207 protein-coding genes, 1 pseudogene and 2 riboswitches (2 of these 210 running past the window's edge) are annotated in these 227,343 nt (G+C 72.5%); of the genes and pseudogenes, 84 read left to right on the top strand and 124 right to left on the bottom strand.

The window, feature by feature from the left end; translation table 11 throughout:
- Positions 1-125, top strand: the 3' portion of a protein-coding gene (locus ACF08B_RS16220; protein WP_392317924.1) for an NAD(P)H-dependent flavin oxidoreductase. It extends 940 nt beyond the left edge of the window; only the last 125 of its 1,065 coding nucleotides appear in the window; its start codon lies off the left edge, out of view; it ends in the stop codon at positions 123-125.
- Between the two features lie 74 nt (positions 126-199).
- On the opposite strand, the gene ACF08B_RS16215 is transcribed toward ACF08B_RS16220, so the two are convergent.
- The 3 genes from ACF08B_RS16215 to ACF08B_RS16205 are packed head-to-tail and all read right to left on the bottom strand — an operon-like array spanning position 200 to position 2,830.
- Positions 200-1,357 (bottom strand): acetyl-CoA C-acetyltransferase, encoded by a 1,158-nt coding sequence (locus ACF08B_RS16215; protein WP_392317923.1) that lies wholly within the window; start codon positions 1,355-1,357, stop codon positions 200-202.
- A 37-nt stretch (positions 1,358-1,394) separates the two neighbouring features.
- Positions 1,395-2,018, bottom strand: a complete 624-nt coding sequence (locus ACF08B_RS16210) for a TetR/AcrR family transcriptional regulator (protein ID WP_392317922.1) — start codon at positions 2,016-2,018, stop codon at positions 1,395-1,397.
- 26 nt (positions 2,019-2,044) lie between these two features.
- Positions 2,045-2,830 carry an SDR family oxidoreductase gene (locus ACF08B_RS16205; RefSeq protein ID WP_392317921.1) on the bottom strand — a complete coding sequence of 262 codons (786 nt, stop codon included), beginning with the start codon at positions 2,828-2,830 and terminating at the stop codon, positions 2,045-2,047.
- Positions 2,831-2,883: 53 nt separating this feature from the next.
- On the opposite strand from ACF08B_RS16205, the gene ACF08B_RS16200 reads away from it, so the two are divergent.
- Together ACF08B_RS16200 and ACF08B_RS16195 are read left to right on the top strand one after the other, a co-directional pair.
- Complete coding sequence (locus ACF08B_RS16200) at positions 2,884-4,023, top strand: acyl-CoA dehydrogenase family protein (RefSeq protein ID WP_392318141.1); 1,140 nt, start codon at positions 2,884-2,886, stop codon at positions 4,021-4,023.
- The gene (locus ACF08B_RS16195) at positions 4,023-5,063 is read left to right on the top strand and encodes an acyl-CoA dehydrogenase family protein (protein WP_392317920.1); all 1,041 of its coding nucleotides are present in this window, start codon (positions 4,023-4,025) and stop codon (positions 5,061-5,063) included. Before ACF08B_RS16200 ends, ACF08B_RS16195 begins: the two co-directional genes overlap by 1 nt.
- Before the next feature lie 8 nt (positions 5,064-5,071).
- Here the strand turns inward: ACF08B_RS16195 and ACF08B_RS16190 are convergent, their stop codons facing one another.
- Entirely contained in the window at positions 5,072-5,797 is a 726-nt protein-coding gene (locus tag ACF08B_RS16190; protein ID WP_392317919.1) for a vWA domain-containing protein, read from the bottom strand.
- A gap of 141 nt (positions 5,798-5,938) precedes the next feature.
- Between ACF08B_RS16190 and ACF08B_RS16185 the strand changes: the two genes are divergently transcribed.
- On the top strand, positions 5,939-6,856 hold the full coding sequence (locus ACF08B_RS16185; RefSeq protein ID WP_392317918.1) for a rhomboid family intramembrane serine protease: 918 nt from the start codon (positions 5,939-5,941) through the stop codon (positions 6,854-6,856).
- Positions 6,853-7,755 (top strand): chitosanase, encoded by a 903-nt coding sequence (locus tag ACF08B_RS16180; RefSeq protein ID WP_392317917.1) that lies wholly within the window; start codon positions 6,853-6,855, stop codon positions 7,753-7,755. The genes ACF08B_RS16185 and ACF08B_RS16180 overlap by 4 nt, the downstream gene beginning before the upstream one ends.
- 131 nt (positions 7,756-7,886) lie before the next feature.
- Here ACF08B_RS16180 and ACF08B_RS16175 read toward each other — a convergent pair whose 3' ends face one another.
- The 3 genes from ACF08B_RS16175 to ACF08B_RS16165 all read right to left on the bottom strand — a co-directional run bounded on the left by ACF08B_RS16175 (position 7,887) and on the right by ACF08B_RS16165 (position 15,073).
- Positions 7,887-9,350 carry a glutamate synthase subunit beta gene (locus ACF08B_RS16175; RefSeq protein ID WP_392317916.1) on the bottom strand — a complete coding sequence of 488 codons (1,464 nt, stop codon included), beginning with the start codon at positions 9,348-9,350 and terminating at the stop codon, positions 7,887-7,889.
- Positions 9,343-13,935: a glutamate synthase large subunit gene (gene gltB, locus ACF08B_RS16170; protein WP_392317915.1), complete on the bottom strand. Its 4,593-nt coding sequence runs from the start codon at positions 13,933-13,935 to the stop codon at positions 9,343-9,345. The genes ACF08B_RS16175 and gltB overlap by 8 nt, the downstream gene beginning before the upstream one ends.
- Positions 13,936-14,341: 406 nt before the next feature.
- Complete coding sequence (locus ACF08B_RS16165; protein WP_392317914.1) at positions 14,342-15,073, bottom strand: VIT1/CCC1 transporter family protein; 732 nt, start codon at positions 15,071-15,073, stop codon at positions 14,342-14,344.
- A 254-nt stretch (positions 15,074-15,327) separates the two neighbouring features.
- Here ACF08B_RS16165 and ACF08B_RS16160 point away from each other — a divergent pair, with 254 nt between their 5' ends.
- The 7 genes from ACF08B_RS16160 to ACF08B_RS16130 are packed head-to-tail and all read left to right on the top strand — an operon-like array spanning position 15,328 to position 23,975.
- Entirely contained in the window at positions 15,328-17,361 is a 2,034-nt protein-coding gene (locus ACF08B_RS16160) for an ADP-ribosylglycohydrolase family protein (protein WP_392317913.1), read from the top strand.
- A complete protein-coding gene (locus ACF08B_RS16155; protein WP_392317912.1) occupies positions 17,358-18,476 on the top strand; it encodes an ADP-ribosylglycohydrolase family protein in 1,119 nt (372 codons plus the stop codon). Before ACF08B_RS16160 ends, ACF08B_RS16155 begins: the two co-directional genes overlap by 4 nt.
- Positions 18,477-18,483: 7 nt before the next feature.
- On the top strand, positions 18,484-19,713 hold the full coding sequence (locus ACF08B_RS16150) for an ADP-ribosylglycohydrolase family protein (protein ID WP_392317911.1): 1,230 nt from the start codon (positions 18,484-18,486) through the stop codon (positions 19,711-19,713).
- Positions 19,701-21,074 (top strand): ADP-ribosylglycohydrolase family protein, encoded by a 1,374-nt coding sequence (locus ACF08B_RS16145; protein ID WP_392317910.1) that lies wholly within the window; start codon positions 19,701-19,703, stop codon positions 21,072-21,074. Before ACF08B_RS16150 ends, ACF08B_RS16145 begins: the two co-directional genes overlap by 13 nt.
- Positions 21,071-21,964, top strand: a complete 894-nt coding sequence (rbsK, locus tag ACF08B_RS16140) for a ribokinase (protein WP_392317909.1) — start codon at positions 21,071-21,073, stop codon at positions 21,962-21,964. Before ACF08B_RS16145 ends, rbsK begins: the two co-directional genes overlap by 4 nt.
- The gene (locus ACF08B_RS16135) at positions 21,961-23,166 is read left to right on the top strand and encodes a CaiB/BaiF CoA transferase family protein (protein ID WP_392317908.1); all 1,206 of its coding nucleotides are present in this window, start codon (positions 21,961-21,963) and stop codon (positions 23,164-23,166) included. Before rbsK ends, ACF08B_RS16135 begins: the two co-directional genes overlap by 4 nt.
- Positions 23,163-23,975, top strand: coding sequence for an HpcH/HpaI aldolase/citrate lyase family protein (locus ACF08B_RS16130; RefSeq protein ID WP_392317907.1), 813 nt, complete (start codon positions 23,163-23,165; stop codon positions 23,973-23,975). Before ACF08B_RS16135 ends, ACF08B_RS16130 begins: the two co-directional genes overlap by 4 nt.
- Before the next feature lie 87 nt (positions 23,976-24,062).
- Here ACF08B_RS16130 and lgt read toward each other — a convergent pair whose 3' ends face one another.
- The 11 genes from lgt to hisI all read right to left on the bottom strand — a co-directional run bounded on the left by lgt (position 24,063) and on the right by hisI (position 33,675).
- On the bottom strand, positions 24,063-25,064 hold the full coding sequence (lgt, locus tag ACF08B_RS16125; protein WP_392317906.1) for a prolipoprotein diacylglyceryl transferase: 1,002 nt from the start codon (positions 25,062-25,064) through the stop codon (positions 24,063-24,065).
- Positions 25,065-25,146: 82 nt separating this feature from the next.
- Positions 25,147-25,920 carry a DsbA family protein gene (locus tag ACF08B_RS16120; RefSeq protein WP_392161626.1) on the bottom strand — a complete coding sequence of 258 codons (774 nt, stop codon included), beginning with the start codon at positions 25,918-25,920 and terminating at the stop codon, positions 25,147-25,149.
- Between the two features lie 120 nt (positions 25,921-26,040).
- Positions 26,041-26,859 (bottom strand): tryptophan synthase subunit alpha, encoded by an 819-nt coding sequence (trpA, locus tag ACF08B_RS16115; protein WP_093478439.1) that lies wholly within the window; start codon positions 26,857-26,859, stop codon positions 26,041-26,043.
- Positions 26,856-28,139, bottom strand: coding sequence for a tryptophan synthase subunit beta (trpB, locus tag ACF08B_RS16110; protein ID WP_392317905.1), 1,284 nt, complete (start codon positions 28,137-28,139; stop codon positions 26,856-26,858). The genes trpA and trpB overlap by 4 nt, the downstream gene beginning before the upstream one ends.
- A gap of 701 nt (positions 28,140-28,840) precedes the next feature.
- Positions 28,841-29,023 (bottom strand): tryptophan biosynthesis modulator TrpM, encoded by a 183-nt coding sequence (gene trpM / locus ACF08B_RS16105; RefSeq protein ID WP_073894086.1) that lies wholly within the window; start codon positions 29,021-29,023, stop codon positions 28,841-28,843.
- Positions 29,024-29,045: 22 nt separating this feature from the next.
- Complete coding sequence (trpC, locus tag ACF08B_RS16100; RefSeq protein ID WP_392317904.1) at positions 29,046-29,855, bottom strand: indole-3-glycerol phosphate synthase TrpC; 810 nt, start codon at positions 29,853-29,855, stop codon at positions 29,046-29,048.
- A gap of 189 nt (positions 29,856-30,044) precedes the next feature.
- Entirely contained in the window at positions 30,045-30,497 is a 453-nt protein-coding gene (locus ACF08B_RS16095; protein ID WP_093478434.1) for a DUF2752 domain-containing protein, read from the bottom strand.
- A gap of 156 nt (positions 30,498-30,653) precedes the next feature.
- On the bottom strand, positions 30,654-30,911 hold the full coding sequence (locus ACF08B_RS16090; protein WP_392317903.1) for an HGxxPAAW family protein: 258 nt from the start codon (positions 30,909-30,911) through the stop codon (positions 30,654-30,656).
- A gap of 173 nt (positions 30,912-31,084) precedes the next feature.
- Entirely contained in the window at positions 31,085-31,723 is a 639-nt protein-coding gene (locus ACF08B_RS16085; protein ID WP_392317902.1) for a TIGR02234 family membrane protein, read from the bottom strand.
- A 51-nt stretch (positions 31,724-31,774) separates the two neighbouring features.
- Positions 31,775-33,271: an anthranilate synthase component I gene (locus ACF08B_RS16080; protein ID WP_392317901.1), complete on the bottom strand. Its 1,497-nt coding sequence runs from the start codon at positions 33,269-33,271 to the stop codon at positions 31,775-31,777.
- Positions 33,272-33,282: 11 nt separating this feature from the next.
- Positions 33,283-33,675 carry a phosphoribosyl-AMP cyclohydrolase gene (gene hisI, locus ACF08B_RS16075; protein WP_392317900.1) on the bottom strand — a complete coding sequence of 131 codons (393 nt, stop codon included), beginning with the start codon at positions 33,673-33,675 and terminating at the stop codon, positions 33,283-33,285.
- 82 nt (positions 33,676-33,757) lie between these two features.
- On the opposite strand from hisI, the gene ACF08B_RS16070 reads away from it, so the two are divergent.
- Both ACF08B_RS16070 and ACF08B_RS16065 read left to right on the top strand, forming a co-directional pair.
- Positions 33,758-34,393 carry a TIGR03085 family metal-binding protein gene (locus tag ACF08B_RS16070; protein ID WP_392317899.1) on the top strand — a complete coding sequence of 212 codons (636 nt, stop codon included), beginning with the start codon at positions 33,758-33,760 and terminating at the stop codon, positions 34,391-34,393.
- A gap of 13 nt (positions 34,394-34,406) precedes the next feature.
- Positions 34,407-34,805: a VOC family protein gene (locus ACF08B_RS16065; RefSeq protein ID WP_392317898.1), complete on the top strand. Its 399-nt coding sequence runs from the start codon at positions 34,407-34,409 to the stop codon at positions 34,803-34,805.
- A 3-nt stretch (positions 34,806-34,808) separates the two neighbouring features.
- Here the strand turns inward: ACF08B_RS16065 and ACF08B_RS16060 are convergent, their stop codons facing one another.
- From ACF08B_RS16060 to hisD, 10 genes are all read right to left on the bottom strand, one after another.
- Complete coding sequence (locus ACF08B_RS16060; RefSeq protein WP_392317897.1) at positions 34,809-36,065, bottom strand: MFS transporter; 1,257 nt, start codon at positions 36,063-36,065, stop codon at positions 34,809-34,811.
- A 13-nt stretch (positions 36,066-36,078) separates the two neighbouring features.
- Positions 36,079-36,666, bottom strand: a complete 588-nt coding sequence (locus tag ACF08B_RS16055; protein ID WP_392317896.1) for an ArsR/SmtB family transcription factor — start codon at positions 36,664-36,666, stop codon at positions 36,079-36,081.
- 101 nt (positions 36,667-36,767) lie between these two features.
- Positions 36,768-37,523: an imidazole glycerol phosphate synthase subunit HisF gene (hisF, locus tag ACF08B_RS16050; RefSeq protein ID WP_093478422.1), complete on the bottom strand. Its 756-nt coding sequence runs from the start codon at positions 37,521-37,523 to the stop codon at positions 36,768-36,770.
- Entirely contained in the window at positions 37,520-37,915 is a 396-nt protein-coding gene (locus ACF08B_RS16045) for a RidA family protein (protein ID WP_392317895.1), read from the bottom strand. The genes hisF and ACF08B_RS16045 overlap by 4 nt, the downstream gene beginning before the upstream one ends.
- A complete protein-coding gene (gene priA / locus ACF08B_RS16040) occupies positions 37,912-38,637 on the bottom strand; it encodes a bifunctional 1-(5-phosphoribosyl)-5-((5-phosphoribosylamino)methylideneamino)imidazole-4-carboxamide isomerase/phosphoribosylanthranilate isomerase PriA (RefSeq protein ID WP_093478419.1) in 726 nt (241 codons plus the stop codon). Before priA ends, ACF08B_RS16045 begins: the two co-directional genes overlap by 4 nt.
- Before the next feature lie 3 nt (positions 38,638-38,640).
- Positions 38,641-39,285 (bottom strand): imidazole glycerol phosphate synthase subunit HisH, encoded by a 645-nt coding sequence (gene hisH, locus ACF08B_RS16035; protein ID WP_392317894.1) that lies wholly within the window; start codon positions 39,283-39,285, stop codon positions 38,641-38,643.
- The gene (locus tag ACF08B_RS16030) at positions 39,276-39,440 is read right to left on the bottom strand and encodes a hypothetical protein (protein WP_176985766.1); all 165 of its coding nucleotides are present in this window, start codon (positions 39,438-39,440) and stop codon (positions 39,276-39,278) included. The genes hisH and ACF08B_RS16030 overlap by 10 nt, the downstream gene beginning before the upstream one ends.
- 3 nt (positions 39,441-39,443) lie before the next feature.
- Entirely contained in the window at positions 39,444-40,037 is a 594-nt protein-coding gene (gene hisB, locus ACF08B_RS16025) for an imidazoleglycerol-phosphate dehydratase HisB (RefSeq protein WP_392317893.1), read from the bottom strand.
- On the bottom strand, positions 40,034-41,146 hold the full coding sequence (locus ACF08B_RS16020) for a histidinol-phosphate transaminase (RefSeq protein ID WP_392317892.1): 1,113 nt from the start codon (positions 41,144-41,146) through the stop codon (positions 40,034-40,036). The genes hisB and ACF08B_RS16020 overlap by 4 nt, the downstream gene beginning before the upstream one ends.
- Positions 41,143-42,468, bottom strand: a complete 1,326-nt coding sequence (hisD, locus tag ACF08B_RS16015; protein WP_392317891.1) for a histidinol dehydrogenase — start codon at positions 42,466-42,468, stop codon at positions 41,143-41,145. The genes ACF08B_RS16020 and hisD overlap by 4 nt, the downstream gene beginning before the upstream one ends.
- Positions 42,469-42,680: 212 nt before the next feature.
- Here hisD and ACF08B_RS16010 point away from each other — a divergent pair, with 212 nt between their 5' ends.
- The 4 genes from ACF08B_RS16010 to ybaK all read left to right on the top strand — a co-directional run bounded on the left by ACF08B_RS16010 (position 42,681) and on the right by ybaK (position 46,756).
- Positions 42,681-44,258, top strand: a complete 1,578-nt coding sequence (locus ACF08B_RS16010) for an oxidoreductase (protein WP_392317890.1) — start codon at positions 42,681-42,683, stop codon at positions 44,256-44,258.
- Between the two features lie 181 nt (positions 44,259-44,439).
- Positions 44,440-45,489, top strand: coding sequence for a hypothetical protein (locus tag ACF08B_RS16005; protein WP_392317889.1), 1,050 nt, complete (start codon positions 44,440-44,442; stop codon positions 45,487-45,489).
- Between the two features lie 11 nt (positions 45,490-45,500).
- Complete coding sequence (locus ACF08B_RS16000; RefSeq protein WP_392317888.1) at positions 45,501-46,241, top strand: LON peptidase substrate-binding domain-containing protein; 741 nt, start codon at positions 45,501-45,503, stop codon at positions 46,239-46,241.
- 11 nt (positions 46,242-46,252) lie between these two features.
- A complete protein-coding gene (ybaK, locus tag ACF08B_RS15995; RefSeq protein WP_392317887.1) occupies positions 46,253-46,756 on the top strand; it encodes a Cys-tRNA(Pro) deacylase in 504 nt (167 codons plus the stop codon).
- A 30-nt stretch (positions 46,757-46,786) separates the two neighbouring features.
- On the opposite strand, the gene ACF08B_RS15990 is transcribed toward ybaK, so the two are convergent.
- The 4 genes from ACF08B_RS15990 to ACF08B_RS15975 form a co-directional block, all read right to left on the bottom strand.
- On the bottom strand, positions 46,787-47,413 hold the full coding sequence (locus ACF08B_RS15990) for an AAA family ATPase (protein ID WP_093478407.1): 627 nt from the start codon (positions 47,411-47,413) through the stop codon (positions 46,787-46,789).
- A 34-nt stretch (positions 47,414-47,447) separates the two neighbouring features.
- A complete protein-coding gene (locus tag ACF08B_RS15985; protein WP_392317886.1) occupies positions 47,448-48,269 on the bottom strand; it encodes an ABC transporter permease in 822 nt (273 codons plus the stop codon).
- Positions 48,270-48,333: 64 nt separating this feature from the next.
- Positions 48,334-49,347 (bottom strand): ABC transporter ATP-binding protein, encoded by a 1,014-nt coding sequence (locus ACF08B_RS15980; protein WP_392317885.1) that lies wholly within the window; start codon positions 49,345-49,347, stop codon positions 48,334-48,336.
- 59 nt (positions 49,348-49,406) lie between these two features.
- Positions 49,407-50,630, bottom strand: a complete 1,224-nt coding sequence (locus ACF08B_RS15975; RefSeq protein ID WP_392317884.1) for an NYN domain-containing protein — start codon at positions 50,628-50,630, stop codon at positions 49,407-49,409.
- 225 nt (positions 50,631-50,855) lie between these two features.
- On the opposite strand from ACF08B_RS15975, the gene ACF08B_RS15970 reads away from it, so the two are divergent.
- Positions 50,856-51,020 (top strand): hypothetical protein, encoded by a 165-nt coding sequence (locus tag ACF08B_RS15970; protein WP_176985764.1) that lies wholly within the window; start codon positions 50,856-50,858, stop codon positions 51,018-51,020.
- A gap of 93 nt (positions 51,021-51,113) precedes the next feature.
- Here ACF08B_RS15970 and dnaE read toward each other — a convergent pair whose 3' ends face one another.
- Positions 51,114-54,653 (bottom strand): DNA polymerase III subunit alpha, encoded by a 3,540-nt coding sequence (gene dnaE / locus ACF08B_RS15965; protein WP_392317883.1) that lies wholly within the window; start codon positions 54,651-54,653, stop codon positions 51,114-51,116.
- A gap of 248 nt (positions 54,654-54,901) precedes the next feature.
- Here dnaE and ACF08B_RS15960 point away from each other — a divergent pair, with 248 nt between their 5' ends.
- From ACF08B_RS15960 to ACF08B_RS15945, 4 genes are all read left to right on the top strand, one after another.
- Entirely contained in the window at positions 54,902-56,227 is a 1,326-nt protein-coding gene (locus tag ACF08B_RS15960; RefSeq protein WP_093478401.1) for a DUF2252 domain-containing protein, read from the top strand.
- Positions 56,228-56,294: 67 nt separating this feature from the next.
- Positions 56,295-56,981 carry a hypothetical protein gene (locus tag ACF08B_RS15955; RefSeq protein ID WP_392317882.1) on the top strand — a complete coding sequence of 229 codons (687 nt, stop codon included), beginning with the start codon at positions 56,295-56,297 and terminating at the stop codon, positions 56,979-56,981.
- A 133-nt stretch (positions 56,982-57,114) separates the two neighbouring features.
- Positions 57,115-57,930 (top strand): thioredoxin domain-containing protein, encoded by an 816-nt coding sequence (locus ACF08B_RS15950; RefSeq protein WP_392317881.1) that lies wholly within the window; start codon positions 57,115-57,117, stop codon positions 57,928-57,930.
- Positions 57,931-58,022: 92 nt separating this feature from the next.
- Complete coding sequence (locus ACF08B_RS15945; RefSeq protein WP_392317880.1) at positions 58,023-59,693, top strand: alkaline phosphatase D family protein; 1,671 nt, start codon at positions 58,023-58,025, stop codon at positions 59,691-59,693.
- A 21-nt stretch (positions 59,694-59,714) separates the two neighbouring features.
- Here ACF08B_RS15945 and ACF08B_RS15940 read toward each other — a convergent pair whose 3' ends face one another.
- Positions 59,715-60,287: a dienelactone hydrolase family protein gene (locus ACF08B_RS15940; RefSeq protein WP_093478396.1), complete on the bottom strand. Its 573-nt coding sequence runs from the start codon at positions 60,285-60,287 to the stop codon at positions 59,715-59,717.
- 107 nt (positions 60,288-60,394) lie between these two features.
- Between ACF08B_RS15940 and ACF08B_RS15935 the strand changes: the two genes are divergently transcribed.
- Positions 60,395-61,501, top strand: coding sequence for a mechanosensitive ion channel family protein (locus ACF08B_RS15935; RefSeq protein ID WP_392317879.1), 1,107 nt, complete (start codon positions 60,395-60,397; stop codon positions 61,499-61,501).
- Between the two features lie 29 nt (positions 61,502-61,530).
- On the opposite strand, the gene ACF08B_RS15930 is transcribed toward ACF08B_RS15935, so the two are convergent.
- The 5 genes from ACF08B_RS15930 to ACF08B_RS15910 form a co-directional block, all read right to left on the bottom strand.
- The gene (locus ACF08B_RS15930; RefSeq protein ID WP_392317878.1) at positions 61,531-63,117 is read right to left on the bottom strand and encodes a Na+/H+ antiporter; all 1,587 of its coding nucleotides are present in this window, start codon (positions 63,115-63,117) and stop codon (positions 61,531-61,533) included.
- Between the two features lie 73 nt (positions 63,118-63,190).
- Positions 63,191-63,658: a GNAT family N-acetyltransferase gene (locus tag ACF08B_RS15925; RefSeq protein WP_093478391.1), complete on the bottom strand. Its 468-nt coding sequence runs from the start codon at positions 63,656-63,658 to the stop codon at positions 63,191-63,193.
- Positions 63,655-64,599: an RluA family pseudouridine synthase gene (locus ACF08B_RS15920; RefSeq protein ID WP_392317877.1), complete on the bottom strand. Its 945-nt coding sequence runs from the start codon at positions 64,597-64,599 to the stop codon at positions 63,655-63,657. Before ACF08B_RS15920 ends, ACF08B_RS15925 begins: the two co-directional genes overlap by 4 nt.
- 92 nt (positions 64,600-64,691) lie before the next feature.
- The gene (gene lspA, locus ACF08B_RS15915) at positions 64,692-65,300 is read right to left on the bottom strand and encodes a signal peptidase II (protein WP_392317876.1); all 609 of its coding nucleotides are present in this window, start codon (positions 65,298-65,300) and stop codon (positions 64,692-64,694) included.
- A 67-nt stretch (positions 65,301-65,367) separates the two neighbouring features.
- Positions 65,368-67,044, bottom strand: coding sequence for a TraR/DksA C4-type zinc finger protein (locus ACF08B_RS15910; RefSeq protein WP_392317875.1), 1,677 nt, complete (start codon positions 67,042-67,044; stop codon positions 65,368-65,370).
- Positions 67,045-67,650: 606 nt separating this feature from the next.
- Between ACF08B_RS15910 and ileS the strand changes: the two genes are divergently transcribed.
- Complete coding sequence (gene ileS, locus ACF08B_RS15905) at positions 67,651-70,788, top strand: isoleucine--tRNA ligase (RefSeq protein ID WP_392317874.1); 3,138 nt, start codon at positions 67,651-67,653, stop codon at positions 70,786-70,788.
- Between the two features lie 184 nt (positions 70,789-70,972).
- On the opposite strand, the gene ACF08B_RS15900 is transcribed toward ileS, so the two are convergent.
- The 16 genes from ACF08B_RS15900 to rsmH form a co-directional block, all read right to left on the bottom strand.
- Positions 70,973-72,151 carry a DivIVA domain-containing protein gene (locus ACF08B_RS15900; protein WP_392317873.1) on the bottom strand — a complete coding sequence of 393 codons (1,179 nt, stop codon included), beginning with the start codon at positions 72,149-72,151 and terminating at the stop codon, positions 70,973-70,975.
- A gap of 52 nt (positions 72,152-72,203) precedes the next feature.
- Positions 72,204-72,491, bottom strand: coding sequence for a YggT family protein (locus ACF08B_RS15895; protein ID WP_093478382.1), 288 nt, complete (start codon positions 72,489-72,491; stop codon positions 72,204-72,206).
- Positions 72,492-72,550: 59 nt separating this feature from the next.
- Positions 72,551-73,192: a cell division protein SepF gene (locus ACF08B_RS15890; RefSeq protein WP_093478381.1), complete on the bottom strand. Its 642-nt coding sequence runs from the start codon at positions 73,190-73,192 to the stop codon at positions 72,551-72,553.
- Positions 73,193-73,320: 128 nt separating this feature from the next.
- Positions 73,321-74,040 (bottom strand): YggS family pyridoxal phosphate-dependent enzyme, encoded by a 720-nt coding sequence (locus tag ACF08B_RS15885; protein WP_392317872.1) that lies wholly within the window; start codon positions 74,038-74,040, stop codon positions 73,321-73,323.
- Between the two features lie 6 nt (positions 74,041-74,046).
- Positions 74,047-74,775: a peptidoglycan editing factor PgeF gene (gene pgeF / locus ACF08B_RS15880; RefSeq protein ID WP_392317871.1), complete on the bottom strand. Its 729-nt coding sequence runs from the start codon at positions 74,773-74,775 to the stop codon at positions 74,047-74,049.
- Entirely contained in the window at positions 74,772-75,986 is a 1,215-nt protein-coding gene (ftsZ, locus tag ACF08B_RS15875) for a cell division protein FtsZ (RefSeq protein WP_073892900.1), read from the bottom strand. Before ftsZ ends, pgeF begins: the two co-directional genes overlap by 4 nt.
- A gap of 280 nt (positions 75,987-76,266) precedes the next feature.
- On the bottom strand, positions 76,267-77,061 hold the full coding sequence (locus ACF08B_RS15870; protein ID WP_392317870.1) for a cell division protein FtsQ/DivIB: 795 nt from the start codon (positions 77,059-77,061) through the stop codon (positions 76,267-76,269).
- A 26-nt stretch (positions 77,062-77,087) separates the two neighbouring features.
- Positions 77,088-78,176 carry an undecaprenyldiphospho-muramoylpentapeptide beta-N-acetylglucosaminyltransferase gene (gene murG / locus ACF08B_RS15865; protein WP_123438179.1) on the bottom strand — a complete coding sequence of 363 codons (1,089 nt, stop codon included), beginning with the start codon at positions 78,174-78,176 and terminating at the stop codon, positions 77,088-77,090.
- A gap of 6 nt (positions 78,177-78,182) precedes the next feature.
- On the bottom strand, positions 78,183-79,544 hold the full coding sequence (gene ftsW / locus ACF08B_RS15860; RefSeq protein ID WP_392317869.1) for a putative lipid II flippase FtsW: 1,362 nt from the start codon (positions 79,542-79,544) through the stop codon (positions 78,183-78,185).
- A gap of 68 nt (positions 79,545-79,612) precedes the next feature.
- A complete protein-coding gene (gene murD / locus ACF08B_RS15855; protein WP_392317868.1) occupies positions 79,613-81,055 on the bottom strand; it encodes a UDP-N-acetylmuramoyl-L-alanine--D-glutamate ligase in 1,443 nt (480 codons plus the stop codon).
- Positions 81,037-82,107 (bottom strand): phospho-N-acetylmuramoyl-pentapeptide-transferase, encoded by a 1,071-nt coding sequence (gene mraY, locus ACF08B_RS15850; protein ID WP_392318140.1) that lies wholly within the window; start codon positions 82,105-82,107, stop codon positions 81,037-81,039. The genes murD and mraY overlap by 19 nt, the downstream gene beginning before the upstream one ends.
- A complete protein-coding gene (gene murF, locus ACF08B_RS15845; RefSeq protein ID WP_093478367.1) occupies positions 82,107-83,522 on the bottom strand; it encodes a UDP-N-acetylmuramoyl-tripeptide--D-alanyl-D-alanine ligase in 1,416 nt (471 codons plus the stop codon). Before murF ends, mraY begins: the two co-directional genes overlap by 1 nt.
- A 4-nt stretch (positions 83,523-83,526) precedes the next feature.
- Complete coding sequence (locus tag ACF08B_RS15840) at positions 83,527-85,047, bottom strand: UDP-N-acetylmuramoyl-L-alanyl-D-glutamate--2,6-diaminopimelate ligase (protein ID WP_392317867.1); 1,521 nt, start codon at positions 85,045-85,047, stop codon at positions 83,527-83,529.
- Positions 85,048-85,224: 177 nt separating this feature from the next.
- Positions 85,225-87,189, bottom strand: coding sequence for a peptidoglycan D,D-transpeptidase FtsI family protein (locus ACF08B_RS15835; RefSeq protein WP_392317866.1), 1,965 nt, complete (start codon positions 87,187-87,189; stop codon positions 85,225-85,227).
- 5 nt (positions 87,190-87,194) lie between these two features.
- A complete protein-coding gene (locus tag ACF08B_RS15830) occupies positions 87,195-87,752 on the bottom strand; it encodes a septum formation initiator family protein (protein ID WP_392317865.1) in 558 nt (185 codons plus the stop codon).
- 88 nt (positions 87,753-87,840) lie between these two features.
- Positions 87,841-88,797, bottom strand: coding sequence for a 16S rRNA (cytosine(1402)-N(4))-methyltransferase RsmH (gene rsmH, locus ACF08B_RS15825; RefSeq protein WP_392317864.1), 957 nt, complete (start codon positions 88,795-88,797; stop codon positions 87,841-87,843).
- A gap of 419 nt (positions 88,798-89,216) precedes the next feature.
- On the opposite strand from rsmH, the gene ACF08B_RS15820 reads away from it, so the two are divergent.
- The 4 genes from ACF08B_RS15820 to ACF08B_RS15805 all read left to right on the top strand — a co-directional run bounded on the left by ACF08B_RS15820 (position 89,217) and on the right by ACF08B_RS15805 (position 94,802).
- Entirely contained in the window at positions 89,217-89,765 is a 549-nt protein-coding gene (locus tag ACF08B_RS15820; protein ID WP_093480929.1) for a carbonic anhydrase, read from the top strand.
- Positions 89,766-90,013: 248 nt separating this feature from the next.
- Entirely contained in the window at positions 90,014-91,054 is a 1,041-nt protein-coding gene (locus ACF08B_RS15815) for a MoxR family ATPase (protein ID WP_093696071.1), read from the top strand.
- Positions 91,054-92,415, top strand: a complete 1,362-nt coding sequence (locus ACF08B_RS15810; protein WP_392317863.1) for a DUF58 domain-containing protein — start codon at positions 91,054-91,056, stop codon at positions 92,413-92,415. The genes ACF08B_RS15815 and ACF08B_RS15810 overlap by 1 nt, the downstream gene beginning before the upstream one ends.
- Complete coding sequence (locus ACF08B_RS15805; protein WP_392317862.1) at positions 92,412-94,802, top strand: DUF3488 and DUF4129 domain-containing transglutaminase family protein; 2,391 nt, start codon at positions 92,412-92,414, stop codon at positions 94,800-94,802. Before ACF08B_RS15810 ends, ACF08B_RS15805 begins: the two co-directional genes overlap by 4 nt.
- A gap of 397 nt (positions 94,803-95,199) precedes the next feature.
- On the opposite strand, the gene ACF08B_RS15800 is transcribed toward ACF08B_RS15805, so the two are convergent.
- The 3 genes from ACF08B_RS15800 to ACF08B_RS15790 all read right to left on the bottom strand — a co-directional run bounded on the left by ACF08B_RS15800 (position 95,200) and on the right by ACF08B_RS15790 (position 97,319).
- The gene (locus ACF08B_RS15800; protein ID WP_073892929.1) at positions 95,200-95,583 is read right to left on the bottom strand and encodes a DUF3040 domain-containing protein; all 384 of its coding nucleotides are present in this window, start codon (positions 95,581-95,583) and stop codon (positions 95,200-95,202) included.
- A 278-nt stretch (positions 95,584-95,861) separates the two neighbouring features.
- Positions 95,862-96,632 carry a methyltransferase gene (locus tag ACF08B_RS15795; protein ID WP_392317861.1) on the bottom strand — a complete coding sequence of 257 codons (771 nt, stop codon included), beginning with the start codon at positions 96,630-96,632 and terminating at the stop codon, positions 95,862-95,864.
- A 123-nt stretch (positions 96,633-96,755) separates the two neighbouring features.
- Positions 96,756-97,319 carry an SAV_6107 family HEPN domain-containing protein gene (locus ACF08B_RS15790; RefSeq protein WP_392317860.1) on the bottom strand — a complete coding sequence of 188 codons (564 nt, stop codon included), beginning with the start codon at positions 97,317-97,319 and terminating at the stop codon, positions 96,756-96,758.
- Between the two features lie 162 nt (positions 97,320-97,481).
- Between ACF08B_RS15790 and ACF08B_RS15785 the strand changes: the two genes are divergently transcribed.
- From ACF08B_RS15785 to ACF08B_RS15765, 5 genes are all read left to right on the top strand, one after another.
- Positions 97,482-98,393 carry an ATP-binding cassette domain-containing protein gene (locus tag ACF08B_RS15785; protein WP_392317859.1) on the top strand — a complete coding sequence of 304 codons (912 nt, stop codon included), beginning with the start codon at positions 97,482-97,484 and terminating at the stop codon, positions 98,391-98,393.
- A complete protein-coding gene (locus tag ACF08B_RS15780; RefSeq protein ID WP_392317858.1) occupies positions 98,365-100,449 on the top strand; it encodes a YhgE/Pip family protein in 2,085 nt (694 codons plus the stop codon). The genes ACF08B_RS15785 and ACF08B_RS15780 overlap by 29 nt, the downstream gene beginning before the upstream one ends.
- Positions 100,450-100,496: 47 nt before the next feature.
- On the top strand, positions 100,497-101,126 hold the full coding sequence (locus tag ACF08B_RS15775) for a TetR/AcrR family transcriptional regulator (protein WP_392317857.1): 630 nt from the start codon (positions 100,497-100,499) through the stop codon (positions 101,124-101,126).
- Positions 101,127-101,496: 370 nt separating this feature from the next.
- Positions 101,497-102,099, top strand: coding sequence for a DUF4126 domain-containing protein (locus ACF08B_RS15770; RefSeq protein WP_392317856.1), 603 nt, complete (start codon positions 101,497-101,499; stop codon positions 102,097-102,099).
- A gap of 57 nt (positions 102,100-102,156) precedes the next feature.
- Entirely contained in the window at positions 102,157-103,665 is a 1,509-nt protein-coding gene (locus ACF08B_RS15765; RefSeq protein ID WP_392317855.1) for a phytoene desaturase family protein, read from the top strand.
- A gap of 16 nt (positions 103,666-103,681) precedes the next feature.
- On the opposite strand, the gene ACF08B_RS15760 is transcribed toward ACF08B_RS15765, so the two are convergent.
- The 6 genes from ACF08B_RS15760 to ACF08B_RS15735 form a co-directional block, all read right to left on the bottom strand.
- Positions 103,682-104,599: a hypothetical protein gene (locus ACF08B_RS15760; RefSeq protein WP_392317854.1), complete on the bottom strand. Its 918-nt coding sequence runs from the start codon at positions 104,597-104,599 to the stop codon at positions 103,682-103,684.
- A gap of 56 nt (positions 104,600-104,655) precedes the next feature.
- Positions 104,656-105,579: a methylenetetrahydrofolate reductase [NAD(P)H] gene (metF, locus tag ACF08B_RS15755; RefSeq protein WP_093478346.1), complete on the bottom strand. Its 924-nt coding sequence runs from the start codon at positions 105,577-105,579 to the stop codon at positions 104,656-104,658.
- 119 nt (positions 105,580-105,698) lie between these two features.
- Positions 105,699-106,346, bottom strand: coding sequence for a thiamine phosphate synthase (gene thiE, locus ACF08B_RS15750; protein ID WP_392317853.1), 648 nt, complete (start codon positions 106,344-106,346; stop codon positions 105,699-105,701).
- A gap of 91 nt (positions 106,347-106,437) precedes the next feature.
- Positions 106,438-106,803 carry an Rv2175c family DNA-binding protein gene (locus ACF08B_RS15745; RefSeq protein ID WP_392317852.1) on the bottom strand — a complete coding sequence of 122 codons (366 nt, stop codon included), beginning with the start codon at positions 106,801-106,803 and terminating at the stop codon, positions 106,438-106,440.
- Between the two features lie 84 nt (positions 106,804-106,887).
- Positions 106,888-108,120 carry an NAD(P)/FAD-dependent oxidoreductase gene (locus tag ACF08B_RS15740; protein WP_392317851.1) on the bottom strand — a complete coding sequence of 411 codons (1,233 nt, stop codon included), beginning with the start codon at positions 108,118-108,120 and terminating at the stop codon, positions 106,888-106,890.
- Positions 108,121-108,152: 32 nt separating this feature from the next.
- On the bottom strand, positions 108,153-108,503 hold the full coding sequence (locus ACF08B_RS15735) for a hypothetical protein (RefSeq protein ID WP_093478341.1): 351 nt from the start codon (positions 108,501-108,503) through the stop codon (positions 108,153-108,155).
- Between the two features lie 53 nt (positions 108,504-108,556).
- A riboswitch (TPP riboswitch) is annotated at positions 108,557-108,668 on the top strand.
- Between ACF08B_RS15735 and thiO the strand changes: the two genes are divergently transcribed.
- The 6 genes and pseudogenes from thiO (at position 108,666) to ACF08B_RS15705 (ending at position 114,422) form a co-directional block, all read left to right on the top strand.
- Complete coding sequence (thiO, locus tag ACF08B_RS15730; protein WP_392317850.1) at positions 108,666-109,847, top strand: glycine oxidase ThiO; 1,182 nt, start codon at positions 108,666-108,668, stop codon at positions 109,845-109,847. Its footprint overlaps the riboswitch before it by 3 nt.
- The gene (gene thiS / locus ACF08B_RS15725; protein WP_073892958.1) at positions 109,844-110,056 is read left to right on the top strand and encodes a sulfur carrier protein ThiS; all 213 of its coding nucleotides are present in this window, start codon (positions 109,844-109,846) and stop codon (positions 110,054-110,056) included. Before thiO ends, thiS begins: the two co-directional genes overlap by 4 nt.
- A gap of 4 nt (positions 110,057-110,060) precedes the next feature.
- Positions 110,061-110,852, top strand: a pseudogene (locus tag ACF08B_RS15720) (thiazole synthase); the annotation flags it as partial.
- 91 nt (positions 110,853-110,943) lie between these two features.
- Positions 110,944-112,875 (top strand): Stk1 family PASTA domain-containing Ser/Thr kinase, encoded by a 1,932-nt coding sequence (gene pknB / locus ACF08B_RS15715; RefSeq protein ID WP_392317849.1) that lies wholly within the window; start codon positions 110,944-110,946, stop codon positions 112,873-112,875.
- A 56-nt stretch (positions 112,876-112,931) separates the two neighbouring features.
- Positions 112,932-113,813: a deoxyribonuclease IV gene (locus tag ACF08B_RS15710; RefSeq protein ID WP_392317848.1), complete on the top strand. Its 882-nt coding sequence runs from the start codon at positions 112,932-112,934 to the stop codon at positions 113,811-113,813.
- Positions 113,814-113,888: 75 nt separating this feature from the next.
- Positions 113,889-114,422, top strand: a complete 534-nt coding sequence (locus tag ACF08B_RS15705; protein WP_392317847.1) for a DUF4396 domain-containing protein — start codon at positions 113,889-113,891, stop codon at positions 114,420-114,422.
- A gap of 13 nt (positions 114,423-114,435) precedes the next feature.
- Here ACF08B_RS15705 and ACF08B_RS15700 read toward each other — a convergent pair whose 3' ends face one another.
- Positions 114,436-115,068: a sulfite oxidase-like oxidoreductase gene (locus ACF08B_RS15700; protein ID WP_392317846.1), complete on the bottom strand. Its 633-nt coding sequence runs from the start codon at positions 115,066-115,068 to the stop codon at positions 114,436-114,438.
- 178 nt (positions 115,069-115,246) lie between these two features.
- On the opposite strand from ACF08B_RS15700, the gene bfr reads away from it, so the two are divergent.
- Entirely contained in the window at positions 115,247-115,726 is a 480-nt protein-coding gene (gene bfr, locus ACF08B_RS15695) for a bacterioferritin (protein WP_093478332.1), read from the top strand.
- On the opposite strand, the gene ACF08B_RS15690 is transcribed toward bfr, so the two are convergent.
- Together ACF08B_RS15690 and ACF08B_RS15685 are read right to left on the bottom strand one after the other, a co-directional pair.
- Complete coding sequence (locus tag ACF08B_RS15690) at positions 115,723-115,947, bottom strand: bacterioferritin-associated ferredoxin (RefSeq protein WP_093478331.1); 225 nt, start codon at positions 115,945-115,947, stop codon at positions 115,723-115,725. The two genes, bfr and ACF08B_RS15690, sit on opposite strands and share 4 nt — an antisense overlap.
- Before the next feature lie 158 nt (positions 115,948-116,105).
- A complete protein-coding gene (locus tag ACF08B_RS15685; RefSeq protein WP_392317845.1) occupies positions 116,106-117,458 on the bottom strand; it encodes a class II 3-deoxy-7-phosphoheptulonate synthase in 1,353 nt (450 codons plus the stop codon).
- Positions 117,459-117,564: 106 nt separating this feature from the next.
- On the opposite strand from ACF08B_RS15685, the gene ACF08B_RS15680 reads away from it, so the two are divergent.
- Both ACF08B_RS15680 and ACF08B_RS15675 read left to right on the top strand, forming a co-directional pair.
- Entirely contained in the window at positions 117,565-117,621 is a 57-nt protein-coding gene (locus ACF08B_RS15680; RefSeq protein ID WP_073894098.1) for a trp operon leader peptide, read from the top strand.
- A 110-nt stretch (positions 117,622-117,731) separates the two neighbouring features.
- Entirely contained in the window at positions 117,732-119,594 is a 1,863-nt protein-coding gene (locus ACF08B_RS15675; protein WP_392317844.1) for an anthranilate synthase family protein, read from the top strand.
- A gap of 61 nt (positions 119,595-119,655) precedes the next feature.
- Here the strand turns inward: ACF08B_RS15675 and ACF08B_RS15670 are convergent, their stop codons facing one another.
- The 4 genes from ACF08B_RS15670 to ACF08B_RS15655 form a co-directional block, all read right to left on the bottom strand.
- Positions 119,656-120,684, bottom strand: a complete 1,029-nt coding sequence (locus ACF08B_RS15670) for a 6-phosphofructokinase (protein ID WP_392317843.1) — start codon at positions 120,682-120,684, stop codon at positions 119,656-119,658.
- Positions 120,685-120,795: 111 nt separating this feature from the next.
- The gene (locus ACF08B_RS15665) at positions 120,796-121,473 is read right to left on the bottom strand and encodes a response regulator (protein WP_392317842.1); all 678 of its coding nucleotides are present in this window, start codon (positions 121,471-121,473) and stop codon (positions 120,796-120,798) included.
- Complete coding sequence (macS, locus tag ACF08B_RS15660; protein ID WP_392317841.1) at positions 121,470-122,705, bottom strand: MacS family sensor histidine kinase; 1,236 nt, start codon at positions 122,703-122,705, stop codon at positions 121,470-121,472. Before macS ends, ACF08B_RS15665 begins: the two co-directional genes overlap by 4 nt.
- A gap of 36 nt (positions 122,706-122,741) precedes the next feature.
- Positions 122,742-123,491 (bottom strand): lysophospholipid acyltransferase family protein, encoded by a 750-nt coding sequence (locus ACF08B_RS15655; protein ID WP_392317840.1) that lies wholly within the window; start codon positions 123,489-123,491, stop codon positions 122,742-122,744.
- Positions 123,492-123,683: 192 nt separating this feature from the next.
- On the opposite strand from ACF08B_RS15655, the gene ACF08B_RS15650 reads away from it, so the two are divergent.
- Both ACF08B_RS15650 and ACF08B_RS15645 read left to right on the top strand, forming a co-directional pair.
- On the top strand, positions 123,684-124,463 hold the full coding sequence (locus tag ACF08B_RS15650; RefSeq protein ID WP_073892983.1) for a carboxylesterase: 780 nt from the start codon (positions 123,684-123,686) through the stop codon (positions 124,461-124,463).
- Positions 124,456-125,025, top strand: a complete 570-nt coding sequence (locus tag ACF08B_RS15645; protein ID WP_392317839.1) for a hypothetical protein — start codon at positions 124,456-124,458, stop codon at positions 125,023-125,025. The genes ACF08B_RS15650 and ACF08B_RS15645 overlap by 8 nt, the downstream gene beginning before the upstream one ends.
- Positions 125,026-125,074: 49 nt before the next feature.
- Here the strand turns inward: ACF08B_RS15645 and ACF08B_RS15640 are convergent, their stop codons facing one another.
- From ACF08B_RS15640 to ACF08B_RS15615, 6 genes are all read right to left on the bottom strand, one after another.
- The gene (locus tag ACF08B_RS15640) at positions 125,075-125,821 is read right to left on the bottom strand and encodes an endonuclease/exonuclease/phosphatase family protein (RefSeq protein WP_392317838.1); all 747 of its coding nucleotides are present in this window, start codon (positions 125,819-125,821) and stop codon (positions 125,075-125,077) included.
- A 126-nt stretch (positions 125,822-125,947) separates the two neighbouring features.
- Positions 125,948-126,901, bottom strand: coding sequence for an ROK family glucokinase (locus ACF08B_RS15635; protein WP_020939526.1), 954 nt, complete (start codon positions 126,899-126,901; stop codon positions 125,948-125,950).
- 67 nt (positions 126,902-126,968) lie between these two features.
- The gene (locus ACF08B_RS15630; RefSeq protein ID WP_392317837.1) at positions 126,969-127,460 is read right to left on the bottom strand and encodes a DUF5304 domain-containing protein; all 492 of its coding nucleotides are present in this window, start codon (positions 127,458-127,460) and stop codon (positions 126,969-126,971) included.
- A gap of 57 nt (positions 127,461-127,517) precedes the next feature.
- Entirely contained in the window at positions 127,518-128,699 is a 1,182-nt protein-coding gene (locus ACF08B_RS15625; protein WP_392317836.1) for an ArsA family ATPase, read from the bottom strand.
- Positions 128,700-128,799: 100 nt separating this feature from the next.
- Positions 128,800-129,240, bottom strand: a complete 441-nt coding sequence (locus ACF08B_RS15620) for an SRPBCC family protein (RefSeq protein ID WP_093478314.1) — start codon at positions 129,238-129,240, stop codon at positions 128,800-128,802.
- A gap of 122 nt (positions 129,241-129,362) precedes the next feature.
- On the bottom strand, positions 129,363-130,160 hold the full coding sequence (locus tag ACF08B_RS15615; RefSeq protein ID WP_392317835.1) for a metallophosphoesterase: 798 nt from the start codon (positions 130,158-130,160) through the stop codon (positions 129,363-129,365).
- Between the two features lie 296 nt (positions 130,161-130,456).
- On the opposite strand from ACF08B_RS15615, the gene ACF08B_RS15610 reads away from it, so the two are divergent.
- Positions 130,457-132,253, top strand: coding sequence for an AMP-dependent synthetase/ligase (locus ACF08B_RS15610; protein ID WP_392317834.1), 1,797 nt, complete (start codon positions 130,457-130,459; stop codon positions 132,251-132,253).
- Positions 132,254-132,281: 28 nt separating this feature from the next.
- On the opposite strand, the gene ACF08B_RS15605 is transcribed toward ACF08B_RS15610, so the two are convergent.
- Both ACF08B_RS15605 and ACF08B_RS15600 read right to left on the bottom strand, forming a co-directional pair.
- Positions 132,282-133,868, bottom strand: a complete 1,587-nt coding sequence (locus tag ACF08B_RS15605) for a GMC oxidoreductase (RefSeq protein WP_392318139.1) — start codon at positions 133,866-133,868, stop codon at positions 132,282-132,284.
- Positions 133,869-133,990: 122 nt separating this feature from the next.
- Positions 133,991-135,133: a glycosyltransferase family 4 protein gene (locus tag ACF08B_RS15600; RefSeq protein ID WP_392317833.1), complete on the bottom strand. Its 1,143-nt coding sequence runs from the start codon at positions 135,131-135,133 to the stop codon at positions 133,991-133,993.
- A gap of 141 nt (positions 135,134-135,274) precedes the next feature.
- On the opposite strand from ACF08B_RS15600, the gene ACF08B_RS15595 reads away from it, so the two are divergent.
- The gene (locus tag ACF08B_RS15595; RefSeq protein WP_392317832.1) at positions 135,275-136,510 is read left to right on the top strand and encodes a glycosyltransferase 87 family protein; all 1,236 of its coding nucleotides are present in this window, start codon (positions 135,275-135,277) and stop codon (positions 136,508-136,510) included.
- Between the two features lie 22 nt (positions 136,511-136,532).
- On the opposite strand, the gene ACF08B_RS15590 is transcribed toward ACF08B_RS15595, so the two are convergent.
- The 5 genes from ACF08B_RS15590 to ACF08B_RS15570 all read right to left on the bottom strand — a co-directional run bounded on the left by ACF08B_RS15590 (position 136,533) and on the right by ACF08B_RS15570 (position 141,882).
- Positions 136,533-137,720, bottom strand: coding sequence for a hypothetical protein (locus tag ACF08B_RS15590; protein WP_392317831.1), 1,188 nt, complete (start codon positions 137,718-137,720; stop codon positions 136,533-136,535).
- A 26-nt stretch (positions 137,721-137,746) separates the two neighbouring features.
- On the bottom strand, positions 137,747-138,757 hold the full coding sequence (locus ACF08B_RS15585; RefSeq protein WP_176985756.1) for a C40 family peptidase: 1,011 nt from the start codon (positions 138,755-138,757) through the stop codon (positions 137,747-137,749).
- Positions 138,758-139,006: 249 nt separating this feature from the next.
- Entirely contained in the window at positions 139,007-140,041 is a 1,035-nt protein-coding gene (locus ACF08B_RS15580; protein WP_392317830.1) for an NlpC/P60 family protein, read from the bottom strand.
- Between the two features lie 212 nt (positions 140,042-140,253).
- Positions 140,254-141,597, bottom strand: coding sequence for an NYN domain-containing protein (locus tag ACF08B_RS15575; protein ID WP_392317829.1), 1,344 nt, complete (start codon positions 141,595-141,597; stop codon positions 140,254-140,256).
- A gap of 45 nt (positions 141,598-141,642) precedes the next feature.
- Positions 141,643-141,882 (bottom strand): hypothetical protein, encoded by a 240-nt coding sequence (locus tag ACF08B_RS15570; protein WP_014672226.1) that lies wholly within the window; start codon positions 141,880-141,882, stop codon positions 141,643-141,645.
- Positions 141,883-142,036: 154 nt separating this feature from the next.
- Between ACF08B_RS15570 and ACF08B_RS15565 the strand changes: the two genes are divergently transcribed.
- Together ACF08B_RS15565 and ACF08B_RS15560 are read left to right on the top strand one after the other, a co-directional pair.
- Positions 142,037-142,780 (top strand): rhomboid family intramembrane serine protease, encoded by a 744-nt coding sequence (locus tag ACF08B_RS15565; RefSeq protein ID WP_093478299.1) that lies wholly within the window; start codon positions 142,037-142,039, stop codon positions 142,778-142,780.
- Positions 142,777-143,058: an Lrp/AsnC family transcriptional regulator gene (locus tag ACF08B_RS15560; protein ID WP_073893028.1), complete on the top strand. Its 282-nt coding sequence runs from the start codon at positions 142,777-142,779 to the stop codon at positions 143,056-143,058. The genes ACF08B_RS15565 and ACF08B_RS15560 overlap by 4 nt, the downstream gene beginning before the upstream one ends.
- Here the strand turns inward: ACF08B_RS15560 and ACF08B_RS15555 are convergent.
- The 7 genes from ACF08B_RS15555 to ACF08B_RS15525 all read right to left on the bottom strand — a co-directional run bounded on the left by ACF08B_RS15555 (position 143,055) and on the right by ACF08B_RS15525 (position 152,692).
- The gene (locus tag ACF08B_RS15555) at positions 143,055-145,541 is read right to left on the bottom strand and encodes a PQQ-binding-like beta-propeller repeat protein (RefSeq protein WP_392317828.1); all 2,487 of its coding nucleotides are present in this window, start codon (positions 145,539-145,541) and stop codon (positions 143,055-143,057) included. The two genes, ACF08B_RS15560 and ACF08B_RS15555, sit on opposite strands and share 4 nt — an antisense overlap.
- A gap of 59 nt (positions 145,542-145,600) precedes the next feature.
- On the bottom strand, positions 145,601-146,962 hold the full coding sequence (locus tag ACF08B_RS15550) for an aminotransferase class V-fold PLP-dependent enzyme (protein ID WP_392317827.1): 1,362 nt from the start codon (positions 146,960-146,962) through the stop codon (positions 145,601-145,603).
- A 160-nt stretch (positions 146,963-147,122) separates the two neighbouring features.
- Positions 147,123-147,239, bottom strand: a riboswitch (SAM riboswitch).
- Between the two features lie 85 nt (positions 147,240-147,324).
- Entirely contained in the window at positions 147,325-148,389 is a 1,065-nt protein-coding gene (gene trpD, locus ACF08B_RS15545) for an anthranilate phosphoribosyltransferase (RefSeq protein WP_392317826.1), read from the bottom strand.
- Positions 148,390-148,510: 121 nt separating this feature from the next.
- Positions 148,511-150,148: a cytochrome bc complex cytochrome b subunit gene (locus tag ACF08B_RS15540; RefSeq protein WP_392317825.1), complete on the bottom strand. Its 1,638-nt coding sequence runs from the start codon at positions 150,146-150,148 to the stop codon at positions 148,511-148,513.
- Entirely contained in the window at positions 150,145-151,203 is a 1,059-nt protein-coding gene (locus ACF08B_RS15535) for a Rieske 2Fe-2S domain-containing protein (RefSeq protein WP_392317824.1), read from the bottom strand. Before ACF08B_RS15535 ends, ACF08B_RS15540 begins: the two co-directional genes overlap by 4 nt.
- Positions 151,200-152,012, bottom strand: coding sequence for a c-type cytochrome (locus tag ACF08B_RS15530; protein ID WP_392317823.1), 813 nt, complete (start codon positions 152,010-152,012; stop codon positions 151,200-151,202). The genes ACF08B_RS15535 and ACF08B_RS15530 overlap by 4 nt, the downstream gene beginning before the upstream one ends.
- 59 nt (positions 152,013-152,071) lie before the next feature.
- Complete coding sequence (locus ACF08B_RS15525; protein ID WP_014672235.1) at positions 152,072-152,692, bottom strand: heme-copper oxidase subunit III; 621 nt, start codon at positions 152,690-152,692, stop codon at positions 152,072-152,074.
- Between the two features lie 154 nt (positions 152,693-152,846).
- On the opposite strand from ACF08B_RS15525, the gene ACF08B_RS15520 reads away from it, so the two are divergent.
- The gene (locus ACF08B_RS15520) at positions 152,847-153,248 is read left to right on the top strand and encodes a two-component system response regulator (protein ID WP_392317822.1); all 402 of its coding nucleotides are present in this window, start codon (positions 152,847-152,849) and stop codon (positions 153,246-153,248) included.
- A gap of 77 nt (positions 153,249-153,325) precedes the next feature.
- On the opposite strand, the gene ACF08B_RS15515 is transcribed toward ACF08B_RS15520, so the two are convergent.
- The 4 genes from ACF08B_RS15515 to coxB form a co-directional block, all read right to left on the bottom strand.
- Complete coding sequence (locus ACF08B_RS15515) at positions 153,326-154,588, bottom strand: Ig-like domain-containing protein (protein WP_392317821.1); 1,263 nt, start codon at positions 154,586-154,588, stop codon at positions 153,326-153,328.
- A gap of 172 nt (positions 154,589-154,760) precedes the next feature.
- The gene (locus ACF08B_RS15510) at positions 154,761-155,159 is read right to left on the bottom strand and encodes a cytochrome c oxidase subunit 4 (protein ID WP_093478286.1); all 399 of its coding nucleotides are present in this window, start codon (positions 155,157-155,159) and stop codon (positions 154,761-154,763) included.
- Positions 155,156-156,889 (bottom strand): cytochrome c oxidase subunit I, encoded by a 1,734-nt coding sequence (gene ctaD, locus ACF08B_RS15505; RefSeq protein ID WP_093478285.1) that lies wholly within the window; start codon positions 156,887-156,889, stop codon positions 155,156-155,158. Before ctaD ends, ACF08B_RS15510 begins: the two co-directional genes overlap by 4 nt.
- A complete protein-coding gene (gene coxB, locus ACF08B_RS15500; protein ID WP_392317820.1) occupies positions 156,886-157,854 on the bottom strand; it encodes a cytochrome c oxidase subunit II in 969 nt (322 codons plus the stop codon). Before coxB ends, ctaD begins: the two co-directional genes overlap by 4 nt.
- A 302-nt stretch (positions 157,855-158,156) precedes the next feature.
- Here coxB and ACF08B_RS15495 point away from each other — a divergent pair, with 302 nt between their 5' ends.
- Positions 158,157-159,533, top strand: a complete 1,377-nt coding sequence (locus tag ACF08B_RS15495; RefSeq protein ID WP_392317819.1) for a cysteine desulfurase/sulfurtransferase TusA family protein — start codon at positions 158,157-158,159, stop codon at positions 159,531-159,533.
- Between the two features lie 16 nt (positions 159,534-159,549).
- Here ACF08B_RS15495 and ACF08B_RS15490 read toward each other — a convergent pair whose 3' ends face one another.
- On the bottom strand, positions 159,550-160,524 hold the full coding sequence (locus tag ACF08B_RS15490; protein ID WP_093478280.1) for a carbohydrate kinase family protein: 975 nt from the start codon (positions 160,522-160,524) through the stop codon (positions 159,550-159,552).
- A gap of 129 nt (positions 160,525-160,653) precedes the next feature.
- Between ACF08B_RS15490 and ACF08B_RS15485 the strand changes: the two genes are divergently transcribed.
- Positions 160,654-160,863, top strand: coding sequence for a hypothetical protein (locus ACF08B_RS15485; RefSeq protein WP_123438140.1), 210 nt, complete (start codon positions 160,654-160,656; stop codon positions 160,861-160,863).
- 100 nt (positions 160,864-160,963) lie between these two features.
- A complete protein-coding gene (locus ACF08B_RS15480) occupies positions 160,964-162,478 on the top strand; it encodes a hypothetical protein (protein WP_392317818.1) in 1,515 nt (504 codons plus the stop codon).
- A gap of 95 nt (positions 162,479-162,573) precedes the next feature.
- On the opposite strand, the gene ACF08B_RS15475 is transcribed toward ACF08B_RS15480, so the two are convergent.
- Entirely contained in the window at positions 162,574-162,930 is a 357-nt protein-coding gene (locus ACF08B_RS15475) for an iron-sulfur cluster assembly accessory protein (protein ID WP_023551351.1), read from the bottom strand.
- 265 nt (positions 162,931-163,195) lie between these two features.
- Here ACF08B_RS15475 and nadA point away from each other — a divergent pair, with 265 nt between their 5' ends.
- Positions 163,196-164,380 carry a quinolinate synthase NadA gene (gene nadA, locus ACF08B_RS15470; protein ID WP_392317817.1) on the top strand — a complete coding sequence of 395 codons (1,185 nt, stop codon included), beginning with the start codon at positions 163,196-163,198 and terminating at the stop codon, positions 164,378-164,380.
- Between the two features lie 39 nt (positions 164,381-164,419).
- On the opposite strand, the gene ACF08B_RS15465 is transcribed toward nadA, so the two are convergent.
- The 4 genes from ACF08B_RS15465 to ACF08B_RS15450 all read right to left on the bottom strand — a co-directional run bounded on the left by ACF08B_RS15465 (position 164,420) and on the right by ACF08B_RS15450 (position 172,058).
- Entirely contained in the window at positions 164,420-166,708 is a 2,289-nt protein-coding gene (locus ACF08B_RS15465; RefSeq protein WP_392317816.1) for a PQQ-binding-like beta-propeller repeat protein, read from the bottom strand.
- An 85-nt stretch (positions 166,709-166,793) separates the two neighbouring features.
- Positions 166,794-169,910 (bottom strand): efflux RND transporter permease subunit, encoded by a 3,117-nt coding sequence (locus ACF08B_RS15460; protein WP_392317815.1) that lies wholly within the window; start codon positions 169,908-169,910, stop codon positions 166,794-166,796.
- Positions 169,911-170,064: 154 nt separating this feature from the next.
- Positions 170,065-170,745, bottom strand: coding sequence for a response regulator (locus ACF08B_RS15455; protein WP_392317814.1), 681 nt, complete (start codon positions 170,743-170,745; stop codon positions 170,065-170,067).
- The gene (locus ACF08B_RS15450; RefSeq protein ID WP_392317813.1) at positions 170,742-172,058 is read right to left on the bottom strand and encodes a sensor histidine kinase; all 1,317 of its coding nucleotides are present in this window, start codon (positions 172,056-172,058) and stop codon (positions 170,742-170,744) included. The genes ACF08B_RS15455 and ACF08B_RS15450 overlap by 4 nt, the downstream gene beginning before the upstream one ends.
- A 263-nt stretch (positions 172,059-172,321) precedes the next feature.
- Between ACF08B_RS15450 and ACF08B_RS15445 the strand changes: the two genes are divergently transcribed.
- On the top strand, positions 172,322-173,698 hold the full coding sequence (locus ACF08B_RS15445; RefSeq protein ID WP_392317812.1) for a hypothetical protein: 1,377 nt from the start codon (positions 172,322-172,324) through the stop codon (positions 173,696-173,698).
- An 18-nt stretch (positions 173,699-173,716) separates the two neighbouring features.
- On the opposite strand, the gene ACF08B_RS15440 is transcribed toward ACF08B_RS15445, so the two are convergent.
- Both ACF08B_RS15440 and ACF08B_RS15435 read right to left on the bottom strand, forming a co-directional pair.
- Positions 173,717-173,995, bottom strand: coding sequence for a hypothetical protein (locus tag ACF08B_RS15440; RefSeq protein ID WP_392317811.1), 279 nt, complete (start codon positions 173,993-173,995; stop codon positions 173,717-173,719).
- Between the two features lie 34 nt (positions 173,996-174,029).
- Complete coding sequence (locus ACF08B_RS15435) at positions 174,030-174,821, bottom strand: PspA/IM30 family protein (protein ID WP_073893086.1); 792 nt, start codon at positions 174,819-174,821, stop codon at positions 174,030-174,032.
- A gap of 258 nt (positions 174,822-175,079) precedes the next feature.
- Between ACF08B_RS15435 and ACF08B_RS15430 the strand changes: the two genes are divergently transcribed.
- Both ACF08B_RS15430 and ACF08B_RS15425 read left to right on the top strand, forming a co-directional pair.
- Positions 175,080-175,709 carry a DUF3043 domain-containing protein gene (locus tag ACF08B_RS15430; RefSeq protein WP_185091409.1) on the top strand — a complete coding sequence of 210 codons (630 nt, stop codon included), beginning with the start codon at positions 175,080-175,082 and terminating at the stop codon, positions 175,707-175,709.
- A gap of 83 nt (positions 175,710-175,792) precedes the next feature.
- On the top strand, positions 175,793-176,494 hold the full coding sequence (locus ACF08B_RS15425; protein WP_392317810.1) for a class I SAM-dependent methyltransferase: 702 nt from the start codon (positions 175,793-175,795) through the stop codon (positions 176,492-176,494).
- A 92-nt stretch (positions 176,495-176,586) separates the two neighbouring features.
- On the opposite strand, the gene ACF08B_RS15420 is transcribed toward ACF08B_RS15425, so the two are convergent.
- Positions 176,587-176,799, bottom strand: coding sequence for a hypothetical protein (locus tag ACF08B_RS15420; protein WP_093478262.1), 213 nt, complete (start codon positions 176,797-176,799; stop codon positions 176,587-176,589).
- A gap of 151 nt (positions 176,800-176,950) precedes the next feature.
- Between ACF08B_RS15420 and ACF08B_RS15415 the strand changes: the two genes are divergently transcribed.
- Positions 176,951-178,153, top strand: coding sequence for a bifunctional adenosylcobinamide kinase/adenosylcobinamide-phosphate guanylyltransferase (locus ACF08B_RS15415; protein ID WP_392317809.1), 1,203 nt, complete (start codon positions 176,951-176,953; stop codon positions 178,151-178,153).
- Here the strand turns inward: ACF08B_RS15415 and ACF08B_RS15410 are convergent.
- Entirely contained in the window at positions 178,129-179,163 is a 1,035-nt protein-coding gene (locus ACF08B_RS15410) for a class I SAM-dependent methyltransferase (RefSeq protein ID WP_392317808.1), read from the bottom strand. The genes ACF08B_RS15415 and ACF08B_RS15410 overlap by 25 nt on opposite strands.
- Positions 179,164-179,295: 132 nt before the next feature.
- Between ACF08B_RS15410 and cobT the strand changes: the two genes are divergently transcribed.
- The 3 genes from cobT (at position 179,296) to ACF08B_RS15395 (ending at position 183,190) form a co-directional block, all read left to right on the top strand.
- A complete protein-coding gene (gene cobT, locus ACF08B_RS15405; RefSeq protein WP_392317807.1) occupies positions 179,296-180,393 on the top strand; it encodes a nicotinate-nucleotide--dimethylbenzimidazole phosphoribosyltransferase in 1,098 nt (365 codons plus the stop codon).
- Positions 180,394-180,619: 226 nt separating this feature from the next.
- Positions 180,620-182,416 (top strand): phosphatidylglycerol lysyltransferase domain-containing protein, encoded by a 1,797-nt coding sequence (locus ACF08B_RS15400; RefSeq protein WP_392317806.1) that lies wholly within the window; start codon positions 180,620-180,622, stop codon positions 182,414-182,416.
- Between the two features lie 33 nt (positions 182,417-182,449).
- Entirely contained in the window at positions 182,450-183,190 is a 741-nt protein-coding gene (locus tag ACF08B_RS15395) for a hypothetical protein (RefSeq protein WP_392317805.1), read from the top strand.
- On the opposite strand, the gene ACF08B_RS15390 is transcribed toward ACF08B_RS15395, so the two are convergent.
- Complete coding sequence (locus ACF08B_RS15390) at positions 183,130-183,894, bottom strand: hypothetical protein (RefSeq protein WP_392317804.1); 765 nt, start codon at positions 183,892-183,894, stop codon at positions 183,130-183,132. The genes ACF08B_RS15395 and ACF08B_RS15390 overlap by 61 nt on opposite strands.
- Before the next feature lie 60 nt (positions 183,895-183,954).
- Between ACF08B_RS15390 and ACF08B_RS15385 the strand changes: the two genes are divergently transcribed.
- Positions 183,955-184,740, top strand: a complete 786-nt coding sequence (locus ACF08B_RS15385; RefSeq protein WP_392317803.1) for an adenosylcobinamide-GDP ribazoletransferase — start codon at positions 183,955-183,957, stop codon at positions 184,738-184,740.
- A 29-nt stretch (positions 184,741-184,769) separates the two neighbouring features.
- Here ACF08B_RS15385 and ACF08B_RS15380 read toward each other — a convergent pair whose 3' ends face one another.
- The 4 genes from ACF08B_RS15380 to ACF08B_RS15365 all read right to left on the bottom strand — a co-directional run bounded on the left by ACF08B_RS15380 (position 184,770) and on the right by ACF08B_RS15365 (position 190,561).
- The gene (locus tag ACF08B_RS15380) at positions 184,770-185,423 is read right to left on the bottom strand and encodes a spherulation-specific family 4 protein (RefSeq protein WP_392317802.1); all 654 of its coding nucleotides are present in this window, start codon (positions 185,421-185,423) and stop codon (positions 184,770-184,772) included.
- The gene (locus ACF08B_RS15375; protein WP_392317801.1) at positions 185,420-186,886 is read right to left on the bottom strand and encodes a hypothetical protein; all 1,467 of its coding nucleotides are present in this window, start codon (positions 186,884-186,886) and stop codon (positions 185,420-185,422) included. The genes ACF08B_RS15380 and ACF08B_RS15375 overlap by 4 nt, the downstream gene beginning before the upstream one ends.
- Positions 186,883-188,403 (bottom strand): GT4 family glycosyltransferase PelF, encoded by a 1,521-nt coding sequence (pelF, locus tag ACF08B_RS15370; RefSeq protein ID WP_392317800.1) that lies wholly within the window; start codon positions 188,401-188,403, stop codon positions 186,883-186,885. Before pelF ends, ACF08B_RS15375 begins: the two co-directional genes overlap by 4 nt.
- Positions 188,404-188,524: 121 nt before the next feature.
- A complete protein-coding gene (locus tag ACF08B_RS15365; protein WP_392317799.1) occupies positions 188,525-190,561 on the bottom strand; it encodes a hypothetical protein in 2,037 nt (678 codons plus the stop codon).
- Positions 190,562-190,914: 353 nt separating this feature from the next.
- On the opposite strand from ACF08B_RS15365, the gene ACF08B_RS15360 reads away from it, so the two are divergent.
- The 3 genes from ACF08B_RS15360 (at position 190,915) to sucB (ending at position 195,979) form a co-directional block, all read left to right on the top strand.
- The gene (locus ACF08B_RS15360; protein ID WP_392317798.1) at positions 190,915-192,459 is read left to right on the top strand and encodes a leucyl aminopeptidase; all 1,545 of its coding nucleotides are present in this window, start codon (positions 190,915-190,917) and stop codon (positions 192,457-192,459) included.
- Between the two features lie 282 nt (positions 192,460-192,741).
- On the top strand, positions 192,742-194,130 hold the full coding sequence (gene lpdA, locus ACF08B_RS15355) for a dihydrolipoyl dehydrogenase (protein WP_392317797.1): 1,389 nt from the start codon (positions 192,742-192,744) through the stop codon (positions 194,128-194,130).
- 61 nt (positions 194,131-194,191) lie between these two features.
- Entirely contained in the window at positions 194,192-195,979 is a 1,788-nt protein-coding gene (gene sucB, locus ACF08B_RS15350) for a 2-oxoglutarate dehydrogenase, E2 component, dihydrolipoamide succinyltransferase (protein WP_392317796.1), read from the top strand.
- Between the two features lie 83 nt (positions 195,980-196,062).
- Here the strand turns inward: sucB and ACF08B_RS15345 are convergent, their stop codons facing one another.
- Positions 196,063-196,635, bottom strand: a complete 573-nt coding sequence (locus tag ACF08B_RS15345; RefSeq protein ID WP_392317795.1) for a hypothetical protein — start codon at positions 196,633-196,635, stop codon at positions 196,063-196,065.
- A gap of 210 nt (positions 196,636-196,845) precedes the next feature.
- Between ACF08B_RS15345 and ACF08B_RS15340 the strand changes: the two genes are divergently transcribed.
- From ACF08B_RS15340 to ACF08B_RS15325, 4 genes are all read left to right on the top strand, one after another.
- Positions 196,846-197,469, top strand: coding sequence for a GntR family transcriptional regulator (locus ACF08B_RS15340; protein WP_093478236.1), 624 nt, complete (start codon positions 196,846-196,848; stop codon positions 197,467-197,469).
- Positions 197,470-197,729: 260 nt separating this feature from the next.
- Complete coding sequence (aceE, locus tag ACF08B_RS15335; RefSeq protein ID WP_392317794.1) at positions 197,730-200,432, top strand: pyruvate dehydrogenase (acetyl-transferring), homodimeric type; 2,703 nt, start codon at positions 197,730-197,732, stop codon at positions 200,430-200,432.
- Between the two features lie 78 nt (positions 200,433-200,510).
- Positions 200,511-201,497, top strand: coding sequence for a helix-turn-helix transcriptional regulator (locus ACF08B_RS15330; protein WP_392317793.1), 987 nt, complete (start codon positions 200,511-200,513; stop codon positions 201,495-201,497).
- A gap of 56 nt (positions 201,498-201,553) precedes the next feature.
- Entirely contained in the window at positions 201,554-202,072 is a 519-nt protein-coding gene (locus tag ACF08B_RS15325; protein ID WP_392318138.1) for a DUF4240 domain-containing protein, read from the top strand.
- A gap of 9 nt (positions 202,073-202,081) precedes the next feature.
- Here ACF08B_RS15325 and ACF08B_RS15320 read toward each other — a convergent pair whose 3' ends face one another.
- Entirely contained in the window at positions 202,082-202,312 is a 231-nt protein-coding gene (locus ACF08B_RS15320) for a hypothetical protein (protein WP_392317792.1), read from the bottom strand.
- A 72-nt stretch (positions 202,313-202,384) separates the two neighbouring features.
- Positions 202,385-203,218: a peptidoglycan recognition protein gene (locus ACF08B_RS15315; protein ID WP_392317791.1), complete on the bottom strand. Its 834-nt coding sequence runs from the start codon at positions 203,216-203,218 to the stop codon at positions 202,385-202,387.
- 197 nt (positions 203,219-203,415) lie between these two features.
- Between ACF08B_RS15315 and ACF08B_RS15310 the strand changes: the two genes are divergently transcribed.
- Complete coding sequence (locus ACF08B_RS15310; RefSeq protein WP_392317790.1) at positions 203,416-204,600, top strand: MarP family serine protease; 1,185 nt, start codon at positions 203,416-203,418, stop codon at positions 204,598-204,600.
- 16 nt (positions 204,601-204,616) lie between these two features.
- Here ACF08B_RS15310 and ACF08B_RS15305 read toward each other — a convergent pair whose 3' ends face one another.
- Positions 204,617-205,123 carry a GNAT family N-acetyltransferase gene (locus tag ACF08B_RS15305; RefSeq protein ID WP_392317789.1) on the bottom strand — a complete coding sequence of 169 codons (507 nt, stop codon included), beginning with the start codon at positions 205,121-205,123 and terminating at the stop codon, positions 204,617-204,619.
- A 73-nt stretch (positions 205,124-205,196) separates the two neighbouring features.
- Between ACF08B_RS15305 and ACF08B_RS15300 the strand changes: the two genes are divergently transcribed.
- Positions 205,197-206,093: a TIGR01777 family oxidoreductase gene (locus ACF08B_RS15300; protein ID WP_392317788.1), complete on the top strand. Its 897-nt coding sequence runs from the start codon at positions 205,197-205,199 to the stop codon at positions 206,091-206,093.
- 193 nt (positions 206,094-206,286) lie between these two features.
- On the top strand, positions 206,287-207,651 hold the full coding sequence (locus tag ACF08B_RS15295) for an NAD(P)/FAD-dependent oxidoreductase (RefSeq protein ID WP_392317787.1): 1,365 nt from the start codon (positions 206,287-206,289) through the stop codon (positions 207,649-207,651).
- Between the two features lie 41 nt (positions 207,652-207,692).
- Here the strand turns inward: ACF08B_RS15295 and ACF08B_RS15290 are convergent, their stop codons facing one another.
- Positions 207,693-209,150, bottom strand: coding sequence for a regulator (locus ACF08B_RS15290; protein WP_392317786.1), 1,458 nt, complete (start codon positions 209,148-209,150; stop codon positions 207,693-207,695).
- Between the two features lie 237 nt (positions 209,151-209,387).
- Here ACF08B_RS15290 and lipB point away from each other — a divergent pair, with 237 nt between their 5' ends.
- The 6 genes from lipB to ACF08B_RS15260 all read left to right on the top strand — a co-directional run bounded on the left by lipB (position 209,388) and on the right by ACF08B_RS15260 (position 214,828).
- Positions 209,388-210,185 carry a lipoyl(octanoyl) transferase LipB gene (gene lipB / locus ACF08B_RS15285; RefSeq protein WP_392317785.1) on the top strand — a complete coding sequence of 266 codons (798 nt, stop codon included), beginning with the start codon at positions 209,388-209,390 and terminating at the stop codon, positions 210,183-210,185.
- Positions 210,186-210,293: 108 nt separating this feature from the next.
- Positions 210,294-211,259, top strand: a complete 966-nt coding sequence (gene lipA, locus ACF08B_RS15280; protein WP_073893191.1) for a lipoyl synthase — start codon at positions 210,294-210,296, stop codon at positions 211,257-211,259.
- Positions 211,260-211,489: 230 nt separating this feature from the next.
- On the top strand, positions 211,490-211,690 hold the full coding sequence (locus tag ACF08B_RS15275; protein WP_073893194.1) for a hypothetical protein: 201 nt from the start codon (positions 211,490-211,492) through the stop codon (positions 211,688-211,690).
- A 59-nt stretch (positions 211,691-211,749) separates the two neighbouring features.
- Complete coding sequence (locus ACF08B_RS15270) at positions 211,750-212,439, top strand: DUF4191 domain-containing protein (RefSeq protein ID WP_392317784.1); 690 nt, start codon at positions 211,750-211,752, stop codon at positions 212,437-212,439.
- Between the two features lie 162 nt (positions 212,440-212,601).
- Positions 212,602-213,702 carry a nitrous oxide reductase family maturation protein NosD gene (locus tag ACF08B_RS15265; protein WP_392317783.1) on the top strand — a complete coding sequence of 367 codons (1,101 nt, stop codon included), beginning with the start codon at positions 212,602-212,604 and terminating at the stop codon, positions 213,700-213,702.
- 130 nt (positions 213,703-213,832) lie between these two features.
- Positions 213,833-214,828: a methyltransferase gene (locus ACF08B_RS15260; protein WP_392318137.1), complete on the top strand. Its 996-nt coding sequence runs from the start codon at positions 213,833-213,835 to the stop codon at positions 214,826-214,828.
- A gap of 73 nt (positions 214,829-214,901) precedes the next feature.
- On the opposite strand, the gene ACF08B_RS15255 is transcribed toward ACF08B_RS15260, so the two are convergent.
- Genes ACF08B_RS15255 through ACF08B_RS15225 form a run of 7 tightly spaced genes read right to left on the bottom strand, consistent with a single transcriptional unit; the run spans position 214,902 to position 220,067 of the window.
- Positions 214,902-215,234 (bottom strand): TcmI family type II polyketide cyclase, encoded by a 333-nt coding sequence (locus tag ACF08B_RS15255; RefSeq protein ID WP_093696114.1) that lies wholly within the window; start codon positions 215,232-215,234, stop codon positions 214,902-214,904.
- A 23-nt stretch (positions 215,235-215,257) separates the two neighbouring features.
- A complete protein-coding gene (locus tag ACF08B_RS15250) occupies positions 215,258-215,737 on the bottom strand; it encodes an SRPBCC family protein (RefSeq protein ID WP_392317782.1) in 480 nt (159 codons plus the stop codon).
- A gap of 1 nt (position 215,738) precedes the next feature.
- Entirely contained in the window at positions 215,739-215,993 is a 255-nt protein-coding gene (locus ACF08B_RS15245) for an acyl carrier protein (protein WP_073893207.1), read from the bottom strand.
- A 20-nt stretch (positions 215,994-216,013) separates the two neighbouring features.
- Positions 216,014-217,258: a ketosynthase chain-length factor gene (locus tag ACF08B_RS15240; protein ID WP_392317781.1), complete on the bottom strand. Its 1,245-nt coding sequence runs from the start codon at positions 217,256-217,258 to the stop codon at positions 216,014-216,016.
- 7 nt (positions 217,259-217,265) lie between these two features.
- Positions 217,266-218,525: a beta-ketoacyl-[acyl-carrier-protein] synthase family protein gene (locus ACF08B_RS15235; protein WP_392317780.1), complete on the bottom strand. Its 1,260-nt coding sequence runs from the start codon at positions 218,523-218,525 to the stop codon at positions 217,266-217,268.
- The gene (locus ACF08B_RS15230; RefSeq protein ID WP_093480919.1) at positions 218,522-218,923 is read right to left on the bottom strand and encodes a cupin domain-containing protein; all 402 of its coding nucleotides are present in this window, start codon (positions 218,921-218,923) and stop codon (positions 218,522-218,524) included. Before ACF08B_RS15230 ends, ACF08B_RS15235 begins: the two co-directional genes overlap by 4 nt.
- Before the next feature lie 58 nt (positions 218,924-218,981).
- Positions 218,982-220,067, bottom strand: coding sequence for a SchA/CurD-like domain-containing protein (locus ACF08B_RS15225; RefSeq protein ID WP_392317779.1), 1,086 nt, complete (start codon positions 220,065-220,067; stop codon positions 218,982-218,984).
- Between the two features lie 195 nt (positions 220,068-220,262).
- On the opposite strand from ACF08B_RS15225, the gene ACF08B_RS15220 reads away from it, so the two are divergent.
- On the top strand, positions 220,263-221,909 hold the full coding sequence (locus ACF08B_RS15220) for an FAD-dependent oxidoreductase (protein ID WP_392317778.1): 1,647 nt from the start codon (positions 220,263-220,265) through the stop codon (positions 221,907-221,909).
- Positions 221,910-222,022: 113 nt separating this feature from the next.
- On the opposite strand, the gene ACF08B_RS15215 is transcribed toward ACF08B_RS15220, so the two are convergent.
- Positions 222,023-222,490 carry an RDD family protein gene (locus ACF08B_RS15215; RefSeq protein ID WP_392317777.1) on the bottom strand — a complete coding sequence of 156 codons (468 nt, stop codon included), beginning with the start codon at positions 222,488-222,490 and terminating at the stop codon, positions 222,023-222,025.
- A gap of 210 nt (positions 222,491-222,700) precedes the next feature.
- On the opposite strand from ACF08B_RS15215, the gene glnA reads away from it, so the two are divergent.
- The 4 genes from glnA to ACF08B_RS15195 all read left to right on the top strand — a co-directional run bounded on the left by glnA (position 222,701) and on the right by ACF08B_RS15195 (position 226,260).
- Positions 222,701-224,110 carry a type I glutamate--ammonia ligase gene (glnA, locus tag ACF08B_RS15210; protein ID WP_093478204.1) on the top strand — a complete coding sequence of 470 codons (1,410 nt, stop codon included), beginning with the start codon at positions 222,701-222,703 and terminating at the stop codon, positions 224,108-224,110.
- A gap of 214 nt (positions 224,111-224,324) precedes the next feature.
- Positions 224,325-224,579, top strand: coding sequence for a hypothetical protein (locus ACF08B_RS15205; RefSeq protein WP_392317776.1), 255 nt, complete (start codon positions 224,325-224,327; stop codon positions 224,577-224,579).
- 130 nt (positions 224,580-224,709) lie between these two features.
- Complete coding sequence (htpX, locus tag ACF08B_RS15200; RefSeq protein WP_392317775.1) at positions 224,710-225,630, top strand: zinc metalloprotease HtpX; 921 nt, start codon at positions 224,710-224,712, stop codon at positions 225,628-225,630.
- A gap of 45 nt (positions 225,631-225,675) precedes the next feature.
- Complete coding sequence (locus ACF08B_RS15195; protein WP_392317774.1) at positions 225,676-226,260, top strand: hypothetical protein; 585 nt, start codon at positions 225,676-225,678, stop codon at positions 226,258-226,260.
- Positions 226,261-226,279: 19 nt separating this feature from the next.
- Here the strand turns inward: ACF08B_RS15195 and ACF08B_RS15190 are convergent, their stop codons facing one another.
- The gene (locus ACF08B_RS15190) at positions 226,280-226,552 is read right to left on the bottom strand and encodes a hypothetical protein (RefSeq protein ID WP_093478198.1); all 273 of its coding nucleotides are present in this window, start codon (positions 226,550-226,552) and stop codon (positions 226,280-226,282) included.
- A gap of 151 nt (positions 226,553-226,703) precedes the next feature.
- On the opposite strand from ACF08B_RS15190, the gene ACF08B_RS15185 reads away from it, so the two are divergent.
- Positions 226,704-227,343 carry the 5' portion of an alpha/beta hydrolase gene (locus tag ACF08B_RS15185; RefSeq protein ID WP_392317773.1) on the top strand. It continues 119 nt past the right edge of the window, so only the first 640 of its 759 coding nucleotides appear in the window; its start codon is at positions 226,704-226,706; the stop codon falls past the right edge of the window.

Below are 227,343 nucleotides of genomic sequence, written 5' to 3'. Positions count from 1 at the left end.
CCGGCCAGGTGGCCGGGGTGATCGACGATCTGCCGTCGTGCGCGGAGCTGGTGGACGGGATGATGGCGCAGGCCGGGGAGATCATCGGTGCGCTCCGGACGGGAGGTGCTTCGACGCGCGCGTGAGCCGAGGCGCCCGGGGCGGCTCCCCCGCCGGGGGGCGCGGACCGTGGGCGGCGTTCGGCTGGCGGGGGCCGGGTTCAGAGCCGTTCGATGATCGTCACGTTGGCCTGGCCGCCGCCCTCGCACATGGTCTGGAGGCCGTAGCGGCCGCCGGTGCGCTCCAGTTCGTGCAGCAGCGTCGTCATCAGGCGGACGCCGGTCGCGCCGAGGGGGTGGCCGAGGGCGATCGCGCCGCCGTTGACGTTGACCCTTCCGGGGTCGGCGCCGGTCTCCTTCAGCCAGGCGAGGACGACCGGCGCGAAGGCCTCGTTGATCTCCACCAGGTCGATGGCGTCGATGGTCAGTCCGGTCCTGCGCAGCGCGTGTGCGGTGGCCGGGATGGGGGCGGACAGCATGCGGACGGGGTCCTCGCCGCGTACGGAGAGGTGGTGGACGCGGGCGCGCGGGCGCAGCCCGTGGTCGCGTACCGCCCGTTCGGAGGCGAGCAGCAGGGCGGCGGCACCGTCGGAGACCTGGGAGGAGCAGGCGGCGGTGATGGTGCCGCCGTCGACGACGGGCTTCAGCCCTGCCATCTTCTCCAGGGAGGTGTCCCGGCGCGGCCCCTCGTCGACCGTGACGGAGCCGTGGGGGACGATCTCGCGTGCGAAGCGGCCGGTGTCGATCGCCCGGATCGCCCGCAGGTGCGAGCGCAGGGCGAACTCCTCCTGCTCCTCGCGGCTGATGTGCCACCGGGCGGCGATCATCTCGGCGCCGGTGAACTGGTTGACGGGCTGGTCGCCGTAGCGGGATCGCCAGCCGGCGCTGCCGTGGAAGGGGCCCTCGGTCAGCCCGAGCGGGGCGGCGGCCTGCCGGGAGGCGAAGGCGATGGGGACCTGGGTCATGTTCTGCACGCCGCCCGCGACGACCAGGTCCTGGGTGCCGGACAGCACGGCCTGCGCGGCGAAGTGCACGGCCTGCTGGGAGGAGCCGCACTGCCGGTCGACGGTCACGCCCGGCACCTCCTCCGGCAGCCCGGCGGCGAGCCAGCAGGTGCGGGCGATGTCCCCGGCCTGCGGTCCGACCGCGTCCAGACAGCCGAAGACCACGTCCTCCACGGCGGCCGGGTCGATGCCGGTCCGCTCCATCAGCGCGGTGAGCACATGCGCGCCCAGGTCGGCCGGGTGCACCCCGCCGAGCCCTCCCCCGCGCCGCCCGACGGGCGTGCGGACCGCTTCGACTATGTAGGCCTCGGCCATGGCGACTCCCCTGCCTGGAAGGGACATTGGGTGGGCTCTATCCGCTCTGCTCGTCGCGTACGGCGATCCCGTCGAGCACCATCGACAGGTACTGGCGGGCGATCTCCTCGGGGCTGTGCTGTCCCCCGGGCCGGTACCAGGAGGCGGCGACCCACACGGTGTCCCGCACGAAGCGGTAGGTGAGCCGCACGTCGAGGTCGGCGCGGAAGACTCCTTCGGCGACGCCGCGTTCCAGCGTGCTGAGCCAGGCCGTCTCGAACCGGCGCTGTGACTCGGCGAGGAACGCGAACCGGTCCTGGGCGGTGAGCTGCCTGCTCTCCTTCTGGTAGATGGCGACGGCGGCCCGGTGCCGGTCGATCTCCCGGAAGGACTCGGTGACCAGCGCCTCCAGCGTCCGGCGGGGCCCGAGTCCGGAGGCGAGGACGGTGTCGTAGCCGTCCCACAGCTCGTCGAGGAAGGTCCGCAGGATCTCCTCGAGCATCGACTCCTTGGAGTCGAAGTGGTAGTAGAGGCTGCCCGCGAGCATCCCCGCGTGGTCGGCGATCCTGCGGACGGTGGTGGCGTTGTAGCCGTGCTCGGCGAACACCTCGGCGGCGGTGGTGAGGAGTTCGCCGCGCCGGGCGGCCGCGGCGGTCACCTGGGGCTTCTTCTTGGTCGGCACGCCCCCATTGTGGTCTGCCCGGGTCATCACGCGTGCCGGCTGCTGACGGAGACGACCTCGCCGGTCATGTAGGAGGAGTAGCCGGAGGCGAGGAACACGATCACGTTGGCCACCTCCCAGGGCTCCGCGTACCGCCCGAAGGCCTCGCGGGCGGTGAGTTCCGCCAGCAGTTCGGCGGAGGTGACCTTCACCAGGTGCGGGTGCATGGCGAGGCTCGGGGCGACCGCGTTGACCCGCACGCCGTACGCGGCCGCCTCGACGGCCGCGCAGCGGGTCAGGGCCATCACCCCGGCCTTGGCGGCGGCGTAGTGCGCCTGCCCGGCCTGGGCGCGCCAGCCGACGACGGAGGCGTTGTTGACGATCACCCCGCCGCCGGTCTCCCGCATGGCGCGCAGGGCCGCCCGGGTGCAGCGGAAGGTGCCGTTCAGGGTGACGTCGAGGACGCGGGTCCACTGCTCGTCGGTCATGTCGGCGAGCTCCGCGGTGCCGCCGAGTCCGGCGTTGTTGACGACGACGTCCAGCCGGCCGTGCTCGGCCGCGGCCGCGTCGAAGAGGGCCCGCACCTGTGCCTCGTCGGTGACGTCGCACGGTACGGCGCTCACCGCGCCCGGGAACTCGCGGCCCAGCTCGGCCTCGTACTCCTTCAGCCGGCGCGTGTGGGCGTCGCTGATGAGGACCCGTGCGCCCTCCTCCAGGAACCGGCGCGCGGTCGCGCCGCCGATGCCGGCACCGGCCGCCGCGGTGACGACGGCGGTGCGCCCCCGCAGCAGTCCGTGCCCGGGTACGTAGGCCGGGCTCTCGACGCCTGTCATGGGGCCACGCTAACCTACCAAACACTTGTTAGGGAAGGTTGGTGACGGCGACCGTGGACCTGACCCACTCCGAGGACGACGAGAAGTTCCGCGCCGAGGCCCGGGCCTGGCTGGAGGCGCACGTGCCGCGCACACCGCTGCCGTCCCTGGAGACGGCGGAGGGCTTCGCGGCGCACCGCGCCTGGGAGGCCGAGCTGGCCGCGGACCGCTGGTCGGTGGTGTCCTGGCCGGAGAAGTACGGCGGCCGGGACGCCGGGCTGCTGCGCTGGCTGGTCTTCGAGGAGGAGTACTGGGCGGCGGGCGCGCCGGGCCGGGTCGGGCAGAACGGCGTCAGTCTGCTCGCGTCCACCCTCTTCGACCACGGCACGGAGGAACAACGCGCGCGCGTGCTGCCGCCGATGGCCTCCGGCGAGGTGGTCTGGGCGCAGGCCTGGTCGGAGCCGGAGGCGGGCTCGGACCTGGCCTCGCTCACCTCCCGGGCGGTGCGCGCCCCGGGCGGCTGGCGCCTGAGCGGGCAGAAGACCTGGTCCTCCCGGGCGGCCTTCGCCGACCGGGCCTTCGGGCTGTTCCGCAGCGATCCGGCGGCCGAGCGGCCGCACCAGGGGCTCACGTACCTGATGTTCGACCTGCGGGCCCCCGGCGTCACCGTCCGTCCGATCCGCCGCCTGGACGGGAAACCCGCCTTCGCGGAGCTGTTCCTGGACGAGGTGTTCGTGCCGGACGAGGACGTGATCGGCGAGCCCGGCCGGGGCTGGCGGATCGCGATGTCCACCGCGGGCGACGAACGCGGCCTGACCCTGCGCTCCCCCGGCCGGTTCCTCGCCGCCGCCGGCCGGCTGCTGGAGTTGTGGCGGGCCCAGGGCAGCCCCGGGCGGGCGCGGGCCGGGGTGGCGGACGCCGTGATCGGCGCCCGTGCCTATCAGCTGTTCACCTACGCGGCCGCCTCCCGCCTCCTGGACGGCGCCGCGCTCGGCCCGGAGTCCAGCATGAACAAGGTGTTCTGGTCCGAACTCGACCTCGCGCTGCACGAGACGGCACTCGATCTCCTCGGCGAGGAGGGCGAGCTGGCGGACACGGCGTGGGCGGAGGGGTACGTGTTCTCCCTCGCGGGCCCCATCTACGCCGGCACCAACGAGATCCAGCGGGACATCGTCGCCGAGCGCCTGCTCGGCCTGCCGAAGGGACGCCGCTGATGCGCTTCCTCCTCGACACCGAGCAGGGGGCCTTCGCCGACTCCCTGCGCGCGATGCTGACGGCCGCGGACACCGCGTCGGCGGTACGGGAGTGGAGCCGGGGCGAGCGCGCGGGCGGCCGTGCGCTGTGGCGCCGGTTCGCGGACGCGGGGGTGTTCGGGCTCGCGGTCCCCGAGGCGCGGGGCGGCTGGGGCCCGCGCCCGGTGGAACTCGCCGTGGCCTGCGTCGAGTCGGGCCGGCACACGCTGCCGGGACCACTGGCCGAGACGGTGGGCGCGGCCGTGCTGCTCGCCTCCCTGGACGACCCGGCACCGGCCGGCCGGTTCCTGCCCGGGCTGCTGTCGGGCGAGTCGATGGCGACCCTGGCGCCGGCCGGGTCGTACGCCCTGGACGCGGAGGCGGCCGCCGTCCGGCTGGCGGTGCACGGCGCCGGCGGCGCGGCCCGTCCCCCCGCCGGCCGCGGCACCGGCCTCGCCGAGGTCCGCCTCGCTCCCGCCCCCGCCGGCTCGCGTCCCTCGCTGGACCCCGCGCGCCGGCTGTCCCTCCTGCCGTCCGGCGGTGAGCTCCTCGCGAGCGGCCCCGGGGTCGGCCCGGCCGTGGAGCACGCGCTCACCTGGGCCCGGCTCGCCACCGCCGCCCAGGCCCTCGGCACCGGGCTCGCCCTGCTGGGCCGGACGGTCGCGCACGTCGGGCGGCGCACCCAGTTCGGCGTGCCCATCGGCTCGTTCCAGGCGGTCAAGCACCGCCTCGCCGACGCGAGGATCGCCCTGGAGTTCGCCCGGCCGCTGCTCTTCGGCGCGGCGACCACCCTGCGTCCCGCCGATGTGGCGGCCGCCAAACTGAAGGCCTGCGAGGCGGCGTACGGCACCGCCCGCGCGGCCCTCCAGCTGCACGGCGCGATCGGGTACACGGCCGAGGACGACCTGTCCCTGCTGCTGACCAGGGCCCGCGCCCTGCGCTCGGCGTGGGGCACACCCGAGGAGTGCCGGGACGCGGTCCTCGAGGGCGCGGCCGGCGCGGCGGCGGGCCCGGGCCGGTGACCGTTGGCTCAGGCCGGCGGCACGATGCCCGCGGCGCGTGCGGCCGCCAGCCACTGCGGGAACTCGCCGACGAGACGGTCGTACAGCTCGGAGTCCGACACCCGTCGCGGGTCGCGGCCCGCGTGGAAGAAGCCGGCGTTGTCCACGGGCCGCTTGCCGGGCACCGCCAGCTCGTCCAGCTTGCGCAGGAACTCGAACTGCCGGCTGCCCGGGTCGCCGAAGCCGACGAACTGCCAGAACAGCGGGAGCCTCGCCGCCTTGCACAGGTAGCGTTCGGCGGCGAGCTTGTTGATCGGGCCGCCGTCGGTCTGGAAGACGACCAGCGCGGGCGCGGTCGCGCCGCTGTCCAGGTAGTGGTCGATGACGGCGTCCATCGCCAGGTGGTAGCTGGTCTTGCCCATGTGCCCGAGTGAGGCCGCGATCCGCTCGACACGGCCCGCGTGGCCGTCGAGGGCGATGTCGGTGACGGCGTCGACGTCGGTCGAGAAGAACACCACGGGCACCCGGCCGTCGTCGTCCAGGTGCGCGGACAGGCCCAGCACCCGGTCGGCGAGCGCCTGCACACTGCCGTCCTGGTAGTACGGCCGCATGGAGCCCGAGTAGTCGACCACCAGGTACACGGCGGCCCGCAGCCCGTCCAGGCCGTGCTTGCGCAGCGACACCCCCGCCGACCGGTAGGCGCCCACCAGCGCGGGTGCCGTCTCCTCCACCTTGCGCAGACTGATCGCGGCCATGGTCCCCCCTCGCCGTACGGGCCGCCGAGCCTACGTGATCACGCGCCCCTGGTGTCCCCGCGGCCGCCACCGTTCGCTATTTTGTTCGCCGCCGTCCCCACCGGCTCGTTTCCTGCCCAGCCTTCCTCCAAGGAGCCGGTTGTGACCGCCGAGTCAGCCGTCACCACGTGCTATCGCCATCCCCGGGTGGAGTCCCACGTCCGCTGCACCCGCTGCGACCGCTACATCTGCCCGTCCTGCATGCGCGAGGCCGCGGTCGGCCACCAGTGCGTGGGGTGCGTGAAGGAGGGCGCGCGGACGGTACGGCAGGCGCGGACCGTGTTCGGCGGCCGGATCAGCGCCGTGCCGCTGGTGACGTACGTCCTGATCGGGCTCAACGTGCTCGCCTACCTGGCGGAGCTGGCGCGGCCCTCGGTGGTGGACCGGTTCGGCATGCTGGGCGCCGGGCTGCGCGACACGGACGGCGCGCACTACCTGTGGCAGTACCCGTACGGCTCGATGCACGCCGAGGGCCTCGTGGGTGGTGAGTGGGAGCGGCTGCTGACCGGCGCCTTCCTGCACATGCCGCCGGACGACGGCATCGGCGTGCTGCACATCGTGATGAACATGGCCTCGCTGTGGACCGTCGGCCGTGTCGTGGAGGCGCAGCTGGGCCGCGTCCGCTATCTCGCCCTCTACCTGCTGTCGGCGCTGGGCGGGTCGGTCCTCGTCCTGCTCGTCGACCCGGAGGCCCTGACGATCGGCGCGTCGGGCGCGATCTTCGGTCTCGGCGCCGCCTACTACGTGATGGGCCGCCGCCTCGGCTACGACATGCGGTCGGTCAACCAGCACATGGGCGGCCTGCTGCTCTGGCTGGTGCTGTCCGCGTGGGTGACGTCCTGGGAGGCGCACCTCGGCGGGCTGCTGGCCGGCGGCGCCGTGACACTGGCCTACGCGTACGCTCCCCGGGACGGGCGCCGCACCCTCGTCCAGACGGGCGCCTGCGTGGCCCTGCCGGCGTTGCTGCTCATCCTGGCGCTGGTGAAGGTATCGGATCTCACGGGAGGGGCCGGCGTATGAGACGAGCCGGAATCCTGCTGTTCGCGGCCGTACCGGTCGTCGTCACCGCGGCGGTGTACGCCGCCACCCCCGACGGGTCCGGCGACTCCGGGGGCACGCGCCTGTCCGCCGCCCGGCAGGCCCGCCAGGAGGCCAAGACGCGGGCCGAGACGGAGCGCGCCGAGGACGCGGAGGTCGTCGCCGACGCCCCGGCCGGTCTGGAGGCGCCCGCGAAGAAGGAGCTGGCGCAGCGGCTCGTGGCGAGTGCCGAGAACTCCACGCTCGACTGGCGAAGCGCCTACGGCTACATCGAGGACATCGGCGACGGGCAGGGCTACACCGCCGGCATCATCGGCTTCTGCACCGGCACCCACGACCTGCGGACCCTGGTCGAGCGCTACACCGAGGCCCACCCGCACAACGGGCTGGCGCGCTACCTGCCCGCCCTGCGCAAGGTCGACGGCACGCCCTCCCACAAGGGTCTGGAGCCGGGCTTCGTCCCGGCGTGGAAGCGGGAGGCGAAGGTCCCCGCGTTCCGCGACGCGCAGGAGAAGGAGCGCGACCGCGTCTACTTCGAGCCGGCCGTCCGGCTCGCCAAGCTCGACGGCCTGGGCACGCTGGGCCAGTTCGTCTACTTCGACGCGATGGTCTTCCACGGCCCCGGCACGGGCCCGAACAGCTTCTACGGGTTGCGCGAGCGCGCGCTCGCGGAGGCCGACAGCCCCTCCGAGGGCGGCAGCGAGAAGAACTACCTGGACATCTTCCTGGACGTGCGCCGCAAGGCCATGAAGGCGAGGAGGGCCACCATCGACACCTCCCGCATCGACACGGCCCAGCGGGAGTTCCTCTACGACGGCAACCTGGACCTGCGCACGCCGCTCCGGTGGAAGGTGTACGGGGAGTCGTACCGGGTGCCGTAGCCGCGAGGCTGCCGGACATGCGGCGGCGCCCGCCCAAGAGTCCGGTCGGGGACAGGTGGGCGGGCGCCGTCAGTGTTCCGTACGCCTTTGTACGGGACGTCTCGTGAGGGCTTGTCAGGCCCTCGGGCGGGTCAGACCGCGAGCGCGCGGTCGGTCGGGCGGATCGGGGCCGGCAGGTCGCTGGCGCCGGTCAGGAAGCGGTCGACTCCGCGGGCCGCGGAACGGCCCTCGGCGATCGCCCAGACGATCAGCGACTGGCCGCGGCCCGCGTCACCGGCGACGAACACGCCGGGCACGTTGGTCTGGAAGGCGGCGTCGCGGGCGACGTTGCCGCGCTCGTCCAGCTCCAGGCCGAACTGCTCGACCAGGCCGTTCTCCCGGTCGATGCCGGTGAAGCCCATGGCGAGGGTGACCAGCTGGGCCGGGATCTTGCGCTCGCTGCCCGGCTTCTGAGTCAGCTTGCCGTCGACGAACTCGACCTCGGCCAGGTGCAGCCACTGCACGTTGCCGTCCTCGTCGCCCTCGAAGTGGGTGGTGGAGGCGGAGTAGATCCGCTCACCGCCCTCCTCGTGGGCCGAGGTGACCTTGTAGAGGATCGGGAAGGTCGGCCAGGGCTGGTTCGTCGCGTGCCGCTCGTCGTTCGGGCGGGGCATGATCTCCAGCTGGGTGACGGAGGCCGCGCCCTGGCGGTGGGCGGTGCCCACGCAGTCCGCGCCCGTGTCGCCGCCGCCGATGACCACGACGTGCTTGCCCTCGGCCGAGACCGGGGCGGTGACGTAGTCGCCCTCCTGGACCTTGTTCGCCAGGGGCAGGAACTCCATCGCCTGGTAGATGCCCTTGAGTTCACGGCCCGGCACCGGCAGGTCGCGGGCGGTCGTGGACCCGGCGGCGATCACGATGGCGTCGTACCGCTTCTTCAGGTCGCGGGCGTTGATGTCCCGGCCGACCTCGACACCGGTACGGAAGCGGGTGCCCTCCGCGCGCATCTGCTCGATACGGCGGTTGATGTGCCGCTTCTCCATCTTGAACTCGGGGATGCCGTACCGCAGGAGGCCTCCGACGCGGTCCGCGCGCTCGTAGACGGCGACGGTGTGACCGGCCCGGGTCAGCTGCTGGGCGGCGGCCAGGCCCGCCGGGCCCGAGCCGATGACCGCGACCGTCTTGCCGGACAGCCGCTCGGGCGCCTGCGGGGCGACGTCACCGGTCTCCCACGCCTTGTCGATGATCGAGACCTCGACGTTCTTGATGGTGACCGGCGACTGGTTGATGCCGAGCACGCACGCCGACTCGCAGGGGGCCGGGCAGAGCCGGCCGGTGAACTCCGGGAAGTTGTTCGTGGCGTGCAGCCGCTCCGACGCCGCCGACCAGTCCTCGCGGTAGGCGTAGTCGTTCCACTCCGGGATCAGGTTCCCGAGCGGACAGCCGTTGTGGCAGAACGGGATGCCGCAGTCCATGCAGCGGCTGGCCTGCTTGCTGATGATCGGCAGCAGGGAGCCGGGGACGTAGACCTCGTTCCAGTCCTTCAGGCGCACGTCGACGGGACGGGACTTGGCGACCTCACGGCCGTGGTTCAGGAAGCCCTTCGGGTCAGCCATTGGTCGCCGCCTCCATCATCTTCTCGGTGATCTCGGTCTCGGAGAGACCGGCTCGCTCGGCGGCGTCCTTGGCGGCGAGCACTGCCTTGTACGTGCTGGGGATGATCTTGCTGAAGCGCTCCGCGGAGGCCTCCCAGTCGGCGAGCAGCTTCCCGGCGACCGTGGAGCCGGTCTCCTCGGCGTGCCGGCGCACCACGTCGTGCAGCCACTGCTTGTCCGTGTCGTCCAGCGCCTCGACGGCGTCGACGTTGCCGACGTTGACGTTGTCGCGGTCGAGGTCGATGACGTAGGCGACGCCGCCGGACATGCCCGCCGCGAAGTTGCGGCCGGTCGGGCCGAGGACGACCGCGTGGCCACCGGTCATGTACTCGCAGCCGTGGTCGCCCACGCCCTCGGAGACGACCAGCGCGCCTGAGTTGCGGACGCAGAACCGTTCACCGGTACGGCCGCGCAGGAACAGCTCGCCGCCGGTGGCGCCGTAGCCGATCGTGTTGCCCGCGATGGTCGAGTACTCGGCGAGGTGGTCGGCCGCGCGGTCCGGGCGGACGACGATCCGGCCGCCGGACAGGCCCTTGCCGACGTAGTCGTTGGCGTCGCCCTCCAGGCGCAGCGTGACGCCGCGCGGCAGGAACGCGCCGAAGGACTGGCCGGCGGAGCCGGTGAAGGTGATGTCGACGGTGTCGTCGGGCAGGCCCGCGCCGCCGAACTTCTTCGTCACCTCGTGGCCGAGCATGGTGCCGACCGTGCGGTTGATGTTGCGGATGGCGACCTGGGCGCGCACCGGCTGCGCCTCGGTCGCGTCGCTCGCGGCCAGGGCGTCGGCGGCGAGCTTGATCAGCTCGTTGTCGAGCGCCTTCTCCAGGCCGTGGTCCTGGGCGATCAGCCGGTGGCGGACAGCGCCCTCGGGCAGGTCCGGCACGTGGAACAGGGGCTCCAGCTCCAGGCCCTGCGCCTTCCAGTGGTCGACCGCGCGCCCGACGTCCAGCACCTCGGCGTGACCGACGGCCTCCTCGATGGAGCGGAAGCCCAGCTCCGCGAGCAGCTCGCGGACCTCCTCGGCGATGAACCGGAAGAAGTTGACCACGTGCTCGGCCTGGCCGGCGAAGCGCTCGCGCAGCGTCGGGTTCTGGGTGGCGATGCCGACCGGGCAGGTGTCCAGGTGGCAGACGCGCATCATGATGCAGCCGGAGACGACGAGCGGAGCGGTCGCGAAACCGAACTCCTCGGCGCCGAGCAGTGCGGCGACGACCACGTCGCGGCCGGTCTTCAGCTGGCCGTCGGTCTGCACCACGATCCGGTCGCGCAGGCCGTTGAGCAGCAGGGTCTGCTGGGTCTCGGCGAGGCCGAGCTCCCAGGGGCCGCCCGCGTGCTTCAGGGAGGTCAGCGGGGAGGCGCCGGTGCCGCCGTCGTGGCCGGAGATCAGGACGACGTCCGCGTGCGCCTTGGACACACCGGCCGCGACCGTGCCGACGCCGACCTCGGAGACCAGCTTCACGTGGATCCGCGCCTGCGGGTTCGCGTTCTTCAGGTCGTGGATCAGCTGGGCGAGGTCCTCGATGGAGTAGATGTCGTGGTGCGGCGGCGGCGAGATCAGACCGACACCCGGCGTCGAGTGACGGGTCTTGGCGACCCACGGGTACACCTTGTGGCCGGGCAGCTGGCCGCCCTCGCCGGGCTTGGCGCCCTGGGCCATCTTGATCTGGATGTCGTCCGCGTTGACCAGGTACTCGGAGGTCACGCCGAAGCGGCCGGAGGCGACCTGCTTGATCGCCGAGCGGCGCGCCGGGTCGTACAGGCGCTCCGGGTCCTCGCCGCCCTCACCGGTGTTGGACTTGCCGCCCAGCTGGTTCATGGCGATGGCGAGGGTCTCGTGCGCCTCCTTGGAGATGGAGCCGTACGACATGGCGCCCGTGGAGAACCGCTTGACGATCTCGCTGACCGGCTCGACCTCGTCGACGGGGATCGACGGGCGGTCCGACGTGAAGCCGAACAGGCCGCGCAGCGTCATCAGGCGCTCGGACTGCTCGTTCACTCGGTCGGTGTACTTCTTGAAGATGTCGTAGCGGCCCGTGCGCGTGGAGTGCTGGAGCCGGAAGACGGTCTCCGGGTCGAACAGGTGCGGCTCGCCCTCGCGGCGCCACTGGTACTCGCCGCCGATCTCCAGCGCGCGGTGCGCGGGAGCGATGCCGGAGGCCGGGTAGGCCTTGGCGTGGCGGGCGGCGACCTCCTTGGCGATGACGTCGATGCCGACGCCGCCGATCTTGGTGGCGGTGCCGTTGAAGTACTTCTCGACGAACTGCTGGTCCAGGCCGACGGCCTCGAAGACCTGGGCGCCGCGGTAGGAGGCGACGGTGGAGATGCCCATCTTGGACATGACCTTCAGGACGCCCTTGCCGAGGGCGTAGATCAGGTTGCGGATGGCCTGCTCGGGCTCGGCGCCGGACAGGAAGGTGCCGGCGCGGACCAGGTCCTCGACGGACTCCATCGCCAGGTAGGGGTTCACGGCGGCCGCGCCGAAGCCGATGAGCAGGGCGACGTGGTGGACCTCGCGGACGTCGCCGGCCTCGACCAGCAGACCGACCTGGGTCCGCTGCTTGGTGCGGATGAGGTGGTGGTGGACGGCCGCGGTGAGCAGCAGCGACGGGATCGGGGCGTGCTCGGCGTCCGAGTGCCGGTCCGACAGGACGATCAGCCGGGCACCGTTGTCGATGGCCGCGTCGGCCTCGGCGCAGATCTCCTCGATGCGGGCGGCGAGCGAGTCGCCGCCGCCGGAGACCCGGTACAGGCCGGAGAGGGTCGCGGCCTTGAAGCCGGGCATGTCGCCGTCGGCGTTGATGTGGATGAGCTTGGCCAGCTCGTCGTTGTCGATGACCGGGAAGGGGAGGGTCACCGAGCGGCACGAGGCGGCCGTGGGCTCCAGCAGGTTGCCCTCCGGGCCCAGCGACGAGCGCAGGGAGGTGACCAGCTCCTCGCGGATGGCGTCCAGCGGCGGGTTGGTGACCTGCGCGAACAGCTGGGTGAAGTAGTCGAAGAGCAGCCGCGGGCGCTCGGACAGGGCTGCGATGGGCGAGTCCGTGCCCATGGAGCCGATCGGCTCGGCGCCGCTGCGGGCCATCGGCGCGAGGATGACGCGCAGCTCTTCCTCGGTGTAGCCGAAGGTCTGCTGGCGGCGGGTGACCGAGGCGTGGGTGTGGACGATGTGCTCGCGCTCGGGCAGGTCGCCCAGCTCGATCTCGCCGGCCTCCAGCCACTCCGCGTACGGCTTCTCGGCGGCGAGGGACGCCTTGATCTCGTCGTCCTCGATGATGCGGTGCTCGGCGGTGTCGACGAGGAACATCCGGCCGGGCTGCAGCCGGCCCTTGCGGACGACCTTGGCCGGGTCGATGTCGAGGACGCCGACCTCGGAGCCGAGGACGACGAGGCCGTCGTCGGTGACCCAGTAGCGGCCGGGGCGCAGACCGTTGCGGTCGAGCACGGCGCCGACCTGGGTGCCGTCGGTGAAGGTGACGCAGGCGGGGCCGTCCCAGGGCTCCATCATCGTGGAGTGGAACTGGTAGAAGGCGCGCCGGGCCGGGTCCATGGAGTCGTGGTTCTCCCACGCCTCCGGGATCATCATCAGCACGGAGTGGGGCAGCGAGCGGCCACCGAGGTGGAGCAGCTCCAGCACCTCGTCGAAGGACGCCGAGTCGGAGGCGTCGGGCGTGGCCACGGGGAACAGGCGCTCGAGGTCGCGGTCCCCGAAGAGCTCGGAGACGAGCTGGGACTCGCGGGCGCGCATCCAGTTGCGGTTGCCCTTGACGGTGTTGATCTCACCGTTGTGCGCGACGAAGCGGTACGGGTGCGCGAGCGGCCACGACGGGAAGGTGTTGGTGGAGAAACGCGAGTGGACGAGCGCGACGGCCGACGCGAAGCGGCGGTCGGACAGGTCCGGGAAGAAGGGCTCCAGCTGGCCGGTGGTCAGCATGCCCTTGTAGACGATCGTCCGGGCGGAGAGGGACGGGAAGTACACGCCCACCTCGCGCTCGGCGCGCTTGCGCAGCGCGAACGCCTTGCGGTCCAGCGCGATGCCCTCGCTGGCGCCGTCCTCGACGAAGATCTGCCGGAAGGCCGGCATGGTGGAGCGGGCGGTGGCGCCCAGCAGCTCCGGGGCGACCGGGACCGCGCGCCAGCCGAGGACCGTGAGGCCCTCCTCGGCCGCGATCGTCTCGATACGTGAGACGGCGTCCTCGGTCCCCTCCTCCGGCAGGAAGGCGATGCCCACGGCGTAGGAGCCGGCCGCGGGGAGGTCGAATCCGGCCACCTCACGGAAGAAGGCGTCCGGCACCTGGGAGAGGATGCCCGCGCCGTCGCCGGAGTCGGGCTCGGAGCCGGTGGCGCCGCGGTGCTCCAGGTTGCGCAGTACGGTGAGCGCCTGCTCGACCAGCGTGTGCGACGCGTCGCCGGTGAGAGTGGCGACGAAACCGACGCCACAGGCGTCGTGTTCGTTGCGGGGGTCGTACATACCCTGTGCAGCAGGGCGAGCATCCATGAAGGACCAGTTCTGGCCATTCGCGGAATGCTGGGACGGCTGGCGCGGCGTACGCATCGGCTCTCCCGTCGTCGTCATGTGGCATGTGGCAAGTGCCGAGGGACGACGTTGGCCCTCTGCGATAAGTGCAAAATTTCGTGCAGGTTACATGATGGATCCGGACTCGGGAACCGGATACTCCGTTCCACCATGCGGACGCCACGGGGTCCGTGGCCGGGGTGCCACACGGGTGCGGCGGGGTGCCGCGCGGGCGGCGAAACGTATGCGGGGGACCACTGCGGACGAGATCGGTCGGATCGGTGCCCGTCGGCCCTGGGGGCGGGGAAAGCCTCGTCGGCCCACCCCGCGGGGATGCGGCGGGCGTCGTTGCCCGCAGTGCTTACGGCTCATGCCCGCCGGTTAAGCATTCGAAACCAGCGAGTAACGGCTACTTATACAGCTCCATGCATAAGTACCGGCGGCGCTATCCTACGGCCGTTCCGAACAGGCTGCCCAGGACGTACGTCACACCGGCCGCCGCGCCACCGAGAGCGAGCTGCCGCAGACCGCTGTACCACCAGCTCCGTGCGGTCACCTTGGCCACGACGGCACCGCAGCCGAAGAGGCCGGCGAGAGCGAGCAGCACGGCGGGCCACAGCGCGGTCGCGCCGAGCAGGTACGGCAGCAGGGGCAGCAGGGCACCGAGGGCGAACGAACCGAAGGACGAGACGGCCGCGACCAGGGGCGAGGGCAGATCGCCGGGGTCGATGCCCAGCTCCTCGCGGGCGTGTATCTCCAGGGCCTGCTCGGGGTCCTTCGACAGTTGCCGCGCCACCTCCCGAGCCAGCGCGGGCTCGACCCCGCGGGCGACGTAGAGCGCGGCGAGCTCGTCCTCCTCGTCCTGGGGGTGCTTGCGCAGCTCACGGCGCTCGACGTCGAGCTCGGCCTCGACCAGCTCGCGCTGGGAGGCGACGGAGGTGTACTCGCCGGCCGCCATGGAGAAGGCGCCGGCGGCGAGGCCCGCGAGCCCGGTGAGGACGATCGCCTGCTGACCCACCGAACCGCCGGCCACACCGGTCATCAGGGCGAGGTTGGAGACCAGGCCGTCCATCGCGCCGAAGACGGCGGGGCGCAGCCAGCCGCCGTTGACGTCGCGGTGGGTGTGGTTGTCGCGGTGCGCCTCGTGCAGCGCGGCCTCGGTGTCGATGATGGCCATGCGGGACCCCCGGGATAGCTTAGCCAAAGCTAACTTTGGACGAGTTCTACTTTTTGATAACCCCGAACCTACGCTGATCATTCCGATCCCGCCAGCAAGGAAAGGCTGGGCTAACCTGCGCTTTTGCCGTCGGTCGCTCGTTCGTGCGATGAGCTGCTCAGATGCCGAGTGGGTGACTCCGCGTCGGGGGAGGCTCGTGGCGACGGCTGTCGTGGGACACATCCGCAAAGTGGTCCTGCGAAGGAGGCCGCCCGATGGTGTCGATCGCCCGTACTCCCCCGGTCCCGGCGCCCGGGGACGCCGCCGAGCTCCGCGAACGGGCCCGCGGCGCCCTGCTGGGCCTTGCGGTCGGTGACGCGCTGGGGGCGCCCGCGGAGAACCTCAGACCGTCCGAGATCCGCGCGCGCTGGGGCCGTATCACCGGGTACGTCACCGACAGGCCGTCCGGCACGGACGACACCGAGTACGCGATCTTCTCCGGGCTGCTGCTCGCCCGGCACGGCTCCGCGCTGGCCCCGGCCCATGTGGAGGCGGCCTGGCACGAGTGGATCGCGGACCGGGCCGAGGGCCCCTTCCGGGGCGCGGGCTTCAGCGAACGCGGCACCCTGGAGAACCTCCGCCGGGGCCTGGCCGCGCCCATCTCCGCCCAGCACCGCCATGCCTGGAGCGACGGGCTCGCGATGCGGGCGGCTCCTTTCGGGGTCTTCGCGGCGGGACGCCCCGGGGAGGCGGCCCGGCTGGTGGCCGTGGACGGCTCGATCAGCCATGAGGGCGAGGGCATCTACGGCGGCCAGGCGGTCGCCGCGGGAGTGGCCGCGGCGATGGCGGGAGCGCCGGTGACGGTGGTGATCGCCTCCGCCCTCGCGGTCGTCCCGGACGACTCCTGGACGGCCCGCTCCCTGCGGCGCGCGGTCACCGTGGCCCACCGCGGCGAGCGGGCGGTCCGCTCCGCGGTGGTCATCGGCGGCTACCCCTGGACCGACCTGGCCCCGGAGGCGGTCGCCCTCGCCTTCGGCGCGTACGCGGCGGCGGACGGCGACTTCCGGGAGGCGGTGCTGACGGCCGTCAACATGGGCCGCGACGCCGACACGACGGCGGCGGTGGCCGGCGCGCTGGCCGGGGCCACCCAGGGGCTGGCCGCGATCCCGCCCGACTGGGCGTCCGCCATCGGTCCCGCCCGCGGCCGCTGCCTGCCCTCCATGGCGGGCCACCACGTCCTGGACGTGGCGGAACTCCTGGTGCCGGGCGAGGGGGGCAAGTGGGGCGCGGACGTCGTCCTGCCGGAGGTACTGCCAGAACCCCTGCGAGGGCTGCTCCGGGGGCCCGCTCCCGACCCTGTCCCCGACACCTCGCAGCACGTCCACGAGGTCAGGCAGGTGCTGCCGCAGAGCCTCGGGCGGGAGGCGGCGCCCGCCACGGAGAGCACGCCGGCACCGCCCATCACGGACAGCCCACCACGGCCGGCCGCCGTGTCCGCGGCCGCCGCCGACGACGCACCGCAGCCGGCCGCCGCGCCGACGGCCGCCCCGGCCTCCCTCCCGTCCGCCTCCCGACCGGCCACGGCCCCGGCTTCCCTGCCCCCGGCCCCCGAGCCGGCCGGCCCACCACCGCACACGCCCGCCGAGTTCCCGACCGGACAACCCCCGGCACTCGTCCCCACCACCGGGCCCTGCGAGCACCCCTCAACCCCGGCGCCCACTCCCCCACCCACCGAACGACCCACCGAACGACCCCCCGCCCTCCCCACCACCTCCACGACCACCGAACGCCCCCCGGCCCTGCCCACGGCCCCCGAGCCGGCCGGCCCACCACCGCACACGCCCGCCGAGTTCCCGACCGGACAACCCCCGGCACTCGTCCCCACCACCGGGCCCTCCGAACGCCTCTCAACCCCGGCGCCCACCGAGCGACCCCCCGCTCTCCCCACCACCTCCGCGTCCGCCGAACGCCCCCCGGCCCTGCCGCCCGCCGAACAACCGATCCCCCTCCCGACCACGCCCCGGCCGAGCGGACACTTCCCCCCACCCGCGCCCGCGGCCGAGGCCGAGGCCGCCGAGCGACCCGGCGCGCTCCCCCTCGCACCCCGGCCGACCGGACCGAGCACGCCCCCGCCGTCCGCCTCCGGGCCCACCGACCCACCCGCTCCTGTTGCGTCCGCCCCCCACCCCGCGGACGCGACCCCGCCCCTCCCGGCCCGGCCCGGCGCGGGGGGCCCGGGTGCCGGGGAACAGAGCCCGCTGGTCGGGGCCGGGAACGGTGGGGCGCAGGACAGCGAGGGCCGGTCGTGAGCGCGCGCCGGGTCGAGGGACTCCTTCTCGGTCTGGCCGCCGGAGACGCCGCCGGCTGGCCCGCGGCGAGGCACCGTGCCGCCCGCATGCCCGAGTGGACCCGCCGTCTGACCCGGGAACTGGACACCTTCGCGGAGCAGAACGCCACCACCACCCTCCCGGTGCCGATCGCCCTCAACCAGCCCCCCGAGCCCCTCCGCCTCGGTCCCTCCGACGACGCCGAGTGGGCCGTGTTCGCCGCCGAGGCGGTGCTGCGGGCCGGCGACGACGACGTCCTCGGCGATCTCAGCCGGGAACGCCGTATGCGCGCCGCCATCGACCTCACCTGGACCGCCGTCGCCTGCGAGGTCGCCGCCGCCGCGGAACGCGCCCCGGAGATCGAGGCGGCCGTCCTCCCCCTGCGCGCCCGCATCTCCGTACGGGCGGGGCTCGGCAACCTCGCCGCCGGCCTGCGCCCGCCCGCCACCGGCCACGACAACCCGCACTACTTCGACGACGCGGCCTGCGTCCGCGCCTGCGTCCTCGCGGTCGCCCACCCCGGAGACGCCCGACGCGCCGCCGCCCTCGCCGAGTTCGACGCCCGGTACACCCAGGACGGCGACGGCGTGCACGGCGCCCGCGCGATGGCGGCGGGCCTGGCGCTGGCCCTCGCCGGAGCGGACACCGGCACCTGCGTGACCGCCGCGCTCGCCGAACTTCCCGCGGACACGGAGATCGGCCGCAACACCCGCCACGCGCTCGCACTGGCCGAGGACGGCGAATCGGCCTTCGCCCTCGTCCCGCTCCTCGAACACCAGATCGTCGACCACGTCTACAGCTACGGCATCGCCGCCGCCGAGACCGTCCCCGTCGCCCTGGCCCTCGCCACCGCCGCGCGCGGCCGTATCGCCGAAGCCGTACCCGCCGCCGCCTGCCTGTCCCGGGTCGCCGACTCCGCCCCCGCCCTCGCGGGCGCGCTGACCGGCGCCCTCGGCGGCGGCGCGGCGATCCCGCAGACCTGGCGGGACGCCTGCCGCACCCTGTCCGGCTGCGCCCTGCCCCGCCTCACCGGCACCGACCTGGTGGAACTCGCCGGACTGCTGGAAGCCGCGCAACCGGCCCTTCCGGGAGGATGATTCGGGCATGACGCCCGAAGAACCCAAAGACCCCGAACGAGCCACCGACCCTCCGCGATCCGCGGAGGCGGACCGCGGCGAACCGCCCCGGCACGGACTCGACGAGCGGATCACCGCAGCTCTCGTGGGTGCCGCCGTGGGCGACGCCCTCGGCGGCCCGGTCGAGGGCTACTCCCCCGACCAGATCACGGAACGCCACGGCGGCCGGATCCACGGCGTCGTCGGGCCCTGGCACGGCGCCGACTGGCGCACCGCCCGCCCCATCGCGCCGTACCACAAGGGCGACGGCCACGTCACCGACGACACCCTGATGACCCACGCGCTGATCCGGGTCTACGACCGCGTCCGCGGCCACCTCGACGCGTACGCGATCGCCGACCACCTGGTCCCGGACCTGATGACGAACCCCCGCTGGATCCCGGAACTGGAGGCGGAGGCGCTGCCCCTGCACCGCGTCTTCCTCGCCGAGAAGTGGCTCGTGGCCCGGCTCGCCTACGGCCACGTCGATCCCCGGGAGGCGGGCACCGGCAACATCGTCAACTGCGGCGCGGCGATGTACATGGCCCCCGTCGGCCTGGTCAACGCCGCCAACCCGGCCGCAGCGTACGCCGAGGCGCTGGACGTCGCCGGTGCGCACCAGTCGTCGTACGGCCGAGAGGCGGCCGGGGTCTTCGCCGCGGCCGTCGCCGCCGCCACCGCACCGGACGCCACCCCGGACTCGGTCGTGACGGCCTGCCTGTCCCTCGCCCGGGACGGCACCCGCACGGCGATCGAGAAGGTCTGCGAAGTGGCGTACGGACACAGCGACTTCGAGTCGGCGCTCGGCCCGCTGCGCACGGCGGTCGCCCCGTACGACACGGTCGGCCCCGACTACCGCGCGCCCTCCCTCGGCGCCCGCCGCCCCTCCCGGCTGCACTCCATCGAGGAACTCCCCGTCGCCCTCGGCATGTTGCTGGTCTCCGGCGGCGACTACCGGCACGCCGTCCTCGGCTCGGTGAACTACGGCCGCGACTGCGACTCGATCGCGACGATGGCCGGGGCCCTCGCGGGCGCCCTCGGCTCCCCCGTGCCCGAGGACTGGGCGAAGACCGTCGCGGAGGCGAGCCGCCTGGACCTGTGGGCACCGGCCCGCACGCTCACCGCCGTCACCCGCGAGGTCTTCGAACGGGACGTACTGCGCCGCCGCTCCCACGAGCGGGCGTTCACCGCGCTCGGAGGCCGCCCGTGCTGCGCCTGACCTGGGTCCAGCCGGAGGACCTCCTGGGCCACGAACTCCGCCAGGCCCGGCTGGACGGCCGGGAGCCGGCGGCGGTCGCGGCGCGCTGGCGCGCGGCCGGCGGCCCGGACGCGCCGGACCGCGCGGGGGCGTCCCCGCACCGCGTGTCCCGGTACCTGCGCCTGCTGGCCGAGGACCTGCTGGACGAACTCGCCGACCTGCCGAGCAGACTGGCCGAGGACGAGCCGACGGACCTGCCCGGGATCAGGGCCGCCTGTCCGGACTGGCCCGCCGCACGGGACCTCGCCGGGCCGGCCCCGGCCGCCCTGGAGGCCGCCTGGCTGGGCCGGGCCATCGGCTGCCTGCTCGGCAAACCGGTGGAGAAACTCCCGCTGGACGGTGTCCGCGCCCTCGCCCGGGCCGCCGGGAACTGGCCCCTGACCGGGTACTTCACCGCCAGGGGCGTCCCCGCCGCGCTTCTCGACGCCCACCCCTGGAATCGGCGCTCGGCCGCCACCTCCCTCGCCGAGAACATCGACGGCATGCCCGAGGACGACGACCTCAACTACCCCCTGCTGAACCTGCTGCTCCTCCAGCGCCACGGGAAGTCGTTCACCACCGCGGACGTGGCGCGGCTCTGGCTGGACGAACTCCCGCCCGGCCGCACCTTCACGGCGGAGCGCATCGCCTACCGCAACCTCCTGAGCGGTATCGAGCCCCCGCACACCGCACGTCACCGCAACCCGTTCCGCGAGTGGATCGGCGCCCTGATCCGCGCCGACGTGCACGGCTGGAGCAACCCCGGCGACCCGGCCGCCGCCGCCGAACAGGCACACCGCGACGCCGTCCTCACCCACACCGCCAACGGCGTCTACGCGGCGATGTTCACGGCCGCCGTCATCGCCACCGCCGCCGCGGGCACCCACGACGTCCACGGCTGCCTGCGCGCCGGCCGTGCGGTGGTTCCGCCCCGGTCCCGGCTGGCGCGAGCGGTCGACCACGCCGTCCGGCTGGCCGCCGCGCACGAGGACTTCGACACGGTCGTGGACGAACTCCACGCCACCTACGCCGCCACCCACCACTGGGTGCACGCCGTCCCCAACACCGCCCTGGTCGCCGCCGCCCTCAGCCACGCGGACGGCGACTTCACCGGGTCCGTCGCCCGCGCGGTGTCCGGCGGCTGGGACACCGACTCGGCCGGCGCCACCGCCGGCAGCGTCGCCGGGCTCCTGGCCGGCGACCCCGCGGCTCTCCCCGACCGCTGGCGGGCCCCGCTGAAGAACCGGCTCGCCACCACCGTCGGCGACTTCGACGGCACCGGATTCGACTCCCTCGCCCACCTCACCCACCTGGTCACCCACCCGGAGGCGACCCGCTCATGACCCATATCGCCGTCCTCGGCAGCACGAACATGGACCTCGTCGCCTACGTCGGCAAGGCCCCGCAGCGCGGGGAGACCGTGACGGGACGGGAGTTCCGCACGGTCCCCGGCGGCAAGGGCGCCAACCAGGCCGTCGCCGCGGCCCGCGCCGGCGCCACCGTCTCGATGATCGGCGCCGTCGGCAACGACGCCTTCGGCCTGCGCCTGCGCGACACCCTCGAACACTCCGGGGTGGACACCGACTCCCTGCGCACCGTCGAGGGCCCCTCCGGCACCGCACACATCGTGGTCGACGACGAGGGCGGCAACTCGATCGTCGTCGTCCCCGGCGCGAACGGCACCGTCGACCACCTCTCCCCCGGCGACGAGGGGGTGATCGCCTCCGCCGACGCCCTGCTGCTCCAGCTGGAGATCCCCCTGGCCGCGGTCGTCGCGGGCGCCGAGGCGGCCCGCCGGCACGGGGTCCGCACCGTCCTCACCCCGGCCCCCGCCCAGCCCCTGCCGGCCGAACTCCTCGCGGCGACCGACCTGTTGGTGCCGAACGAGTACGAGGCGGTCACCCTCACCGGCCGCACCGACCCGCGGGAGGCCGCCGCCGCCCTGCTGGACCAGGTCCCGGAGGTCGTCGTCACCCTCGGCGCGACCGGCAGCCTCTACCTGGCGCGAGGCGTCGAACCCCTGGTGGTCCCGGCGCCCCAGGTGCCCGCCGTCGACTCCACGGGTGCGGGCGACACCTTCGTCGGCGCGCTCGCGGTGGCCCTCGCCGAGGAGAAACCGGTGCGGGAGGCCCTGTCCTGGGCGGCCGCCGCGGCGGCGATCTCCGTCCAGCGGGCCGGGGCGTCCGCGTCGATGCCGTACCGCCCGGAGATCGAGGCGCAGTACACCGCATGAGGACGACGACGCCCACACCCCCCGCCCTGGACGGTCTGCGGGTCCTGGACCTCGCGACCCTGTTCGCCGGCCCGCTGGCCGCCACGATGCTCGGCGACTTCGGCGCCGAGGTGATCAAGGTCGAGCACCCGCGCAGGCCCGACCCCTCCCGGGGGCACGGCCCCGCCAAGCACGGGGTCGGCCTGTGGTGGAAGGTGCTCGGCCGCAACAAGCGGACCGTCACCCTCGACCTGTCCACGTCCGGCGGCCGCGCCACGCTGCTGCGGCTCGCCGCCGGTGCCGACGTGGTGATCGAGAACTTCCGCCCCGGCACCCTGGAGAGATGGGACCTGGGCTGGGACGAGCTGTCGGCGGCCAACCCGCGGCTCGTCCTCGCCCGGGTCACCGCCTTCGGCCAGTTCGGCCCGTACGCCCGCCGCCCGGGGTTCGGCACCCTCGCGGAGGCGATGAGCGGCTTCGCCGCGATCACCGGCGAGCCGGACGCGCCGCCGACGCTCCCGCCCTTCGGGCTCGCGGACTCCGTCGCGGGCCTGGCGACCGCGTGCGCCGTGCTGACGGCGCTCGCCGCACGGGAGCGCACCGGCACGGGCCAGGTCGTCGACATGGCGATCATCGAGCCGATCCTGTCGGTCCTGGGCCCCCAGCCCACCTGGTACGACCAGCTCGGCTACGTCCAGGAACGCACCGGCAACCGGTCCGCGAACAACGCCCCGCGCAACACCTACCGCACCGCCGACGGCGCCTGGGTCGCCGTCTCCACCTCGGCGCAGTCGGTCGCCGAGCGGGTGATGCGCCTGGTGGGCCGCCCGGAGCTGATCGGGGAACCGTGGTTCGCGACCGGCGCCGACCGGGCCGCCCACGCCGACGTGCTGGACGAGGCGGTCGGCTCCTGGATCGCCGTCCGCGACCGCGCCGAGGTGCTGGCGGCGTTCGAGAAGGCGGAGGCGGCGGTGGCCCCGGTCCAGGACGTCCGGGACGTCCTCGCCGATCCGCAGTACCAGGCCCTGGACACGGTCACCACCGTCCCGGACCCCGAGCTGGGCGCCCTGCGCATGCAGAACGTCCTCTTCCGCCTCTCCGCGACCCCCGGCGCGATCCGCTGGGCCGGCCGCCCGCACGGCGCCGACACCGAGGCCGTGCTCACCGAGGCGGGCCTCGGCCCGGACGAGATCGCCGCCCTGCGCGCGGAGGGCGCCCTGTGACCCCGACCCCGCTCACCTGGCTCTACGTCCCCGGCGATCGCCCGCGCGTCGTCACCAAGGCGCTCGTCGCGGGCGCCGACGTCGTGGTGATCGACCTGGAGGACGCCGTCGCCCCGGACCGCAAGGAGTACGCCCGCGCGGCCACGGCCGAGCTGCTCCGCGCCCCCCAGCCGGTCCCGGTGCACGTCCGCGTCAACGCCCTGGACGGCCCCTGGGCGGCCGCCGACCTCACGGCGCTGGCCACCCTGCCGGGCGTCCGCGGGCTGCGGCTGCCGAAAGTGACCTCGCCCGGCCAGATCAGGCAGGTCGCGGTGGCGACGCCGCTCCCGCTGTACGCCCTGCTGGAGTCGGCCCTCGGTATCGAGCACGCCCACGAGATCGCCGGCGCCCACCCGTCCCTGCGGGGCATCTCCCTGGGCGAGGCCGACCTCCGGGCCGACCTGGGGGTCCGGGCCGACGCGGGTCTGGACTGGTCCCGCTCCCGCGTGGTCGTCGCCGCCCGCGCGGCCGGCCTCGCCCCGCCGCCGCAGTCCGTCCACCCCGACATCCGCGACCTGGACGGCCTCGCCGCGTCCTGCGCCCGCGGCCGCGCCCTCGGCTTCCTGGGCCGTGCCGCCATCCACCCCCGGCAGCTGCCGGTCATCGAGCGGGCCTATCTCCCCACTCCCGCGGAGATCGAGCAGGCCGAGACGATCATCAAGGCCGCGGCGGCGGACCCGGGCGCCCAGGCCCTGCCCGACGGCCGCTTCGTCGACGCGGCGGTGGTCGCCCTCGCCCAGCGGACCCTGTCGCTGGCCCGCAGAGGGTGACGGGACCCCGCCACCGCGGCCCCACGCCCGGAACACACCGAGGGCGCCCGGAGATCCCGGGCGCCCTCGGTCACGTACGACCCGCGGTCAGCTCTTCTTCGGAGCGGACTCGGCGGTCTCCTCCGTCACCTGCCCGGCCTTCCCGTCGGCGTCGGCGACGGATTCCGTGCCGTCGGACGGGCCGTCCGGGACACCGTCGGCCGGCTCCCCGGGGGCGTCCTCGGCCGAACCGGTGGCGGAACCGACCGCCGCAGTCTCGGAGGCGCCGTCGGAGGCACCCGGCTCGACGACGGCCTCACGCCCGGGCCGGATCCTCGACGACACCACGATGTACGCCACGGCCAGCAGGAAGACGAACAGCGCGGTCCAGTCGTTGAGGCGCAGGCCCAGGATGTGGTGGGCGTCGTCGACGCGCATGTACTCGATCCAGCCGCGGCCCACGCAGTACGCGGCGACGTACAGCGCGAACGCCCGGCCGTGTCCCAGCCTGAAGCGGCGGTCGGCCCAGATGACGAGGAGCGCCACGCCCACGCACCACAGGGACTCGTAGAGGAAGGTCGGGTGGTAGTAGCCCGGCACCCGGCCGCCCTCGGAGGAGGTGATGTGCAGCGCCCAGGGAACGTGCGTCTCGCGGCCGTACAGCTCCTGGTTGAACCAGTTGCCCCAGCGGCCGATGGCCTGCGCGAAGGCGATGCCGGGCGCGACGGCGTCGGCGTAGGCGGGCAGGGGGATGCCACGGCGCCGGGCGCCGATCCACGCGCCCAGCGCACCGAGCGCGATCGCACCCCAGATGCCCAGGCCGCCTTGCCACACCTTGAAGGCGTCCACCCAGTTGCGGCCGTCGCTGAAGTACAGCTCGTAGTCCGTGATCACGTGGTACAGCCGGCCGCCGATCAGCCCGAACGGCACGGCCCAGACCGCGATGTCGGCGACCGTTCCGGAACGTCCGCCACGGGCGATCCAGCGCCTGTTGCCGAGCCAGACGGCGACGAACACACCGATGATGATGCAGAAGGCGTAGCCGCGCAGCGGGATGGGGCCGAGGTAGTACACCCCGTGCGACGGGCTGGGAATGTAGGCAAGTTCCATGACAGGTCCGACGCTACCGTGCCGGGCGGTGGGGACGGCAAGCCGCCCGGCTACGGGTCCATAACGGGGGCGTGAGAAACGCTTACCCGTTGGCGGCGTCCTCCACCATCTGCTTGAGCTTGGCCGGGGTCATCGTCTGGTCCTGGTAGATGTTCTTGCCGTTGAGCAGGACCGTCGGCGTGCCGCCGAAGTTTCCGGCCTTGAAGGCCGCGTGGGACTTGTCGACCCAGCTGTTGTGGGTGCCGTCCTTCACACACGTGCGGAAGGCGGGCGTGTCCAGGCCCTTCACCTTGCCGGCCAGCTCGATCAGCCTGGCGTCGTCACCGAAGGCGTCGTCGGTCTCCTTCGGCTGGTTCGCGTACAGCACGTCGTGGTAGTCGCGGAACTTCCCGGCGTCCTGGGCGCAGGCGGCGGCGTTCGCCGCGCGCAGCGAGCCGGTGCCGCCGAGGTTGCCGTCGATCAGCCGGACCAGGTGGTACTCGACCCGCAGCTTCCCGGCGTCCGTCAGCTCGTGGAGCGTGGGCCGGTACGCCGCCTCGAAGGCCTGACAGGCCGGGCAGCGGAAGTCCTCCCAGACGGTGAGCGTCGACTTGGCGCCGTCCTTGCCGACCGGGATCGCGAGGCTGTCCTTGCCCTGCGCGCCCGAGGGCGCCACGGCCGGGCCCGCGCTGCCGCCCTTGTCCTTGCCGGCGTTCGCGGCGAGCACGCCGATCACCGCCGCGAGGGCCAGGACGCAGACGACGCTCGCGCCCACGATCAGCGTGCGCCGACGCCTGTCCGCGGACTTCTGCTTCTCACGCTCGACCGCCAGCCGCTCCCGGGCGGTGCGCTTTCCGTCACGGTTCTTCTCGCTCACACCCCCAGAACGAACCGGGGAGGCGCAGCGCGCCTCCCCGGACCGAGGTCCACTCGTTCGAGTGACCGAATGTTCCACGGTGGTCGTGCGGGATGTGCTGATAGGACAGGTGACCTGCGGTTACGCCTGTCCGCGCACGCCCTTGGCGAGTTCCCCGGCGAGCGCGCGGACCGCCTCCAGGCCGGTCGCGTCGTCGGGTGCGTCCAGCATCCGCTTCACGAAGGCCGAGCCGACGATGACGCCGTCGGCGAAGCCGGCGACCTCGGCGGCCTGGGTCGCGTCCGAGACGCCGAGTCCGACGCACACGGGCAGCGCGGAGCCGGCGGCGCGGGTGCGCTCGACCAGGTCCTGGGCCTGTGCGCCGACCGACTCGCGGGTGCCGGTGACGCCCATCAGCGAGGCGGCGTAGACGAAGCCGCTGCCCGCCGCGGTGATCCGGGCGAGCCGCTCGTCCTTGCTGCTGGGGGCGACGACGAAGACGGTCGCGAGGCCGTGCTTCTCGGCGTGCTCCCGCCACAGGGCGGACTCCTGCACCGGCAGGTCGGGCAGGATGCAGCCCGCGCCGCCCGCCTCGGCCAGCTCGGCCGTGAAGCGCTCGACGCCGTAGCGGTCGATGGGGTTCCAGTACGTCATGACGAGCACGGGCTTGCCGGTGGCCGCGTGGGCCTCCTTGACCGTGCGCATGACGTCCGCGATCTTGACGCCGCCGCGCAGGGCGATGTCGTCGGCGGTCTGGATGACCGGTCCGTCCAGGACGGGGTCGCTGTGCGGCAGACCGACCTCGACGACGTCGGCCCCGCCGTCGAAGACGGCCTTGATCGCCTCGATGCCGCCGTCCACGGTCGGGAACCCGGCGGGGAGGTAGGCGATGAGCGCGGCCCGGCCCTCCGCCTTGGCGGCGGCGAGCGTGTCCGCCAGCAGCTGGATGTTGCCGCTCACTTGGCGTCCCCCTCGATCTCGGCGGTGTCGGCTTCGTTGGCGGCCACCTCGGCGTCGGTGTCGTAGAGGCCGAAGTAGCGCGCGGCGGTGTCCATGTCCTTGTCGCCGCGCCCCGACAGGTTGACGACGATCAGGCCGTCCCTGCCCAGCTCCTTGCCGACGTCCAGGGCGCCGGCGAGGGCGTGGGCGCTCTCGATGGCCGGGATGATGCCCTCGGTGCGTGACAGCAGGCGCAGGGCCTGCATGGCGGCGTCGTCGGTGACCGCGCGGTACTCACCGCGGCCGGAGTCCTTGAGGTAGGAGTGCTCGGGGCCGATGCCCGGGTAGTCCAGACCGGCCGAGATCGAGTACGGCTCGGTGATCTGGCCCTCCTCGTCCTGCAGGACGTAGGACCGGGAGCCGTGCAGGATGCCGGGCTCGCCGGCGGTCAGGGTGGCCGCGTGCTCGCCGGTCTCGATGCCGTGGCCCGCCGGCTCGCAGCCGATCAGGCGGACGCCGGCGTCGGGGATGAAGGCGTGGAAGAGGCCGATGGCGTTGGAGCCGCCGCCGACGCAGGCGATCGCCGCGTCGGGCAGGCGTCCGGCGCGCTCCAGGATCTGGCGGCGGGCCTCGACGCCGATCACCCGGTGGAAGTCGCGCACCATGGCCGGGAAGGGATGGGGCCCGGCGACGGTGCCGAAGAGGTAGTGCGTGCGGTCGACGTTGGCGACCCAGTCGCGGAACGCCTCGTTGATGGCGTCCTTCAGGGTGCGGCTGCCGGACTTCACGGCGACCACCTCGGCGCCGAGCATGCGCATGCGGGCCACGTTGAGGGCCTGGCGCTGGGTGTCGATCTCGCCCATGTAGATGGTGCAGTCGAGGCCGAAGAGCGCGCAGGCGGTGGCCGTCGCGACGCCGTGCTGGCCGGCGCCGGTCTCGGCGATGACCCGGGTCTTGCCCATGCGCCTGGTGAGCAGGGCCTGGCCGAGGACGTTGTTGATCTTGTGGGAGCCGGTGTGGTTGAGGTCCTCGCGCTTGAGGAACACCCGGGCGCCACCGGCGTGTTCGGCGAACCTGGGCACCTCGGTGAGGGAGCTGGGGCGGCCGGTGTAGTGGACGAGCAGGTCGTCGAGCTCGCGGGCGAACTCGGGGTCGGCCTTCGCCTTGTCGTACTCGACGGCGACCTCGTCCACGGCGGCGACGAGCGCCTCCGGGATGAACTTGCCGCCGAACGCGCCGAAGTAGCCCTCGGCGCTGGGCACCTGGCCGGTGGGATCGGGGATGAAGAACTCGCTGGGCATACGGATACCTCGCAGGGGCCGGTGGCCCCGGGTCGCTGGGCTTGGGGTACGGGTACGCGTGCGCCGGCCTCGCCGGTGTTCTCCCACCCGCCCGGCCCCGCCTGTCGGCAGGGCCCGGACAAGCACCCTCCCGGGCTACCGGGCTCCGCCCACCGCACGACTTCCGCCGGCGGACCGGCGGACCGAGCCACGATCCGGCCAGGTCACCGCCGGCCGGCCGGCCACCGGTCGTCCCGGGGTCCGTGTCCGATCGACGGTCGCCGACCCGGCGGGGCCGTTCTGCGATCGGCGACCCGACGGGGCGCGGTCCTTGACCGGCCGCTCCGGTCGAGCGGTCACGAACCCGGTGGGCCGTTCTCCGGGCGACCGGCTCACGACCCCGTGGGGACCGCATCCGATCGGCCGTGTCACGAACCCGGTGGGTCGCTCTCCGGTCGGCCGCGCACGACCCCGAAGGGGCCGCGTCCGGACAAGGATCCCGTGGGGCGCTCCCGACGGCCGAGCCGTGGGCCGGACCGGGCGCGAGCCCGCAGGGCCACCCGCGTCGCGGACCCGGGTGGGTCACCGCTCGGCGGGCCGAGCAGCGAGCCGTCGCGGGCCGGAAAGCCGGTGGGTGGGCGAGGGCCGAGGGGCCGGAGCCCCGGGTCGGCCCGGGTGGGGCGAGGGTGGGGGTCAGCCGAGGGCCGGAAGAATACGGCCGCTCAGCCGGCGCACACGGCGGGACGCCATCGCATGCCGTTCACCTGGCCGGGCTCGTCGCCGATCACATAGCGGACCCGCCGCCCGTGCACCCGTCGCGCGGGGGCACGGCAGCCGCGGGGCCGGCAGCCGCGGGCGAGGCGGGCATACGGGTCCCGCGTCGCCGGGGTGATCGGAAGCATCATCGGCACCAAGCCTACCGAAGGATCAGCCCCGGCCGTGCCGGAGCGCGGGGTGCTCGCCCGCGGCGACCAGGTCGGAGACGGCGGCCTTGGGGTCGCGTCCGGTGACGAGGGACTCGCCCACCAGGACCGCGTCCGCACCGGCGTTGGCGTAGGCGATCAGGTCGTGCGGTCCGCGGACACCGGACTCGGCGACCCGCACGAGGTGGTCGGGGATCTCCGGGGCGACCCGCTCGAAGGTGCCGCGGTCGACCTCCAGCGTCTTGAGGTTGCGCGCGTTCACACCGATGATCTTGGCGCCCGCGTCCACGGCCCGCTCGACCTCGTCCTCGTCGTGCACCTCGACGAGCGGGGTGAGCCCGATGGACACGGCCCGCTCGATCAGCGACTCCAGGGCCGGCTGGTCGAGGGCGGCCACGATCAGCAGCGCGAGGTCGGCGCCGTACGCCCGGGCCTCCCACAGCTGGTAGGACGTGACGATGAAGTCCTTGCGCAGGACCGGGATGTCCACGCGCGCGCGGACGGCCTCCAGATCGTCCAGCGAGCCGCCGAAGCGGCGCTGTTCGGTGAGGACGGAGATGACGGCCGCGCCGCCCGCCTCGTAGTCCGCGGCCAGCCCGGCCGGGTCGGCGATCGCGGCCAGCGCGCCCTTGGAGGGGCTCGAGCGCTTGACCTCGCAGATCACCTTCACGCCGTCGCCCTTGAGCGCGGCCACCCCGTCCTTGGCGGCGGGGGCCTTGGCCGCGCGCTCCTTGAGCTCGTCGAGGCTGACGCGTGCCTGCCGCTCCGCGAGGTCGGCACGGACTCCGTCGATGATCTCGTCGAGCACACTCACGCGAGCGGCCCCCTTCCGGACGGTGGTTCCTTCAGGTTCTGAAAACCTCTGGTCACTGCGATGGTATCCGCAGGAACGGGGTGGCCTCGCATCCGGCGGACGGCGGTCCCACTACCTGGACATTTCACCCCGTGACCGCCCGGCGGGCCACCGGGCGGACCGCGCGGCGGCCCGACCGTCGGGGCCGTCTCACGGACGCAGCCACGCTCCGGCCGGCAGGTTCCGCAGCACGGTGAACGCCAGCAGCAGGGTGCCGATCGCCCACAGGTGCGCCGGGCCGAGGGCCGGCCGCAGTGGCCGGTCGCGTGCCGCCCGGACCACCCAGACGGCCCACAGCACGGCGAAGCCCACGTAGGCGACGACACCGGCCGCGTTGTCGTGCAGGGCGGTGCCGAGGTCGCCGTGGACGAAGGCGTGCGCGCTGCGCAGTCCGCCGCAGCCGGGGCAGTAGAGACCGGTGAGCCGGAAGAGGGGACAGACCGGGTAGTGGCCGGGCTCGTTGGGGTCGACCGCGCCCACGTAGGCGAAGGCCCCGGCGACGGCCGTGAACAGCCCGGCCGGAACGGCGAGCCGCCGCCATGCCGGGGCGGGCGGGACGGGGTGCGGAGCCGGGGCGGGGACCGGGCGGCTGTCGGCGTTCACGTCGGCATTCTGCCCCGCCGGCCCCGGCACGCGCGCGTGCGAAGCGGCCGCCCGGCCGGTCGTACGGCCCTCGGCCCCGGGCGGCCCGGCACACGACGAGGGGCGGCCCGCACCCTTCCGGATGCCGGGCCGCCCCTCGTGGCAGGCCTTGGGGGCTCAGCCCTCGACGCCGGCCGGCTCGCGGGTCGCGACGGGAGCCTTCTGGGGAAGGGTGTGCGCCTCCTTGGGCATGCCCAGACCCATGGCGCGCATGACGCCGCCGACGACACCGCCGAGGGCGATGATCACCATGCCGGCCCAGAAGCCGAGCGGCTGGGCCATCACCATGAAGGCGCCCGCGACGCAGAAACCGATGAAAGCGATAGTGACACCGGTCCAGGCGGCCGGGGTGTGACCGTGGCTGCTGCCCGCCATGACTTGCTCCTCGTTGCTGTGTACGTGTCGTACTACGTGTCCGTACGGTTCCGAGCCCGCCCGTCACTTCCGAGCCGGACGCTCTCCTCCATTGTCCCGTACGGGCGCGGCTGCCGGACGCGGGGGTGGCGTCTGGTTCGCCACATTCCCGGGCGGCCCGACCGTGGGGTCGCTCAGGCGCCCGTGGGGTCCTCGCCGCGGTCCAGGGCCTTCCAGATCTCCTCGGGGCGCTCCGGGTCGGCCGGGCGGGCGGTGCGGCGCGGGCGGTCGGTACCGCGCTCGTAGCGGCCGGACATGGCGGGCCAGCGGCTGCCGAAGCGCAGCGCGAGCAGGCCGGCGAGCAGGATCAGGGCACCGCCGACGGCCGCGACGTAGGGCCAGCCGGTGTGGCTGAGGGCGGCGACCGTGGCGGAGGTGTCGCCGCTGGCCTGGGCCGCCTTCTCGTCCAGCACGGAGGCGTCGGAGGCGGACATGAGGGCGGCGGCCACGATGCCGGCTCCGGACAGCGCGAGCAGGGCGGAGACGAGGAGGCGGCCGGCCCTGCGGACGGCGAAGACGGCGACGAGCGCGGCGAGGCCCACTATGGCGAGGGCCGCGGGGACGCCGGTGACGTCGCTGCCCTTCACGGTCAGCGGGAACGCGCCGCCGGCCACCGTCGCGGTGCCCTCCGCCCAGCGCTGCCGGGTCGCGAGCAGCGCCACGGCCGCGCCGAGGGCACCGAACAGGAGGGCCGCGGCGAGGCTCCGCCGGCCGGACCGGGTGGGAGCGGCGGCTTCGGAACGGGGGTGGGGAACAGCAGTCACGTAGTCCACTATCGCCTGAACCCCGGGCGAACCGTCACCCGGGGTTCCATGAGATGCGCCCTACTCGGCGGAACCGAGCCGTCCGTCCAGGCGGTTGGCGGTGTGCACGGCACGCAGGACCGCCGCCGCCTTGTTGCGGCACTCCTGGTCCTCGGCCACCGGGTCGGAGTCGGCGACGATGCCGGCACCGGCCTGTACGTAGGCCGTGCCGTCCCGCAGCAGGGCGGTGCGGATGGCGATCGCGGTGTCGGAGTCGCCGGCGAAGTCGAGGTAGCCGACGCAGCCGCCGTACAGGCCGCGGCGGGAGGGCTCCAGTTCGTCGATGATCTGCATCGCGCGCGGCTTGGGGGCGCCGGAGAGGGTGCCCGCGGGGAAGCACGCGGTGAGCACGTCGAAGGCCGTACGGCCCTCGGCCACCTGGCCGGTGACGGTCGAGACGATGTGCATGACGTGCGAGTAGCGCTCGATGGACATGAAGTCGACGACCTCGACCGAACCCGGCTCGCAGACGCGCCCGAGGTCGTTGCGGCCGAGGTCCACCAGCATCAGGTGCTCGGCACGCTCCTTGGGGTCGGCGAGGAGTTCGTCGGCGAGGGCCTGGTCCTCCTGCGGGGTGGCGCCGCGGTGCCGGGTGCCGGCGATGGGGTGGACCATGGCCCGCCCGTCCTCGACCTTGACCAGGGCCTCCGGGGAGGAGCCGACGACGTCGAACCCGTCGAAGCGGAAGAGGTACATGTACGGCGAGGGGTTGGTCGCCCGCAGCACCCGGTAGACGTCGAGGGCGCTCGCCGTGCAGGGCGTCTCGAACCGCTGGGAGGGCACGACCTGGAAGGCCTCGCCGGCCCGGATGCGCTCCTTGACGTCCTCGACGGCCCGCCGGAAGTCCGGGCCGCCCCACAGCGCGGTGTACTCGGGCAGCTCGGAGGGCGGCAGGACGGCCGGGGGCTGGGCCACCGCGCGCGTGAGGTCGGCCTCCATGGCGTCGAGACGGGCCACGGCGTCCGCCCAGGCCTCGTCGACGCCGGTGTCCAGGTCGTTGTGGTTGATCGCGTTGGCGATCAGCAGGACCGAGCCCTCCCAGTGGTCCATCACGGCGAGGTCGCTGGTCAGGAGCATGGTCAGCTCGGGCAGCCGCAGATCGTCGCGCTCGCCGGGGCCGATCTTCTCCAGGCGGCGGACGATGTCGTAGCCGAGGTAGCCGACCATGCCGCCGGTGAAGGGCGGCATGCCCTCCTGGTGGGGGGTGTGCAGGGTCTGGATGGTGGCCCGCAGGGCGGCGAGCGGGTCGCCGTCGACGGGGACGCCGACCGGCGGGTCGCCGAGCCAGTGCGTCCGCCCGTCGCGCACGGTGAGCGTGGCCGCCGAGCGGACGCCCACGAAGGAGTACCGGGACCAGGAGCGGCCGTTCTCCGCGGACTCCAGCAGGAAGGTGCCGGGGCGCTCGGCGGCGAGCTTGCGGTAGAGCGCGACCGGGGTGTCGCCGTCGGCGAGGAGCTTGCGCGTGACCGGGATGACGCGCCGGTCGGTGGCGAGCTTGCGGAAGGTCTCGAGGTCCATGGCCGTCGACCTTACTGACCGGTGCGGTCGGGGCCGGAATCGGCGTCCTTGAGCAGGACGTCCTCGTCGAAGCAGGTGCGCGCGCCGGTGTGGCAGGCGGCGCCCACCTGGTCGACCTTGACCAGCACGGTGTCGGCGTCGCAGTCCAGCGCGACCGACTTCACCCACTGGAAGTGGCCGGAGGTGTCGCCCTTGACCCAGTACTCCCCGCGGCTGCGGGACCAGTAGGTGCAGCGGCCGGTGGTGAGGGTGCGGTGCAGCGCCTCGTCGTCCATCCAGCCCAGCATCAGCACCTCACCGGTGTCGTACTGCTGGGCGATGGCGGGGACGAGGCCGTCGGCGCTGCGCTTGAGGCGGGCGGCGATCTCCGGGTCGAGGCCGCTGGGCGGGGGCGTGCTGGTCATGGGTGCCATTGTGCCGCGCGGGAGGGGTGGTGACCGTCCGTGTCCACTGGGCGGACCCTGCGCGCGGTCGTAGGCTGAGTCCATGTCGACCTTCGCCAAGCGTGAACGGCTCCTGCTCGCCGACCTCTTGGAAACCGTCGGTCCGGACGCCCAGACCCTCTGCGAGGGCTGGCGGACCCGGGACCTGGCCGCGCACGTGATCGTGCGTGAGCGCCGTCCGGACGCGGCGGGCGGCGCGCTGATCAAGCCGCTCGCGTCGCGCCTGGAGAAGGTGATGGCGGAGTACACCGCGAAGCCGTACGAGGAGCTGATCCAGCTGATCCGTACCGGCCCGCCCCGCTTCTCACCCTTTCAGCTCAAGCAGGTGGACGAGGCGGCGAACGTCGTCGAGTTCTACGTCCACACGGAGGACGTGCGCCGTGCCCAGCCGGACTGGGGCCGGCGGGAGCTGGACACGGTGTTCCAGGACACGCTGTGGTCCCGGCTGGAGCGCATGGCGCGGCTGATGGGCCGGGGCGTGCCGACGGGTCTGGTGCTGCGCCGTCCGGACGGCCAGACGGTGGTGGCGCACCGCGGCGCGCCGGTGGTCACGGTGACGGGTGAGCCGTCGGAGCTGCTGATGTTCGCCTACGGCCGGCAGGACGCGGCCGCGGTGGAGGTGGAGGGCGACGCGGAGGCGATCGAGACCCTGCACGAGTCCCGGCAGCTCGGCATCTGAGGGGGCACCTCCCGTGATCAAGGTCGCGATGACCCACGTGTACGTCGACGACGTGGCCAGGGCGCACGCCTTCTACACGGACGTCCTCGGCTTCGAGACGCGCGTCCACATGGATCTCGGCAACGACACGCTGTTCGTCACGGTCGGGGCGCCGCAGGGGGCCCAGCCGGATCTGCAGCTGCTGCTGGAGCCCGGCCAGGGGCCCGTCGCGGAGCCGTACCGCAGGGCGGTGTACGAGGCGGGTCTGCCGTGCATCGTCTTCTCGGTGGACGACCTGGCGGCCGAGTACGCCCGGCTGACCGGCCTCGGTGTGCGGTTCGCGCACGAGCCGCAGGAGCAGGGTCCGGTGCTGGCGGCGGTGCTCGACGACACGGTGGGCAATCTCGTGCAGCTGGTCCAGCCGAAAGGCTGACGGTCAGCCGGGCAGTTCCGCGCGGCGCAGGCCGGGGACGGCGAGGGCGACGACCCCGCCGAGACCGCAGACGACCGCGCTGACGACGTAGACCGGGCCGAGGCCCCACGTCCCGATCGCGGCGGCCGCGAACGGCATGCTCAGCGGGGCGAGGCCGAGGCTGACCAGTCCGGCGACGGCGGTGACCCGGCCGAGGTAGGCGGGGTCGGCGCAGGTCTGCAGCAGGGCGCCGCACAGGGCGCCGCTGAGCCCGGCGAGCAGGCCCACGAGCGCGGCCACGGCGACGGCGCCGGCGAGGGCGGGGACGAACCCGAGGGCGCCGATGGCCACCGAACCGGCCGTGCAGGCGCAGCCGATGACGACGCCCGCGCGCGGCACCCGGCCGCGCACCGCCAGCAGCAGCGCGGCGGCGCCCGCGCCGACCCCGAAACCGGCGAGGACCCAGCCCATGCCGGAGGCTCCCCAGCCGCGCCGGTCGGCGAGCAGGGTGAGACCGACGTTGAGCGGGCCGACGAAGCCGAAGTCGCCGAGGGCGATGGCCAGCATCAGCGGGGCGAGGACGCGGTGGTGGCGGATGTACCGCAGGCCGGCCGCGAGATCGTCCCGGGCGGTGGTGCCGCCCGCGCGGGGCGTGTCGTCCGCGGGCAGGTCGCGGACGCGGACGGAGATCAGCAGCGGCACGGAGACGGCGATGAGCAGCCCGGCCAGGGCGAACGCGGCGGACGCCCCGCCGACGGCCACGCCGAGCCCGCCGAGCGGGGCGCCGAGCACGTTGGAGAAGCGGATGGCGAGACCGCGCATGCCCTGGACCCGGGCGAGCTGGCCCTTGCCGGTGAGGCGGGCCGGGAGGGCGCCGACGGCGGGCATGAACACCGCGTCGACCGTGCCGAAGACCAGGGCCAGCAGGGCGAGCGGCCACAGTCCGGGGCTGGTGAGGAACAGCAGGGCGGCCACGGCGAGGACGGCCGCGCAGCGGACGGCGTCGCTGCCGATGACGACCCGGCGGGGGCCGAGCCGGTCGGCGATCACTCCGCCGCCGAGCATCAGCACGGCCCGGGGCAGCGCGCTGGCGGACATCACGAGTCCGGCCTGGGCCGGGGAGCCCGCCTGGACGGCGGCCCAGGACAGGGCCAGGTAGTAGACGCCGTCGCCGAGCATGGAGGAGGTGTAGGCGGCGAGCCAGCGCAGCACGTTCGGGTCGCGGTGGGCGGGCGCGTCGGCCGCGGCGGCGGCGGGCGCGGGTATCAGGGTGTCGGTCACCGGGGGTCCCTTGTCAGACGCGGAACGGAAATCCGTACACGTGCAGCGCGACGTGCTCGCGCCCTTCGGTGTCGCCGGCGGCCTCGCGGGCCCGCCCCTGCTCGTCGTAGCGCCTGAGCAGGTCGTGCAGGTCCTTCTTCAGCTCGCCCAGTTCCTCGGCGGTGAGCCGGAGCAGGGACTCGGAGTCGTGGGCGGCCTCGTTCCACTCCGCGCCCCAGTGGGCGCGGGCGTCCAGGTATCCGCGGTACATCTCGGCCCGCTGGTCCAGGAACATGCGGGAGGCGGCGAGGTGTGCGGCCGCCTTCTCGGGGGCGTCGCGGAAGTCCTCGTCGCGGATGGAGACCGTCTCGGACGAGGGCTGCCACCAGCGTTCGCGGCCGTCCGCGCGTTGCGGGTCGGCGGCCTCGATCAGTCCGTGCTCGGCGAGCTTGCGCAGGTGGTAGCTGACCAGGGAGACGGCCTCGTCGACCTGCTCGGCCAGCTGGGAGGCGGTGGCCGTCTCGGCGACGAACAGCAGCCGGTAGAGCTTCATGCGCAGCGGATGGGAGAGGGCCTTGAGGGTGCCCGTGTCCGTGATCCGCCGCTCTTCCCGACTCGCCATACCGCGACCCTAAATACGAAAGAGAAGTTGCACAACTTATTTTGCGCAACTTCTCTTTCGTTTTCGGCCGTTACACGAAGCGGTGCCGGGCCGACGGGATGTCAGCGCACGGGGTGCCCCGCCTCGCGGAGGGTCTGCTTCACCTCGCCGATCCGCAGGTCGCCGAAGTGGAACACCGACGCGGCCAGCACCGCGTCCGCGCCCGCCGTGACGGCCGGCGGGAAGTGCGCGAGGCTGCCCGCGCCGCCGGACGCGATCACCGGGACCGTGACGTGCTTGCGGACGGCCGCGATCATCTCCAGGTCGTAGCCGTCCTTGGTGCCGTCCGCGTCCATGGAGTTCAGCAGGATCTCCCCCGCACCCAGCTCGGCCGCCCGGTGCGCCCACTCGACGGCGTCGATGCCGGTCCCCCGGCGGCCGCCGTGGGTGGTCACCTCGAAGGATCCGGACTCGGTCCGGCGGGCGTCGACGGAGAGGACCAGCACCTGCCGGCCGAAGCGCTCCGCGATCTCGCGGATCAGCTCGGGACGGGCGATGGCCGCGGTGTTCACGCCCACCTTGTCGGCGCCGGCCCGCAGCAGCTTGTCCACGTCCTCGGCCGTGCGGACACCGCCGCCGACCGTCAGCGGGATGAACACCTGCTCCGCGGTGCGGCGGACCACGTCGTACGTCGTCTCCCGGTCGCCCGAGGAGGCGGTGATGTCCAGGAACGTCAGCTCGTCGGCGCCCTCGGCGTCGTACACCTTGGCCATCTCGACGGGGTCGCCCGCGTCGCGCAGGTTCTGGAAGTTGACGCCCTTGACGACGCGGCCGTTGTCCACGTCCAGGCAGGGGATGACTCGGATGGCCAGGGTCATGCCGTCACTCCTCGGAACGCCTCCACCTCGACCTCGACGACCAGGCTGGGGTCCACGAAGCCGGAGACGATGATCATGGACGCGGCGGGCCGGACGGCGTCGAACAGCTCCTTGTGGGCGCGGCCGACCTCGTCGACGTCACGGGCGTGCGTGAGGTACATGCGCGTGCGCACGACGTCGTCACGGCCGAGCCCCAGCTGCCCGAGCGCCCCCAGGGCGACCTTGAACGCGTTGACCGCCTGCTCGTACGGGCCGCCCCCGGCGATCTGCCCGTCCACGATGGACGTGCAGCCCGAGACCAGGACCAGGCCGTTCGGCAGCTCCACCGCGCGGGAGTAGCCAAACTGCTCCTCCCAGGGCGCGCCGGTGGACACGCGTCGGACGTCGCTCACTCGGCCACCGCCTCCAGGGCCTCTTCCAGGGTGAACGCCTTCGCGTACAGGGCCTTGCCGACGATGGAGCCCTCGACGCCGAGGGGAACAAGACCGGCGATGGCGCGCAGGTCGTCCAGGGACGACACACCGCCGGAGGCCACGACCGGGCGGTCGGTGACCGCGCAGACGTTCCTCAGCAGCTCCAGGTTCGGGCCCTGGAGGGTGCCGTCCTTGGCGATGTCGGTGACGACGTAGCGGGCGCAGCCCTCCTTGTCGAGGCGCGCAAGCGTCTCGTAGAGGTCGCCGCCGTCGCGGGTCCAGCCGCGGCCGCGCAGGGTCGTGCCGCGCACGTCCAGGCCGACCGCGATCTTGTCGCCGTGCTCGGCGATGACCTTGGCGACCCACTCGGGGGTCTCCAGGGCCGCGGTGCCCAGGTTGACCCGGGTGCAGCCGGTGGCGAGGGCGGCGGCGAGGGTGTCGTCGTCGCGGATGCCGCCGGACAGCTCCACCTTGATGTCCATCGCGCGCGCGACCTCGGCGATCAGCTCCCGGTTGTCACCGGTGCCGAACGCGGCGTCCAGGTCGACCAGGTGCAGCCACTCGGCGCCCGAGCGCTGCCAGGCGAGGGCGGCCTCCAGCGGCGAGCCGTAGGAGGTCTCGGTCCCGGACTCGCCGTGGACGAGTCGCACGGCCTGGCCGTCGCGGACGTCGACGGCGGGGAGGAGTTCGAGCTTGGCCATGGTCTACAGGGTTCCGATCCAGTTGGTGAGGAGCTGCGCGCCGGCGTCGCCGGACTTCTCGGGGTGGAACTGCGTCGCCCACAGGGCGCCGTTCTCCACGGCGGCCACGAACGGCTCGCCGTGCGTCGACCAGGTGACCTTGGGGGCCTCGATCACCGGGTTGTGCGTCTCCAGGGCCCAGTCGTGGACGGCGTAGGAGTGCACGAAGTAGAAGCGGGCGTCGGCGTCGAGGCCCGCGAAAAGCCGCGAGCCGACCGGGGCGTCGACGGTGTTCCAGCCCATGTGGGGCACCACGTCGGCCTGGAGCGGGGCGACCGTGCCCGGCCACTCGTCCAGCCCCTCGGCCTCCACGCCGTGCTCGATGCCGCGCGCGAAGAGGATCTGCATGCCGACGCAGATGCCCATCACCGGGCGGCCGCCGGACAGCCTGCGGTCGACCACCCAGTCGCCGCGGGCGGCGCGCAGACCCTGCATACAGGCGGCGAAGGCGCCGACGCCCGGCACGAGCAGGCCGTCGGCGTTCATCGCCCGGTCGAAGTCACGGGTGATCTCGACATCGGCGCCCACACGCGCGAGGGCGCGCTCGGCGGACCGGACGTTGCCGAAACCGTAGTCGAAGACCACGACCTTCTTGGTGCTCAATTCCACACCTCCAGCCGCAGGACGCCCGCGACCAGGCACATGCCCGCGCCGATGGAGAGCAGCACGATGAGGCTCGCGGGCATCTTCTGCTTCACGAAGGAGACGATGCCGCCGACCAGGAAGAGGCCGACGACGATCAGGAGGGTCGACAGACCGTTCATGGCTTAGAGAGCGCCCTTCGTGGAGGGGAGGATGCCGACCGCGCGCGGGTCGCGCTCGGAGGCGTAACGGAGCGCCCGGGCCAGCGCCTTGAACTGGCACTCCACGATGTGGTGCGCGTTGCGCCCGTACGGCACGTGCACGTGCAGCGCGACCTGCGCCTGGGCGACGAAGGACTCCAGGATGTGCCGGGTCATCGTCGTGTCGTACTCGCCGATCATCGGCGCCATGTTCTCGGGCTCGGTGTGCACGAGGTAGGGGCGGCCGGAGAGGTCGACGGTGACCTGGGCGAGGGACTCGTCCAGCGGGACCGTGCAGTTGCCGAAGCGGTAGATGCCCACCTTGTCGCCGAGCGCCTGCTTGAAGGCGGCGCCGAGCGCGAGGGCGGTGTCCTCGATGGTGTGGTGGGAGTCGATGTGCAGGTCGCCGTCGGTCTTCACGGTCAGGTCGAACAGACCGTGCCGGCCGAGCTGGTCGAGCATGTGGTCGTAGAAGCCGACGCCGGTGGCGATGTCGGTCCTCCCGGTGCCGTCGAGGTCTATCTCGACCAGGACCGAGGTCTCCTTGGTGGTGCGCTCCACGCGTCCTACGCGGCTCATGCCTCAAGCTCCTTCTTCACTTCACGTACCGCGTCCAGGAACGCGTCGTTCTCCTCCGGGGTGCCGGCGGACACCCGCAGCCATCCCGGTACGCCGTTGTCCCGGACGAGGACGCCCCGGTCGAGGATCCTCCGCCAGGCGTCCTGGGCGTCGCCGAACCGGCCGAACTGCACGAAGTTGGCGTCGGACTCGGTGACGTCGTAGCCGATCGCGCGCAGCTCGGCGACCAGCCGGTCGCGCTCCGACTTCAGCTGCTCGACGTACCCGAGCAGCGTGTCCGTGTGCTCCAGCGCGGCCAGCGCGGTCGCCTGGGTGATCGCCGACAGGTGGTACGGCAGCCGTACGAGCTGGACCGCGTCCACCACGGCGGGGTCGGCGGCGAGGTAGCCGAGGCGGAGCCCGGCGGCGCCGAACGCCTTCGACATGGTGCGGGAGACGACCAGGTGCGGGCGGCCCGCGAGCAGCGGAAGCAGCGAGTCGCCGTGGCTGAACTCGACGTACGCCTCGTCCACGATCACCATCGACGGCTTGGCGGCCTGGGCCGCCTCGTACAGCGCGAGGACCGTCTCGGGCGGGACCGCGTTGCCGGTGGGGTTGTTGGGGGTGGTGATGAAGACGACGTCGGGCCGGTGCTCGGCGATCGCCCGCCGCGCGGCGGCGAGGTCGATCGTGAAGTCCTCGGCCCGCGGACCCGGGATCCAGCCCGTCCCCGTCCCGCGCGCGATGAGGGCGTGCATCGAGTACGACGGCTCGAAGCCGATCGCCGTACGGCCGGGCCCGCCGAAGGTCTGCAGCAGTTGCTGGATGACCTCGTTGGAGCCGTTGGCCGCCCACACGTTCGCCATGCCGAGCGGGTACTTGCCGGTCTTCGTCAGGTAGGCGGCCAGCTCGGTGCGCAGCCGGACCGCGTCCCGGTCGGGGTAGCGGTTCAGGCCGCGGGCGGCCTCCCGCACCCGCTCCGCGATCCGCTCGACCAGCGGTTCGGGCAGCGGGTAGGGGTTCTCGTTGGTGTTCAGCCGTACGGGGACGTCCAACTGGGGCGCGCCGTAGGGGGACTTGCCACGCAGCTCGTCCCGTACGGGAAGATCGTCGATCCGCACGTCGCTCACTTGCTCTCGGGTACCTTCCAGCCGAACCTGGCCTTGATCGCCGCGCCGTGGGCCGGCAGGTCCTCCGCCTCCGCCAGCGTGACCACGTGGTGCGCGACCTCGGCCAGCGCGTCCTTCGAGTAGTCGACGACGTGGATGCCGCGAAGGAAGGACTGGACGGACAGGCCCGAGGAGTGGCAGGCGCAGCCGCCGGTGGGCAGGACGTGGTTGGACCCGGCCGCGTAGTCGCCGAGCGAGACCGGTGCCCAGGGGCCGACGAAGATCGCACCGGCGTTCCTGACCCGGTCGGCGATCCGGGCGGCGTCGGCGGTCTGGATCTCCAGGTGCTCGGCGCCGTACGCGTCGACCACCCGCAGGCCCTCCTCGATGCCGTCGACGAGGACGATCGCGGACTGCCTGCCCTTCAGCGCGGGCACGATCCGGTCGTCGATGTGCCGGGTGGCCGCGACCTGCGGCTCCAGCTCCTTCTCCACCGCGTCCGCCAGCTCCTGGGAGTCGGTGACGAGGACGGCGGCGGCCAGCGGGTCGTGCTCGGCCTGGCTGATCAGGTCGGAGGCCACGTGCACCGGGTCGGCCGTGTCGTCGGCGAGGATCGCGATCTCGGTCGGGCCGGCCTCGGCGTCGATGCCGATCTTGCCGGTGAAGTGGCGCTTGGCGGCGGCGACCCAGATGTTGCCGGGGCCGGTGACCATGTTCGCGGGCGGGCAGGACTCGGTGCCGTGGGCGAACATCGCGACGGCGGTGGCGCCGCCCGCCGCGTAGACCTCGTCGACGCCGAGCAGGGCGCAGGCGGCGAGGATCGTCGGGTGCGGCAGACCGCCGAACGCGGCCTGGGCCGGGGAGGCGAGCGCGATGGACTCGACGCCGGCCTCCTGCGCGGGCACGACGTTCATGACCACGGAGGAGGGGTAGACCGAGCGTCCGCCGGGCGCGTACAGACCGACGCGCTCGACCGGTACCCACTTCTCGGTCACGGTGCCGCCGGGCACCACCTGGGTGGTGTGGGTCGTACGGCGCTGCTCGCGGTGGACCATGCGGGCGCGGCGGATGGACTCCTCCAGCGCGGCGCGCACCGCCGGGTCGAGGCCGTCCAGCGCCTCGGTGAGCGCCGAGACCGGGACGCGGACGGATTCCAGCCGTACTCCGTCGAATTTCTCGGCGAAGTCGATCAGCGCCGCGTCGCCACGATGATGCACGGCCTCGCAGATCGGACGCACCTTCTCCAGGGCGGCCGCAACGTCGAAGTCGGCTCGGGGCAGCAGGTCGCGCAGGGCGGGGCCCTCGGGAAGGGCGTCACCGCGCAGATCGATTCGGGAAATCACAGTCCCAATTCTCTCAGACCGGCGTCCGGAGCCGTTCGCGCGTATCAATGGCTGATACAGAGCGTGGGCCAATCGCCGGTACATAGGGTGGCCGGAACCCGGAAGATCACGTTCACCAGGAGTGTTCCGGGCGTCACGCACCGGGCATGAACGCCAGTACGACACAGGTGACCCAGCAGTGGCCCGAACGGGCGAGGAGAGAAGGAACAGCGGTGACCGAGGGGACCGGCAGCCACGCCGGGGACCTGCCCGAGGACCTGACCGCGGCCGAGGCGGGCATGTGGCAGGCCTTCCGCAACGGCAGCGTGTACGACCTGAGCAGCGGGGACGCCGCCGTGGACGATCCGCACGGCGGACACCCCTGGGGGCCCGGGCGGACCGTCCGGGCGCGCATCGTCGCCTGGCTGCTGCTGGACGGACCGCCGGCGCTCGCCGGCCGGGTGTCCGCCCTGAAACTCGTCGGCGTCCGGATCACGGGCACCCTGGAGCTGGCGGGCGGCACGGTCACGCCGTACGTGGAGCTGCGCGGCTGCCGGTTCGACGACGAGGTCCGGCTGCCGGAGGCCCGGTTCACGACCGTGCGCCTGGTGGACTGCTCGGTGCCGCGGCTGGAGGCGGCCCGGGTGCACACCGAGGGCGATCTGCACCTGCCGCGCTGCCGGTTCCAGAACGGGATCCGGCTGACCGACGCGCACATCGGCACGGATCTGCTGCTCAACCAGGCGGTCGTGTACCGGGACCGCGGCGGGCGGTCGATGGCGGCGGACGGCATGACCGTCGGCCAGGACCTCCAGGCGGAGATGCTGGAGTCGCACGGCGAGCTGAGCCTGCGCGGTGCCAAGGTCGGCGTCTCGCTCAGTCTGCGGGGCGCGCGGCTGGCCAACCCGTACGCCCGCCTCGCCCTGAACGCGCCCCAGCTGACGGTCGAGCGCACCCTGTACCTGACCCCCGCCGGGGTGGGCAGTCCGCTGCTGAGCGGGACGACACCGGCGCGCGGTACGCGGATCCAGCGGTTCGAGTGCCGCGGCGGGATCCGGCTGGACGACGGGCGGTTCGGCGACGCCGTCGACCTGGAGCGGGCGCGGTTCACCTTCACCGACGACCAGGAGCTGTCGCTGCGCCGGGTGCAGACGCCCGAGCTGCGCTTCCTCGGGGACAAACCGCAGCGCGGCAAGGTGGTGCTGTCGGGGGCGCGGGTCGTGAACCTGGTGGACCGGGCGAGCAGCTGGCCGGACGCCGGGAACCTGCACATGGGCGGATTCGCCTACGAGAGCCTGGTACCGCAGGGGCCCTTTCCACTGACCCGGCGCCTGGACTGGGTGGCGGCGGCCACCGCCGAGTACGCCCCGGAGCCGTACGAGCGGCTGGCCTCGGTGCTGCGGGCGGCCGGGGAGGACGAGGACGCGCGCGAGGTGCTGCTCGCCAAGCAGCGCCGGCGCCGGGAGACGCTTCCGCTCGCCGGGAAGTTCTGGGGAGTCGTCCAGGACTGGACGGTCGCCTACGGCTACCGTCCGGGCCGGGCGGCGGTGTGGATGGCGGTGCTGTGGGCGGCGGGCACGCTGGCGTTCGCGCACGCCGCCCATCCGCCGGTGAACCACGACGGGCACCCGTCCTGGAGCCCGGCGCTGTTCACCCTGGACCTGCTGCTGCCGGTGATCGACCTGGGTCAGGCGGGCCAGTGGCAGCTGCGCGGCGGCTGGCAGTGGCTGGCGGCGGCGATGATCCTGCTCGGCTGGATCCTGGCGACGACGGTGGCGGCGGGGGCGACCCGGCTGCTGCGACGGAGCTGACACCGCCGCGGCACCCTTGCGCACCGCGGGACCACCGGACGTGCGCCGGATCTTCACCCTTTGCGTACAGGTTCACCACAATGGTTGAACCATCACCTTTTACTGCTCCTTGACCATAGGACGTACAACCTTACGTAACTTCCGTGGACCCTCTGGCGCGCCCTGGACCTGCGGACTTTCAATGGTCGACACCATGGCTCTGCTGCCCTCGTTCATCCGCCCCACCCGGATGACCAAACGCCCCGCGCGCCCGGCCGGACCCCCGGCCGCGGACGAGGCCGTGCTCGACGCGCCCGACGACCGCCTCTCGCCCGCGCTGGTCACGGCCGCCCGCGGCGACCACACCGGCGCGGCCGCGCTGCTGGCCGCGACCCGGGCCGCTGCCGAGTGGGAGAACCGCGACCGGTACGTCAGACGCCTCGCCGCGTTCGCGCGCTCACGCCCCGAATGGTTCGAGAACTGGCGTACGGCCGCCCCCGGCGACCCCGACGCCCTGCTGCTGGACGCCCAGCTGGCGGTGGACCGCGCCTGGCCCTCACCGGCCCGCGCCGAACTGCTGCGCGAGGCGAGCCCGCTCATCACGGCGGCCGCTCGCGCCGACGACCGCGACCCCGTGCCGTGGCGGATCGCCCTGGACCACGCCCGCGGCTCCCGGGCCGGGCACCGGTACTTCGAGGAACTGTGGGAGGCGGCGGTCCGGCGCGCCCCGCACCACTACGGCTGCCACGTGGCCGCCCTGCGCTACCTGGCCGCGCTCTGGCACGGCTCCCACCACGCGTGCTTCGACTTCGCCGACCTGGCGGCGCAGGACGCCCCCGCCGACTCGCTCGTCCAGGCGCTGCCGGCCCGGGCGGCCTTCGGCTACCTGACCGACGGCTGCGGCCCCCAGATGGGCCGGGCGCGGCTCGACGCCGCGGCGGACCGGGCGGTCGCCCTCTCGGTCCGCCTCCCGGCGGCCGACCCGTGGCCCGCCGAGGTCCGCAACAAGCTCCTGTACGTCCTCCTGCGGCTGGACCGGCGGGACGACGCGGCCACCCAGGCGCGCCTGATCGGCCCGTACGCCACGTCCTTCCCCTGGGACCGGTTCTCGGACGACCCGCTCGGCCACTTCCTGCGCTTGCGCGATCACCTGCTCACGGGCGGCCCGGAGCCCGTCCCGGCGGGGCTGGTGCCGGGGCCCGCGGACCCGCTCGGTGACCACCGAGGACACGTCCGCGCCGGTGACCACTAGGCTGGGGCGCCGTGACCACCGTCCGTCTCCCCCTCTTTCCGCTGAACTCGGTGCTGTTCCCGGGGCTCGTGCTGCCGCTGAACATCTTCGAGGAGCGTTATCGCGCCATGATGCGCGAACTGATGAAGACCCCCGAGGACGAGCCTCGCCGCTTCGCCGTCGCCGCCATCCGCGACGGGCACGAGGTGGCGCCCAGCGCCCCGGGCATGCCGGATCCCACGGCACAGCCCGACCGGGGCCCGGCAGCCGGCTTCGGCCCCGACCCCCTCAAGGCCGTCCACGCCGTGGGCTGTGTGGCGGACGCCGCGACCATCCGCGAGCAGGCCGACGGCACGTTCGAGGTGCTCGCGACCGGCACGAGCCGGATGAGGCTGCTGTCCGTCGACGCCTCGGGTCCGTACCTGACGGCCGAGCTGGAGGAGCTCACCGAGGAGCCCGGCGAGGAGGCCGGCGCGCTGGCCGAAGGGGTCCTGCGCTCCTTCCGCCAGTACCAGAAGCGCCTGGCGGGCGCCCGCGAGCGCTCGCTGACCACCGGTGCCGAACTGCCGGACGACCCGAGCGTGGTGTCGTACCTGGTGGCGGCCGCGATGGTGCACGACACCCCGACCAAGCAGCGGCTGCTCCAGGCGCCCGACACCGCGTCCCGGCTGCGGGACGAGCTCACGCTCCTGCGCGCCGAGACGGCCATCATCCGCAGCCTGCCGTCGTTGCCCGCGTTCGAGCTGACGCGGACGCCGACGAGCCTGAACTGAGGAAGACCGGGATGGCGAAGAAGCCGAAGAAGCAGCAGCAGTCCGGGGGGACGCCCGCGACGGTGGCCCTGACGGCGGCGGGCGTGGACTTCACGGTCCACGCCTACGACCACGACCCGTCCCACCCCTCCTACGGCGAGGAGGCGGCCGAGGCGATGGGGGTCTCCCCCGACCGGGTCTTCAAGACGCTGGTCGCCGACGTGGACGGCGCCCTGGTCGTCGGCGTGGTCCCGGTGGCCGGCTCCCTGGACCTGAAGGCCCTGGCGGCCGCGGTGGGCGGCAAGCGTGCCGCCATGGCCGACCCGGCGCTCGCCGAACGCACCACGGGATACGTGCGCGGGGGCATCTCCCCCCTCGGCCAGCGCAAGAGGCTGCCGACGGTCCTCGACGGCTCGGCGCAGGGGCACACGACGATCTGCGTCTCGGCCGGCCGGCGGGGCCTCGAGGTGGAACTCGCCCCGACGGACCTGGCCAAGCTCACGAACGCGGTGACGGCGCCCATCGGGCGGGGGTGACCGCACCGGCCCGTCCGGGCGCCGCCCCGGTCACTGCAGCTCCGGGTCCCGGGGGCCGAACAGCGCCGTGAGTCCCAGGTGCACCAGAACCGCGGCGAGCGGCCAGGCCAGCAGCGCCCCCTTGGCCGACAGCTTCAGCGGCGCCGGGAACGTCACCCCCTTGCCCACCGCCTTCGCATGGGCGAGCACGTCCGAGGTCGGCCCCAGCCACACCCCGAGCCGCCAGGCCACCAGCGAGCCGAGCAGTCCGCCGAGGCCCAGTGCCACCACCAGCGGGACACCGCCACGCCGCCGCAGCAGGAAGACGACGACCGCACTGACCAGTCCCAGTCCCAGGCCGAGCAGCGTGAACGTGCCGTCCACACCGGCCGCCTGCTCCCCCTCGCTGTCCTTGAGGTAGACGACCCAGCCGCCGCCGCTCTCGTCACCGACCAGCGGCACGTGCGGCGCCAGCCACCACCACAGCAGCCCCAGCAGCAGCCCGCAGACCGTCATCGCCACCGTGATCACGGCGGCTTCCCGCACTTCGGTCTTCATGCCGGGGCCGTCCTGTCCGTACGTTCCCGCGCCCGGTGACCCGGCGGGCGGCGACGCCTGCCAGACCTGGTGCGGGGAGTTGTCATGCGGCGGCGGAGGCGGAGTAAGCGGTGCGGTCACCCTGACATCGTGCCAGGTCGCGCTGTGGGCCGCGTCACCGGACGGCGGCCCTGCGGTACGCCCAGGTCGCCACGGCCAGCGAGACCACTCCGACACCCGCGCACACCCCCAGGTCAACCAGGACGACGGCCCAGTCCGGGTGTGCCCCGAAGGTCCGCGCGTACGCCTCCACGCCATAGGTCGACGGCAGCAGATCACGGGCCAGCCGGACGATCTCCGGCATCCGGTCGGCCGGCAGCACACCCAGCAGCAGCGCCGCCGACATGCCCAGCTGTCCGAGCAGCGTGGCCAGTTCCGGCCGGGGCGCGAGCAGCCCGCAGGCGGCGCCGAGACCGGCGAGCGCGGCCCCGGCGAGCGGGATCACGGCCACCAGGATCCACAGGTTGGCCAGCGGCAGCCCGAACAGCACGCAACCGAAGACGGCGGTCACCAGGGTCCCCGGCACGGTGAAGGAGGCGTACGCCGCCGCCGCGCCCAGCACCACCGCGGCCGGCGGCACCGGCAGGGTGGCGTAGTGGTCGAGCCCGCCGCTGGCCCGCAGCTGCCCGAAGTACTGCGACAGCAGGTTCAGCGCCACGTACGCGACGACGAGCACGGACGAGCCCGCCACCACGAACTGGGCCTCACCGCCGCTGTCGACGACACCCCGCATCATCACCGTGATGCCGACGGACTGGAAGGTGGCCACGAACAGCAGCGGGATGCGGGCCACCCGGGCCCGGGACAGCTGCGCCCGGTAGACGGCCACCAGCGACGGCCACAGCCGGGCGGCCGGACCGAGCTCGGCAGCGCCGCGCGCCGTCTCCGGCACGGCCCGGGCACCGCCCGGCAGAACCTCGGCGGGTACGGCACTCACGACGAGCTGCTCCTCTTCCGTACGGCGGTCGCGCACATCGCTGCGCATCCGGCGCCCCGCGCGCTCACGTCTTCACCAGCCCCTGCCGGGCGGCGCCGCCCAGCTCCAGGTAGACGTCCTCCAGGCTGGGCGTGGCGAGCGTGAAGTCGTCCAGCGCGGCGAAGGCCGCCCCACCGGTCACCGTGGCGACCGCGGCGCGTGCCTCCTCGGGCGCGAGCCGGAGCGTCCAGCGCCGACCGGACTCCACGGCCCGCTCGCGCAGGACGGCGACCTCGGGCACCTCCAGCGGCGCGTGCTCGCGCCACACCAGCTCGACCCGCACCTCGTCGGCGACCCGCTCCTTGAGCCCCGCCGGGGTGTCGCAGGCGATGACCCGTCCCTCGTCGAGCACGGCGACCCGGTCGAGCACGGTCTCGGCCTCGATGACGTTGTGGGTCACCAGCACGACGGTCGTACCGCGTTCCGCGCGCCGCCGGTCCACGGCCGCCCAGACCGCGCGCCGGGCCACCGGATCCATCCCGGTGGTCGGCTCGTCGAGCACGAGCAGCGGCCGCTCCCCGACCAGGGCGGTGGCGAAGCAGGCGAGGCGCCGCTGCCCGCCGGAGAGCTTCTTCAGCGGCCGTCCCGCGATCGGGGTGAGCCCCAGCTCCTCCAGGACGGCGTCCCGTTCGGCCCGCGCCCGCCGTACCTCCAGGCCGCGCAGGCGTCCGGTGGTCTCGGCGGCCAGGGAGACGGTCAGCTCGTCCAGGGCGGTGGACTCCTGGCCCAGGTAGGCGAGGATCCGCGCGGCCCGCTCCGGGTGCCGTACGACGTCGTGGCCGAGGATCTCCACCTGGCCGGCGTCCGGCCGCAGCAGGCCGGTCAGCTGCCGTACGAGGGTGGACTTGCCGGCGCCGTTCGGCCCGAGCAGTCCGAACACCTCGCCGCGGCGCACGTCCAGTTCGACCGCGTCGGTGGCCCGCACCTCGGGGATGCCGGGCGCGCCGCGCCGCCCCCGGACGGCCGGATAGGTCTTGCTGAGCCCGCGCACGCGTACGACCTCGTCGTCCCGGAGGTCCTGTCCCGCGCGCGTACTCACAAGGGACGAGCCTAAGGGGTCCGGGGCCCTCACTCGTCCCCGGGGCGGCCGCGGGGGTTTCAGTCGACGGCGGGCGCGTGCTGTTCCCCGGCCGCCGGGACGTCGATCTCGCGCCAGAAGCCGGCCCGGATGGCGTAGCGGTCGTGCTCGTCGATCTGGTCGTCCTTGTGGGCGAGCAGACCGAACCGGGCCGCGTACCGCAGCAGCTCCCCGTCGATGCGGTGCGGGACCCGCGGGTACATCTGCGACAGCTTCTGCAGCTGCCCCTGGTCGCCGAGGCGGGAGATCCAGCGGCGGGCGAAGACCTGCCCGACCTCGTACGGGTCGCCGCCGACGGTCGTGATGTCCTCCTCGCGGTCGGCCCAGCGCTGCTCGGCGGTGGTGAGCTGGGCGAGCGTCGGCATGGAGGCGACCTCGGGCGGCTCGGGCACCGCGCCGGGCCGGTCCACCCAGCCCTTGTCGGAGGACCAGCGCAGGGTCGCGGTGGTGGGGGCCTGGGCGGGCTGGGTGCCGGGTGCGCGCAGCGCGGCGAGGTCCTTGGGGGTGGGGACGCCCTTGGGGGCGGGAACCCGCTCCTGGACGCCGTTCTCGGCGGCGGTGGCGGCCGGCGGGTGCGGGACCTGCTCGGCGGTCCGGTCGGCCGCGGCGGCGAGCGCGGACTCGGGCAGCGGGGCGGAGAGGATCGCGGCGATCTCCGGGCGCGGCACGGGCGGCGGCGCGCAGACGCCGGTCAGCTCCTTGGCGCGGACGGCCTGGGTGATCCAGGCCCGGTCCAGCACGCGCCGCTCGTCGGCCTCGGCGACCAGGTCCTCGGACTGGTTGTAGTCGCCGTCGGCGGCCTGGACGGCCCACAGGTGGACGGCGACGCCGTGCTCCTTGGCGGCCATCATGCCGGGCAGCAGATCGCCGTCGCCGGTGACCAGGACGACGTCGGAGCAGGCGCGGTTGCGGGCCAGCTCGGTCAGTTCGGCGTGCATGGCGGCGTCCACGCCCTTCTGGGCCCAGCGTCCGTCACTGCGGGTGAGGGCGCCGAGGCGGACGGTCACCCGGGGCATCACGCGCAGCCGGCGGTGCTCCGGCTGGGGGACCCGGTCGGGGGCGCCGTCGAACCAGTAGATGCGCAGCAGGGGCCGCTCGGTCTCGGACTCCGCGCGCACGCGCAGGGCCTGGATCAGTGCGGTGTGGTCGACGGTGATCCGGGACCGCGAGGGCTCGCCGGCGAGGAGGCTGGCGGCGGCACCCAGCAGATACCCGGCGTCCACCAGGACGATGCAGCGGTCCACGCGACTCACCCTCTTCCCGGGAGGCTTTGCTTCGGACTTCCTTCGAGTCTGCCCGACGGCGCGGGGGTTAACGGCCCGAACTCGATCTTCGGCGTGGCGTTTGCGGTCCTCGCTCGCCCACCTGCCCTGTCACACACGGTAATTATCCGACATGCGCCTGATGTCAGCGTATGTGAATCTGAAGCCGGCCCTGGCCCCTAGATCCCCCACAGGAGGCAGATCACCATGGCCAAGAACAAGAACCGCAAGCAGGCTGGCCCGCAGAACCGCGCTCAGCAGACCGAGCACGCACAGCGTCCTACGGCCGAGGAGCACGAGCCGGTGTCGCACATCCAGGGCAGCCCCGCGGATGTTGCACGTAAGCAGCAGAAGCGATTCGGCCACAACTAAAGGGCGGTTGAAGCCCAGGCACGCAGAGGGGCGCACCCGTTGTGGGTGCGCCCCTTCGCGTGCCGCGGCGTCCGGGACGGACCGCCGGGCCGTTCAGCCCGCCAGGCAGGACGGGCCGAGCAGCACCTTCAAGTCGCCGAACAGGGCCGGATCCGGCTTGACCCGGTGCCGGTCCAGGCGCAGCACGGTGGTCTTGCGCGGGCCCTGGAGCTTGATCCGGACCTCGCTGTCGCCCTTGTGGTGGCTGAGGATCTCGCCGAGGCGGCTGACCATCGGCGGAGTGACCTTCACCGCCGGGATGGTGAGGACCACGGGGGCGTTGGTGCCCGCGTTGGACAGGTCCGGGACCATCAGCTCCATGGCGACGAGGCGGGGCACGTCCTCCCGCTTGTCGAGGCGGCCCTTGACGAACACCACGGCGTCCTCGACGAGTTGCGTGGACACCAGCTGGTAGGTGGCCGGGAAGAACATGCACTCGATGGAGCCGGCGAGGTCCTCCACGGTGGCGATCGCCCAGGCGTTGCCCTGCTTGGTCATCTTGCGCTGGAGGCCCGAGATGATGCCGCCGATGGTGACGACCGCGCCGTCGGAGTGCTCACCGCCGGTGAGCTGGGCGATGCCCGCGTCGGCCTTGTCCGACAGCACGTGCTCCAGGCCGAAGAGCGGGTGGTCGGAGACGTAGAGGCCGAGCATCTCGCGCTCCTGGGCGAGCAGATAGGTCTTGTCCCACTCCTCGTCGGTGAACTGCACGTCGAGGCCGAAGCCGGGCTCGCTGCTGGTCTCCTCGCCCATGCCGCCGAAGAGGTCGAACTGCCCCTCGGCCTCCTTGCGCTTGACCGCGACCACGTTGTCGATCATCGGTTCGTACTGGGCCGTGAGCCCCTTGCGGGTGTGGCCCAGGGTGTCGAACGCCCCGGCCTTGATCAGCGACTCCGTGGTGCGCTTGTTGCACGCGACCGCCTCGACCTTGTCGAGGTAGTCGGGGAAGGAGGCGTACTTGCCCTTGGCCTTGCGGCTGTTGATGATCGACTCGACCACGTTGGTGCCGACGTTGCGCACGGCCTCCAGGCCGAAGAGGATCACGTCGTCGCCCTGGGCGGCGAAGTTGTGCACCGACTCGTTGACGTTGGGCGGGAGCACCTTGATGCCCATGCGGCGGCACTCGTTGAGGTAGATCGCCGACTTGTCCTTGTCGTCCTTGACCGAGGTCAGGAGCGCGGCCATGTACTCGGCGGGGTAGTTCGCCTTCAGATAGGCGGTCCAGTACGACACCAGGCCGTACGCGGCCGAGTGGGCCTTGTTGAAGGCGTAGCCGGCGAACGGGACCAGGACGTCCCACAGGGCCTGGATCGCCTCGTCGCTGTACCCCTTCTTCCGGGCGCCGTCCTGGAACAGGACGAAGTTCTTCGCCAGTTCCTCGGGCTTCTTCTTGCCCATCACGCGGCGGAGGATGTCGGCCTCGCCGAGCGAGTAGCCCGCGATGATCTGCGCGGCCTTCTGCACCTGCTCCTGGTAGACGATCAGGCCGTAGGTGACGGCCAGGACCTCTTCGAGGGGCTCCTCCAGCTCCTTGTGGATCGGGGTGATCTCCTGGAGCTTGTTCTTGCGCAGCGCGTAGTTGGTGTGCGAGTCCATGCCCATCGGACCCGGCCGGTAGAGCGCCGACACGGCGGAGATGTCTTCGAAGTTGTCGGGCTTCATCAGGCGCAGCAGCGAGCGCATGGGGCCGCCGTCGAACTGGAAGACGCCGAGGGTGTCGCCGCGCTGGAGCAGTTCGAAGGTCGTCGGATCGTCGAGCGGGAGGCTCAGCAGATCGATGTCGACGTCCTTGTTGGACTTCACCATCTTGACGGCGTCGTCCATGATCGTGAGGTTGCGCAGGCCGAGGAAGTCCATCTTCAGCAGGCCGAGCGACTCACAGCTCGGGTAGTCCCACTGCGTGATGGTCACCCCGTCGGTGTGGCGCACCCACACCGGGACGTGCTCGGTGATGGTCTCGCTGGACATGATCACGCCGGCCGCGTGCACACCCATCTGCCGGACGAGGCCCTCGACGCCCTTGGCGGTGTCGATGACCTTCTTCACGTCCGGCTCGTTCTCGTACATCCCGCGGATCTCGCCCGCCTCGCCGTAGCGCGGGTGCGAGGGGTCGGTGATGCCGTTCAGGTCGATGCCCTTGCCGAGGACGTCGGCGGGCATCGCCTTGGTGAGCCGGTCGCCCATGGCGTACGGGTAGCCCAGCACGCGCGCGGAGTCCTTGATCGCGTTCTTGGCCTTGATCTTGCCGTACGTGCCGATCATGGCGACCTTGTCGGCGCCGTACTTCTCCGTCACGTACCTGATGACCTCGACGCGCCGGCGCTCGTCGAAGTCGATGTCGACGTCGGGCATGGAGACGCGCTCGGGGTTGAGGAAGCGCTCGAAGATCAGGCCGTGCGGGATCGGGTCGAGGTCGGTGATGCCCATGGCGTAGGCGACGATCGAACCGGCCGCGGAGCCTCGGCCCGGGCCGACCGCGATGCCGTTGTTCTTGGCCCACATGATGAAGTCGGCGACGACGAGGAAGTAGCCCGGGAACCCCATCTGGATGATGACGTCCATCTCGTACTCGGCCTGCTTCTGGCGGTCGTCGGGGATGCCGCCCGGGAAGCGGCGCTCCATCCCGCGGCGGACCTCCTCCTTGAACCAGGTCACCTCGGTGTACCCGTCGGGGATGTCGAACCTCGGCATGAGGTTCTTGGCCTCGAACATGCCGGTGGTGTCGACCATCTCGGCGACGAGGAGCGTGTTGGCGCAGCCCTCCTGCCAGGCGTCCGAGGAGTCGATGGCGTACATCTCGTCCGTGGACTTCAGGTAGTAGCCGGTGCCGTCGAACTTGAAGCGGTCCGGGTCGGAGAGGTTCTTGCCGGTCTGGATGCACAGCAGGGCGTCGTGCGCCCCCGCCTCGTGCGCGTACGTGTAGTGCGAGTCGTTGGTGACCAGCGGGGGGATGCCCAGCTTCCGGCCGATGTCCAGCAGGCCGTCGCGGACCCGGCGCTCGATCTCGATGCCGTGGTCCATCAGCTCCAGGAAGTACTTGTCCTTGCCGAAGATGTCCTGGTACTCGGAGGCCGCCTTCAGGGCCTCGTCGAAGTGCCCGAGGCGCAGCCGGGTCTGCACCTCGCCGGAGGGGCAGCCGGTGGAGGCCACGACGCCCTCGGACCACTGGGCGATGGTCTCCTTGTCCATCCGGGGCCACTTCTGCAGCCAGCCCTCGGCGTAGGCGTCGGAGGAGAGGCGGAAGATGTTGTGCAGCCCGGTCCGGTTCACGGCCCACATCGTCTTGTGGGTGTAGCCGCCGGAGCCGGAGATGTCGTCCCGCTTCTGGTGCGGCTGGCCCCAGAGGATCTTGCGCTTGTTGCGCCGGGACTCGGGGGCGACGTACGCCTCGATCCCGATGATCGGGGTGATTCCGGCCTTCTTCGCGGTGTGGAAGAAGTCGTACGCCCCGTGCAGGTTGCCGTGGTCGGACATCGCGATGTGCGTCATGCCCATCTCGTTGCAGGCGTCGAACATGTCCTTCAGCCGCGCGGCACCGTCCAGCAGCGAGTACTGGGTGTGGACGTGCAGGTGCGTGAACGGCGGCTTCGACACGGTTTCGGCCTCCAAGGAAAACGGGCGTCGACGATCTTCCGACCGGCTGCGGACCGACTGCGGACAGTCTGGGGGACAGCGTCGAAGTCTATGCCCCGGTACTGACACGCGCGGGCCTTCCCCGCGTACCTTCATGCGGGAACCGGGCACTCCCGCGTGGCGTCGCCCGTTGGAGACGGCGGAAGCGCCGTCCGACCCGTACCTGCACATTCACGCACCACCCGTCCTGCACCAGGAGGCACCCCGCGATGTCGGTCCCCCAGCTCAACGACGAGCAGCGCGGCGAGGAGATCCTCGCCGTCTTCGACACCGCCTTCGGCCGGCTCCTGGCCGCCGACCCGGCCGCGTTCCGGGTGAAGTTCCGCAAGATGGCGGCCTCCGCGTTCGCGTTCTACCGGGGCACGGCGTGCCTCTTCTACCACGACCTCGACGCCGAGAAGCGCGGCGGACCGTACCTGGACGACCGCACCTCGCGCGTGTGGATCCACGGCGACCTGCACGCCGAGAACTTCGGCACGTACATGGACTCCAACGGCCGCCTGGTCTTCAACGTCAACGACTTCGACGAGGCCTTCGTCGGCCCCTTCACCTGGGACCTGAAGCGCTTCTCGGCCTCGATCGCGCTCGTCGGGTACGCGAAGGCGCTCAGCGACGAGCAGATCACCGAGCTGGTGACGGTCTACGCGGCCGCCTACCGCGAGCGCGTCCACGCCCTGGCCACGGGTGCCAAGCGGGACGAGGTGCCGCCCTTCACGCTGGACACCGCGCAGGGTCCGCTGCTGGACGCGCTGCGTGACGCCCGCTCCCTCACCCGCTTCGGGCTGCTGGACTCGATGACCGAGATCCGCGACTTCGAGCGCCGCTTCGCCTCGGGCGGCGGTGCCATCGAGCTGGACGCCGCCACCCGCTACAAGGTCCTGGCGGCCTTCGACGGCTACCTGGAGACGCTGCCGGACTCCTCGCTGGCCCGCCCGGACTCGTACCGCGTGAAGGACGTCGTCGGCCGCCGGGGCATCGGCATCGGCTCGGCGGGCCTGCCATCGTACAACATCCTGCTGGAGGGCCACAGCGACGCCCTCGAGAACGACGTGGTGATCTACATCAAGCAGGCCCAGACCCCGGCCGTCTCCCGGCACATCACGGACCCGGCGATCGCGGAGTACTTCCAGCACGAGGGCCACCGCACGGTGATCTCCCAACGCGCCCTGCAGGCGCACGCCGACCCGTGGCTCGGCTGGACCGAACTGGACGGCACCGGCCAGCTGGTCGCCGAGGTCTCGCCGTACGCGGTCGACCTGGACTGGGGCGACATCGACGACCCGGAGGAGATCGCGGCCGTGGTCGCCGACCTGGGCCGGGCCACCGCCACCATGCACGCGGCGGCCGACGACCAGTCCGGCGAGTCCCTGGTCCCGTTCTCCACCGAGCGGGCCATCGACGCGGCGCTCGCGGCCGACGAGGAGGGCTTCGCGCCGCTCCTGGTGGACTTCGCGCACGGGTACGGCGCACGCGCGCGGGCCGACCACCAGATCTTCCTCGACCTGTTCCGCAACGGCCGGATCCCGGGGCTGTGACGTCCCGTACGCACAGGCACCCTTTAAGGGTCCCTTACTCGCGTACGTGACACACTCTCCTCTCGCTATGGACATTTCCGGGACCCAGCTCAGAGCCGTGCGCGCGGCGCTGTTCACGGCCTTCGCCGTGACGCTCAGCACCGCGTCGCACGTGCTGCTGTCCCGGGCCCCGCTGCCGGTGGCGACCGTGACCGCGGTCGCCGCCGGGGTGTTCGTCACCGCGTACGCACTGGCGGGCCGCGAGCGCGGCTTCGGCCGGATCGCGGCCCTGCTCGTCCCGCTGGAGCTGGCCGCCGACACGGTGTTCACCACCGGCCAGGACGCCTGCTACGGCCGGGCCGGCGGCCCGATCGCCGGCCCGCTGCACGCGTTCGGTCTGGACGTGCTGTGCGAGGGGCGGGTGGGCACCCCGCTGGCGCAGGTGGCCGGCGGCCCGGACCGGGCGGCCGCGCTGCTCTCCCACGCCAGCCCCGCCGCCGCCTGGCTGCTGCTCGCCGCGCACGTCGGTGTGGGCCTGCTCGCCGCCGCCTGGCTGCGCCGGGGCGAGCGGGCGCTGACGCAGCTGCTGCGCGCGGTCGCCGCCACTACCTTCCGGCCGCTGCTGCTGGCGGTGGCCGCGGTCACCGTGCGGCCGGCGCCGGTGCGCCGGCTGCCCCGCCCGGCCCCGCGCCGCGGCACCGCCCGCGACCGGCTTCTCGTGCACTCCCTGGGACGGCGTGGACCTCCGTGCTCGCCCGTCGCCGCCCTCGCCTGAGCGAGGACCGCGTCCCTCGTGGCCGGCCCGGCGAGCCGAACGGCTCCGCCGCGGGCGACGGCCGCTGAGCACGACCAGTCCCCCACACGTATCCGCGTACGGCACGTGCGCGTCCCACATGGAGATCACCAAGATGAGCAAGCGGAACAGCCAGACGGCGAAGACGGCGGCCCGGGAGCGGCTGCGCGAGGAGCGCGAGCGGCAGGCCAAGCGGGACAAGGCCAGGCGGCAGGTCGTCGTGGCCGCCTCGGTGGTGGCCGTGCTGGCCGCGGCCGGCGGCATCGGCTACGCCGTCGTCCAGATGAACAAGCCCGGTTACTGGGAGGGTCTGAAGGACGCCAAGGTCACCGCTCCGGCCAACACCTCGGGCACGGACGGCACGACGGTCGTCATAGGAAAGGACACCGCCAAGAAGACCCTGAAGGTCTACGAGGACCCGCGCTGCCCGGTCTGCGCCCAGTTCGAGCAGACCGTGGGCACCACGGTGAAGAAGGACCTCGACGACGGCAAGTTCAAGATGCAGTTCATCGGCGCCACGTTCCTGGACCGCGGCGAAGGCGAGGGCTCCAAGGACGCGCTGAGCTCCCTCGGTGCCGCGCTGAACGTCTCCCCGGAAGCCTTCCTCGAGTACAAGAGCGCGCTGTACTCCACGAAGTTCCACCCGCAGGAGGCGGACGACAAGTTCAAGGACGACGACTACCTCATCAAGATCGCCGACACCGTCCCGGCGCTGAAGAACAACGCCAAGTTCGACGACGCCGTGAAGAAGGGCACCTACGACGCCTGGGCGATGGCCATGTCGAAGACCTTCGACACCAACAAGGACGGTGTCACCGGCACTCCGGGCTTCGTCATGGACGGCAAGAAGCTCACCGCCGACAGCCAGGGCACCCCGCTGCTGACGGTGGCCGACTTCAACCGGGTGGTGGGCGCGGCCCTCAAGGGCTGACGGCTCCTCACCAACGGGCCTCGACGTGAAGAGTGGGCGAACATTCGACGTTCGCCCACTCTGGCGCATACCGATCAGTAACCTGATCGGTCGTGACCAGTCGATACAGATCATCCGAGGCGTCCCAGGGCCTCAACTCCTCTTCGCCCCGCCGCCGTACGGTCGTCAAGGCCGCGGCGGCGACTGCTGTCCTGGCAGGACCGCTGGCCGCCGCGCTCCCGGCCCGCGCCGCCACGGACGCCCCCGCCTTCCTGCACGGCGTCGCCTCCGGCGACCCACTGCCCGACGGCGTCCTGCTGTGGACCCGTGTGACCCCCACCCCGGACGCGATACCCGGCTCGGGCGTCGGCCCGGACACCCAGGTCAGCTGGGTCGTCGCCAAGGACAAGGCGCTGACGACCGTCGTCGCCAGGGGCTCCACCACCGCGACGGCCGCCTCCGACCACACGGTCAAGGCCGACATCCGCGGTCTGGACCCGGCCACCGACTACTGGTTCCGCTTCACCGCCGGCGGCACCGACTCCCCGGTGGCGCGCACCCGCACCGCGCCGGCGGCGGACGCGGCCGTCTCCTCCCTGCGCTTCGGCGTGGTCTCCTGCGCCAACTGGGAGGCGGGCTACTTCTCCGCCTACCGCCACCTCGCCGCCCGCAACGACCTGGACGCCTGGCTGCACCTCGGCGACTACATCTACGAGTACAAGTCCGGCGAGTACGCGGCCCGCGGCAAGGTCGTACGCCCGCACGCCCCGGCGAACGAGATCCTCACCCTCGCCGACTACCGGACCCGGCACGCCAAGTACAAGACCGACCCCGACCTCCAGGCGCTGCACCTGAAGGCGCCGGTCGTCGCGATCTGGGACGACCACGAGTTCGCCGACAACGCCTGGTCGGGCGGCGCGGTCAACCACACCGAGGGTGCGGAGGGCACCTGGACGTCCCGTCAGGCCGCCGCGAAGCAGGCCTACTTCGAGTGGATGCCGGTCCGTCCCGCGATCGCCGGCACCACCTACCGCCGGCTGCGCTTCGGCAAGCTCGCCGACCTGTCCCTGCTGGACCTGCGCTCGTTCCGTTCCCAGCAGGCCGGCACGGCCAGCGGTTCGGTGGACGACCCGGACCGCACGATCACCGGGCGGGCCCAGCTCGACTGGCTGAAGGCCGGGCTGAAGGCGTCCGACACCAAGTGGCGGCTCGTCGGCAACTCCGTGATGATCTCGCCGTTCTCCTTCGGCTCGCTCTCCGCCGACCTGTTCAAGCCGCTCGCCAAGCTGCTCGGGCTGCCGCAGGAGGGCATCGCGGCCAACACCGACCAGTGGGACGGCTACACCGACGACCGCCGCGAGCTGCTGGCCCACCTGCGCTCCAACGCCATCGGCAACACGGTCTTCCTGACCGGTGACATCCACATGGCGTGGGCCAACGACGTGCCGGTGGACGCGGGCACCTACCCGCTGTCGGCGTCGGCGGCCACCGAGTTCGTGATCACCTCGGTGACCTCCGACAACCTCGACGACATCGTGAAGGTCCCCGAGGGCACGGTCTCCGCGATCGCCTCGCCGGTCATCAAGGCCGCCAACCGGCACGTCCACTGGGTGGACACCGACCGGCACGGCTACGGCGTCCTGGACATCACCGCGGACCGCGCGCAGATGGACTACTACGTCCTGTCCGACCGCACCAGCCCGGACGCCACGTCCAGCTGGACGCGCTCGTACCGCACCCGCAGCGGCACGCAGAAGATCGAGCGGACCTACGACCCGGTGTAGGCGCCCACCGGAGCGTCCCGCTCAGCCCAGCGACTCGAGGAAGCCGAGCGCCACCCGCCAGGTGGCCTCGGCGGCCTCCGCGTCGTAGTCCGGCAGCTCGGGGTCGGTGTAGAGGTGGCCGGCCCCGGCGTAGCGGTAGATCTCGACGTCGGCGCCCACCCGCCCCATCTGCAGGTACCAGGCGCTCAGCCAGTCGTCCGTCTCGAACGGGTCCGGCTCGGCCACGTGCAGTTGCACCGGCAGCCCGTCCGCCTCCGCGTTCGGCGCGATGTCCGAGGTGCCGTGCAGGAGCAGCAGCCCGCGCGCCTTGTCGTCGCCGAGGGCGAGGGTCTGGGCGATGGAGGCGCCGAGCGAGAACCCGGCGTAGACCAGGCCCCGGTCCGAGTACGGCGCCGCCGCCAGCACCGCCCGCTTGAGCAGCTCCTCCTTTCCCAGCTCGTCGTTGTACGCCATGCCCTCCTCGACGGTGTCGAACGTGCGTCCCTCGAAGAGGTCCGGCGTCCACACCTCGTGGCCGGCCGCGCGCAGCCGGTCCGCGGCCTCGCGCACCGCGGGCCGCAGGCCGTAGGTCGAGTGAAAGAGCATGATGTTCATGAGGCCATGGTGCCAGCCGGGATCGGCCCGGCCCCAGCGCGGCCCTGCCCGGGCCGTGCCGCAACTCACATGTTCATGAGCCCGCGAGACCGGTTAGGCGCGGAGGCATGGAGAACGTACTCCGTCCCTTGATCGTGCTCGGCGGCTCGGTGCTGCTCACGGTGGCCATCGGCTGGGCCACCGACCTGCTGCTGCGCAAGGCCGACGAGCGCAACGCCGAGACCCCGCTGTGGCAGCTGCTGCGGCGCGCCCGCATCCCCTACCAGCTCGTCCTGTGCGCCGCGCTGCTCAGAGGCTCCTACGACCAGACGAAGGTGCTGGAGGCCCACCACGTCGGCATCGGCCGGACGCTGACCCTGGTGCTGATCGGCTCCGCGGCCTGGCTCGTCATCCGGATCGCCGCGGCGATCGTGGAGACCTCCTACAGCCGCTACGCGCGCGCCCACCGGGACGTGGCCCGGGTGCGCCGGGTGCGCACGCAGGTCGAGCTGATCATGCGGGTGGTGTCGGCGGTCGTCATCGTCGTGGCGATCGCCTCGATGCTGCTGACCTTCCCGGCGATGCGCGCGGCCGGTGCCTCACTGCTGGCCTCCGCCGGCATCCTGGGCATCGTGGCCGGTGTCGCCGCCCAGTCGACGCTGTCGAACCTGTTCGCGGGGCTCCAGATCGCCTTCGGCGACATGGTGCGCATCGGCGACACGGTCGTCGTGGACGGCGAGTGGGGCACGGTCGAGGAGATCACCCTGACCTTCCTGACGGTCCGCACCTGGGACGAGCGCCGGATCACCATGCCGGTGTCGTACTTCACGTCCAAGCCGTTCGAGAACTGGTCCCGCGGCACCCCGCAGATGACCGGCATCGTCTACTGGCACCTGGACCACAGCGCACCCGTCGAGGCGATGCGCGAGAAGCTGCGGGACATCCTGCGCCAGTGCCCGGCCTGGGACGGCCGCGCCTGCAACCTCGTGGTGACCGACACGACCCCGAACAGCATCCAGGTGCGGGCACTGGTGACCGCGAAGGACGCCGACGACATCTGGACGGTGCGGGTCGCGGTCCGCGAGGAGATGATCACCTGGCTGTCCACCGAGCACCCGTACGCGCTGCCGCGGGTCAACACCTCCGACGCGGTCCTGCCGCCCTACCGGGTCCCGTCCCCGGACAGCTCCTCGCTCCGCAAGGCGTACGACTTCCCGCGTACGGGCCGCGGCTGACGAGCACCGCCCGCCGGGGCGGGCCGGCCTCAGCGCAGACTGCGTACGTCGAGATGGCGCAGCACCCGGTCCACGATCTCCGGGTCCGCCCCCGGTTCGCTCCGCGCCGCCAGCACCTCGTGCCGGGCGGCGCTGAGCATCTCGTTCTGGATGCGCCGCACCCGCTTGATCCGCTTGGCCCGCTGGTGCTGCGCCTCTCGGCGCTCCTCCTCCCCCATGTCCGGGCTGATCCGGATGCCGATGTCGAAGGCCCGCCGCAGCATCTGCTCGGACAGCTCCTCGGGCAGCTCCTCCACCTGTTCGATCTCCTTCAGCCTGCGCTTGGCCGCCTTCGCGGCCCGCACCGCGAGCTCCTTCTCGAAGTCCTTCTCGCGCTCGGAGTCCGCCTGCACCCCGAGCCGCTTCACCAGCCACGGCAGGGTCAGCCCCTGGAGCACCAGGGTGGCGACGATCACCCCGAACGCGATGAAGATGATCTCGTCCCGGTCGGGGAACGGCGTCCCGGCGTCCGTCTCCAGCGGCACGGCCAGCGCCAGCGCCACGGAGGCCACCCCGCGCATCCCGGACCACCACATCACGACGGTCTCCCGCCAGCTCACCGGGATCTCCTCGTCGTAGTCGCGGCGGGCGTGCAGCCGCTTGGTGAGCCAGGTGGCGGGCAGCAGCCACAGCAGCCGTACGACGACCACCACGCCCACCACCGCGGCGGCCCAGCCGAGCATCTCGCCCCACCGGCCCGCTGCCGTGCGGATCGCGTTGTGCAGCTCCAGGCCGATGAGCCCGAAGGCGACGCCCGTGACGAGGGTGTCGATGATGTCCCAGAAGGTGTGCCCGGCGAGCCGGGTCATCACGTCGTCGGCGTCGGTGGCGTACTCGGCGAGGAACAGCGCCGTGGTGAGCACGGCGAGCACCCCGGAGCCGTGCAGCTTCTCCGCGAGGACGTAGGAGGCGTACGGCACCAGCAGGGTCATGCCGATCTGGAGCGTCGGGTCCCCCAGCAGATCCATCAGCCTGTTCGCGCCCCAGCCGAGCACCAGTCCCACGGCCAGCGCGACGACGGCGGACAGCACGAGGTCGAGACCGGCCCGCCAGGGTGAGAAGGTGCCGCTCACGGCGGCGGCGATCGCCACGTGGTACAGCACGATGGCGGTGACGTCGTTGAAGAGCCCCTCGCCCTCCAGGATCGACACCAGGCGGCGCGGCAGCCCGAGCTGTCCGGCGACGCTCGTCGCGGCGACCGGGTCGGGCGGGGCGATCAGCGCGCCGAGGGCGACGGCCGCGGCGATCGGCAGTCCGGGCACGATCGCGTTGGCGACGAACGCCACGCACACCGTCGTCACGAACACCAGGGCGACGGCCAGCAGGAAGATCGGGCGGATGTTGGCCGCGAACTGCCGCCAGGAGGTGCGGCGCACCGCGGCGTAGAGCAGCGGCGGCAGCAGACCCGGCAGGATCAGCTCCGGCGGGATGTTCACGTTGGGGACGAAGTCGGCCACCGCCAGCGCCCCGCCGAACAGCGTCATCAGCACGGGCGCCGGCAGTCCCAGCCGGTCTCCCAACGGCACGCTCACCAGGGCCCCGAGCAGCAGGACGAACAACAGAGCCAACTGATCCACGGCCGGCGCTCCGGGGGTCGACGATCACACGCAGGCCTCAAGCCTGCCATCCGCCCGGCGGGAAAGCGTGGCTCTACAGAGCGCGGCGCATCGCCCGGTGCGGTATGCCCGCGTCGGGGAACTCCGGGCCGTACGCCTCGTAGCCGAGGCGCTCGTAGAAGCCCAGGGCGTGGGTCTGGGCGTGCAGGTCCACCGCGGCGAGGCCGCGCGCGCGGGCCGCGTCCTCGACGGCCCGCACCAGGGCGGCGCCGACCCCGAGCCCGCGCGCGTCCTGGGTGACGGCCAGCCGCCCGAGGGAGCCCACCGCCGGGTCGCCGCCGGTCTTCGCGGCCGCCGCCTCCCCGTGCAGCAGCCGCCCGGTGCCGAGCGGCACGCCGTCGGCGCGGACCGCCAGGACGTGCACCGCTACGGCGTCGTACGCGTCGTACTCGATGTCCTCGTCGACGCCCTGCTCGACGACGAAGACCTCCTTGCGGACCGCGAAGCAGGCCTCGCGGTCGGCCGGGTCCTCGGCGACCCGCAGGGTGTACGGGCCGCTCATGCCCACGTCTCCGCGCGGACCTGCTCCAGGGCCTTCTCCAGGTCCTCGGGGTAGGCGCTCTCGAACTCCACCCACTGGCCGTCCCCGGGGTGCTCGAAGCCCAGCCGGACGGCGTGCAGCCACTGGCGGGTCAGCCCCAGCCGCTTGGCGAGGGTCGGGTCGGCGCCGTAGGTGAGGTCGCCGACGCAGGGGTGGCGGTGGGCGGACATGTGGACCCGGATCTGGTGGGTGCGGCCGGTCTCCAGCTTCACGTCGAGCAGGGAGGCGGCGCGGAAGGCCTCGATGAGGTCGTAGTGGGTCACGGAGGGCTTGCCCTCGGCGGTGACCGCCCACTTGTAGTCGTGGTTCGGGTGGCGGCCGATCGGGGCGTCGATCGTGCCGCTCGTCGGGTCCGGGTGGCCCTGGACCAGGGTGTGGTACTTCTTGTCGACCGTGCGCTCCTTGAACTGGCGCTTGAGCGACGTGTAGGCACGCTCCGACTTGGCGACCACCATCAGTCCGGAGGTGCCGACGTCGAGGCGGTGCACGATGCCCTGGCGCTCGGCGGCGCCGGAGGTGGAGATCCGGTACCCGGCGGCCGCGAGACCGCCGATGACGGTCGGTCCGCTCCAGCCGGGGCTCGGGTGTGCGGCCACGCCCACGGGCTTGACGATCACGACCACGTCGTCGTCGTCGTGCACGATCTCCATGCCCTCGACCGGCTCGGCCACCACCTGGACCGGCGCGGGCGCCTGCGGCATCTCGACCTCGAGCCAGGCCCCGCCGTGCACCCGCTCGGACTTGCCGACCACCGCGCCGTCGACCTGGACCTTGCCGGCCGCGGCCAGCTCCGCCGCCTTCGTGCGGGAGAAGCCGAACATGCGGGAGATGGCGGCGTCGACGCGCTCGCCCTCCAGGCCGTCGGGCACGGGCAGGGTACGGACCTCGGGAACTGTGCTCACCCGTCGAGTATGCCGGACCGGCCGGACGCTCCCGCACGGGCCTGTGGACAACTCCGCCGCGGGAGCCGCCGGCGCGGTCCTGGTGCGCCGGCTCAGTCCTTGTGGACCGTGCCGTCCGGGTCCAGGCCGCGGAAGGACAGCAGCACGATCAGGATGCCGCCGCAGACGATCGCCGAGTCGGCGAGGTTGAACACCGCGAAGCCCTTGGGCGCGATGAAGTCCACCACCTCGCCCTCGAAGATCCCCGGGGCCCGGAAGATCCGGTCGGTGAGGTTGCCGAGCGCGCCGCCGAGCAGCAGGCCGAGGGCGACCGCCCAGGGGAAGCTGTACAGCTTGCGGGCCAGGCGGATGATGACCACGATCACGGCGGCGGCGATCAGCGTGAAGATGATCGTGAAGGCCGCGCCGAAGCCGAAGGCGGCGCCCGGGTTGCGGATGGCGTGCAGCTCCAGCAGGTCCCCGACGAGCCGGATCGGCGCGCGGCCCTCCAGCTTCGACACCACGAGCAGCTTGCTGATCAGGTCGACGGCGTAGGCGAACGCGGCGACCGCGAACAGCACGGCGATACGGCGCCCGCGGCCCGTGCGCCGCTCCGCCCGGGTCTGCTGCTCGCCCACGCCGGTCGCGCCGGCCGCCGCCGTCCGCTCGCCGCTGTCTTCCGGGGTGTCCGGCGTACCGATGATGCGCTCCGCCTCTGCCACGTGAGTCCCTCAACCTAGGTGCCTGACTGAGGACGAGAGTACGGCACGTGCCGAGGGGCCCTCATGCTCAGGAGCGGCGTTCCTGCTTCTGCTTGCACTCCACGCACAGGGTGGCTCGCGGGAAGGCCTGCATCCGGGCCTTGCCGATGGGGTTCCCGCAGTTCTCGCACAGGCCGTAGGTGCCCGAGTCCAGGCGTTCCAGGGCGTGCTCGTTCTGGGTCAGCATCTCGCGCGCGTTGGCGGCCAGCGCCATCTCGTGCTCGCGCGTGATGTTCTTGGTGCCGGTGTCGGCCTGGTCGTCGCCCGCGCCGTCCCCGGAGTCGCGCATCAGGCCCACGAGGGACGCCTCGGAGGTGCTGATCTCGGTCCGCAGCCGCTCCACCTCCGACAGCAGCTCGGCGCGGGCCTCGTCGACCTCTTGCGGGGTCCAGGGGTCCTCGCCGGGGCGCACCGCCAGCTCGCCGGGCTCCGCCGCGGCGACCCGCGCCTTGGGAACGGCGGACTGCGCCGTCGTGGCCGTGCCAGGAGTCTTCTTCGCAACCACTGTCGTGGCTCCCGTCTGCCTTGCGGCCCGCGCCGCGCCCGCTTCCTTGGCCGTGCTCTTCGCGGCCGCCCTCGTGGAGACGTCCGCACCGTCCGCCTTCCCGGCGGCGACCTTCCTCGCCGCCGGCCTCTCTTCGGCCGGCCCTCCCTCCGCCGGCCTGTCCGCCACGACCTTCCCGGCGACAGCCTTGCTGCCCGTCCCCTTCCTGGCCGGCGTCTTCGCCTGTGCTTCGCCGCCCCGCGCCTTCCCGGCCGCCGCCCGGTGAGCCGTCGTCCTCCCGGCCGCCGCCTTCCCGGCCCGTGACTTCTCGGCCGGCGTCCTGCGGGCCGGTGCCTCCACGGCCCGCGGCTCCTCGGCCGGCGTCTTGCGGGCGGATGCCGTCACGGCGGGCGTCTCTTCGGCCGACGGCTTGTGAGCCGATGCCGTCATGACGGGCGTCTCTTCGGCCGCGGGCTCGTGGGTCCGCGTCTTCTCGGCCCGCTGCTTCGTGGCGGTCGTCCTTCCGCCCGGCCGCTTCCCGGCGCGTGCCTTCCCGCCCGCCGCCTTCTCCGTCCCGGCCACCGGCTCGTGGGCCGTCGCGCTGTCGGCCTGCGACTTCCCGGCCGAAGGCTGGTGAGCCGAAGCCTTCCCGGCCGACGTCTTCCCGCCGGCCGCCTCCTTGCCCGCCCCCTTCTCGGCGGACGGCTCGTGGCCCGGAGCCTTCCCCGCCGGGGCCTTGCCGGCCCGTGGCCGGTCGGCCGGCCGCTCGTGGGCCGTCGCCTGCTCGGCGGGGGTCTTTCCGGTCGGCGGCTCGTGGGCCCTGGCCTTCTCGGCCCGCGGCTTCCCGGCGGGCGCCGCGTCGCCCGGCCGCTTCTCGGCCGCCCTCTCGTCCGGTGTCGTCCTGGCCCGTGGCTTCTTCGCGGCCGTCCGCGAGGCCGCCGTACGCGCGGGGACGCTTTCCGTGCTCTCCCCAGTGGGCGTCGTCCTCGCCGCGGCCTTCCCGGCCTGCTTCTTCCCCGCGGTCCTCCGGTCGTCCGCGTGTGCGGTGACCGTCGCTTCGGCCGACCCCCGCACGGCCCTCTTCTTCGCGGTCGCGGCCGTCTCCTTCGCCGCCGTGCTCGGCGCCCCCGCGCGCGTGCCCTTCTTCTCGGCGCCGGAGGCGGCCGCGCCCCTGGGCCGGCTGGTCGCCGGCTGCTCTACGGCGGTCTTTTTCGCCACCATGGCCGCGGCCCCTTCACATATTGTGATCTCGCACGCGAATCGTGCTGGGACGATAAATCGACTTGAGTCCCGCGGCAACGGGGCACACCGCCCGATTCGCCCGCCCGCACCCCCCGCGCAGCGGGCCTGCATCCGTTGTGCCCAGCTCCCCGCCGGGTAATCCGCCGAGCCGTACCCGCACGCCAGGAGCCCGGCCACCCCCTCGCCATTCGGGTCACCCCGGCCGGTCCCGCGGCCGGTGCTCCCACCACCCGGAAATCCGGTCGGCCACGGTCCGCGCGGCGCCGTACACTGGGCGGAGCGAAAAGCGTGGATGGGGACGAGTAGCGGCGTAGGCGGCCGAGAGCGACCCGGGGACGGTGTGAGCCCGGGGGTCAGCGCGACGTGAAGATCACCCCGGAGCCGCCGGAGGAAAGCCGCAGCCCACGGGCCGAGGCGAGTAGAACCGGCTTCGCGACCCCAATGAGGGGGCTCACCGGCGTGTACGGCGCGGCGGAGGGCCAAGGAGGGTGGTACCGCGGGAGCGCGCCGCATACGGCGTAGACAGGAACGAAGGCTCTCGTCCCTCCGACGGAAGGCAGCAAGTCCGTTGGAGGATGCTCGCAGATGACAGCGCCGACGTACCGCCAGGTGCCCGCCCAGGTCGACCTGCCCGCGCTTGAGCACGCGGTGCTCGACTTCTGGCGCGACCAGAAGATCTTCAGCAAGAGCCTGGAGCAGTCCGAGGGCCGCCCGGAGTGGGTGTTCTACGAGGGGCCGCCCACCGCCAACGGCATGCCGGGCGCCCACCACATCGAGGCGCGCGTCTTCAAGGACGTCTTCCCCCGCTTCCGCACCATGCGCGGCTACCACGTGGCCCGCAAGGCCGGCTGGGACTGCCACGGCCTGCCCGTCGAGCTGGCCGTCGAGAAGGAGCTGGGCTTCTCCGGCAAGCAGGACATCGAGGCGTACGGCATCGCCGAGTTCAACGCCAAGTGCCGCGAGTCCGTGACCCGGCACACCGACGCCTTCGCCGAGCTCACGACCCGCATGGGCTACTGGGTCGACCTGGACGACGCCTACCGCACCATGGACCCCGAGTACGTGGAGTCGGTGTGGTGGTCGCTGAAGGAGATCTTCGGCAAGGGGCTGCTGGTCCAGGACCACCGCGTCGCCCCCTGGTGCCCCCGCTGCGGCACCGGCCTGTCCGACCACGAGCTGGCCCAGGGCTACGAGACGGTCGTCGACCCGTCCGTGTACGTCCGCTTCCCGCTCACCTCCGGCCCGCTCGCCGGCGAGGCCTCGCTGCTGGTGTGGACGACGACCCCCTGGACCCTGGTGTCCAACACGGCGGTCGCCGCGCACCCCGAGGTCACCTACGTCGTCGCGACCGACGGCCAGGAGAAGATCGTCGTCGCCGAGCCGCTGGTCGCCAAGGCGCTCGGCGAGGGCTGGGAGCCGACCGGCCAGTCCTTCACCGGCGCCGAGATGGAGCGCTGGACCTACCGGCGCCCGTTCGAGCTCGTGGAGTTCCCGGAGCCGGCGCACTACGTGGTGAACGCCGAGTACGTGACGACCGAGGACGGTACGGGTCTGGTCCACCAGTCCCCGGCCTTCGGTGAGGACGACCTCAAGGTCTGCCGCGCCTACGGCCTGCCCGTGGTCAACCCGGTCCGCCCGGACGGCACCTTCGAGGAGGACGTCCCGCTGGTCGGCGGCGTCTTCTTCAAGAAGGCGGACGAACAGCTCACCGAGGACCTTCAGCAGCGCGGCCTCCTCTTCAAGCACCTGCCGTACGAACACAGCTACCCGCACTGCTGGCGCTGCCACACCGCGCTGCTCTACTACGCGCAGCCCTCCTGGTACATCCGCACGACGGCGATCAAGGACCGCCTCATCCAGGAGAACGAGGGCACCAACTGGTTCCCGGACACGGTCAAGCACGGCCGCTTCGGCGACTGGCTGAACAACAACATCGACTGGGCGCTGTCCCGCAACCGCTACTGGGGCACCCCGCTGCCGATCTGGCGCTGCGAGGACGACCACCTCACCTGCGTCGGCTCCCGCGCGGAGCTGACCGAGCTGACCGGCTCGGACCAGTCGGCCCTCGACCCGCACCGCCCGTTCATCGACGACGTCACCTTCGCCTGCCCGGAGTGCGCGAAGCCCGCCACGCGCGTGCCGGAGGTCATCGACGCCTGGTACGACTCGGGTTCGATGCCGTTCGCGCAGTGGGGCTACCCGTACAAGAACAAGGAGCTGTTCGAGAGCCGGTACCCGGCCCAGTTCATCTCCGAGGCGATCGACCAGACCCGCGGCTGGTTCTACACGCTGATGGCCGTCGGCACCCTGGTCTTCGACAAGTCGTCGTACGAGAACGTCGTCTGCCTCGGCCACATCCTCGCCGAGGACGGCCGCAAGATGTCCAAGCACCTGGGCAACATCCTGCAGCCGATCCCGCTCATGGACCAGCACGGCGCGGACGCGGTCCGCTGGTTCATGGCGGCCGGCGGCTCCCCGTGGGCGGCCCGCCGGGTCGGCCACGGCACCATCCAGGAGGTCGTCCGCAAGACGCTCCTCACGTACTGGAACACGGTCGCCTTCCAGGCCCTGTACGCCCGTACGTCGAACTGGGCGCCCAGCGCCGCGGATCCGGCCCCGGCCGAGCGCCCGCTGATCGACCGCTGGCTGCTGTCCGAGCTGCACGCGCTCACCGACCAGGTGACCCAGGCGCTGGAGGCGTACGACACCCAGCGCGCCGGCAAGCTGCTCTCGGCGTTCGTGGACGACCTGTCCAACTGGTACGTCCGCCGTTCGCGCCGCCGCTTCTGGCAGGGCGACAAGGCCGCGCTGCGCACGCTGCACGAGGTGCTGGAGACGGTCACCAAGCTGATGGCGCCGATCACCCCGTTCATCACCGAGCGGGTGTGGCAGGACCTGATCGTCCCGGTCACCCCGGGCTCGCCGGAGTCCGTGCACCTGGCCCCCTGGCCGGAGGCGGACCTCTCCGCCATCGACCCGGAGCTGTCCCGGCAGATGGTCCTGGTGCGCCGGCTGGTGGAGCTGGGCCGCGCCACGCGCGCGGAGTCGGGCGTCAAGACCCGCCAGCCACTGTCCCGCGCGCTGATCGCGGCGAGCGGCTTCGACTCCCTGGACCGCGAGCTGCACACGCAGATCACCGAGGAGCTGAACGTCTCCGCCCTGGCGTCGCTGTCCGAGGTCGGCGGTTCCCTGGTGGACACCACCGCCAAGGCCAACTTCCGGGCGCTCGGCAAGCGGTTCGGCAAGCGGGTGCAGGACGTGGCCAAGGCGATCGCCGGCGCCGACGCGGCCGCGCTGTCCCTCGCGCTGCGCGAGGGCACGGCGTCCGTGGAGCTCGACGGCGAGACGGTCGCTCTCGCCCCGGACGAGGTGATCATCACCGAGACCCCGCGCGAGGGTTGGTCGGTGGCCTCCGACTCCGGCGCGACGGTCGCCCTGGACCTGGAGATCACCGAAGAGCTGCGGCAGGCCGGTCTGGCCCGTGACGCGATCCGGCTGATCCAGGAGGCCCGCAAGAACAGCGGCCTCGACGTGGCCGACCGGATCGCGCTGCGCTGGACCTCGAACGACCCCGCGGTGATCGCCGCGCTGTCCGAGCACAGCGAGTTGATCGCCGATGAGGTGCTGGCCGCCGACTTCGCGCAGGGCGACGCCGACGACACGTACGGATCCGCCTTCACGGACGAGGGGCTGAGCCTGGTCTTCCGGCTGCGCAAGGCGTAGGCGCCCGACTCCGTCAGAAGGGCCCGGTCTCCGTTCGGAGGCCGGGCCCTTCTCCGTGTCCGGGTCCTTCTCCAGGAGCCGGTCTCAACACGCGTAAAAAGGGCGGGACCCCGGATCGTGTGATCCGGGGTCCCGCCCTGAACTCTGCCGACGCCTACGGCGTACTACACACCGTGCCCGGTGCTCAGTTGTCGTCCTCGTCGATCAGGAACCCGCGCATCGGCGAGGGAGCCTGGCCCATCGGGGACGGACCCTGCGGACGGACCGGGGCCATGGGCTGGGTCATGGCCGGGGTCATCTGCTGCTGGCCGCCGTAGGACGGGGCGGACGGAGCGGGCGAGCCGCCCATCGTCTGGTTGCCGCCGTAGGACGGGGCGCTCGCGCCGGCCGGGGCCATGGAGGGCGCCGGGGACGGCGGCAGCGACGCGGTCGCCGGAGTACGCGGAGGCGCCAGGGAGTCGTCGGCCTGGGTCTCCAGCTGACGCAGCTGGGACTCGAGGTACGACTTCAGACGCGTGCGGTACTCGCGCTCGAAGCCGCGCAGGTCCTCGACCTTGCGCTCCAGCGTGGCGCGGGCGGACTCCAGGGAGCCCATGGCGACGCGGTGCTTCTCCTGCGCGTCCCGCTCCAGGGCGTCGGCCTTGGCACGGGCGTCGCGCTCCAGACCCTCGGCGCGGCTGCGGGCCTCGCCGACGATCTTGTTGGCCTCGGAGCGGGCCTCGGCGATCGCCTGGTCGGCGGTCTGCTGGGCCAGCGAGAGGACACGGGCGGCGCTGTCGCCACCGGGGCCCTGACCGGGGCCGCCCATCGGACCGCCCATGGGGCCGCCCATCGGGCCACCCATCTGCTGCTGCATGGGCGGCTGACCGCCCATGGGGCCCTGGCCCATCGGACCCTGACCCATCGGCCCCTGGCCCATCGGCCCCTGACCCATCGGCCCCTGACCCATCGGACCCTGACCCATCGGCCCCTGACCCTGCGGGCCGCCCTGGCCGCTGGGGCCGGCAGGCAGCTGCGGGGCACCGCTCGGCAGCTGGGGCGGGCCACCCATGGGGCCACCCATCTGCTGCTGCGGCGGGCCCGATATGCCGGCGGGCACCGGCGCGCCGGGACCTCGCATGCCCTGCTGCTGAGGATGCTGCTGGTCCTGCTCCGGAGGCTTGCGCATGTTCTGCTGGTTCTGGGCAGCAGCGCGCGTGGCCGCGGCCAGCTTGGCGCGCAGGTCCTCGTTCTCGCGGAGCAGACGGGTCAGTTCGGCTTCGACCTCGTCGAGGAAGGCATCGACCTCGTCCTCGTCATAGCCTTCTCGGAGGCGGACGGTCGTGAACTGCTTGTTCCGCACGTCCTCGGGGGTCAACGGCATCTCTTCACCTCAACGTAGTCATCGGCAGTCGGCAAGACCGTATCGTCCACATTCATCTCGCTAGGCTCGTGAGGGAGATGAGAATGTAGACGATGATCATCAGTACGAAGAAGGACAGGTCGAGCGCCACGCCCCCGAGACGCAGCGGCGGGATGAACCGCCGCAGAAGCTTCAACGGTGGATCGGTGACAGTGTAGGTGGCCTCCAGTACGACCACCATCGCCTTGCCGGGTTGCCACGAGCGGGCGAACTGGAACACGTAATCCATGACCAGCCGGAAGATGAGCACGACGAGGAACACCATCAGCGCGATGTAGATCACCTGCGCGAACACGCTCATGGCCTGCTTTTCCCTCTCCCCTGCTCCGTGCTCTTCCGCACTTGGTCCGGTGGTGCTTCTCAGCTCTGGTTGAAGAACCCGCCCTCTGCGATGCGGGCCTTGTCCTCCGCCGTGACATCGACGTTAGCAGGAGACAACAGGAACACCTTCTGCGTCACCCGCTCGATGCTGCCGTGAAGACCAAACACCAAACCGGCCGCAAAGTCGACAAGTCGCTTTGCGTCTGTGTCATCCATCTCAGTCAGATTCATGATCACCGGGGTGCCCTCACGGAAGTGTTCCCCGATGGTACGGGCCTCGTTGTACGTCCGGGGGTGAAGCGTGGTGATCCGGTACGGCTCTCGTTCCGACACGACCTTGGGCATGATCACCGGTGCGTTCTTCTCCAGGGACTGGCGTTCTTGTGTGATGGATGCCACGGGCGCGATACGCGCCGGACGTCCGGATTCCGCGGCGAGCGAGGTCGCTCGGGCCATCGGCTCGCGCTGCGCGGGCGGTTGCACGATTCGCACCTCTTCGTCCCTTTGGGACTGATGTGCACCGTGCGCCTGGTGGGACGGCTCGTGCCGTCGGTGGTCCCGCTCGGGCTCCGGGTCCAGTTCGGGCTCGAAGTCGTCGTCGGGGTCGAATCCGCGGCCGTCGTACCCATCGTCCTCCACGAGGCCGAGGTAGACCGCCATCTTGCGCATCGCGCCGGCCATGCTCTGAGTCCTCCGCTCTGTGGTGGATCGGCTGACGACTGCCAAGTGCCTGCGATCCACGAGGTCGTTGCGCCCGGTTTACTGGGCATTGACCATATTTTCTGCTGTGGTCCGACTTCTTGGCGACGTTACCCGAGCCTGGGTCGGACTCCGAGTACCGCAGTGCCGACGCGCACATGTGTCGCTCCGGCCGCCACGGCCTGTTCGAGGTCCGCACTCATCCCTGCGGACACCATGGTTGCAGCCGGATGAGCTCGGCGCAGGTCAGTCGACAAATCCATGAGCCGCCCGAACGCCGCCTGTTCGCGCCCCGCGTACTCCCCGGAGAGCGGGGCGACGGTCATCAGTCCGTCGAGCCGCAGCCCGTCGGCCCGCGCCACCAGATCGGCCAACTCTTCGATTCCGTCGGGGCCGATCCCACCGCGCTCGCCGCGGCCGCTCGCGTCGGCGTCGAACGCGACCTGGATCAGGCAGCCCACCTCGCGCCCGGCCCGCACCGCCTCCTTCGACAGCGCCGTGACCAGCCGGGAGCGGTCGACGGACTGCACGACGTCGGCGTACCCGACCACGGAGCGGACCTTGTTGGTCTGGAGCTGGCCGACGAAGTGCCACGAGAGGGGCAGATCGGCACAGGCCTCCGCCTTCGGTGCCGCGTCCTGGTCGCGGTTCTCGGCGACGTGGCGCACGCCGAGCTCCGACAGGATCCGCACATCGCTCGCCGGGTAGGTCTTGGTGACCACGATCAGGGTCACCTCCTCCCGCTCGCGCCCGGCCGCCACGCACGCGGCGGTGATGCGCTCCTCCACCTTCGCCAGATTCGCGGCGAGTTCGGTTCTACGGTCCGTCATGCCCCATCAGTCCAGCCACACATAGCCCGCGAGCCGCCCGGTCGTGCGGTCACGGCGGTACGAGAAGTGGTCGTCCGACTCCAGCGTGCACACCGGCGACTGCGCCCGGTCGCACACCCCGAGCCGGTCGAGCTGCGCGTGCACCCCGGCGCTCACGTCGACCGCCGGCGTGCCCCAGCCGGTTACCGCGTGCGCCGCCGGCTCGACGGCGGCCACCTCTGCGCGCATCTGCTCCGGCACCTCGTAGCACCGGCCGCACACGGCCGGTCCGGTGCGGGCGACGATGCGCTCCGGTTCGGCACCGAGTCCGGTCATGGCCCGTACGGCGGCGGGGACGACACCCTTGGTCATGCCGGGCCGGCCGGCGTGGGCGGCGGCCACCACCCCGGCGACGGGGTCGGCCAGCAGTACCGGCACGCAGTCGGCGGTGAGGACGGCGAGGGCGAGTCCGCGACGGACGGTGACGACCGCGTCCACCTCCGGCACCGGCCGCTCACCCCAGGGCTCGTCGACCACGGCCACGTCGGCGCCGTGCACCTGGTTCATCCAGACGACCCGGCCGGCGTCCAGGCCCAGCGACTTCGCCGCCAGCTCCCGGTTGCCCCGCACCGCCTCGGGCGTGTCGCCGACCGCGCCGCCGAGGTTGAGCTCCTCATACGGAGCGGCGCTCACCCCGCCCCACCGGTCGGTGAAGGCGAAGTGCGCGCCGCTCACGCTCTCGCGCTGTCCTATCACTTGAGGAAGTCCGGCACGTCCAGCTCCTCGGCCCCGCTGTCCGAGTAGGTGCGGGGGGCCGGGGTGACCGGCGGGACGACCGGGATCTCGGCAACCGGCTCGGGCGCCTGCTCCGGCTCCTCCTTCGGCTTCACGCTGCCGAGCGAGCCGAAGGACGGGCGGCTGGGCTCGGCCGGCCGCGCCGGGGCGGGCTCGTCGCGGCGGGGCGCGGAGGAAGAGGAGGCGGAGGCCGAGCCGAGCACGTTGTCCCGGCGGGCCGGCGGCTGGCCGCCGTCGAAGCCGGCCGCGATCACGGTGACCCGGACCTCGTCGCCGAGGGCGTCGTCGATGACCGCGCCGAAGATGATGTTGGCCTCGGGGTGGGCGGCCTCGCTGACCAGCTGGGCGGCCTCGTTGATCTCGAAGAGGCCGAGGTCGGAGCCGCCGGAGATGGAGAGCAGCACACCGCGGGCGCCGTCGATGGACGCCTCCAGCAGCGGCGAGGAGATCGCCATCTCGGCCGCAGCCACCGCGCGGTCGTCGCCGCGGGCCGAACCGATGCCCATGAGGGCCGAACCGGCCTCGGACATGACCGACTTGACGTCGGCGAAGTCGAGGTTGATCAGACCGGGGGTGGTGATGAGGTCGGTGATGCCCTGGACACCGGAGAGCAGGACCTGGTCCGCGGACTTGAAGGCGTCCAGGACCGAGACCTGGCGGTCCGAGATGGACAGCAGCCGGTCGTTGGGGATGACGATGAGGGTGTCGACCTCTTCGCGCAGTTCTGCGATGCCGTCCTCGGCCTGGTTCGCGCGGCGCCGTCCCTCGAAGGTGAACGGGCGCGTCACCACACCGATGGTGAGGGCGCCGAGGGAGCGCGCGATGTTGGCCACCACCGGCGCGCCGCCGGTGCCGGTGCCGCCGCCCTCACCGGCCGTCACGAAGACCATGTCGGCCCCCTTGAGGACCTCCTCGATCTCCTCGCGGTGGTCCTCGGCGGCCTTGCGGCCGACGGCCGGGTTGGCTCCGGCGCCGAGTCCGCGGGTGAGTTCACGGCCGACGTCGAGCTTGACGTCGGCGTCGCTCATCAACAGCGCCTGTGCGTCGGTGTTGATGGCGATGAACTCGACACCCTTGAGACCGACCTCGATCATCCGGTTGATGGCATTGACACCACCGCCGCCGACACCGATGACCTTGATGACTGCGAGGTAGTTCTGCGGTGCTGCCACGTCGAAGGCCTCTCGCCTCGAATTACGTTGTCGTCGCGGTGCGGGGTTCCCCGCGCCGGTACGACAGATGCCGAATGGGACGGTCCGTAGCGCCGACCCGAACCCTAACCCTGAAGTTTAGGGTTACCAGTGTGTCTGTTCCTTGAAGTCTCTGAACAGGACACTAAGTCGACAAGTGGCGCCCGTTCAACGAACACGCCGAACCTCCCGTTTTTCTTTTCACCCTATGTGATCAGCCATAGCGGTGCCCAACCAGGGTGCTGGCCTGCGCTGATGTGCGTCAACTCGCCGATGACGCAGGGGCGGTGGGGACGCTCACGTCGAAGTGCCGCGCACCGGGAGCTGCTTTCATGAGTGCTGTGAGGGCTCGTGCCTTGGCGCGGCCGTTCTCGCCGCTCCCCCAGGCGACCGTGCGCCCGTCGGCCAGGGCCAGCGAGATGGCGTCGTAGGAGCGGACTTGGACGGCCCGGGTGCCCCGTGCGACGGCGGCCGGCAGTTCTCCGGCGACCCGGACCGCCTCGACCACGAGCCGGTCGGTCCCGAAGCGCCGGAAGCTCGCGGCGCCCGAACCGGTGCGGGAGACGGACATTTCCAGCATCGGAACGCCCCTCGGCGCGTCCGGAACCGTGGCGAACCGGACACCGTCGTCGTCGACTTCGACGAAATCGCCGCCTTTTCGGACAAGCAGCACCGGAGTGCGCTCCACCACTTTCAGGCCGATTCCGTGCGGCCAGGCACGCACCACGTCGACGGTGTCAATTCGGGGCAATTTCCGGCGAAGTCGGGCTTCGATGGTGTCCGTGCCGACGGAAATCATCGGGGCACCCACCGGAACGGCGGCCGCCGCGCGCACCTCCGCCGGGGTCAGCACGCGCGTGCCGGACACCGAGACGTGCCCGACGCGCAGCCAGTGGGAGCCGTACAGCGCCCAAGTACCACCGGCGCCCAGGAGGATGACGAGCACGGCCAGGACGGCGAGCGCGCGCAGCCGCCGCCCTCGGAGCCTCCGGGCGGGCGGCGGGCCGGACGACTCCTGCTGGCGGTCTCCGCGCTCGGCGGTCGTCGGTCCGGCCACGCTCACTGCCCTTTCGTCATATGGTCCTAACGGCGTGAGGCGATCGCCTCGTACACCATGCCGACGAGCAGTTCGTCGGCGTCCCGGCGGCCGAACTCGCTTGCCGCGCGGGACATCTCGTAGAGCCGGTGCGGGTCACCGAGCACGGGCAGGACGTTCTGCTGCACCCACTCGGGCGTGAGCTCCGCGTCGTCGACGAGGAGCCCGCCGCCCGCCTTGACCACCGGCTGGGCGTTCAGCCGCTGTTCGCCGTTGCCGATGGGCAGCGGGACGTAGGCGGCCGGGAGCCCGACGGCGGAGAGTTCGGCGACGGTCATCGCGCCCGCGCGGCAGAGCATCAGGTCGGCCGCGGCGTACGCGAGGTCCATCCGGTCCAGGTAACTTACCGGGAGATAGGGGGGCATCCCCGGCATCTGGTGCACCTGCGGCAGTTCGTTCTTCGGGCCGACCGCGTGCAGGATCTGGATGCCGGCCTGCTGGAGCCACGGGGCGACCTGCTGGACGACCTCGTTCAGCCGCCGGGCGCCCTGGGAGCCGCCGGACACGAGCAGCGTGGGCAGGTTCGGGTCGAGGCCGAATCGGGCGCGTGCCTCCGGGCGCACGGCGGCGCGGTCCAGGGTGGCGATCGAGCGGCGCAGCGGGATGCCGATGTAGCGGGCGTCGCGCAGCTTGCTGTCCGGGGTGGAGACGGCGACCCGGGCCGCGTACCGCGAGCCGATCTTGTTGGCCAGGCCCGGGCGGGCGTTGGCCTCGTGGATCACGATGGGCACACCGAGCCGCTTGGCGGCCAGGTAGGCGGGCAGGGCGACGTAGCCGCCGAAGCCGACCACGGCGTCCGCCTTGGTGCGCTCCAGGATCTGCTCGGCGGCCTTGATCGTGCCGCGCAGCCGGCCCGGGACCGTGATCAGTTCAGGGGTGGGCTTGCGCGGCAGCGGCACCGCCGGGATCAGCGCCAGCTCGTAGCCGCGCTCCGGGACGAGCCGCGTCTCCAGACCGCGCTCCGTGCCCAGGGCCGTGATTCCCACGGTCGGGTCCTGCCTGCGCAGGGCGTCCGCGAGGGCGAGCGCTGGCTCGATGTGGCCGGCGGTCCCCCCACCGGCGAGTACGACATGCACCGAAATTCACCGCTCTCCGGACGAACGCGCCGCTGTGGCACGCCGTCGCATCGTGTTCCATCTCCGAGGCCCCCGCTCGGCACCGGAGCCTCCCGCCCGCTTTCTACCAAAGCGAGGTTGCCGCGTCGCAAGCGCCGCCCGCGCAGCGGGCTCGTCGCGTGCGAAGGCGATCAGCAACCCGATGGCGAACATGGTCGGCAGCAGGGCGGACCCTCCGTAGGAGAACAGCGGGAGGGGGACGCCGGCGATCGGCAGCAGGCCGAGCACCGCACCGATGTTGATCACCGCCTGGGCGGTGATCCAGGTCGTCACACCTGCCGCGGCGTACCTCACGAAGGGGTCCTCCGTGCGTCCGGCCACGCGGATACCCGCATAGCCTAGAGCCGCGAACAGGGCGAGCACCGACAGCGTCCCCGACAGGCCCAGTTCCTCACCGGTGACGGCGAAGATGAAGTCGGTGTGGGCTTCGGGTAGTTGGCCCCATTTTTCCACACTCGCACCGAGACCGGATCCGAAGAGTCCGCCGGAGGCCAGGGCGTAGATGCCGTGCACGGCCTGCCAGCAGTCGGCCACGCCCGCCTTGGGCTCCGTGGCGCCGATGCAGGCGAGACGGGCCATCCGGTTGGGGCTGGTCTTGATCAGGACCACACCGATCAGGCCGGCGATCGACAGCACGCCGGCGAACAGCCGGGTCGGCGCGCCCGCGAGCCATAGCAGACCGAACAGGATCGCCGTGAGAATGATCGCGGTGCCCATGTCGCCACCGAGCATGATCAGCCCGAGCAGCATGAAGGCGACCGGCACCAGGGGCACCAGCATGTGCTTCCACTGGGTCAGCAGCTTCTTGTCCTGCTTGCGGGCGATCAGGTCCGCGCCCCACAGCACGAGGGCGAGCTTGCCGAACTCGCTGGGCTGGATCTGGAAGGAGCCGCCGAGGGAGATCCAGTTCTGGTTCCCGTTGACCGCCATCCCTATCCCGGGCACCTGCACCAGGACCATCAGGAACACGGCGCCGGCGAGGATCGGGTAGGCCAGGGCCCGGTGCAGCTTCACCGGCATCCGGGAGGCGGCGAACAGCAGCGCGCCGCCGATGAGCGCGGCGAGCGCCTGCTTGCGGAAGAAGTACGACCCGGGCAGCGACAGCTGCAGCGCGGTGATCTGGGAGGCCGAGTAGACCATCACCAGACCCAGCACGGTGATCAGCACGCTGCCGCCGAGGATCAGGTAGTAGGCGGTCAGCGGCCGGTCCCAGGCCCGTTTCGCGCGCCCGTAGAAGCGCTGTACGGGGTTCTCGCGCGCGGGACGGGACACGGCCGGGCGCCGGGACGCCCGCTGCACGGGTGGCCGGCCGGTACGGCTACTGGGCATCGGCGCCTCCGCTGCGCGTCGACCGTCCCACGCGTCCCTCCCTAGATCCGCCCGGCGGGCGGCCGGGGTCAGGCGCGCAGTTCGCGGACCGCCGCCGCGAAAGCGTCACCGCGCTGGTTGTAGTTGGTGAACATGTCCATGGAGGCGCAGGCCGGGGCCAGCAGCACCGTGTCGCCGGGCTGAGCGAGCCGCTTCGCTTCCGTCACCGCCTGGAGCATCGCCCCAGTGTCGGTCCGGTCGAGGTCCACCACGGGTACTTCCGGGGCGTGTCGCGCGAGGGCCTCGCGGATCAGCGCGCGGTCGGCACCGATCAGGACGGCGCCGCGCAGCCGCTTGGCCGACGTGGCGACGAGTTCGTCGAAGGTCGCGCCCTTCGCCAGACCGCCCGCAATCCATACGATCGGTTCATATGCCGCCAACGAGGCTTCCGCGGCATGGGTGTTCGTCGCCTTGGAGTCGTCGACGTACGCGACCCCGTCGATGTCGGCCACGTGCGCGATGCGGTGCGCGTCGGGACGGAAGTTCCGCAGGCCTTCGCGGACGGCGGCGGCGGGCACCCCGAAGGCGCGCGCGAGGGCCGCCGCGGCAAGGGCGTTGGCGATGTTGTGCGGGGCCGGCGGGTTGACGTCGGACACCTCGGCCAGCTCCTGCGCGTTCTTGTGCCGGTCCGGCACGAAGGCGCGGTCGACGAGGATGCCCTCCACGACCCCGAGTTGGGAGAGCCCGGGCGTGCCGAGGGTGAACCCGACGGCGCGGCAGCCCTCCTCGACGTCGGCCTCGCGCACCAGGTCCTCGGTGCGCGCGTCGGCCACGTTGTAGACGCAGGCCACCTGGTTGCCCTCGTAGACGCGGCCCTTGTCGGCGGCGTACGCCTCCATGGAGCCGTGCCAGTCGAGGTGGTCGGGGGCGAGGTTGAGGACGGCCGCGGAGTGGGCGCGCAGGGAGGGCGCCCAGTGCAGCTGGTAGCTGGAGAGCTCCACGGCGAGCACGTCGTACCGCTCCTCGCCGAGGACCGCGTCCAGCAGGGAGACGCCGATGTTGCCGACGGCGGCCGTGCGCAGGCCCGCGGCCGCGAGGATGGAGGCGAGCATCTGCACGGTGGTGGTCTTGCCGTTGGTGCCCGTCACGGCCAGCCAGGGGGCCGCGTCGGGTCCCCGCAGGCGCCAGGCCAGCTCGACGTCGCCCCAGACGGGCACGCCGGCCTTCCCGGCCGCCAGGAACAGCGGCTTGTCGGGCTTCCAGCCGGGCGCGGTGACGATCAGCTCGGTGCCCTCGGGCAGGGTCGCGCCGTCGCCGAGGCGCACGGTGATCCCGAGCGCCTCCAGCTCCGCGGCCTGTTCGCGCGCGCGTGCGTCGTCACCGTCGTTGACGACCGTGACGACCGCCCCGCGCGCGTGCAGCACCTTGGCCGCCGGGACGCCGGAGACGCCGAGCCCGGCGACGGTGACGCGCTTGCCCTGGAGTTCGAAGGTCCCGGAAGGCACCGAGGAGGTCACTTGTCCGCTGCCCATCCTGCGTAGAAGAGGCCGAGTCCGACAATCACACAGATACCCTGGATGATCCAGAATCGGACCACCACGAGGACCTCGGACCAGCCCTTGAGTTCGAAGTGGTGCTGGAGTGGCGCCATCCGGAAGACGCGCTTGCCGGTGAGCCGGAACGAGCCGACCTGGATGACGACCGACATGGTGATGAGGACGAACAGGCCGCCCATGATGGCCACCAGCAGCTCCGTGCGGGAGAGGATGGCCAGGCCGGTGAGGACACCGCCGAGGGCGAGCGAGCCGGTGTCGCCCATGAAGATCTTCGCGGGCGAGGTGTTCCACCACAGGAAGCCCAGGCAGGCGCCCATCAGCGCGGAGGCGACCACGGCCAGGTCGAGCGGGTCGCGCACCTCGTAGCAGGCGCCCGGGTTGGTCAGGGTCTGCGCGTTGGCGCAGGACTCCTGGAACTGCCAGACGCCGATGAACGTGTAGGCGCCGAAGACGAGGACGGAGGCGCCGGTGGCGAGGCCGTCCAGACCGTCGGTCAGGTTCACGCCGTTCGACATGGCGAGGATCATGAACAGCGCCCAGAGCACGAACAGCACCGGGCCGATCGACCAGCCGAAGTCCGTGATGAAGGACAGCTTGGTGGAGGCCGGGGTGTTGCCGCGGGCGTCGGAGAACATCAGCGACAGCACCGCGAAGCCGATGCCGACGATCAGCTGGCCGGCCATCTTCGCCTTGGCCCGCAGGCCCAGCGAACGCCGCTTGACGATCTTGATGTAGTCGTCGAGGAAGCCGACCAGGCCCATGCCGAACATCAGGCCGAGGACCAGCAGACCCGAGTAGGTCGGCGTGTAACCGGTGATGAGCTTGCTCAGGAAGTACGCGGCGATCGTCGCCAGGATGAAGGCGATGCCACCCATGGTCGGCGTACCGCGCTTGCTGGCGTGCTCGCGTGGGCCGTCGTCGCGGATGTACTGGCCGTAGCCCTTGCGGGCCAGCAGCTTGATCAGCAGCGGAGTGCCGACCAGCGTCAGGAAGAGGCCAATGACTCCTGAGAACAGGATCTGCTTCATCATCGGGCGGCAACCTCACCCTCGGCACCGGACTCGACGAGCGCCTGGGCAACGCTCTCCAGCCCCACCGAACGGGACGCCTTCACGAGTACGACGTCCCCCGGGCGCAACTCGCTGCGCAACAGGTCGATCGCCGCCTGTGCGTCGGACACGTGCACCGACTCCTCACCCCACGAACCCTCGTTATATGCGCCCAGTTGCAGCCAGGAGGCCTCAATCCCCCCGACGGCGACGAGCTTGCTGACGTTGAGCCGGACGGCCAGCCGTCCGACGGCGTCGTGCTCGGCGAGCGCCTCGTCCCCCAGCTCGGCCATCTTGCCGAGCACCGCCCACGTGCGGCGCCCCTTGCCCATGGCCGCGAGCGCCCGAAGGGCGGCCCGCATGGACTCGGGGTTGGCGTTGTAGGCGTCGTTGACGATGGTCACGCCGTCCGGGCGCTCGGTGACCTCCATCCGCCAGCGGGAGAGGGAGCCCGCCTCGGAGAGCGCGAGGGCGATCTCTTCCGCGGACATGCCCAGCTCATGGGCGACGGCGGCCGCGGCGAGCGCGTTCGACACGTGGTGCTCACCGTACAGGCGCATGGTCACATCGCTTGCACCGGAGGGTGTGTGAAGTCTGAAGGCGGGCTGTCCGCTGTCCGTGAGTCGCACGTTCTCGGCGCGTACGTCCGCTTCGGCCGACTCTCCGAAAAGGACCACCTTCGCCTTGGTACGGGAGGCCATCGCCCGGACCAGCGGGTCGTCGGCGTTGAGGACCGCCGTACCGCCGTCCGCCGCCGGGGGCAGCGCCTCGACGAGTTCGCCCTTGGCCTGGGCGATCTGCTCACGACCGCCGAACTCGCCGATGTGGGCGGTGCCGACGTTGAGCACCAGGCCGATCCGCGGGGGCGTCAGTCCGGCGAGGTACTGGATGTGCCCGATGCCGCGGGCGCCCATCTCCAGCACGAGGAACTTCGTCTCCTCGGTGGCGGACAGGGCGGTCAGCGGCAGCCCGATCTCGTTGTTGAGCGAGCCCGGCGTGTACACCGTCGGCGCCTTGCGCCCGAGCACCTGCGCGATGAGGTCCTTGGTGCTGGTCTTGCCCGCGGAGCCGGTCAGGGCGACGAGGGTGGCGCCGAGCCGGCGTACGACGTGCCGGGCGAGGGCGCCGAGGGCCGTCTGCACGTCCTCGACCACGATCGCGGGGACACCGACCGGCCGGGACGCCAGCACGGCGACCGCACCGGCCCCGGTGACCTGAGCCGCGTAGTCGTGGCCGTCCACGCGCTCGCCGACGAAGGCGGCGAACAGGCTGCCGGGGACCACCTCGCGGGAGTCCCGGACCACCGGTCCCGTGACCTGGACGGACGGATCCGGTATGTCGTGCGTCTGCCCGCCGACGACTTCTGCGATCTCGGCGAGGGAGAGGGCGATCACAAGTTCATCCCTGGGTCTTCTGGATAGCTTCGCGGAGCACCTGGCGGTCGTCGAAGGGACGGACCACGCCGGCGATGTCCTGGCCCTGCTCGTGGCCCTTGCCCGCGACCAGCACGGTGTCGCCGGGCTGCGCCCGGCCGACGGCGGCGGCGATCGCGGCGGCCCGGTCCTCGAAGAGGAGCACCTCGCCGCGCTCGTGCGCGGGCACGGAGGCCGCGCCCTGGAGCATGGTCGCGAGGATCGCGAGCGGGTCCTCGGAGCGGGGGTTGTCGGAGGTCAGCACGGCCGTGTCGGACAGCCGGGCCGCAGCGGCGCCCATCGGGGCGCGCTTGGTCTGGTCGCGGTCGCCGCCGCAGCCGAGGACGACGTGCAGACGACCCTTGGTGACCTTGCGCAGCGCCTTGAGCACCGACTCGACCGCGTCGGTCTTGTGGGCGTAGTCGACGACCGCGAGGTAGGGCTGCCCGGCGTCGACGCGCTCCAGCCGGCCGGGGACGCCGGGCACGGCGGCGACGCCGTCGGCGGCGACCTGCGGGTCGATTCCGGCCACGGCGAGGGCGACGATCGCGGCGAGGGTGTTCGCCACGTTGAAGGGCCCCGGCAGCGGCGACCTGGCGTGCACGCGCTCGCCCTGGGGGCCGACGACGGTGAACGTCGAGTCCATGGGACCGACCTCGACCCCCTCGGCGCGCCAGTCGGCGTCGGGGTGGCCCTCGGCGGAGTACGTGACGACCGGGACGGTCGCCTCGGCGGCGAGCCGGCGGCCGTACTCGTCGTCGGCGTTGACGACGCCGAGTTTGCTGCGCCGCGGGGTGAACAGCTGTGCCTTGGCCCGGAAGTAGTCCTCCATGTCGGAGTGGAACTCCATGTGTTCCGGGCTGAGGTTGGTGAACACGGCGATGTCGAAGACGCAGCCGTCGACCCGGCCGAGGACCAGGGCGTGGCTGGAGACCTCCATGGCGACCGCCTCGACGCCGCGTTCGCGCATGACGGCGAACAGGGCCTGGAGGTCGGTGGCCTCGGGGGTGGTGCGCTCGGACTTGATGCGCTCGTCGCCGATCCGCATCTCGACGGTGCCGATGAGGCCGGTGCTGCGGGTGGTCTTCAGGCCGCCCTCGACCAGGTAGGCGGTGGTGGTCTTGCCGGAGGTGCCGGTGATGCCGATCTGGAGCAGTCCGCGGCCCGGCCGGCCGTAGATGGTCGCCGCCAGTTCGCCCATCCGCGTGCGCGGGTCGTCGACGACCAGGACCGGCAGTCCGGTCGCGGCGGCGCGTTCGGCGCCCGTCGGGTCGGTGAGCACGGCGGCCGCGCCCAGGCCGGCGGCCTGGGTGACGAAGTCGGCTCCGTGCAGGCGGGCGCCCGGCAGCGCGGCGTACAGGTCGCCGGGGCGGACGGCGCGCGAGTCGTGGGTGATCCCCGTGATCCCGGCGGAGTCGGCGGGCGCGGCGGTACCCAGCTGATCGGCGAGCTCCGCGAGGGGTGTGGCGGAGACCTGAACCGGTCGCGGCGGTCCCGGATATGTCACGGAAGCGCCCTTCTGGGTGGTTTGGGACTGATCAGCGTGTGGCACGGCGGTGAGCGTACCGGGCGCACCCGCTCCGGAGCGAAGTGGAGGGTTCTCGGCCCCTTGGTTCCCGGCGTTCGGGGTGATCGTTGTCACGAGCTCGTTCCTGGTGTTTCCGGGGCGCTGATCAGGGCTTGATCAGGGCTTGTAGTCGACGGGCAGGTTGGCGGACTTCGCGCCGGTCGGCGGGACCTGGAGGGTCTTCAGGGCGAACTCCATCACCTGCTTGTAGATGGGCCCGCAGATCTGGCCGCCGAAGTAGCTGCCGACGGTGGCGTTCTGGATCGCGCAGTAGACGGTGATGCGCGGCTTGTCCGCGGGCGCGAAACCGGCGAACGACGACGTGTAGCCGCGGTACCTGCCGGTGGCCGGATCCACACGGTTGGCCGTGCCGGTCTTGCCCGCGACCCGGTACCCGGGGATGCGGGCCTTCACGCCCGTGCCCTGCTCGTCGTCCACGACGGACTCCAGCATCCGGGCGAGTTCCCTGGCGGTCTTGGCGCCCACCACCCGGGTCTCCTCGGGTTTCGGCGCCGGGGTGAAGCGCCCGTCGGCGCCCTTGGTGCCGCGCAGCAGGGACGGCTCGACCCGGACGCCGCCGTTGGCGATGGTCGAGTACACGGAGGCGGCCTGCATCGCGTTGATGGAGAAGCCCTGGCCGAAGGGGATCGTGTACTGCTGCGAGGTGGACCACTTCTGCGGCGGGGCGAGGATGCCGCGTGTCTCGCCGGGGAAGTCGAGCCCGGTGTAGCCGCCGATGCCGAACTTGCGCAGGTACGAGTAGAGGACCTTGTTGGCCTCGGGCTGCGTCTTGCCGAGTTCGCCGGTGGCCAGGATGGTGCCGATGTTGCTGGACTTGGCGAGGACGCCGTTCAGCGTGAGGTTCCAGGTGTCGTGGTCGATGTCGTCCTGGAAGAGACGGTCCCCGCGGTGCAGCCGGTTGGGTACGACGACATGGGTGAGCGGGGTCGCCACGTTCCGTTCCAGCACGGCCGCCATCGACATGACCTTCGCCGTGGAGCCGGGCTCGTAGGCGTCCTGGAGGGCCGCGTTGCCCATGGCGTCGCCGTCGGCCTTCGACAGGTCGTTCGGGTCGAAGCCGGGAGAGTTCGCCATGGCCAGGACCTGTCCGGTGCGGGTGTCCTGGACGACGACGTACCCGCGGTCGGCCTTGGACTTCTTCACCTGCTCGCTGATCGCGTTCTGCGCCGCCCACTGGATGTCGCGGTCGATGGTGAGCTCGACGTCGGAACCGGGCACGGCGGGCGTCTCCGTGGACCCTGCCGTGGGCACCTCGCGGCCGCCGGACTGGGCGTAGCGGACCTTGCCGTCCTTGCCGGAGAGCTGCTTGTCCAGCTGCTGCTCGACGCCGCCGCCGCCCTTGCCGTCGGCGTTGACCCAGCCCAGTATCCCGGCGGCGAGATCGCCGTTGGGGTACACGCGCTGGCTGCTGGGGTCGGCGAAGACGCCGGCCAGCACGTTGACGGTGCCGCGGTCCGTCTCGGACTTCTTGGTGAGCGCGCTCTTGAGGTCCTTGATCTGCTTCCAGACCTGCGGAGTCTGCCGGGTGGCGAGCCGGGCGTAGCGGGAGTCGGGGTTGGCGGGCCGGAGCTTCTTGAGGAGCTTGTCCCGGTCCTGGCCGAGGATCGGCGCGAGCAGCGTGGCGGCCTGCTCGGGGCCGTCGTCGACCTTCAGCTGCTTGGCCCGGAACATCGTCGGGTCGGCCGTGATGTCGTAGGCGTCCTCGCTGATGGCGAGGGCCACGCCGTTGCGGTCGGTGATGCCGCCGCGTTCGGCCGTCAGAGTGTGGACCACGTAGCGGTTCTGCTCGGCGCGGGCCGCGTAGGCGCTCGCGTCGACGGCCTGGACCTGGAGCAGCCGGACGACGAACGCGAGCAGCACCAGGGTCAGGGCGAGGGCGACCAGGCGCAGCCGGGGCCGGGGGCTGCCGAGCCGGAGCGGCGGCGGGGGCATGGGCCGGGACCCGCCCGGGCGGCGGGCCGGGCGGGCGGCGGGCCCGGGCCGGCGCCGGACGGCCTCCCGCGGCCGGGGTGGCCTGGCGGGCGCGGGCACGCGGCGGCGCGGCGGTTCCCTGTCGGACACTTCCGTCACCTGCCGGGGGTCGGGGTGGAGGCGGACTGGGGCTGGGCGGGCGGCGGCGCCGGGGCGGAGGCCGTGGGCGCGCCCTGGGGCCGGGCGGGCGGCGCGGGGGTGGCCGCCGTGGGGGCCGGGGACGTGGAGAGGCCGACGGCCGGGTCCATGGTCGGGGGTGCTCCCGGCCCGGTGAGGACGGCGGGCTCGGGGGCGGCGGGGCTCGGGACGCCCCTGACCCTGCCGTCGGGGTCGAGGAAGGCGGGGTCGCCGCCGGGGATCATGCCGAGCGCGCGGGCGCGGCGCTGCAGGGCGTCGGGGGACGAGTAGGCGTCGATGTCCCGCTGCAGGGCCTGTTCCGCGTCGGTGAGGTTCTTCGTCCGCCTCTGCAGGTCGGCGAGGCGGAACGAGCCCTCGCTGAGCGCGGAGTTCAGCACCAGCAGCCCGATGAGGCCGCCGCCGAGAAGCAGGACGACGAGGAGGACGAACGGAGCGCGGGCCGCCCTGGCGCGGCCGGCCGGGAAGAGCCGGGCGAGCCGGGCCGCCCGGCCTTTCAGTGCGGGTTTGCTGCCCATCACTCCCCCAGCGGGGCGGGGTGGCTCCCCCGGTCGGTCGGGGAGGTGCTCCCCCTGCGGGTGGGGGAATGGAACCGACCCGTGTCGCTCACTCGGCGTCCTCCCTGATGCGCTCGGCGCCCCGCAGCCGGGCGGGTGCGGCGCGGCGGTTCTCGGCGACCTCTTCCTCGGTGGGAAGTTCGGCACCGCGGGTGAGCAGCTTGAGCCTCGGCTGGTAGCGCTCGGGCACGACCGGCAGCCCGGGCGGCGCGGTGGACGCGGCTCCGGCCGCGAACACCTGCTTGACCAGGCGGTCTTCGAGCGAGTGGTACGACAGCACGGCGATGCGTCCGCCGACGCCGAGGGCCTTCACGGCGGCCGGGATCGCGCGCTCCAAAACGGACAGTTCGCCGTTGACCTCGATGCGCAGCGCCTGGAAGGTGCGCTTGGCCGGGTTGCCGCCGGTGCGCTTGGCGGCCTGCGGCAGGGAGTCCCGGATCAGCTCCACGAGCCGTGCGCTGTTGCTGAACGGCTCCTTCTCGCGCTCGCGGACGATCGCCGAGACGATCCGCTTGGCCTGCTTCTCCTCGCCGTACGCGCGCAGGATGCGCACGAGTTCGCCCGCCGGGTAGGTGTTGAGGACCTCGGCGGCGCTGATGCCGGTCGTCTGGTCCATGCGCATGTCCAGCGGCGCGTCCTGGGCGTAGGCGAAGCCGCGGTCGGCCTCGTCGAGCTGCATGGAGGACACGCCGAGGTCGAACAGCACGCCCTGCACGCGCGGGACGCCGAGCCGCCGCAGCACCTCGGGGAGCTCGTCGTAGACGGCGTGCACGAGGGAGGCGCGGTCCTGGTACGGCGTCAGCCGCTCGCCGGACAGGCGCAGCGCCTCCTTGTCCCGGTCGAGGCCGATCAGCCGTGCCTCGGGGAACCGGGCCAGCAGTGCCTCGCTGTGGCCGCCGAGGCCGAGGGTGCAGTCGACGACCACGGCTCCCGGGCGCTCCAGGGCGGGCGCCAGCAGATCCAGGCACCGCTGGAGCATCACCGGGACGTGTCGACTCTGGCTCAAGGGGGCCTCTCAGGATCCGGCGTGGCCGTACGCACCGCCGGGTCCCCGCCCGCTCGTGAACGGGAGGCCTGCCGGCGCCGGAAGCGACAGCCGACCGGAAGCGGGAGGAGGCCGAGCCGTACGTACGCGCCGCGCACGTGGGGAGACGGTCCGGGCGGGTGCCGGGGTCTCCGGGGACTTCACCAGCAGGGAGGGCCTCGCCTCCCGCTTCGCGCCACTTTAGTCCACCCTGTCTCGCGGTCAATCAACCGGCCTGCGCGTCGCGTACCGCCTCACGGCCGGGACCACAATTCGAACGGGTTCATCCGGGTGACACCGGGTTCGCCTTCCTGTGGGTTGGCTCACAACAAGCGGTGATGGCGTTCTTTGTCCCCCCTCACATCGGGCCGGACCAGTACGTGACCAGTAACGTCGTCGGCATGACGACTTCTGCAGCAGTGCCCACCGGACCCGAAGGGGCCATAACGACCGGCGGTACCGTCACCGACCGCCTCGTGGACGCGAACCAGCATTACGCCGAAGCCTTCACCGACCCCGGCATGGACGCCCGCCCGGTTCTCCACGTCGCCGTCGTCGCCTGTATGGACGCCCGGCTCGACCTGCACAAGGCCCTCGGCCTGCAGCTCGGCGACTGCCACACGATCCGCAACGCGGGCGGCGTGGTCACCGACGACGTGATCCGCTCCCTGACGATCAGCCAGCGCAAGCTCGGCACCCGCAGCGTCGTGCTGATCCATCACACCGGCTGCGGCCTGGAGTCCCTCACCGAGGAGTTCCGCACCGAGCTGGAGATGGAGGTCGGCCAGCGTCCGGCGTGGGCGGTGGAGTCCTTCCGGGACGTCGACCAGGACGTGCGGCAGTCGATGCAGCGGGTGCGCACCTCGCCGTTCCTGCTGCACACCGACGACGTACGCGGGTTCGTCTTCGACGTGCGCACCGGTCTGCTGCGTGAGGTCGACCCGGTCTGACCGGAGCACCGGCCGGCCGCCCCGGACCGTCCCGCCCTCCCCGTATCGAAAATGTGGTCGGAAAAGCCGTAAGGCCGACATCGTGCGGGCAGTTGTCCACAGGCGAGTGACACGAATCGGTAACGGCAGCAAGAATGCGGGGTGTGGCGTCACGCGGAACTGTTTCCGCGTGGTGTCCGTGTTTCGGGGTGGGCCGGTTTCGCATCACAGAGCGTCGGCCCGGCAATGAACGGGCCGAGGAGGGCCGGGTGACGACCTATGACGATCGAGCGAGCCTCACTGATCTGACCGCCACGGTGGAACGGGTGCGCGGTTCGGTGGAAGGCGTGATCGAGGGCAAGCCCGAGGTCGTACGACTCGCGCTGACCGTGCTGCTCGCCGAGGGCCACCTGCTGATCGAGGACGTGCCCGGAGTCGGAAAGACGATGCTGGCCAAGGCACTGGCGCGGTCCATCGACTGCTCCGTGCGGCGTATCCAGTTCACGCCCGACCTGCTGCCCTCGGACATCACGGGTGTGTCCATCTGGGACCAGCAGCGCCGGGACTTCGAGTTCAAGCCGGGCGCCATCTTCGCGCAGATCGTGATCGGCGACGAGATCAACCGCGCCTCGCCGAAGACCCAGTCGGCGCTGCTGGAGTCCATGGAGGAGCGGCAGGTCACCATCGACGGGCAGACCTACGAACTGCCCAGCCCGTTCATGGTGGTGGCCACGCAGAACCCGGTCGAGATGGAGGGCACCTACCCGCTGCCCGAGGCGCAGCGCGACCGGTTCATGGCCCGCGTCTCCGTCGGGTACCCGAGCGTCGAGGCCGAGTTGCAGATGCTCGACGTGCACGGCGGGGTCAGCCCGCTGGCGGACCTCCAGCCGGTGGCGCACGCGCACGAGATCGTGAAACTGGTCGAGGCGGTGCGCGGGGTGCACGTCTCCGAGGCGGTCCGCCGGTACGCGGTCGAGCTGGTCGCGGCCACCCGCAGCCATCCCGACCTCAGACTCGGCGCCTCCCCGCGGGCCACGCTGCATCTGCTGCGCGCGGCGAAGGCGTCCGCGGCCCTCGCCGGCCGGGAGTACGCCCTGCCGGACGACCTCCAGGCCCTCGCCGTCGCCGTCCTCGCCCACCGGCTGCTGCCCACCGCGCAGGCCCAGCTGAACCGCCGTACGTCCGAACAGGTGGTGCTGGAGATCCTCCAGCACACCCCGGTGCCCGCGACGCCCGGACAGCAGAGCGGCTTCGGCGGGCTCGGCCGCGGCGTGCCGGCCTATCCCCAGCAGCCCCCGCGGGGTCTGTGATGGGCGCCGGGGGGGCCGGACAGGCGGACGCCGACCGCGGGGAGGCGGGCGGCGTCCGTACGGCCCTGGCGGGGCTCACCACCCGCGGCCGTTCCTTCCTGGCCGCCGGGATCGCCGCCGCGATCTGCGCGTACGTCCTCGGCCAGAGCGACCTGCTGCGGGTCGGCCTGCTGCTGGCCGCGCTGCCGCTGGTCTGCGCGGCGGTGCTGTACCGCACGCGCTACCGGGTGGCCGCGAACCGCCGGCTCTCCCCCGCGCGTGTGCCGGCCGCCGGCGAGGCCCGGGTGCACCTGCGCATGGACAACGTCTCCCGGCTGCCCACGGGGCTGCTGATGCTCCAGGACCGGGTGCCGTACGTCCTCGGTCCGCGGCCCCGGTTCGTGCTGGACCGGGTCGAGCCGGGCGGCAGCCGCGAGGTGTCCTACCGGGTCCGCTCCGACCTGCGCGGCCGCTACCCGCTGGGCCCGCTGCAACTGCGGCTCACGGACCCCTTCGGGATGTGCGAACTGACCCGGTCCTTCTCCACGTACGACACCCTGACCGTGATCCCGCGCGTGGAACCGCTGACACCGGTCCGGTTCAGCGGCGAGGCCATGGGCTACGGCGACGGGCGGCAGCGCTCGCTCGCCCTGGCGGGCGAGGACGACGTGATCCCGCGCGGCTACCGCTACGGCGACGACCTGCGCCGGGTCCACTGGCGCTCCACCGCGCGCTACGGCGAGCTGATGGTGCGCCGCGAGGAACAGCCCCGGCGGTCCCGGTGCACCGTGCTGCTCGACACCCGGGGCGGTGCCTACGAGGGCGCGGGCCCCGACTCGGCCTTCGAGTGGGCGGTCGCCGGTGCCGCCTCGGTGCTGGTGCACATGCTCGAACGCGGCTTCTCGGTCCGCCTGCTGACGGACGGCGGGAGCTCGGTGCCCGGGGAGGGCGCCGACGGGTTCGCGGGCGCCGGCCAGGAGACGGCGGAGGCGGCCGGACTGATGATGGACACCCTCGCGGTGATCGACCACTCCGACGGCACGGGCCTGTCCCGGGCGTACGACGTGCTGCGCGGCGGCAACGAGGGGCTGCTGATCGCCTTCCTCGGCGACCTGGACGAGGAGCAGGCCACGACGGTCGCGAAGATGAGCCGGCGCAGCGGCGGTGCCGTCGCCTTCGTGCTGGACCCGGACACCTGGGTGCGCGAGGCGACCGACGTGCCGGGCCCGGGTGACCGGCACGCGGAGCGGCTGCGCATGCTGCGCGAGGCCGGCTGGACGGCGCTGAGCGTGCCGCGCGGCGCCGCGCTGAACGATCTGTGGCGGCAGGCGGACCGGGAACGCTCGGGTCTGACCGCCGTCGGCGGGGAGGCACGGGGATGAGCGGGCGGGCACGACTGGCCCTGTGCGCCGCCGCGGCCACGCTGATGGCCTCCTGCGCGCTGCTGCCCCTGGTGGCCGAGCCGACCTGGCTGCTGCAACTGGTGCCGCTGGTGGCCGTGCAGACCGGGGTGGGAGCGGCGGCCCGACGGGTCCCGCTGGGCCGGCCCCTGACGGTGGCGGCGCAGGCGCTGGTCACCCTGATGCTGCTGACGCTGGTGTTCGCACGGGAGCACGCCCTCGCCGGGCTGATCCCCGGGCCGGACACCTTCCGGTACCTCGCCGAGCTGCTCCAGCAGGGTTCGGACGACGTCAGCCAGTACGCCATACCGGCGCCGCTCACCGACGGCATCAAGCTGATGCTGATCGGCGGCGTGCTGCTGATCGGCCTGCTGGTGGACACGATCGCGGTGACCTTCCGCAGCGCGGCCCCGGCCGGGCTGCCGCTGCTCGCGCTGTACTCGGTGGCCGCCGGACTGTCCGACGGCGCTGCCGACTGGCTGTGGTTCCTGGTGGCGGCGGCCGGCTATCTGATGCTGCTGCTCGCGGAGGGCCGGGACCGGCTCGCGCAGTGGGGCCGGGTCTTCGGCGGCGCGCCCCGCTCCCCGGGCTCACCGGACCCCGGCGTCGCGGCCCCCGTGCGCACCGGCCGCCGGATCGGCGCGGTCGCGCTGGGCGTGGCCCTGCTGGTGCCGGCGGCCCTGCCCGCGATGCAGGGCGGACTGCTGGACGCGGCGGGCACCGGCGTGGGGGCGGGCAACGGCAACGGCAACGGGGGCACCATCTCCGCGGTCAACCCGCTGGTCTCCCTGCGCGACAGCCTGAACACCGACAACGACCGCCGGGTGCTGTCGCTGCGGACGAGCACGAGCGACATCTCGGACCTGTATCTGCGGATCGTCTCCCTCGACGAGTTCGACGGCACCACCTGGACGCCTGCCCGGCGGCACGTCGTCGGGGTGCCGGACGAGCTGCCCACGCCCGTCGGCCTGGGCACGGACGTCAAACGCGGCAAGGTGCGGACGACGGTCACGGCGGCGGACTGGTACGCGCAGAACTGGCTGCCGATGCCCTACCCGCCGAGCGAGGTGAAGGTCGCCGGCCGGTGGCGGTACGAGCCCGTCGGGATGACGGTAGTCGGCGATCACGGCCAGAGCACCCGCGGGGAGACGTACCAGGTGACCAGCCTGAACGTGCGGCCGAGCGCGGAGCAGCTGGCGGACGCCCCGGAGCCGCCGGCGGCCCTGGAGCGCGAGTACACCCGCGTGCCGTCCTCGCTGCCCAAGGAGGTCTCCCGCACCGCGAAGGAGATCACCTCGGGCGCGAAGAGCCACTACGAGGAGGCCGTCCGGCTCCAGGACTACTTCGCCGTCAACGGCGGCTTCCAGTACGACACCCAGGTGAAGGTCGGCCGCGGTCCGAACGCCATCGTGAACTTCCTGGAGCAGAAGGAGGGCTTCTGCGTCCACTTCTCCTTCGCGATGGCGGCGATGGCCCGCACCCTCGGCATCCCGGCGCGGGTCGCGGTGGGCTTCGCGCCCGGCACCCCGCAGGCCGACGGCACGGTGTCGGTGAGCGAGAGGGACGCGCACGCCTGGCCGGAGCTGTACTTCGAGGGCATCGGCTGGACCCGCTTCGAGCCGACCCCGACCCGCGGCACCACACCGTCGTACACCCAGTCGGACACCCCCGGCGACGCGCAGCCGGACCCGGCCCTGCCGTCGAAGAACGCGTCGTCGGAGCCTTCGGCGGCGGCCTCGCCCAGCGAGAGCTGCGCGAACGAGCTGCGCCGGCTGCAGGCCTGCGACAGCCCGTCGGCCGCGGCGGCCCCGCACCCCGGGAACGGCGGGCCGAGCCCCTGGTGGTGGCTGCTGATCGTGCCGGGGGTCCTGGTGGCACTGGCGATCCCGCTGTCCCCGCTGCTGTGGCGGGCGCGGACGCGGTCCCGGAGACTGGGCGGACATGCGCGGACGCCCGAGGGCGCGGCGGCGCACACGCTGGCCGTCTGGCAGGAGCTGACCGACAGCGCCTGGGACCACGGCATCCCGCCGGACGAGTCGCTGACCCCGCGCGGTGCGGCCGCCCGGATCGTGCGGCTCGGGCATCTGGACCCGGCCGCCGGGGCTTCGGTGCACCGGGTGGCGGACGCGGTGGAGCAGGTGCTCTACGCTCCCCGGCCGAGCCCCACGGCGGGTCTGGCGCAGGACGTGCGCCAGGTGGTCGGCGCGCTGGCCGGCAACGTGAGCACCGGGACCCGGCTGCGGGCGCTGTTCCTGCCCCGCTCGGCCGCACGGGTGCTGTGGGCGGTGTCGGCCCGCTGGTCGGCGCTCAGGGCCCGGGCCGCCTCGGTCCGGCCGCCGCTGCGCCGGCCGTCGGGACAGCGGAGCTAGGACCTGCCGTTCGGATCAGGCCGGCCTGGCTCACGGGGCCTTGTCGGCCGGCCCGAGCGGGGCGTGGTGCGTGCAGCCGCAAGGCGGAGGAGGGCGGCGACGCGGAGCGTCGACAACCGACGACAACGCCGCGGACGCGCTTGCCACGCCCCGCGACGCGGACACGATCCGAACGACAGGCCCTAGGGCCCCTGGCCGCCGCCCGTCCTCGGGAGGACGGCGGCCACGGGCAGGTGGGGACGGGCAGGTGAGACCCGGTCGCGCGCGAGGACACGGCCGGCCCACCACGGAGCGGACACGGCCGGAAGGCCGCCGCCCCGGGAACACGATCGAGGGGTGACCACCTGCCGGTGGTCACCCCTCGGGTGCGCTGTCGTCGTCCGCGGTGAACCGCGGGTCAGTGGCCCTGTTCGTCCCGGCGGCGCTGCCAGCGCTCCTCGATCCGGTCCATCATCGAGCGCTTCGGCCGTGCCTGGCGGCGAGCGGCGCCGGCGGGCTGCTCCCCCGGTTTCGGCGCCTTGCGCCATCCGGTGACGGCGAGCACGGCACAGCCCAGCATGACGAGGAAACCCACCACGCTGACCCAGATCAGCTGCGCGACCATTCCGGCCATGAGGAGCGCGATACCCACGAGGAAGCCTGCGACCGCCTGGTAGACCCGACGCCGGGTGTACGTGCGCAGTCCGCTTCCCTCAAGCGCCGACGCGAACTTGGGATCTTCGGCGTACAGCGCTCGCTCCATCTGCTCGAGCATGCGCTGCTCGTGCTCCGAGAGCGGCACGGAGTCCTCCTCATCGTGCAGTCGCCGGGGCGACCCGGGGGGTCCCTTCAGGATAGGCAGGGAATCGCCCCCGTGAAACCCGCCCCACTACGCCAGTTGGCCAATCGGAACCCGTCATGACGACCCCGACTCGCTGAGGCTTCCATTCCCCGGCGGCCGACCCGTCATGCCGGGCGGTGTACCTCGATCATACGGCGCAAACCCCTCGATCGGGGGGCTTGTGGCGTACTCCATCCGCCGCCGAGCCCCTGATCAGCGGCGGGGTCCCGGCAGTGCGCTCAGGCCCCGGCCGCACCCGGCGTCTCGCCGAGCACATGCAGCTGGGTCGCGACGGAGCGGAAGGCGGGCAGTTCGGCCGCGGCGGCCTCCAGCTTGAGGAGCGCGTCGCGGGCGCCGGGCTCGGTGTCGACCAGGACGCCGGGCACGAGGTCGGCGAAGACCCGCACGCCGTGCACGGCCCCGACCTTCAGGCCGGCGCTCTCCACCAGCTCGGTGAGCTGCTCGGCGGTGAAGCGGCGCGGCATCGGGTCACCGGTGCCCCAGCGGCCGTCCGGGTCTTCCAGGGCCTGCTTGGCCTCGGTGAAGTGGCCGGCGAGGGCGCGGGCGAGCACGGCACCGCCGAGGCCGGCGGCGAGCAGGCTGAGGACACCCGCGGGCCGCAGCGCGGCGACGGCGTTGCGCAGGCCCGCGGCCGGGTCGTCGACGTACTCCAGGACGCCGTGGCACAGCACGACGTCGTAGCCGCCGCGCTCGGCCACGTCGAACAGGCCGAGGGCGTCCCCCTGGACGCCCTTGACCCGGTCGGCGACGCCGGCCTCCGCGGCGCGGCGCTCCAGCGCGAACAGCGCGTTCGGGCTGGGGTCGACCACGGTGACCCGGTGGCCGAGGCTGGCGACGGGCACGGCGAAGTTGCCGCTGCCGCCTCCGGTGTCGAGGACGTCCAGCGCGTCCCGCCCCGTGGCCTTGACCCGGCGGTCGAGAGCGTCCTGCAGGACCTCCCAGACCACGGCGGTACGGAGGGAGACGCGGGGGCGCATCGGGTCCGACACGGCAGTTGACTCCTCGGCAGGACGGAAGGCTTCAGGCGAACTCCACCCTATTGCCTCCGCCGCCGGAGCAGGTCACCGCGGCCGTGGACGGCCGGTGCGTCTCGTACGGCGGACCTCCGGTGATCAGCCCGCGTCCGGAAGGTCACCGCGCGCTCCCGGTCCGTCGCGCTCCCCGGCGTCCTGGCGGGGCTGGGGCAGGACCGGCTGGAGGACCAGCATCCGCTCGACGAGGCGGAGGAACATCGCCACGTCACGTATGAGGTCGTCGGCGTCCCGCCGGCCGGCCGCGCCCTGGATGCCGGCCTCGGCGCGGGCGCGGCGGGCGGCGCCGGCGGCGAACAGCGCGCTCCACTCGGTCAGCTCGGGGGCGATCTCGGGCAGTACCTCCCAGGCGCTGCGGATCTTGGCCCGTCGGCGGGGGGACGTCTCGGGGCGGCCGCGGGCGGCGAGCACCGCGGCGGCGGTGCGCAGGGCGGCGAGGTGGGCCGTCGCGTAACGCTCGTTCGGCGTCTCCAGGACGGTGGCCTCCTCCAGGCCGGAGCGGGCCTGGGCGAGCAGGTCGAGGGCGGCGGGTGGGGCCGTGGCCCGGCGGAGCACGGGGTGCACGTCGCTCGCCGGGCCGGTCAGTGAGGGGGCAGGGCCGGTGGCGCGGCGCCGGCGGGCGGCGGCTGCGGAGGAGTTGGCCATGACGAACCTCCTGTCGTCTGGGTGACGGCACAGGTGCCGTATGTGCCCATCGTGAGGTATGCCACTGACAATCCGTTCTGACCTGGGGTTTTGCTTCGATCGAAGGTTCGGGCGTATTTTTGCACTGACCAGTCAGTTCAAATTTGCCAACCAGGGGGGCTTGTGGACGGCGTGGACGTCACAGCCGAAGGCCTCGGGCTCAAAGGGCCACGGGGGTGGGCCTTTCGCGGCATCACCTTCGACGCGCAGCCCGGATCACTGATCGCGATCGAGGGACCGTCCGGCTCCGGCCGCACGTGTCTGCTGCTCGCGCTCACGGGACGGATGAAGCCCACTGAAGGAGTGGCCGCGGTCGGCGGGTTCAAACTCCCCCGGCACATGGGGGCGTTGCGCCGCGTGGCGGCGGTGGCCAACGTGGCCGGGGTGACCGACCTCGACCCGGCCCTGACCGTGGGCGAGCACCTGCGCGAACGGGCCCTGTTGCAGAGCAGGTTCGGCGACTCGCTGCGCGAGGTGCTGAGGCCCCGCGCCCAGCGCGGGCACGAGGCGCGGCTGCGGATCGACGCGGCCCTGGCCGCCGCCGGGCTCGATCCGGAGACGCTGCCCAAGGGCTCCCGGACGGCCGTGCGCGACCTGGAGCGGCTCCAGGAGCTGCGCCTGTCCGTCGCCCTCGCCCTGGTGGGCCGGCCCCGGCTGCTCGGCGTGGACGACATCGAGACGAAGCTCTCGGACGCCGAGCGCGCCGAGGTCTGGGACCTGTTGCGGTCCCTCACGCGCGCGGGGACGACGGTCGCGGTCGTGTGCCGCACCGCTCCCGAGGGCTGCGTCACCGTGTCGACCGCGGCGGGGGACGCCGGGCGGAAGGAAACCAAGGCCGAGCCGGAGGGCACAGGCACCCCCACGGACACGGGCGCCGAGCCGGAGCCGGACACCACCGGGCCGGACGCCGCAGAGCCGGACACCACCGGGCCGGACACCACCGGGCGGGACACCACCGAACCGGTCACCGCCGGGCCGGACATCGAGGCGAAGGAGGGGACCGGCGATGCGCTCACCGAGGCTGGCCGCGCTTGAGCTGAGGCGTTTCGGACGGGGGAAGCTGCCCCGCGCCGCCCTGGTCGCGCTGCTCGTGCTGCCCCTGCTCTACGGCGCCCTGTACCTGTGGTCGTTCTGGGACCCGTACGGCCGCCTGGACCGCATCCCGGTGGCCCTGGTGAACGACGACAAGGGCGCCACGGCGGGCGGCAGGAAGATCACCGCGGGCGACGACATCGTCGACGGGCTGCGCGACAGCCGGACCTTCGAATGGCACGAGGTCGACGACGAAGAGGCCCGCAAGGGAGTGGAGGACGGCACCTACTACCTGTCGCTGACCATGCCGGCCGACTTCAGCGGCCGGATCGCGTCCAGTTCGGGCGACTCCCCCGAGACCGGCGCCCTCCGGGTGCGCACCAACGACGCGAACAACTACATCGTCGGCCAGATCTCCCGCACCGTCTTCGGCGAGGTGCGCAGGGCCGCGTCCACGAAGGCCTCCCGGGGCTTCCTGGACAAGATCTTCGTGTCCTTCTCCGACATCCACGACAAGACCGTCACGGCCGCCCAGGGCGCCGACAAGCTGAACTCCGGCATCGGGAAGGCGGAGAAGGGCTCCAAGGACCTCGCCGACGGGCTGAAGGACGCCAAGGGCGGCAGCGGCAAGCTGGCCACCGGCCTGAAGAAGCTGGACAAGGGCTCCGGAGACCTCCGCACCGGTGCCCGGCAGGTCGCCGACGGCACCCAGCGGCTCGCCGACAAAGTCAACCCCGTCTACGCCGAGGCCGGCCCGTTTTTGAAGACCAACGAGAAGACCATCGGGGACACCGCCAGGCTGGTCGCCGACTCGGCCAAGACGGTCGAGGACAACCTCGACCACCTCGTGAAGCTCGCGCCGGGCGCCGCGAAGGCCGCCCACGCCTCCTCCGCCGTCCTCGACAAGATCTACGCGGCGCGCTGCGAGACCGCCACGCTCCCCGACCCGGCCTGCCCGGAACTGAAGCGGGCCAAGACCGCCGCCGCCGACGTGGCCGACGTCGCCGACGACCTGAACACGCTCATCGCGGACCAGGACGGCGACCTGAAGACGATGCGGGACAACCTCGGCACGCTCCAGAAGCAGGCGCGCGCCCTGGAGGCCCGCGCACCGCACCTCCACGAGGACGTCGAGGACGCCGTCAAGAAGATCAACAAGCTGAACACCGGCGCGCACCAGGTCGCCACCGGGGCCGAGAAGCTGCACACCGGACTCGGCACCGCGTCCACCGGCGCGGTCGCCCTGGACAAGGGCATCGGCACCGCGGAGTCGGGCGCCCAGACGCTGAACGGCGGCCTGTACAAGCTGTCCGACGGATCGGGGAAGCTGGCCGGCGGGCTGCACGACGGCGCGAAGAAGATCCCGGACTACGGCAAGCAGGACCGCGACCGGCGCACGGACGTCATGGCCGACCCGGTCCAGCTGGCCTCCCGGGACCTGCACAAGGCCCCCAACTACGGCACCGGGTTCGCCCCGTACTTCATCCCGCTCTCCCTGTGGGTCGGCGCGATGGTGGCCTACATGCTGATCCCGCCGCTCAACCGGCGTGCCCTGGCGGCCGGTTCCTCCTCCTGGCGGATCGCGCTGGCCGGCTGGCTGCCGGTGGCCGCGGTGGGCGTGCTCCAGGTGGGCGCCCTGATGGCCGTACTGCACTGGGCGATCGGTCTGCAGATGCCGCGCGCGGCCGGCACCATCGGGTTCCTGTTCCTGGTCACCGCCACGTTCGCGGCGATCGTGCAGTGGCTGAACGCCCGGTTCGGCGCGGCCGGCCGGATCCTGGTCCTCGCCCTGCTGATGCTCCAGCTGACCTCGGCGGGCGGCACGTACCCCGTGCAGACCAGTCCGGGCTTCTTCAACGCGATCCACCCCTACCTGCCGATGAGCTACATCGTGGAGGCGCTGCGCCGGCTGATCACGGGCGGCGGGCTCGGTCCGGTCTGGCAGGCGTGCGGCGTGCTCCTCGTGTTCACCGCGGGAGCGCTGGCGCTGACCGCCCTCGCGGCCCGGCGCCGCCAGGTGTGGACGCTGGACCGGCTGCACCCGGAGCTGAGCCTGTGATCCCCGAAGCGTCCCTGCACGCGCGCGTACCTGTGACAATCGGGGCCATGGAAAGCAGCAGCACCAGGTCCGGCGGCAGCACGCGCCGCGAGGCCACCCGGCAGAAGCTCTACGAGGCGGCCGTCACGCTCATCGCCGAACAGGGCTTCTCCGCCACCACGGTGGACGAGATCGCCGAGCGGGCGGGCGTCGCGAAGGGCACGGTCTACTACAACTTCGCGAGCAAGTCGGTCCTCTTCGAGGAGCTGCTGCGGCACGGCGTGGGCCTGCTCACCGCCTCGCTGCGGGAGGCGGCGGAGCGGACGGCCGCGGAGGGCGGCAGCAGGGTGGACGCGCTGGACGCGATGGTCCGCGCGGGTCTGGTCTTCATCGACCGCTACCCGGCCTTCACCCAGCTGTACGTGGCAGAGCTGTGGCGCACCAACCGGGCCTGGCAGTCCACGCTGATGGTGGTCCGGCAGGAGGCCGTCGCGGTGGTCGAGGGGGTGCTGCGGGAGGGCGTGGCGGCCGGGGAGTTCAGCGACGAGATCGACGTCCAGCTGACGGCGGCGGCGCTGGTCGGCATGGTCCTGGTGGCCGCCCTGGACTGGAAGTCCTTCCAGCCGGAGCGCTCCCTGGACGACGTGCACGCGGCCCTGTCCCGGCTGCTGCAGGGCCGGGTCAGCGGCAGGAACTGAGCGCCGGGACACCCTCGGCGCACGGGAAGGCGCCGGTCCGCTGCCGGACCGGCGCCTTCCCCTTCCCCCGTGCTGTCCCGCACTCCCCCGTACGGGCCCGCCCCGATGACCCCGTGGGCGGTCGTCCCCGGGTCCCCCGACTCGCTTCCGCCGACGGATCGGCGGAAGGAGTGGCGAGGAGGCGGGACACCGTTCCGCCGCCCCGTGCCGGCGGTGCCGGGGCCCCGCCCCTTGCCGTGCCTCCACTGTCCCGTCCGCGGCGGCCCGGGCCCATCCGCGCGCGTACTCATCTCGCGGCCTAGGTACGGGTACTCAGCCGTCCGCGCGCGTGCCCTGCCCGGCGGGGCGCCGGCTGGCTACGATCGCCTCCGTGTCCGTACTCCCCCTGGTCTTCACCAGCGGCTGGGCCAGCGGCATCAACGCCTACGCGGTGGTGCTGCTGCTCGGCCTGTTCGGCATGACGGGCGTGAGCGACGACGTCCCGCAGACGTTGCAGCGCCCCGAGGTGCTGATCGTCGCGGGCGCGCTCTTCCTGTGCGAGGCGGTCGCCGACAAGATCCCGTACGTCGACTCGGTGTGGGACTCCGTGCACACGGTGGTCCGGCCGCTCGCGGGCGCCTGGGTGGGCGCGCTGCTCGCCGGGCAGAGCGGTTCGGTCTCGGACGTGACCGCGGGGCTGATCGGCGGTTCGACCGCGCTGGCCAGTCACACCGTCAAGGCCGGGACCCGCATGGCGGTCAACACCTCGCCGGAGCCGTTCAGCAACTTCGTGCTGAGCCTCGCCGAGGACCTCGGGGTGGCCGGCGTCGTGTCGTTCGCGATGTTCCACCCGGAGGCGGCGGCCGTCGTCGCGGCCGTCCTGCTGGCCGGCGGACTGCTGGCGCTGTGGTTCCTCGTGTCGCGCATCCGGCGCTTCCTGCGCCGCAGAGCCCAGCGCCGGGAGGAGCGGCGCCTGGCCTCACGGGCGCCCTGACCTGCGCCGGGCTGCCCGCCGACCGGGTTGTCGGTGGCGGTCGATAAAGTCACGGGCATGGCACGGATTGCGGTGATCGGCGCCGGGACGGGCGCGATGGCGGCCGCTGCCCGGCTGGCCGTCGCGGGCCACCGGGTGGCGGTGTACGAGCGCACGGAGACGTACGGCGGTGCGGTGCGCCGGTTCGAGCGGGACGGGTTCGCCTTCGACACCGGGCCCGGGCTGCTGACCCTCCCCGCCGTGTACCGCGATCTGTTCGTCAAGACCGGCAAGGAGCCGCTCGAGGACCGCGTCGAGCTGGTCCAGGTCGACCCGGCCGCGCGGCACGTCTTCGCGGACGGCACCGACGTGTCCCTGCCGAACGCCTCGCGCGCGGGAGTCGTCGCCGCCCTCGACGAGGCGCTGGGCGGGGGCGCCGGCGAGCGCTGGGGCGACTTCCTGGTGCGGGCCCGCGAGACCTGGGACCGCACGCGCCGGCCGCTGCTGGAGGAGCCGCTGTGGCCGAACTGGCAGGTGCTGGACGGCAAGGAGCCCTATCCGGGCGTGCCGCACAAGCGGTTCCTGCGCACCCGCCGCGCGCTCAAGCTGCACGAGATCGGTGCCTGGGAGCTGCGCGACCCCCGCCTGGCGGCGCTGCTCGCGGACTGCGCGCTCGCGTACGGCGTCGATCCGGGGACGGCCCCGGCGAGCGCGGCCGTGCTGCCCTACATGGAGCACGCCTTCGGCACCTGGTACGTGCGCGGCGGCATCCGGGAGCTGGCCCGCGCGGTGTACGAGCGGTGCCTGGAGCGGCGGGTGGAGTTCTCCTTCGGCGCGGAGGTCGCCCGGGTGCTGGAGAAGGAGGGCCGGGCGGCCGGCGTGGAGCTGGCGGACGGGACGGCGGCCGAGGCGGACTTCGTCGTCGGCACGGGCCCCTGGCGGCTGGGCGGCATGCTCCCGGGCAGGGACCTCTACGGCGCCCGGGACGTGCCGGCGGAGCGCGAGGACCGCTACCCGGGCCGGATGGTGGTGTGCCTGGCGCTGCGCGGCGCACGCGAGCCCGGCGCCGTGCACCGCACGGTGGTGCACGCGGCGGACGGCGAGGGTGATCTCGATCTGTTCCGGCACGGGGTGCCGCCCGAGCTGCCGACGGTCCTGGTGGACCGCCCGGACGACCCGGCCCTGCGTCCCGGCCCGGAGCACGAGTCCGTGGTGCTGACGGCGACGGTGCCGGCGGCGACCGAGTACGACTGGGCCGCGCCCGGGGCCGCCGACGCCTTCGCGGACCGGATGGCCGCCGCCGCCGAGCGCGCGGTGCCGGGGCTGCGCGAGCGGGTGCTGTGGCGGGAGGTCCGTACGCCCCTGGACACCGAGCGGGAGACGGGCGCGACGGGCGGTGCGGTGCCGCCGCCCGCGCTGGCCGCGCCGGAGGGTGTGCTGCACCCGGCCAACGCCACCGCGCTGCCGGGCCTGTTCGCCGCCGGCGGCTGGTCCCACCCGGGCGGCGGTCTGCCGCACGCGGGCATGTCGGGAGCGCTGGTGGCCGGACTGATCGTGGAGGGCCCGGAGTTCCGCGGTTCGCAGTGAGCGGGGGCCCGGCGGCTCAGAAGCGGTACTGCTCGTCGTACCCGGCGCCGGGCTGGGTCTGCTGCCCGCCCGCCTGGTAGGGGTAGGGCTGCTCCTGCGGGAGTTCGCCGCCGTAGTTCTCGTCGGTGCGCTGCTGCGGCACCCACACCCCGCCGGCCGGCGTCTGCTGGTAGCCGCCGGTGGCGTACGGGTCCTGGTAGCCCTGCTGGCCGTACTGCTGCCCGTAGCCCGGGTCGTACGCGGCGTCCCCGTAGGACTGGCTGCCGATGTACGGGTCGGAGTAGTTGGCGTAGCCCTGCTGGCCCGCGTCGTAGCCGGCGTAGCCCTGCTGCTGGCCGTAGCCGGAGTAGTCGTAGGCGTAGGCCTGCTGCCCGTCGCCCTGGGGCTGGCCGGCGTTCGCGTGGGCGGTGTCGCCGTAGACGCCGTAGTTGCCGGTGTCGTCGGGCATGGGCTGTGGCTCGTAGACGGCGGTCGACTCGGCGGCGGTGGGCTCGGCGGAGCGGGCCGGGGTGAAGACGTCGTCGCGGTCGTAGTCGTCGTAGCCGGGGCGCTCGGGGCCGTGGTCGGCGTCCCGGTCGTCGCCCGTCCCGGCCGCGGACAGCTCGGGGTCCGCCTCGTACCGGTCGGCCCGGCCGCGCCGCCGCTTGCTGCCGCCCGGCTCGTCCTCGTCCTCGGCGTCGGGGCGCTTGACCGCCCAGCCGGCGGCGAAGCCGCGGCGGAAGGACAGGGTGACGTAGGTCTGCCCGATGGCGAAGGCGATCGCGCCGAGGCCGATCACCACGACGGACGGCATGAGCACGCCGAGCACGACACCGAGGAAGCCGACGAAGGCCAGCAGCCGCCAGCGGAGCCGCGCCTTGTACTGCAGCAGTACCTCGCCCAGCAGCCACAGTGCGACGCCGCCGAACGCGATGTAGAGGACCGTCCAGCCCATGTACGCCCCTCTCCCAGTGGCCGCTACGCAGTGTGTCGTACCGCGGTGCGGCCGGTCTAGGCCTGCGGGGGGTGGTGCAGGCCCAGGTTCTCGTAGATTTCCAGAGTCGCCGTGGAGTTGTTGAGCGTGATGAAGTGCAGTCCGGGCACTCCCTCGGCCAGCAGCCGTGCGCAGAACTCCGTGGCGAACTCGATACCGATCGAGCGTACCGCCGCCGGATCGTCCTTCGCTGTGAGGATCCGCTCTTTCAGGGCGTCCGGGAAGCGGGCGTTGCTGAGCTTGGGCAGCCGTTCCAGCATCTTCACGCTGGTGACCGGCAGGACCTCGGGGATGACCGGGGTGTCGCAGCCGGCGGCCGCCACCCGGTCGCGCAGCCGCAGATACGACTCCGGCTGGAAGAACATCTGTGTGATGGCGTAGTCGGCACCCGCCCGGCACTTGTCCACGAAGTGCTGGACGTCGGTGTCCCACTGCGAGGACCGCGGGTGCATCTCCGGGAACGCGGCGACGCCCACGCAGAAGTCGCCCGACTCCTTGATGAGCCGCACGAGTTCGGCCGCGTAGGCCAGGCCCCGGGGGTGCGGGACCCATTCACCCATGGGGTCGCCGGGCGGGTCGCCGCGCACGGCGAGCATGTTGCGGATGCCCGCGTCCGCGTACTGTCCGATGATGTTGCGCAGTTCCGCGATGGAGTGGTCGACCGCCGTGAGGTGGGCGACCGGGGTCAGCGTGGTGTCCGCGACGATCTGCTCGGTCTCCTTGACCGTGCCCGCGCGGGTCGAGCCGCCGGCGCCGTAGGTCACGGAGACGAAGTCGGGAGCGACCGCCTCGACCCGCCGGAGCGCGCTCCACAGGTTCCGCTCGCCCTTGGGCGTCTTCGGCGCCGAGAACTCGAACGAGTACGTCGTCTTTCCGGTGGCGAGGATGTCGCGCACGGTGCGGGCGCGATCAGTCCTGGTGGATGCGGTTCCGAGGGCCATATGGGCAGGTTAGCCAGGGGTGGGCGGTACCCCAACCGGACGCCGGTAATTTGGCTGATTTGTCGGCTTGCTGTCCACCCATTGGACAGAATCCCGGACAACGGCCACGCCCGGCGCCCTCAGAGCTGCCGCAGCCGCTTCGAGAACTCCGCAGCCGCGGCACCCGGGTCCGCCGCCTCGGTGAGGGCGCGTACGACGACCACCCGGCGGGCGCCGGCGTCCAGCACCTGGTCGAGGTTGGCGAGGTCGATCCCGCCGATGGCGAACCAGGGGCGGTCGGTGCCGAGGCCCGCGGTGTACCGGACCAGGTCGAGCCCGGGGGCGTGACGGCCGGGCTTGGTGGGGGTGGGCCAGCACGGACCGGTGCAGAAGTAGTCCACGCCGTCCTGCACGGCGGCCGCGGCGGCCTCGGACTCGGCGTGCGTGGAGCGTCCGATCAGGACGTCGTCGCCGAGGATCGCGCGGGCCGCGGGGACCGGCAGGTCGCCCTGGCCGAGGTGCAGCACCCCGGCACCGGCCGCGTGCGCGACGTCCGCCCGGTCGTTGACCGCGAGCAGCTTGCCGTGCCGGGCACAGGCGTCCGCGAAGACCCGGAGGGTCTCCAGCTCCTCGGCGGCCTCCATGCCCTTCTCGCGCAGCTGCACGACGTCGACACCGCCGGCCAGGACCGCGTCCAGGAACCCGGCGAGGTCGCCCCGGTCCCGGCGGGCGTCCGTGCAGAGGTACAGGCGGGCGTCGGCGAGTGCGGCGCGGGCGGTGTCGGACATGCGTGGGTCCCCCCGTGGTCGGTGTACCTGGTGGTCCTCGGGTGGCGTGCGGGCCCGGGGCTCGCACGCCACCCCCCTGGTGCGGCTGGGCTCAGACGGCGAGCGCCTGGGCGCGGCGCTTCACCTCCGTGCCGCGATTCTCGCTCAGGGCCTGCGCGGGGGTGCCGGGCAGGGTGGGGTCGGGGGTGAAGAGCCACTCGATCATCTCTTCGTCCGTGAAGCCGTCGTCCCGCAGGAGCGTCAGGGTGCCGGTCAGGCCCTTGACGACCTTGTCCCCGTCGATGAAGGCGGCGGGGACGTGCAGCGCCCGGTTCTCACCACGGCGTACGGCGATCACCTGGCCCTCCTTGACCAGCTGCCGCACACGCGTCACCTCGACGCCGAGCTGTTCGGCGATGTCGGGGAGGGTGAGCCAGGCGGGGACGAGAGCATCGATCTTTGCGTCAATCTCGGTCACGAGTCCTAGGGTAGGCGCTCCACCCGAGGTGCCGCTCGATGCCGGCGGCCGACCGCGGCGCCGGTCGCCCCGCCCCGGCGCCGATCAGTCGGCCCTGGCGTTCTTCAGGGGGCGGGCCGGATCGGTCAGGGCCTCGGGGTCCATGCGGCGGCCCGCTTCGATCAGACGGCGGCCCTGGGCCAGGTCGCGGGGCCGCCCCACCGCCAGCAGCGCCACCAGCCGGCCCTCGCGCAGCCAGCACACCGACCAGGCGGGGCCGGCCGGGTCGCCGCGCCACACCAGGCGGTCCGCGGCGGCGTGGTGCCCGGCGTACTGCACGAAGCGGCCGAACTGCTCGGACCAGAAGTACGGCACCGGGTCGTAGAGCGCCGGGGTCTCGCCGAGGATGTTCGCGGCGACCGTGCGGGGCCCCTGGAGGGCGTTGTCCCAGTGGTGGACGAGCAGCCGCTCGCCGTAGCGGGCGGAGGGGAAGGAGGCGCAGTCGCCGACCGCGTACACGTCCTCGGCCCCGGTGCGCAGGCGGGCGTCGGCGACGACCTCGCCGTGCGGCCCCAGCTCGATGCCGGAGCCGGCCAGCCAGCCGGTGGCCGGGCGGGCGCCGATGCCGACGACGACGGCGCCCGCGGGCAGCCGGGTGCCGTCGGTCAGCACCACCGCGCCCGGTTCGACGCGCTCCACGCGCGCGCCGGTGCGCAGTTCGGCCCCGCTGTCGGCGTACCAGGCGGCCATGGGCGCGGCCACCTCGGCGGGCAGGGCACCCGCGAGCGGCCGGTCGGCGGCCTCGACGACGGTCACCGCGCAGCCCGCCTCCCGGGCGGCCGTGGCGAACTCGGCGCCGATCCAGCCGGCGCCGACGACCACGATGTCGTGCTGCCGGAGCAGCACGGGCCGCAGCCGTTCGGCGTCGTCCAGGGTGCGCAGCAGGTGCACGCCGGGTACGCCCTCGGTGCCGGGCAGGGTGATGGGTTCGGCCCCGGTGGCCAGGACCAGGACGTCGTAGGGCACCGGGCCCGCCTCGGTGTCCAGCACGCGTTCGGCGGGGCGCAGGCCCTGCGCCTCGCAGCCGAGCCGCAGCTCGACGCCGAGGGACTCGAAGTCGACGTCGAAGGCGGAGCCCTCGGCCGTGCCGAGCAGCACGGCCTTGGACAGCGGCGGCCGGTCGTACGGCTGGTGCGGTTCGGCGCCGATGACGGTCACGGCTCCCTCGAAGCCCTGTTCCCGCAGGGCGACCGCGGTCTGCACCCCGGCCATGCCCGCGCCCACGACGACCACGCGCCGTTCCTGTGACGTGCCCTGTTGCGGTGTCTGCTCGCTCACCCGATCACCATAGACAACTGACGAAACGTCAGTCAGGGGGCGTGCTCGGTGACCTGCTCCACAACGCTCGTACCGCTGCCCGGAGCGGACTCCCACTCCCAGGTCTCCTCCAGCCGCAGCCGGCCGTCGGGCAGCTCCACGACGGTGGACACGCAGTGCCCGCAGGCCGTGGTCCCGTCGGTGCGCAGCTGCACGTACCGGAAGTCCAGCCGGTCGCCCTCGCGGGTCCCGACCAGATGGCCGCGCACGACCTCGCCGCCCGCGTACTCCGCCCAGACCTCGCCGTCCTTCTCGTGGTAGGCGAACCGGGTGCGGGTACCCACCTGACCTGGGGCCTGGTCCGCGACGGGGGCGAGGATCAGACCGTCGAGCGAGCGGTGCATGCCGGAGGGCTCCCTTACGGGTGACGAGCGGGGCGGGCTAGGGTGGCCACCGTACAAGCACTCGCGGGAGCCCGGACGCACCGGGCTGAGAGGGAGGCTGGCGGCCTCCGACCGTACGAACCTGATCCGGGTCATGCCGGCGAAGGGAGGGGCTGGACGCCCATGTCGTCACGTACGTCCGACGTCCTCGTCATCGGGGGCGGGATCATCGGTCTGGTCACGGCCTGGCGCGCGGCGCAGCGCGGGCTCACCACGGCCGTGGTGGACCCCGAGCCCGGCGGCGGGGCCGCGCGGGTCGCGGCGGGGATGCTCGCCGCGGTCACGGAACTGCACTACGGCGAGGAGACGCTGCTCGCCCTGAACCTGGAGTCGGCGCGCCGCTATCCCGGCTTCGCGGCCGAGCTGTCCGAGCTGACCGGCCACGACCTGGGCTACCGCCGGTGCGGCACCCTCGCGGTCGCGCTGGACGCCGACGACCGCGCCGACCTGCGGGAACTGCACGCGCTCCAGCAGCGCTCGGGCCTGGAGTCGGAGTGGCTGTCGGGGCGCGACTGCCGGCGTCTCGAGCCGATGCTGGCGCCCGGGGTGCGCGGCGGACTGCGGGTCGACGGCGACCATCAGATCGACCCGCGGCGGCTGGCGACGGCCCTGGTGGCCGCGTGCGAGCACGCCGGGGTGGTGTTCCACCGCACCTGGGCCGAGCGGCTCGACGTCGTGCGCGAGCGGGCCGCCGGCGTCACCACGGCGGACGGCACCGAGCTGCGCGCGGAGCAGGTCGTGCTCGCCGGCGGAAGCATGAGCGGGCGCCTCCCGGGCGTGCCGGACGCGCTGCTGCCGCCGGTCCGGCCGGTGAAGGGGCAGGTGCTGCGGCTGGCCGTGCCCCGGCGGTTCGCGCCGTTCCTGAGCCGGACCGTGCGGGCCGTGGTCCGCGGCAGCCACGTCTACCTGGTGCCGCGCGAGAACGGCGAGCTGGTCGTCGGCGCGACCACCGAGGAGCTGGGCTGGGACACGACGGTCACGGCGGGGGGCGTGTACGAGCTGCTGCGCGACGCCCACGAGCTGGTCCCGGGCATCACCGAGCTCCCGCTGACCGAGACCCGGGCCGGACTGCGGCCCGGCTCCCCCGACAACGCCCCGCTGCTCGGCCCGTCCGGCCTGGACGGACTGCTGCTGGCCACCGGGCACTACCGCAACGGCGTGCTGCTCACACCGGTCACCGGGGACGTGCTGGCGCACGCGCTGGCCACCGGTGACCTCCCCGAGGAGGCCCGCCCGTTCACGCCCCAGCGTTTCACCGCCCCGCCGCCGGAGCGGCCCGCACGTCTCATGGAGCAGTCCGCATGACCCTCAGCCTCACCGTCTCCGTCAACGGGGAGCACCGGGAGATCGCCCCGGGCACCGCTCTCGACGCCCTCGTCCGCACCCTCACCGCGGCGCCCTCCGGGGTGGCCGCCGCCGTCAACGAGACGGTCGTGCCGCGTGGCCGGTGGGCGACCACCGCGCTCGCCGAGGGCGACCGCGTCGAAGTACTCACCGCAGTCCAGGGAGGCTGAACCGATGGCCGACGACCCCTTCGTCCTGGGCGGTGTGCACCTGGACTCCCGGCTGATCATGGGCACGGGCGGCGCGCCCAGTCTGGACGTGCTGGAGCGGGCGCTGACCGCCTCCGGCACCGGGCTGACCACGGTCGCGATGCGGCGGGTGGACCCGTCCGTGCACGGCTCGGTGCTGTCGGTGCTGGAGAAGCTGGGCATCCGCGTGCTGCCGAACACGGCGGGCTGTTTCACCGCCGGGGAGGCCGTGCTGACCGCGCGCCTCGCCCGGGAGGCACTGGGCACCGACCTGGTCAAGCTGGAGGTCATCGCCGACGAGCGGACCCTGCTGCCGGACCCGGTGGAGCTGCTGGACGCGGCGGAGACGCTGGTCGACGACGGTTTCACGGTGCTGCCGTACACGAACGACGATCCCGTGCTCGCGCGCAGGCTGGAGGACGTCGGCTGTGCCGCGGTGATGCCGCTGGGCTCCCCGATCGGATCGGGGCTCGGCATCCGCAATCCGCACAACTTCCAGCTCATCGTCGAGCGGGCGGGCGTACCGGTGATCCTGGACGCGGGCGCCGGTACGGCGTCCGACGTGGCGCTGGCGATGGAGCTGGGGTGCGCGGGCGTGATGCTCGCCTCCGCCGTGACGCGGGCGCAGGAGCCGGAGACGATGGCCGCGGCCATGCGGCACGCGGTCGAGGCCGGCCGGCTGGCCCGGCTGGCGGGGCGGATCCCGCGCCGCCATTTCGCCGAGGCGTCCTCCCCGGCCGAGGGGCGCGCGCAGCTGGACCCCGAGCGCCCCGCCTTCCCGTCACCCGACAGTCACAGCTCTGCTGCATTCCGTCCCCACAATGGCGCAACGGGTGGGAGCGCCGTGCGCCCCTCGTAGACTCCCCTGCGTGGATACGACCCTTCAGGACCCCCTCGTCGGGCAGGTGCTCGACGGCCGTTACCGCGTCGAGGCACGGATCGCGGCCGGCGGGATGGCCACGGTCTACCGGGCCCTGGACACCCGCCTGGACCGCGTCCTCGCGCTGAAGGTGATGCACCCGGCGCTCGCGACCGACGGCTCCTTCGTCGAGCGGTTCATCCGGGAGGCCAAGTCCGTCGCCCGGCTCGACCACCCCAACGTGGTGCAGGTCTTCGACCAGGGCACCGACGGGTCGTACGTGTACCTGGCGATGGAGTACATCGCCGGGTGCACCCTGCGGGACGTGCTGCGTGAGCGGGGGGCGGTGCAGCCGCGGGCCGCGCTGGACATCCTGGAGCCGGTGCTGGCCGCGCTCGGCGCCGCGCACCGGGCGGGGTTCGTCCACCGCGACATGAAGCCGGAGAACGTCCTGATAGGGGACGACGGCCGGGTCAAGGTCGCCGATTTCGGGCTGGTGCGCTCGGTGGACACCGTGACCAGCACGACCGGTGCCGTCCTCGGGACGGTGTCGTACCTCGCTCCGGAGCAGATAGAGCAGGGCACCGCCGATCCGCGGGTGGACGTGTACGCGTGCGGTGTCGTCCTCTACGAGATGCTGACCGGTGAGAAGCCGCACTCCGGCGACTCCCCCGCCCAGGTGCTCTACAAGCACCTGCACGACGACGTGCCGCCGCCCTCGGCGCTCGTGCCGGGACTGCCGTACGAACTGGACGGGCTGGTCGCCTCGGCCACCGCGCGTGACCCGGGCGTCCGCCCGCACGACGCCGTGGCGCTGCTCGCCCTGGCGCGCGGGGCCCGTCAGGGGCTGACCGCGGAGCAGCTGGACCGGCTGCCGCCGCAGGCGCTGACCGCGGAGCACGACATCGCCGAGGACCGGACGAGCGTGATCCCGCGCTCGCTGACCGTGCCCCGGCCGCTGCCCGTGAACGAGGATCCGGCCGAGGACGGCGTCCACCGCACCACCCGGCTGCAGTCCCCGCCGCCCGAGCCGCCCCGCGGTCCGACGGCGCGGCGGCCCCGGCGCGGGCTGCTGGCGGTGCTCGCGGCCGTGCTGCTGGTCTTCGGCGTGGGCGCCGGCGTCTGGTACATCAACTCGGGGCAGTTCACCAAGGTCCCCCCGCTGGTGACCAAGACGGAGGACCAGGCCAGACAGCGGCTGAAGGCGGCCGGCCTGGACGTCGGGAAGGTCGAGCGGGCCTACAACGACACCGTCGAGCGGGGCACGGTCATCAGCAGCGACCCCACTCCCGGCTCCCGCATCCGGGACAACGACTCGGTGAAGCTCACCGTCTCGCTGGGCCCGGAGACGGTGAACGTGCCGGATCTGCGGGGGCAGCCGCTGGCGAAGGCGCGGGCGCGGCTGAAGGCGGACGCGCTGGAGCCGGGCATGGTCACCCGCCAGTTCAGCGAGGACGTCGACAAGGGGTCCGTGATCGCCACGACGCCGGCCGCGGGCACCAAGCGGCACGCCGGTTCGGCGATCGCGCTGACCGTCAGCAAGGGCCGCGCGATCAACGTCCCCGACGTCACCGGTGACGACCCGGACAGCGCCCGGCAGGAGCTGACCGACGCCGGCCTGAAGGTCGAGATCGTCCCCGAGCGGATCAACTCGGACATCGACAAGGGCAAGGTCGCCGCGCAGAGCCCGGAGCAGGGCCGCCAGGCCGCCGAGGGCGACACGGTGAAGCTGACGCTGTCGAAGGGCCCGCCGATGATCCAGGTCCCGGACGTGGTCGGCGACAGCGTGGACGACGCCCACGAGGCCCTGGAGGGGGCCGGCTTCGAGGTGGACGAGGACCGCGGTCTGCTCGGGCTGTTCGGCGACACCGTGAAGAAGCAGTCGGTGGCGGGCGGCGACCGGGCGCCCAAGGGGTCGACGATCACCATCACCATCCGGTGACGGGGGTCACCGGGACCGTGGTCCGGGGGCCGGAGCGGGCATGACACCCTGAACGGGTGAGTCCCGATCCCTCCTCCCTCCCGCCCCGCAACCCGGTGGGCGGCCATGTCCCGGTGGCCGGCGGCCTGCACTCCGTGGGCCTGTCGTACGCCCGCGACCTGAAGGCGGAGACCGTGCAGGTCTTCGTCGCCAACCCGCGCGGCTGGGCCACGCCCGCCGGGAACCCGCGGCAGGACGAGGCGTTCCGCGCGGCGTGCGCCGAGGAGTCGATCCCGGCGTACGTGCACGCTCCCTACCTGATCAACTTCGGCTCGCACACCGAGGCGACGGTGGAGCGGTCGGTGGAGTCGCTGCGCCACTCGCTGCGGCGCGGCCGGGAGATCGGCGCGCTGGGTGTCGTCGTGCACACCGGCAGCGCGACCGGCGGGCGGGCGCGGGAGGTGGCGCTGGAGCAGGTGCGGGAGCGCCTGCTGCCGGTGCTGGACGAGCTGACCCACGACGACGATCCGTACCTGCTGCTGGAGTCGACCGCCGGGCAGGGCGCGTCGCTGTGCTCGCGCACCTGGGACTTCGGGCCGTACTTCGCGGCGCTGGACGCCCATCCGAAGCTGGGCGTGTGCCTGGACACCTGCCACGTCTTCGCCGCCGGGCACGACCTGGCCGAGCCCGGCGGCATGCACCGGACCCTGGACCTGCTGGTGGACACCGTGGGCGAGGGCCGGCTGCGGCTGATCCACGCCAACGACTCCAAGGACGTGGCAGGGGCGCACAAGGACCGGCACGAGAACATCGGCGCCGGTCACATCGGCGAGGACCCCTTCCGCGCCCTGATGACCCACCCGGCGACGGCGGGCGTCCCGCTGATCATCGAGACGCCGGGCGGCAAGGAGGGGCACGCGGCCGACGTGGAGCGGCTGAAGAAACTCCGGGATTCCTGACCCGTTCCGGAATACCCCAGGGGGGTATACGGTTCCTGTCGGTTGCAGGAACCGTCACTCGGGATGGGGGAAACCATGGACCACACCGCTCACACCGGACACGAGCAGCACCAGCAGCACGAGCACACGCACGGAGCGCCCACGCACGGGCAGCACCAGGGGCACGGCCCCGCGGCCACCTGGTCGACGGCCGTCCAGGCCACGCTGCACTGCCTCACCGGCTGCGCCGTCGGCGAGGTGCTGGGCATGGTCGTCGGTACGGCGTTCGGCTGGGGCAACCTGCCGACCACCCTGCTGGCGGTCGTCCTGGCCTTCTTCTTCGGCTACTCGTTCACGCTGCGCGGAGTGCTGCGGGCCGGTGTCGACTTCCGCACCGCCTTCCGCGTGGCGCTCGCCGCGGACACCCTGTCCATCGCCGTGATGGAGCTGATCGACAACGGCGTGATCCTGGTCTGGCCGTCAGCGATGGACGCGACGCTCGCCGAGCCGCTGTTCTGGATCTCGCTGGCCGCCTCGCTCGTGATCGCCTTCGTCGTGACGACCCCCGTCAACAAGTGGACGATCGGGCGGGGCAAGGGACACGCGGTGGTCCACCGGTACCACCACTGAGCGGACCGGGAGCTCAGAGCTCGGGGCCGTCCCCGGGCTCCTCCTGGTAGGAGTAGCGCTGTTCCTTCCAGGGGTCGCCGAGGTTGTGGTACCCGCGCTCCTCCCAGAAGCCGCGGCGGTCGGCGGTCATGTACTCCACACCGCGGACCCACTTCGGGCCCTTCCAGGCGTACAGGTGGGGGACGATCAGGCGGACCGGGAAGCCGTGCTCGGCGGTGAGCAGTTCACCGTCCTTGTGGGTGGCGAAGATCGTGCGGTCGGAGGCGAAGTCCGACAGGCGCAGGTTGGAACTGAAGCCGTACTCCGCCCAGACCATCACATGGGTGACGTCCGGCGCCGGCGGGGCGAGGTCCAGGATCGCGCGGGCCGGAACGCCGCCCCACTCCGCGCCGACCATGCTGAACTTCGTCACGCAGTGCAGGTCCGCCACGACGGTGGTGTACGGCAGGGCCGCGAACTCCTCGTGGACCCAGGTGCGCTTGTCGCCGTCGGCGGTGGCGCCGAAGACCCGGAACTCCCAGCGTTCGGGCCGGAACTTCGGGACGGGCCCGTAGTGCGTGACCGGCCAGCCGCGCTGGAGCCGCTGACCCGGCGGAAGCTCGGACCCTGCCGCTGCTCCAGACTCTCGCTCCACCGGATGCCCCATGTATCCATCCTGACAGACCTCGGGCAGTGCCCTTGACCACCCTCCACCGAAGCGGACAAGAGGCATCAACTCATCACTAACTTACTAAGTACGCACTTACTGGACGATCTTCCTCGCCGGTGACATCATGCCGCCGCACGCCTCCCCCGTCCCTCCACTGTGGAAGGAGCCCACTGCGATGCAGGGCGACCCCGAGGTAATCGAGTTCCTCAACGAGCAGCTCACCGGCGAGCTGACCGCGATCAACCAGTACTTCCTGCACGCGAAGATGCAGGAGAACTTCGGCTGGACGAAGCTCGCCAAGTACACGCGGCACGAGTCGTTCGACGAGATGAAGCACGCGGAGGTGCTCACCGACCGGATCCTGTTCCTGGACGGGCTGCCCAACTACCAGCGGCTCTTCCACGTCCGGGTGGGGCAGACGATCCGGGAGATGTTCGAGGCGGACCGGCAGATCGAGGTCGAGGCGATCGACCGCCTCAAGCGGGGCATCAAGGTGATGCGGGAGAAGGGCGACATCACGTCGGCGAACATCTTCGAGGACATCCTCGCCGACGAGGAGCACCACATCGACTACCTGGACACCCAGCTGGAGCTGCTGGAGAAGCTCGGGGAGGCGCTCTACCTCGCCCAGCTGATCGAGCAGCCGGAGAGCTAGGCGGCGTCCGGGATCTCCGCGAGGACGGGCCTGCCCTGGTCGGCCAGTTCGCGGCGGGGGCACGCGCCCCGGCCGAGGATGGCCTGGATCCGCCGGACGCACGAGCCGCAGTCGGTGCCGGCCTTGCAGGCGGAGGCGATCTGGCGCGGGGTGCAGGCGCCGTTCTCCGCGTGCTGCTGCACCTGCTGCTCGGTGACACCGAAGCAACTGCAGACGAACATCCGGCTCACCTCCCGACGGGATCGCTCGCTTACTGCCATCCCGGTTCTCGGTGAGGCAAACCTAACCTTACCCATGCCTCGGTGAGCGCAAAAGTGGCGGGGGGCGCGGATCGGGTGTGATCCGCGCCCCACTCAGGCCGGTGTGACGGGCGAGACCGTCACTGGTCCCGGTACATCTCGGCCACGAGGAACGCCAGGTCCAGCGACTGGCTGCGGTTGAGCCGCGGGTCGCAGGCCGTCTCGTAGCGCTGGTGCAGGTCGTCGACGAAGATCTCGTCGCCGCCGCCCACGCACTCGGTCACGTCGTCGCCGGTCAGCTCCACGTGGATGCCGCCCGGGTGGGTGCCGAGGGCCTTGTGCACCTCGAAGAAGCCCTTGACCTCGTCGAGCACGTCGTCGAAGCGGCGGGTCTTGTGCCCGGAGGCCGCCTCGAAGGTGTTGCCGTGCATGGGGTCGGTCACCCAGGCCACCGTGGCGCCGGACGCCGTGACCTTCTCCACCAGCTCGGGCAGCTTGTCGCGGATCTTGCCGGCGCCCATGCGGACGATGAACGTCAGCCGGCCCGGCTCCCGCTCGGGGTCGAGGCGGTCGATGTACTGCAGCGCCTCCTCGGCCGTCGTCGTCGGGCCGAGCTTGATGCCGATCGGGTTGCGGATCTTCGAGGCGAACTCGATGTGCGCGCCGTCCAGCTGCCGGGTGCGCTCACCGATCCACACCATGTGCCCGGAGACGTCGTACAGCTTGCCGGTGCGGGAGTCGACGCGGGTCAGCGCCGACTCGTAGTCCAGCAGCAGCGCCTCGTGCGACGAGTAGAACTCGACGGTCTTGAACTCCTCCGGGTCGGTGCCGCAGGCCCGCATGAAGTTCAGCGCGCTGTCGATCTCGCGCGCGAGCTGCTCGTAGCGCTGGCCCGACGGCGAGGTCCGCACGAAGTCCTGGTTCCAGGCGTGCACCTGGCGCAGGTCGGCGTAACCGCCGGTGGTGAAGGCGCGCACCAGGTTCAGCGTGGACGCCGAGGCGTTGTACATCCGCTTGAGCCGCTCCGGGTCCGGGTAGCGGCTGGCCTCGGTGAAGTCGAAGCCGTTGACGGAGTCGCCCCGGTAGACCGGGAGCGTCACGCCGTCACGGGTCTCGGTCGGCTTGGAGCGCGGCTTGGAGTACTGCCCGGCGATCCGGCCCACCTTCACCACGGGCACCGAGGCCGCGTAGGTCAGGACGGCACCCATCTGGAGCAGCGTCTTGAGCTTGTTGCGGATGTGGTCGGCGGACACCGCGTCGAAGGCCTCGGCGCAGTCGCCGCCCTGGAGGAGGAACGCCTCACCCTTGGCGACGGCCGCCATCCGGGCGCGCAGCTGGTCGCACTCGCCCGCGAAGACGAGCGGCGGATACGACTCGAGGTCCGCGATCACTGCGCGCAGAGCCTCGGTGTCGGGGTACTCGGGCTGCTGCGCCGCGGGCAGGTCGCGCCAGGTGTTGCCAGCGCTCGGGCTGGTCTTAGCGTTCACGGTCACCCCGTAAACACTACGGGGTCGTGTCGGATGTTTTTTCCTCCTGCTCGCAGAGTGAGACGGAGCGATCGCCCCGTGGAACGCCGACGGGTGGGGTAGGGTTCCTGGCATGTTCGCGCTTTCGATCCAGAACTGGTGGTGGACCGCTTCTCCGGCGGCCCACTGATTCGCGCGCACACAGACTTCGCGAAGGCCGCCCGAGGGGCGGCCTTCGGTGTTTCCCGGGTCGTTCCTCTCCGTCAGACGAACTCAGACGTACGAGAAGGAGCCCGACCCGTGAACCTGCACGACCTGCTCTTGGACCCCCGCCCCTTCGCCCTGCTCCGCCGTCGCACCCCGGGGCGCGACGAGGCGGTGGTGGAGGTGCTGCTCGGCCCGGTGACCAGCCGCGAGCGGCTCGCCGACCTGCCCGACGAGGGCCTCGCGCTGGTCCCGTTCCGGCAGATCCGCGAGCGCGGCTTCGACGTCCGCGACGACGGCACCCCGCTGCTGGTGCTGACCCCCGAGGAGTCGTACGAGATCCCGCTCGACGAGGCCCTGCGGACGCTGCCCGGCCACGACGTGCGGGTCGAGGGCGGCGGCTTCGACGTCGACGACGAGCGGTACGCCGGGATCGTCGGACGGGTGCTGGCCGAGGAGATCGGCCAAGGCGAGGGCGCCAACTTCGTGATCCGGCGCACGTACCGGGGCGACATCCCCGGCTTCGGCCGCGCGGACGCGCTCGCGCTGTTCCGCCGGCTGCTGGAGGGCGAGCGGGGCGCCTACTGGACGTTCGTGGTGCACACCGGGGACCGGACGCTGGTGGGCGCCAGTCCCGAGGTGCACGTGCGCATGTCCGGCGGCACCGTCGTGATGAACCCGATCAGCGGCACCTACCGCTATCCCGCCGAGGGCCCCACGCCGGAGCACCTGCTGGACTTCCTCGCCGACGGCAAGGAGATCGAGGAGCTGTCGATGGTCGTCGACGAGGAACTGAAGATGATGTGCACGGTCGGCGACCGCGGCGGGGTGGTCGTCGGGCCACGGCTGAAGGAGATGGCGCACCTCGCGCACACCGAGTACGAGCTGCGCGGCAGGTCCTCCCTGGACGTGCGGGAGGTGCTGCGGGAGACCATGTTCGCGGCCACGGTGACCGGGTCGCCGGTGCAGAACGCGTGCCGGGTCATCGAACGCCACGAGGTGGGCGGCCGCGGCTACTACGCGGGCGCGCTCGCGCTGCTGGGCCGGGACTCGGGGGGCGCGCAGACGCTGGACTCCCCCATCCTCATCCGGACCGCCGACATCGACGCCGACGGCCGGCTGCGCGTCCCGGTCGGGGCGACGCTCGTCCGCGGCTCGGACCCGGCGGGCGAGGTCGCGGAGACCCACGCCAAGGCGGCGGGCGTGCTGGCGGCCCTCGGGGTACGGCCGTCCCGGCCGCGCACGGAGCGGGAGCGCCCGCGGCTGGCCGACGACCCCCGGGTGCGGGCCGCCCTGGACGGCCGGCGCTCCGCGCTCGCGCCGTTCTGGCTGCGGATGCAGGAGCAGGCCCGGGAGCTGACGGGCCACGCCCTGGTCGTCGACGGCGAGGACACCTTCACCGCCATGCTGGCGCACGTGCTGCGCTCCGGCGGGCTGGAGGTGACGGTACGGCGGTACGACGAGCCGGGGCTGCGGGACGAGGTGCTCGCGCACGAGGGCCCGGTGGTGCTGGGCCCCGGTCCGGGCGACCCCGGCGATCTCACCGACCCGAAGATGCGCATCCTGCGCGCGCTGGCCGCCACGGTGCTCCGGGAGCACCGCTACGGCGTGCTCGGGGTCTGCCTCGGCCATGAACTGATCGCGGCCGAGCTGGGGCTGGAGATCGTCCGCAAGGAGGTCCCCTGCCAGGGGGAGCAGACCGTGATCGATCTGTTCGGGCGGCCCGAGACCGTCGGCTTCTACAACAGCTTCACGGCCCGCTGCGACGAGGAGGCCGCCCGGGAGCTGTCCGCGCACGGGGTCGAGGTGAGCCGCGCGGACAACGGCGAGGTGCACGCGCTGCGCGGTCCCGGGTTCGCCGGGGTGCAGTTCCACCCGGAGTCCGTCCTCACGCTGAACGGCGCCCCGGTGCTGCGGGAGCTGATCGCCCGGCTGCGCGCGGCGAGCGGCGCGAGGTGAGGGAACCGGGGCCCGGCGGCCGGTGCGGCCACCGGGCCCCGGACGACGTCGGGAGCGGCCGTCAGCCGAAGAACACCCCGACCTCGTCGTAGAGCTTCGGATCCACGGTCTTCAGCTTCGCCGTGGCCTCGGAGATCGGGACGCGGACGATGTCGGGGCCGCGCAGGGCGACCATCTTCCCGAAGTCGCCCTCGTGGACGCAGTCGATGGCGTGCAGGCCGAAACGGGTGGCGAGCCAGCGGTCGAAGGCACTGGGGGTGCCACCGCGCTGGATGTGCCCGAGGACCGTGGTGCGGGCCTCCTTGCCGGTGCGCTTCTCGATCTCCTTGGCCAGCCACTCGCCGACCCCGGAGAGCCGCACATGGCCGAAGGAGTCCAGGGACTCGTCCTTGAGGACCATCTCGCCGTCCTTCGGCATGGCGCCCTCGGCGACGACGACGATCGGGGCGTACGACGCCTTGAAGCGGGAGGTGATCCAGGCGCACACCTGGTCGAGGTCGAAGCGCTGTTCGGGGATGAGGATGACGTTGGCGCCGCCCGCGAGGCCGGAGTGCAGGGCGATCCAGCCGGCGTGCCGGCCCATCACCTCGCAGACCAGGACCCGCATGTGGGACTCGGCGGTGGTGTGCAGGCGGTCGATGGCCTCGGTGGCGATGTTGACCGCGGTGTCGAAGCCGAAGGTGTAGTCGGTGGCGGACAGGTCGTTGTCGATGGTCTTCGGTACGCCGACGCACGGCATCCCGTAGTCGTCGCAGAGGCTCGCGGCGACGCCGAGGGTGTCCTCGCCGCCGATCGCGATGAGGGCCTCGACCTCCAGTTTGACGAGGTTCTCCTTGATCCGGCGGACACCGCCCTCCACCTTGAGGGGGTTGGTCCGGGAGGAGCCGAGGACGGTGCCGCCGCGGGGCAGGATGCCGCGCACGGCGGGGATGTCGAGGCGGACGGTGTCGCCCTCCAACGGACCTCGCCAGCCGTCCCGGAAGCCGACGAAGTCATAGCCGTACTCCTGTACGCCCTTGCGTACGACGCCCCGGATGACGGCGTTGAGCCCGGGGCAGTCGCCGCCTCCGGTCAGTACTCCGACCCGCATGGAAATGTCCCTTCGCCGCGGTTGCCTGACGATCGGTCACGCTAATGGTGATCCGCGTCACATCGGGAGAGGCGGGAAGGGTGATTCCGGTGAGTTGCGCCGGAATCCGGCCTACTCGTCGTCGAGGCCGCGCTCGATGGCGTACCGCACGAGTTCGACCCTGTTGTGCAACTGGAGCTTGCCGAGGGTGTTCTGGACGTGGTTCTGGACCGTGCGGTGGGAGATGACGAGGCGTTCGGCGATCTGCTTGTAGCTCAGGCCCTTGGCTACCAGCCGCAGCACCTCCGTCTCCCGGTCCGTGAGCCGGGGCGCCCCGGGCCCGTCCGTGTCGGGGGCGGGCGCGGGCTCGGAGGCCAGCCGGCGGTACTCGCCGAGGACGAGTCCGGCGAGGCCCGGGGTGAACACCGGGTCGCCGACGGCGGTACGGCGCACCGCGTCCAGCAGTTCCTCGGTCGAGGCCGACTTCAGCAGGTAGCCGGTCGCGCCCGACTTCACGGCCTCCAGCACGTCGGCGTGCTCCCCGCTGGCCGACAGGACCAGCACGCGCAACGCCGGGTCGTGGCCGACGAGTTCCTTGCAGACCTGCACACCGGGCTTGGCGGGCAGGTTGAGGTCCAGCACGAGGACGTCGGGAGCGGCCGCCTTCGCGCGGCGGACCGCCTGCTCGCCGTCGCCCGCGGTGGCGACCACCTCGAAGCCGGACTCGGCCAGGTCCCGGGCGACCGCGTCCCGCCACATCGGGTGGTCGTCGACCACCATGACCCGGATCGTGTCCCGCTGCTCCGTCATCGCCGCTCCGCCTTCTTCCCCCGCGCCCCTTCGGCGCCCTTCGGTACCTTCAGTTCGACTTCCGTGCCCTGGCCGGGGACCGAGATCAGCTCGGCGCCGCCCCCGAGGTCCCGCAGCCGCCCGCGGATGGACTGGGCCACCCCGAGCCGCCCCTCGCCCTCGGCCTGGGCGAGCCGGCCCTCGGGGATCCCGGGGCCGTCGTCCCGGACGGTCACCACGACCTCGTCCGGCTCGTCCTCGACCAGCAGCCAGGCCCGGGCGTCCTCGCCGGCGTGCCGGCGCACGTTGTCCAGGGCGGCCCCGACCGCCGCCGCCACCTCGCGGGCCGCCGCGGACGGCAGCAGCACCGGGGCGCCGGGCTCGGCGAGGCTCACCCGGCCGCACGCGTAGGGGGCGAGCAGGGAGCGCAGGTCGACCGGACCGGCCGGTCCGTCCTCGTACGGCTCCTCGACGACGCGGACGACCGCCCCGTCGGAGACGTCCTCCGACACCCGGGACACCGGCACCAGGCCACCCGACACCAGCGTGCGCAGGGCCACCTCCTGCTCCCCGGCGAGCCGGCCCAGTTCGGCCGCCTCGCCGCCGAGGGCCGCGCCCCGGCGCTTCACCATCGCCAGGACCTGGAGCACGCTGTCGTGGATGTCCCGCGCCAGCCGCTCCCGCTCCCGGGTCGCGGCCTCGATCTCCAGGGCGCGGGCGAGGGTGCGCTCGGAGGCGCGGGCGACCTCCACGACGTAGCCGATGGCGATGGAGGCCACCCAGACCAGGATCACGTTGTGCACGGTGTCCCGGGCGGGTCGACCGCGCTCGACCAGGTTGACGGCGGCCACGGCCGTGGAGGCGACCGCCGCCCAGCGCCAGCCGCCCTTGAGGGCGAAGGCCAGGACCGCGCCGGCCGTCCATATCGAGGGCAGGGTCGGTCCGCCGCCCGCGATCCGCTCGTGGTTGTCGGCGAGCGGGGTGAGCAGGATGCCGGTGAGGGCGACGGCCAGGTCGGCGGCGAGGAACCGCTTGGTGCAGGCGGTCGCGCTCGCCACCCGGGGCAGGGTGGCGAGGGTCCACACGACCAGGACGGCGTAGTAGGCGACGGCCACCCAGGGGCGGACGAAGTGGGAGTACGCGGTGGCGCACAGGCCGATCGCGTACAGCATGGTCAGCACGCGGTAGCCGGCGAGCGCACGCCACAGCGGCAGCTCGACCGACATCCTCATGACCCGCTCACGCCTGGGCATGTCCCCCCGCCCCCCGTATTCCCCGCGGTCCCCCGTCTAGGAGTCGGCCTGCTTCTTCTCGGCCTTCTCCGCCTCCTTGGCCGCCTCCTTGGCCGCCTTCGCCGCCTCCGCGATCTGGCGCTTGGCCGCGGTCGCGTAGATGTCGACGTACTCCTGGCCGGAGAGCTTCATGATCTCGTACATGACCTCGTCGGTCAGGGCGCGCAGCACGAAACGGTCGTGCTCCATGCCCTGGTAGCGGCTGAAGTCCATGGGCTCGCCGATGCGGATGCCCGGCCGCATGAGCTTGGGCACGACCTTGCCGGGCGGCTGGATCTTCTCCGTGTCGATCATGGCGACCGGGATGACCGGCGCTCCGGTGGCGAGCGCCACGCGCGCGAGGCCGCCGGGCTTGCCCCGGTACAGCCGGCCGTCGGGCGAGCGGGTGCCCTCCGGGTAGATGCCGAACAGCTCGCCCCGCTGGAGCACCTCTATGCCGCTCTTGATGGCCGCCTCGCCGGCGCCGCGCGCCCCGGAGCGGTCCACCGGGAGCTGCCCGACGCCCTTGAAGAAGGCGGCGGTGAGGCGGCCCTTCACGCCGGGCGTGGTGAAGTACTCGGCCTTCGCGATGAAGGTGACCTTGCGGGTCAGCATCGTCGGGAGGAAGAACGAGTCCGAGAAGGACAGGTGATTGCTGGCCAGGATGGCCGGGCCCTCGGCCGGAATGTTCTCCAGCCCCTCGACCCATGGTCTGAAGGCAACCTTCAGCGGCCCGCCGATGGCGACCTTCATCGTGCCGTACAACACCCGTGTGCCTCCTGTTTCCGTCGGACAGACCTTAACCCGGAGGACCGTCGATGGACCCGACGGCCCTGGTCGGTGTCAGTGCGGTCGCGTACGGTGAAGCACATCCGCGCGTTTCTTCCGCCCGCGCCGGTCACCGGACGAGTTCCGCCGGTCACCCGACGCGGCCCTGCACAGGAACAGGAGAGTCGAAAGGTGCCGGTTCTCCCCGGAGCCGAGCCGTACCGCCACGACGGCGGGGAGGTGGGCGTTCTCCTCTGTCACGGCTTCACCGGCTCCCCCCAGTCGCTGCGCCCCTGGGCGGAGCACCACGCGGCCCACGGCCTGACCGTCTCGCTGCCGCTGCTGCCCGGCCACGGCACCCGCTGGGAGGACATGCAGCTCACGGGCTGGCAGGACTGGTACGCGGAGGTGGACCGCGAGCTGCGCCTGCTCTCCGACCGCTGCTCGCGGGTGTTCGTCGCGGGCCTGTCGATGGGCGGCGCGCTGGCTCTGCGGCTGGCCGCCCGGCACGGCGAGCGGGTCGCGGGCGTGGTGGCCGTCAACCCGGCGAACCGGGTGCACGGCCTGTCGGCGTACGCCCTTCCGGTGGCCCGGCACCTCGTGCGGACGACGAAGGGCATCGCCAGCGACATCGCGAAGGAGGGCGCGGCGGAGCTGGGCTACGACCGGGTGCCGCTGCACGCGGCGCACTCGCTGCGGGTCTTCCTGCGCCGGCTGGACGGCGAGCTGCCCCAGGTCACCCAGCCGTTGCTGCTGCTGCGCAGCGCCCAGGACCATGTGGTCCCGGCCGCGGACTCCGCCCGGGTGCTGAGCCGGGTGTCGTCCACGGACGTGACGGAGCTCGTGCTGGAACACAGCTACCACGTGGCGACGTTGGACGAGGATGCGGACCGGGTCTTCGAGGAGAGCCTCGCCTTCATCGGCCGGCTCGCACCCAGTGTCGGCAAGGAAGGGACGGCCGCAGTTGGCTGAGCACGACTCCGACCGCGACAACCGCGAGGAGCGGGAGCCCGAGGAGCAGGGGGTGCCCTTCGACGAGGACGCCGCCTGGCGGGCCATCGTCGCCGGGTACGGCACGGAGCCGCCGGATCCGCCGGGCAGCAAGCCCTTCAAGCCGGTGGAGGACCTCGCGCTGCCGGAGACGGACACCACCGGCGACCGGGACGATCCGGCCGAGCCCCGGGCCGCCCGCCCGCTGGGCGGCTCGGTCTCGTTCGCGCCCGGCGTCGGGCCGCGCGACCATGTGGCGCCGGAGCCGTCCGACGACGACTTCGACGCGGACGACGAGGGCCACTTCGTACCGCCGGAGCCGCCGCCGCTGCCGGTCGCCGACGCGTCCGCCAAGTTCGCCTGGCTCGGTGTCGTGGGCGGCCCGATCCTGCTGCTGCTCGCGGTCGTCCTCGGCTGGGACATGACCTGGTGGCTGGCGACCCTCGGCATCGGCGGTTTCCTGGGCGGCTTCGCCACGCTGGTCATGCGGATGCGGACGGACGACGACGAGGACGACGATCCGGGGCGCGGGGCCGTGGTCTGAGCCCGCGACGCGCGCCGGCGGGGACGCCGGCGCGCGTGGCATGTGCGGCTCAGGCGGCCGGCACGCGCAGCGCCGCCAGCACCGGCAGGTGGTCCGTCGCGACCGTCAGGTCGGCCCGGGTGACCCCCGGCTGGTCCAGTGGGACACCGCAGCCGAGCACCTCGACGCCCTTGGTGGCGAAGACCGCGTCGATGCGCTGGTGCGGGTGGGCCGGGGTGGAGGTGAACTCGCCGCCCCAGGGTGCCGTGGCGCGGCAGTCCTGGAGACCTGCGGCGAGGTGCCGGAAGGTGCGGCCGTCGGGGCGTTCGTTCAGGTCGCCGCCGGCGACGGCGTGCTCCACGCCCAGTCCGGCGAGGCGGTCGAGGAGCATGCCGCCCTGCTCCAGTCGCTCGTCCCGCTGGAGGCTGAGGTGGCAGCTGATCACGCCGAGGCGGGCGCTGCCGAACCGTACGACCGCCGTGGCGAAGCCGCGCCGGTGGAGGCCGGGGGTGAGCGGGAGCAGGACGTCCTCGGTGCGCTCGACCGTGGCCCGCAGACCGCACAGGATCGCCGGTCCCGCCGCCGTGGCGCCGCCGGTGAGGATCACCTGGCCGGAGGCGGCGGCGAGCCGGGCCAGCTTCTTGCGCCAGCGGAAGAAGCGGGGGGCTTCCTGGACGAGGACGAGGTCGGGGGCGCAGGCGGTGATGACGCGGGCGAGGGCGTCCGTGTCGTCCCGCATCGAGCGGATGTTGTAGCTCAGTACACGGATGACGGCCGAACCGTCGGGCTCTGTCGTGGAGTTGGGGAGCAGCGCCATATGGATCAATGTACGCCTCACGGCTCGGGGCGCGGGGAGCGTGCGCGACCGCCGGTGCGTCGTGGCCGGTCGCTCGGTCCCCGCGCCCCGAAGGCCGCGCAGGCGTCGAAGCTCAGGAAGTGAGCGTCACATGATCGGGTCGGGCTCGCGGGCCAGGTCGGCCGCGCCCACCATGCCCGCCTTGTTGCCGAGCTGGGCCGCGATCACGTCGGCCACCGGGCGCCAGTTGCCGCCCACCAGCCAGCGCTTGTACGACTTGCGGATCGGGTCGAGGACCAGATCGCCCTCGTCGGAGAGGCCGCCGCCGACGATGAACGCGGACGGGTCGAACAGGGAGGCCAGGTCCGCGAGGCCCGCGCCGGCCCAGCGGGCCAGCTCGCGGTAGGAGTCGACGGCGACCGGGCAGCCCTGGCGGGCGGCCATGGAGATGTGCTTGCCCTCGATGCCGTCGGGGGTGCCGTCGCCGAGCGCGAGCAGCACCTCGGCGCGCTCGGGGGTGGCGTTGGCGCGCTGCTTGGCGTAGCGGACCAGGGCGCGGCCGGAGGCGTACTGCTCCCAGCAGCCCTGCGAGCCGCAGCCGCACAGCAGGCCGTCCGGGACCATCCGGATGTGGCCGAACTCGGCGGCCACGCCGAAGTGGCCGCGGCGCAGCTTGTTGCCGATGATGATGCCGCCGCCGAGGCCGGTGCCGAGCGTGATGCAGATGACGTTGCGGTGGCCCTTGCCCGCACCGAACCGGTACTCGCCCCAGGCGGCCGCGTTGGCGTCGTTCTCGACCACGACCGGGAGGCCGGTGCGGGCCTCGACCTTCTCCTTCAGCGGCTCGTTGCGCCAGTCGATGTTGGGCGCGAAGTACACCGTGGAGCGCTGCCGGTTGACGTAGCCGGCCGCACCGATGCCCACGCCGACGATCTCGTGCCCCGCACGCGCTCCCTCCACCGCCGAGGCGATGGCGTCCACGATGGCCTCGGGCGTGGTGGGGGTCGGCACCTTGAAGGTCGAGAGGATGTTGCCTTCCTCGTCGACCACGCCGGCCGCGATCTTCGTGCCGCCGATGTCGACGCCGATGGTGAGTCCCATGAATCCCTCAGTTCCGGTCGAGCCCCGCTACGGCCAACCGTACCCGAGGCCCTGCCGTGGAAGGGCTTCAGTCCAGGTCGATGCGTTCGCCCGGACCGGTGCCCTCGCCCCGGTCGGGACGGTCGGGCCGGTCGTCTTCCTTCGGGCCGGACGCGCCGGTGGTCCAGCGGCGCTCCTGGGCCTGGACGGCGGAGCGGTAGGCGGCCAGCAGCTCGGAGCCGGCCGCGGCGAGATGGTCGAAGACGTCCGGGTTGCGCTCCACGACGGGCTCGACGGCGGCCTTCGCCTGCTGGACGACCTGCCGCACCACCTGCTGGGCGGCGGGTCCGGCGAGGCCCGTGAGGAGCGGGGACTGCAGGCCGGACAGCCTGTCGGCCACGGTGTCCACGAACTTGCGCAGTTCCTCGGCGGCCGAACCCGGCTGCGGGCCGTGCCCGGCGCGGCGCCGGGCCTTCTCGGCGGCGAGGTCCTCGGCGCAGGCCGTGGCCCAGGCGTCGGCGTCGGTCGCCCGCGGCTGCTCCTCCTCGTGGGGACCGGACGCGGGACGCTCTTCGCTCATGGCGGACTCCTGACTACGGTTCGCCCTTACGACGTTACCCGAACGGGCGTGCCCCGTTCAGCGTCCGCCGGCGGGCCACAGGTCGGGATCGGGCGCGAACCGGACACGCAGCTCGCCCTCGCGGAGTCCGGCTCCGGCGACGGTGCACCGGCGCAGGGCGGACGGCAGCGGGACGATACGGCGGAAGGGACCGGCCGCGATCAGCAGTTCGTCGCCGCGCCGGATCAGGTCCAGCTCCTCCCGTATGGCGCCGGGCAGCGGGATGTGCCAGACCAGCACGCCGTCCTCGGCGAGGCGGTCGGCGACGGGCCACTCGACCGGGGCGGGCCCGGGGTTGACGCCGGGGACGGCGAGGGCGCCGAGGTCGTCGGTGCCGTGCGGGTCGCGGCCGAGGTGCCGGACGGAGTGCACGTCGTGGGACCGCTCGGTGTCCTGCCAGTCGGCGAGGGTCTTGCGCTGCTGGGCGAGGAGTCCGGCGAGCCAGGTGTCGCCGCCGGCGTCGGGCAGGACGCGGTTGGCGATCAGGGCCTCGGTGCGCAGGCCGCGCAGGGCGAGACCGAGCGCCGCGTCGTGGACCGCGTCGGCGCCGGCCGGTCCGGGTTCGGCGACCAGGCGGACTTTCGTGTTCCGGTCGGTGAGGACGGCTCCCACGGCGGCGAGTTCGACGTCCCAGCGGGCGGCCGTCTCGTACAGCCACTCCGCGGGCATGGGGACGCCGGCCAGCCGGCCGAGGACCGGGCGCAGCGCGCGGGCGGCCTGCCGCTCGGCCGGGAGCATACGGCGCAGGTAGCGGCGCAGTTCCTCGGGCAGGGCCAGCAGGGCGAGGGCCTGCGGGAGGGGCGGCAGGTCGACGACGAGGAGGTCGTAGCGCTCGGAGAGGGCCGCGTCACGCAGTGCGCGCAGGAAGGACAGTTCCTCGGCGCCGGGCAGCGGGGTGACCTCCTCGGCGTCCAGGCGGGCGGCGCCGAGGAGGTCGAGGACGCCCGCGGCGCGGTTCTGGAAGGCGGTGAGGTCCTCGCGGAACCGTTCCGTGGCGTCCGGACGCCAGACGGTGAGGTTCGGGGCGGCCTGTGCCGGGACCGGTCCTGATCGGGCGCCCAGGGCCGCGCCGGGGGTGTCGGTGCGGTCGGCGCTGAGCAGGAGGGTGCGGTCGCCCGCTTCGGCGGCGCGCAGTGCGGTGGCGGCGGCGATGGTCGTACGACCGCTGCCGCCCGGACCCGTGATCAGGATGGTGCGCATGAGGGTGAACCGTAACGGACCGCGGGGGTGGGGGGCGTGGGACCGTCGCCCGGGGCCGGGCCGTGCCCGGCCCCGCCGCGTGCCCCGGCCCGCGGGCCGGCTAGCGGTCCGACTCGACCCGCTTCTTCAGGCCGGCGAGGGCGCGGTCGATGATGACCTTCTCCGCCTTGCGCTTGATCATGCCGAGCATGGGGATCTTGACGTCCACCGTGAGCCGGTAGGTGACCTCGGTGGCGCCCGCGCCGGCCGGCTTGAGCAGGTAGGTGCCGTCCAGGGAGCGGAGCATCTGGGACTTGACCAGGGTCCAGGAGACCTCGTGGTCGCCGGTCCAGGTGTAGGCGAGGGTCTGGTCGTCCTTGATGGCGCCGGCGTCCATGACGAGGCGGACCTGCTCGGCGCGGCCCTGCGCGTCGGCCCCGAGGACCTCCGCCTCCTTCACCTCGCCGGTCCAGTCCGGGTAGCGCGCGAAGTCGGCGATCACCGCCATGACGTCGGCCGGAGCCGCCTCGATCGTGATGCTCGAACTGGTGTGTTCCGCCATCGCCGTGGCTCCTCCGGATGCAGGCCGTGTTGAGGGGTCCGTGCGCGCCGGGCTGCGCACGTGTGTGCAGCGTGAAGGCTACCGCGCCACCGACCTGGCGCCTTCACCCGATGTCCCGCTGATCACCATTCGAGCGCCCAGGGCCTGCCGGTCCCGGCGAAGTGGCCGACGTTGACGCACTCGGTCGAGCCGATGCGCATCCGGCGCACGAGCGGCTGATGGACGTGCCCGAACAGCGAATAGCGCGGTTTCGTGCGGCGGATGGCGTCCAGCAGGGCGCGGCTGCCCCGTTCGAAACGGCGCGCGACGGTGTCGTAGACCAGCTCGGGCACCTCCGGCGGGATGTGCGTGCACAGCACGTCGACCTCGCCGACCGCCTCGATCTTCGCCGCGTACTCCTCGTCGTCGATCTCGTACGGGGTGCGCATCGGGGTGCGCAGGCCGCCGCCGACGAAGCCGAAGGTCCGGCCGCCGATCTCCACCCGCTGACCGTCGAGCACCGTGGTGCCCGGCCGGGCGTACTCCGGCCACAGGGGCGGCATGTCGACATTGCCGTAGGTGGCGTACGTAGGGGTCGGGAACGCGGCGAACAGCTCGGCGTACTGCTTGCGCACCGCCTTCTCCACGGCCGTGGCCCGGTCGGCGCCGATGCCGGCCCACAGCCGGGCGCCGAACTCGCGGGCCTCGGCGAACCGGCGCGCGGTCCGCAGCTCGACGATCCGGTCGGCGTTCTCCTCACCGAAGAGGTCCGGGAAGATCCCGCGCGAGTGATCGGCGTAGTCGAGGAAGAGGACCAGGTCGCCCAGGCAGATCAGGGCGTCGGCACCCTCGCCGGCCCGGGCCAGGTCCCGGGCGTTGCCGTGCACGTCGCTGACCACGTGGACGCGGGTCCGTCGGTCGCCGGAGGGTGTGAATGCCATGGCGATCAAGCGTAAGCCTGTGTGGTCCGCGTGAACAGTGGCGGTCCGGCCTGCGGTTACTCGCCGGTCGGTTAAGCCGTGGACTACTGTGCGCGAAGGAACGCCAGTCTGTGTGACGCAGCGAACATCTCGCCGGGACCCCCTGTCGTAGATGCCATACCGGCGGGTAACGTCCGGGCAGTCCAGTCGTGCTCAGGATTTCAACATGTGAATCCGCGAGCACTTGCCCGAGCCTTGGACCGCACCGTCGCATCACACAGTGTCGTGGCGCCGGCGCCCTATGAGGAGCAGCAGTCTTGCGCGAGTTCAGCCTTCCGGCTTTGTACGAGGTCCCTGCGGACGGCAATCTGACCGACATCGTCCGTAGAAACGCCGCGCAGCATCCCGACGTCGCCGTCATCGCCCGCAAGGTCGGCGGCGTCTGGCAGGACGTGTCGGCCCGGGAGTTCCTGGCAGAGGTGCGCACCGCCGCCAAGGGGCTCGTCGCCGCCGGGGTGCAGCCGGGCGACCGGGTGGCTCTGATGTCCCGCACCCGTTACGAGTGGACGCTGCTCGACTTCGCGATCTGGAGCGCGGGCGCGATCACCGTGCCGGTGTACGAGACCAGCTCGCCGGAGCAGGTGCAGTGGATCCTGTCCGACTCGGGCGCGACCGCGTGCGTCGTGGAGCTGGACGGCCACGCGGCGGCGGTGGAGGCGGTCCGCGAGTCGCTGCCGGCGCTGAAGAACGTCTGGCAGATCGAGGCCGGCGGCATGGCGGAGCTGGCGCGGCTCGGGCAGGACGTGTCGGACGAGGCGGTCGAGGAGCGCAGCTCGCTCGCCAAGGCCGACGACCCGGCGACCATCGTCTACACGAGTGGTACGACCGGCCGCCCCAAGGGCTGCGTGCTCACCCACCGCAGCTTCTTCGCCGAGTGCGGCAACATCGTGGAGCGGCTGCGCCCGCTGTTCCGCACCGGTGAGTGCTCGGTGCTGCTCTTCCTCCCGCTCGCCCATGTCTTCGGGCGGCTCGTGCAGATCGCGCCGATGATGGCGCCGATCAAGCTGGGCTGCGTCCCCGACATCAAGCACCTGACCGACGAGCTCGCCGCCTTCCGGCCGACGTTGGTCCTCGGCGTGCCGCGCGTCTTCGAGAAGGTCTACAACTCGGCTCGGGCCAAGGCGCAGGCGGACGGCAAGGGCGCGATCTTCGACAAGGCCGCCGACACGGCGATCGCGTACAGCAAGGCGCTCGACAGCGCCTCGGGCCCGTCGTTCGGCCTGAAGGTCAAGCACAAGGTCTTCGACCGGCTGGTCTACAGCAAGCTGCGGGCGGTCCTCGGCGGCCGGGGCGAGTACGCGATCTCCGGCGGCGCCCCGCTCGGCGAGCGTCTCGGTCACTTCTTCCGGGGCATCGGCTTCACGGTGCTGGAGGGCTACGGCCTGACCGAGTCCTGCGCGGCGACCGCGTTCAACCCGTGGGACCGGCAGAAGATCGGCACGGTCGGGCAGCCGCTGCCGGGTTCGGTGGTCCGGATCGCGGACGACGGCGAGGTGCTGCTGCACGGCGAGCACCTGTTCAAGGAGTACTGGAACAACCCGGGCGCGACCGCGGAGGCGCTGGCGGACGGCTGGTTCCACACCGGTGACATCGGCACCCTCGACGAGGACGGCTACCTCAGGATCACCGGCCGCAAGAAGGAGATCATCGTCACGGCGGGCGGCAAGAACGTGGCGCCGGCCGTGATCGAGGACCGGATCCGGGCGCACGCGCTGGTCGCGGAGTGCATGGTGGTCGGCGACGGACGGCCGTTCGTGGGCGCGTTGGTCACCATCGACGACGAGTTCCTGGGCCGGTGGGCCGCCGAGCACGGCAAGCCGGCGGGCTCCACCGCGGCGTCGCTGCGCGAGGACCCCGACCTGGTCGCTGCGATCCAGTCGGCGGTCGACGACGGCAACGCCGCGGTGTCGAAGGCGGAATCGGTGCGGAAGTTCCGCATTCTGTCCTCCCAGTTCACGGAGGAGTCGGGCCACCTCACCCCGTCACTGAAGCTCAAGCGGAACGTGGTGGCGAAGGACTACTCGGACCAGATCGAGGCGATCTACGCGAAGTAGCGGACCTGGCAGGGCCGCTGAAAGCGCGTCATGGCGCGGTGTCCTCGGCGAGGACCCGCGCCATCGTGCGTTCGGCGAGCGCGGTGATGGTGACGAAGGGGTTCACGCCGATGTTGCCGGGCACCAGCGAGCCGTCGGTGACGTACAGCCTCGGACACCCCTTCACCCGGCCGTAGTCGTCCGTGGCCCGGCCCAGCACGCAGCCGCCCAGCGGGTGGTACGTGAAGTCGTCCGCGAAGACCTTGCTCGACGAGCCGAACAGGTCGTAGCGGTAGATCGTGAGGTTGGCCAGGTTGATGCGGTCGAACAGCTTCTTGGCCATGCGCACCGACACCGCGCTCTGCGCCGCGGTCCAGCCGAGCTTGACCGCCCCCGAGGCGGAGTCGTACGAGAACGACGCCCGCTCGGGGTTCTTGGTGATGGCCAGGTAGAGGCTGATCCAGTGCTCGAACCCCATGGGGAGGGGCGCGATCTCGGCGAAGACGGGGTTGTCGGCGTTGGACCAGTCGTCGATGCCCATCACGGGCATGGTGGCCTGGTCGGCGCCGACGGTGTCCCAGACGTGGTTGGCGCGGCCGAGCATGGTGTTGCCGTTGGGTCCCCAGCCGGCGCCCACACTGGAGTTCAGCTCGGGCAGGGTGCCGGTGTCCCGGGCGCGGACGAGGAGTTCGGTGGTGCCGAGGCTGCCGCCGCCGAGGAAGAGGTACCGGCAGCCGTAGCTCCTGGTCTCCACCACCGCGCCGGTGTCGTCGATCCGGTCCGCGGTCAGCACGTACGACCCGTCGGCGGCCCTGGCGATCGTGCGCACCTTCTCCAGGGTGTGGATGGTGACGTTCCCGGTGCCGAGGGCCGCGGCGAGGTACGTCTTGTCGAGGCTGCGCTTGCCCTCGTTGTTGCCGTAGATGACCTCGCCGGCGAGCGCGGACTTCGTGGCGGTGCCGGCCGCCTCGCGCTGCATGTGGCCGAAGTCGTAGACGTTCGGCACGAAGGTGGTCCGCAGGCCGGCATTGGCGGCGGCCTTACGCGAGGTCCGGGTGAACCGGTACCAGTCGGTGGACTCGAACCACGCGGGGTCGATGGTGTTGACGCCGAGCATGGCGCGGGCGCGCGGGAAGTACGTGCCGTACATGTCGTCGGCGTCGACGGTCGGGAACTGCTCGGCGAAATAGGACTTGAGCGGGGTGACCGCCATGCCGCCGTTGACGAGGGACCCGCCGCCCACGCCCCGGCCGACGTAGACGGACATGGCGTCGTAGTGCACGCGGTCGAGCACCCCCGGGTAGGGGCTGATGGCCTTGTTGACCAGGTCCAGCCACAGGAAGGTGGCGAGCGGGGCCTCGGTGCGGGAGCGGAACCACATGGACCGCCGGTCGGGGGCGCTGGTGGAGCAGAACACCTTGCCGTCGGGGCCGGCGGTGTTCCAGAGCCGGCCCATCTCCAGGACGAGGGTGCGGATGCCGGCCTGGCCGAGACGGAGGGCGGCCACGGCCCCGCCGTAGCCGGAACCGACGACGATCGCCGGGGCGGATTCGACCGCGTCGGGTTCGGCGGCGCGGGCGGACTGGAGGCCCACGCGGGTGAACCCGAGGGTGGCCGCGGTCTGGAGCGCGGCCATACCGAGTATGTGACGTCTTGTCAGCTGACGCTGCATCAGTTTTGCTGCCATGATGCGCAGCATGTGCGGATTTTCCGGTTCCGGCTAGGGGCCGCGCGACGGTGCGCCGTCCGGCGCGGCTCCTACAGCAGCTCCTTCAGCCGCTCCGCCAGCAGGTCCCAGCGCCACTTCTCCTCGACCCACCGCCGGCCGCGCTCGCCCATCCTGCGGCGCAGCCCGGCGTCGCCGAGGAGGGCGACGATCCGGTCGGCGGCCTCGGCCGGCTCGCCGCCGCGGACCACCCAGCCCGTCTCCCCGTCCAGCACGGCGTCGGGGGCGCCGCCCGAGTCGCCGGCGACGACCGGCAGGCCGGTCGCGGACGCCTCCAGGTAGACGATGCCGAGGCCCTCGACGTCCAGGCCGCCGCGCCGGGTGCGGCACGGCATGGCGAAGACGTCACCCGCGCCGTAGTGCGCGGGCAGCTCGGACCAGGGCACCGCGCCGGTGAAGCGGACCGAGGCGTCGACCCCCGTCTCACGGGCCAGCCGGCGCAGATCCTGCTCGTAGGGACCGCCGCCCACGACGAGCAGCACGGTGTCCGGCTCGGCGGCGAGGATGCGGGGCAGCGCCCGGATGAGGGTGTCCTGGCCCTTGCGGGGCACCAGCCGGGAGACGCAGACGACGACCGGCCGGTCGGTGAGGCCGAGCCGGGCCCGGACCTCGTCGCCGCCGGAGCCGGGGTGGAAGGTCTTCTCGTCGACCCCGGGCGGCAGCTGCGCCATCCGCCCGGCCGCCGCGGGGGTGAGCGCGGCCGCGATCCGCGAGCGGGTGTACTCGCCGAGGTAGGTGAGCGTGTCCGTGGACTCGCCGATCCGGCGCAGCAGCTGCCGGGCCGCGGGCAGCTGGGCCCAGCCGGCCTCGTGCCCGTGCGTGGTCGCCACCAGCCGCTGCGCGCCGGCCTTCCGCAGCGCGGGCGCCATGAGACCGAGCGGCGCCGCCGCCCCGAACCACACCGAGGTGCAGCCGTGCTCCCGCAGCAGCCCCGCCGCCCGCCGGGTCGCCCCCGGGGTGGGCAGCAGCATGGTCGTACGATCGCGTACGACGGTGAAGGGCTGCTCCGCGTCGAAGGCGGCCGTGGCCTCCGCCCCCTCCCGGCCGCGCTTCCAGGTGGAGGCGTAGACGACCAGCCGGTCGGGGTCCAGGCGCAGAGCCATGTTGTGCAGGAAGGCCTGGATGCCGCCCGGCCGGGGCGGGAAGTCGTTGGTGACGATCAGGGTCTTGTGCATCGCCGCCGACCCTACCCAATCGGCCGTACGCGGCAGGGCGCGGCCGAGCCTGTGGCACGCGCACAGGACCGCACGCCATCATGGGCACACGGAATCGAACAGCACGGCGGACGCAGCCGGCGGCGAGGGACAGGGGATCACGTGGAGACGAAGGCCGCCCGGCGGTCCCCGGCCGTGCTGCTCGCGACCTGGTGCACCACCCGCGCGGTGCTGCTGCTGCTCGTCTTCCGGGTGTACGTCTTCCCCGGCCCGGACGTCACCTCCGACGTGTCGGTGACCTACCGCGGCTGGTACGAGGTCCTGCGGCACGGAACGTTTCCGCTGGACGACGTGACCTGGCAGTACCCGCCCGCCGCCGCGCTGCCCGTCCTCTCCCCCGCCGCGCTGCCCTTCCTCTCCTACGAGCACGCCTTCTTCGTGCTGGCCTTCCTCGCCGACCTCGTGGTCCTGGCGCTGCTGCTGTACGCGGGCCGGGCCCCCGGCCGGTCGCGGCGCGGGGCCTGGATGTGGGTGGCGGCGGCACCGCTGCTCGGGCCCACGGTCTACGCCCGCTACGACGTGATGGTGACGGCGGTCGCCGTGGCGGCCCTGCTCGCCGGGGCCCGGCACCCGCGGGCGATGGGCGCGCTGGCCGCTTTCGGGGCGCTGCTGAAGGTGTGGCCGGCGCTGCTGCTGGCCGGTGCCGTGGGGCGGCGGCCGTGGGCGTCGGCGGCGGTGACCGCGGCCGGTCTCGCGGCCCTGTTCGCGGTGACCATGCCGGGCGCGTTCGCCTTCCTGACCTTCCAGCGGGACCGGGGTACCGAGGTGGAGTCGCTGGGCTCCCTGGTCTTCCACGTGGCCCGGCACTTCGGCTGGAACGGCCAGGTGCTGCTGAACTACGGGTCGATCGAGTTCCTCGGCCCGCACGTCGACCAGGTCAGCACGGCGGCGCTGGCGCTGACCGGGGTCGGGTTCGGCTGGCTGCTGCTGTGGCGGCTGCGCGCGAGCCGCTTCGCCCCGCAGACGCTCCCCGACGCGGCCTTCACGGCGGTGCTGCTGTTCACGGTCACCAGCCGGGTGATCAGCCCGCAGTACCTGGTCTGGCTGATCGGGCTGGCCGCCGTCTGTGTGTCCCACCGGGCGAGCCGCATGGGGGCACCCGCGCTGATGGTCGCCCTCGCCTCCTTCCTGACGGTCCTGGAGTTCCCGCTCGGCTTCTCGCACGTGGTGCTCAGCGACTGGTACGGCATCACGCTGCTGGTGCTGCGCAACGGGCTGCTGGTCGCGGCCACGGTGACGGCGGGGCGCTCACTGTGGCGGGCGACCGTGCCACCGCCGGTGAGCGCGCCGTTCCCGCCGCAGGCCACCCGGGCGCAGGAGACCCCGGTCTCCTCCTGACGCCCGCGGCCGGGCCGGCGCCTCAGCCGAGCTGCGCCCCCACGTACTCCCGCCAGCGCGCACCGAACTCCTCCGGCGTGATGCCGAGGACCTTCTCCAGCGCCTGCTGGACCGCTCCCGCCCGCTTGTCGTGCGCGCCGACGGCCCGGTAGAAGGCGGCGAGCCGGTCCGGGCCCCACTGGTCGGCGATCATCCGGCAGGCCAGCCACCCGCCCTCGTAGGCCCGCGCCAGCTCGGTGGGCTCGCTGGTGAATCCGAAGTCCTTGTCGGCGGGCAGCGCGCGGGGGGCCCGGCCGTCCTCGACGGCGCGGGCGAGTTCCGGTGCGACCTCCGTGGGGGTGCGGCCGGTGCCGAGGTAGCCGATCCAGTCGGCGTACCCCTCGGAGAGCCACAGCGGGGTGGCGGCGGTGGTGTGCGCACGGGTGGCGACATGGGTGGTCTCGTGGGTGAGCACGACCTGCTTGCCGACCTCGCCGAGGCCGGAGTACGCCTCCGGGTTGACGACCACCCGGTCCGCGGGGGCCCGGCCCGAACCGGCCGCCTCGCCGGTGGTGACGGCCGCGATGCCCCGGTAGTTGGACGCGGGCGAGCCGAGCAGGGCAGCCATGCCCGCCAGGGTCCGGGGCACGAGGACGACGACCCGCCGGCTCCAGCCGGTGTCCCACTCCCGCGAGACGGCCGGGACGGCACGGTCGGCCATCCGGGAGAACGCCCGCAGCTCGGCGAGGGGCCGGCCGGTGCCGAGGACCAGGCCGTGCGCGCCCCGCACGGCGGTCACCGTGCCCTGGTCCCACAGTTGCTGCCCGGCGGGCCTGGCGGGAGTGTCGGCGGTGACGTACCACCCGCCCGCGGCGGTACGGCCGAGGGTGAGGGTGCGACGGGCCTCGACGGGGGCCTTGTCGTAGCCGGCGACGCGGTAGCGCAGCTCGGCGTCGGCGGTGGCGCCGGAGGAGGTGCGGTGCACGCCGGTGACCCGGTAGGACCAGGAGGCCAGCGGCAGGGCGCGCAGCCGGGCGTACTCGGTGCGGGAGCCGGTCGCGCCGTAGGCCGTCTCGTCGTGCCGGACGAGAGCGGCGGCGCGCCGGTCGAGCACGTGCTGCACCTCGGCGCGGACGGAGTCGGCCGACGGGCGCCCACCGCATCCCGTCAGGGGCAGGAGCAGGGCGAGGCCGACGGCTCCGGCGCGCCACACCCCTCTTCGACCAGCCATTTCCCGATCGTACGGCCGAAGCCGGGTCAGGGTCTGGTGACCGAGGACACGGGCATCATGCCGACCGGGTCGTAGCGCACCGGCGCGCCCGGGTAGGGGGCGTGGATGACCTGGCCGTTGCCGACGTACATGGCCACGTGGCTGGCGTCGGAGCGGTAGACGACCAGGTCGCCGGGGCGGGCCTGGGAGAGCGGGACCTGCCGGCCGGCGAAGCGCTGCTCCTGCGAGGTGCGCGGCAGGTGGATGCCGGCGTGCGCGTACGACCACTGCATCAGGCCCGAGCAGTCGAAGCCCGAGGGACCGCTGGCGCCCCACACGTAGGGGCGGCCCAGGGCGGAGCGGACGGCGGCGAGGGCGGCGGCGGTACGGCTGTCCGGGGCGGCGGCGCCGGCCGGGTCCGGCAGGTCGGCGCGGCCGCCCCGGGAGGCGCGGTCGTAGGCGGCGCGCTCGGCGGCGGGCAGGGAGTTGAGCAGCCGGCGCGCCGTGGCGAGCTTCTTCTCCACGGTCCGCTTGTGGGCGACGACGGCCTTGCGGCTCTTCTCCAGGTCGGCGAGTCTGCCGGCCGCCTCCGCGCGTTCCTGCGCCAGGTCGCGCAGCGCGGACCGCAGTTCGCGGAGCTGACCCGCCTGCCGGGTGCCGATGCGGTCGAGGGTGGCGGCCTTGTCCAGGTAGTCGGCGGGGTCGTCGGAGAACAGGAGGGCGACGGCCGGGTCGAGGCCGCCGGAGCGGTACTGGGCGCCGGCCACCGAACCGAGCCGCTCCCGCAGGGTGTTGATGCGCTGCTGCTGCCGGGCGATGTGGTCCTGCGCGTCGCGCACCTCGCGGCGCAGGGTGCCCGCCCGCTCGGCGGCCTTGTCGAAGGCCTGGGTGGCCCGCTCGGCCTCCTCGTAGAGCCGGTCCACCTCGGCACGGGTGCCGTGCGGCGCCGCGTGCGCCGGTACGGCGCCGAACGTGGCGGCCGCGGCGGACAGCACGCACAGGGCGGCCGCGCCCCGGTCGAATCCGGACGACGGAGCAAGGCGGCGATGGGACCCCACGGCAGTCCTTCTGCTGGCGGACAGAGACCGCTTCCCCGGGCCTGGGACGGGGATGCCTCGGGCGCCGGGGAAACGCGCCAGACAGTAGCCGTGCCGACGGGCCCGGACCAAAGACCTCGGAGTCAACATCACAGTGACGCCCCGCCGCTGACGCAGGTCACCGGCGGGGCGCGGAGTCAGTTCCGGTTCCCGGGATTCGCCCGTTCGGGCGCCTTCGTGTCCGCGTTCCGCGGGCGTCCGAAGGGTCTGTCAGACCCGGACGCCGAACTGGAACGGCATGTTTCCAATGGCCTCGTAGCGGACGACGGCACCGGTGTGCGGGGCGTGCAGCACCTGGCCGTTGCCGGCGTACAGGCCGACGTGGTGCAGGTCGCCGTAGAAGAACACCAGGTCGCCGACCTTCAGGTCGCTCTGGCTGTAGACCCGGGTGCCGTAGTTCGCCTGGGCCTCGGAGGTACGCGGTATGGAGACGCCTGCCTGGCCGTAGGCCCAGGAGGTCAGGCCCGAGCAGTCGAAGGACGAGGGGCCGGTGGCGCCGTAGACGTACGGCGTGCCGATCTTGCTCTGGGCGGCGGAGAAGGCCGCCGAGGCGCGGCCGGAGGCCGGCGGGGCGTCGCCGAGGTCCACGCGGTCGGAGGAGGAGCGGTTGGCGCGCTCCTGCTTGGCCGCGAGCTCCGCCTTCTCCTTGGCCGTCAGGGTGTTGAGGAGCTTCTGCGCCTCGGCGAGCTTGCCCTGGACTTCCTTCTTCTTCTCCTCCAGCTGGGTACGCGTGGAGGAGAGGTCCTTGAGCTTCTCCGCGGCTTCCGCCCGCTCCTGGGCGAGTTCGCGCTGCTTGTCCTGAATCTTCTTCAGGGAGTCGACCTGCTGGCTGCTCAACTGGTCGAGCGTGGAGGCCTTGTCGAGGTAGTCGTCCGGGTTGGACGACAGCAGCAGCTGCACCGAGGGGTCGATGCCGCCCGAGCGGTACTGGGCGGTGGCCAGCGAACCCAGGCCGTCGCGGAGCTTGTTGAGCTCCTGCTGGCCGCGGGCCACGTCGTCCTGGACGGTGGAGATCTCCTTCTGCAGCTTCTGCTGCTTCTCCTTGGCCCCGTTGTACTTCTCGGTGGCCTGCTCGGCCTGCTCGTAGAGCTTGTCGACCTTCGCCTTCACCTCGTCCTTGCTCAGCTTCTCGCTGGGGGCGGCGTTGGCGGCGTTCGCGCTCAGCGCGACGGCAGCGGCGGCTGCGGTGGTCAGCACGGTGACACGCGTGCGGCTCGGCTGCTTGGGTCGACGGTGGGACGCCACGGAGGACGAACTCCTTCTTGTGAGTGATCACCCGTTCGGAGGTTCGAGCCCAGACCCTAGTGACCCAGTTGTGATCAGTTCAAATCCTCACGGCAAAAAAACCTGTGACGCAATGCATTCTTTGCACACAACTCACGTGCAGTGATGCCCGATTGACACTACGTTGCGTGACGATACGGCCAATTCGGGCATTGCATATGCCCGTTGCACCTTCAGGACAGACGCTTCAGAAGCACCGCAGACGCGACCGGTCGGGCACCCGCCTTGGCGACCCCGTCGGCCACCTCCCGGTCGGTGGACGCGACGATGACGGGACGGCCCGGCGGCTCCGCGCGCACGAGCTGCCGGATCAGTTCGTCGGCCGTGACGCCCGGCTTGGAGAACAGCACCCGCACCCCGCGCGGCGGCGCGAGCAGCACCGGCGCGGCCAGTTCGGCACCGTCGAAGACACAGGTGACCTCCGCGCCGGTCTGCGCGGCGAGCGCGGAGAGCTGGCCGAGCAGCCTCAGCCGCTGCTTCTCCAGCGGCATCTGGGGATAGCCGGTCTTGGTCACGTTGTAGCCGTCGACGACCAGATGGGCCTGCGGCAGCGCGAGCAACTGGTCGAGGATCGCGGGGTCGTCCTCGGACAGGGCGCGGGCCGCGATGTCCTTCGGGGTCATGCGTCCCGGTTCGACGGCGTCCACGGTCTCGGCCGGGCGCACGGAGACCGGGGGCAGCGCGAGTTCGCGCCGCAGCCCCTGGGTGGCGTCCAGCAGGGTGTCCAGCAGCAGCCGCACCCGCATGTCCTCCACGCTGCGGCCCTCGCGGGAGGCCCGTCTGGTGGCCTCCAGCGTCGCCTCGGCCTCGCCCAGGCGGGCCCTGAGCCGCCGGGACTCGCTCTCGGCCGCCGACACCTGCGCCTGCGCCTCGGCGCGTACGCCGTCGATCTCGCCCCGCGCCTTGCGCAGCGCGGCCTCGCCCCGCTTGACGTCACTGAGCGCGGCACGCAGTTTCCGGTGCAGCGACTCGGCTTCCTTCTTCGCCGACTCCAGCTCCACGCGCAGCCGTTCGGTCTCGGCGCGGGTCTGGTCGCGGGCCTGCGTCAGCTCGGCGCGCAGCCGCTCCAGCTCGGCCCGGCTCTCCTCGTCCGCCCGCTCGGCGTCCGCGCGCTGGGCCTCCTCGCCGGCCGCGGTGACCAGCTTCACCCAGCCCGCCGGGCGCAGTACGTAGGCCGCGGCCGCCACATCCAGCGGGTCCGCGGCCGGGGGCGGGGAGCCTGAGTCGAGGGCGCCGGCGAGTTCCGGCTGCGCCTCTCTGAACTTCTCCCCGATCCGCTGCCGGAACAGCGGGTCGGTCTCCAGCGCGGCCGCCATCGCGTTCCCGGCGAACTTCGCCCGGCGATTGGGGGCGAACCGGGCGTACTGCCTCAGCTGGGCGGGCAGTTCCACCACGGTGAGCCCGCCGAAACCGTCCGAGACGATCTGCACGACGCGTCGGCGCACGCCGTCGGGCAGCGGACGGTCAAGCACCTCAGCGGTGCCGTCGCCCGGCCCCCCGCCTGCGGTCTCCACCATCCGTCACACCCCATCGCCTCAAGCGCTTCCCCGGGGCCGCTCCGCTCAGGAGCCGGCGCCCGGCCTGTCCACGAGTTCCACCTGGTCCACCGCGTTGCACCAGCGACAGCGGACCGACTCGATGGTCTCACTGACCACCTCGCGCTCCTCCACCGTCGGCTCGCCCGCCAGGTCGAGGTGGACGTACTCGACGACCTTCGAGGAGCGCGTCACGTCGAACCGGGTGAGGTTGCCGCACAGGGTGCAGCGCCATCGCGTCGTGGCGGTCGGCAGGGGAACCGTCATCGTGGTCGTCCGCTCCTTCTCGTCCAGGGATCCGCGCCGCCGGCCGACGCGTGTGGCTCGTAACCCTACGGCCTGGCGGGTCCTCGCCGCCCGTCCGTCCACGGCGGCGAGGCGGTCTGTCGGCTTGCGTCCCGTTACGTCATGCTCTGTAGTCATGATCAGCACCTGGAGACCGGCGCCCGGCAGGACACCCGTATCGGTCCGCGGGACCTCGGCCCCGGTGACGTTCGGCCTCATCGTCCTGTGCGGCCTGATCTTCGCCCTCGGCCCCGCCTCCGGACTCGTCCCCTCGTACGGCTCCGGGGACGCGCTGCTGCCGGCGCAGCGGGCGTACTTCCGCCACTGGGGCGTCGTCCCGGCCGACCTGTTCGACGGTGCCGTCCGCGAGGCGCTCACCCCGGTCACCGCCCTGTTCGTGCACGGCAGCTGGGTGCATCTGCTCGGCAACATGCTCTTCCTCTTCGTCTTCGGGGCGATGACCGAGGAGCGGATGGGCCGGATGGAGTTCACCCTGTTCTACGTCGGCTGCGGATACCTGGCCCTGCTCGGCTACGCGGCCGCCAACGCCACCTCCGAACAGTCGCTGGTGGGCGCCTCCGGGGCGATCTCGGCGGTCCTCGGAGCGTTCCTCTACCTGTTCCCCCGCGCCCGCGTGACCAGTCTTCTTCCGTTCCTGTTCTTCCTGCCGCTGCGCTTTCCGGCCTGGGTCGTGCTGCCGTTCTGGGCGGCCCTGCAGTGGTTCGCCGCGGGCCGCGCCTCCGACGGCCCCGGCGTGGCCTACCTGGCCCACCTGGTGGGCTTCGGGCTCGGCTTCGGCTACGCCTGGGTGCGGTACGGGCGTGGGACTAGAGTGAGATCCGCACCGGCCCCGGCGTCCCAGGGAGAGAACCAGCCGTGATCACCGCGATCGTCCTCATCAAGACCAGCGTGGACCGGATCCCCGAGATCGCGGAGCAGATCGCCGCGCTGGAGAGTGTCAGCGAGGTCTTCTCGGTCACCGGCACCTACGACCTGATCGCCATGGTCCGGGTGCGGCAGCACGAGGACCTCGCCGACGTCATCCCGGGAAAGATCAGCAAGATCCCCGGCGTGGAGGGCACCGACACCCACGTCGCCTTCCGCACCTACTCGCAGCACGACCTCGAGGCCGCCTTCGCGATCGGCCTGGACAACTAGGCGCTCAGGTCCACGGCGGCTATGCCGGTTCCCGAGGGGACGTAGAGGCGCCTGCCGCGGACGACCGGGACGTGCTGGTCGTCGCCGGCGCCGTGGCCGAGGGTCGCGCTCCAGCGCTTGCGGCCGTTCAGGTCCAGGGCCCACACCCGGTCCGCGGACCGCGCGTACACGGTGTCGCCGCCGGCCACCGCGCGGGGTTCGCCGGTGGCACCGCGCACGTCGTAGGACCAGGCCTTGGAGCCGTCGGCCGCCCGGACCGCGTACACGGTCGCGGCTTCCGTGCCGATGACGAGGGAGCGACTGCCGGCCGTCATGGTGCCGCTGCCGTAGGCCTCGGTGCGCCACAGCCGCCGGCCGTCCCCGACCCGGAAGCCCTGGCGTACGGCGGCGGAGTCGGCGAACAGGGTGGTGCCCGAGAGCGCCGCGGCGGTCACGTCGGTGCCCGCGGGCACCTGCCACGCGCGTGAGCCGTCCCGCGCGTCCAGCGCCAGCAGCACGTCCCCGTAGCTGCCGGTGCACACCAGGCCGTCCGCCACCACGGGGGTGCCGGTGGGGCCGGCCGGGGTCTTCGCGCTCCACCGGGTGCCGCCGTCGGGGGCGTAGCGGCGCAGTCCGCCCGCGTCCGTGCCCCCGAAGGAGACGAGCACGTCGTCGCCGAGCAGGACGGGCACGGCGTAGCCGTGGTCCCCGAGGGTGCGGGTCCAGAGCGGGTGGCCCGAGGGGCTCACCGCGGTCAGCCGGCGCTCGTCCTCGGCGGGGAAGCCGACCACGCAGTACACCCCCTCACGGGTGGCGACCGGGCTGGAGACGTCGTCGCCGAGCCGGACCTTCCAGCGCCTTGAGCCGTCGCGGGACACCGCGTGCAGCACGCCGTCGGAGGTGCCGACGTAGACGACCGAGCCGTCCGGGGAGAGCGCGCAGCACGGCCCGTCCAGGCCCCCGATGCCGCCCACGTCGTACTGCCAGCGCAGCACCGCGCTGCGCTCGACCGCCGCGGGGGTCGAGGTGAGGGAGTCGCCGTGACTGGCGCTGTGGCTGACGACGTCGGGCCCCCGCTGCCACAGCCACGCCCCGGCCCCCGCCGCCACGGATCCCCCGGCGAGCACCTTCAGCAGCCGCCGCCGGCCGGGAGCGACGGGACCGCGGGGCCGGACGACGGGGCTGGTGGGAGAGGAGGACGAGGCGGGCGTGACAGGAGTGACCGTGGTGGCCTCGGCCACCGAAGGGACGGCGGTGGCCGCCTCGGGAGCCTGGGTCACGGCCGGGCTCGCGCCGGCGACCGGGGTCGCGGAGGCCGGCCCGGACACAGCGGCTCCGGTGGCCGGGTCCGGGGTCGCGACGGACCGGGACGGTTCGGAGGGCGCCGGGGTTACGGATCCGGGCGCGGGCCCGGACGCGGCAGCCCCGGGCGCCAGGTCCGGCATGTCAGCCGGCCGGGGCCGTTCGGAGGTTGCCGGGTCGATGGCAGCGGGCACGGCGGCCCGGGATGCCGGACCGGACGCGACGGACCCGGGCACCAGGTCCGGCATGGCGGCCGCCCGGGACCGTTCGGAGGGCGCCGGGGCAGGGGCGGGCGGGGACAGGTACTCGACGCCGCTGGGGCGGTCGTCGTGCGCCGGGCCGGGGCCGGCGGACGGGCCGTACCAGCCGGGGCGGACGGCGGCGCGCAGGGCATGCGGGGTGAACCCGGCGGCCGCCACCACCTCCGACGGCGTCGGGCGCTCCAGCGGGTCCTCCCGCAGACAGGCCGCCACCAGCGGTCGTACCGCCTCCGGTACGCCGGACAGGTCGAAGTCGCGGGTCAGGATGCGCAGCAGGATCACCGAGTCCTGACCCTCCCCGAAGGGCTCGCGGCCGGCCGCCGCGTGGGCGAGGACCGCGCCGAGGGAGAAGACGTCGCTGGGCGGGCCGACCTGCCCGCCGTTGCGGATCTGCTCCGGCGAGACGTAGCCGACCGAGCCGACGACCGCGCCGGTCCGGGTCAGCGCGGTCGCCTCCAGGGCCCGCACGATCCCGAAGTCGATGACTCGGGGCCCGTCCGGGGCGAGCAGGATGTTGGACGGCTTCAGGTCCCGGTGGATCAGGCCCTTGGCGTGGATGGCGGCCAGCGCCTCGGCGAGCGCCGCGGCGAGCACGCGGACCGCAGGCTCGGGCAGCGCCCCGTGGTCCAGGACGGCGTCCCGCAGATTCGGGCCCGGCACGAACTCCGTCGCCATCCACGGCCGTTCGGCCTCCGTGTCGGCGTCGACGACCCGGGCCGTGAAGGTGCCCTCGCCGCCGACGGTCCGCGCGGCACGCACCTCGTGCCGGAACCGCGCCCGGAAGGTGCGGTCCTCGGCGTGCTCGTGGCGTACGACCTTCACCGCGAGCCGGAGGCCGGTGCGGGACTCGGCGAGGTAGACCTCGCCCATGCCGCCGGACCCGAGTCGGCGCAGGACTTCGTACGGGCCGATCCGTGCCGGGCCGGTTGCGCGCGACTGCACTTCGCACTCTCCCCCGATCGAACTGCTGTCGGGGGGAGTCTATTTGGCCCCGTGGAGCGTCACACCGCCGGGACGCAGCGGCCGTCCTCCGTGCGGTACCGCCACTTCGCGCCGTCGCGGACCAGCTCCTTCACGGCGGTCACGAACCGCGCCACGTGCTCGTCCGGGGTGCCCGCCCCGAAGCTCACGCGGATGGCGTTCAGGGACTTCTCCCCCGGAGCCGCCTCGGGGGCGCCGCACTCGCCCTGGGTCTGCGGGTCGCTGCCCAGCAGGGTGCGGACCAGCGGGTGGGCGCAGAAGAGGCCGTCGCGGACGCCGATGCCGTACTCGGCGGACAGGGCCGCGGCGAAGTGGGAGCTGTTCCAGCCCTCGACCACGAAGGAGATGACACCGACGCGCGGGGCGTCGTCGCCGAAGAGGGACAGGATCCGCACCTCGGGCACCTCGGCGAGGCCCTCGCGGACCGTGCGGACGAGGTGCTGCTCGCGGGCGACGAGGGTGTCCCAGCCGGCCTCGGTGAGCGCCTTGCAGGCCGAGGCGATGGAGTAGGCGCCGATGACGTTCGGGGAGCCGGCCTCGTGACGGGCGGCGCTGTCGTGCCACTCCACGTCCACTCCCCCGTCGGTGCGCCGGGTGACCTTGCGGCTGGCGCCACCGCCCGCGAGGTACGGCTCCGCCGCCCGCAGCCAGTCGGCGCGGCCGGCCAGCACACCGGCGCCGAAGGGGGCGTACAGCTTGTGTCCGGAGAAGGCGACCCAGTCGACGTCCAGTTCGCGGATGTCCACCGGGTGGTGCGGGGCGAGCTGCGCGGCGTCGAGGACGATGCGGGCGCCGTGCGCGTGGGCGGCGGCGGCCAGCTCGCGCACCGGCCACAGCTCACCGGTGACGTTGGAGGCGCCGGTGACGCAGACCAGGGCCGGGCCGTGCGGGTCGCGGTCGGCGAGGGCCCGCTCCAGGGTCTCGACGGCCTGGCGGGGGGTGCGCGGCGCGTCGAGGAAGCTGACCCGGGCGTCCTGCCAGGGCAGCAGGGAGGCGTGGTGCTCGGTCTCGAAGACGAAGACCTGGCAGTCGGCGGGCAGGGCGCGGGCCAGCAGGTTCAGCGAGTCGGTGGTCGACCGGGTGAACACCACCTGGTCGTCCTGGCGGCAGCCGAGGAAGGCGGCGACGGCCTTGCGGGCGTTCTCGAACAGGTCGGTGGAGAGCTGGGAGAGGTAGCCGGCGCCGCGGTGGACACTGCCGTAGTACGGCGCGTAGGCGGCGACGTCGTCCCAGACGCGCTGGAGCGCGGGGGCGCTGGCCGCGTAGTCCAGCGCGGCGTAGGCGACTTCGCCGCCCGTCACGAGAGGAACGGTGACATCCCGCCCCAGAACGGGCAACGGTGCACAAACGGTCTGGTCGGCGGCAGCGGTGGAGACGGACATGGGTGAACTCCCGTGGGCAAGGGGGCATCGCCGCGCGAGCGGACACGGCTCGAGCGCGGTGAAGGGTGAAAGGGGATGCGGAGGCGGGGCTCTGCGGCCCTATCGCATTCGCTTGCTCACGGAAGGCTCCTCGGACGACCAGGACCCCTGGTGTGCGAGGGGTCCGCGCTTGCCGTGGACCTTGCTGTCCACGGCCTGGTCTTCACCCGGGGCACCCCGCCACGGACGGAGGGTTGCCGGACAGTCGGCCGGGGCCTCATGACTGTCACTCATGACCTGGTCCAACATCCTGCCACACGGTCCTCGGCGCGCAAGGCGCGGTCCACCATGCGGACCGCGCCCCGTCTTCGCGCCGGCCGGGCTCAGGCGTTGCTGGCGGCCACCCACCGCTCCAGCGACCGCTTGGCCGCGCCCGAGTCGATCGACTCCCGGGCCTCGGCCATGCCGGCGCGCAGCTGGTCGGCGAGGGGCGCGTCCGTCGGCCGGAGCGCGGCGAGCGCGGCGGCCGAGTTCAGCAGCACCGCGTCCCGCACCGGGCCCTGCTCGCCGTCCAGCAGCCGACGGGCCACCGCCGCGTTGTAGACGGCGTCGGCGCCGCGCAGGGCCTCCACGGGGACCAGCTCGATGCCGACGTCACGGGGGTCGAACGTCTCCTCCGCGACCTTGCCGTCCCGGACCACCCACACCTTGGAGGTGGCGGTGACGGTCAGCTCGTCCAGGCCGTCGTCGCCGCGGAAGACCAGGGCGGAATTGCCGCGCTCGGCGAGGACACCGGCGACGATCGGCGCCATCCGCGGGTCGGCGACCCCGACGGCCTGGGCGCGTACCTTGGCCGGGTTGGTCAGCGGACCGAGCACGTTGAACGTCGTCCGGATGCCCAACTGCCCGCGCGCCGCGGCCACGTGGCGCAGCGAGGGGTGGAACTTCACCGCGAAGCAGATGGTGATGCCGGCTTCCTGGGCGACCTCGGCGACCCGCTTCGGGGTCAGGTTCAGGTTGATGCCGAGCTTCTCCAGGACGTCGGAGGAGCCGGAGGCGGAGGACGCGGCACGGTTGCCGTGCTTGACGACCTGCGCGCCGGTGCCGGCGACGACGATCGCGGACATGGTGGAGATGTTCACCGTCTTGGCGCCGTCGCCGCCGGTGCCGACGATGTCGACGGCCGGGCCGGGCACCTCGATCACGTTGGCGTGCTCGTACATCGTCCGGACGAGTCCGGTGATCTCCTGGACCGTCTCGCCCTTGGCCCGCAGCGCGACCATGAATCCGGCGATCTGCGCGTCGGTCGCCTCGCCGCGCATGATCAGGTCCATCGCCCACGCGGTCTCGTCGGCGGAGAGGTCACGGCCGTCGAGCAGCCCGTTCAGCAGGGCGGGCCAGGAACGGCCCGCCGCGGTGTCGCCTCCAGCGGGGGTCACAGCGCTCATCAGCCGCTCCTCGTACACAGTCCTGCCAGGTCGTACACCACCCTATCCAGCCCGGAGCACGGCGAAGGGCCCCGTCCGCAACCCGGACGGGGCCCTTCGTCGTGGCGTGGCGACGCGGGGATCAGTGGTGGCCGTGGCCGCTCGTGATCTCCTTGTACTCGTCGACGGTCGGCTTCGGGATCTGGTTGTCCTCGCCGTAGTAGGCGTTGGACAGCTTCGCCCGCAGCTTCTGCGTGGCCGGCACCTTGCGCTCGACACCGTTCGCGTCGACCGTCGGGCCGATCTCGGCCGGCGCGTACTGGTTGTGCGCGGTGAGCGTGTGCAGCTGCTCCTGGCTGAGCGGCTCGTGCACCTCGATGAACTCACCGTGCGGCAGCCGCTTGATGATGCCGGTCTCGCGGCCGTGCAGCACCTTCTCGCGGTCACGGCGCTGCAGACCCAGGCAGATCCGCTTGGTGACGATGAACGCGAGGACCGGTCCGACGAAGAACGAGATCCGGACGAACCAGGTGACGTCGTTGATCGACAGGTGGAAGTGGGTGGCGAAGAGGTCGTTGCCACCACCGACCAGACCGACCATGTACACGGTGACCCAGGCGACACCGAAGGCGGTGCGGGTCGGCGCGTTGCGCGGACGGTCCAGGATGTGGTGCTCGCTCTTGTCGCCGGTGACCCAGGACTCGATGAACGGGTAGACCGCGATCGCCGCCAGGACGACACCGAAGAGCACCAGCGGGATGAACACGCCCAGGACGAGCGTGTGACCCCAGAAGTTGATCTCCCAGCCCGGCATGTAGCGGACGAGACCCTCGGCGAAGCCCATGTACCAGTCGGGCTGGGCGCCGGTGGACACCTGGTCCGGACGGTAGGGGCCCATGGCCCAGATCGGGTTGATCTGGGTGACCGCGGCGATGGCCGCGATGACACCGAAGACCAGGAAGAAGAAGCCTCCGGCCTTGGCCATGTAGACCGGCAGCAGCGGCATGCCGACGACGTTCTTGTTGCTCTTGCCGGGGCCCGCGTACTGCGTGTGCTTGTGGTAGATGACCAGGATCAGGTGTCCGACGACCAGACCGAGCATGATGCCCGGCAGCAGCAGGATGTGGATCGAGTAGAACCGGGCCACGAAGTCGTGGCCGGGGAACTCGCCGCCGAACAGGAACATCGAGATGTACGTGCCGACGATCGGCATCGACAGGATGGCGCCCTCGGTGAAGCGGACACCGGTGCCGGAGAGCAGGTCGTCCGGGAGCGAGTAACCGGTGAAGCCGGTGAACATGCCGAGGACGAACAGCAGGAAGCCGAACAGCCAGTTGATCTCACGCGGCTTGCGGAACGCGCCGGTGAAGAACACGCGCATCATGTGCACGAACATGCCGGCGAGGAAGATCAGCGCGGCCCAGTGGTGGATCTGCCGGACGAGCAGACCACCGCGCACGTCGAAGGAGATGTGCAGGGTCGAGTTGAACGCCTCGGACATCAGCTGTCCCTGGAGCGGGATGTAGCTGCCGTGGTACTCCACCTCGTTCATCGACGGGTGGAAGAACAGCGTCAGGTACACACCCGTCAGGATGATGATGATGAAGCTGTAGAGGCAGACCTCACCCAACATGAACGACCAGTGGTCGGGGAAGATCTTGCGCATGTTGGCCTTGGCCAGGGAGTAGATCCCGAGCCGGCCGTCGGCCCAGTCGGCGACACGCTCGCCGGCCGGCGCCTTCCCGCGCGAGCGGGGTGCTTCGTTCGGTGCAGTACTCATCCGCGCTCCCAGAATGCAGGACCGACGGGCTCCTCGAAGTCGCCGAGCGCCTGGAGGTAACCCTCACTGTCCACGCCGATGCGCAGCTGCGGCAGGGCGTGGCCGGCGGGGCCGAAGATCACTCGGGCACCGTCGGAGAGGTCGAAGGTGGACTGGTGGCACGGGCACAGCACGTGGTGCGTCTGCTGCTCGTACAGGGAGATCGGGCAGCCGACGTGGGTGCAGATCTTGGAGAAGGCGACGACGCCCTCGTGCGACCAGTCGAGCTCGCGCTTGTCCTTGATGTTGCCCGGCTGCAGCCGGACGATCATCAGGGCCGCCTTGGCGATCTCGTTCTGGAAGTCCTCGCTGGTCTCCTCCAGCCCGTCGGGCTTGGCGAAGGTGAGCGAGCCGACGGCGACGTCCTCGGGACGCAGCGGCAGGTTGGTGTTCATGTTGACCAGGCGCTTGCCCTTGGCCCACAGGGTGTGGCGGAGCTTGGTGCCGGGCGCGGGGCCGAGACCGCCGAGCAGCATGACGCCGGAGAGCGGCACGAGGGCCAGCGCGCCGAACATGGTGTTGCGGATCAGCTTGCGGCGGCCGATCGCCGACTCCTTGGCACCGTCGGCGAAGTCCGCGTGGACCTTCGCCCGGAGCTCGGGGGAGGCCGCGATCGGGTGACGCTCGTCGGCGACCTCGACGTCGGACATCAGGGTGCGGGCCCAGTGGACCGCGCCCGCGCCGATGCAGAACAGCGCCACGCCGAGGGTGAGACCCAGCGCGAAGTTCATCGCGCTGATGTGCCCGATCGGGAAGACGAAGATCGACTTGTCGTTCGGGATCACCAGGTACGCGACGATGAAGCCGATGGTGGCCAGCATCGACACCGTGAACATCAGGGCGACCGCGCGCTCGGACCGCCGGGCGGCCCGCTCGTCGATGTCCTGGATCCGGGGCTCGTGCGGGGGCAGCCCCGGGTCAGCGAACGGGTTGACCTCGTCCGCGACCCCTACCGCGCCGTGCGCGTGGCCCTGCTCTGCGGGCAGGTTCTCTTCTGGAATGTCTTGGCTACTCATGACTTCTTGGCCTTTGCGGTCCGAGCGGCGACCCAGACGGCGACCGCGATCAGCGCGCCGAGTCCGAAGATCCAGGCGAACAGACCCTCACTGACCGGCCCGAGGCCGCCCAGCTCCAGACCGCCGGGGTTCGTCGTCTCGCTGCTGTCGACCGCGTGCAGGTACGCGATGATGTCCTTCTTGTTCTTCTCCGTCAGCGTGGTGTCGGGGAAGGACGGCATGTTCTGCGGGCCGGTCTGCATGGCCTCGTACATGTGCCGCGGGTCGACGCCCTCGAGGGTCGGGGCGTACTTGCCCTTGGTGAGGGCACCGCCCTTGCCGGTGAAGTTGTGGCACTGCGCGCAGTTGGTGCGGAACAGCTCGCCACCCTTGGCGATGTCCGCGCCTTCCGGACCGTACTGCTCACTGGTGGGCACGTTCGGACCGGCGCCCAGCGACGCGACGTACGCGGCGAGCTGGTCGATCTGCGTCTGCGTGTAGACGACCTTCTTGCTCGGGATCTGCGCCATCTGGGAGGACGAGGCCGGCATACGGCCGGTGCCCACCTGGAAGTCGACCGCGGCGGCGCCGACGCCGACCAGGCTCGGGCCGTCGGAGGAGCCCTGGCCACCGGTGCCGTGGCAGCTGGCGCAGCCGACAGCGTAGAGCTTCTTGCCCTCCTTGATGGTCAGGGACTGGGAGGTGTCATCGGCCTGCGCCTTGCCCGCGGGCGCGAACGCGGCGTACAGCCCCCCAGTGGCCGCCAGCGCGAGGAGTAGGACGACGACCGCCGCCAGCGGATGGCGTCGTCGTGCGGAGAGCTTTTTCACGGATTACCCCGGTGTCAGGATCTTCTGCGTCGGTGCTTCTGGATGTGCGGGAGGTCCCGCTACTTGATCAGGTAGATCGTGGCGAAAAGGCCGATCCAGACGACATCGACGAAGTGCCAGTAGTAGGACACGACGATGGCGGCGGTCGCCTGCTCGTGAGTGAACCTCTTGGCCATGTATGTACGGCCGAGGACCAGCAGGAAGGCGATGAGACCGCCCGTCACGTGCAGGCCGTGGAAGCCGGTGGTCAGGTAGAACACCGAGCCGTACGGGTCGGAGGACAGCGAGATGCCGTCCTTCTTCACCAGCTCCGTGTACTCGTAGATCTGACCGCCGATGAAGATCGCACCCATGATGAAGGTGAGGATGAACCAGCCACGGAGCTTCTTCACATCGCCGCGCTCGGCGGCGAACACGCCGAGCTGGCACGTGAGGGAGGAGAGCACCAGGATCGTGGTGTTCGTGGCGGAGAAGGGCACATTCAGTGCCTCCGCCATCTCCTTCCAGTGGGCCGGTCCGGTCACCGACCGGAGGGTGAAGTACATCGCGAAGAGGGCCGCGAAGAACATCAGCTCGGAACTCAGCCAGATGATGGTTCCGACGCTGGTGAGGTTCGGCCGGTTGACCGACGGGTGCGCGTGCCCGGTTTCTACTGTCGTTGCTGTCGCCACGACCGACATTATGTCGGTCGCTTATCCCGCCCTCACTCCGGGGGGTGCCGTTCGGAGTGTTGCTGCCCGCCGAACCGGTGCTGACGTGGTGTTCATGGGAGTAACATCCGCCCAAACGGCCCTGTCCGTCCCGTCCGTACGACGTCGACGTCCCGGAGGAACAATGCAGCCGACCGCCACGGTGCTGGTCTACAGCGACGACTCCAACACCCGCGAGCAAGTACGGCTCGCCGCCGGACGGCGGCCCGCTCCGGACGTGCCCCAGGTGGAGTTCGTGGAGTGCGCGACGCCCGCCGCGGTGCTGAGCGAGCTGGACAAGGGCGGCATCGACGTCTGCGTGCTCGACGGCGAGGCCGTGCCGATGGGGGGCATGGGGGTGTGCCGGCAGATCAAGGACGAGGTCTTCAACTGCCCGCCCGTGCTTCTGCTGATGGGCCGCCCCCAGGACGCCTGGCTGGCCACCTGGAGCCGCGCGGACGCCGCCGTCACCCTTCCGGTGGACCCGGTGGAGTTCGCCGCCTCGCTGGCCTCCCTGCTGCGCCGGAAGCGCCTCCAGAGCGCCTAGGGAGGCGGGGCGCGAGGGCGCACGGCCGCCGGTCCGTCCCGGCTCGCCGCGCCGCTCCCCGCGCCCCTCCAGGGCGTTCACACGGCCGTCGGCCGCAGTCTCACCGCGTCGCCCGGCGCCGGGCCGTCCGAGGTGCCCGCGGTCAGCGCGCTGCCCGTGCGCCACTTCTTCCAGTCGACGTTCCAGTCGCCGAAGCCGTTGCCGAACGGCTCCATCGCGTGGCCGCCCGAGTTCACGACCTTGACGATGTCGCCCTCGCGGACGTTGTCGAAGAACCACTCGGCGTTGGACGTGCTCATACCGGTGCAGCCGTGGCTCACGTTGGCGTACCCCTGCGAGCCCACCGACCAGGGGGCGGCGTGGACGTACTCGCCGGACCAGGTGACCCGGGTGGCGTAGTAGACCGGCAGGTCGTAGGAGTCGGAGCTGCCCTCGGCGATGCCCACGGTGGTGCCGCGCATCCGTACGAAGTACTGCTTCTCCAGTACGACCTTGACGCCGTTGCGGGTCTCGAAGCCGGGCTTGCCGGTGGTGACGGGGATCTGCTCGACCTGCTTGCCGTTCTTGTAGTAGGTGAGCTGGTGTGCCGCGGCGTCCGTGACGACCTCGACCTTGTCACCGGTGGTGATCTTCAGTGCCTTCGACCTGCCGCCCCACAGCCGGTCGCCGATCCGTACGCCGTCCAGGTTGCTGTGCACCTGGATGGTGGCGTGCTCGGGCCAGTACTCCTTGGGCCGGTAGTGGAGTTCCTTGTCGCTGACCCAGTACCAGGAACCCTGGACGGCCGGCACGGAGTCCACCCTGAGGGCCCGCTCCACGACGGCCCGCTGGGCCTTGTCCTTGATCTCCTGGCCGAGCATGGCGGTGATGGGCTGCCCGACGCCGTACTCGCCCGCGTCCGGACCGAAGGTGACGGCCAGGGTCTTCTTGCTGGTGGGCTTGCTGGTGTCGAACTCCAGGACCTTGCGGCCGGGTGCGCCGTCGTCGTCCTCGGTGCTCACGGCGACCGTGTAGTGGGCGTTGGCGGCCAGCGGGGACGTACTGTGCCAGCGGCTGCCGTCGGCCGCGAGTTCGCCCGCCACGAAGCGCCCTGTGGAGTCCTGGGCGGTGACGTCCGTGATGCGGCCGTCACCGCTCTCGGCCGTGATCTCCAGGGGCTTGTCCGGATCGGCCCGCTTACCCGCCTCGGTGGGGCCGTTGAAGGAGATCTGGTCCGCTGCGTCGTACGGCTTGGCCGACAGGGGGTTGCCGTCCGGACCGCAAGCGGTGCCGCCCGCACCTAGGGCGGCCACCAGCAGGGTGCAGCTGACGACAGTGCGGGTCCGCGGAAGTCGGTTCATATGATCACGCTATGAGGTGCTGACCGTACCGGCACGGCGGGTAACTCGTACGGGGGACGGGCGCTACGGCAAAGGAAGGTCCCCCCGGTTGCGGTGGCCGTCCGGCCGCGAACGGCGGGAGCCCGGACCCCCCTGATGGAGGGTCCGGGCTCCCGGCACATGCGCTCGCGTGCTACTGGGTGCGGTTCTCACCGTGGTAGTACTCGAACACCCAGCCGAACAGGCCGATCATGATGATCGGTGCCGCGAAGTAGATCAGCCACCAGCCGACCGCGACGCTGAGGAAGGCGATCGCGCCGCCCGTGCCCAGCATCAGCGGCTGCCAGCTGTGCGGGCTGAAGAAGCCCAGCTCGCCCGCGTCGTCGGCGACGTCCGCTTCCTTGTCGTCCTGCGCGCCGGCGTCCACCCGACGGGCGGTGAAGCCCAGGTAGAAGCCGATCATGACGGACAGGCCGAAGGCCAGGAAGAGTGCGGTGGTACCGGCCGGCTCCTTCGACCACACGCCGTACACGACGGCCATGATCAGGATGAAGAAGCTCAGCCAGATGAACATCCGGCCCTGGATCTTCACTTGCCGGCCTCCTTGCTGCCCGCGATGGCGGCGCCGTGACCGGCGTGCTCAAGCTGCTCCAGCGCGGCGATCTCGGGGTGGTGCAGGTCGAAGGCCGGGGATTCGCTGCGGATCCGCGGCAGGGTGAGGAAGTTGTGCCGCGGCGGCGGGCAGGAGGTCGCCCACTCGAGCGAACGGCCGTAGCCCCACGGGTCGTCGACGCCGACCGGCTTGCCGTACTTGGCCGTCTTCCACACGTTGTAGAGGAACGGCAGGATCGACAGGCCGAGCAGGAACGAGCTGATCGTCGAGATCGTGTTCAGGGCGGTGAAGCCGTCGGCCGCCAGGTAGTCGGCGTACCGGCGCGGCATGCCCTCGGCACCCAGCCAGTGCTGCACCAGGAACGTGCCGTGGAAGCCGACGAACAGCGTCCAGAACGTGATCTTGCCGAGGCGCTCGTCCAGCATCTTGCCGGTCATCTTCGGCCACCAGAAGTGGAAGCCGGAGAACATCGCGAAGACGACGGTGCCGAACACCACGTAGTGGAAGTGCGCCACCACGAAGTACGAGTCCGAGACGTGGAAGTCCATCGGCGGCGAGGCCAGGATGACACCGGTCAGACCACCGAAGGTGAAGGTGATCAGGAAGCCGACCGCCCAGAGCATCGGTGTCTCGAAGGACAGCGAGCCCTTCCACATGGTGCCGATCCAGTTGAAGAACTTCACGCCCGTGGGTACGGCGATCAGGAACGTCATGAAGGAGAAGAACGGCAGCAGCACTCCGCCGGTGACGTACATGTGGTGGGCCCACACCGTCACGGACAGACCGGCGATCGCGATGGTCGCCGCGATCAGGCCCATGTAGCCGAACATCGGCTTGCGGGAGAAGACCGGGATGACCTCGGAGATGATGCCGAAGAACGGCAGCGCGATGATGTACACCTCTGGATGGCCGAAGAACCAGAAGAGGTGTTGCCAGAGCAAGGCTCCGCCGTTGGCCGCGTCGAAGACGTGTGCCCCGAATTTCCGATCCGCCTCCAGCGCGAAGAGCGCGGCGGCGAGGACCGGGAAGGCGAGCAGGACCAGGACGGCGGTCAGCAGCACGTTCCACACGAAGATCGGCATGCGGAACATGGTCATGCCGGGAGCGCGCATGCAGATGATCGTGGTGATGAAGTTGACGGCGCCGAGGATGGTGCCGAAGCCGGAGAAGGCCAGACCCATGATCCACAGGTCGGCACCCAGACCCGGGCTGCGGACCGCGTCCGACAGCGGGGAGTAGGCGAACCAGCCGAAGTCGGCCGCGCCCTGCGGGGTGAGGAAGCCACCGACCGCGATGGAGGAGCCGAACAGGTAGAGCCAGTAGGCGAACATGTTCAGCCGCGGGAACGCCACGTCGGGCGCGCCGATCTGCAGCGGCATGATCCAGTTCGTGAAGCCGGCGAACAGCGGCGTCGCGAACATCAGCAGCATGATCGTGCCGTGCATCGTGAACGCCTGGTTGAACTGCTCGTTCGACATGATCTGCAGACCCGGCCGGGCCAGCTCGGCGCGCATCAGCAGCGCCATGACGCCACCGATCAGGAAGAACGCGAACGAGGTGACCAGATAGAGCGTGCCGATCGTCTTGTGGTCGGTGGTCGTCAGCCACTTCACCACGAGATTTCCGGGCTGCTTGCGCCTGACCGGCAGCTCGTTCTCGTACGAGTCCTCAGCTGCCGCGGCACCCTGGGGTTCGTTGAGGATGCTCACAGGTTGTTCGTCTCCCGGTTCTTCTCGTGCGGCGTCTGCGCGATGCCGGCGGGAATGTAACCGGTCTGCCCCTTCTTGGCGAGGTCCTTGAGGTGCTGCTCGTAGCGCTCGGGGGAGACGACCTTCACGTTGAACAGCATCCGGGAGTGGTCGACGCCGCAGAGTTCGGCGCACTTGCCGAGGAAGGTGCCCTCCTTGTTGGGGGTCACCTGGAAGGCGTTGGTGTGGCCCGGGATGACGTCCTGCTTCATGAGGAACGGCACCACCCAGAAGGAGTGGATGACGTCACGCGAGGTCAGGACGAAGCGGACCGTCTTGCCCTCGGGAAGCCACAGCGTCGGACCGGGGTTGCCCGTCTGCGGGTTCCGCGTGCCGGGCGTACCGACGTCGTAGACACCGCCGGCGTTGGCCGGGAAGGCGTCCTTGAACCGGTCCGGAATGGCGGCCAGGTTCTTGTCGGTCTTCGCGTTGCCCGCGCTTCCGGGAACGTCCGCGATGTAGTTGAAGCCCCAGCTCCACTGGAAGCCGACCACGTTGACCGTGACGTCGGGCTTCTTGTCGGTGAGGCTGAGCAGCTTCGTCTCGTCCCGGGCCGTGAAGTAGAAGAGCACCGAGATGATGATGATCGGGACCACCGTGTACAGGGCCTCGATCGGCATGTTGTACCGGGTCTGCGGAGGTACCTCGACCTTGGTGCGGCTGCGCCGGTGGAAGAAAGCACTCCACAGGATCAGGCCCCACACCAGCACGCCGACGGCGAGCGCAGCCGCCCAGGAACCCTGCCAGAGGGAGAGGATCCGCGGAGCCTCTTCCGTGGTCGGGGTGGGCATACCAAGGCGGGGGAAGTCTTCCCAGTTGTACGAGCAACCGGTGGCTGTCGCCAAGACCAGGCCCGCGGTCAGTGCCTGCAGCAGCTTCCGCCGCATCGGGCGCCGCGGCGAGCGGTCGGAGCCGTTGGGACTCACGTAGCGCCTTCCCGAGAGTCTCGCCCGCGCTGTACGGCTGCGGCCTTCTCGCTGGTCGGTCGCCGCCCTGCGTCGGGCAGGGGTTTGGATGTTTATGCGGACCAAACCCTAGCCGACGCCCTCCAGGGGTTCGCGGGGAGGGGGGCATACGCGTCGCCTGTCACTCGGTTGGGGCGGCGATGGGCGCCTATTGGCTCGGGTTGTCGCGGTTTGCCGTCCCGCCGCGCGCCGCGTTGTGGCTGGTCGCGCCGTTCTCCGCGCCCCCGGGTGGACCGGTCTCACCGAAGTCTTAACGTTGCCCTGTGGCCTACTTCGACGCAGCTTCCGCCGCCCCTCTCCACCCCGTGGCCCGCCAGGCGTTGCTGGCCTCGCTGGACGACGGGTGGGCCGACCCCGCCCGGCTGTACCGGGAGGGGCGCAAGGCGCGGATGCTGCTGGACGCGGCCCGGGAGGCGGCGGCGGAGGCCGTGGGCTGCCGGGCCGACGAGATGGTCTTCACTCCGTCGGGGACCAGGGCCGTACACACGGGCGTCGCGGGCGCGTTGGCCGGCAGGCGCCGGACCGGACGCCACCTGATCGTGTCCGCCGTCGAACACTCCTCCGTGCTCCATTCGGCTGAAGTGTTCGAGGCGGCAGGGGGAACGGTCGACCGGGTGGCCGTCGACCGGGGCGGGGCCGTGGACGCCGCCGGCTACTCCGCCGCCCTCCGCGCGGACACCGCGCTGGCCGTGCTCCAGTCGGCCAACCACGAGGTGGGGACCGTGCAGCCGGTGGCCGAGGTGGCCGGGATCTGCCGGGCGGCCGGGGTGCCCCTGCTGGTGGACGCGGCGCAGTCGCTGGGCTGGGGTCCCGTCGAGGGCGACTGGTCACTGCTGACGGCCAGTGCGCACAAGTGGGGCGGGCCGTCCGGGGTCGGACTGCTCGTCGTCCGCAAGGGGGTGCGGTTCGCGGCCCAAGGGCCGGTGGACGAGCGGGAGTCGGGGCGGGCCGCCGGTTTCGAGAACATCCCGGCGATCGTGGCGGCCGTGGCCTCCCTGCGCGCGGTGCGGGCCGACGCGGACCAGGAGGCGGTACGGCTGCGGGAGCTGACGGCACGGATCCGGGCGCGGGTGCCGGAACTGGTGCCGGACGTGGAGGTGGTGGGCGACGCCGAGCGGCGGCTGCCGGGCATCGTCACCTTCTCCTGTCTCTATGTCGACGGAGAGGCGCTGCTGCACGAGCTGGACCGGGCGGGGTTCTCCGTCTCGTCCGGGTCCTCGTGCACGAGCAGCACGCTGACGCCGAGCCATGTGCTGCGGGCGATGGGCGTGCTGAGCGAGGGGAACGTCCGGGTGTCGCTGCCCCGGAGGGTGGCCGAGGCGGACGTCGAGCGGTTCCTCGAGGTGCTGCCGGGGGCCGTCGCGTCCGTGCGGGAGAAGCTGGGCGCACCGGCGCCGGCCACCCGGGTGCGCTCCGCGGAGCTGGTCGTCGACTCCCTCGGCAAACGCTGCCCGATCCCCGTCATCGAGCTGGCCAAGGTGATCGGGGAGGTGCCGGTGGGCGGCACGGTGCGGGTGCTCTCCGACGACGAGGCCGCGCGGCTGGACATCCCGGCCTGGTGCGAGATGCGCGGGCAGGAGTACGTGGGCGAGGAGCCGGCGGAGCGCGGTACGGCGTACCTGGTCCGCCGGCTCGGCTGAGCGCCCGGGGAGTGTCCTAGCGCAGGTGGGCGCGGACCTCTTCGGCCGCCTCGTCGCCGTACGCCTTGGTGAACCGCTCCATGAAGTGGCCGCGCCGCAGCTGGTACTCCTGCGTGCCGACGGTCTCGATGACGAGCGTCGCGAGCATGCAGCCGACCTGGGCGGCGCGCTCCAGGGAGACGCCCCACGTGAGGCCGGACAGGAAGCCGGCGCGGAAGGCGTCGCCGACGCCGGTCGGGTCGGCCTTGCGCTCCTCCTCGGGGCAGCCGACCTCGATCGGGTCCTCTCCGTGACGCTCGATGCGCACGCCGCGCGCGCCGAGGGTGGTGACGCGGTGGCCGACCTTGGACAGGATCTCGGCGTCGCTCCAGCCGGTCTTGGTCTCGATGAGGCCCTTCTCGTACTCGTTCGAGAACAGGTACGTGGCGCCGTCCAGCAGTATCCGGATCTCCTCGCCCTCCATGCGGGCGATCTGCTGGGAGAAGTCGGCGGCGAAGTGGATCGCGCGGGAGCGGCACTCCTCCGTGTGGCGGAGCATCGCCTCCGGGTCGTCGGCGCCGATGAGGACCAGGTCGAGTCCGCCGACGCGGTCGGCCACCGTCTTGAGCTCGATGAGGCGGGCCTCGCTCATCGCGCCGGTGTAGAAGGAGCCGATCTGGTTGTGGTCGGCGTCGGTGGTGCACACGAAGCGGGCGGTGTGCAGGGTCTCCGAGATGCGGACGGAGTCGGTGTCGACGCCGTGCCGCTCCAGCCAGGCACGGTACTCGTCGAAGTCGAAGCCCGCGGCGCCGACCAGGACCGGCTGGGTGCCGAGCTGGCCCATGCCGAAGGCGATGTTCGCGCCGACGCCGCCCCGGCGCACGTCCAGGTTGTCCACCAGGAACGAGAGCGAGACCGTGTGCAGCTGGTCCGCGACGAACTGGTCGGCGAAACGGCCGGGGAAGGTCATGAGGTGATCGGTGGCGATGGAGCCCGTGACTGCGATGCGCACGTCGGCATTCTCCTGCGGGAGGGTGGGTTGACAGTTCACGCTACCTGTTGGTGGGGCGGCACTGAAGCTGACAAAACTACCCGATAGTAGATCTTTCTTCGCGACCCGGAACATGCCTACGGTGCCGTCATGACGAACCCCAGGGTCAACTTCACCCCCCCGGCCGACCTCGAGGGCGACCTCGCCGTACTGCGCGGCGACTGTGCCCGGATGGCTCCGCACTGGGTGGTTCCCGAGCACGGCACGTCACGGCCGGTACCCCCTTCTCTCATCCACGGGGTGACCGTGCCGGCCCGATCCGCACGACTGCTGGACGCGATGTCCGACTACGGCGACTGACCCACGGGGCGCATTCACGCGGGAACCGCGCGCTCCTCTCCCGCGTCCCATCGGCGTCCCCCGCGCAGGGGATGCGGGACACGACGCGAGGAGCGATGCGGTGAACACGGAGCGGCCTGAGAACTCCGGCGAGGCGCAGGAGCCGGAGGTGTCCGGGGAACGTGCGGCCGAGGAGCCGCGGGTCGGCGACGACCGGGCGGGCGAGCGGTCCGCACGGCGCCGCACACCCGTCGTCGTGGCCTCCGTCGCCGCGGCGGTCCTGCTGGCCGGCGGGGGCGGCGCGTACCTCGCCGCGCACGGCGGCCCGGACGGCCGTACGCACGCGGGCGCCTCCGGTGGCGGTGGCACTCCCCCGCCGCTGGCCCTGGACGGCTCCTCCTCGGACACGAACGGCATCGCGCCCGGCGAGCCGGACCCGAACGGGACGACCTACACCGTCCGGGGCGAGCTGCCGGACGGGCCGGACGCGGCGCCCGTGTACGCGCCGCAGGGCCGGGTCGGCAAGGAGGCCGTGGCCCGTCTGGCGCGGGCGCTGGGCATCGACGCGGCTCCGGTGGACGAGGGGCGGACCTGGCGGGTCGGCGGCAAGGACGGTTCGGGGCCGAGCCTCCGGGTGGACCGGGACGCGCCCGGCAGCTGGACCTTCAGCCGGTACGCGCCGGGCACCGACGACTGCAAGAAGGGGCCCCTGTGCGCGCACGACCCGATGGGCCCCACCGGCGGCCCGTCGAGCGAGGCGGCCGCCGAGAAGGCCGCGGCCCCGGTGCTGAAGGCGGCCGGCCTGGACGGCGCGAAGATCGACGCGAGCCGGGTGCTGGGCACCCAGCGGGTGGTCGACGCGGACCCGGTGGTCGGCGGGCTGCCCACGTACGGCTGGACGACCGGCCTGACCGTCGCCCGCAAGGGTGAGGTGGTCGGCGGCCACGGGCTGCTGGGCACGCCGGTGAAGGGCGACACGTACCCCGTCCTGGACGCGCGCAGGACGCTGGAGCTGATGAACGGGGCGGCGAAGACCGGTCACCGGATGGGGATCGGCGGGTGCGCGACCCCGGTGCCGGCGAAGGACCGGCTGGAGCAGCCGTGCGGCGCGGCCACCGGGGCGCCCAAACGGGCGGCGGGCACGGCCACGGTCGAGAAGGCGGTGTTCGGGCTGGCCGCCCACTCGGTGGGCGGGCGGCAGGCGCTGGTGCCGTCCTGGCTGTTCGAGGTACGCGGGGCGGCGGCACCGGAGCCGTTCACCGTGACGTACCCGGCGGTCGATCCGAAGTACCTGCGGTCGAGCCGGTCGGCCCCGGCCACGGGACCGTCCGCGGCGCCGGGCGGCACCCGGGAGGTGAAGGTGACCGGCTACACGGGCGACGGCCGGGAGCTGACCGTGAGCTTCTTCGGCGGGGTGTGCGCCGACTACACGGCCTCGGCGCGGGAGAAGGGCGGCCGGGTGACGGTCTCGGTGACCGAGAAGCCCTGGCCGGACAAGGTGTGCGTCCTGATCGCCAAGGAGTACGTGAAGACCGTACGGCTGGACGCGCCGCTGGACGGGCGGACCGTGGTCGGTACCGACGGCGGGCGGATCGCGCGGACGAAGCCGGGGGCGCTGCGGCCGCAGACCGGCTGAACGGGGGCGCACGGCACTCGCACGGCAGACGAAGGCGGCGGCCCCGTACAGGGGACCGCCGCCTTCTCCGTCGGGCCGTGGGCCAGCCGGGCTGCTCAGCTGAAGGAGTCGCCGCAGGCGCAGGAGCCGGTCGCGTTCGGGTTGTCGATCGTGAAGCCCTGCTTCTCGATCGTGTCCACGAAGTCGACGGTGGCGCCGCCCAGGTACGGGGCGCTCATGCGGTCGGTGACGACCTTGACCCCGCCGAAGTCCTTCTCCACGTCGCCGTCGAGCGAGCGCTCGTCGAAGAAGAGCTGGTAGCGCAGGCCGGAGCAGCCGCCGGGCTGGACGGCGACGCGCAGGGCGAGGTCGTCACGGCCTTCCTGGTCGAGCAGGGCCTTGACCTTGGCCGCGGCGGCGTCGGTCAGGATGATGCCGTCGGTGACGGTGGTGGTCTCGTCCGATACGGACATCTACATCTCTCCCGGGTTGTACGGAGACTGCTTGCCGACGAGTGCAACCGGCGTTTCCGCGGATTCATTCCGGGCCGGGCATTCGCGTGGTCGCGTTTTCTGTTTCCGTCTTCATGCTCGCACACGGGCGCGGGCACGCACAGCGACCCGTGGCGGGCACCGGGCGGGATTCACGTCACATGGACGCTATTGCCGTCGTCAAAGTGACGTGAAGCGGTTATGATAGATAGCGTCAGTTAGACGAAAAGTAGAAAGGGTGCGTGTCGTGACCACCGCCCAGACCCCGGAACTCGACGTGCAGCCGACTCCGCTCGCCCTGTTGCTGCTCGGCCGTGAGGCCGACCCGAAGAGCGAGCGTGGCGTCGAGTGCCCCGGTGACCTGCCGTCGCCGTCCGACCCCGACCTGGTCGAGCGCGCCCGCGCGGCCAAGGAGAAGCTCGGCGACAAGGTCTTCGTGCTCGGCCACCACTACCAGCGCGACGAGGTCATCCAGTTCGCCGACGTCACGGGCGACTCCTTCAAGCTGGCCCGCGACGCGGCCGCGCGCCCGGAGGCCGAGTACATCGTCTTCTGCGGTGTGCACTTCATGGCCGAGTCGGCGGACATCCTGACGTCCGACGACCAGAAGGTGGTCCTCCCCGACCTCGCCGCCGGCTGCTCCATGGCCGACATGGCGACGGCCGAGCAGGTCGCCGAGTGCTGGGACGTGCTCACCGAGGCGGGCGTCGCCGAGCAGGTGGTGCCGGTCTCGTACATGAACTCCTCGGCCGACATCAAGGCCTTCACCGGCAAGCACGGCGGCACGATCTGCACGTCGTCGAACGCCAAGCGCGCTCTGGACTGGGCGTTCGAGCAGGGTGAGAAGGTGCTGTTCCTGCCCGACCAGCACCTCGGCCGCAACACCGCCGTGCGGGACATGGGGATGTCCCTGGACGACTGCGTCCTGTACAACCCGCACAAGCCGAACGGCGGCCTGACCGCCGAGGAGCTGCGGGCCGCGAAGATGATCCTCTGGCGCGGCCACTGCTCGGTCCACGGCCGCTTCAGCCTGGACTCGGTGAACGACGTCCGCGAGCGCATCCCCGGTGTGAACGTCCTCGTCCACCCCGAGTGCAAGCACGAGGTCGTCGCCGCCGCGGACCACGTCGGCTCCACCGAGTACATCATCAAGGCCCTGGAGGCGGCCCCGGCCGGTTCCAAGTGGGCCATCGGCACCGAGCTGAACCTGGTCCGCCGGCTGGCGAACCGTTTCGCTCCCGAGGGCAAGGAGATCGTCTTCCTCGACAAGACGGTCTGCTTCTGCTCGACGATGAACCGCATCGACCTGCCGCACCTGGTCTGGACCCTGGAGTCCCTGGCCGAGGGCAACCTCGTCAACCGCATCGAGGTCGACAAGGAGACCGAGGCGTTCGCGAAGCTGGCCCTGGAGCGGATGCTCGCGCTTCCGTAGCCGTACCCGTCCGGCGGGGCCCGGCGTCGGCGTGCGAGGTCACGCCGACGCCGGTTTGCGTCCGGGGCGGGCCGGATCCAGCGTGAAGAGCGTGCCGTCGGGGGTCGTCACCACCAGCGCGCCGCCGTTCACGAGCAGTTCCGGCGAGTGGTAGTCGCCGCTGACCACGGTGCCGGCCCGCGGATAGGACTCCCACAGCCTGTGTCCCGTGCGGGCGTCGAGGGCCGCGACCCGGCCGCTCGCGCTGGCCAGGAACACGCTGCTGCGTCCGTCCGCGACGGGCGCGGCCGGCTGTTCGAGGGTCGTCGCGGTGCGCCACACCTGTCGGCCGGTCACGGGCGAGACGGCGGTCGTCCGTCCGTCCGAGGCGGCGAAACACAGCACCCCGTGCGCCATCGCCGCCCGCCCCCGGTACTCGTCGCCCAGCGCGCGGCTGCCGCGGGCCCCGGTGCGGGGATCGATCACCTCGACCCGGGTGTACGGGTTGTCCTGCACCGTCGGGTCGACGGACCGCCGTGCCGCGTAGACCAGCCGTCCGTCCAGGGTTCCGGCGTAGTCCGCGGTCACCGGCGGCGCGGCCGGGAGCCGGCGCGCGGAGCCGTCGGCGGGATCGACGGCGATCAGCCGCCGCTGGGCGCCGGACGGGGTGTGGTAGCCGGTGCAGTCCGCGTACAGGCCACCGCCCGCGCCGAGGAAGTCGCAGTGGTGTCCGGCCGGCACCGGCATCGACCAGCGCGCGGAGCCGTCGCGCGGGGAACGGGCCGTCACGGTCGGGCCGTCCGGGACGAGGACGAGGCCGCCGACGAGTGCCGCCGACGCGTTCCCGTCGCGCGTCGGACGGGACCACAACCGCCGTCCGTCGGCGGCGGCGAACGCGGCGACGGTGGCCGTGGTGTCGTTGCCCGCCGCGTTCAGGACGCTCTCGCGGACGAGCACGACGCCCTCGTGCACCCCGACCACCCCGCTGTCGTAGTGGTCGAGACCGATCCCCGGCGGCTGGGTGCCGGCCCGCCAGACCGTGCGGCCGGTGACGGCGTCTACGCGGATCGGCAGGGTGCCGCTGCCCCCGCAGTAGACCGCTCCCCCGCTCAGCGCGCAGGACGGCTGCCCGCCGCGGCCGGGGCCGTCCGCCGGCCCCGAGGAGCGCTTCACCCCGTGGGCGGCGACCGCGTACACCGTCGTCCGCCAGGGCCGCCAGCCGTCCGGGAGGGCACCCCAGCGGGTGGCCGTGGCACCGGGCGAAGGGCCGGCCCCGGGCCTCGCCCCGCTCTGGAACGGCGCGATCAGATAGGCCGTGAGGGCGGCGAGCAGCACGCCCGCCACCCCGACGGCGAGCGGCATCCGCAGGCCGCGCCTGCGGCGTGCGGGGGCGTCGGCCGCCGCCTCGGGCGGCACGGCGTCCGGGTCCGCGACGGCCCTTGCCCGGTACGGGACGGAGGCGGCCGGATCCGCCGCCGGAGGCCGGGTCGGCTCCGGGTCCGCCCGGCGGTGCGGGACGGTGGGCGGCTCCGCGGCGGCCGGCTCGGGCAGGGCGGCGGCGAACTCGGCGGCCAGGGTGTCGAGTCCGGGCCGGGCGGCGCCCCGCTTGACCAGGCAGCGGGACAGGACCGCGCGCAGCGGCTCGGCGACCCCCGTCAGGTCGGGCTCCTCGCTCATCACCCGGTACGCCGTCAGATAGGGGCTGTCCGCGTCGAAGGGGCCGCGTCCGGTCGCCGCGAACACCACCAGCGCGGCGAGCGAGAACACGTCGGACGCGGGACCCACCGACCGGGCGTCCGCGAGCTGTTCGGGGGACATGAACGGCGGGGTGCCCATCATGTGCCCGGTCTCGGTCAGCGCCTGGTTCTCCGCCGCGCGCGAGATGCCGAAGTCGATGACCCGGGGGCCGTCCTCGGCCATCAGGACGTTGGCGGGCTTGAGGTCGCGGTGCACCACCCCGGCCCGGTGGATGTCGCGCAGGGCCTCCACCAGGCCGAGGACGAGCCGGCGCAGTTCGGCGCCGGCCAGCGGTCCGTCGTCCCGGACGCGGGCGGAGAGCGGGCGTCCGGGTACGTACTGGGTGGCCATCCAGGGCCGGGGCGCCTCCGGGTCCGCGTCCACGACCGGCGCGGTGAAGGCGCCGCTCACCTTGCGGACGGCGGCGATCTCCTGGCGGAAACGGGCCCGGAAGACGGGGTCCTCGGCGTACTGGGCGTGGACCACCTTGACGGCGACCTCCCGGCCCGATCCGGCCCTCGCCCGGTACACGACACCCATCCCACCGGCCCCCAGCCGGTCGACGATCCGGTATCCACCGAGCGACCCGGGATCGCCTTCGTGCAGTGCCACCGCCCCGTTCCCCCTCCCCCGCAAGAGCAGTTCCGGATCACAGGATAGGAAAGTCCTGCGCGAGAGGGGACGCCGGTGCGGGGTGTCAGACCCCCGCGGGCTCCGGCTCGTCCGAGGCGGCCGGGGCCGGGGACGAAAGACCCTTCTTCGCCGCCCGCTTCTTCGCGCGCCGCTCCTTGCGGAGTTCCAGCATCGCGTAGAGCGTCGGGACGAGGAGCAGGGTCAGCAGGGTGGAGCTGATCAGGCCGCCGATGACGACCACCGCGAGCGGCTGGGCGATGAAGCCGCCCTCGCCGGTGACGCCCAGGGCCATCGGGAGCAGGGCGAAGATCGTCGCGAGGGCCGTCATGAGGATCGGGCGCAGCCGGTGCCGGCCGCCCTCGATCACGGCCTGAACGACGCCGTGCCCCTGCGCGCGGTACTGGTTGATCAGGTCGATCAGCACGATCGCGTTGGTCACCACGATGCCGATCAGCATCAGCATGCCGATCATCGCCGGGACACCCATCGGGGTGCCGGTGGCGATCAGCAGGCCGATCGCGCCGGTCGCCGCGAACGGGATCGAGACCAGCAGGATCAGCGGCTGGACCAGCGAGCGGAACGTCGCCACCAGCAGCATGAAGACGATCGCGATGGCCGCCAGCATGGCCAGGCCCAGGTTCTTGAACGCGTCGTCCTGGTCGGAGGAGACGCCGCCGATCTCGGCCGTGGCGCCCGTGGGGAGCTTCAGGGCCTCGATCTTCGACTGGAGCCTGGTGCTGATCGCGCCCGTGTTGTCACCGGTCGGCTTCGCCGTGACGGTGGCGGCGCGCCGGCCGTCGATGCGGGTCATCGACACCGGGCCGTCCACCAGCTTCACGGTGGCGATGTCGCCGAGCCTCACGGGACCGAGGCGCAGCTTCTTCAGCTGGGCCAGGGTGGTCGCGGGCTTCGCCGACCGCACGACGACGTCGCGCTCGGTGTCGTCGAGGACCGCCTTGGCCGCCGTCGTGCCGCGCACGGCCTGCGCGACCGCGGCGCCGAGCTTCTGGTCGTCGAACCCGGCGGCGGCGGCCTCGGTGTCGGCCCTGACCGAGATCCGCGGGACGCTCGTCGCGAGGTCGCTGGTGACGTCGGTGACGTGGTCGAGCCCGGCGACGGTGGAGCGCACCTGCTCGGCGGCCGTGCGCAGCGCCTCCGGGTCGGCGGCCTTCACCACGACGCTCAGGTCCTGGTTGCCGAAGCCGTCACCGGCGGACACGGTGGTCGTGCCGATGCCGTCGAGCTTCTTCAGGCCGTCCTCGATGTGCCGCTGCACGTCGTCGTAGGACGCCGAGTCCTTCAGCATCACCTGGTACGACGCCTGATTGGTGTCCGTGCCGCCGCCGAAGGCCGCCATGAAGCCGGAGGAGCCGACGGTGACCTGGTAGTCCTTCACGCCGTCGGTGGCGGCGAGCAGCTTCTCCACCCTGCGGGCCTGGACGTCCGTGGCCGCGAGGCTGGTGCCGGGCCTCAGCTCCTGCTTGACGGTGAGGACCTTCTGGTCGCCCTGGTCGAAGAAGTTCGTCTTCAGCAGTCCGCCCATGCCGAAGGTGAGGACCAGGACCACGAGCGCGATCAGCACGCTGGTGAGGCGGCGGCGCGTCGCGAACCGCAGGACGGGGACGTAGGCGCGCTGGAGGCGGCTGTTCGCCTCCTTCTCCTCGGCCCGGCGGCGGGCCTCCGCCGCGTCCTCGGGGGTGCCCTTGGGTGCGCGCAGGAACCAGAACGACAGGACCGGGACGACCGTCAGCGAGACGAGCAGCGAGGCCAGCAGGGCCGCCGTCACCGTGATGCTGAACGAGCCGAACAGGGCGCCCACCATGCCGCCGACCAGGCCGATCGGCAAGAACACGGCGACCGTGGTGAGAGTGGAGGAGGTGACCGCGCCGGCCACCTCGCGCACGGCGGTGAGGATCGCCTCCCTGCGCTCCTCGCCGTAGCCGAGGTGGCGCTTGATGTTCTCCAGCACCACGATCGAGTCGTCGACGACCCGGCCGATGGCAATGGTCAGCGCGCCGAGCGTGAGCATGTTCAGCGACAGACCGCGCGTCCACAGCACGATCAGCGCGAGCACGACGGACAGCGGGATGGACACCGCGGTCACCAGCGTGGAGCGGACCGAGGCCAGGAAGACCAGGATGATCAGGACCGCGAAGAGCAGGCCGAGCGCGCCCTCCGTGGTCAGGCCCTTGATGGACTTGGACACCGCCGGGCCCTGGTCGCTGACGACCGTGAGCTTCGCGTCCGCGCCGAGGTCCGTCCGCAGGCCGGGCAGCTTGTCCTGGACGGCGTCGGAGATGGCGACCGCGCTGCCGCCGTGGTCCATGGTGACGTTGACGGCGAGGCTCGGCCGGCCGTCGGTGCGGGTGAGGGAGTCGGCCGGGGCCGGCTTCTCGGCGACGGTCGCCACGGCACCGAGGCGGACGGGGCTCTTGCCGCCCTCGCCGGCGATCCGCAGGTCGCGGATCTGCTTCAGCGAGGTGAAGCCGCCACCGACCTGGACGGTGCGGTTGGCGCCGTCCTCGTCGAAGGAGCCCGCCGGGACGGTCGCGCCGCCCGCCTGGAGGGCCTGGCCGAGGGCGGCGGGGGTGAGACCGGCCCGGGCGAGCTTCGCGTCGTCCGGGGTGACGGCGACCTGCTGGTCGCGGACGCCGGTGACCTGGACGCGGCCGACTCCGTCGATGTCCTTCAGGACCGGGACGACCGACTTGTCGATCTGGTCGGCGAGGGCCTGCTGGTCCTTGCCGGAGGTGACGGCGAGGACCACGGTCGGCATGTCGTCCGTGGAGCCGGAGACGACCTGCGGGTCGACGTCGTCCGGGAGCTGGTTGCGGGCCCGGTTGACGGCCTGCTGGACGTCGGAGACCAGTCGCTTGGTGTCGTTGCCGTAGTCGAAGGACGCCATGATCACGGCGTTGCCCTCGCTCGCGGTGGAGGTGACACCGGTGATGCCGTCGACGGCCTGCAGGTTGTCCTCGATGGGCTCGACGACCTGCTTCTCGACCACGTCGGGCGAGGCGCCCTGGTACGGCGCGATGACCGACACCATGGGCAGCTCGATGGTGGGCAGCAGCTGCTGCTTGATCTGGGGTATCGCGATCAGCCCGAAGGCGAGCGCGATGAGCGAGACGAGCCCGACGAGGGCGCGTTGCGCGAGGCTGAATCTCGACAGCCAGGACATGGATCCGGTTCTCTCTGTGAGCGGCAGGAGCGGCGGGGGACGCACGGGCGCGCCCACCCCACCACCCTGAGCCATGCCGGAGGGCCGAACTGTAGGCCCCAGGTCCCGTTCCTTATCCGCCCCCTACTCCGCGCGCAGTACGCGCGGGTGGAGATCAGTCCGTCCTCGGACGTACCAGCCCGGACTCGTAAGCGATCACCACGAGCTGGGCCCGGTCCCGGGCGCCGAGCTTGGCCATGGCCCGGTTGACGTGCGTCTTCACGGTCAGCGGGCTGACCTCCAGGCGTTCGGCGATGTCGTCGTTGGAGTGCCCGCCGGCGACCTGCACGAGCACCTCGCGCTCCCGGCCGGTGAGCGCGCCGAGGCGTTCGGAACGGGCGGGGTCACGGCTGTCGTCGCCGTCACCCTGGGCGAGGAAGCGGGCGATCAGACCCTTGGTGGCGGCCGGGGAGAGCAGCGCGTCGCCGTCGGCGGCCAGCCGGATGGCGTTGAGCAGTTCCTCGGGCTCGCTGCCCTTGCCGAGGAAGCCGGAGGCGCCCGCGCGCAGGGCCTGCACGACGTAGTCGTCGACCTCGAAGGTGGTCAGGATGACCACGCGGACCTGTGCGAGGGCGGGGTCGGCGCTGATCGCCCGGGTGGCGGCGAGGCCGTCGGTGCCCGGCATCCGGATGTCCATCAGGACCACGTCGGGGGCCTCCGCCCGGGCCAGCCGGACCGCCTCGGCGCCGTCGGACGCCTCCCCCACCACCTCCATGTCGGGCTCGGAGTCGACCAGCACGCGGAACGCGCTGCGCAGCAGCGCCTGGTCGTCGGCGAGCAGGACACGGATCGTCATGCGGGCTCCCCCGGGGCCGTCGTACGCCTCTGCGCACGGCTGTCGGTACGGGTCCCGGGGCCGGTCTCGGCACGCGGCCCGCAGCGGGTGTCGGCACGAGTCCCGGAGCGGGTCTCGGGACGCGTCTCGACGGGCAGGATCGCATGGACGCGGAAGCCGCCGCCGTAGCGGGGGCCGGTGGTCAGGGTGCCGCCGAGGGCGGAGACCCGCTCCCGCATGCCCAGCAGCCCGTGTCCGCCGCCGGCCCCGGGCGCCGCGCCCTGCCCGGCCCCGTCGTCGAGGACGGTGATCTCGACGTGCGGTCCGACGCGTACGACACTCACCTCGGCACGGGCACCGGCGCCCGCGTGCTTCTGCACGTTCGTCAGGGCCTCCTGGACGATCCGGTAGGCGGCCAGGTCGACGGCGGCCGGGAGGTCGGTGCCCTGGTCGGCGCGGGCCACCTCCACCGGGAGACCCGCGCTGCGGACGGCGGCCGCCAGCTCCTCCAGGCGGCTGAGGCCGGGGGCGGGCTCCGTGGGCGCCTCGGGGTCGCCGGACTGGCGCAGCAGCCCGACGGTGGCGCGCAGTTCGTTCAGTGCGCTGCGGCTGGCCTCGCGGACATGGGCGAGGGCCTCTTTCGCCTGGTCGGGCCGTTTGTCCATGACGTGGGCGGCGACCCCGGCCTGCACGTTCACCAGGGCGATGTGGTGGGCGACGACGTCGTGCAGGTCGCGGGCGATGCGCAGGCGTTCCTCGGCGACCCGGCGGCGGGCCTCCTCCTCGCGGGTGCGTTCGGCGCGCTCGGCGCGCTCCCGGATGGCCTGCATGACGGCGCGCCGGCTGCGGACGGCGTCCCCGGCGGTGGCGCCGATGCCGGTCCAGGCGAGGACGGCCAGGTTCTCCTGCGCGTACCAGGGCAGCGGGCCGCCGAGCATGGCGCCGGCCGTCAGCACGGTCATGGTGAGCAGACCGACGCGCCAGGTGGTGGAGCGGTCGGTGGTGGAGGCCACGGTGTACAGGGCGATGACGGCGGACATCGCCACGGGGGCACGCGGGTCGCCGGTGACGAACTCGACCAGGGAGACGCCGCCGGTGACGGCGAGGACCGTCTTCGGGGCGCGGCGGCGGAAGACGAGGGCGGCGGCGCCGAGGAGCATGAGGAGGAGGGCGAAGGGGTCGGGGGTGCGGACGCCCCAGCTGACCCCGTGCCCGTCCTTCGGCACGACGAAGGAACCGGCGACCATGCACAGCAGCACGCCGGCGGCGATGGCCGCGTCCAGGGCCAGGGGGTGGGCCTTGAGGCTGCGGCGGGCGCGGTCGAGAGTGCTCACGGGACTGAACAGTACGGGCGTTTCGGATGCGGGTCACCAAAAGGTCCCCGGTTCCGGAAGGTGCCCGGTTTCGGGAAGCAGCCGGTTCCGGAGGGTGCCCGGTACCGGAAGGTGCCCGGTACCGAAGCCGGCCACTGCGGGTCCGCGGCCGCCCGGCGACAATGTGACCAGAGCTGTTGGGCGCCCGGTCCCCCCGCGGACGCGTCCCGTTGGCCGGTCGCGCTCAGCCTTCTCGCCAGCATCCCGCCGACGAAAGGCATCCCGTGCGTCCCCTCCCGCTCCGAGTGATCTGGTCCGCCGCCGCTGCCGCCCTGGTCTCGGCCACCGGCCTCAGCGGATCCGCCCACGCCGTCACCTACGGCACGCCGACGATCAAGCTGTCGGCCTCCTACCTCTCGGGCGCGGTCGGCAGCACCGGGGACCCGGTGGTCACCGTCACCGTCGCCCAGAGCGGCGCCGACGCCTCCGCCCTGACGGTGGCCGCGAGCAGGACCAGCGAGGCCGGTGTGGCCGGTACGGGCGACGTCCGGGTCACCGGCACCGGCGGCACCCGTACCGTCGCCGTCACCGCGCACGCCCAGGGCTACGCCGACCTCACCCTGAAGGTGACCGGGCTCGGCGGCAGGACCGCCACCACGACCCTGCACTACGCGGCCTCCCCGGCCGTCCAGCGCAGCGCCGACGCCCGCTACCTGACCGGCGCCTCGGACGCCTCCGACGGCGTGGACGTCGGCGGCGGGTACGTCGTGGTCGCCAACGACGAGGACAACACCCTGCGCCTGTACGACGGCGCCGCCTCCGGCGCTCCGGTGCGCACCTGGGACCTGGACAACGCACTGGGCGCCGACAAGGAGGTCGACATCGAGGGGGCCGCGCGGGTCGGGAACACCGTCTACTGGACGGGATCGCTGGGCAACAACAAGGACGGCGAGTACAAGGCCGACCGGAACACCGTGTTCACCACGACCGTCTCCGGCTCGGGCGCCGCCACCCAGCTGGCCTTCGGCAGCGCGGGCCACCGCCTCCGCGACGACCTGGTGGCCTGGGACAAGGCGAACGGCAACCGGTACGGCTTCGCCGCCGGGACCGCGGCCGGGCAGGTCCCGAAGCAGATCGACGGCTTCAACGTCGAGGGGCTGGAGTTCGCGCCGGGCTCCACGACCACCGCCTACGTCGGCTTCCGGGCCCCGCTGGTGCCGCCGCGGACCGGCGGGAAGGCGCTGATCGTGCCGGTCACCGACATGGACCAGGTGGTGCGCGGCGCCAAGGCGACCTTCGGCACGCCGATCGAGCTGGACCTCGGCGGCCTGGCCATCCGCGACCTGCGCCGCAACGACCAGGGGCAGTACCTGATCGTCGCCGGGTCCTGGGCCGCCGACGACAACAGCGACCCGTACGCGCTCTACTCGTGGGACGGGGTGGCCGGGCACCAGCCGGTCAAGGTGCTGGACCTGCCGACGGCGGACGCGGGCGGCTGGGAGTCGGTCGTGTCCGTGCCCGACCTGTCCGTTGCCGGCGCCCGGGTGCAGCTGATCACCGACGACGGGGCGGCCGACCTGTACGGCGACGGCGTGGAGGCGAAGGACCTCACCCACCCGGAGTGGCAGAAGTCCCGCACCACCTGGTTCACCCTGGGCTGACCGCCGGGGGACCCCGGGTCAGCCCGGGATAAGGCCGTCGTCGCCGAGGAGGTCCCGGACCTCCTCCAGCGTCGCGTCGGACGACGGCAGGATCAGTTCGGAGGGTTCCAGCGCGTCGTCCGGCAGCGGGGTGCCGAGCCGGTGGACCGCGTCCAGGAGAGCGGTGAGCGTGCGACGGAAGCCGTCGTCGTCGCCGCTCTCCACCTCCGCCAGCAGCTCGTCGTCCAGCTTGTTCAGCTCAGGGAAGTGGGAGTCGTCCAGCTTCACCTGGCCCTCCCCCATGATCCGTACGATCACGTCCGCCTCCTCGGCTCGGGGCCCCGGCGCCGGGCTACTGCTTGTCGAAGCGCGGGGTGTCCTGCGGCTGCTGCTGGGACTGCCCCTGACCGGTGCCGCCCTCGATGGCCTGCTGCGGGGAGCCCCCGGCCAGCTCGGCCTTCATGCGCTGCAGTTCCAGCTCTACATCCGTACCACCGGAGAGCCGGTCCAGCTCGGCCTGGATGTCGTCCTTGGCCATGCCGGAGGGGTCGTCGAGGGCGCCGGAGGCGAGCAGCTCGTCGATGGCGCCGGCCCGGGCCTGGAGCTGGGCGGTCTTGTCCTCGGCTCGCTGGATGGCCAGGCCGACGTCGCCCATCTCCTCGGAGATGCCGGAGAAGGCCTCACCGATGCGGGTCTGGGCCTGCGCGGCGGTGTAGGTGGCCTTGATGGTCTCCTTCTTCGTCCGGAAGGCGTCGACCTTGGCCTGCAGGCGCTGGGCCGCCAGGGTGAGCTTCTCCTCCTCGCCCTGGAGGGTGGTGTGCTGCGTCTCCAGGTCCGTCACCTGCTGCTGGAGGGCGGCACGGCGGGACAGCGCCTCACGGGCCAGGTCCTCGCGGCCGAGCGCGAGCGCCTTGCGGCCCTGGTCCTCCAGCTTGGAGGACTGCTGCTGCAGCTGGTTGAGCTGGAGTTCCAGGCGCTTGCGGGACGTCGCCACGTCGGCGACGCCGCGGCGCACCTTCTGGAGCAGCTCGAGCTGCTTCTGGTACGAGTAATCGAGGGTCTCGCGCGGGTCCTCGGCCCGGTCAAGGGCCTTGTTCGCCTTCGCGCGGAAGATCATCCCCATACGCTTCATGACACCGCTCATGGGCTTCGCGCGCCCCCTTCTGACGGACTCCAGCTCACAGATCCTGCGACAGGACCCACAGTACGGGCCCTGCCTCCATTACCGCACTGTTCGGGCGGTGATGCGCTCATCCCCAAGGACGACCGTGGACGGTACCGCTCCGGCGCAGGGAGTAGGTGATCCCCCACCCGGACCCCGGCGGAACCTCCCCGGAAACGTCCTGTCTGTCCCCTACAGACGCCCGGCGTTGCGGGATCGTTCCCCGCCGGACTGTGGTCCATGCCGGTGAAGCCCGTACCCTTGGGTTTTGTGTTCCGTAGCCGTGCCAAGGAAGAGAAGGCCCCGACCGCCGACAAGGCGCAGGTGACCCTCTCCAAGCAGACCCGTGACCCGCAGGCCCCGAAGGGCAGGCCCACGCCCAAGCGCAGTGAGGCCCAGTCCCAGCGCCGCAGCGTCGCCCAGACGCCGACCAACCGCAAGGACGCCGTCAGGCGTCAGCGTGAGGACCGGCGCGAGGCGATGGCCCGCCAGCGCCAGGCGCTGGCCAGCGGCGACGAGCGCTATCTGCCGGCCCGTGACAAGGGTCCGGTCCGCAAGTTCGCCCGTGCCTGGGTGGACTCGCGGTTCAACGTGGCGGAGTTCTTCCTGCCGCTCGCCGTGGTGATCCTCGTGCTGAGCGTGGTGCGGGTGCCGTCGATCCAGAACATCGCGCTGCTGCTGTGGCTGGTCGTGATCGTGCTGATCGTGCTCGACGCGGCGGTGAGCGGCTTCCGGCTGCGGAAGCGGCTCAAGGAGCGGTTCCCGGACCAGAACACGCGCGGCGCGGTCGCCTACGCCCTGATGCGTTCCCTGCAGATGCGCCGGCTCCGCCTGCCGAAGCCGCAGGTCAAGCGCGGAGAGCGGCCCTGAGCGCAGACGCTTTCACCGGGGGTGCGGCCGATGCCTGGCTGAACAAGCTGGGCGGCCTGCGTGATGTCGTACGACAGGAGCTGGTGGCCCGGCAGCTCGACGAGCAGATAGCCGGGCGGTTCCCCGTCGGGCAGCGGCTGCGGGTGCTCGACGTGGGGATGGGCCAGGGTACGCAGGCGCTGCGGCTGGCCCGCCTCGGCCACCAGGTCACCGGCGTCGAGCAGGACTCGACGATGATCGCCACCGCGCGCGCGGCCCTCGCCGGGGAACCGGAGGGCATCCGCGCCCGGGTCCGGCTGGTGGAGGGCGACGGGCGGGACACCGGCGTGCACTTCCTGCCGGGCAGCTTCGACGTGGTGCTGTGCCACGGGGTCCTGATGTACGTCGAGGAGCCCGACCCGCTGGTGGCCGGTCTGGCCCGGATGCTGGCGCCCGGCGGACTGCTGTCGCTCCTCGTGCGCAACGGCGACGCGCTCGCCGTGCGGCCGGGCCTGTCCGGCGACTGGGCCGGCGCGCTGGCCGCCTTCGACACCACCGCCTACCGCAACCGTCTCGGCCTCGACGTACGGGCGGACCGGCTGGCCTCCCTCACCGCCACGCTCGCCGGTATCGCGGCCCCGCTGCACGCCTGGTACGGCGTCCGGGTCTTCACGGACACGGCAGCGGACGACGCGGAGGTTCCCGAGGACCTCGGGACCCTGCTCGCGGTCGAGGAGCGGGCCGGGCGCACGGACCCCTACCGGGGCGTGGCGGCACTGCTGCATCTGTGCGGCGTACGGGGCTGAACCCGGCGGGGACGGCCGGGCCCGGGGCGCGCGGGCCGCGCGGAGGGCCGCCGCCCGGGGGCCGGCCGCCCGTCCGCACGTCCCGGAGCGGTCTACGCCCCTTCGGCGTTCAGGCTCATCGGCCCGTAGATCTCGGACTGCTCCTCGAACAGCCGCACCTGCTCGGCCCCGCCCTCGAGCAGCGCCTTCCAGTGCTCGCCGATCCAGGACTCGGCATCCCCCTGCGTGGTGAACTCCTCGGGTTGCACCGCGGGCTGGACCTCCGTCCCGTCGGCCTTCTCGAACCGCCACGTCCATGCCGTCATATGGGCCTCCTCGTGATCCAACTCCTGCTCGCAGCGTATGCGCTCCGCGGGGTCGGCCGTTAGAGGCCCCGGACGCTCCGCGGGCGCGTGGTGACGCCCCCGGGGGGCCGCCGGTGCGCGGGAGCCGCGTGGACGGGCGAAAATCGGTCGCGTGGAAATCACTCTGCTCGGTACCGGTGCCCCGGCGGGTCTGCCTCGCCCCGACTGCCCCTGCGCCGTGTGCGCGACCGCGCTGGGACCGGACGCCCGGGCGGCGACCGCACTGCTCGTGGACGGGGCGCTGCTGCTGGACCTGACGCCGGGCGCGGCGTTCGCGGCGGCACGGGCGGGGCATTCGCTGGGCGGGGTGCGGCAGGTGCTGCTGTCGCACCCGCACGACGGTCCCCCGGTGGAAGTGCCGGCCGGACTGCCGCAGCCCGTGCGGGTCCCGGACGGACGGGAGTTGACGCTGCTGACGGGTCATCGGGTACGGGCCGTGGCGATGGACGCGGGCGGCACGGGGTACGCGGTGACCGGGCCGGACGGGCAGCGGCTGCTGTACCTGCCGCCGGGCGGGGCCCCGGCGGGCCTGGAGGAGGCGACGGCGGAGTCGTACCACCTGGTCCTCGCGGACGTGGTGGGCCGCCCGGACGCGCTGGCCCGGCTGCGGGCGGTGGGTGCCGTCGGTCCGACGACCGATGTGCTCGCCGTCCACCTCGACCACGACGTGCCGTCCGGCGCGGAGTTGCGGCGGCGGCTCGCCGCGGCCGGGGCGCGGGCGGTGCCGGACGGTACGACGGTGGTGGCCGGTGTGTACGAGGACGTGCCGGACGTGCCGCGCCGGACGCTGGTGCTGGGCGGGGCGCGCTCGGGGAAGTCGGTGGAGGCGGAGCGGCGGCTGGAGTCCTTCCCGGAGGTGCTGTACGTGGCGACCGGCGGGACGCGGGGCGGGGACACCGAGTGGGCGGAGCGGGTGGCGGTGCACCGGGACCGGCGGCCCGGGTCGTGGCGGACGGCCGAGACCACGGATCTGGTGCCGCTGCTGGCCGAGGACGGGCCGCCGCTGCTGATCGACTGTCTGTCGCTGTGGCTGACGGACGCCATGGACGCGGTGGGGGCCTGGGACGACGCGGAGTGGGCGGGCGGCGGTGAGAAGGCACTGCGGGAACGGGTGCGGGAGGTGACGTCGGCCGTGCGCCGTACTCGGCGGACGGTGGTCGCGGTGTCCAACGAGGTCGGTTCCGGCATCGTGCCGGCGACCGCGTCCGGCCGGCGGTACCGGGACGAACTGGGGCGGCTGAACGCGGCGTTCGGGGCGGAGTGCGAGCACGTGCTGCTGGTGGTCGCGGGTCAGGCGCTGGTACTGCGGGGCTGAGCGGGCGGCGTGGCGAGGCGGCGGTCCTTGCGGGCGACGACGCGGTACGCGTTGGAGAGCGGGGTGCGGCGCAGCAGCGGGGCCAGGCTCCGGTCCACGGCCGCGGCCAGCGCCTGCACCGGGGTGGCCGCCTCCCGCAGCAGCGGGTGGACATGGGCCACGGCCAGGGCGACGGCCGCCGACAGGTCGTAGGGCAGGTGCGGATCCCGGCGGTCCGTGACGAGGACCGTGCAGCCGAGGCTCTCCAGTTCGGCGCGGAGGTTGGCCCGCGGCGGCAGGTGCAGGTGGCGGGGCTGGCCGTGGGGCAGCCACCACCTGCCGAGCAGGGTGGCGAGGCCGCACCCCGGGTCCGGGAGCTCGACGATCAGGTGGCCGCCGGGGCGCAGCGCGGCGAGGGCGGCGCGGAGTTCGGCGCGCGGGTCGGGGGCGTGCTGGAGCTGGTGGAACATGCTGACCACGTCGTAGCGGGCGCGCAGCCGGGCCGTCATGCCGGGGGTCGTGAGGTGGCCGCGGTGGGCCTCCTCGATCCGGCCCTCCCGCCGGGCCTGCTCCACGCGGTCCGTGGGGTCGAGGCCGTCGAAGCTGGTGTAGGGGAAGAACTCCTTGGCCGCCGCGGGGAAGTGGGCGTGACCCGTGCCCACGTCCAGCCAGCTCTCCGGTTCGGGCAGGGCCGACAGGCGGTACGCGGCGGTGCGGTGCCGGCGGCGGAGCGTGCGGGCCGGCACGATCCGGGCGGTGAGCTCCTCCAGCTGCCTCTCGTAGAAGTCCCGGTGGAAGAAGGCGAAGCCCTCGGCCGTGAGGCGGGGGTTCTGGAAGACGTGGCCGCAGTCGGCGCAGGCGTCGAGGCAGTAGAGCCCCGGCCGGTGGCGCAGCGGGTCGGACGCGCGCAGCCGGGTGCGCAGCCGTACGGAGCCGCACCAGGGGCAGTTCCCGCGGCGCGGCTCCAGGAACGTGTCGGTGGTGTCCGGGGTGACGTTGGTGACGTACGGCGTGGGGGGCGTGCTCGGCATGGCGGCTCCCTGTGCGACATTCCGCTGCAAACCGGAACGTATGGGATGCCGGTGGTGGGTGCAACGACGTCGTCGCGGCGTGGTGGCCATGTGGCGCCGGGGCGTTCGTTCCCGGGCGGTACTGTTCGGCGAATGAGCAGGATTGATCTGGACGACTTCACCGATCTGATCGAGCGCCCGGACGGGGGCGTGCGCCGTGACGCCGAGGCCCGGCGGGAGCGCCAGATCGTGCCGCCCGGGGCCCTGGGGCGGCTCGACGAACTGGGTGAGTGGCTGGCCGCCGCGCAGGGCGCCGTACCGGTACGGCCGGTCGAGCGGCCGCGCGTGGTCCTCTTCGCCGGTGACCACGGCATCGCCGAGCTGGGTGTCTCGGCGCGGCCGGCGGGCGGTGCGGAGCAGCTGGTGCGGGCGGTGCTGGAGGGCGCGAGCCCGGTCGCGGTGCTCGCGCGGCGGCTGGAGGTACCGGTACGGGTCGTGGACATGGCCCTGGACTGCGATCCGGCCGGCTTTCCGGAGGACGTCGTACGGCACCGGGTACGGCGGGGCAGCGGCCGGATCGACATCGAGGACGCGCTCACCCTGGACGAGGCCGAGGCGGCGCTGCGCGCGGGGGTGGCGCTCGCCGACGAGGAGGCCGACTCGGGCACGGACCTGGTGGTGCTCGGCGACATCAGCGTGGGCGGGACCACGCCGGCCGCGGTGATCGTCGCCGCACTGTGCGGGACGGACGCGTCCGTGGTGACCGGGCGCGGCGGGCTCGCCATCGACGACCTGGCGTGGATGCGCAAGTGCGCGGCGATCCGTGACGCGCTGCGGCGGGCCCGGCCGGTGCTCGGGGACCAGTTGCAGCTGCTGGCGACCGTGGGCGGGGCCGACCTCGCGGCGATGACCGGGTTCCTGCTGCAGTGCGCGGTGCGCAAGCTGCCGGTGATCCTGGACGGGGTCGTGGCCGCCGCGTGCGCGCTGGTCGGACAGCGGGTGGCCTTCCGGGCGCCGGACTGGTGGCTGGCCGGCCATGCCAGCGGGGAGCCGGGACAGGCGAAGGCGCTGGACCGGATGGCCCTGGAGCCGCTGCTGGAGCAGGGCGTGAAGGTCGGCGAGGGCACGGGCGCGCTGCTGGCGCTGCCGCTGGTCCGGGCCGCCGCGGCCCTGGCGGCGGAACTCCCCGAGCAGCCGGAGCCGGTCGCCCCCGAGGAGCCGAAGGAGCCGGACACGCCGACGGCCGAGTAGCCCGCCGGCCCGGCACCGCCGCAACCCGCGGCGTCCGGCACCGGCCGACACGGCGGGAGGAAGCTGCCCGACCGGGCCCCGTCGAAGCTCCCTGGCACCGGCCCGACGCCGGAGCGGCGGCCCCCTTCCGGTACTCCGGCAGCGGGCCCGGGCCGGATCGGGCGTGCCACCACACCCGGCGGGTACGGCCGGGTTCGTCAGGGCATCGCCCATATGATCCTCGCCTATGGGAGATGCCCGATTTGCCGTGCAGCCGGAAGCCGAACCGGGGCGTCCGAGCGAGGAGGGGCGGCGGTCCACCGGGACTTCCCGGCGCGCCGCCGCCGTCGCCGTCTGGTATCTGCGGACCGTCGCCTTCGTCAACTTCCTCAGCGCCGTGTGGGTCTCCCTCGGCCAGGACGTGCGCCGGCACAACCAGGACGACTTCTTCACCCCGTACCTGCTGACCGCCGGCTTCGCCTCGGGGGTGTTCACCGCGTTCCTGGCGATCACCATGCGGCGCCGCAAACGGGCCGCGTGGATCCTGAACCTCGTGCTCAGCGGCGCCTTCCTCGCCCTGTTCGCGTTCGCCATGGCGTTCCCGGAGATCCGGCGGTACCCGCAGAACTGGATCTCCCTGGCGCTGACGGCCGCGTTCGTCGGCGCGCTGCTCGCCGGCCGCGGTGAGTTCTACGCCAAGGGGGACCGGTCCAACCCGCGGCTCGCGGCCACGGTCGCCGTCGGCGGCGGACTGGCCGCCTCCCTGCTCGCCGGACTGCTGGTGACAGTCACCGACCGGGCGCCGGACGCGGCCCGTTCGACGTTCCTGGAGCGCTGGCACTACGGCACCCTGCGGCTGGTGTCGGTGGCAGCCGAGGAGTCCACCTTCCCCGGCATCGACCCGCCCAACTGGGCGAACGTGGCGGTCAACGTGCTCAGCACGGCCCTGGTCCTCGCCGTGTTCTACGCCGCGTTCCGGTCCCGGCGGGCCGTCGACCCGCTCACCGAGGACGACGAGAAGCGGCTGCGGGCCCTGCTCGAACGGCACGGGGAGCGGGACTCGCTCGGCTACTTCGCGCTGCGCCGGGAGAAGAGCGTGGTGTGGTCGCCGACCGGGAAGGCGGCCGTCGCCTACCGGGTCGTCGGCGGGGTGAGTCTGGCGTCCGGGGATCCGCTCGGGGACCCGGAGGCCTGGCCCGGGGCGATCCTGCCGTGGCTCGCGCAGGCGCGGGCGCACGGGTGGATCCCGGCCGTGATGGGGGCGAGCGAGGAGGCCGGGACGGTCTACGCCCGGTACGGCCTGGACGCGCTGGAGCTCGGTGACGAGGCGCTGGTGGAGATCGCCGAGTTCACGCTGGAGGGACGGGCCATGCGGACCGTCCGGCAAGCCTGCAACCGGGTGCGGCGGGCCGGGTACCGGGTGCGCATCCGGCGGCACGAGGACATCCCGGCGGACGAGATGGCGTACCTGCTGGAACGCGCGGACGACTGGCGGGACGGGGCGACCGAGCGCGGGTTCAGCATGGCCCTCGGCCGGCTCGGCGACCCCGATGACGGCCGCTGCGTGATGCTGGAGTGCACGGACGGCGAGGGCCGGCTGCGGGCCCTGCTCTCCTTCGTGCCGTGGGGCCCGAAGGGGCTGTCCCTGGACCTCATGCGGCGCGACCGGGACTCCGACAACGGGCTGATGGAGTTCATGGTCATCGAGCTGCTGCAACGCTCCGGCGAGACGGGGATCACTCAAGTGTCGCTGAACTTCGCGGTGTTCCGGTCGGTCTTCGAACGTGGCGCACGCCTCGGCGCCGGGCCGGTGCTGAGGCTGTGGCGGTCGCTGCTCAGCTTCTTCTCCCGCTGGTGGCAGATCGAGTCGCTGTACCGCGCGAACGCCAAGTACCGGCCCATCTGGGAGCCGCGGTTCCTGCTCTTCGAGAAGAGCGCGGACCTGCCGCGCATCGGCCTCGGCGCGGCCCGCGCGGAGGGCTTCCTGGAGGCGCCGGGGCTGCCGAAGTGGCTGCACCGCAGGCACCTGGACACGCACCGATAGCCACCGAACAGCCGCACGGACGAGGGACGCTCGATGGGAACGCTCGCCGACTGGGCCCGCGCCGAATGGGGGCTGCTGTACGTCACCGTGCGCGAGCCCCTGCGCACCAGGAACCTGCGGGCGCTGCCGATGACGCTCGGGGCGGTGTGCCTGACGGCCGTCCTGCAGTACGTGCAGAACCAGCCGTGGGGCTTCCGGCTCGTGCAGAACCTGGGCGCCGTACGGGCCGAGGACCCCCTGTGGCCGGCCCTGCTGCGCACTCCCCTGTCGCTCTTCGTGCCGGCGCTCGACCTGCCGGTGTGGGGGGCGCTGGCGCAGATCCTGTTCGTGTTCGGGATCGCCGAGGTGTGCCTGGGCTGGTGGCGGACGCTGGCCATCGCCTACCTCGCCACGCTCGCCGGGACGCTGTACGCGCGCGTGGGCATCGCGCTCGGCCCGCACGCGCCGTTCGGGCTGCCGTGGTCCGACGCCCAGGTGGTGGACACCGGTCCGTCGGCGGCCGTGGTGGGGCTCGCCGTGTTCGTCAGCTGGCGGTACGGCGCGTACCTCACGTCGGCGGCGGTGACCCTGGCGATGGTCGTCGAGGTCCTGGTCAAGGAGAACCTGGCCGGCAAGGAGCATCTCGCCGCGCTGATGGCCGTGGGGACGCTGTGCCTGGCGGTGGCCGTGCGGCACCGGTACGGGCTGTGCACCCCGCGGCGGCCGCGCAACGCTCAGCGGCGGTCGGGCAGCCGGAGCGGGCGGGGGTCGGGCTTGCCGCCGATCCAGTCCTGAAGCGCGCGGCGCGGCCGCGCCCAGCGGCGGTCGTGGCGGTAGGCGCGCAGTGCGGCCTTGGCGCGGGCGCGGGGGCGACGGCCGTAGAAGCGGCGGGCCCACGGGGAGCCGGGGCGGGCGAGCCGGACTGCGCCGACGATCGCGACCAGCGGCACGATCGCGCCGAAGACCGCGATGCGGGTCTTGCCCTTGCCGAGGGCGATGAGCGCGAAGACGAAGTTGCCGGCGATGGTGGCGATGGCGCTGCCGCGGTCCTGGAGTTCGTCCTGGGTCAGGTCGTTGACGCCGAAGGGCGAGAAGCCGGCCAGCAGCAGCAGGACCAGGGCGGCGGTGAGCACGACCACTTCGACGCTCTTGCGGCCCTCCGTGCTCCAGTAGACGTCGTCCAGGTGCAGGATCAGTGCGAACTCGTCGAGGACCAGGCCCGCGCCCATGCCGAAGACGACGGCGGCGACGGGCCCGCCGGCGCCGTGCCGGTCGCTGGCGACCGCGCCGAAGCCGCCGATGACGGTGAGGAGGACCCCGGGGACGACGTGGTGGATGTGCAGCCCGCCCGCCTTGACGTTCCCGAACGGGCCCCTGCCCGCCCGGATCATGCGGGTGATGACCCGGGTGACCAGGAAGGTGACGACGAAGGCCGTGAGGGCGAGCAGGAGGGGGAGCTTGCCCGGCTCCAGGATGTTCCGCTCCCACCAGTGCCCCATATGCGCACCTTATCCCCGGGTGCGGAAGGGGGCCTCGCGACCGCCGGGTAACCTGCGCCGGTGCTCAAGTCCTCCCCTCTCGACGGCCTCCGCTTCGCCTTCGGCACGCTCACCGTGCTGCCCGTCCGGGTGCACCGGTGGGACCGGCCGGCCGCGCGGGGCGGCATGCTCACCGCGCCGGTGGCCGGTCTGGCCGTCGGCGTCCTCTCGGCCGGGCCGGCGCTGCTGCTCCTCTTCCTGGGCGCGGGCCCGCTGCTCGCCGCCGTCGCCTCGGTCGCCGCTCCGGCCGTGCTCACCCGCGGACTGCATCTCGACGGGCTCGCCGACACCGCCGACGGGCTGGGCAGCGGCAAGCCCGCCGAGGACGCGCTGCGGATCATGAAGCAGTCGGACATCGGGCCGTTCGGCGTCATCACCCTCGTGCTGGTGCTGCTGGCCCAGGTCGCCGTGCTGACCCAGCTCTACGGCGGCTCGTGGGCACGGGGCGCGCTGGCCGCCGTCGTCTCGGCGACGGCCGCCCGGCTCGCGCTGACCCTGGCCGCGCGCACCGGGGTGCCGGCCGCGCGGCCCGAGGGGCTGGGGGCGGCGGTGGCCGGGGTCGTGCCGAAGGGCGCCGCCCTGGCCGTGGCGGTGGCCGTGATCGTGGCGGCCGGGGCGGCGGGGGCCTGCCTCGGCGGGTACGACGCCCTGCGCGCCGCCCTGGCGGTGGCCGTCGCCGCGGCCGTCGCCGAACTCCTGCTGCGCCGCTGCACGCACCGTTTCGGCGGGATCACCGGGGACGTGTTCGGCGCCCTGGAGGAGACGGCGGCGACGACGGCGCTCGTGGTACTGGCCCTCGGCCGCTAGGGCCTGTCGTCCGGGCACGCGGTCGGGTGTCAGTGGGCCGGGGCCAGCCCGTGGGGCAGTGTGCCCCAGGGGTGCGGCCCGTCGCCGGGTACCGCGCAGTGCACGCGGGCGCCCCGTTCGCGTGCCGCGGCGGCCACGTCGGCGCCGGCCGGCACGCCGTACACCAGATGGCATTCGAGCGCGCCGCCCGGCGCGGGGGCCGGGACCTGGGCGGGGGTGCGCCGGTACGCCGACCAGGGGCCCTCGAAGGTGACCAGGAGCTCGGCGAGCGCCGCGTACGCGGCGTGCGGCCGGGTGCCGTGGTTCAGCGCGAGGGTCGGGCAGCCGAGGGCCCGGGCGGCCGTGGCCAGCCGTTCGTAGTGCCCGAACTCGCCGATGCCGCTGCTCACCTGGTCCAGGAAGGCGCCCTCGGTGCCGTACCAGGCACGGTGCCGGGCCAGGTCGCGCACGACGTCCTCGTGGGGCCTGCGGGCGTAGCCGGTGTCGACATAGCCCAGCACGGTCACGCCCGCCGTCCGCAGCCCGGCGGCCGTCTCGGCGAAGGCCGCGTCCGGGCGGTCGCCCGGTCCGCTCGCCGGGTTGAGCACCACGCCGTACAGGCGGGGTGCGGCGGCGAGGACGGCCGCCCAGTCGGCGGGGCGGACCGCGGGGTGCTCGTAGTAGGGGACCAGCAGGGTGCTCATCGGTGGGCGGTCGCCCTTCCCAGCCGGTGGCAGACCAGCGCCGACTGGGCCGCGGCCGCCGCCGTGTACACGGCGAGGGCGACCACGTGCGGGCGACCCGCGTGTCCGGCCAGGGCGAGGGTCTGGGCGAGCGCGGCGGCGCAGCACACGGCCGTGGCACCGAGGACGGCCCCGAAGGACTGCAGCAGCAGGCCCGTCCACAGCACCACGCCGAGCATGAGCAGTCCGGCGAGGCGAGGACCGGCCGGGGCCGGGGCACCGGGCCAGAGCGCGGTGGTGGCCAGGGCCAGGGCGAGCAGGGCCACGAGGTATCCGGTGAGGCAGCCGGCCAGGGTGAGGACGGTCGCCCGGCGGAAGGCCCGCGGGGTGCCGCTGCCGCGCAGGGCGGCCAGCGCCCCGCTGCGGAAGCGGTACAGCAGCCATTCGGCGGGACCCATGCTGAGCGTGAGCGCCACGGCCGACGGCGCGCCGTGCCCGGCGCCTCCCGCCAGGATGTCGCCGAGGGCCGCGTACAGCACCAGGACGCCGGTGCCGAGCCCGAACACGGCGTAGGGCAGGGAGGCGAGCAGGGCGGGGCCGGGCGCCCGCCCGGGGTTTCCGGCCGCTTTCCCGCGCCCCTTGACGTCCCTGATCCCCCTGACGTCCCTGATCGCCGGAGCGACCTCCAGCAGACCGAGGACGGCCACGGCCGTCAGCGAGGTCAGCAGGAGGGCGAGGGCGGCGGGTCCGGGCAGCGGATGGACCAGGGACACGAGGCCGCCCACCGCCAGCGGGCCGAGCCCGGCCAGGAGGAGCCGTTCGCGGCCCATCACCAGCAGGGCCCCGGACGCGCCCAGGTAGCAGGACTGCCCGGCGGCGAACGCGACCTGGGCAGGATGCCCGGGGCCCGCGACGGCGAGCGCGACCAGGGTGCCGAGCAGCATGCCCGCCGGGGTGCCGGCCAGCAGGCAGCGCCGGGCCGCCGGGCGGTCGCCCAGGCCCAGCCAGGAGTAGGCGCGGTGGGCGAGCCCCTGGTTCCAGGCCCAGCCGCACAGGGCCCCCGCCAGCAGGGTGCGGGTGCCGGCCGGGAGACCGGCGGTGTCGTGCGGGCCGGCCAGGAGCGGGGCGCCGAGCACGTAGGCGAAGCCCGGCAGGGCGAAGAGGACTCCGCGCAGCAGACAGCCGAGCGGGCCGATCCGCCACGGGTCCGCGGGCGGGCCGTCCGGTTCGGGATGGCGGCGCGGGGTACGGTCCCAGAGCCGCTCGGCGAGCGCGAAGGAGTCCTCGACGCCGTAGCGCTCGCGTATCCGGTCGTCGGAGAGGCCGTCGGACTCCAGCAGCGCGGCTATCTCGTCGGGGTGGACGGCGGCGGCCACGAACCCGTCCAGTTCGCGGGCGAGTTCGTCGATCGGGTCGGGCCGGGCCCAGCCGGGCCGGCTGCGCTGGCGGGGGATGCCGGACAGCACCCGGTTCTCGTCGCTCACCGGTCGGTCCCCTCCGTCGCGACGGCCGCGTACCACGGGTCGTGCAGCTCCGCGGTCCAGTCGGCCACCGTCTCGACCGCGGGCTCGTACCGCTCGGGCAGGCCCGCGAGTTCCTGGTAGATGGTGCGGAAGTTGTCGACCGAGCGGCGCAGGGTGAACCGGTCGATGACCCGCTGCCGTGCCGACTCGCCCAGTTCCCGGCGCCGTTCGTCGTCCCGGAGGAGGGAGAGCGCGGCGGCGGCCATCTTCTCCGGTTCGCGGGGCGGCACGACCAGCCCGGTGTCGCCGACGGCCTCGCGGACCCCGCCGACGTCCGTGGAGACCGTCGTACGGCCGCAGGACATGGCCTCGATGAGGGAGAACGGGAAGCCCTCGGAGATGGAGGACAGCATCACCACGTGACCGGCCGCGTAGGCACGCCAGACCTCGGTGACGCGGCCCTCGAACGTGAGGCCGTCGGCGACCCCGAGTTCCGCGGCGAGCTTCTCCAGGCGGATGCGGTACTCCTCGCCGCCGGGCGGGACCGGCCCGAAGAGCCTGAGCCGGGTCTCGGGGAGTTCGGCGCGGACGGCGGCGTAGGCGCGCAGCAGGGTCTCCAGGTCCTTGATGGGGTCGACGCGTCCGCACCAGGTGAGGGTCGGTACGGCGGGTTCGGGACCGGCGTGCGGGAAGGCGTGCGGGTCGACGCCGTTGTAGACCGTGCGGATGCGGCCGGCGTCGGCGCCGCCGCGCTCCTCCCAGCGGCGGTTGTACTGGTTGCACGGCGTGATCAGGTCGGCCGCGCGGTAGCCGAGCGAGTTGAGTTCGCGGTAGAAGCCCAGCAGGAACGCCTTCACGGGCCAGCGGTGACCGCCGCCCCGTTGTCCCAGGTAGCGCTCGCGCAGGTAGATGCCGTGTTCGGTGAGCAGGAACGGCACCCCGTCGAGGCGGTGCGCGGCGAGCGCGGGCAGGGTCGCCAGGCCGCTGCTGACGGCGTGGGCCACCGAGTCCACGGGGATGCGCACGCCCAGCGGGCGCAGGGCGTGCTCCAGCAGGTCGGTGGCGGTCAGGGCGTCGTGCACGGTGGGCCCGGCCGCGGCCGTCGGCAGGTGCGGCATCGTCCAGATCCACTGGAGCGAGCGCAACGCGGACTCGGTGCGCAGGGCCGCGGACAGCCGTCCCTCGCGGGCGACGACGGCCAGTTCGTACAGCGCCTCGCCGAAGTCGCAGCGCGCCCCGGGGTCGAGGAAGGACAGCAGGAGACGCTCGTAGGCGTCGGTGAAGCGGCGCCGGTCCCTGCCGTGCGGGGCGCGGGCGCGGCCGGGGCGCGGGCCCCAGGTGGGCACGGTGGTGTGCCGGCGGACGTTCGGCGGCAGCTCCCAGGTGACGGGTTCGCGGCCGCTGCCGGTGAGCGAGACGAGATGGAAGGAGACCTCGGGCATGCCCTTGACGAGCTGGTCGCACCAGGTGCTGACCCCGCCGTGGACGTGCGGGTAGGTGCCTTCGGTGAGCATGGTGACGTGACGGCCGGTGCGCATCGCTGCGCAACTCCCCCCTGTGTCGCGGATGACGTGCGGGGAACCGCGGGCCCCGGATCCGGCTGCGGGTCCGAGGTGGTTGATCGCGCGGTTCCCCGCGCCCCTGCGGGGCGTTGCGCCGTTACGCCAGCTTCAGCGTGAGCGCGGACTGGAGCAGGCCCGGGGCCGTCCAGGCCGAGCGCTGCCCGGCGTAGGCGGTGCCGAACGTGGTGGTGCCCAGCACCTGCTGCTGCTTCGTCCCCTCCGGCGCGGTCACCGGGACCTGGGTGCCGGAGGGTGCCGTGACGGTCACGGTGTTCCCGATCCGGTAGGCGGTGACCTTGCCGGCGTCGAGCGCGGCCTGCCACTTGGCCCGGTTCTGCATCTCGGTGCCGATGGCGCTCTGCCGCAGGTTGACGATCGGGGTGTTCTCGGCGAACAGCCCCTGGTAGTCGGCCAGTACGCGGTCCAGGACCGGGTAGAGGAGGCGGTCCTCGGCCAGGTTGGACTGGTGGGCGTAGTGCGGGCGCGGATCGTTGCTCAGCACGTGCCCGAGGTCGGTGTGGGCCTCGGCGGGCACGATGCCGTCGGTGAATCCGGTGGCCGTGTCCAGCGGCTGGGACAGGCAGGTCGAGGCCGGGTTGTCCTCGCAGATCCCGCTGCCGCCGTCCGCCCTGGACGTGTAGATCCAGTTGTACTCGTCGGCCATCTCGGCCTTGGTGCCCACGTTGTAGTACACGTTCATCGGGTAGCGCGGCACGGTGAGCGTGCCGGTGCCGACGGTCCGCTGCTCGGACTCGCGGGAGTTGTCCGAGGCCGTCCACTTCACTCCGTTGGAGGCGAGCGCGGGACCCAGGTCGGGGTTGTCCTGCGGCTGCTGGGGCAGCGTCTTCAGACCGGAGTGCTCACCGGTGACCAGCTCGCCGCGGTCGACGGACAGTCCGTGCTGGAGCGCCCAGGTGTAGTTGTTCGCGACCTCCCCGGAGATGTCCGAGCGGCTCACCCACTTCGTCGAGCCGTCGGCGTTCTTCGCGCAGCTCCACGGCACGGTCGAGGTGTCCTGGACGCAGCCGAGGAACATGTGGGTGTAGGTGTGGTTCACCCAGCGGTACTTGGCCTTGTCCTTCAGCAGCTGGTCGGTCAGCGCGTCCGTGCCGCCGTTCTCGCTCTTCCACTCCTCGCCGGCGCCCGCGTTGAACACCATGTCCAGGGTGAAGCCGTGGCTCTGCTGCCAGGAGGCCGCGTACTGGGCGTCGGCCGCCGTCATGCGGATCGGCGTCCCGGTGTCCTCGCCGCCGCCCGCGCAGTCGATGTCGCCGGGCGTGCAGTTGCGCTCGGCGTCCCAGCGGGCGTCCGGCGCGAAGACGTCGTCCACGTGCACGGCGAAGTAGTTGCGGGCCTGGCCCAGGTGCACGCCCTGGGTCAGCCACTCGACCATGCCGCGGGCCAGCAGCCGGAACTGCTGCTGGTACTGGTTGTAGGCGAACGTCACCACCAGCTCGCGGCGGCCGTCGTGCGCGTACTCGCCGAGCAGGCTGCCGCTGCCGGTCCCCCCGGGCACGGGCGTGTCGACGTAACTGGTGAAGCCGGTGCGCGGCTGCGCGACGAAGCCGTAACTCTCGTCCACCGACGACGAGTTGTCCTCGAACGAGAACGCCCCCCGCAGATACCCGAACGGGCCCGCCCGGCCGGCCGTGCTGACGGTGGCCGTGCGCCCGTCGAGGGTTCCGGCGTACCCGTTGCTGTCGGTGTAGTCGAGGCCCACCTCGGGGTGGGCCCAGGTGTAGGCGTCGAGCTGCGGGATGCCGTACGTCCTCTCGTACGCCTCCAGAGCCGTCTGCTCGGCCGAACCCGCCCCGAAGGGTGCCTCGTTCGGCAGGACCACGCCCTGGAACTTGGCGCGGGGCCGGCCGCCGACGCTGTCGCTCAGGAAGGTGGCGCTGATCGTGGGACGGCCGGAGTCGCCCAGATCGACGGTGGTGTACGGGATGCCCTCGCTCTTCAGCTGGGCCGTGATCGCGCCGACCGGTCCCGCGCCGTCGTCGACGACCAGGACCCTCAGGTCGATACGCGGGTCGGTCACGGCCGACGCGCCCGGCGCGGCCAGTCCCAGCGTGATGAGCCCCGCGGCCGTCGCGGTGACGCCGGCCGCTCTCCAGCGGTGCGCCCTATGAGCCATGTCAGGTTCCTCCCCCCAGAAGATCCCCGCGCCCGATACGTGACGGAATTGCAGAGGATCAGTGGAAATCTCGCGAATCGGCGGGCAGACGGCCCGCCGGAACCCGACGAGTGTGGCTCAGGTCACCGGCCCCCAGGGGGCGGAAATGGCCATGACGCCACGCACAGGTGAACACCCGCAGGAATGAGCGAACGCGCGCACGCGCGTAGTCTCGTCCCGGGTGTTCGCCGACAGGGTGAAGGCCCCGGTTGCCACCTGTCCCCGGGCCTGGGCCTAGGGTCGGCTCTCGGGCCCGGTCGACCCACCCCCATTCGGCCACAGCAACTTCACATCGGAAGCGAGATTTCACCACCGTGACTGCTCTGACTCTCAGCACCGCCGCGGCGCCCGGCCTGCGGGCCGACGCGATCGTGATCGGTGTCGCCAAGGGCGCCGCGGGCCCCGTCGTCGCGCCGGGCGCAGAAGCCGTGGACAAGGCGTACGACGGCAAGCTGGCCGGCGTCCTGGAGACCCTCGGCGCCTCGGGTGCCGAGGGCGAGCTGACGAAGCTGCCCGCCCCGGCCGGCTTCAAGGCACCGCTCGTGGTGGCGGTGGGCCTGGGCACGGAGCCCGGCACCAAGGACGAGGACACCGGCTACGCCGCGGAGGCGCTGCGCCGGGCCGCCGGCGTGGCCGCCCGCGCGCTCACCGGCTCCAGGAAGGCCGCGTTCGCGCTGCCCGTCGACAGCCCCGGCGCCGTCGAGGCGATCGGCGAGGGCGTCCTGCTCGGCGCGTACTCCTTCGACACCTACAAGGAGAACGGCGGCCAGGCGAAGGGCGCCCGGGCCAAGAACGGCAAGGCGCCGCTCGCCGAGGCCACGCTGCTCGGCGGCAAGCCGCGCGACGCCGCCCACAAGGGGGCCGTCGCCCGCGCCGTCGCGGTCTCCGAGGAGCTGAACCGCGCCCGCGACCTGATCAACATGCCGCCGAACGACCTCACCCCCGCGATCTTCGCCGGCATCGCGCAGGCCGCGGCCAAGGAGCACGGCATCAAGGCGCAGGTGCTCGACGACAAGGCGCTGACCCGTGGCGGCTACGGCGGCATCCTCGGCGTGGGCGGCGGCTCGGCCGCGACCCCGCGCCTGGTGAAGCTGACGTACACGCACCCCAAGGCGGAGAAGCACCTCGCCTACGTCGGCAAGGGCATCACCTACGACTCGGGCGGCATCTCGCTGAAGCCGGCCGGGCACAACGAGACGATGAAGTGCGACATGAGCGGCGCCGCCGCCGTGTTCGCCGCCGTCGTCGCCGCCGCGCGGCTCGGCCTGGAGGTCAACGTCACCGGCTGGCTGGCGCTGGCCGAGAACATGCCGTCCGGCTCGGCCGTGCGCCCCGGTGACGTGCTGCGCATGTACAGCGGCAAGACCGTCGAGGTCCTCAACACCGACGCCGAGGGCCGGCTCGTCCTCGCCGACGCGCTGTGGGCGGCCTCGCTGGAGAGCCCGGACGCGATCGTGGACGTCGCCACGCTGACCGGCGCCATGATGCTGGCACTGGGCAGCCGGACGTTCGGCGTGATGGCCAACGACGACGCGTTCCGCACCGCGCTGCACGAGGCGGCCGACGAGGTCGGCGAGCCGGCGTGGCCGATGCCGCTGCCGGAGCACCTGCGCAAGGGCATGGAGTCCACCGTCGCCGACATCGCGAACATGGGCGAGCGGATGGGCGGCGGGCTCGTCGCCGGTCTGTTCCTGCGCGAGTTCGTGGGCGAGGGCATCACCTGGGCGCACCTCGACATCGCCGGTCCGGCGTTCAACGAGGGCGGCCCCTTCGGCTACACACCCAAGGGCGGTACGGGTTCCGCCGTGCGCACCCTGGTCCGTCTCGCCGAGCTGACCGCCGCGGGCGACCTGGGCTGAGCCGCCCAGCGGCAGGTCCGCTCCGCGGCACCGCCACGGACAGGGGCGCGGGAGCTGTTCACGCAGCTCCCGCGCCCCTGTCCGCGTACTCCCCCCGTTTTCCGCGGTACGTGGGGTGTCTCACACTCAGGCCCCGCGTCTCGTTCGCCTCGAACAAGTGCAAAGATGGAGCCCGGCAGGACAGGGCCCCCACCGAAGGGCCGAAGCATCAAGCGGCCGGACACCAGCCGCCCGCCGGTCAGTGACGACCGGCGCAAGGCGCACATGCATGGAGGACGTGACGTGGCGAACGACGCCAGCACCGTTTTCGACCTAGTGATCCTCGGCGGTGGTAGCGGTGGTTACGCCGCGGCCCTGCGCGGGGCGCAGCTGGGCCTGGACGTCGCCCTGATCGAGAAGGACAAGGTCGGCGGCACCTGCCTGCACCGGGGTTGCATCCCCACCAAGGCCCTGCTGCACGCGGGCGAGATCGCCGACCAGGCCCGCGAGAGCGAGCAGTTCGGCGTCAAGGCCACCTTCGAGGGCATCGACATCGCGGGCGTCCACAAGTACAAGGACGGCGTGATCTCCGGCCTGTACAAGGGCCTCCAGGGTCTCGTCGCCTCCCGCAAGGTGACGTACATCGAGGGCGAGGGCCGGCTGTCCTCCCCCACCTCGGTCGACGTGAACGGGCAGCGGATCCAGGGCCGCCACGTCCTGCTGGCGACCGGCTCCGTGCCGAAGTCGCTGCCGGGCCTGGAGATCGACGGCGACCGCATCATCTCCTCCGACCACGCCCTCGTCCTGGACCGCGTGCCCAAGTCCGCGATCATCCTGGGCGGCGGTGTCATCGGCGTCGAGTTCGCCTCGGCGTGGAAGTCCTTCGGCTCGGACGTCACGGTCGTCGAGGGCCTGAAGCACCTCGTCCCGGTCGAGGACGAGAACAGCTCGAAGCTCCTCGAGCGCGCGTTCCGCAAGCGCGGGATCAAGTTCAACCTGGGCACCTTCTTCCAGAAGGCCGAGTACACCCAGGACGGCGTCAAGGTCACCCTCGCCGACGGCAAGGAGTTCGAGGCCGAGGTCCTGCTCGTCGCCGTCGGCCGCGGTCCGGTCTCCCAGGGCCTCGGCTACGAGGAGCAGGGTGTCGCCATGGACCGGGGCTACGTCCTGGTCGACGAGTACATGCGCACCAACGTTCCGACCATCTCCGCCGTCGGTGACCTCGTCCCGACCCTCCAGCTCGCGCACGTCGGCTTCGCCGAGGGCATCCTGGTGGCGGAGCGTCTGGCCGGTCTCAAGACCGTCCCGATCGACTACGACGGTGTCCCGCGGGTGACGTACTGCCACCCGGAGGTCGCCTCCGTGGGTATCACCGAGGCCAAGGCCAAGGAGATCTACGGCGCGGACAAGGTCGTCGCTCTGAAGTACAACCTGGCGGGCAACGGCAAGAGCAAGATCCTCAACACCTCGGGCGAGATCAAGCTCGTCCAGGTGAAGGACGGTGCCGTGGTCGGCGTCCACATGGTCGGCGACCGCATGGGCGAGCAGGTCGGCGAGGCCCAGCTGATCTACAACTGGGAGGCGCTGCCGGCCGAGGTGGCCCAGCTCATCCACGCCCACCCGACGCAGAACGAGGCGCTCGGCGAGGCCCACCTGGCGCTGGCCGGCAAGCCGCTGCACTCCCACGACTGAGCCTTCGGTCAACGGGCGCGACGACACAGACTTCCGCAATTCGTAAGGAGCAACCGAAACCATGGCGGTTTCCGTAACCCTTCCGGCGCTCGGCGAGAGCGTCACCGAGGGCACTGTCACCCGCTGGCTGAAGGCCGAGGGCGAGCGCGTCGAGGCCGACGAGCCGCTGCTCGAGGTCTCGACCGACAAGGTCGACACCGAGATCCCCTCGCCCGCCGCCGGCGTGCTGGCCTCCATCAAGGTCGCCGAGGACGAGACCGTCGAGGTCGGCGCCGAGCTGGCCGTCATCGACGACGGCACCGGTGCCCCCGCGGCCGCTCCGGCCCCCGCCGCCGAGGCCGCTCCGGCTCCGGCCGCCGAGCCGGTCCCGGCCGCCCAGGCCGCCCCGTCCACCGAGCAGGCCGCCCCCGCGCCGGCTCCGACCGCGGAGGCCGCCTCCGGCGGTGGTTCCGCCGAGGGCACCGACGTGGTCCTGCCCGCGCTCGGTGAGTCCGTCACCGAGGGCACCGTCACCCGCTGGCTGAAGTCGGTGGGCGACTCCGTCGAGGCCGACGAGCCGCTGCTCGAGGTCTCCACGGACAAGGTCGACACCGAGATCCCCGCGCCGACCTCGGGCGTGCTGCTCGAGATCGTCGTCGGTGAGGACGAGACCGCCGAGGTCGGCGCCAAGCTCGCCGTCATCGGCGCCCCCGGTGCCGCGCCGGCCGCCGCTCCGGCTCCGGCCGCCCCGGCGCCCGCCGCCGCTGCTCCGGCCGCTCCGGCCCCGGCCCCCGCCGCTCCGGCTCCGGCCCCCGCCGCGCCGGCCGCGCCCGCCGCCGCGGCCCCGGCTCCGGTCCAGCCCGCGGCTCCGGCCCCGGCCCCGGCTCCGGTCACCCCGGCCAGCGCTCCCTCCTCCCCGACCGCCACCCAGGCGACGGACGAGGGCGCGTACGTCACCCCGCTGGTGCGCAAGCTCGCCGCCGAGAACGGCGTCGACCTGGCCGGCGTCAAGGGCACCGGTGTCGGCGGCCGCATCCGCAAGCAGGACGTCCTCGCCGCCGCCGAGGCCGCGAAGGCCGCCGCCGCCCCGGCGCCGGCCGCCGCCGCTGCCCCGGCCGCCAGGAAGGCGCCCGCGCTGGAGGTCTCCCCGCTGCGCGGCCAGACCGTCAAGATGCCTCGCATCCGCAAGGTCATCGGCGACAACATGGTCAAGGCCCTGCACGAGCAGGCCCAGCTGTCGTCGGTCGTCGAGGTCGACGTCACCCGCCTGATGCGCCTGCGCGCCCAGGCCAAGGACTCCTTCGCCGCGCGCGAGGGCGTCAAGCTCTCCCCGATGCCGTTCTTCGTGAAGGCGGCGGCCCAGGCGCTGAAGGCCCACCCGGTCATCAACGCCAAGATCAACGAGGCCGAGGGCACGATCACCTACTTCGACTCCGAGAGCGTCGGAATCGCGGTGGACTCCGAGAAGGGCCTGATGACCCCGGTCATCAAGCACGCCGGCGACCTCAACATCGCGGGCATCGCCAAGGCCACGGCGGAGCTGGCCGGCAAGGTCCGCGCCAACAAGATCACTCCGGACGAGCTGTCCGGCGCGACCTTCACCATCTCCAACACCGGTTCGCGCGGCGCGCTGTTCGACACGATCATCGTGCCGCCGGGCCAGGTCGCGATCCTCGGCATCGGTGCCACGGTCAAGCGTCCGGCCGTCATCGAGACCGAGGAGGGCACGGTCATCGGCGTCCGCGACATGACCTACCTGACCCTCTCCTACGACCACCGCCTGGTGGACGGCGCCGACGCGGCCCGCTACCTGACGGCGGTCAAGGCGATCCTGGAGGCGGGCGAGTTCGAGGTCGAGCTCGGCCTGTAAGGCTCGCAGGGCCCCGGCAACACGACGGAGCCCCCGTCCGGAGTCGATCTCCGGACGGGGGCTCCGTCGTACCGGGGGTAGGTTCACCACGCGTGGAAGGACCAGACCATCCCGACCTCCGTCCCGGAGACGAGGAACAGGCCCAGGTCCCAGACGTGCCGGGAGATCGAGTTGCAGCCGGAGATCCGCTTGTAGTAGTCGATGTCCGCACTCTCGCGCCTGGTGTTGGCGTAGAAGCGGGCGCCCTCGGGGAAGCGCGACAGGACGACGCCGGCCTTCTTCTCGAGATCCGGCCTGCGTTCCTCGAAGTCCGGGTGTTTCTGGGGGTCGAGCCACAGCGTGGAGAGGACGACGAGCAGCTTGCCGGCGGACGAACGCGGAATCTCGTGCACACGGGCCCTGAGGGCATCCGCCTTCTCGCGGTCGGCGGGGAGTCCGACGAAGGGGTGGAACGGGTCGTCCAGCCTTTCGAGCTCGTCCGCGAGGGGGTCGTTCACCTGCCAGCCGCGGGCGTCCGGCGTGTCACCGCGCATCAGGGTGTGCACATCCCGCGCCCAGTCCTCGTGCTTCCTGCGCGTCACTTTGGCGATGGTGTACCTGCGCGCGTACATCCCGATCGCCGCAGCCCACGACCGCTCGTCGAGCTCGCCCGTCATCGTCGTCCCCTCCTCGCCCGCAGGTGTACGGGACCGGCTCGACATGCGCAAACGACCCAGACCCGCCCGCGCCCGCGCGCATCGCCCCCCGCATGCGCCACACGCCCCGTGTGCGCCTCGTCTCACCTGCACCAAAGCACCCCCACGTGTCCTACCCGCGGAGCGAACCCGCCGTATTGTCTAAACGTCAGCCCTCCCTAAGGAGCCCTCATGACCGCGCCCGTCGTCCACTCGCTGCGCGAGCAGATCCGCGAGCACATCGTGGAGGGGATCGTCAGCGGGCGCTGGCAGCCGGGTGAGCGGATCGTGGAGCGCCGGATCGCCACCGAGCTGGAGGTCAGCCAGACCCCGGTCCGGGAGGCCCTGCGCGAGCTGGAGTCGCTGCGGCTGATCGAGTCCGCGCCGAACAAGGGCGTACGGGTGCGGAACCTGACGGCGGCCGACCTGGAGGAGAGCTACCCCGTCCGGGCGGGCCTGGAGGCCATCGCCGCGGAGCTGGCGGCGGCCCGCCTCGCGGAGGACTGCTCGGCCCTGGAGCCGCACGTGCTGGCCCTGTACGAGGCCGACCGCGACGCCGACGGCACGGCGCAGGTCCGGCACACCGTCGGCTTCCACCGCGAGCTGGTACGCGCCGCGGGCAACTCGGTGCTGCTGCACACCTGGGAGGGTCTCGGCATCGAGGTCTTCACGGCGCTGTCGATCCGCTGGCTGGGCACGGTCCAGCAGTCGTACGCGGAGGAGCACGAGGAACTGGTGCAGGCGTTCAAGCGCCGGGACCCGAGGATCGCGGAGCTGGTGAAGGCACACGTCCTGGGCTGCGCCCCGCGCGCTTGATTCAGTCGAGCATCCCCGCGCTCACCTGCGAAAACCCTGATCGCCAGCGGCACCCGGTGCCCGCACGCAAGGCACCGCGTGCCGACTTTCTCCAAATCAAGAGGTTTTCGCCCTCAACCCTTTGATCGATCATCGATCAGGGAGTTACAGTCGCCGACGGACCTCCACCGAGGTCCGCTGCCCTGTCCTGCCAAAGACACAAGGGCACCCCCGAACCCTTACCGATGAGGGAACCCCCTTCGACTGAGGAAGGCGGCGACATGACCGACCCCAAGGCCATCCAGCCCAGCGCGCTCGACCAGCTCCCGGACCGCGACCCGGAGGAGACCGCCGAATGGCAGGCCTCCCTGGACGCCGTGGCCAGGGAGGCGGGGCCGCACCGCGCCGCGTACCTGATGCGCCGCACGCTGGAGCGGGCCGAAGCGGGCGGCGTCGCGCTGCCGAAGCTCCTCGAGACCGACTACGTCAACACCATCCCCACCTCCGCCGAGCCGGGCCTGCCCGGTGACCCGGAGATGGAGGCCCGGATCACCGCCTGGAACCGCTGGAACGCGGCCGCGATCGTGACCCGCGGCGCGAAGCACGGCGTCGGCGGCCACATCGCCACCTTCGCCTCCGCGGCCTGGCTGTACGAGACCGGCTTCAACCACTTCTTCAAGGGCAAGGAGGCGGACGGCTCCGGCGACCAGCTGTACATCCAGGGCCACGCCTCCCCCGGCATCTACGCCCGCGCCTTCCTCGACGGCCGCCTCGACGAGGCCCACCTGGACAACTTCCGCCAGGAGGCCGGCGGCAACGGCCTGCCGTCGTACCCGCACCCGCGCCGCCTGCCCTGGCTGTGGGAGTTTCCGACGGTGTCCATGGGCCTCGGCCCGCTGTCGGCGATCTACCAGGCGCGCTTCAACCGCTACCTCACCAACCGCTCCATCAAGGACGTCTCCGCGTCCCACGTCTGGGCCTTCCTCGGCGACGGCGAGATGGACGAGCCGGAGTCGACGGCGGCCCTCGCGCTCGCCGCCCGTGAGGAGCTCGACAACCTCACGTTCGTCATCAACTGCAACCTGCAGCGCCTCGACGGCCCGGTCCGCGCCAACTTCAAGATCGTGCAGGAGCTGGAGGCCCAGTTCCGCGGCGCAGGCTGGAACGTGATCAAGACGCTGTGGGGCACGGCCTGGGACGAGCTGTTCCAGCTCGACACCACCGGCGCGCTCGTACGCCGCCTGCGCGAGGTACCCGACGCGCAGATCCAGACGTACCAGACCCGCGGCGCCGCCTACATCCGCGAGGACTTCTTCGGCAAGGACCCGGCGCTCGCCGAGATGGCGAAGCTGCTGAGCGACGACAAGATCCTCGAGTGCTTCCACCTCTCCCGCGGTGGTCACGAGGCCCGCAAGGTCTACGCCGCGTACAAGGCCGCCGTCGAGCACAAGGGCGCGCCGACCGTGATCCTGGCCCAGACGGTCAAGGGCCACACCCTCGGCGAGGGCTTCGCGTCGAAGAACGCCAACCACCAGATGAAGAAGCTCTCGGTGGACGAGTTCAAGACGATGCGCGACCTGCTGGAGCTGCCCATCAGGGACAGCGACTTCGCCGACGGCGTGGTGCCCTACGGCCACCCGGGCGCCGACTCCCCCGAGGTCCGCTACCTCCAGGAGCGCCGCGCGGCCCTCGGCGGTCCCGCCCCGGCCCGCCGCACGCACGCCCTGGCGCCGCTGCCCGCCCCGGCGGAGAAGGCCTTCGCCTCCTTCGACAAGGGCTCCGGCTCGCAGAACGTGGCCACCACGATGGCCTTCGTCCGCCTGGTCAAGGACCTGGTCCGCGACAAGGAGACGGGCCGGCGCTGGGTGCCGATCGTCCCCGACGAGGCGCGCACCTTCGGTATGGAGTCGCTGTTCCCGTCCCTCGGCATCTACTCGCCCAAGGGCCAGACGTACGAGCCGGTCGACCGCGACCAGCTGATGTACTACAAGGAGGCCAAGAACGGCCAGATCCTCAACGAGGGGATCACCGAGGCCGGTTCGATGGCCGACTTCATCGCCGCGTCCACCGCGTACGCGACGCACGGCGAGGCGATGATCCCGTTCTACATCTTCTACTCGATGTTCGGCTGGCAGCGCACGGCCGACCAGATGTGGCAGCTCGGCGACCAGCTCGGCCGCGGCTTCCTCGTCGGCGCGACGGCCGGCCGTACGACCCTGACGGGCGAGGGCCTCCAGCACGCCGACGGCCACTCCCCCGTGATCGCCGCCACCAACCCGGCGGCGCTGACGTACGACCCGGCGTTCGCCTACGAGATCGCGGTGATCGTCCGCGAGGGTCTGCGCCGGATGTACGGCGAGGCCAAGCCGGGCGAGGACCAGAACGTCTTCTACTACCTGACGGTCTACAACGAGCCGATGCCGCAGCCGGCCAAGCCGGCCGGGCTCGGCATCGACGAGGCCATCGTCAAGGGCCTGTACCGCTTCAACACGGCGGAGTCCGCGGGCGTGACCGCCCCGGCCAACGCCCCGCGCATCCAGCTGCTCGGTTCGGGCACGGCGATCCACTGGGCCCTGCAGGCGCAGCGGCTGCTCGCGGAGGAGTGGGGCGTGGCCGCCGACGTGTGGTCCGCGACCTCCTGGTCGGAGCTGCGCCGCGACGCGCTGGAGGCCGACGCGGCCCTGCTGCGCGGCGAGGAGCGTGTGCCGTACGTCCGCCAGGCGCTGCACGGCGCCGAGGGCCCGGTCCTCGCGGTCTCCGACTACATGCGCCAGGTGCCGGACCAGATCGCGCAGTGGGTCGAGCAGGACTGGTCCTCGCTGGGCGCCGACGGCTTCGGTCTGTCGGACACCCGTGAGGCCGCCCGCCGCCACTTCGGCGTCGACGCCCAGTCGATCGTCGTCGCGGCCCTGGCCCAGCTGGCGGCACGCGGTGAGGTCAAGGCGGCGTCGGTGAAGGAAGCCCGCGAGAAGTACCGGCTGTAGTCGCACCGAGGTTCCGGGGAAGGGGTACGGCCGCCGCCGTACCCCTTTCCTGTCGGTGGTCCCCGGCATCATGAGGGGATGCGCGCCGCCCGGCTCATCAAGATGGTCCTGCTGCTCCAGTCCCGCCCGGTCATGACCGCGGCCGAGCTCGCGCGGGAGCTGGAGGTGTCGGAGCGGACGGTCACCCGGGACGCGCAGGCGCTGTCGGAGGCGGGGGTGCCGGTGTACGCCAACCGGGGGCGGGCCGGCGGGTACCGGCTGGTCGGCGGCTACCGGACGCGGCTCACCGGGCTGGCCCGGAGCGAGGCCGAGGCGCTGTTCCTCAGCGGAGTGCCGGGGGCGCTGCGGGAGATGGGGCTCGAGGACGCCGCCTCGGCCGCCCGGCTGAAGGTCTCCGCCGCGCTGCTGCCGTCGCTGCGGGACGCCCCGGACAGTGCCGCCCAGCGGTTCCATCTGGACGCCCCCGCCTGGTTCCGGGAGCCGGAGACGCCCGCGCTGCTCCCCGTGCTCGCCGAGGCGGTGTGGGAGGACCGGCGGGTCGGTGCCCGGTACCGCCGCGGGGACGAGGAGGTCCGGCGGACGCTGGAGCCGTACGGGCTCGTGCTGAAGGCGGGCGTCTGGTACCTGTGCGCCCGGGTGGCCGGCGGCGACTCCTTCCGGACCTACCGCATCGACCGGTTCGGCGCGCTGGACGTCCTGGACGAGCGCTTCGACCGGGACGAGGACTTCGACCTGCCCGGTCACTGGGCGGCCGAGGCCGAGCGGTTCGCGCGGTCGATCCTGCGCGCCGAGGCCGTCGTACGGCTGTCCCCGGAGGGGCTGCGCAGGCTGCCGTACGCCGTCGATCCGCTGTCCGCGCGGGAGGCGCTCGGCGGTGCGGGCGAGCCGGACGCCGGGGGCTGGGTGACGGTGAAGCTGCCGGTGGAGTCGGAGGAGGTCGCGCACTCCCAGCTGACCGCACTCGGACCGGAGGCCGAGGTGCTGGCACCGGCGGCCCTGCGGGAGCGGTTCGCGGCGGACGCGGCCCGGATCGCGGCGCTGTACCGGGGCGCGGGCGGCGGGTAACGATCCGCGGTACTCCGCGTGCGGCCCACCGGCCCAGGCCCGATGCTGGTGCCGTGATGGACGAGACGGAGTTCTGGGAGCTGATCGACACCACGCGCGCGGCCGCCGAGGGTGATCCCGAGGAGCAGGCCGACGTGCTCGTGGACCGGCTGCTCCAGATGGACCCCGAACTGGTCCTGGACTTCGCCCGTCACTTCGAGGCCCGCTACAACCGCGCCTACCGCTGGGACCTGTGGGGTGCCGCCTGGGTGCTGCTGGACGGGTGCAGCGACGACGCGTTCGACTTCTTCCGGTGCTGGCTGATCGGCCAGGGCCGGGAGGTCTTCGAGGGCGCCGTGCACGAACCGGACTCCCTGGCCGAGCTGCTGGACGACTTCGACGACGAGATCGACGGCGACGGCGAGGAGCTGGGCTACGCGGCGGACGAGGCCTATGAGCAGCTGACCGGCACCGTCGCGCCCGACCTCGGTATCGCCCCGGCCCCCGCGGAACCGGAGGGCACGCCCGTGGCCTTCGAGAACGAAGGGGCGCTCGCGCAGCGGTATCCGCGGCTGTGGGAGCGGTTCAGGGAGTGAGGGCCGGTGTCAGGCGGCCGGGCGCCTGCGTGTGGTGTCGGCCGGCAGGTGCGCCTGGACGCCGGCGGCCCTGTCGGCGTGGTGCGGCGGGGCGGCGTTGGCCCGGTCGAGGGCGGACGCGGTGACCGCGGCCGGGCCGAGGACGACGGTCGCGACCGCGCAGACCACCACCCAGGGGGCCCGGGCGGTCCGGATCCAGCCGGTCCGCTCCCGCGCGGTCCCGGTACGACTGCTCTTCATGGTCCCCACCTCCGGTCGGCCTGTGTCGTCCCCGACGGTAGGAGGCCGGGCTGGGAGCGGGCTGCGGGGAGGCTAGGGCTTCGCTGTGCGGGTCCGTCCCTGGAGCAGGGCCGCCTTCGCGCGGATGCCGGGGAGGCGGGCGGTCAGGGCCGAGCCGGGGCAGCTGGTCGGGAAGCCCTCGCCGTGCCCGGCCACGGCGGGCAGGGTGGCGGTGGCGCCCGCCTTGTAGCGGCTGAGTCCGTTGCTGGAGACCATGCGGACGTGGCCGCGCGGGTCGACGCCGGCGAGGCCCAGCTTCCAGGCCGCGAGGGCGGCGATGGCGTCGGTCATGGCCCGGGGCACGGGGACGCCGGCGGTGAAGGTGCCGAGGGCGGCGATGCCGGCGCTGCGGTGGTTGAAGCCCTGGGCGTGGGCGCCGGTGACGGGCCGGTCCACACCTCCGGCGCGGCCCTCGTAGATCGTGCCGCAGCGGTCGACGAGGAAGTTGTAGCCGATGTCGTCCCAGGCGCGGGCGCCGGTCTGGCCGGCGTAGAGGTGGCGGATGATGCGGGGCGTGTCGGTGCAGGCGTAGCCGTTGGGCGAGTCGGTGTGGTGCAGGAAGACGGCGACCACCCGGTCGTCGTAGCGCGGGGGCGGCTGGGTGCGCCGGGTGGCGCGGTCCAGCCAGGCGGAGCGGGGCACGATGGGGGGCCGGGCGGCGCGGTGGGCGGCCATGGGCCGGGCCGGGGCGGGGTGCCGGGCGTTCTGGAGCCGTACCGTGACCGAGCGCTCGACCCCTTCCGCGCACAGGGCCAGCGCGAGGACGGCGAGCAGCCCGGGCAGACAGCCGAGCAGCACCGGCAGGGCGCCGGGGAGCCGCGCGCCTCGCCGTGCCGGTGGTCCCGGAGCTCTTCGGACGACACGCATGGTCCCACTCTCGGGGCGTTGTTCCGTGCCCGCGATGTGTGCTGTGCCACCTGGTGGAACCATCGTCCTGGTCCGGGACGTTTCTGGGGGTACACGCTCACATGGCCGGTTCGCCGTCGGGTGGCCGCTCGTGCGCGCGTGGCTGATCAGCGGGCCCGCCCCGTCCGTACTGAGGGGTCCTACAGAAAGGCGGCTCCGTGGACCTGCTCGACCTGGTGCTTGTGCTGGTGGTCCTCGTCTACGCGGTGTCCGGTTACCGGCGCGGGCTGGTGGCCGGGTGCGTGTCCCTGGCCGGCTTCGTCGGCGGTGCGGCCGTCGGTGTGTGGATGCTGCCGTGGGGCATGGATCTGGTGGAGCGCGGTTCGGCGCAGGCGACGGTGCTCGCGGTGGCGACGGTGCTGGTGCCGGCGGTGGTGGGGCACGCGCTGGCGGGCCGGCTGGCGCTGCGGCTGCGCGGCGAGCTGGACCGGGGCCCGCTGCGGGTGGCGGACGGCCTGGGCGGGGCGGCGGCGAACTCGGTGGCGGTGCTGGTCGTGGCCTGGGTGGCGGCGAGCGTGCTGGGCGCGGCCCCCTCGCAGGGCCTGGCCTCGGCGATACGGAACTCGGCTGTGCTGGGCGCGGTGCAGGAGGCGATGCCGGACACGACGCCCGCGTGGTTCTCGCGGGCCACGTCCGCGCTGACCGAGGCGGGCTTCCCGCAGGTCTTCAACCCGTTCGAGAACGAGTCGACGGCGCAGGTGGCGCGGCCCACCGGTGACAGCGTCACCCCGGCGGCGGCGAGCGCGGCCCGGCTGAGCACGGTGAAGATCGAGGGTGCCTCGGGGGCCGAGGGGCGGGAGGGCAGCGGCTTCGTGTACTCGGCGCGCCATGTGATGACGAACGCGCACGTGGTGGCGGGCATCGACCGGCCGAGCGTACGGGTGGGCGGGGTCGGGCGGTCGTACGAGGCCCGGGTGGTCCTCTTCGACCCCGACCGGGACGTGGCGGTGCTGTACGTGCCGGAGCTGAGCGCACCGGTGCTGCGCTTCGACACGAGCGCGGTGCGCGGCGACTCGGCGGTGGTGGCCGGCTATCCGCAGGACGGGAGCCTGAACCTGCAGGCGGCGACGGTCGCGAACCGGGTGCGGGCGACCGGCCAGAACATCTACAACGACCGCGCGGTCACCCGGGAGATCTACTCGATCCGCTCCACGGTGCGGCCGGGCAACTCCGGCGGGCCGCTGCTGACCACCGAGGGCCGGGTGTTCGGGGTGGTCTTCGCCCGCTCCACCTCGGACGCCGAGACGGGGTACGTGCTGACGGCGGCCGAGGTGGCGAACGACGCGTCCCGGGCGGCCGCGGCGACCCTCACGGTGGAGACGGGCGAGCTGGTCGACTCGTGAGCGCCGGGCGGCCGGCTCAGAGCCGGCGGCCCATGAGGACGTCGTCGACGTACCGGCCGTCGAGGTGGAACTCCTCGGGCAGCACGCCCTCCACGGCGAACCCCTCGGACTCGTAGAGGGTGCGGGCCGGGGTGTTGTGCCCGAGGACCCGCAGGGTGAGGCGCCGGGCACCGCGCCTGCGCGCCTCGTCGGCGGCGGCCCGGATCAGCAGGCGCCCGACGCCCCGGCCGCGTGCCTCCTCGGCCACGGCGAAGCCCTGGATCGCGAGGACGTGCGCGTTGGAGGCCAGCGGGGTGGCGTGGACGAGGCGGACGTAGCCGGCGACGCGTCCCTTGAGCGCGGCGGGTTCGTCGAGTTCGGCGACGAGGTAGTCGTCGGGGGTGTGCCGCTCGTCGAAGAAGGGCTCGTAGGGCGGCTCCGGCGCGGGGGTCACGGCGTGCAGGGTGGACCAGACGGCCCGGTCGAGGGCGGCCAGTTCGCCGCCGTCGTCGAGGCGGGCCGGGCGTATCTGCGGTTGCGGCATGACGATCACCCTACGGCGGGCGCCCCCGGCGTCCCACCGGGTTACGCGCGGGCCCTGCGGTCATGCTGGGGTCATGGAACGTTCGCGAATCGCGGTGGCCGGTGCGTCCGGTCTCATCGGCAGCGCCCTGGTCCGGTCACTGACCGCCGACGGGCACGAGGTGGTCCGGTTGGTGCGCCGTGCGCCCCGGGGTCCGGAGGAGGTCCGCTGGGATCCGGAGCGGGGCTCCGTGGACGCGGCGGGGCTGATCGGCTGTGACGCGGTGGTCGACCTGGCCGGGGCCGGGATCGGCGACCGGCGCTGGACCGAGGAGTACAAGCGGCTGATCCGGGACAGCCGGGTGCTGGGCACGGCGGCGCTGGCGGAGGCGGTCGCCTCGCTGGCGGAGCCGCCGCGGGTGTTCGTCAGCGGCAGCGCGATCGGCTTCTACGGCGACACCGGTGACCGGGTGGTGGACGAGAGCGCCCCGCCGGGCGACGGTTTCCTGCCGTCGCTGTGCGTGGAGTGGGAGGAGGCGGCGGCGCCGGCCGAGGAGGCGGGCGTGCGGACGGTGTTCGTGCGGACGGGGCTGGTGGTGGCGCGCGGCGGCGGTGCCTGGGGACGGCTGTTCCCGCTGTTCAAGGCGGGGCTCGGGGGGCGGCTCGGCGACGGCCGGCAGTACTGGTCGTTCATCGCGCTGGCCGACGAGGTCGCGGCGATCCGGCACCTCATCGACGAGGGGACGCTGTCCGGTCCGTTCAACCTGACGGCGCCCGAGCCGCTGACGAACCGTGAGATCACGGAGGCGATGGCCCGGGTGCTGCGCCGTCCGGCCCTGTTCCCGGTGCCGGCGCCGGTGCTGCGGGCGGCGCTGGGCGAGCTGGCCGGGGATGTGCTGGGCAGTCAGCGGGTGGTGCCCGCGCGGCTGCTGGAGTCGGGGTTCCGGTTCGCGTTCCCGGGCATCGACGACGCGATCCGTGCGGCGGGCTGAGCCGGCCGGGGAACGGCGCCTGTAACACCGGAGAACGGACGTGACCGTATGCGACCTCCATGCGACCGTGCTCTGTCGATGCGCGACTGAACCTGACCGGTAGGAGCCCTAACCTCGACCCGAACTCGGGTATCCCCGAAGCCTGTTGGGGGCATGACGTCTCCACCGGCCGCGCAACCACAGGAGGGGCCTCGTGCTTGAGCCCGTGTACCAGGTGGACGTCGTCATCGTGGGAGCCGGAATCGCCGGCCTCTCGGCGGCTCATCGGCTGACCAGCGCAGGAATCACGACCGCAGTCCTGGAAGCCGCTCCCTGTGCGGGCGGCCGGATGTCGACGGAGAAGGTCGACGGCTTCCGGCTCGACCGCATAGGGCAGCTGCTGTCCACGTCCTTTCCCGAACTCCGGCTGACGCCGGGCCTGGAATCCCTGCCCGTGCGCCGGTTCGCGCCGGGCGTCCTCCTGCATCGCGACGGACGCACCCACCGCGCGGGCGCACCGGCGGCCGGAGGGAGCGCAAGGGGCGCACTCCACGCGGTGCGCGCCCTGGCGAGCGCCCCTCGGAACCCGGCGGTCGCGCCCGGCCGGGCCGGTGCGCCGGTGGGCGGCGCGGTGGACCAGGCGCGGCTGGGCGCCGCGCTCGGGCGGATCGCCTCGATGCCCGTCGAGCGCATCCTGGCCCGCCCCGAGATGCCCGCCGCCCAGGCCCTCGCCCAGCGCGGGGTGCCCGCCCGGACCATCGACGGCTTCCTGCGTCCGCTGCTCGCCGCGCTGCTGTGCGATCCCGAGCTGAGCACGTCCAGCCGGTGTGCCGACCTGGCGCTGCGGGCCTTCGCGAGCGGGCGGCTGTGCGTCCCGGAGGGCGGCGCCGAGATGCTGCCGGAGCTGCTGGCGCGGGCGCTGCCGGCCGGCACCGTGCACACCGGGGTGCGGGTCACCTCCGTGTCCACGACCTCGGTGACCACCGCCGAGCACGGGGAGATCCGCTGCCGGGCCGTACTGCTGGCGACCGACGCCCGGGCCGCCGCGCAGCTGCTGCCCGGGCTCCGGGTGCCGGACTTCCACCCGGTGACCGTCGTCCACCACACCACCGACGAGCCCTCGGCGTCCCTCGCGGCCGGTACCTCGCTGCTGCTGGACGCCGACCGGGGCGGGCCGGTGGCGCACACGGCGGTGCTCAGCAACGTGGACCCGAGCCGGGCGCCGGCCGGACGCGTGCTGATCTCCTCGACGGTGCTGGGCAGGCCGCCGGAGAGCGTGGACACGGCGGTCCGCATCCATCTCTCCCGCCTCTACGGCACCTCCACGCGCCGCTGGGAGACGCTGGCCGTGCACCACACGCCGGATGCGGTGGCGGCGATGCGCCCGCCGCACGACCTGCGCCGGCCGGTGCGGCTGCTGGCCGGACTGTACGTGTGCGGCGACCACCGGGACACCAGCACCGTCCAGGGCGCCCTGCACTCGGCCCACCGGGCCGCCGCGGCGATCCTCACGGACCTCGGCGCCACGGGTTCGATGCACCGGGCCGACCCGGCTCCGACGCTGCCGAGGGCGGCGTAGCGCACCCCTACGGGGGCGGGCGGGCAGCCGCGCGCCCCCACTCAGCCCAGGGCGGCCACCTTCTCCCGGTAGCCGCGCACCGGCGCCGCGTCCCGGTACGGCTCCAGCCGGCGTTCGAAGTCCCTGACGTACTCCACCGCGCGGGCGCTCCGCATCTCCGCCGCCTGGCCCGCGGCCTCCGCGGCCAGCGCGCAGGCCTGGTCGAGTTCGCCGAGGCCGAGCCGGGCGGTGGCGAGGACGACCCGGCAGAACAGGCGGCTGCGCGCGTAGGAGGGGGCGCGCAGTTGCAGGGAGCGCTCGGCGTGCTGCGCGGCGGCCCGGAACTGCTGGAGATCGCGGTGGCAGTGCCCCAGCTCGTCGGCGAGCTGCGCCTCGTCGAAGAACCTCGCCCAGTACGGCACCTCGTCCCCCGGCCGGGCCGCCTCCAGGGCCCGCTCGGCGCGGACCAGCGCGGCGGTGCACGCCCGCACCTCGCCCAGGACGCCGTGCGCCCTCGCCTCGGACGCGTGCAGCAGCGCCTGGACGACCGGCGGGGCGCCGGTGCCGACGCCCTGCTGGGCCACCCGGGCCAGCTGCACGGCCTCCCGGCCGTGGCCCAGGTAGACGGCCTGACGGCTCATGGTGACGAGGACGTAGGAGCCGTAGGGGCGGTCGCCGGCCGCCTGGGCGAGCCGCAGGGCCTGGACGAAGTAGCGCTGGGCGAGCCCGTGCGCGGCGATGTCGTACGACGTCCAGCCCGCGAGCCGGGTGAGGTCCGCCGCGGCCGCGAACAGGCGGCGGCCGGTGTGCTCGTCGTAGCTGCCGCGCAGCATCGACTCGCACTCGTGCTCCAGATAGCGCACCAGGGCCTGCCGGGCGTGGCCGCCGCCGAAGCGGTCGTCGAGGGTGCGGAACAGCTCGCCGACCGAGCGCAGCGCGGCGATGTCGCCGCCGGAGACCCGGTGGCCGGTGGCCCGTTCCGCGTGCCCGCGCACCCGCGCCGGGGCGAGCGGCAGGGGCTTGGCCGCGGCCGGCCTCCCCTGCGCGGGCACCCGGGGCGCCGGTTCACGGGCCACCCGGTCGTCGGGCTTGCCGATCAGCCAGTCCCGGCTCGGCACCACGAGGCCCGCCGGGGTGAAGGCGATCTTCCGCAGCTCGGCGTGGCTGCCGGAGTCCTTGCGCCACAGCCCGCTGACGATGTCGACGGCCTCCTCCGGGGTGGCCGCGAACTCCAGCCCGGCGTACACCGGGGCGCAGGCGTCCAGGCCGAGGTCCTGGGCGGTGAGCCGGCGGCCGAGCCGGCGCGTGAACACCTCGGCGATGAGGGCGGGGGTCGTGCCGCGCGGCTGCTGCCCGCGCAGCCAGCGGGTGACCGAGGTCTTGTCGTATCTGAGGTCCAGCCCGTGCTCCAGGCCGAGCTGGTCGACGCGACGAGCCAGACCCGCGTTGGAGAACCCCGCTTCTGCGATGAGCGCGGCGAGCTGGCGGTTGGGGGTGCGCTGCGCGGGTCGGTCCGTCATCTGCGGTACGGTCTCCTGCCTTCCGGGCTTGTGAAGTGCCGGGATTGCCTGTGAGCAGCCCTTTTGCCCTCACGAACGGCGCGAATGTAGCGGAGAGTGAGCAGACGATCGCATAGTTCCCCAGCGATTCATCCGATCGTGTGAGGATTGGCCCCACGGCTGACGTACGCCGGCCGGACGTACAGTGGCGTGGGCGCGCCACGCGCCTGACACCGGTCGCTGAGGGAGGCGCTTGCCGTGAGTGAGTTGCGGTTCGTCCGCATGGGGTTCGGTGCGGACGCCGTCGAGTACCAGGAGGCGTGGGACGAGCAGCGCCGGGTGCACGCGGCCCGGTTCGCCGACGAGGTCCCGGACACCGTGCTGCTGCTGGAGCACCCCCCGGTGTACACGGCCGGCCGCCGCACCGCGGACAGCGAGCGCCCGCTGGACGGCACCCCCGTGATCGACGTGGACCGCGGCGGCAAGATCACCTGGCACGGGCCGGGCCAGCTGGTGGGCTACCCGATCCAGAAGCTGCCCCGCCCGGTGGACGTCGTCGCCCATGTGCGCCGCCTGGAGGAGGCCCTCATCCGCACCTGCGCCGAGTTCGGCGTGGAGACCACCCGGGTCGAGGGCCGCAGCGGGGTGTGGGTGCTCGGCGACCCGGTGGAGCGGCGGCCCGCGCTCGGCGGACTGTCCCTGGACCTCGACCCGCGGCTGGCCGACGAGGAGTTCGACCCCCGGCTGAACGGCCCCGAGTACGCCCCCTCCAACGCGGGCCAGCGGCGCGAGGACCGCAAGATCGCCGCGATCGGCATCCGCGTCGCGAAGGGCGTCACGATGCACGGTTTCGCCCTCAACGTGAACCCGGACAACAAGTGGTTCGACCGGATCATCCCGTGCGGCATCCGGGACGCCGGCGTCGCCTCCCTCGCGGCCGAGCTGGGCCGGGACCTCACGATCGAGGAGGTCCTGCCGGTGGTCGAGAAGCACCTGAAGGACATCCTGGAGCACGCGGAGCTCGCACCCCGCGTGATCGAGAAGGCGACCGCCTGACCGAAGGGAATGCGCCCTGCATCCGTGAGGTTGTCCTGACCGTCAGGGCGTAAGGAACACGGGCGTACCCTGGTGTGCGCCGAGGAATCAAAGCTTAGGGAGCCGGTCGTGTCCGCAGTCGCACCCGACGGACGCAAGATGCTGCGCCTGGAGGTCCGCAACAGCCAGACCCCCATCGAGCGCAAGCCCGAGTGGATCAAGACCCGGGCGAAAATGGGTCCCGAGTACACGAAGATGCAGAACCTCGTGAAGAGCGAGGGCCTGCACACGGTCTGCCAGGAAGCCGGCTGCCCGAACATCTACGAGTGCTGGGAGGACCGCGAGGCGACCTTCCTCATCGGCGGCGACCAGTGCACCCGGCGCTGCGACTTCTGCCAGATCGACACCGGCAAGCCCGAGGCGCTCGACCGCGACGAGCCGCGCCGCGTGGGTGAGTCCGTGGTCACCATGGACCTGAACTACGCGACCATCACCGGCGTCGCCCGCGACGACCTGGAGGACGGCGGCGCCTGGCTGTACGCCGAGACCGTGCGCCAGATCCACGCGCAGACGGCCGGCCGCGAGGGCGGGCACACCAAGGTCGAGCTCCTCGCCCCCGACTTCAACGCGGTCCCCGAGCAGCTGGCGGAGGTCTTCTCCGCCCGCCCCGAGGTGTTCGCGCACAACGTCGAGACGGTCCCCCGCATCTTCAAGCGCATCCGCCCCGGCTTCCGCTACGAGCGCTCCCTGAAGGTCATCACCGAGGCCCGCGACTACGGTCTGGTCACGAAGTCCAACCTGATCCTCGGCATGGGCGAGACCCGCGAGGAGGTCGGCGAGGCGCTGCGGCAGCTGCACGACGCGGGCTGCGAGCTGGTCACCATCACCCAGTACCTGCGCCCCTCCGTCCGGCACCACCCCGTGGAGCGCTGGGTCAAGCCCCACGAGTTCGTGGAGCTGAAGGAGGAGGCCGAGCAGATCGGCTTCTCCGGCGTCATGTCGGGGCCGCTCGTGCGGTCCTCGTACCGCGCCGGGCGCCTCTACCGGATGGCCGTCGAGAAGCGTGGCGCGTACATCGCCGGCCAGGCGGTGTGAGCCGAGCGTGTGAATTCACGCACAAGTAGCTACTGGCCAGTAATGGCCGAGACGACGCGGTCCTGACCGTCCTCGCTGATGAGGGCGACCGTCAGGGCCGCGTCGGCGTTCGAGGGTTCCGCATCAAGGTTTCATTGGCGTTTGACCGCTCGGTCACGTCCTGGTAACACCAATCAGTGACTCTGGTATCACGCCTCGTACACCACCCGTCCCGAGGGGGGACCTCGATCATGCAGGCCGCGCCCGTTCGCGCCACCGCCATCCCGTCCTTCACCGACGCGCTCCGCGCCGTCGAGTCCCTGCTCATGAGCAGCGGTCAGCGCACCGCCCGCCGCAACGCCTGGACCTCCGTGCTGGAGGACCGCCGCCGCGCCAAGGACCGGGTCGAGGCGCAGCGCGTCCTGGAGCAGCAGGCCGCCGTCCGCTCCTGAACCCCCTCGCACCGGCACTGCCGTCGTCGGCGCTTCCGGAGGCACGTAGACTTCGTGGCATGGCGAGGAAGGAAACCGCGGCGGACGCCGCGAACGCAGGGCGACTGAAGCAGATCGCCCTCACGTACAAGATGACCCGCAAGGCCGACAAGAAGATCGGTCTTGTACTCGCGGCCGTCGGCATCGGCACCCTCGGTGTCTTCCTCGCGATCGGCTTCTTGATCGGCCACCCGGTCTATGTGGGCATCTTCGGCCTGCTGATCGCCCTGCTGGCGACGGCGATCGTGTTCGGCCGCCGGGCCGAGCGCGCCGCCTTCGGCCAGATGGAGGGCCAGCCGGGCGCCGCGGCGGCCGTGCTGGACAACATCGGCCGAGGCTGGACGACCACCCCGGCGGTGGCGATGAACCGCAGCCAGGACGTGGTGCACCGGGCGGTCGGCAAGGCCGGCATCGTGCTCGTCGCCGAGGGCAACCCGAACCGGGTGAAGAGCCTGCTGGCCGCCGAGAAGAAGAAGATGAACCGCATCGTCGCGGACGTCCCGGTGCACGACGTGATCGTCGGCGACGGCGAGGGCCAGGTCGGGCTGAAGAAGCTGCGCACGACCCTGCTGAAGTACCCGCGCGTGCTGACCGGCCCCCAGGTGACCGCCACCAACGACCGGCTGCGCGCCCTGGGCGACCTGATGAGCAACATGCCGGTGCCCAAGGGGCCGATGCCCAAGGGCATGCGGATGCCGAAGGGGCGCTGACCCGGCGACCCCGGCGGCTCGCCGACCTGTGACGCGGCGCCCACCTGCTCCGGACTGCGGTCCGGACGGGTGGGCGCCGCCTTGTCGTACCCGCACGGATGACACGCCGCCGAACGGAGTATCCAGCCGGTAATCGGCTCATGCGCTCGTAGCCTGCCGAATGTGACAAAACGCCATATCTCGTACCTCGCATGCACGACGGCACTCATCGGCGCCCTGGCCGGCACCACCCCCGCGTCGGCCGCCCACCGGATCCATGTGGTGAATCCTGGTGAGTCCATCCAGAAGGCGGTCGACGCCGCCAAGACCGGCGACACGGTGCTCGTGCTGGCCGGCACTTACCACGAGAGCGTCACGGTCAGGACGCCCGGACTGACCCTGCGGGGCGTGGGCCCCCGCACGGTGATCGAGCCGGTGAAGAAGAAGGCCGCTGCGCACTCCGCGAAGTCGGCACGGGGCGCCAGGGCCTCCGTCAGCTGCCTCGAGGGCGGCAACGGCGTCTGTGTGGTCGGGGGGAAGAACACCCCCCTGAAGAACGTCACCGTCGCCGACCTGAAGGTGAGCGGATTCAGCAGGATCGGCCTGTGGTCGATGGGCACCGACCGGCTGACCGTGGAACGGGTGACCGCCGACGACAACGGCCAGTGGGGCATCGCCCAGGAGCACTCCACCCGCGGTGAGTTCCGGGAGAACACCGCCCGGCGCAACGGTGACGCCGGCCTGTTCCTCGCCAACAACGTGAAGGCCGAGGAAGGCGCCACGGACAGCAAGGGTGCCGTGGTCGAGCGCAACCGCCTGGAGGACAACCGGATCGGCGTCACCGTGCGCCGCCTGCGCAACCTCACCGTCACGCACAACTACGTCACCGGCAACTGCGCGGGCGTGTTCGTCGTCGGGGACGAGAACAAGCCGAAGGCGGGCAGCCTGACCGTCACCGGCAACCACGTCGTGCGGAACAACAAGTACTGCGCGAAGACCGCCCGGCTGCCCTACCTGAAGGGCTCCGGCATCGTCCTGACCGGTACCGAGAAGGCCCTGGTGACGCGGAACGTGGTCACCGGCCACTCCGGCAAGTCCCCGCTCTCGGGCGGCATCGTCCTGTTCAAGAGCTTCGTGGGCGTCACCAGCGAGCGGAACCGGATCACCGGCAACTGGCTGGAGGAGAACTCCCCGGCGGACCTCGTCAACCAGGAATCCACCAAGAGCGCCAACGCGTTCGACGGCAACTCCTGCCGGGCCTCGAAGCCCGCGGGCCTGTGCTGACCGGACGGCCGTACCCGACCCACGCGCCGTACCAGACCCACGCAAGGAAGGAAGGCGGCACATGACCGCACCATCCCCCGAGCTCTCGGCCCCGTCCGCCCAGGGGGCGGCCCCCACCCCTCCGCCGTCGATGCGGCTGCGGGAGCTCGTGTTCGGGGCGGCGTGCGCCGCCGCCGTCCGCGCGGCCGCCCGGCTGGGCGTCGCCGACGCACTCGGGGACGCCCCCATGACCGTCGAGAGCCTCGCCGCCTCGGTGAAGGTGGAAGCGAAGCCGCTGCGCCGGCTCCTGCGCGCCCTGTCCTGCTACGGCGTCTTCGCCGAGCGGCCGGACGGGACGTTCGCCCACACCGAGATGTCCCGGCTGCTGCGCGAGGACGACCCGAACAGCCTGCGCTACATCTCGCTGTGGTGCACCGAGCCCTGGACCTGGGACGCCTGGCCCAAGCTGGACGAGGCCGTGCGCTCCGGCCGGAACGTGATCGAGGACCTCTACGGCAAGGAGTTCTTCGTCTACCTGAACGAGGACGCCCCCGAGTCGGCGGACGTCTTCAACCGGGCGATGACGACCTCCAGCGAGCAGTCGGCCCGTGACGTCGCCGCGCTGCTCGACCTGTCCGGCAGCTCGTCGGTCGCGGACATCGGCGGCGGCCAGGGGCACGTGGTGGCCAGCCTGCTGGACAAGTACCCGGCGATGCGGGGCCATCTGCTCGACCTGCCGCGGGTGGTGGAGAAGGCGGTGGCGCGGCTGCGGCCGGGCGGCGACCTCGCCGACCGGGCGCACATCGTGCCGGGTGACGTCCGGGTGTCCGTCCCGGTCGACGCCGACGTCTACATCATCAAGAACATCCTGGAGTGGGACGACGAGTCCACGTCCAGGCTGCTGCGCAACGTGATCGGTGCGGGCGGCCCCGGCGCCCGGGTCGTGGTCATCGAGAACCTCGTCGACGACACCCCGTCGATGCGGTTCAGCACCGCCATGGACCTGCTGCTGCTCATGAACGTCGGCGGCGCCAAGCACACCACGAAGAGCATGGTCGAGCGGCTGCAGGCGGCGGGCCTGACCGTCAACGACATCCGGCCGGTCAATCCCTACCTGCACGCGTTCGACTGCATCGTCCCCGCGTGAGCGCACTCCCCCGAGAACACCGGTGCCGGGCCCGCGTCGGACGCGGGCCCGGCACCGGTGGCCGGACGGAGGGTCAGCCGCGGGCGTCGCGCTCCCAGAGGTAGAAGCGCTGGGCCATCGCGTCCTTGGGGGACCGCCAGGTCTCCGGGTCGTACGCGCTGACGTACGCCGTGAGGCGCTCGCTGACCTCGGTGAACTCGGGGTGCGAGGTGACCTTGGCGATCGCCGGTCCCGGGTCGCGCTCGGACTCGATGAGGTGCATGTACACGTCGCCGAACTGGAAGAGGCTGCGCCGGACGACTCCGACGAGGTGCGGCAGCTCTCCCCGGTCGGACTCCGCGAACACCTTGGCGATGTCGGGGGCGGAACCCGGGGCCATGCGGGCGACGATCAGGGCCTGGTGCACGGTCTCTTCTCCTGTCGTCCGGCTCAGTCGGCCAGCGCCGGGGCGGGCCGGTGACCGGCGGCCGCCTTCTCGATCTTGTCCCGGATCAGGGCCATCTGGACCTTGGAGTTCTTGTTGATGTTGTCGGTCATCCAGTCGTCGTCGACCGGTGCGTCCGGCTTCATCGCGAAGTCCTGCGTCCACACCATCCGGGTGCCGGCGGGGACCTCCTCGTACCGCCAGTGGATGTCCATGTGGTCGAAGGGCCCGGTCTCGACCCGGCGCGCCTTGACGGTGAGGGTGTCGCGGTCCGGCTCACGCTCGGAGACCCAGCTCCACACGGTGCCGTTGTCGTCCGGGTGCATGGTCAGCCGGAACTTCGTCCGGTTGCGCTGCTGGGAGATGATCTCCACCGACGCGTACTCGCTGAACAGCTGCGGCCACCGCTCCAGGTCGTTGGTCATGTCCCAGACCAGGTCGAGCGGGGCGGCGATGGTGATCTCGTTCTGGGTGTGTCCTGCCATCTCAGGCTCCTGCCATCAGGGTGGTGTTGACGAGGTTCAGGAACTGCTGGGGCGTCTTGCAGCGCTCGGCGTCGACCGGCATCGGGGTGCCGTGCGCGTTCTCCAGCTCGCCGACGATGCCGAGCAGGCCCAGCGAGTCGACGCCGAGGACGTCGAAGCCGGTGTCCGGCTTCTCCGTGAGCTGCTGCGGGCTGACGGTCACCCCGGCGGCCTTCTTCATCAGCGCGGCGAGTTCTTCCACGGTGATCTGCGACATGTGCTTCCTCCTTGCTGTGCTCAGTGCGCGGCGCCGTGCCGCAGCACCAGTGCCGAGTTGGACCCCATGAGTCCACGGCTGAGGACCAGCGCCGTCCGCAGTTCGGCGACCCGGGCGCGGCCCGTCACGAGGTCGAGGTCGTGGCAGACGTCGAAGACGTTCGGCGTCGGCGGGACCAGGCCGTGTTCCATCGCGAGCACGGCCGCCGCGGTGTCCAGCACGGGAGCCGCGCAGTAGCCGCGGCCGGTCCCCGTCTTCGGGGCCGTGACCGGCACCCGGGTGCCGTGCGCGCCGAGGGCGTCGGCGAGCGCCAGCGCCTCGGCCCGGTCCGCCTCCGGCACCCCGAGGGCGTCGGCGAAGACGACGTCGATCTCCTCGGGGGCGCAGTCGGCCTCCGCGAGGGCCTGCCGGACGGCCTGGGCGAGACCCTCCCGGGTGTCCGCCCAGCGGGAGGCGCCGGTGAAGGTGGCACCGTGGCCCGCCACGACCGCCCGGACGGGGGCACCGCGCTCCCGCGCGGCACCGGCGGCCTCGACCACGAGCATCGCGCCGCCCTCGGCCGGCACGAACCCGCACGCCCCGTCCGTGAACGGGCGGTAGGCCCGGGACGGGTCCGTCTCGCGGCTCAGCTCGTCGTAGCCGAGCTGGCAGACCATCGAGTACGGGGCGAGCGGCGCCTCGGTGGAGCCCGCCACGATCACGTCGGTGCCGCGCCGTACCGCCCGTGCCGCGTGGGCGAGGGCGTCCAGGCCGCCGGCCTCGTCGGAGGCGACGACCGAGCAGGGCCCCTTGAAGCCGCGCCGGATGGACACCTGGCCGGTGCTCGCCGCGTAGAACCAGGCGATGGACTGGTAGGGGCCCACGAACCGGCTGCCCTTGCCCCACAGTCGCTGGAGTTCGCGCTGGCCGAACTCGCCGCCGCCGGAGCCGGCCGCGGTGACCACGCCGATGGAGTACGGCGCCTCGGAGGTGTCGGCCTGGCCGAGCCGGGCGTCCTCCAGGGCGAAGTCGGCCGCGGCCATGGCGTAGTGCGTGAACCGGTCGGTCTGGACGAGGAAGCGCTCCTCGATGGTGTCGGCCGGCTCGAAGGCGCGGACCTCGCCGGCCACCTTGAGGGGAAGGTCCTCGCAGCCCTCGCGGGTGACAGGGCCGAGGACGCTGAGGCCCTCCTGGGTGGCCTTCCAGAAGGTGTCGGTGCTGGTGCCGTTGGGCGCGACCACCCCGATTCCGGTGACGGCCGCACGCCGGTCCTGTGGTTCGCTCATCGTGTCCTCACTCCCTCGGCCGGGTCAGGATCACCGCGGACTGGAAGCCGCCGAATCCGCTGCCCACGGACAGCACGCTGCTCAGCTTCCGTTCGCGGGCGACGCGCGGGACGTAGTCCAGGTCGCACTCGGGGTCGGGGATCTCGTAGTTGGCGGTCGGCGGTACGACCTGCTTGGCGAGGGCCAGCACGCACGCGACCAGTTCGATGGCGCCGATCGCCCCGAGGGAGTGCCCCACCATGGACTTGATGGAGCTCATCGGGGTGTCGTAGGCGTGGTGGCCGAGCGCCTTCTTCACGGCCGCCGTCTCGTGGCGGTCGTTCTGGCGGGTGCCGGAGCCGTGCGCGTTGACGTAGTCGATCGCCGTCGGGTCGAGCCGCGACTGGTCCAGGGCGGTCTCGATGGCCCGCGCCATCTCCAGACCTTCCTTGGTCAGGCCGGTCATGTGGTAGGCGTTGCCGAAGGTGGAGTAGCCGCCCAGCTCGCAGTACACGTGGGCGCCGCGAGCCCGGGCGTGCTCCAGCTCCTCCAGGACGAGCACCGCGCCGCCCTCGCCCATGACGAACCCGTCACGGTCGTTGTCGAAGGGCCGGGAGGCGTGCGCGGGGTCGTCGTTGTTCGGGGACGTGGCCTTGATCGCGTCGAAGCACGCCATGGTGATCGGCGAGATCGGGGAGTCCGACGCCCCCGCGATGCATATGTCGGCCCGGCCTTCCTGGACGGTGTGGAAGGCGTAGCCGACGGCGTCCAGGCCGGAGGTGCAGCCGGTGGACACGGTCTGCACGGGTCCCTGGGCGCCGAAACGTTCCGCCACCGCGGAGGCCACGGTGCTCGGCGAGAACGCCCGGTGCAGCTGGGGCCGCGCCTCGGTGTGGTCGACGTCCCAGCGCTCACCGCGGTGGCTGACGAGGACGTAGTCGTTCTCCAGCCGGGTGGTGCCGCCGACCGCGGTGCCCAGGGAGACCGCGACCCGCCAGGGGTTCTCCCGGCCGAGGTCGAGCCCCGAGTCCAGCACCGCCTCCTCGCCCGCGACCAGGGCGAACTGTATGTACCGGTCCGCCCGCTCGATCTGGTCGGCGTCCAGGCCGTACGCGGCCGGGTCGAAGTCGCACTCGGCGGCGATCCGGGACCGCAGCCCGGACGGGTCGAAGAACGTGATGCCCCGCGTCGCGGTACGGCCGTCGGCCAGCAGATTCCAGAACGCCGGCACGCCGATCCCGCCCGGAGCCACGATGCCTATGCCGGTGACCGCCACGCGCCGGGTCATGAGCGGACCTGTTCCCGCTCGGCGACGGGGACGGGCTCCGTCTCCTCCGTGTCGACGTGGCCCAGGGCCGGCCGCGGGGCGAGCGGCCCCAGGTGGAAGACCATCCGCGCCTCCACCTTGCCGACGTTGCGGAAGCGGTGGCGCATGTTGATGGGGATCATCAGGCCCTGCTCCGGCCGGAGCAGGTGCGGCTCGCCGTCCAGGTCGACCTCCAGCTGGCCGCAGACGACGTAGACGAACTCCTCGGAGTACGGGTGGTAGTGCTCGGCGATGCGGTCGCCCGGGTTGATGATGGCCACGCCCATGAAGCCGCTGGTGGAACCCACCGTGGCCGGGGTGAGCATGGCACGCAGGTCGCCGCCGCGCCGGGTGTTGGGCTCGACCTCGCTGAGGTCCACGATCTTCGGAAGGGGTTTGATCACGACGTTCCTCCGTTGGTGTGCTGTGCCTGCCGGGTCAGGCGTCCGGCGAGCGGCGGTCGGTGATGAGCTCCATGCGGACGGTGTCGCCGTCCAGCAGGGCCTTGAGCGGGGCCTGGGCCCCGGCCTTCGGCAGGGCCGCGTCGACGCCCAGGCCGGGCCGTACGTCGACCAGCCGGACGACGACGTCGTCCCGCTGGAAGATCGTGCTGCCCAGCACCGGGCCCGCCGGGTCCTCGGCCGCGGACTCGTCCTGGCGGGCGAGGATCTCCGCGAGTTCCATCCCGCAGCCCGGCCGGGCCGGGTAGTACAGCGCGTACCGCTCGCCCTCGGGGAGTTCGTCCGCGGTGACGTGGTGCACGGCCGGCAGCGCCGCCCGGGTGAAGAACACCCGCGCGGACTCCTGGTCGTTGAGGTCCCGCTCCTGCTCCAGGTACGGGTTGATGGCCTCCTCGACCGCGCGGACCTCGGGCTGCCGGGCGACGTGGCGCAGCGCCGCGAGCAGGTCGCCGCGGACCTCGATGGCCCGGATCACCCGGTTGCCGTGCATGAAGAGGGAGGTGCGGCACAGGCGGGTGGTGTCGTCGACCCGCGCCTCGGGCGAGGCGTAGTTCGACAGGATCTCCGCGACCTTCTTCTCGCTGCCCGGGCGGACGGTGAAGGTGAGCGCGTGCCGGATCACTCCGTCGCCGATCCGCGGGGAGCTCTGGAGCCTGCGCTGCGCGGCCTGGGCGCTGGTCTTCTCGCCACCCGTCTCGCGGACCACGTGGAAGCGCAGCGACCGGGTGTCGCGGATGCAGCTGTGCATCGGCTGCACCATCTGGACGTGCTCCTCGCTGTTCACCCAGGCGAGGAACGGCGGGGCGCTCTCCCACTCGCTGGTGATGAGCCACTGGGAGGGGTTCTCGATCGACTGGCACAGCTGGTCGCTGACGTGTCCGGGTACGGACGAGACCTGCTTGCCCATCTCCTCGTAGGCCTCCAGGAACTGCTGCTGGGCGCCGTCGTACACGTCCACCAGCAGGACCACCCGGAGGCGGGAGCCGTCGAACACGGACTGGGAAACCCTCTTCGACACCTGGCGCGTCAGCTCTTCGGAAATCTTCTCCGGCGTGGTGGTCATGTGGACATCTCCTTCGCAGGGGCAGAGGTGGCCGCCGCCGATGACACGACGTCAGCGCTTTTTGATCCTGTGCCGCTCCCCCGGAGTGCGCGACTCGCGTGAACCACGCGGGTGATTGAGCACGCGTAACCCCTCCCAGGGGGCATGGAGATTCCGACACCCCCTCACCCCCCACCACTGCCTCAGGAGTCCTTGATGCAGCAGAAAGCCGATCACCAGGTTCCCGTCCTCGTCGTGGGCGGCTCTCTGGTGGGCCTGTCCCTGTCCCTGTTCCTGGGCCGTCTCGGCGTACGGCACATGCTCGTCGAGCGGCACTCGGGAACCTCGATCCACCCGCGCGGACGCGGCAACAACGTGCGGACGATGGAGCTGTTCCGGGGTGCCGGCGTCGAAGCCGACATCAAGACGGCCGCCTCGCTCCTCGCCGACAACCACGGCATCCTCCAGACGCCGACCCTCGCCGGCGACGCCGGGGAGTGGCTGTTCAAGGAGATCGACCCCGGCGGCGGGCTGGCGCGGTTCAGCCCCACGGGGTGGTGCCTGTGCAGCCAGAACGACCTCGAACCGGTGCTGCTGAAGGGGGCCCGCGCACTCGGCGGCGACCTGCGCTACTTCCACGAGCTGGAGTCCTTCGCCCAGGACCCCGAAGGAGTGACGGCGTACGTCCGCGACCGTGACAGCGACGACCTCTACACGGTCCGCGCCAACTACCTGGTCGCGGCCGACGGCCCGCGCAGCCCCGTCCGGGGCCGGCTCGGCATCGGCCAGACCGGTCCCGGCGACCTCTTCGCCAACGTCAGCGTCACCTTCCGGTCCAAGCTGCTCGCCGACGTCGTGGGCGACCGGCGCTTCATCTGCTGTTACCTCACCGACCCCGAGGCCGACGGCGCGCTGCTGCCCGTCGACAACAAGGAGCACTGGGTCTTCCACGCCCCCTGGCACCCCGAAAACGGCGAGACGCTCGACGAGTTCACCGAGGAGCGGCTGCGCCGGCACATCCGCCGTGCCGTCGGTGTCCCCGACCTCGACGTGGAGATCACCGGCAAGGCGTCCTGGCGTGCCGCGGAGCGCGTCGCCGAGAGGTATGCGGCCGACCGGGTGTTCCTGGCGGGCGACTCCGCGCACGAGATGTCCCCGACCGGTGCCTTCGGTTCCAACACCGGCATCCAGGACGCCCACAACCTGGCCTGGAAGCTGGCCGCCGTCCTCGACGGGTGGGCCGGACCGGGGCTGCTCGGCACGTACGACACCGAGCGCCGGCCCGTGGCCCTGGCCACCAGCGCCCGCGCCTCGGCCCGGTCCGTGGAGCACAGCCACCCCGGATTCGCCCCCGCCCCCGGCATCGGCGGCGGCAAGCGCGGCGGCATCCTCAACGTCGTCCTCGGCTACCGCTACCCGGAGGGTGCCGTCGTGGGCGCCGACCCCGCGCAGCCGGTCGTGCCCGACGGGATGCGCCTGACCGGGGAGCCGGGCACCCGGGCGCCCCACATGTGGCTGCGCCGGTCGGGCGAACGGCTCTCCACCCTCGACCTCTACGAGCGGTCACTGGTGCTGCTCAGCGACGCCGGCTCGGCCGCGGGCGCGGCCTGGCACGCCGCGGCACGCCGCATCGCCGGCACGGACGGGGTACGGCTGGACGCGTACCGTGTCGGAGCGGGCGCGGACGCCGACCTGGTGTACGACGCGGACGGCGACGACTGGAGCGCGGTCCACGGCACGGTGCCCGACGGGGCGGTGCTGGTCCGCCCGGACGGGTTCGTCGCCTGGCGCGCCTCCGGGGCCGCGGCGGACGCGGAGGCGGAGCTCAGGCAGGTCCTGGCGGCGGTGCTGCACACGGGCTGAGCCGGGGCGCGCAAGGAGGAAGGCCACCCGCGCCGGTCGGTGCGGGTGGCCTTCTCGCTGCTCGGGGGCCCCGCGGCGAGCCCGATGCCGGGGACCCGGGCGATGCGGAGGCGTCAGATGCGCACCTCGACCGTCTTCGCGAGGCGGTCGTGCAGGCCGCGGCCGTCGCGGTCCCAGACGAGGGCGGGGATCGCCAGGCAGAGCAGGACCGTGCGCAGCAGGGAGCGCGGCGGGCTGACCGTGCCGGTCTCCAGCGCGACCACCCGGATGCCGAAGAGACGCTTGCCCGGGGTGAAGCCGATAGTGCCGACGGTGAGCACGCTCAGCACGAAGAACACGCCGAGCGCCCAGTTGCCGGTAGCGGGGCCGTTGCCATGCGTGATCAGGCCGTATGCGATCAGGACGCACAGCGCCCAGTCCACGGCGATCGCGCCGAGGCGCCGCCCGGGCCGTGCGAGCGAGTTCGGTCCCTCCTGCGGGAGCCCGAGCTGCTCACCCCGGTAGCCGAAGTCGGCTCCGGCGTCCTCCATGGCCGCGCGGGGCCCGGAGAGCCACGATCCGATTGCCTGCCTGTTGTCCACCCGACCACGGTACTGCGCCCGGTTTCGGGCACTACGCGCAGGGGTGTGTCGGGGCTACGGTGGACACGTGGCCGGTTAACTTCTGCGAAACAAACGGGTCACGCCCGAGAAATCACCCGTCCCTAGGGTCGAGACCAGCGTGTGCCACCGCACTGGCCGCACGAACGATCTACCACCCCGGCGTCGACGGTCGGGAGTAGGAGGAGCTGGATGTTCCAGAACGCCGACGAGGCCAAGAAGTACATCGCGGACGAGGACGTCAAGTTCGTCGACGTCCGTTTCTGCGACCTGCCGGGCGTCATGCAGCACTTCACGTTGCCCGCGGAGGCGTTCGACCCCGACGACGAGCAGGCCTTCGACGGGTCGTCGATCCGTGGTTTCCAGGCCATCCACGAGTCGGACATGGCTCTGCGCCCCGACCTGTCCACCGCGCGCATCGACCCGTTCCGCCGGGACAAGACGCTCAACATCAACTTCTTCATCCACGACCCGATCACGGGTGAGCAGTACTCCCGTGACCCGCGCAACGTGGCGAAGAAGGCCGAGGCGTACCTGGCGTCGACCGGTATCGCCGACACTGCGTACTTCGGTCCCGAGGCCGAGTTCTACGTCTTCGACAGCGTGCGTTTCGCCACCTCGGCGAACGAGTCCTTCTACCACATCGACTCCGAGGCGGGTGCCTGGAACACCGGCGCTCTGGAGGACAACCGCGGGTACAAGGTCCGCTACAAGGGCGGCTACTTCCCGGTCCCGCCGGTCGACCACTTCGCCGACCTGCGCGCCGAGATCTCCCTGGAGCTGGACAAGCAGGGCCTGAAGGTCGAGCGCCAGCACCACGAGGTGGGCACCGCCGGCCAGGCGGAGATCAACTACAAGTTCAACACGCTGCTCGCCGCCGCGGACGACCTCCAGCTCTTCAAGTACATCGTGAAGAACGTGGCCTGGCGCAACGGCAAGACCGCGACCTTCATGCCGAAGCCGATCTTCGGTGACAACGGCTCGGGCATGCACGTGCACCAGTCGCTGTGGAGCAACGGCGACCCGCTGTTCTACGACGAGGCCGGTTACGCGGGCCTGTCGGACACCGCCCGCTACTACATCGGCGGCGTCCTCAAGCACGCCCCGTCGCTGCTCGCCTTCACCAACCCGACGGTGAACTCGTACCACCGCCTGGTGCCGGGCTTCGAGGCGCCGATCAACCTGGTGTACTCGCAGCGCAACCGCTCCGCCGCGATGCGTATCCCGATCACCGGCTCGAACCCGAAGGCCAAGCGCGTCGAGTTCCGCGCCCCGGACTCCTCCGGCAACCCGTACCTGGCCTTCTCGGCGCTGCTGCTCGCGGGTCTGGACGGCATCAAGAACAAGATCGAGCCGGCCGAGCCGATCGACAAGGACCTGTACGAGCTGGCTCCCGAGGAGCACGCGAACGTCGCCCAGGTCCCGACCTCGCTGAACGCCGTCCTCGACTCGCTCGAGGCCGACCACGAGTTCCTCCTCCAGGGCGACGTCTTCACGTCCGACCTGATCGAGACGTGGATCGACTTCAAGCGCACCAACGAGATCGCCCCGCTGCAGCTGCGTCCGCACCCGCACGAGTTCGAGCTCTACTTCGACGTGTGACATCACCCCAGGTCAGAGCGGGTATCCGCGTACCTGGACCGTCTGTGGGCCGGTGGCCGGCTCTCCCCCACGGGAGAGCCGGCCACCGGCTTTTGTGACGCGGGTCCGTCCGGGCCACGGGGCACCGGTGTGCAACCTTTCCCGCTTCCCAGCATTCCTATTGTCGGGGGATCATCCCTCCGGACTCTGTCGGACGAGGCTGAAGGAAACGGGGATGGCGGAATTGGACGACTGGGAGCGCGAGTTCGATCACAGGTGGGCGAATTCGGCCGAGCACAAGGAGCCCTCCGCCCGGGCCCGGATGCTCGCCGCGCGCTGGAAGGAGACTCCGCCGGACCCGGCGCCGTTCCGCGCCGACCCCGGCCCGCCCCCGCGCAGGACGTCCTGGGCGTCGACGGCCATCGTGATCGGCTGCGTGGCCGTGGTGATGATCGTGATCGGCTGGGCGCAGCTGCACGCCTCCTACTAGGCGGACCCCCGGCCCCCTGGGCACCCCCACCGGTCTTTGCGGCTCCTAGGACCGTTCGCGACCTCCTCATGGGAATCGGCAGGTGCACACTGGAGTGCGGGACGAGTGCGTGAGTGCGGGGTGATGCAACATGCGAAGCCGCTTCCGGAGCGACCGGCGACTGACCGTGCGCATGGGTGTGACGCTGTTCCTGCTCGGACTGCTGTACGTGGGGTTCGTCGCCGCGCTGATCGTGCTGCTGAAGTCCTGGCTGCTGGTGGTCGTCCTGATCGGGGCGATGTTCGTGGCGCAGTTCTGGTTCTCCGACCGGATCGCCCTGTTCGCGATGCGCGGGCAGGTGGTGGAGCGCGAGGAGTACCCCGAGCTGCACGCGGTCGTCGACCGGCTGTGCGCGATCGCGGACATGCCGAAGCCGGTGGTCGCCGTGTCCGCGATGGACATGCCGAACGCCTTCGCCACCGGGCGCAACCCCGACCACGCGGTGGTCTGCGTGACCACCGGCCTGCTGCGGCGGCTGGAGCCGGCCGAGCTGGAGGGTGTGCTCGCGCACGAGCTGTCGCACGTGGCGCACAAGGACGTCGCCGTGATCACCGTGGCGTCCTTCCTCGGGGTGATCGCGGGACTGATCGTGCGGTTCGCCTTCTACTCCCAGGTGCTCGGCGGGGGCCGCAGGGACCAGAACACGGCCGCCGTCTTCGCCGTCGTGATCGGTGTCTCGGCGGCCGTGTACGCGCTCAGCTTCCTGCTGATCCGCGCGCTGTCCCGGTACCGGGAACTGGCGGCCGACCGGGCGGCCGCGCACCTGACCGGCCGCCCCTCGGCGCTGGCGTCGGCGCTCACCAAGGTCACCGGGGAGATCGCGCGGATCCCGACCAAGGATCTGCGCACGGCCCAGGCGTTCAACGCGTTCTACTTCACCCCGGCGACGGGCAGGGAGCCCGGCATCGAGCGGTTCTTCTCCACCCACCCGACCCTGCAGCAGCGGCTCGACCAGCTGGGCCGGATCTCCACGGAGCTGGGCGAGCCCGCGACCCCAGGGACGGCGGGCTGAGGGACGTACGGCACAGAGACGGCACTGCGGAAGGCGGGCTGAGCGTTGGGGCTGCTGGACATCCTGCTGGGGCGTACGAAGCCGGTCGCACCGGATCTCGACCAGCTGTTCGCGCTGCCCTCGGCGGCCGTCACCCTCCAGGCGGCGGCCGGGTTCACGCCCACCGGGCACGGGGCGGTGTGCTTCGCCACGGTGGAGGGGGCGGCCTTCGAGCAGACCCACCGGGAGGTCCAGGCGCTGCTCGACGCGGACGCCGACCGCAGCGGCCCGCCGGTGGAGCTGCGGCAGGACGACTACGGCTACTCCTGGCTGGTGTCCCTGCGGGCCCCCGACCAGCTGCCCCAACTGGTCAACGACCTGCACGCGGTGAACAGTTCGATGGAGGTCAACGGGTTCGGCCCGCAGCTGCTGTGCTCTCTTGCCGGGTTCACGGACGACGCCGGGCGCCGGCTGGCGCTTGTCTACCTCTACAAGCGCGGCACCTTCTACCCGTTCGCCCCGCTGTCCGGTGCCGCGGAGCGGCGGGACAACGCGCTGGAGCTGCGGGTGAAGGCGGCGCTCGGGGACGATCTGCGGATCGAGCAGGACCTGAGCCGCTGGTTCCCGGTCTGGGGCGCCCCCGGCCTGTGACCGGGGGCGCCCCTGCTCATCAGCTCTTCTGCCGTTCCTGCCGCCGGGTCCGCAGGGGGCGCTCGCGCCGGTAGCGGCGCTCCCACCTGGCCTGCCGGTCCCGGCGCTCGCGGTAGGTCCGGTAGCTGTCGGGGACGGCGCCCGCTCCGGCGGGCGGGGTCGGTGTGCCGGGCGAACCGCGCCCGTGCGTCGCGTACAGGTAGAGCAGCGCGACGGCGGCGAGCCACCAGAGATGGTTCCCGATTCCGAGGATCACCAGGACGACGGTCCCGGACGCGACGATGCCACGCATTTCGGACCTCCGTGGAGTGAGTGACGGCGTACTGCCGAGGGGGTACGGGTGGGGTGTGTCGGCTTCGCGCCGTATGTTCAGGGTAGGGAGCCCGCGTTCGCGACCGCATCCCGTTTTCCGGGCGCGGCCGCCCCATGAGTGAATGACTCTCATGGCTCAACTCCACCTCTTCACCCACGAGTACGACGGCGAAAGCCTCAGCGTGGCGACCGCCGGTCCGCAGGGCCGCGCCACCGTGCTCCTCCTGCACGGCGCGGGCAACGGAAGCAAGGAACGGCTGCTCCCGCTGCTCGCCGAGTTCGCCGCGCAGGGCTGCCGTGCCCTGGCGTTCGACTTCTCGGGGCACGGCGAGAGCAGCGGCGCGCTCGCGGAGCTGAGCCTGCGGCGGAGGTTCGAGCAGGCGGTGGCGGTGCTCGACGCGCACGCCCCCGAGGGCGATCCGCTGGTGCTGGTCGGGTTCAGCATGAGCGGCCAGACGGTCGCCGACCTGGTACGGGTGTACGGGGACCGGGTGGCGGCCGTGGGCCTGGGCGCACCCGCCGTCTACGCCGCCGAGGCCTGGGAGGTGCCCTTCGGCGACGGCCTGGGCCCGTTCAGCACGATCATCCGCACACCGGACAGCTGGCGGGACTCCCCCGCCCTGGCGGCCTTCGCCGGGTACGCGGGCCGGGCGGTGCTGGCCGTGCCGGGCACCGACGAGGTCATCCCGCCCGACGTGACACGGGCCGTGCAGGAGGCGCTGTCGGCCCGCACCGAGTACACCCGGCTGGAACTCCCGGCGGCCGGGCACC

This window comes from Streptomyces sp. NPDC015139 (assembly GCF_043079785.1).
GTDB classification, from domain to species: domain Bacteria; phylum Actinomycetota; class Actinomycetes; order Streptomycetales; family Streptomycetaceae; genus Streptomyces; species Streptomyces albidocamelliae.
This window is presented reverse-complemented; position numbering and strand designations above follow the sequence as displayed.

Coding starts and splice junctions, on each gene's coding strand:
- ACF08B_RS16215 (WP_392317923.1), bottom strand. CDS start 1,357: ATGGCCGAGGCCTACATAGTCGAAGCGGTCCGCACGCCCGTCGGGCGG.
- ACF08B_RS16205 (WP_392317921.1), bottom strand. CDS start 2,830: ATGACAGGCGTCGAGAGCCCGGCCTACGTACCCGGGCACGGACTGCTG.
- ACF08B_RS16195 (WP_392317920.1), top strand. CDS start 4,023: ATGCGCTTCCTCCTCGACACCGAGCAGGGGGCCTTCGCCGACTCCCTG.
- ACF08B_RS16190 (WP_392317919.1), bottom strand. CDS start 5,797: ATGGCCGCGATCAGTCTGCGCAAGGTGGAGGAGACGGCACCCGCGCTG.
- ACF08B_RS16180 (WP_392317917.1), top strand. CDS start 6,853: ATGAGACGAGCCGGAATCCTGCTGTTCGCGGCCGTACCGGTCGTCGTC.
- ACF08B_RS16175 (WP_392317916.1), bottom strand. CDS start 9,350: ATGGCTGACCCGAAGGGCTTCCTGAACCACGGCCGTGAGGTCGCCAAG.
- gltB (WP_392317915.1), bottom strand. CDS start 13,935: ATGCGTACGCCGCGCCAGCCGTCCCAGCATTCCGCGAATGGCCAGAAC.
- ACF08B_RS16165 (WP_392317914.1), bottom strand. CDS start 15,073: ATGGCCATCATCGACACCGAGGCCGCGCTGCACGAGGCGCACCGCGAC.
- ACF08B_RS16160 (WP_392317913.1), top strand. CDS start 15,328: ATGGTGTCGATCGCCCGTACTCCCCCGGTCCCGGCGCCCGGGGACGCC.
- ACF08B_RS16150 (WP_392317911.1), top strand. CDS start 18,484: ATGACGCCCGAAGAACCCAAAGACCCCGAACGAGCCACCGACCCTCCG.
- rbsK (WP_392317909.1), top strand. CDS start 21,071: ATGACCCATATCGCCGTCCTCGGCAGCACGAACATGGACCTCGTCGCC.
- ACF08B_RS16135 (WP_392317908.1), top strand. CDS start 21,961: ATGAGGACGACGACGCCCACACCCCCCGCCCTGGACGGTCTGCGGGTC.
- lgt (WP_392317906.1), bottom strand. CDS start 25,064: ATGGAACTTGCCTACATTCCCAGCCCGTCGCACGGGGTGTACTACCTC.
- trpB (WP_392317905.1), bottom strand. CDS start 28,139: ATGCCCAGCGAGTTCTTCATCCCCGATCCCACCGGCCAGGTGCCCAGC.
- trpM (WP_073894086.1), bottom strand. CDS start 29,023: ATGATGCTTCCGATCACCCCGGCGACGCGGGACCCGTATGCCCGCCTC.
- ACF08B_RS16090 (WP_392317903.1), bottom strand. CDS start 30,911: ATGGCGGGCAGCAGCCACGGTCACACCCCGGCCGCCTGGACCGGTGTC.
- ACF08B_RS16080 (WP_392317901.1), bottom strand. CDS start 33,271: ATGGACCTCGAGACCTTCCGCAAGCTCGCCACCGACCGGCGCGTCATC.
- hisI (WP_392317900.1), bottom strand. CDS start 33,675: ATGACCAGCACGCCCCCGCCCAGCGGCCTCGACCCGGAGATCGCCGCC.
- ACF08B_RS16070 (WP_392317899.1), top strand. CDS start 33,758: ATGTCGACCTTCGCCAAGCGTGAACGGCTCCTGCTCGCCGACCTCTTG.
- ACF08B_RS16055 (WP_392317896.1), bottom strand. CDS start 36,666: ATGGCGAGTCGGGAAGAGCGGCGGATCACGGACACGGGCACCCTCAAG.
- hisF (WP_093478422.1), bottom strand. CDS start 37,523: ATGACCCTGGCCATCCGAGTCATCCCCTGCCTGGACGTGGACAACGGC.
- priA (WP_093478419.1), bottom strand. CDS start 38,637: ATGGCCAAGCTCGAACTCCTCCCCGCCGTCGACGTCCGCGACGGCCAG.
- ACF08B_RS16030 (WP_176985766.1), bottom strand. CDS start 39,440: ATGAACGGTCTGTCGACCCTCCTGATCGTCGTCGGCCTCTTCCTGGTC.
- hisB (WP_392317893.1), bottom strand. CDS start 40,037: ATGAGCCGCGTAGGACGCGTGGAGCGCACCACCAAGGAGACCTCGGTC.
- ACF08B_RS16005 (WP_392317889.1), top strand. CDS start 44,440: ATGGTCGACACCATGGCTCTGCTGCCCTCGTTCATCCGCCCCACCCGG.
- ybaK (WP_392317887.1), top strand. CDS start 46,253: ATGGCGAAGAAGCCGAAGAAGCAGCAGCAGTCCGGGGGGACGCCCGCG.
- ACF08B_RS15970 (WP_176985764.1), top strand. CDS start 50,856: ATGGCCAAGAACAAGAACCGCAAGCAGGCTGGCCCGCAGAACCGCGCT.
- ACF08B_RS15960 (WP_093478401.1), top strand. CDS start 54,902: ATGTCGGTCCCCCAGCTCAACGACGAGCAGCGCGGCGAGGAGATCCTC.
- ACF08B_RS15955 (WP_392317882.1), top strand. CDS start 56,295: ATGGACATTTCCGGGACCCAGCTCAGAGCCGTGCGCGCGGCGCTGTTC.
- ACF08B_RS15950 (WP_392317881.1), top strand. CDS start 57,115: ATGAGCAAGCGGAACAGCCAGACGGCGAAGACGGCGGCCCGGGAGCGG.
- ACF08B_RS15940 (WP_093478396.1), bottom strand. CDS start 60,287: ATGAACATCATGCTCTTTCACTCGACCTACGGCCTGCGGCCCGCGGTG.
- ACF08B_RS15935 (WP_392317879.1), top strand. CDS start 60,395: ATGGAGAACGTACTCCGTCCCTTGATCGTGCTCGGCGGCTCGGTGCTG.
- ACF08B_RS15925 (WP_093478391.1), bottom strand. CDS start 63,658: ATGAGCGGCCCGTACACCCTGCGGGTCGCCGAGGACCCGGCCGACCGC.
- ACF08B_RS15910 (WP_392317875.1), bottom strand. CDS start 67,044: ATGGTGGCGAAAAAGACCGCCGTAGAGCAGCCGGCGACCAGCCGGCCC.
- ileS (WP_392317874.1), top strand. CDS start 67,651: ATGACAGCGCCGACGTACCGCCAGGTGCCCGCCCAGGTCGACCTGCCC.
- ACF08B_RS15900 (WP_392317873.1), bottom strand. CDS start 72,151: ATGCCGTTGACCCCCGAGGACGTGCGGAACAAGCAGTTCACGACCGTC.
- ACF08B_RS15895 (WP_093478382.1), bottom strand. CDS start 72,491: ATGAGCGTGTTCGCGCAGGTGATCTACATCGCGCTGATGGTGTTCCTC.
- ACF08B_RS15890 (WP_093478381.1), bottom strand. CDS start 73,192: ATGGCCGGCGCGATGCGCAAGATGGCGGTCTACCTCGGCCTCGTGGAG.
- ACF08B_RS15885 (WP_392317872.1), bottom strand. CDS start 74,040: ATGACGGACCGTAGAACCGAACTCGCCGCGAATCTGGCGAAGGTGGAG.
- ftsW (WP_392317869.1), bottom strand. CDS start 79,544: ATGCCCAGTAGCCGTACCGGCCGGCCACCCGTGCAGCGGGCGTCCCGG.
- murD (WP_392317868.1), bottom strand. CDS start 81,055: ATGGGCAGCGGACAAGTGACCTCCTCGGTGCCTTCCGGGACCTTCGAA.
- mraY (WP_392318140.1), bottom strand. CDS start 82,107: ATGAAGCAGATCCTGTTCTCAGGAGTCATTGGCCTCTTCCTGACGCTG.
- ACF08B_RS15830 (WP_392317865.1), bottom strand. CDS start 87,752: ATGGGCAGCAAACCCGCACTGAAAGGCCGGGCGGCCCGGCTCGCCCGG.
- ACF08B_RS15820 (WP_093480929.1), top strand. CDS start 89,217: ATGACGACTTCTGCAGCAGTGCCCACCGGACCCGAAGGGGCCATAACG.
- ACF08B_RS15810 (WP_392317863.1), top strand. CDS start 91,054: ATGGGCGCCGGGGGGGCCGGACAGGCGGACGCCGACCGCGGGGAGGCG.
- ACF08B_RS15805 (WP_392317862.1), top strand. CDS start 92,412: ATGAGCGGGCGGGCACGACTGGCCCTGTGCGCCGCCGCGGCCACGCTG.
- ACF08B_RS15790 (WP_392317860.1), bottom strand. CDS start 97,319: ATGGCCAACTCCTCCGCAGCCGCCGCCCGCCGGCGCCGCGCCACCGGC.
- ACF08B_RS15780 (WP_392317858.1), top strand. CDS start 98,365: ATGCGCTCACCGAGGCTGGCCGCGCTTGAGCTGAGGCGTTTCGGACGG.
- ACF08B_RS15775 (WP_392317857.1), top strand. CDS start 100,497: ATGGAAAGCAGCAGCACCAGGTCCGGCGGCAGCACGCGCCGCGAGGCC.
- ACF08B_RS15765 (WP_392317855.1), top strand. CDS start 102,157: ATGGCACGGATTGCGGTGATCGGCGCCGGGACGGGCGCGATGGCGGCC.
- ACF08B_RS15760 (WP_392317854.1), bottom strand. CDS start 104,599: ATGGGCTGGACGGTCCTCTACATCGCGTTCGGCGGCGTCGCACTGTGG.
- metF (WP_093478346.1), bottom strand. CDS start 105,579: ATGGCCCTCGGAACCGCATCCACCAGGACTGATCGCGCCCGCACCGTG.
- thiE (WP_392317853.1), bottom strand. CDS start 106,346: ATGTCCGACACCGCCCGCGCCGCACTCGCCGACGCCCGCCTGTACCTC.
- ACF08B_RS15735 (WP_093478341.1), bottom strand. CDS start 108,503: ATGCACCGCTCGCTCGACGGTCTGATCCTCGCCCCCGTCGCGGACCAG.
- thiO (WP_392317850.1), top strand. CDS start 108,666: ATGTCGTCACGTACGTCCGACGTCCTCGTCATCGGGGGCGGGATCATC.
- thiS (WP_073892958.1), top strand. CDS start 109,844: ATGACCCTCAGCCTCACCGTCTCCGTCAACGGGGAGCACCGGGAGATC.
- ACF08B_RS15705 (WP_392317847.1), top strand. CDS start 113,889: ATGGACCACACCGCTCACACCGGACACGAGCAGCACCAGCAGCACGAG.
- ACF08B_RS15700 (WP_392317846.1), bottom strand. CDS start 115,068: ATGGGGCATCCGGTGGAGCGAGAGTCTGGAGCAGCGGCAGGGTCCGAG.
- bfr (WP_093478332.1), top strand. CDS start 115,247: ATGCAGGGCGACCCCGAGGTAATCGAGTTCCTCAACGAGCAGCTCACC.
- ACF08B_RS15690 (WP_093478331.1), bottom strand. CDS start 115,947: ATGTTCGTCTGCAGTTGCTTCGGTGTCACCGAGCAGCAGGTGCAGCAG.
- ACF08B_RS15670 (WP_392317843.1), bottom strand. CDS start 120,684: ATGCGGGTCGGAGTACTGACCGGAGGCGGCGACTGCCCCGGGCTCAAC.
- ACF08B_RS15665 (WP_392317842.1), bottom strand. CDS start 121,473: ATGACGGAGCAGCGGGACACGATCCGGGTCATGGTGGTCGACGACCAC.
- macS (WP_392317841.1), bottom strand. CDS start 122,705: ATGCCCAGGCGTGAGCGGGTCATGAGGATGTCGGTCGAGCTGCCGCTG.
- ACF08B_RS15640 (WP_392317838.1), bottom strand. CDS start 125,821: ATGGCGCTGCTCCCCAACTCCACGACAGAGCCCGACGGTTCGGCCGTC.
- ACF08B_RS15635 (WP_020939526.1), bottom strand. CDS start 126,901: ATGGGACTCACCATCGGCGTCGACATCGGCGGCACGAAGATCGCGGCC.
- ACF08B_RS15630 (WP_392317837.1), bottom strand. CDS start 127,460: ATGAGCGAAGAGCGTCCCGCGTCCGGTCCCCACGAGGAGGAGCAGCCG.
- ACF08B_RS15625 (WP_392317836.1), bottom strand. CDS start 128,699: ATGCGCACCATCCTGATCACGGGTCCGGGCGGCAGCGGTCGTACGACC.
- ACF08B_RS15620 (WP_093478314.1), bottom strand. CDS start 129,240: ATGGCGGAACACACCAGTTCGAGCATCACGATCGAGGCGGCTCCGGCC.
- ACF08B_RS15615 (WP_392317835.1), bottom strand. CDS start 130,160: ATGGCATTCACACCCTCCGGCGACCGACGGACCCGCGTCCACGTGGTC.
- ACF08B_RS15605 (WP_392318139.1), bottom strand. CDS start 133,868: ATGGCCGCGCTCCAGACCGCGGCCACCCTCGGGTTCACCCGCGTGGGC.
- ACF08B_RS15600 (WP_392317833.1), bottom strand. CDS start 135,133: ATGCACAAGACCCTGATCGTCACCAACGACTTCCCGCCCCGGCCGGGC.
- ACF08B_RS15590 (WP_392317831.1), bottom strand. CDS start 137,720: ATGGCTGGTCGAAGAGGGGTGTGGCGCGCCGGAGCCGTCGGCCTCGCC.
- ACF08B_RS15575 (WP_392317829.1), bottom strand. CDS start 141,597: ATGGTGGAGACCGCAGGCGGGGGGCCGGGCGACGGCACCGCTGAGGTG.
- ACF08B_RS15570 (WP_014672226.1), bottom strand. CDS start 141,882: ATGACGGTTCCCCTGCCGACCGCCACGACGCGATGGCGCTGCACCCTG.
- ACF08B_RS15565 (WP_093478299.1), top strand. CDS start 142,037: ATGATCAGCACCTGGAGACCGGCGCCCGGCAGGACACCCGTATCGGTC.
- ACF08B_RS15550 (WP_392317827.1), bottom strand. CDS start 146,962: ATGTCCGTCTCCACCGCTGCCGCCGACCAGACCGTTTGTGCACCGTTG.
- trpD (WP_392317826.1), bottom strand. CDS start 148,389: ATGAGCGCTGTGACCCCCGCTGGAGGCGACACCGCGGCGGGCCGTTCC.
- ACF08B_RS15540 (WP_392317825.1), bottom strand. CDS start 150,148: ATGAGTACTGCACCGAACGAAGCACCCCGCTCGCGCGGGAAGGCGCCG.
- ACF08B_RS15535 (WP_392317824.1), bottom strand. CDS start 151,203: ATGAGTAGCCAAGACATTCCAGAAGAGAACCTGCCCGCAGAGCAGGGC.
- ACF08B_RS15525 (WP_014672235.1), bottom strand. CDS start 152,692: ATGTCGGTCGTGGCGACAGCAACGACAGTAGAAACCGGGCACGCGCAC.
- ACF08B_RS15520 (WP_392317822.1), top strand. CDS start 152,847: ATGCAGCCGACCGCCACGGTGCTGGTCTACAGCGACGACTCCAACACC.
- ACF08B_RS15515 (WP_392317821.1), bottom strand. CDS start 154,588: ATGAACCGACTTCCGCGGACCCGCACTGTCGTCAGCTGCACCCTGCTG.
- ACF08B_RS15485 (WP_123438140.1), top strand. CDS start 160,654: ATGACGAACCCCAGGGTCAACTTCACCCCCCCGGCCGACCTCGAGGGC.
- ACF08B_RS15475 (WP_023551351.1), bottom strand. CDS start 162,930: ATGTCCGTATCGGACGAGACCACCACCGTCACCGACGGCATCATCCTG.
- ACF08B_RS15460 (WP_392317815.1), bottom strand. CDS start 169,910: ATGTCCTGGCTGTCGAGATTCAGCCTCGCGCAACGCGCCCTCGTCGGG.
- ACF08B_RS15455 (WP_392317814.1), bottom strand. CDS start 170,745: ATGACGATCCGTGTCCTGCTCGCCGACGACCAGGCGCTGCTGCGCAGC.
- ACF08B_RS15435 (WP_073893086.1), bottom strand. CDS start 174,821: ATGAGCGGTGTCATGAAGCGTATGGGGATGATCTTCCGCGCGAAGGCG.
- ACF08B_RS15430 (WP_185091409.1), top strand. CDS start 175,080: ATGCCGGTGAAGCCCGTACCCTTGGGTTTTGTGTTCCGTAGCCGTGCC.
- ACF08B_RS15420 (WP_093478262.1), bottom strand. CDS start 176,799: ATGACGGCATGGACGTGGCGGTTCGAGAAGGCCGACGGGACGGAGGTC.
- ACF08B_RS15410 (WP_392317808.1), bottom strand. CDS start 179,163: ATGCCGAGCACGCCCCCCACGCCGTACGTCACCAACGTCACCCCGGAC.
- cobT (WP_392317807.1), top strand. CDS start 179,296: ATGAGCAGGATTGATCTGGACGACTTCACCGATCTGATCGAGCGCCCG.
- ACF08B_RS15400 (WP_392317806.1), top strand. CDS start 180,620: ATGGGAGATGCCCGATTTGCCGTGCAGCCGGAAGCCGAACCGGGGCGT.
- ACF08B_RS15395 (WP_392317805.1), top strand. CDS start 182,450: ATGGGAACGCTCGCCGACTGGGCCCGCGCCGAATGGGGGCTGCTGTAC.
- ACF08B_RS15390 (WP_392317804.1), bottom strand. CDS start 183,894: ATGGGGCACTGGTGGGAGCGGAACATCCTGGAGCCGGGCAAGCTCCCC.
- ACF08B_RS15380 (WP_392317802.1), bottom strand. CDS start 185,423: ATGAGCACCCTGCTGGTCCCCTACTACGAGCACCCCGCGGTCCGCCCC.
- pelF (WP_392317800.1), bottom strand. CDS start 188,403: ATGCGCACCGGCCGTCACGTCACCATGCTCACCGAAGGCACCTACCCG.
- ACF08B_RS15365 (WP_392317799.1), bottom strand. CDS start 190,561: ATGGCTCATAGGGCGCACCGCTGGAGAGCGGCCGGCGTCACCGCGACG.
- sucB (WP_392317796.1), top strand. CDS start 194,192: ATGGCGGTTTCCGTAACCCTTCCGGCGCTCGGCGAGAGCGTCACCGAG.
- ACF08B_RS15345 (WP_392317795.1), bottom strand. CDS start 196,635: ATGACGGGCGAGCTCGACGAGCGGTCGTGGGCTGCGGCGATCGGGATG.
- ACF08B_RS15340 (WP_093478236.1), top strand. CDS start 196,846: ATGACCGCGCCCGTCGTCCACTCGCTGCGCGAGCAGATCCGCGAGCAC.
- aceE (WP_392317794.1), top strand. CDS start 197,730: ATGACCGACCCCAAGGCCATCCAGCCCAGCGCGCTCGACCAGCTCCCG.
- ACF08B_RS15330 (WP_392317793.1), top strand. CDS start 200,511: ATGCGCGCCGCCCGGCTCATCAAGATGGTCCTGCTGCTCCAGTCCCGC.
- ACF08B_RS15325 (WP_392318138.1), top strand. CDS start 201,554: ATGGACGAGACGGAGTTCTGGGAGCTGATCGACACCACGCGCGCGGCC.
- ACF08B_RS15320 (WP_392317792.1), bottom strand. CDS start 202,312: ATGAAGAGCAGTCGTACCGGGACCGCGCGGGAGCGGACCGGCTGGATC.
- ACF08B_RS15315 (WP_392317791.1), bottom strand. CDS start 203,218: ATGCGTGTCGTCCGAAGAGCTCCGGGACCACCGGCACGGCGAGGCGCG.
- ACF08B_RS15305 (WP_392317789.1), bottom strand. CDS start 205,123: ATGCCGCAACCGCAGATACGCCCGGCCCGCCTCGACGACGGCGGCGAA.
- ACF08B_RS15300 (WP_392317788.1), top strand. CDS start 205,197: ATGGAACGTTCGCGAATCGCGGTGGCCGGTGCGTCCGGTCTCATCGGC.
- ACF08B_RS15290 (WP_392317786.1), bottom strand. CDS start 209,150: ATGACGGACCGACCCGCGCAGCGCACCCCCAACCGCCAGCTCGCCGCG.
- ACF08B_RS15275 (WP_073893194.1), top strand. CDS start 211,490: ATGCAGGCCGCGCCCGTTCGCGCCACCGCCATCCCGTCCTTCACCGAC.
- ACF08B_RS15270 (WP_392317784.1), top strand. CDS start 211,750: ATGGCGAGGAAGGAAACCGCGGCGGACGCCGCGAACGCAGGGCGACTG.
- ACF08B_RS15260 (WP_392318137.1), top strand. CDS start 213,833: ATGCGGCTGCGGGAGCTCGTGTTCGGGGCGGCGTGCGCCGCCGCCGTC.
- ACF08B_RS15250 (WP_392317782.1), bottom strand. CDS start 215,737: ATGGCAGGACACACCCAGAACGAGATCACCATCGCCGCCCCGCTCGAC.
- ACF08B_RS15245 (WP_073893207.1), bottom strand. CDS start 215,993: ATGTCGCAGATCACCGTGGAAGAACTCGCCGCGCTGATGAAGAAGGCC.
- ACF08B_RS15240 (WP_392317781.1), bottom strand. CDS start 217,258: ATGAGCGAACCACAGGACCGGCGTGCGGCCGTCACCGGAATCGGGGTG.
- ACF08B_RS15235 (WP_392317780.1), bottom strand. CDS start 218,525: ATGACCCGGCGCGTGGCGGTCACCGGCATAGGCATCGTGGCTCCGGGC.
- ACF08B_RS15225 (WP_392317779.1), bottom strand. CDS start 220,067: ATGACCACCACGCCGGAGAAGATTTCCGAAGAGCTGACGCGCCAGGTG.
- ACF08B_RS15220 (WP_392317778.1), top strand. CDS start 220,263: ATGCAGCAGAAAGCCGATCACCAGGTTCCCGTCCTCGTCGTGGGCGGC.
- glnA (WP_093478204.1), top strand. CDS start 222,701: ATGTTCCAGAACGCCGACGAGGCCAAGAAGTACATCGCGGACGAGGAC.
- ACF08B_RS15205 (WP_392317776.1), top strand. CDS start 224,325: ATGGCGGAATTGGACGACTGGGAGCGCGAGTTCGATCACAGGTGGGCG.
- htpX (WP_392317775.1), top strand. CDS start 224,710: ATGCGAAGCCGCTTCCGGAGCGACCGGCGACTGACCGTGCGCATGGGT.
- ACF08B_RS15190 (WP_093478198.1), bottom strand. CDS start 226,552: ATGCGTGGCATCGTCGCGTCCGGGACCGTCGTCCTGGTGATCCTCGGA.